The sequence below is a fragment of the Cryptobacterium curtum DSM 15641 genome (assembly GCF_000023845.1).
GTDB lineage: Bacteria > Actinomycetota > Coriobacteriia > Coriobacteriales > Eggerthellaceae > Cryptobacterium > Cryptobacterium curtum.
In genome coordinates this window covers 115,343-346,028 of sequence record NC_013170.1, presented here as the reverse complement: position 1 = coordinate 346,028, position 230,686 = coordinate 115,343, and the positions used below count along the sequence as shown (strand labels likewise).

202 protein-coding genes, 3 tRNA genes, 3 rRNA genes, 1 other RNA gene and 2 pseudogenes (2 of these 211 cut by a window edge) are annotated in these 230,686 nt (G+C 51.8%); 70 read left to right on the top strand and 141 right to left on the bottom strand.

The genetic code is table 11. From position 1 onward, the window contains the following. The 5 genes from CCUR_RS01515 to CCUR_RS01495 all read right to left on the bottom strand — a co-directional run. A protein-coding gene (locus CCUR_RS01515) for an STAS-like domain-containing protein (RefSeq protein WP_012802722.1) crosses the window boundary here: on the bottom strand, positions 1-47 show its beginning. The gene continues 262 nt to the left of window position 1, outside the view; the window shows 47 of its 309 coding nt (coding positions 1-47); it begins with the start codon at positions 45-47; the stop codon falls past the left edge of the window. A gap of 92 nt (positions 48-139) precedes the next feature. Further along, positions 140-1,132 (bottom strand): ATP-binding protein, encoded by a 993-nt coding sequence (locus CCUR_RS01510; RefSeq protein ID WP_012802721.1) that lies wholly within the window; start codon positions 1,130-1,132, stop codon positions 140-142. 120 nt (positions 1,133-1,252) lie between these two features. Next, the gene (locus CCUR_RS01505; protein ID WP_012802720.1) at positions 1,253-1,816 is read right to left on the bottom strand and encodes a hypothetical protein; all 564 of its coding nucleotides are present in this window, start codon (positions 1,814-1,816) and stop codon (positions 1,253-1,255) included. Positions 1,817-1,903: 87 nt separating this feature from the next. Then, the gene (locus CCUR_RS01500; RefSeq protein WP_012802719.1) at positions 1,904-2,443 is read right to left on the bottom strand and encodes a hypothetical protein; all 540 of its coding nucleotides are present in this window, start codon (positions 2,441-2,443) and stop codon (positions 1,904-1,906) included. 17 nt (positions 2,444-2,460) lie between these two features. After that, positions 2,461-3,147: a LexA family protein gene (locus CCUR_RS01495; protein WP_012802718.1), complete on the bottom strand. Its 687-nt coding sequence runs from the start codon at positions 3,145-3,147 to the stop codon at positions 2,461-2,463. Positions 3,148-3,359: 212 nt separating this feature from the next. Between CCUR_RS01495 and CCUR_RS01490 the strand changes: the two genes are divergently transcribed. From CCUR_RS01490 to CCUR_RS01270, 41 genes and pseudogenes are all read left to right on the top strand, one after another. After that, positions 3,360-3,581, top strand: coding sequence for a hypothetical protein (locus CCUR_RS01490; protein WP_012802717.1), 222 nt, complete (start codon positions 3,360-3,362; stop codon positions 3,579-3,581). An 11-nt stretch (positions 3,582-3,592) separates the two neighbouring features. Continuing rightward, positions 3,593-3,961 (top strand): hypothetical protein, encoded by a 369-nt coding sequence (locus CCUR_RS01485; protein ID WP_012802716.1) that lies wholly within the window; start codon positions 3,593-3,595, stop codon positions 3,959-3,961. Positions 3,962-3,969: 8 nt separating this feature from the next. After that, entirely contained in the window at positions 3,970-4,176 is a 207-nt protein-coding gene (locus tag CCUR_RS01480; protein ID WP_012802715.1) for a hypothetical protein, read from the top strand. A gap of 575 nt (positions 4,177-4,751) precedes the next feature. Then, complete coding sequence (locus tag CCUR_RS01470; protein WP_012802713.1) at positions 4,752-5,705, top strand: DUF1351 domain-containing protein; 954 nt, start codon at positions 4,752-4,754, stop codon at positions 5,703-5,705. Next, the gene (locus CCUR_RS01465; RefSeq protein ID WP_012802712.1) at positions 5,706-5,975 is read left to right on the top strand and encodes a hypothetical protein; all 270 of its coding nucleotides are present in this window, start codon (positions 5,706-5,708) and stop codon (positions 5,973-5,975) included. Next, positions 5,960-6,634 carry a phage recombination protein Bet gene (gene bet / locus CCUR_RS07165; RefSeq protein ID WP_012802711.1) on the top strand — a complete coding sequence of 225 codons (675 nt, stop codon included), beginning with the start codon at positions 5,960-5,962 and terminating at the stop codon, positions 6,632-6,634. Before CCUR_RS01465 ends, bet begins: the two co-directional genes overlap by 16 nt. A 2-nt stretch (positions 6,635-6,636) precedes the next feature. Beyond that, positions 6,637-7,134: a single-stranded DNA-binding protein gene (locus tag CCUR_RS01455; RefSeq protein WP_012802710.1), complete on the top strand. Its 498-nt coding sequence runs from the start codon at positions 6,637-6,639 to the stop codon at positions 7,132-7,134. 9 nt (positions 7,135-7,143) lie between these two features. Then, the gene (locus CCUR_RS01450) at positions 7,144-7,371 is read left to right on the top strand and encodes a helix-turn-helix domain-containing protein (protein WP_012802709.1); all 228 of its coding nucleotides are present in this window, start codon (positions 7,144-7,146) and stop codon (positions 7,369-7,371) included. Next, positions 7,364-8,044, top strand: coding sequence for a DUF6291 domain-containing protein (locus CCUR_RS01445; protein ID WP_012802708.1), 681 nt, complete (start codon positions 7,364-7,366; stop codon positions 8,042-8,044). The genes CCUR_RS01450 and CCUR_RS01445 overlap by 8 nt, the downstream gene beginning before the upstream one ends. Next, positions 8,019-8,585, top strand: a complete 567-nt coding sequence (locus tag CCUR_RS07160; RefSeq protein ID WP_012802707.1) for an ATP-binding protein — start codon at positions 8,019-8,021, stop codon at positions 8,583-8,585. The genes CCUR_RS01445 and CCUR_RS07160 overlap by 26 nt, the downstream gene beginning before the upstream one ends. After that, a complete protein-coding gene (locus CCUR_RS01435; RefSeq protein WP_012802706.1) occupies positions 8,582-8,938 on the top strand; it encodes a hypothetical protein in 357 nt (118 codons plus the stop codon). Before CCUR_RS07160 ends, CCUR_RS01435 begins: the two co-directional genes overlap by 4 nt. Before the next feature lie 367 nt (positions 8,939-9,305). Then, positions 9,306-9,476 carry a hypothetical protein gene (locus CCUR_RS07520; protein ID WP_169302060.1) on the top strand — a complete coding sequence of 57 codons (171 nt, stop codon included), beginning with the start codon at positions 9,306-9,308 and terminating at the stop codon, positions 9,474-9,476. Beyond that, a complete protein-coding gene (locus CCUR_RS01420; RefSeq protein ID WP_012802703.1) occupies positions 9,460-9,825 on the top strand; it encodes a DUF6378 domain-containing protein in 366 nt (121 codons plus the stop codon). The genes CCUR_RS07520 and CCUR_RS01420 overlap by 17 nt, the downstream gene beginning before the upstream one ends. 752 nt (positions 9,826-10,577) lie before the next feature. Further along, positions 10,578-11,081 (top strand): hypothetical protein, encoded by a 504-nt coding sequence (locus CCUR_RS01405; protein ID WP_143711794.1) that lies wholly within the window; start codon positions 10,578-10,580, stop codon positions 11,079-11,081. A gap of 148 nt (positions 11,082-11,229) precedes the next feature. Continuing rightward, complete coding sequence (locus tag CCUR_RS01400; RefSeq protein WP_012802699.1) at positions 11,230-11,613, top strand: hypothetical protein; 384 nt, start codon at positions 11,230-11,232, stop codon at positions 11,611-11,613. Between the two features lie 125 nt (positions 11,614-11,738). Continuing rightward, positions 11,739-12,011: pseudogene (locus tag CCUR_RS07700) on the top strand (ParB/Srx family N-terminal domain-containing protein); the annotation flags it as partial. A 51-nt stretch (positions 12,012-12,062) separates the two neighbouring features. Then, positions 12,063-12,971, top strand: coding sequence for a hypothetical protein (locus CCUR_RS07155; protein WP_245526102.1), 909 nt, complete (start codon positions 12,063-12,065; stop codon positions 12,969-12,971). Then, positions 12,958-13,407: a hypothetical protein gene (locus tag CCUR_RS01385; RefSeq protein ID WP_012802697.1), complete on the top strand. Its 450-nt coding sequence runs from the start codon at positions 12,958-12,960 to the stop codon at positions 13,405-13,407. The genes CCUR_RS07155 and CCUR_RS01385 overlap by 14 nt, the downstream gene beginning before the upstream one ends. Next, the gene (locus CCUR_RS01380; protein WP_012802696.1) at positions 13,400-14,680 is read left to right on the top strand and encodes a PBSX family phage terminase large subunit; all 1,281 of its coding nucleotides are present in this window, start codon (positions 13,400-13,402) and stop codon (positions 14,678-14,680) included. Before CCUR_RS01385 ends, CCUR_RS01380 begins: the two co-directional genes overlap by 8 nt. Positions 14,681-14,682: 2 nt before the next feature. After that, complete coding sequence (locus tag CCUR_RS01375) at positions 14,683-16,077, top strand: phage portal protein (RefSeq protein WP_012802695.1); 1,395 nt, start codon at positions 14,683-14,685, stop codon at positions 16,075-16,077. Between the two features lie 3 nt (positions 16,078-16,080). After that, on the top strand, positions 16,081-17,898 hold the full coding sequence (locus tag CCUR_RS01370; RefSeq protein ID WP_012802694.1) for a phage minor capsid protein: 1,818 nt from the start codon (positions 16,081-16,083) through the stop codon (positions 17,896-17,898). After that, positions 17,889-18,089, top strand: coding sequence for a hypothetical protein (locus tag CCUR_RS01365; protein ID WP_012802693.1), 201 nt, complete (start codon positions 17,889-17,891; stop codon positions 18,087-18,089). Before CCUR_RS01370 ends, CCUR_RS01365 begins: the two co-directional genes overlap by 10 nt. 7 nt (positions 18,090-18,096) lie before the next feature. Further along, a complete protein-coding gene (locus CCUR_RS01360) occupies positions 18,097-18,456 on the top strand; it encodes a YjcQ family protein (protein WP_012802692.1) in 360 nt (119 codons plus the stop codon). A gap of 160 nt (positions 18,457-18,616) precedes the next feature. After that, positions 18,617-18,955 (top strand): VRR-NUC domain-containing protein, encoded by a 339-nt coding sequence (locus CCUR_RS01355; RefSeq protein ID WP_012802691.1) that lies wholly within the window; start codon positions 18,617-18,619, stop codon positions 18,953-18,955. A 180-nt stretch (positions 18,956-19,135) separates the two neighbouring features. After that, the gene (locus CCUR_RS01350) at positions 19,136-19,645 is read left to right on the top strand and encodes a phage scaffolding protein (RefSeq protein ID WP_012802690.1); all 510 of its coding nucleotides are present in this window, start codon (positions 19,136-19,138) and stop codon (positions 19,643-19,645) included. Positions 19,646-19,654: 9 nt separating this feature from the next. After that, positions 19,655-20,464, top strand: a complete 810-nt coding sequence (locus CCUR_RS01345; protein WP_012802689.1) for a hypothetical protein — start codon at positions 19,655-19,657, stop codon at positions 20,462-20,464. After that, positions 20,464-20,775: a hypothetical protein gene (locus CCUR_RS01340; protein ID WP_012802688.1), complete on the top strand. Its 312-nt coding sequence runs from the start codon at positions 20,464-20,466 to the stop codon at positions 20,773-20,775. Before CCUR_RS01345 ends, CCUR_RS01340 begins: the two co-directional genes overlap by 1 nt. Further along, entirely contained in the window at positions 20,772-21,095 is a 324-nt protein-coding gene (locus CCUR_RS01335) for a hypothetical protein (protein WP_012802687.1), read from the top strand. Before CCUR_RS01340 ends, CCUR_RS01335 begins: the two co-directional genes overlap by 4 nt. Then, complete coding sequence (locus tag CCUR_RS01330; RefSeq protein WP_012802686.1) at positions 21,092-21,427, top strand: minor capsid protein; 336 nt, start codon at positions 21,092-21,094, stop codon at positions 21,425-21,427. Before CCUR_RS01335 ends, CCUR_RS01330 begins: the two co-directional genes overlap by 4 nt. Beyond that, a complete protein-coding gene (locus CCUR_RS01325; RefSeq protein WP_012802685.1) occupies positions 21,424-21,813 on the top strand; it encodes a minor capsid protein in 390 nt (129 codons plus the stop codon). Before CCUR_RS01330 ends, CCUR_RS01325 begins: the two co-directional genes overlap by 4 nt. Before the next feature lie 2 nt (positions 21,814-21,815). Beyond that, positions 21,816-22,511 (top strand): phage tail tube protein, encoded by a 696-nt coding sequence (locus CCUR_RS07150; protein ID WP_012802684.1) that lies wholly within the window; start codon positions 21,816-21,818, stop codon positions 22,509-22,511. A 48-nt stretch (positions 22,512-22,559) separates the two neighbouring features. Further along, complete coding sequence (locus tag CCUR_RS01315) at positions 22,560-22,985, top strand: hypothetical protein (protein ID WP_012802683.1); 426 nt, start codon at positions 22,560-22,562, stop codon at positions 22,983-22,985. Next, positions 22,966-23,571 carry a Gp15 family bacteriophage protein gene (locus CCUR_RS01310; RefSeq protein ID WP_012802682.1) on the top strand — a complete coding sequence of 202 codons (606 nt, stop codon included), beginning with the start codon at positions 22,966-22,968 and terminating at the stop codon, positions 23,569-23,571. The genes CCUR_RS01315 and CCUR_RS01310 overlap by 20 nt, the downstream gene beginning before the upstream one ends. Before the next feature lie 2 nt (positions 23,572-23,573). Then, positions 23,574-26,861, top strand: a complete 3,288-nt coding sequence (locus CCUR_RS07145; RefSeq protein WP_012802681.1) for a phage tail tape measure protein — start codon at positions 23,574-23,576, stop codon at positions 26,859-26,861. Then, positions 26,854-27,681, top strand: a complete 828-nt coding sequence (locus CCUR_RS01300; protein ID WP_012802680.1) for a hypothetical protein — start codon at positions 26,854-26,856, stop codon at positions 27,679-27,681. Before CCUR_RS07145 ends, CCUR_RS01300 begins: the two co-directional genes overlap by 8 nt. Then, positions 27,672-28,652 (top strand): hypothetical protein, encoded by a 981-nt coding sequence (locus tag CCUR_RS01295; RefSeq protein ID WP_012802679.1) that lies wholly within the window; start codon positions 27,672-27,674, stop codon positions 28,650-28,652. Before CCUR_RS01300 ends, CCUR_RS01295 begins: the two co-directional genes overlap by 10 nt. An 18-nt stretch (positions 28,653-28,670) precedes the next feature. Continuing rightward, positions 28,671-28,901 (top strand): hypothetical protein, encoded by a 231-nt coding sequence (locus CCUR_RS01290; protein ID WP_012802678.1) that lies wholly within the window; start codon positions 28,671-28,673, stop codon positions 28,899-28,901. Beyond that, entirely contained in the window at positions 28,898-29,716 is an 819-nt protein-coding gene (locus CCUR_RS01285; protein WP_012802677.1) for a hypothetical protein, read from the top strand. The genes CCUR_RS01290 and CCUR_RS01285 overlap by 4 nt, the downstream gene beginning before the upstream one ends. A gap of 9 nt (positions 29,717-29,725) precedes the next feature. Then, positions 29,726-30,127 (top strand): hypothetical protein, encoded by a 402-nt coding sequence (locus CCUR_RS01280; RefSeq protein WP_012802676.1) that lies wholly within the window; start codon positions 29,726-29,728, stop codon positions 30,125-30,127. Further along, positions 30,124-30,375, top strand: coding sequence for a phage holin (locus tag CCUR_RS01275; RefSeq protein WP_012802675.1), 252 nt, complete (start codon positions 30,124-30,126; stop codon positions 30,373-30,375). Before CCUR_RS01280 ends, CCUR_RS01275 begins: the two co-directional genes overlap by 4 nt. A 73-nt stretch (positions 30,376-30,448) precedes the next feature. Then, positions 30,449-31,468 carry a peptidoglycan recognition protein family protein gene (locus CCUR_RS01270; protein WP_012802674.1) on the top strand — a complete coding sequence of 340 codons (1,020 nt, stop codon included), beginning with the start codon at positions 30,449-30,451 and terminating at the stop codon, positions 31,466-31,468. Between the two features lie 137 nt (positions 31,469-31,605). Here the strand turns inward: CCUR_RS01270 and CCUR_RS07455 are convergent, their stop codons facing one another. The 13 genes from CCUR_RS07455 to CCUR_RS01205 form a co-directional block, all read right to left on the bottom strand. Continuing rightward, entirely contained in the window at positions 31,606-31,794 is a 189-nt protein-coding gene (locus CCUR_RS07455; protein ID WP_012802673.1) for a hypothetical protein, read from the bottom strand. A 519-nt stretch (positions 31,795-32,313) separates the two neighbouring features. After that, positions 32,314-32,514: a hypothetical protein gene (locus CCUR_RS01260; protein ID WP_012802672.1), complete on the bottom strand. Its 201-nt coding sequence runs from the start codon at positions 32,512-32,514 to the stop codon at positions 32,314-32,316. Positions 32,515-32,759: 245 nt separating this feature from the next. Next, positions 32,760-32,835: transfer RNA gene (locus CCUR_RS01255), tRNA-Arg, on the bottom strand. A gap of 281 nt (positions 32,836-33,116) precedes the next feature. Continuing rightward, positions 33,117-34,355: a phenylacetate--CoA ligase family protein gene (locus CCUR_RS01250; protein WP_012802671.1), complete on the bottom strand. Its 1,239-nt coding sequence runs from the start codon at positions 34,353-34,355 to the stop codon at positions 33,117-33,119. Positions 34,356-34,357: 2 nt separating this feature from the next. Beyond that, positions 34,358-34,984 carry a 2-oxoacid:acceptor oxidoreductase family protein gene (locus CCUR_RS01245; protein ID WP_012802670.1) on the bottom strand — a complete coding sequence of 209 codons (627 nt, stop codon included), beginning with the start codon at positions 34,982-34,984 and terminating at the stop codon, positions 34,358-34,360. After that, positions 34,977-37,244 (bottom strand): thiamine pyrophosphate-dependent enzyme, encoded by a 2,268-nt coding sequence (locus tag CCUR_RS01240; RefSeq protein ID WP_012802669.1) that lies wholly within the window; start codon positions 37,242-37,244, stop codon positions 34,977-34,979. The genes CCUR_RS01245 and CCUR_RS01240 overlap by 8 nt, the downstream gene beginning before the upstream one ends. Beyond that, entirely contained in the window at positions 37,237-37,704 is a 468-nt protein-coding gene (gene purE, locus CCUR_RS01235) for a 5-(carboxyamino)imidazole ribonucleotide mutase (protein WP_012802668.1), read from the bottom strand. The genes CCUR_RS01240 and purE overlap by 8 nt, the downstream gene beginning before the upstream one ends. Positions 37,705-37,920: 216 nt before the next feature. Next, on the bottom strand, positions 37,921-39,093 hold the full coding sequence (locus CCUR_RS01230) for a DUF4013 domain-containing protein (RefSeq protein ID WP_012802667.1): 1,173 nt from the start codon (positions 39,091-39,093) through the stop codon (positions 37,921-37,923). 486 nt (positions 39,094-39,579) lie between these two features. Then, positions 39,580-39,655, bottom strand: a tRNA-Phe gene (locus CCUR_RS01225). 65 nt (positions 39,656-39,720) lie between these two features. After that, a complete protein-coding gene (locus CCUR_RS01220) occupies positions 39,721-40,395 on the bottom strand; it encodes an HAD family hydrolase (protein WP_012802666.1) in 675 nt (224 codons plus the stop codon). A 19-nt stretch (positions 40,396-40,414) separates the two neighbouring features. Then, positions 40,415-41,374, bottom strand: coding sequence for a TatD family hydrolase (locus CCUR_RS07135; RefSeq protein ID WP_012802665.1), 960 nt, complete (start codon positions 41,372-41,374; stop codon positions 40,415-40,417). Between the two features lie 142 nt (positions 41,375-41,516). Further along, positions 41,517-43,292: a lipopolysaccharide biosynthesis protein gene (locus CCUR_RS01210; RefSeq protein WP_012802664.1), complete on the bottom strand. Its 1,776-nt coding sequence runs from the start codon at positions 43,290-43,292 to the stop codon at positions 41,517-41,519. A 304-nt stretch (positions 43,293-43,596) separates the two neighbouring features. Continuing rightward, a complete protein-coding gene (locus CCUR_RS01205; protein ID WP_012802663.1) occupies positions 43,597-44,163 on the bottom strand; it encodes a phosphatase PAP2 family protein in 567 nt (188 codons plus the stop codon). Positions 44,164-44,535: 372 nt separating this feature from the next. Between CCUR_RS01205 and nrdD the strand changes: the two genes are divergently transcribed. Both nrdD and nrdG read left to right on the top strand, forming a co-directional pair. Next, positions 44,536-46,758 carry an anaerobic ribonucleoside-triphosphate reductase gene (nrdD, locus tag CCUR_RS01200; protein ID WP_012802661.1) on the top strand — a complete coding sequence of 741 codons (2,223 nt, stop codon included), beginning with the start codon at positions 44,536-44,538 and terminating at the stop codon, positions 46,756-46,758. 148 nt (positions 46,759-46,906) lie between these two features. After that, the gene (gene nrdG / locus CCUR_RS01195) at positions 46,907-47,455 is read left to right on the top strand and encodes an anaerobic ribonucleoside-triphosphate reductase activating protein (protein WP_012802660.1); all 549 of its coding nucleotides are present in this window, start codon (positions 46,907-46,909) and stop codon (positions 47,453-47,455) included. Between the two features lie 140 nt (positions 47,456-47,595). Here the strand turns inward: nrdG and rplL are convergent, their stop codons facing one another. The 15 genes from rplL to CCUR_RS01115 form a co-directional block, all read right to left on the bottom strand. After that, on the bottom strand, positions 47,596-47,976 hold the full coding sequence (rplL, locus tag CCUR_RS01190) for a 50S ribosomal protein L7/L12 (protein WP_012802659.1): 381 nt from the start codon (positions 47,974-47,976) through the stop codon (positions 47,596-47,598). A gap of 78 nt (positions 47,977-48,054) precedes the next feature. Continuing rightward, positions 48,055-48,576: a 50S ribosomal protein L10 gene (gene rplJ, locus CCUR_RS01185; RefSeq protein WP_012802658.1), complete on the bottom strand. Its 522-nt coding sequence runs from the start codon at positions 48,574-48,576 to the stop codon at positions 48,055-48,057. A gap of 364 nt (positions 48,577-48,940) precedes the next feature. Further along, positions 48,941-51,034 (bottom strand): hypothetical protein, encoded by a 2,094-nt coding sequence (locus CCUR_RS01180; protein ID WP_012802657.1) that lies wholly within the window; start codon positions 51,032-51,034, stop codon positions 48,941-48,943. Between the two features lie 131 nt (positions 51,035-51,165). Next, positions 51,166-53,952 carry an aconitate hydratase gene (gene acnA / locus CCUR_RS01175; RefSeq protein WP_049754313.1) on the bottom strand — a complete coding sequence of 929 codons (2,787 nt, stop codon included), beginning with the start codon at positions 53,950-53,952 and terminating at the stop codon, positions 51,166-51,168. 61 nt (positions 53,953-54,013) lie between these two features. Then, entirely contained in the window at positions 54,014-55,108 is a 1,095-nt protein-coding gene (locus tag CCUR_RS01170) for an isocitrate/isopropylmalate dehydrogenase family protein (protein WP_012802655.1), read from the bottom strand. Between the two features lie 263 nt (positions 55,109-55,371). Next, positions 55,372-55,971: a hypothetical protein gene (locus CCUR_RS01165; RefSeq protein WP_012802654.1), complete on the bottom strand. Its 600-nt coding sequence runs from the start codon at positions 55,969-55,971 to the stop codon at positions 55,372-55,374. Positions 55,972-56,058: 87 nt separating this feature from the next. Next, a 5S ribosomal RNA gene (gene rrf / locus CCUR_RS01160) occupies positions 56,059-56,174 on the bottom strand. A 143-nt stretch (positions 56,175-56,317) separates the two neighbouring features. After that, positions 56,318-59,325: ribosomal RNA gene (locus tag CCUR_RS01155) — 23S ribosomal RNA — on the bottom strand. Positions 59,326-59,792: 467 nt separating this feature from the next. After that, a 16S ribosomal RNA gene (locus CCUR_RS01150) occupies positions 59,793-61,304 on the bottom strand. Together the 16S, 23S and 5S rRNA genes form the textbook arrangement of a ribosomal RNA operon. A gap of 635 nt (positions 61,305-61,939) precedes the next feature. Beyond that, positions 61,940-63,151 carry a tyrosine--tRNA ligase gene (gene tyrS, locus CCUR_RS01145; RefSeq protein ID WP_012802653.1) on the bottom strand — a complete coding sequence of 404 codons (1,212 nt, stop codon included), beginning with the start codon at positions 63,149-63,151 and terminating at the stop codon, positions 61,940-61,942. A 104-nt stretch (positions 63,152-63,255) separates the two neighbouring features. Then, the gene (locus tag CCUR_RS01140; protein WP_012802652.1) at positions 63,256-65,742 is read right to left on the bottom strand and encodes a U32 family peptidase; all 2,487 of its coding nucleotides are present in this window, start codon (positions 65,740-65,742) and stop codon (positions 63,256-63,258) included. A gap of 24 nt (positions 65,743-65,766) precedes the next feature. Then, positions 65,767-66,282 (bottom strand): hypothetical protein, encoded by a 516-nt coding sequence (locus CCUR_RS01135; protein ID WP_012802651.1) that lies wholly within the window; start codon positions 66,280-66,282, stop codon positions 65,767-65,769. Between the two features lie 293 nt (positions 66,283-66,575). Next, positions 66,576-68,708 (bottom strand): transglycosylase domain-containing protein, encoded by a 2,133-nt coding sequence (locus CCUR_RS01125; protein ID WP_012802649.1) that lies wholly within the window; start codon positions 68,706-68,708, stop codon positions 66,576-66,578. A 150-nt stretch (positions 68,709-68,858) separates the two neighbouring features. Then, entirely contained in the window at positions 68,859-69,293 is a 435-nt protein-coding gene (locus CCUR_RS01120; protein WP_012802648.1) for an arginine repressor, read from the bottom strand. Positions 69,294-69,601: 308 nt separating this feature from the next. After that, a complete protein-coding gene (locus CCUR_RS01115; RefSeq protein WP_012802647.1) occupies positions 69,602-69,994 on the bottom strand; it encodes a nitrous oxide-stimulated promoter family protein in 393 nt (130 codons plus the stop codon). A 357-nt stretch (positions 69,995-70,351) separates the two neighbouring features. Between CCUR_RS01115 and CCUR_RS01110 the strand changes: the two genes are divergently transcribed. Further along, entirely contained in the window at positions 70,352-70,780 is a 429-nt protein-coding gene (locus tag CCUR_RS01110) for an FKBP-type peptidyl-prolyl cis-trans isomerase (protein ID WP_012802646.1), read from the top strand. A gap of 162 nt (positions 70,781-70,942) precedes the next feature. On the opposite strand, the gene CCUR_RS01105 is transcribed toward CCUR_RS01110, so the two are convergent. Both CCUR_RS01105 and CCUR_RS01100 read right to left on the bottom strand, forming a co-directional pair. Then, entirely contained in the window at positions 70,943-72,610 is a 1,668-nt protein-coding gene (locus CCUR_RS01105) for a formate--tetrahydrofolate ligase (RefSeq protein WP_012802645.1), read from the bottom strand. A gap of 89 nt (positions 72,611-72,699) precedes the next feature. Beyond that, on the bottom strand, positions 72,700-73,473 hold the full coding sequence (locus tag CCUR_RS01100) for a type III pantothenate kinase (RefSeq protein WP_012802644.1): 774 nt from the start codon (positions 73,471-73,473) through the stop codon (positions 72,700-72,702). 129 nt (positions 73,474-73,602) lie between these two features. Here CCUR_RS01100 and CCUR_RS01095 point away from each other — a divergent pair, with 129 nt between their 5' ends. Continuing rightward, positions 73,603-74,292: a response regulator transcription factor gene (locus tag CCUR_RS01095; RefSeq protein ID WP_012802643.1), complete on the top strand. Its 690-nt coding sequence runs from the start codon at positions 73,603-73,605 to the stop codon at positions 74,290-74,292. Positions 74,293-74,391: 99 nt separating this feature from the next. After that, positions 74,392-75,351: a sensor histidine kinase gene (locus CCUR_RS01090; RefSeq protein ID WP_012802642.1), complete on the top strand. Its 960-nt coding sequence runs from the start codon at positions 74,392-74,394 to the stop codon at positions 75,349-75,351. Here the strand turns inward: CCUR_RS01090 and CCUR_RS01085 are convergent. The 8 genes from CCUR_RS01085 to cysK form a co-directional block, all read right to left on the bottom strand. Continuing rightward, the gene (locus CCUR_RS01085; protein WP_012802641.1) at positions 75,329-75,913 is read right to left on the bottom strand and encodes a biotin transporter BioY; all 585 of its coding nucleotides are present in this window, start codon (positions 75,911-75,913) and stop codon (positions 75,329-75,331) included. The two genes, CCUR_RS01090 and CCUR_RS01085, sit on opposite strands and share 23 nt — an antisense overlap. A gap of 124 nt (positions 75,914-76,037) precedes the next feature. Beyond that, positions 76,038-77,438, bottom strand: a complete 1,401-nt coding sequence (locus CCUR_RS01080; protein WP_012802640.1) for an MATE family efflux transporter — start codon at positions 77,436-77,438, stop codon at positions 76,038-76,040. 188 nt (positions 77,439-77,626) lie between these two features. After that, a complete protein-coding gene (folP, locus tag CCUR_RS01075) occupies positions 77,627-78,937 on the bottom strand; it encodes a dihydropteroate synthase (protein WP_012802639.1) in 1,311 nt (436 codons plus the stop codon). After that, positions 78,934-81,279, bottom strand: coding sequence for an ATP-dependent zinc metalloprotease FtsH (gene ftsH / locus CCUR_RS01070; protein WP_083771557.1), 2,346 nt, complete (start codon positions 81,277-81,279; stop codon positions 78,934-78,936). The genes folP and ftsH overlap by 4 nt, the downstream gene beginning before the upstream one ends. A 79-nt stretch (positions 81,280-81,358) precedes the next feature. Beyond that, on the bottom strand, positions 81,359-81,895 hold the full coding sequence (gene hpt / locus CCUR_RS01065; protein WP_041225174.1) for a hypoxanthine phosphoribosyltransferase: 537 nt from the start codon (positions 81,893-81,895) through the stop codon (positions 81,359-81,361). 238 nt (positions 81,896-82,133) lie between these two features. Continuing rightward, positions 82,134-82,760 carry a Maf family protein gene (locus CCUR_RS01060; RefSeq protein WP_012802636.1) on the bottom strand — a complete coding sequence of 209 codons (627 nt, stop codon included), beginning with the start codon at positions 82,758-82,760 and terminating at the stop codon, positions 82,134-82,136. A 3-nt stretch (positions 82,761-82,763) separates the two neighbouring features. Further along, positions 82,764-83,900 (bottom strand): tRNA lysidine(34) synthetase TilS, encoded by a 1,137-nt coding sequence (tilS, locus tag CCUR_RS01055; protein ID WP_012802635.1) that lies wholly within the window; start codon positions 83,898-83,900, stop codon positions 82,764-82,766. Positions 83,901-83,909: 9 nt separating this feature from the next. Continuing rightward, the gene (gene cysK, locus CCUR_RS01050; RefSeq protein WP_012802634.1) at positions 83,910-84,863 is read right to left on the bottom strand and encodes a cysteine synthase A; all 954 of its coding nucleotides are present in this window, start codon (positions 84,861-84,863) and stop codon (positions 83,910-83,912) included. Positions 84,864-85,143: 280 nt separating this feature from the next. Between cysK and CCUR_RS01045 the strand changes: the two genes are divergently transcribed. Then, positions 85,144-85,914 (top strand): tyrosine-protein phosphatase, encoded by a 771-nt coding sequence (locus CCUR_RS01045; protein WP_012802633.1) that lies wholly within the window; start codon positions 85,144-85,146, stop codon positions 85,912-85,914. A gap of 25 nt (positions 85,915-85,939) precedes the next feature. Here the strand turns inward: CCUR_RS01045 and rlmD are convergent, their stop codons facing one another. The 6 genes from rlmD to CCUR_RS01015 form a co-directional block, all read right to left on the bottom strand. Then, positions 85,940-87,526 (bottom strand): 23S rRNA (uracil(1939)-C(5))-methyltransferase RlmD, encoded by a 1,587-nt coding sequence (rlmD, locus tag CCUR_RS01040; RefSeq protein WP_245526101.1) that lies wholly within the window; start codon positions 87,524-87,526, stop codon positions 85,940-85,942. Positions 87,527-87,701: 175 nt separating this feature from the next. Continuing rightward, entirely contained in the window at positions 87,702-88,595 is an 894-nt protein-coding gene (nrfD, locus tag CCUR_RS01035) for an NrfD/PsrC family molybdoenzyme membrane anchor subunit (RefSeq protein ID WP_012802631.1), read from the bottom strand. A 6-nt stretch (positions 88,596-88,601) separates the two neighbouring features. After that, positions 88,602-89,141, bottom strand: coding sequence for a 4Fe-4S dicluster domain-containing protein (locus tag CCUR_RS01030; RefSeq protein ID WP_012802630.1), 540 nt, complete (start codon positions 89,139-89,141; stop codon positions 88,602-88,604). Then, positions 89,141-91,345: a molybdopterin-containing oxidoreductase family protein gene (locus CCUR_RS01025; protein ID WP_012802629.1), complete on the bottom strand. Its 2,205-nt coding sequence runs from the start codon at positions 91,343-91,345 to the stop codon at positions 89,141-89,143. Before CCUR_RS01025 ends, CCUR_RS01030 begins: the two co-directional genes overlap by 1 nt. Before the next feature lie 18 nt (positions 91,346-91,363). Continuing rightward, positions 91,364-92,002: a molecular chaperone TorD family protein gene (locus CCUR_RS01020; protein ID WP_012802628.1), complete on the bottom strand. Its 639-nt coding sequence runs from the start codon at positions 92,000-92,002 to the stop codon at positions 91,364-91,366. Positions 92,003-92,096: 94 nt separating this feature from the next. Beyond that, positions 92,097-92,855 (bottom strand): 4Fe-4S binding protein, encoded by a 759-nt coding sequence (locus CCUR_RS01015; RefSeq protein WP_012802627.1) that lies wholly within the window; start codon positions 92,853-92,855, stop codon positions 92,097-92,099. 344 nt (positions 92,856-93,199) lie between these two features. On the opposite strand from CCUR_RS01015, the gene CCUR_RS01010 reads away from it, so the two are divergent. Further along, complete coding sequence (locus CCUR_RS01010; protein WP_012802626.1) at positions 93,200-95,317, top strand: aldehyde ferredoxin oxidoreductase; 2,118 nt, start codon at positions 93,200-93,202, stop codon at positions 95,315-95,317. 84 nt (positions 95,318-95,401) lie between these two features. On the opposite strand, the gene CCUR_RS01005 is transcribed toward CCUR_RS01010, so the two are convergent. Continuing rightward, positions 95,402-97,027 (bottom strand): helix-turn-helix transcriptional regulator, encoded by a 1,626-nt coding sequence (locus CCUR_RS01005; protein WP_012802625.1) that lies wholly within the window; start codon positions 97,025-97,027, stop codon positions 95,402-95,404. 320 nt (positions 97,028-97,347) lie between these two features. On the opposite strand from CCUR_RS01005, the gene CCUR_RS01000 reads away from it, so the two are divergent. From CCUR_RS01000 to CCUR_RS00990, 4 genes and pseudogenes are all read left to right on the top strand, one after another. Beyond that, a complete protein-coding gene (locus tag CCUR_RS01000; RefSeq protein WP_012802624.1) occupies positions 97,348-98,424 on the top strand; it encodes a hypothetical protein in 1,077 nt (358 codons plus the stop codon). A gap of 129 nt (positions 98,425-98,553) precedes the next feature. Continuing rightward, positions 98,554-99,150 (top strand): iron-sulfur cluster assembly scaffold protein, encoded by a 597-nt coding sequence (locus CCUR_RS00995; protein ID WP_041225171.1) that lies wholly within the window; start codon positions 98,554-98,556, stop codon positions 99,148-99,150. Positions 99,151-99,395: 245 nt separating this feature from the next. Continuing rightward, positions 99,396-99,479, top strand: a pseudogene (locus tag CCUR_RS07695) (zinc-ribbon domain-containing protein); the annotation flags it as partial. An 87-nt stretch (positions 99,480-99,566) separates the two neighbouring features. Then, positions 99,567-100,091 carry a hypothetical protein gene (locus CCUR_RS00990; protein ID WP_245526100.1) on the top strand — a complete coding sequence of 175 codons (525 nt, stop codon included), beginning with the start codon at positions 99,567-99,569 and terminating at the stop codon, positions 100,089-100,091. 200 nt (positions 100,092-100,291) lie between these two features. Here the strand turns inward: CCUR_RS00990 and CCUR_RS00985 are convergent, their stop codons facing one another. Further along, on the bottom strand, positions 100,292-101,473 hold the full coding sequence (locus CCUR_RS00985) for a pyridoxal phosphate-dependent aminotransferase (RefSeq protein ID WP_012802621.1): 1,182 nt from the start codon (positions 101,471-101,473) through the stop codon (positions 100,292-100,294). Positions 101,474-101,707: 234 nt separating this feature from the next. On the opposite strand from CCUR_RS00985, the gene pxpB reads away from it, so the two are divergent. From pxpB to CCUR_RS00950, 7 genes are all read left to right on the top strand, one after another. Beyond that, entirely contained in the window at positions 101,708-102,436 is a 729-nt protein-coding gene (pxpB, locus tag CCUR_RS00980) for a 5-oxoprolinase subunit PxpB (RefSeq protein WP_012802620.1), read from the top strand. A 10-nt stretch (positions 102,437-102,446) separates the two neighbouring features. Further along, positions 102,447-103,535 (top strand): 5-oxoprolinase subunit C family protein, encoded by a 1,089-nt coding sequence (locus CCUR_RS00975; RefSeq protein WP_245526109.1) that lies wholly within the window; start codon positions 102,447-102,449, stop codon positions 103,533-103,535. After that, positions 103,535-104,020, top strand: coding sequence for an acetyl-CoA carboxylase biotin carboxyl carrier protein (accB, locus tag CCUR_RS00970; RefSeq protein ID WP_012802618.1), 486 nt, complete (start codon positions 103,535-103,537; stop codon positions 104,018-104,020). The genes CCUR_RS00975 and accB overlap by 1 nt, the downstream gene beginning before the upstream one ends. A gap of 15 nt (positions 104,021-104,035) precedes the next feature. Beyond that, positions 104,036-105,385, top strand: coding sequence for an acetyl-CoA carboxylase biotin carboxylase subunit (gene accC, locus CCUR_RS00965; protein ID WP_012802617.1), 1,350 nt, complete (start codon positions 104,036-104,038; stop codon positions 105,383-105,385). A 1-nt stretch (position 105,386) separates the two neighbouring features. After that, positions 105,387-106,157 carry a putative hydro-lyase gene (locus CCUR_RS00960; RefSeq protein ID WP_012802616.1) on the top strand — a complete coding sequence of 257 codons (771 nt, stop codon included), beginning with the start codon at positions 105,387-105,389 and terminating at the stop codon, positions 106,155-106,157. Between the two features lie 41 nt (positions 106,158-106,198). Then, the gene (locus tag CCUR_RS00955) at positions 106,199-106,966 is read left to right on the top strand and encodes a LamB/YcsF family protein (protein WP_012802615.1); all 768 of its coding nucleotides are present in this window, start codon (positions 106,199-106,201) and stop codon (positions 106,964-106,966) included. A gap of 102 nt (positions 106,967-107,068) precedes the next feature. Continuing rightward, positions 107,069-108,316: an Nramp family divalent metal transporter gene (locus CCUR_RS00950; RefSeq protein ID WP_012802614.1), complete on the top strand. Its 1,248-nt coding sequence runs from the start codon at positions 107,069-107,071 to the stop codon at positions 108,314-108,316. Between the two features lie 201 nt (positions 108,317-108,517). Here CCUR_RS00950 and CCUR_RS00945 read toward each other — a convergent pair whose 3' ends face one another. From CCUR_RS00945 to CCUR_RS00930, 4 genes are all read right to left on the bottom strand, one after another. Further along, positions 108,518-109,666, bottom strand: coding sequence for a serine/threonine protein kinase (locus CCUR_RS00945; RefSeq protein ID WP_012802613.1), 1,149 nt, complete (start codon positions 109,664-109,666; stop codon positions 108,518-108,520). A 29-nt stretch (positions 109,667-109,695) separates the two neighbouring features. Next, positions 109,696-111,045, bottom strand: a complete 1,350-nt coding sequence (locus CCUR_RS00940; RefSeq protein WP_012802612.1) for an MFS transporter — start codon at positions 111,043-111,045, stop codon at positions 109,696-109,698. Positions 111,046-111,412: 367 nt separating this feature from the next. Then, entirely contained in the window at positions 111,413-112,102 is a 690-nt protein-coding gene (locus tag CCUR_RS00935; RefSeq protein WP_012802611.1) for a SanA/YdcF family protein, read from the bottom strand. Between the two features lie 220 nt (positions 112,103-112,322). Continuing rightward, the gene (locus CCUR_RS00930) at positions 112,323-112,748 is read right to left on the bottom strand and encodes a TOBE domain-containing protein (protein ID WP_012802610.1); all 426 of its coding nucleotides are present in this window, start codon (positions 112,746-112,748) and stop codon (positions 112,323-112,325) included. A gap of 244 nt (positions 112,749-112,992) precedes the next feature. On the opposite strand from CCUR_RS00930, the gene CCUR_RS00925 reads away from it, so the two are divergent. After that, the gene (locus CCUR_RS00925; RefSeq protein ID WP_012802609.1) at positions 112,993-113,958 is read left to right on the top strand and encodes a helix-turn-helix transcriptional regulator; all 966 of its coding nucleotides are present in this window, start codon (positions 112,993-112,995) and stop codon (positions 113,956-113,958) included. A 251-nt stretch (positions 113,959-114,209) separates the two neighbouring features. Here the strand turns inward: CCUR_RS00925 and CCUR_RS00920 are convergent, their stop codons facing one another. The 6 genes from CCUR_RS00920 to CCUR_RS00895 all read right to left on the bottom strand — a co-directional run bounded on the left by CCUR_RS00920 (position 114,210) and on the right by CCUR_RS00895 (position 123,046). Further along, positions 114,210-115,328 (bottom strand): ABC transporter substrate-binding protein, encoded by a 1,119-nt coding sequence (locus tag CCUR_RS00920; RefSeq protein WP_012802608.1) that lies wholly within the window; start codon positions 115,326-115,328, stop codon positions 114,210-114,212. Positions 115,329-115,380: 52 nt separating this feature from the next. Next, positions 115,381-116,349, bottom strand: a complete 969-nt coding sequence (locus CCUR_RS00915; protein WP_012802607.1) for an ABC transporter ATP-binding protein — start codon at positions 116,347-116,349, stop codon at positions 115,381-115,383. Continuing rightward, positions 116,346-117,422 (bottom strand): FecCD family ABC transporter permease, encoded by a 1,077-nt coding sequence (locus CCUR_RS00910; protein WP_012802606.1) that lies wholly within the window; start codon positions 117,420-117,422, stop codon positions 116,346-116,348. Before CCUR_RS00910 ends, CCUR_RS00915 begins: the two co-directional genes overlap by 4 nt. A gap of 268 nt (positions 117,423-117,690) precedes the next feature. After that, on the bottom strand, positions 117,691-120,276 hold the full coding sequence (gene leuS / locus CCUR_RS00905) for a leucine--tRNA ligase (RefSeq protein ID WP_012802605.1): 2,586 nt from the start codon (positions 120,274-120,276) through the stop codon (positions 117,691-117,693). Between the two features lie 317 nt (positions 120,277-120,593). After that, positions 120,594-121,883, bottom strand: a complete 1,290-nt coding sequence (mnmA, locus tag CCUR_RS00900; RefSeq protein WP_217189878.1) for a tRNA 2-thiouridine(34) synthase MnmA — start codon at positions 121,881-121,883, stop codon at positions 120,594-120,596. Further along, on the bottom strand, positions 121,883-123,046 hold the full coding sequence (locus CCUR_RS00895) for a cysteine desulfurase family protein (protein ID WP_012802603.1): 1,164 nt from the start codon (positions 123,044-123,046) through the stop codon (positions 121,883-121,885). Before CCUR_RS00895 ends, mnmA begins: the two co-directional genes overlap by 1 nt. 138 nt (positions 123,047-123,184) lie before the next feature. Here CCUR_RS00895 and CCUR_RS00890 point away from each other — a divergent pair, with 138 nt between their 5' ends. Then, positions 123,185-123,637, top strand: a complete 453-nt coding sequence (locus tag CCUR_RS00890) for an RrF2 family transcriptional regulator (RefSeq protein ID WP_012802602.1) — start codon at positions 123,185-123,187, stop codon at positions 123,635-123,637. A gap of 18 nt (positions 123,638-123,655) precedes the next feature. Here CCUR_RS00890 and CCUR_RS00885 read toward each other — a convergent pair whose 3' ends face one another. The 8 genes from CCUR_RS00885 to CCUR_RS00845 form a co-directional block, all read right to left on the bottom strand. After that, entirely contained in the window at positions 123,656-125,173 is a 1,518-nt protein-coding gene (locus CCUR_RS00885; protein WP_012802601.1) for an IMP dehydrogenase, read from the bottom strand. Between the two features lie 119 nt (positions 125,174-125,292). After that, the gene (locus CCUR_RS00880; protein WP_012802600.1) at positions 125,293-126,720 is read right to left on the bottom strand and encodes an aminopeptidase; all 1,428 of its coding nucleotides are present in this window, start codon (positions 126,718-126,720) and stop codon (positions 125,293-125,295) included. Between the two features lie 291 nt (positions 126,721-127,011). Then, positions 127,012-127,836 carry an NUDIX hydrolase gene (locus CCUR_RS00875; RefSeq protein ID WP_012802599.1) on the bottom strand — a complete coding sequence of 275 codons (825 nt, stop codon included), beginning with the start codon at positions 127,834-127,836 and terminating at the stop codon, positions 127,012-127,014. Between the two features lie 2 nt (positions 127,837-127,838). Then, positions 127,839-128,138 (bottom strand): YerC/YecD family TrpR-related protein, encoded by a 300-nt coding sequence (locus CCUR_RS00870; protein WP_012802598.1) that lies wholly within the window; start codon positions 128,136-128,138, stop codon positions 127,839-127,841. A gap of 100 nt (positions 128,139-128,238) precedes the next feature. Beyond that, entirely contained in the window at positions 128,239-129,408 is a 1,170-nt protein-coding gene (locus CCUR_RS07130; RefSeq protein WP_012802597.1) for an aminotransferase class IV, read from the bottom strand. Between the two features lie 131 nt (positions 129,409-129,539). Then, complete coding sequence (locus CCUR_RS07125) at positions 129,540-131,180, bottom strand: helix-turn-helix transcriptional regulator (RefSeq protein WP_012802596.1); 1,641 nt, start codon at positions 131,178-131,180, stop codon at positions 129,540-129,542. 169 nt (positions 131,181-131,349) lie between these two features. Next, positions 131,350-133,143 carry an FAD-binding protein gene (locus CCUR_RS00850; RefSeq protein WP_012802595.1) on the bottom strand — a complete coding sequence of 598 codons (1,794 nt, stop codon included), beginning with the start codon at positions 133,141-133,143 and terminating at the stop codon, positions 131,350-131,352. Between the two features lie 282 nt (positions 133,144-133,425). After that, positions 133,426-135,516, bottom strand: a complete 2,091-nt coding sequence (locus CCUR_RS00845) for a glutamine synthetase III family protein (RefSeq protein ID WP_041225389.1) — start codon at positions 135,514-135,516, stop codon at positions 133,426-133,428. A 294-nt stretch (positions 135,517-135,810) separates the two neighbouring features. Here CCUR_RS00845 and CCUR_RS00840 point away from each other — a divergent pair, with 294 nt between their 5' ends. Beyond that, a complete protein-coding gene (locus tag CCUR_RS00840) occupies positions 135,811-136,386 on the top strand; it encodes a B3/B4 domain-containing protein (RefSeq protein WP_245526099.1) in 576 nt (191 codons plus the stop codon). A 642-nt stretch (positions 136,387-137,028) separates the two neighbouring features. On the opposite strand, the gene rpsI is transcribed toward CCUR_RS00840, so the two are convergent. The 6 genes from rpsI to lysA all read right to left on the bottom strand — a co-directional run bounded on the left by rpsI (position 137,029) and on the right by lysA (position 144,790). Beyond that, positions 137,029-137,421 (bottom strand): 30S ribosomal protein S9, encoded by a 393-nt coding sequence (gene rpsI, locus CCUR_RS00835; RefSeq protein ID WP_012802592.1) that lies wholly within the window; start codon positions 137,419-137,421, stop codon positions 137,029-137,031. 3 nt (positions 137,422-137,424) lie between these two features. After that, the gene (rplM, locus tag CCUR_RS00830; protein WP_012802591.1) at positions 137,425-137,871 is read right to left on the bottom strand and encodes a 50S ribosomal protein L13; all 447 of its coding nucleotides are present in this window, start codon (positions 137,869-137,871) and stop codon (positions 137,425-137,427) included. Positions 137,872-138,336: 465 nt separating this feature from the next. Then, complete coding sequence (locus tag CCUR_RS00825) at positions 138,337-140,298, bottom strand: GbpC/Spa domain-containing protein (RefSeq protein WP_012802590.1); 1,962 nt, start codon at positions 140,296-140,298, stop codon at positions 138,337-138,339. A 545-nt stretch (positions 140,299-140,843) separates the two neighbouring features. Then, a complete protein-coding gene (locus CCUR_RS00820) occupies positions 140,844-141,815 on the bottom strand; it encodes a DUF4190 domain-containing protein (protein WP_012802589.1) in 972 nt (323 codons plus the stop codon). 192 nt (positions 141,816-142,007) lie between these two features. Beyond that, entirely contained in the window at positions 142,008-143,297 is a 1,290-nt protein-coding gene (locus CCUR_RS00815; RefSeq protein WP_012802588.1) for a homoserine dehydrogenase, read from the bottom strand. 134 nt (positions 143,298-143,431) lie between these two features. Beyond that, positions 143,432-144,790 (bottom strand): diaminopimelate decarboxylase, encoded by a 1,359-nt coding sequence (lysA, locus tag CCUR_RS00810; protein WP_012802587.1) that lies wholly within the window; start codon positions 144,788-144,790, stop codon positions 143,432-143,434. A 360-nt stretch (positions 144,791-145,150) separates the two neighbouring features. On the opposite strand from lysA, the gene CCUR_RS00805 reads away from it, so the two are divergent. Then, positions 145,151-145,603: a 23S rRNA (pseudouridine(1915)-N(3))-methyltransferase RlmH gene (locus CCUR_RS00805; protein ID WP_012802586.1), complete on the top strand. Its 453-nt coding sequence runs from the start codon at positions 145,151-145,153 to the stop codon at positions 145,601-145,603. Positions 145,604-145,833: 230 nt separating this feature from the next. Here CCUR_RS00805 and CCUR_RS00800 read toward each other — a convergent pair whose 3' ends face one another. From CCUR_RS00800 to ffs, 10 genes are all read right to left on the bottom strand, one after another. Continuing rightward, entirely contained in the window at positions 145,834-147,372 is a 1,539-nt protein-coding gene (locus CCUR_RS00800; RefSeq protein ID WP_012802585.1) for an LCP family protein, read from the bottom strand. Between the two features lie 72 nt (positions 147,373-147,444). Continuing rightward, positions 147,445-148,563 (bottom strand): aminotransferase, encoded by a 1,119-nt coding sequence (locus CCUR_RS00795; RefSeq protein ID WP_012802584.1) that lies wholly within the window; start codon positions 148,561-148,563, stop codon positions 147,445-147,447. A gap of 126 nt (positions 148,564-148,689) precedes the next feature. Then, positions 148,690-150,141, bottom strand: a complete 1,452-nt coding sequence (locus CCUR_RS00790) for a basic amino acid/polyamine antiporter (protein WP_012802583.1) — start codon at positions 150,139-150,141, stop codon at positions 148,690-148,692. Between the two features lie 223 nt (positions 150,142-150,364). Beyond that, the gene (locus CCUR_RS00785; protein WP_012802582.1) at positions 150,365-151,588 is read right to left on the bottom strand and encodes an arginine deiminase; all 1,224 of its coding nucleotides are present in this window, start codon (positions 151,586-151,588) and stop codon (positions 150,365-150,367) included. Between the two features lie 609 nt (positions 151,589-152,197). Further along, positions 152,198-153,424 (bottom strand): deoxyguanosinetriphosphate triphosphohydrolase family protein, encoded by a 1,227-nt coding sequence (locus tag CCUR_RS00780; RefSeq protein ID WP_012802581.1) that lies wholly within the window; start codon positions 153,422-153,424, stop codon positions 152,198-152,200. A 53-nt stretch (positions 153,425-153,477) separates the two neighbouring features. Then, entirely contained in the window at positions 153,478-154,074 is a 597-nt protein-coding gene (gene recR, locus CCUR_RS00775) for a recombination mediator RecR (RefSeq protein WP_012802580.1), read from the bottom strand. Between the two features lie 33 nt (positions 154,075-154,107). Beyond that, positions 154,108-154,413 carry a YbaB/EbfC family nucleoid-associated protein gene (locus CCUR_RS00770; protein ID WP_012802579.1) on the bottom strand — a complete coding sequence of 102 codons (306 nt, stop codon included), beginning with the start codon at positions 154,411-154,413 and terminating at the stop codon, positions 154,108-154,110. Between the two features lie 48 nt (positions 154,414-154,461). Next, a complete protein-coding gene (gene dnaX, locus CCUR_RS07120) occupies positions 154,462-157,164 on the bottom strand; it encodes a DNA polymerase III subunit gamma/tau (RefSeq protein WP_012802578.1) in 2,703 nt (900 codons plus the stop codon). A gap of 4 nt (positions 157,165-157,168) precedes the next feature. Then, positions 157,169-157,876: a VTT domain-containing protein gene (locus CCUR_RS00760; protein ID WP_012802577.1), complete on the bottom strand. Its 708-nt coding sequence runs from the start codon at positions 157,874-157,876 to the stop codon at positions 157,169-157,171. A gap of 122 nt (positions 157,877-157,998) precedes the next feature. After that, an RNA gene (gene ffs, locus CCUR_RS07385) (signal recognition particle sRNA small type) lies at positions 157,999-158,092 on the bottom strand. Positions 158,093-158,234: 142 nt separating this feature from the next. Here ffs and CCUR_RS00755 point away from each other — a divergent pair. Beyond that, a complete protein-coding gene (locus CCUR_RS00755; protein WP_041225386.1) occupies positions 158,235-158,732 on the top strand; it encodes a phosphatase PAP2 family protein in 498 nt (165 codons plus the stop codon). A gap of 75 nt (positions 158,733-158,807) precedes the next feature. Then, entirely contained in the window at positions 158,808-160,313 is a 1,506-nt protein-coding gene (locus CCUR_RS00750; RefSeq protein WP_012802575.1) for an FAD-dependent oxidoreductase, read from the top strand. Between the two features lie 131 nt (positions 160,314-160,444). Here the strand turns inward: CCUR_RS00750 and CCUR_RS00745 are convergent, their stop codons facing one another. From CCUR_RS00745 to CCUR_RS00545, 41 genes are all read right to left on the bottom strand, one after another. After that, a complete protein-coding gene (locus CCUR_RS00745) occupies positions 160,445-161,845 on the bottom strand; it encodes a bifunctional folylpolyglutamate synthase/dihydrofolate synthase (protein WP_012802574.1) in 1,401 nt (466 codons plus the stop codon). Between the two features lie 140 nt (positions 161,846-161,985). Further along, entirely contained in the window at positions 161,986-162,573 is a 588-nt protein-coding gene (locus CCUR_RS00740; protein ID WP_012802573.1) for a uracil-DNA glycosylase, read from the bottom strand. A 36-nt stretch (positions 162,574-162,609) separates the two neighbouring features. Continuing rightward, the gene (gene alr, locus CCUR_RS00735) at positions 162,610-163,875 is read right to left on the bottom strand and encodes an alanine racemase (RefSeq protein WP_012802572.1); all 1,266 of its coding nucleotides are present in this window, start codon (positions 163,873-163,875) and stop codon (positions 162,610-162,612) included. 16 nt (positions 163,876-163,891) lie between these two features. After that, entirely contained in the window at positions 163,892-164,413 is a 522-nt protein-coding gene (locus CCUR_RS00730) for a MogA/MoaB family molybdenum cofactor biosynthesis protein (RefSeq protein WP_012802571.1), read from the bottom strand. Then, positions 164,413-165,666: a molybdopterin molybdotransferase MoeA gene (locus tag CCUR_RS00725; RefSeq protein ID WP_012802570.1), complete on the bottom strand. Its 1,254-nt coding sequence runs from the start codon at positions 165,664-165,666 to the stop codon at positions 164,413-164,415. The genes CCUR_RS00730 and CCUR_RS00725 overlap by 1 nt, the downstream gene beginning before the upstream one ends. A 331-nt stretch (positions 165,667-165,997) precedes the next feature. After that, on the bottom strand, positions 165,998-167,008 hold the full coding sequence (locus CCUR_RS07115; protein WP_169302059.1) for an energy-coupling factor transporter transmembrane component T family protein: 1,011 nt from the start codon (positions 167,006-167,008) through the stop codon (positions 165,998-166,000). 136 nt (positions 167,009-167,144) lie between these two features. Next, a complete protein-coding gene (gene rplQ, locus CCUR_RS07680; protein WP_012802567.1) occupies positions 167,145-167,888 on the bottom strand; it encodes a 50S ribosomal protein L17 in 744 nt (247 codons plus the stop codon). A 12-nt stretch (positions 167,889-167,900) separates the two neighbouring features. Next, on the bottom strand, positions 167,901-168,851 hold the full coding sequence (locus CCUR_RS00710; protein WP_012802566.1) for a DNA-directed RNA polymerase subunit alpha: 951 nt from the start codon (positions 168,849-168,851) through the stop codon (positions 167,901-167,903). A 32-nt stretch (positions 168,852-168,883) separates the two neighbouring features. Beyond that, a complete protein-coding gene (gene rpsD, locus CCUR_RS00705; RefSeq protein WP_012802565.1) occupies positions 168,884-169,477 on the bottom strand; it encodes a 30S ribosomal protein S4 in 594 nt (197 codons plus the stop codon). A gap of 18 nt (positions 169,478-169,495) precedes the next feature. Further along, on the bottom strand, positions 169,496-169,894 hold the full coding sequence (rpsK, locus tag CCUR_RS00700; RefSeq protein WP_012802564.1) for a 30S ribosomal protein S11: 399 nt from the start codon (positions 169,892-169,894) through the stop codon (positions 169,496-169,498). Positions 169,895-169,906: 12 nt separating this feature from the next. Continuing rightward, positions 169,907-170,275: a 30S ribosomal protein S13 gene (rpsM, locus tag CCUR_RS00695; RefSeq protein ID WP_012802563.1), complete on the bottom strand. Its 369-nt coding sequence runs from the start codon at positions 170,273-170,275 to the stop codon at positions 169,907-169,909. Between the two features lie 18 nt (positions 170,276-170,293). Beyond that, positions 170,294-170,407, bottom strand: a complete 114-nt coding sequence (rpmJ, locus tag CCUR_RS00690) for a 50S ribosomal protein L36 (RefSeq protein ID WP_012802562.1) — start codon at positions 170,405-170,407, stop codon at positions 170,294-170,296. Between the two features lie 152 nt (positions 170,408-170,559). Continuing rightward, entirely contained in the window at positions 170,560-170,778 is a 219-nt protein-coding gene (gene infA, locus CCUR_RS00685) for a translation initiation factor IF-1 (protein ID WP_012802561.1), read from the bottom strand. Between the two features lie 255 nt (positions 170,779-171,033). Then, positions 171,034-171,591, bottom strand: a complete 558-nt coding sequence (locus CCUR_RS00680; RefSeq protein WP_012802560.1) for a shikimate kinase — start codon at positions 171,589-171,591, stop codon at positions 171,034-171,036. Between the two features lie 45 nt (positions 171,592-171,636). Beyond that, positions 171,637-171,712 (bottom strand) — tRNA-Lys (locus tag CCUR_RS00675). Positions 171,713-171,767: 55 nt separating this feature from the next. Continuing rightward, a complete protein-coding gene (locus tag CCUR_RS00670; protein WP_012802559.1) occupies positions 171,768-175,391 on the bottom strand; it encodes a SpaA isopeptide-forming pilin-related protein in 3,624 nt (1,207 codons plus the stop codon). A 351-nt stretch (positions 175,392-175,742) separates the two neighbouring features. After that, positions 175,743-176,597 carry a TrmH family RNA methyltransferase gene (locus CCUR_RS00665; RefSeq protein ID WP_012802558.1) on the bottom strand — a complete coding sequence of 285 codons (855 nt, stop codon included), beginning with the start codon at positions 176,595-176,597 and terminating at the stop codon, positions 175,743-175,745. A gap of 137 nt (positions 176,598-176,734) precedes the next feature. After that, positions 176,735-177,706: a diacylglycerol/lipid kinase family protein gene (locus CCUR_RS00660; RefSeq protein WP_012802557.1), complete on the bottom strand. Its 972-nt coding sequence runs from the start codon at positions 177,704-177,706 to the stop codon at positions 176,735-176,737. A gap of 170 nt (positions 177,707-177,876) precedes the next feature. Beyond that, a complete protein-coding gene (gene groL / locus CCUR_RS00655; protein WP_012802556.1) occupies positions 177,877-179,517 on the bottom strand; it encodes a chaperonin GroEL in 1,641 nt (546 codons plus the stop codon). Positions 179,518-179,678: 161 nt separating this feature from the next. Then, positions 179,679-179,966 carry a co-chaperone GroES gene (locus CCUR_RS00650; protein WP_012802555.1) on the bottom strand — a complete coding sequence of 96 codons (288 nt, stop codon included), beginning with the start codon at positions 179,964-179,966 and terminating at the stop codon, positions 179,679-179,681. 196 nt (positions 179,967-180,162) lie between these two features. After that, positions 180,163-180,948: a response regulator gene (locus tag CCUR_RS00645; RefSeq protein ID WP_012802554.1), complete on the bottom strand. Its 786-nt coding sequence runs from the start codon at positions 180,946-180,948 to the stop codon at positions 180,163-180,165. Between the two features lie 2 nt (positions 180,949-180,950). Then, entirely contained in the window at positions 180,951-182,216 is a 1,266-nt protein-coding gene (locus CCUR_RS00640; protein WP_012802553.1) for a sensor histidine kinase, read from the bottom strand. Positions 182,217-182,412: 196 nt separating this feature from the next. Then, positions 182,413-183,402, bottom strand: coding sequence for an MBL fold metallo-hydrolase (locus CCUR_RS00635; protein ID WP_012802552.1), 990 nt, complete (start codon positions 183,400-183,402; stop codon positions 182,413-182,415). 89 nt (positions 183,403-183,491) lie between these two features. Further along, positions 183,492-184,835 carry an adenylosuccinate lyase gene (purB, locus tag CCUR_RS00630; protein ID WP_012802551.1) on the bottom strand — a complete coding sequence of 448 codons (1,344 nt, stop codon included), beginning with the start codon at positions 184,833-184,835 and terminating at the stop codon, positions 183,492-183,494. A 217-nt stretch (positions 184,836-185,052) separates the two neighbouring features. Beyond that, positions 185,053-185,730 (bottom strand): potassium channel family protein, encoded by a 678-nt coding sequence (locus CCUR_RS00625; protein ID WP_012802550.1) that lies wholly within the window; start codon positions 185,728-185,730, stop codon positions 185,053-185,055. Positions 185,731-185,739: 9 nt separating this feature from the next. After that, a complete protein-coding gene (locus CCUR_RS00620) occupies positions 185,740-186,399 on the bottom strand; it encodes a potassium channel family protein (RefSeq protein ID WP_012802549.1) in 660 nt (219 codons plus the stop codon). 444 nt (positions 186,400-186,843) lie between these two features. Beyond that, the gene (locus tag CCUR_RS00615) at positions 186,844-187,266 is read right to left on the bottom strand and encodes a PspC domain-containing protein (RefSeq protein WP_012802548.1); all 423 of its coding nucleotides are present in this window, start codon (positions 187,264-187,266) and stop codon (positions 186,844-186,846) included. Next, positions 187,263-188,033 carry a PspC domain-containing protein gene (locus CCUR_RS07110; protein WP_012802547.1) on the bottom strand — a complete coding sequence of 257 codons (771 nt, stop codon included), beginning with the start codon at positions 188,031-188,033 and terminating at the stop codon, positions 187,263-187,265. Before CCUR_RS07110 ends, CCUR_RS00615 begins: the two co-directional genes overlap by 4 nt. 131 nt (positions 188,034-188,164) lie before the next feature. After that, positions 188,165-189,496, bottom strand: a complete 1,332-nt coding sequence (locus CCUR_RS00605; protein ID WP_012802546.1) for a hemolysin family protein — start codon at positions 189,494-189,496, stop codon at positions 188,165-188,167. Positions 189,497-189,583: 87 nt separating this feature from the next. Next, positions 189,584-190,357, bottom strand: a complete 774-nt coding sequence (gene trhA, locus CCUR_RS00600; RefSeq protein ID WP_012802545.1) for a PAQR family membrane homeostasis protein TrhA — start codon at positions 190,355-190,357, stop codon at positions 189,584-189,586. Between the two features lie 298 nt (positions 190,358-190,655). Then, positions 190,656-192,758, bottom strand: coding sequence for a PH domain-containing protein (locus CCUR_RS00595; RefSeq protein WP_012802544.1), 2,103 nt, complete (start codon positions 192,756-192,758; stop codon positions 190,656-190,658). A gap of 10 nt (positions 192,759-192,768) precedes the next feature. Further along, positions 192,769-193,260, bottom strand: coding sequence for a PH domain-containing protein (locus tag CCUR_RS00590; protein ID WP_012802543.1), 492 nt, complete (start codon positions 193,258-193,260; stop codon positions 192,769-192,771). Positions 193,261-193,431: 171 nt separating this feature from the next. After that, the gene (hypD, locus tag CCUR_RS00585) at positions 193,432-194,544 is read right to left on the bottom strand and encodes a hydrogenase formation protein HypD (RefSeq protein ID WP_012802542.1); all 1,113 of its coding nucleotides are present in this window, start codon (positions 194,542-194,544) and stop codon (positions 193,432-193,434) included. Positions 194,545-194,547: 3 nt separating this feature from the next. Further along, the gene (locus tag CCUR_RS00580; protein WP_012802541.1) at positions 194,548-194,799 is read right to left on the bottom strand and encodes a HypC/HybG/HupF family hydrogenase formation chaperone; all 252 of its coding nucleotides are present in this window, start codon (positions 194,797-194,799) and stop codon (positions 194,548-194,550) included. A gap of 51 nt (positions 194,800-194,850) precedes the next feature. Then, entirely contained in the window at positions 194,851-197,397 is a 2,547-nt protein-coding gene (hypF, locus tag CCUR_RS00575) for a carbamoyltransferase HypF (RefSeq protein ID WP_012802540.1), read from the bottom strand. Positions 197,398-197,531: 134 nt separating this feature from the next. Next, complete coding sequence (locus tag CCUR_RS00570) at positions 197,532-199,238, bottom strand: glucose-6-phosphate isomerase (protein ID WP_012802539.1); 1,707 nt, start codon at positions 199,236-199,238, stop codon at positions 197,532-197,534. Between the two features lie 412 nt (positions 199,239-199,650). Then, positions 199,651-200,367 carry a LytR/AlgR family response regulator transcription factor gene (locus tag CCUR_RS00565; protein ID WP_012802538.1) on the bottom strand — a complete coding sequence of 239 codons (717 nt, stop codon included), beginning with the start codon at positions 200,365-200,367 and terminating at the stop codon, positions 199,651-199,653. Positions 200,368-200,487: 120 nt separating this feature from the next. Further along, positions 200,488-201,810 (bottom strand): histidine kinase, encoded by a 1,323-nt coding sequence (locus CCUR_RS00560; protein WP_012802537.1) that lies wholly within the window; start codon positions 201,808-201,810, stop codon positions 200,488-200,490. Positions 201,811-202,004: 194 nt separating this feature from the next. Beyond that, complete coding sequence (locus tag CCUR_RS00555; RefSeq protein WP_012802536.1) at positions 202,005-202,913, bottom strand: sulfite exporter TauE/SafE family protein; 909 nt, start codon at positions 202,911-202,913, stop codon at positions 202,005-202,007. Positions 202,914-202,928: 15 nt separating this feature from the next. Next, the gene (locus CCUR_RS00550) at positions 202,929-204,215 is read right to left on the bottom strand and encodes a glycosyltransferase family 2 protein (protein WP_012802535.1); all 1,287 of its coding nucleotides are present in this window, start codon (positions 204,213-204,215) and stop codon (positions 202,929-202,931) included. A gap of 142 nt (positions 204,216-204,357) precedes the next feature. Further along, entirely contained in the window at positions 204,358-204,771 is a 414-nt protein-coding gene (locus CCUR_RS00545; protein WP_012802534.1) for a Fur family transcriptional regulator, read from the bottom strand. A 148-nt stretch (positions 204,772-204,919) separates the two neighbouring features. Between CCUR_RS00545 and ahpC the strand changes: the two genes are divergently transcribed. Together ahpC and CCUR_RS00535 are read left to right on the top strand one after the other, a co-directional pair. Next, entirely contained in the window at positions 204,920-205,483 is a 564-nt protein-coding gene (gene ahpC / locus CCUR_RS00540; protein WP_012802533.1) for an alkyl hydroperoxide reductase subunit C, read from the top strand. 176 nt (positions 205,484-205,659) lie between these two features. Beyond that, entirely contained in the window at positions 205,660-206,547 is an 888-nt protein-coding gene (locus CCUR_RS00535; RefSeq protein WP_049754270.1) for a deoxyribonuclease IV, read from the top strand. Positions 206,548-206,608: 61 nt separating this feature from the next. Here the strand turns inward: CCUR_RS00535 and CCUR_RS00530 are convergent, their stop codons facing one another. Continuing rightward, positions 206,609-207,283 (bottom strand): Crp/Fnr family transcriptional regulator, encoded by a 675-nt coding sequence (locus CCUR_RS00530; protein ID WP_012802531.1) that lies wholly within the window; start codon positions 207,281-207,283, stop codon positions 206,609-206,611. A 166-nt stretch (positions 207,284-207,449) separates the two neighbouring features. Between CCUR_RS00530 and hcp the strand changes: the two genes are divergently transcribed. Then, positions 207,450-209,012 carry a hydroxylamine reductase gene (gene hcp, locus CCUR_RS00525; RefSeq protein WP_012802530.1) on the top strand — a complete coding sequence of 521 codons (1,563 nt, stop codon included), beginning with the start codon at positions 207,450-207,452 and terminating at the stop codon, positions 209,010-209,012. 293 nt (positions 209,013-209,305) lie between these two features. Here the strand turns inward: hcp and CCUR_RS00520 are convergent, their stop codons facing one another. Then, positions 209,306-212,929 (bottom strand): ABC transporter ATP-binding protein/permease, encoded by a 3,624-nt coding sequence (locus tag CCUR_RS00520; RefSeq protein WP_012802529.1) that lies wholly within the window; start codon positions 212,927-212,929, stop codon positions 209,306-209,308. Positions 212,930-213,259: 330 nt separating this feature from the next. On the opposite strand from CCUR_RS00520, the gene CCUR_RS00515 reads away from it, so the two are divergent. Together CCUR_RS00515 and CCUR_RS00510 are read left to right on the top strand one after the other, a co-directional pair. Further along, the gene (locus tag CCUR_RS00515; RefSeq protein ID WP_012802528.1) at positions 213,260-214,489 is read left to right on the top strand and encodes an exonuclease SbcCD subunit D; all 1,230 of its coding nucleotides are present in this window, start codon (positions 213,260-213,262) and stop codon (positions 214,487-214,489) included. After that, on the top strand, positions 214,486-217,347 hold the full coding sequence (locus CCUR_RS00510; RefSeq protein ID WP_012802527.1) for an AAA family ATPase: 2,862 nt from the start codon (positions 214,486-214,488) through the stop codon (positions 217,345-217,347). The genes CCUR_RS00515 and CCUR_RS00510 overlap by 4 nt, the downstream gene beginning before the upstream one ends. Before the next feature lie 31 nt (positions 217,348-217,378). Here the strand turns inward: CCUR_RS00510 and CCUR_RS00505 are convergent, their stop codons facing one another. The 13 genes from CCUR_RS00505 to CCUR_RS00445 all read right to left on the bottom strand — a co-directional run. Continuing rightward, a complete protein-coding gene (locus CCUR_RS00505) occupies positions 217,379-218,218 on the bottom strand; it encodes a formate/nitrite transporter family protein (protein WP_012802526.1) in 840 nt (279 codons plus the stop codon). A 47-nt stretch (positions 218,219-218,265) separates the two neighbouring features. Continuing rightward, positions 218,266-218,784, bottom strand: a complete 519-nt coding sequence (locus tag CCUR_RS00500; RefSeq protein WP_012802525.1) for a hydrogenase 3 maturation endopeptidase HyCI — start codon at positions 218,782-218,784, stop codon at positions 218,266-218,268. Next, a complete protein-coding gene (gene hycH, locus CCUR_RS00495) occupies positions 218,781-219,278 on the bottom strand; it encodes a formate hydrogenlyase maturation protein HycH (RefSeq protein WP_012802524.1) in 498 nt (165 codons plus the stop codon). The genes CCUR_RS00500 and hycH overlap by 4 nt, the downstream gene beginning before the upstream one ends. A 3-nt stretch (positions 219,279-219,281) precedes the next feature. Next, positions 219,282-220,133, bottom strand: coding sequence for an NADH-quinone oxidoreductase subunit B family protein (locus CCUR_RS00490; RefSeq protein WP_012802523.1), 852 nt, complete (start codon positions 220,131-220,133; stop codon positions 219,282-219,284). Next, a complete protein-coding gene (locus CCUR_RS00485) occupies positions 220,133-220,669 on the bottom strand; it encodes a formate hydrogenlyase complex iron-sulfur subunit (protein ID WP_041225354.1) in 537 nt (178 codons plus the stop codon). Before CCUR_RS00485 ends, CCUR_RS00490 begins: the two co-directional genes overlap by 1 nt. Before the next feature lie 9 nt (positions 220,670-220,678). Next, positions 220,679-222,409, bottom strand: coding sequence for a hydrogenase large subunit (locus tag CCUR_RS00480; RefSeq protein ID WP_012802521.1), 1,731 nt, complete (start codon positions 222,407-222,409; stop codon positions 220,679-220,681). Between the two features lie 8 nt (positions 222,410-222,417). Continuing rightward, on the bottom strand, positions 222,418-224,019 hold the full coding sequence (locus CCUR_RS00475; protein WP_012802520.1) for a hydrogenase 4 subunit F: 1,602 nt from the start codon (positions 224,017-224,019) through the stop codon (positions 222,418-222,420). A 10-nt stretch (positions 224,020-224,029) separates the two neighbouring features. Then, complete coding sequence (gene hyfE / locus CCUR_RS00470; RefSeq protein WP_012802519.1) at positions 224,030-224,683, bottom strand: hydrogenase 4 membrane subunit; 654 nt, start codon at positions 224,681-224,683, stop codon at positions 224,030-224,032. Between the two features lie 9 nt (positions 224,684-224,692). Next, the gene (locus CCUR_RS00465) at positions 224,693-226,147 is read right to left on the bottom strand and encodes a hydrogenase 4 subunit D (protein WP_012802518.1); all 1,455 of its coding nucleotides are present in this window, start codon (positions 226,145-226,147) and stop codon (positions 224,693-224,695) included. 15 nt (positions 226,148-226,162) lie between these two features. Next, positions 226,163-227,092, bottom strand: a complete 930-nt coding sequence (locus CCUR_RS00460; protein ID WP_012802517.1) for a respiratory chain complex I subunit 1 family protein — start codon at positions 227,090-227,092, stop codon at positions 226,163-226,165. A 10-nt stretch (positions 227,093-227,102) separates the two neighbouring features. After that, the gene (gene hyfB, locus CCUR_RS00455; protein ID WP_012802516.1) at positions 227,103-229,121 is read right to left on the bottom strand and encodes a hydrogenase 4 subunit B; all 2,019 of its coding nucleotides are present in this window, start codon (positions 229,119-229,121) and stop codon (positions 227,103-227,105) included. Next, on the bottom strand, positions 229,118-229,717 hold the full coding sequence (locus CCUR_RS00450; RefSeq protein WP_012802515.1) for a 4Fe-4S dicluster domain-containing protein: 600 nt from the start codon (positions 229,715-229,717) through the stop codon (positions 229,118-229,120). Before CCUR_RS00450 ends, hyfB begins: the two co-directional genes overlap by 4 nt. A gap of 64 nt (positions 229,718-229,781) precedes the next feature. Then, positions 229,782-230,686, bottom strand: partial view of a formate dehydrogenase H subunit alpha, selenocysteine-containing gene (locus tag CCUR_RS00445; protein ID WP_012802514.1) — the 3' portion only. Its footprint extends 1,309 nt past the window's final position; 905 of the gene's 2,214 nt are visible here — the last part of the coding sequence; its start codon lies beyond the right edge, outside the window; its stop codon occupies positions 229,782-229,784.

The following is a 230,686-nucleotide window of genomic DNA, read 5'->3' as shown; positions in this document are numbered from 1 at the left end:
GCTCTGCTCACTAGGGAATGCCCGAATCCGTTCATCTTGACAATCATAGCCGCCTCCTTTCATTGCACCGTCGTGCGGGGTGCTTGACAATGCGAATAATCCCATTGTATGCACATCAAGTCGTCCAACACACAAACAATTACCAAAGAACATGATCGTCTCCTATAATATCCGACTTACAGTGAAATCCACCTTCCTCGATAGACCAGAGAAGTGGCTCATTACGGCCACCCTCGAATATCTCAGATTCGAGGATCTTCGCACTAGACTGCAGCGGAAGCTTCATACACACGACCGTTCCCGGATAGAAGAGGCCTGGAATCTTTTTGAATCCGCAGCTCGATATAACTGCAGCACTGTCTCGTGAAACTACCCAAAGATATCCTTTTAACGCTCTCGTAAACTTAGAGGCTATATTGAGTCCCATGCCCATTGATGCTTTGCCGTCAGAAAAGTTAGTCTTACCGATATATTGACCGGCTTCTGCCTCGAATGCTTTCTCTATGAGCTCGTCTGATGACATACCGGAATAGGAAATGTTATCGGCCATGCTCGCAACGATTCCCTGCCCCGCATCAGCTACGACGAGCTCTACATACCCTAGCTTTGGATAATACTGTGCAGCCGCTAATCCACTCACAGCCGTTTCAGAATGCTGGAGCACGTTGTCCATTATTTCGCCGAAAGCGTAGTTCGCAAGGTTAGTCACCGATCCATCAACGTCCGCAATATTCTTCTTCAGCATAGACTCCATCAGATCTGCTGTCTTTCCAGGATCGTTTGAATACGAGAGCTCGCATAGTGGTATGAACCTGTCGTGTGGTTCATGCCTAGAAAAGCACTCATTGTGCTCGATTCTCGCAAGTGAATAGAAATTCATCCGAGAAAGATAATCTGCTACAGACCCCGGTGGTTCGCTGACTGATACCTGCTGACGACCTTGATACGCCATAATCGCTTCGGCAAGCGCGGCCGTGCAGGATATCGAGAAAAAGTCTGTCCCAGACAGATCAAAAAGTACTTCTTTGACAGAGCTTTCAATTGCGAGATTCCTGCCTTTACATAGCGATTTGACTGGACAGTCCGAGATAGACTTCTCGTATGTTCCTACTTTCACAGTTTTGAAGGTCATCTCTTTTTACCTGCGCTATCTGCCGACGCTTACCGGTGATCGGGTCGCGCGGCATTTCGACCATTACGCGACGGCGACCGCCGCTAAGCTCCCGGATACACCCCTGGGCTGAACGCACGGCTATTTCCCTTTTCTACGGTAGATATTCACGGCGACGGTTACGCCTGGCACCGCGAGAAAACTTAGCGATGCAGCATTACCAGTGATGACAAACGCAAAGAACGCCGCCGAGATAAAAAGGGCATTAAGGATAAACGAGAGCCACTGCTCCCGTGCGCCCTGTTTTATCTCTGCGTTAGCTAGCTTGTCGTTCCTCTTTGCCCCGTCTACAATTTGCGCGTCATTCCACGCGAGCATACGTCTCTTAGCGTCTTCGGGGTATTTATTGTAGTCATCGGGAGGTGGTAAAAGCCCATGCCACTCACTCGATTGAGCCGCGAGCATAAGCCCAATAAAATCATTGGGAGGCAGCTGCTCTATTTTTGAGAGGATCGTTTCTGCGAGTTCTCCAGATTGAGAACCATCGCTGCTAAGCGTCTGCGCGCCAGCATCGTCTCCGTGCTGCGCTCGTTCTCCTCGCGCATCTTCCGGATCTTCTTCGACCCGTCTAGACCGGGCATCGTCAATAGCGCCAAAGTCGTCATTTCCGCCCCCGTTTCTTTTGCTTACTTTTCTCGCTGCCATTGTATACCGCTCTCTACACCATTCATCTATCTGTTACCTGATACACGATCGGCAACACAAGTTTTACAGCGTTGTTCTATCTGGCGTTTATATCAGCTTTATACTGTCGAGCATCTTGTCAAAGTCGGCTTTATGTTTTGGCTGATCGTAATAAACATAGTCAATCACGAGATATTTTGACGACGATACTGAGCCGATGGCTATTTGTCCTTTTTTGTCATTTCTCTTCTCGATAGCTTTCACCCAGTCATAGCCACCGACGCTAAACTCTTCTATCCCCTTATAGGTTTTTTCACTATCATCCGCTAGCCATGTATCGTAAATCTCATCTAGGCTAATAGCTCCGCTGGGGTCACCATATTTAGCGGTAACTTCTTGTATAAAGATAAACCCGCTTTTTTCTTCATCGGTAAAGCGGCAGACAAACGAATCGTCTGTATACTTCTCCCACTCCCAGTCTGACGGGCACTTAAAAGAATACCCGTCATGTTCTACTGTGGTCATACCGTCGTCCACATCCGCAGGCTTGGACTGCGAAGACAGCGCAGATAGAGCACAGCCAGAGAATGACGCAATAGCGAGTACGGATAAAGCCGCCGCAACGGCTAATAGAACTACCTTTTTCAACTTGAGACCCCTATCCCCTAGTTCATTTCTTCCTGTGGCTGATACCAGACAACAACCCCCTGGAATGATACCGTCTTGCCACTATCACGCGTAATAATCAAGTCTTCCCACTGCTCGTCGAATGATTCAGGCGAGAGGATCATCGTCGTAGCGCCCATGTGCAGCCGCCGCATAATATAATCCGTCTCGTCGATACTCGATACCGCGATAGATCCGTCCTGCGGGGTCATATCGGGGTCGATAAATACATAGCACCCCTCTGGGTATACCCTATTCATGCAGCTCCCCTCGACCTGGAGGAAATAGCCGCTCTGGTGGTGCTCCCACACCTCATACGGGATCGGTATCTCGCTATCGAGGATGTCAGGCTCTACCGCCTCCCCCGCATGTACACGCCCCAGGAGTGGCGCGTATGCCCGTCGTGGCTTCTTGGCCGCTATAGCCCCCGCGGGCGCGGAGGTGAGGCCGTGTATCTGGGCGTAAAGACCGCTGACATCTGAAAGAAGGTCGTCTTCGTCTAGCGAGTAATATGCTAGTAGATCGTCAACTATCTTCCTGCGTGGTTGTACTCCTCTGTTTTCCCATTTGTTAACCGTGACGTTTGTTGTGTCTGTCACATCAGCTATTTGTTGCTGTGTGATGCCCCGACTTTCGCGGAAAGCTCTTAAATTTTTACCGAAAACCGATCGGCTGACTTGAGCCATGAATACCACCCCCAGACGAAATAATTAAATCACAGATTAAAAAAATTCTAAATTATTGTTTACATTTAACTTTTAATGATATATATTAAGTTCAACATTAAATATGAGGTGAAAAAACGAAGCGCAATAAGGAGTGAACCCGCATTACTAGATTTCACCTCAAAAATTTTTACCAAATGGCTTAAACTTAAACATTAAGAAAAGGAGACACTATGAACCGCGAACTAACCGAAAACAAGACCAAAGCAGCGCAAGGAATGTCTTTCGACGAACTGAAAGACCGTATCCGTGATCGATGCGGCTTCGACTCCGACACGAATACAGGTAGCACCTGCGCATTTATCTGCATGTCTCTCACCGTTGACGGCATTGGCTGGTACTGGGATCTCGAAAGCGACAGCTTCTGCCGCGCTCCAGCCTTCGACACGAAATAGAGGAGGAAATCATGCGTCTAGCAGAGAAGAAACAGCCAATTAAAGCCGGTCTCGTACGTGGTCGTCACGAGCTACCAGTCGATACGTACATATTCGACGAGATCGTCGATGTATTCAACTTCGACGGCATGTACGACAAGGCAGCTGCGTTCATCTCGGATGAAGTCGGCGTGAGCCGTGTAGCTGGGCGAGCAATTAACGCCGCCTCATACACGGACGACGAAATCTATCGGGGCGACAGCGTACTCGTCGTATACGTGACGGGTCTCACCGCTGCCCTGGCTGCCGTCATCGCTGCATGTGCCGCCTACGGCGTGCCCCTGGTGCTCATGCACTACGACCGTGAGCGCGGGGACTACCGCCCGCAAACGATCTTTTAGGGGTAGCGATGGAATTCGAGGAGCCGCAAACAATACGCGTGATAGCTGCCATGACAAACGGCAGCGTGTCGCAGGAGTACATCCGTGCCGCGTGTCACCGTGCGGAGGGATACCACCCCCTACCCCATATCGAGAGCGGTGAGAAGCGCCCCGTCATAAAAATTCGCTGGTCCGTCTTCTGCCGCTGGTTCGAGGAAGAACAGGAACAAGTGTGAGATGGAGCGCGGAGCAGGACGAGGCGCTGCGAGAGTGCGCGAATCAGGGCGTAGAGGCATGTACCCGCCTCCTCGCCCGCCGCTTCGGCGTACGACGCACACCGGAGGCGGTACAGCGCCACGGGCAGCGTATCGGCGTGACCTTCCGACGCTATGAGATATGTCCCCGCTGCGGGGGGAAGACAACGCAGATCAAGCGGAGCGGACTATGCCCCGCGTGCCACATGAGAGAGCTAGCGGCGCAAGCCAGGGAGAAGCGAAAGGAGATCGAGAGGGATGCAAAGGACAACGAAAGCGGCGAGACATACGCAGCGGCGCGCCGTGAGTGGAGGCGGGCGCGGCAGGCAGAATTACGTGATCGAAAGCGAGATTGTGGAGATTACGTCGATTTGTCTGCGCAAATGTCTACTACCTGGTCAGAGTACCCGACTTCACAGAATCCTCACGAAAAACTCGGCGCAAATGGCGACTAACACGCTCAAAGAGGACTTACTTATCGCCCTTTGGTTTGGCGTGCCAACGGGGCTACTAGTCGCCTGGATGATTTTAGACACGCTCGCATAAAGGAGAGAGAAATGACAGAGAAATTGAAAGCGGAAGTCGTAGAGACGACCGCAATTGAAAAATTCGAGGTTGCGCACGGTGCGCCAGCTATCGAGTTCTCCCCGGCAGTAATCACTGCCGACTTCGACGCGATGGCCACCGCCCTCGATAAGCTCATGGAGCCATATGAGGGCATGACACTCGAGGCGCTGGTAGAGATGCCAGAGAAGGAACTCAAGGCTGTACGCGCAAATGTGAATAGCATCATCAAGAACGTAGACGGCGCACGTAAGGCCGTAAAGAAAGCCTACTCAGAGCCGCTCAAGGCTTTTGAGGAGCGCGTCAACACCCTTCTTGCGCCGGCACACGAGAAAGCCGACATGCTGGCTAGTGCCGTCAATGAGAAGGAACGGCTGCGTAAGGCTGCTAAGTATGAGCAGATTGAGGACGCGTATCTCGAGTACGCCCCTGCCCTCGCCCCCGTGGTGACCTTCGAGCAGCTGCTCGACCCCAAATGGCTGAATAAAACGCCATCGCTGCCAAAGGCTATCGAGGAGTTATACGCAAAGGTAGACGAGATCGCTGCTAATTGGGAGGCGCTTAAGAAACAGCTTCCCTCAATGAAATTTGCCCAGGAGGCAGAGGCGGAGTTCTTCCGCACCTTAGATCTCGGTGCAGCTATCTCACTTAATAGCGCGCGAGAGGCGGAGCAGGAGCGTATCGAGGCTATGCGCGCCGAGGTAGAGGCTAACCGACAGGCACAGATACCCGAACCCATGCCAGAGCCAGAACCTACCACAGAGGCGGACTACAGCGCCGTATCAAAGGCGGTGCAGCACGCCGAGGAGGTAGAGCCTGACCCCGCTATCAAGTATCGGCTCACGATCTGGCTCACACCGACTGAGCGTGAGGCGCTCAAGGGATGGCTCACTGATACCGGTATCGGTACGACAGACGGCCACAAGCGCATTTTGGAGGCGGTGTAGATGCTTAGGGAGGTTGACAAGATACCACGACGGAAAGCCCCTAACTCACTGCGTCAGTGGGCGCGTGAGCAGGTAGAGAAATTCGCCGAGAGCGATATGGAGATCGCCCGCGTCGAGGGAGACAAGAGCCACCGCCCCGAGAAGATGAAGCAGCGGTCTGTATATCAGACGTTTTACCAGGTCGCAAAGAGATACGAGAACATCGGGGTACACACGATCCACGGCGATATTTATCTCAGAAAGGAGACTAAGAAATGCCGCAAGAAATAGCGAAAGTCGAGTACACGGCAGCAGACGGCCAGGAGGTACGCCTCACTCCGGGAGTAATTGCTAAGTACATCGTATCCGGTAACGGCTTGGCATCAGAGAAGGACATCTACTCCTTCATGGCACGCTGTCAGGCGCGCGGTTTGAACCCCCTGGCCGGGGATGCGTACATGACAGTATACCAGGGCAAGGACGGGAACACATCCAGCAGCGTGATCGTGAGTAAGGACTACTTCGTCCGTACAGCCACAGCCCAGGACAGCTTCGATGGCATGGAGGCGGGCGTGACCGTCCTCAATGGCCAGGGGCAAATCCAGAAGCGCGAGGGATGCGAGTTCTTCCCCTCCCTCGGCGAGAAGCTCCTGGGAGGCTGGGCAAAGGTACACGTCAAAGACCGCGAGCACCCGAGCAAGGCAGCCGTGACGATGGACGAGTACGACCAACACCGGAGCCTCTGGAAGAGCAAGCCCGCGACGATGATCCGCAAGGTAGCCATTGTCCAGGCGCTGCGAGAGGCATACCCCGGGCAGTTTGGCGGCGTGTACGACCGCGACGAGATGCCACCGAGCCAAGAGCCGCAGCAGGTGCCTGTAGAGGTATATGAGGCACCAGAGGCATACGAGACACCCGACAACCAAAACCGTGCGACAGAGGAGTTTTAATCATGAGCAGCATTAACCGCGTATTTATCACGGGAAACCTGAGCCGCGACCCTGAGCTTCGGACAACCGCGAGCGGCTCGGCAGTATTGAGCTTCGGCGTAGCCGTTGTTGATAGCGTCAAGAACCAGCAGACCGGAGAGTGGGAAGACCGCCCGAATTGGGTCGAGTGCACGCTATTTGGCAGCCGTGCGCAGGCTATCAGCGGGTATCTGCACAAGGGTAGCAAGGTAGCCATTGACGGCCGCCTCCACTGGAGCCAGTGGGAACGTAACGGAGAGAAGCGCAGCAAGTTGGAAGTAATCATCAACGACATACAGTTCCTCTCACCCCGTGAGGGCGCACAGGGTGCCCCACAGCAGCCGCAATACCAGCAGCCCGCACCCACATACCAGCAGCCCGCACCCACATACCAACAGACAGCACAACAGCCCCCACAGCAGCCTCAGACGGCGCCACAGTACGCCAGCGCGTCCGTGTACGACGAAGACATTCCATTCTAGGGGGCAGCTATGCAGATACAGAAGTTACGCATAGAGGCATACATGAAAGCCCACGGCTCTATCACGAGCCGTGAGGCCATGGAGGAGCTGGGAGTGATGCGCCTAGCCAGCAGGATCAGCGACATGAAGAGGGACGGCATGCGCATCAACAAGGAGACCGTCCAGGTATTCAACCGCTATGGCGAGAAGTGCAATGTCACGCGCTACAGCCTGGCAGAGGAGGTGTGTGATGCCTGAAAAATTGACGATGTTCTCAAGCTATTACGAAGCCGCGAAATTGCTTCCAGAAGAGCGCCAGGGCGGCTTTGTAATGGCAATCATGGCGTACGCCTTTGAGGGAGCTGAACCTCTTTTTGACGACCCTATGGAGCAGATGGCATGGGTACTCATTTCGCCCAATATCGATAAGTCAATCGGGCTTGAGCAAGCAGGGCGCAAAGGCGGCAGATCAAAGGTTAAAAGCACCTCGGAAAGCACCCTTGCAAGCACGCAAGAAAGCCACCCAGAAAGCACCCTTAAAAGCCACCTTTTAAGCCACCCAGAAAGCCATAAAGAAAGCACCTCGGAAAGCACCCTAGATAAGCCAGACGCGAAGCTTAAGGAGAAGGATAAGGAGAAGGATAAGGATAGGAATAGGAGTAGGAGTGGGAGTGTTAGCGCGTGCAAAGCAACGCGCTTCCACCCACCCACCACGGACGAAGTTGATCACTTCGCACGGGGCAATGACCTGTCGATCGATTCCCAGCGGTTCTGCGACTACTACACCGCCCAGGGGTGGCGGCTATCGAATGGCAACGCGATGAAAGACTGGAAAGCCGCTGCCCGCAATTGGGCGCGACGAGACACGCCAAGCAAGACCAATCACGGCAAGGAGGTGATGGCAGATGCAACGAGCGCATACGGTTGGTAGCGTGCCACAGCGCTATCGGGATGCAAAACTCTCGGACGCAAGGCAAGAGGTGCAAGACTTCGCTGCGGCTTTCCTTCGCGGTGAGAATCCGAGCGGGCTACTGCTAACAGGCTCGTACGGCACGGGGAAGACCCACGATGCATGCTCTGTGCTCAATCGCTGTCAGCCCGAGACGTACAGGCTTCTGGTCTTCGTCAACGTCCCCGACCTGCTCGACGAGATACGGGACGGATACCGACATTACAGCCATAGCGGCGAGAAGCTCTTCGATGTCATCACGGGCAAGTGCAGGCTTGCCGTCCTCGATGATCTCGGCAGCGAGAGCGCGACAGATTGGGCGGTTGAACGGGTGCAATCGATCATCAATGCCCGTTACTCGAAGTGCCTCCCAACGATCGTCACGACGAACTACGGGGCAGCTGGGTTGATTGAGCACTATGGGAAAGCCATGGAGGGGACAAGTGCCCGCCGTATGGTTTCCAGGCTATCCGAGATGTGCCAGACGGTGGTCTACAGCGGTCAAGATCGGAGGCTCGCATGAGCGACGTAGACGGCTTCGAGCTATCGGCTGCCCTTAATGACACGATGAACCAGGCGTATGGGGCTAACCGTAGGGCGCGAGTAGAGGGACGACGGGCAGCAGAGGCACGGGCGGACTACAAGGCAGCGCTAGCGAGCGAGATGGCACGCCTGAGAGCCGACGGGACGCCCGCATCGATGGCAGAGAAGCTAGCGCAGGGGGCTAAGCGGGTACGTGACCTCGCTGTTGCGGCTGAGATGGCGGACGTTGACTACCAGGCAGACCGCGAGGAGGTCAATCTGCGGAAGCGCGAGGCGGATATCCTCCGCGAGCAGATCCAGCGGGACTATGCAGAGGCGAGGTTTAGGGCATGATCAGGGATGACTACAGCGACGGACTACTCGATAAGCCAGACGCGGACGACGGTATCCACTGCGCGATATGCGGGCGACCGGCGACTAATCGCCACCACATCGTCCAGAAGGGCGCGGGAGGGGTATCCGACGAGATGGAGCGGCGTATCCCGAAGGCTCGTCTATGCGGGAGCGGGACTACTGGCTGCCACGGGCTAGTCCATGCGGGCAAGCTGCATATCGCATGGGATGAGACACGCGGCTGGGTATGGCTCTACACGATGACACCCGCCAAGGATCGGGAGTGCTGGCGAGACTACCGAGACGACTATAGACCGATGGCCTGGGCAGAGACTCCCAGGGTGATAGGGGGCAGAAAGTGAGCGAGATGGACGACTTTATCTACGACGCTATCGATGCGGCTCAGGAGCTTGCCGAGACGCTACAAAACCCGGCGACGACGCTCGATGACGCGCTGGTATGGATTGACGATACGGCGGTCGAGCTGAAGAAGATCGTAGTTGGGATGAAGGGACTGGAATATGAGCGAGGACGATAAGACAGAGCAGACGCCGTTTGTTGAAGAGCTGCTTAAGGCTCTCCCGAAGAAGGCTAGTTATGCGATGACAGAGGAGACAGAGCGCAGCCGTCTCCTCGATGATGCGAGGAAGGTTGTCTGCTGCGATCGCGAGATTAAATACGGCTTCGTTGAGGACAATTTCTGGGACATTGCTCGCATGTGGGGCGTGTACCTGGGCGTTGACCTAGAGCGCCGCGACGTGGCAAATATGATGATCCTGCTCAAGGTCGCGCGGAATAACCACGCTCACCCCGATGACCCAGGTCACCGTGACAACTGGGTAGATATAGCGGGCTATGCCGCCTGTGGCGCGGAGGTGGACGTATGATTCCGACATTAAAACTACGAGAGCGTATTCTCGCGTGGCTTCTGTGGCACCTGGAAGCACGCCACGGATTCGGTGGAGGTTTTGACGTACCGATAGACGGTGCACGATGGCAATTTAGCAAACCCGAGAGAGCGTCATTGTTATACACATACGCCCTGCTAAATGACTACTACATGATCAAGGCATCGCGCCTTTTCCGCGAAAAGTAAAGCCTGATGAAAAAGGATAAAAAAGTAATCAGATGCGCGGAATGCTCAAATGCTGCATGGCGACAACACGTCGGATTCCACGGCACGAATGAGCTTTACTGCATGGAGCGAAGCGGCACGGTTGAACCAGATGACGGCTGCACTTTTGGGTGTGAGGGTAAGCCGAGATGGGCAGCAATAGAGTACGAAATCTCGCTCGGAGACGATGCGGCAAAGCACGGAAACTGGTGAAAGGAAAGAGACAAATGGAAACGCGAGAAATAATAGCCAAAAAATTGAAATACATATCCAGGGACTGTCTAGGATCGGACGGATTATTGCCGACACTCAAGCGTGCTCTATCAGTCGAAGACGGATCATGGCGCACCGTGCTTAGTACGCTCTCCGACCTGATAGACCCGACGTGTGCGGACGTAAGCAAACCACCGAAAGAAGGTTTTTGGCCAGCGCCGCACTTTGAATGCAGTGAATGCGGATGCAAGCATGTAAGCCCCGACTATGTGCGGTATTGCCCCCACTGCGGTGCGCGGGTGGTGAGTAGCGATGGCGTATAGCGATTATGGCGCATTCGTCCATCTCAACGCCAAACGCCGCCGTGACAAGGAGGACGTCGGCGTGTACGACACCGACGAGGCGGTTTTTCCGAGTGGCGTGAGGGTCTACGCGAACATCATCAAGAATGGAGGCGGCAAAGTTCCTTGGTACCGTCATTCGCAGCACGGCGTGATGGGTGACGGCGATACACGAGTCGCTTGCTACAAGCAAGGATGGCCAACAATCTATCACTGGGAAAAGGGAGCTGACAAACCAGAGGAGTTTGACTTCGACAAACTATCGCGCATGCTCGGATTGGATGATTTTGAGGAGTACGACGGTACGCGCTATGCGCCAGACGAGTACGACCACGAGTTCATTCTGTACGGTTGGAGGTTTAGGTTCTGGGGCGACCTCAACGGCGGTACCCCGAAATATGGGGCTGTAATGCAGCGCGACGAAGAATATTGGGAATGCACATACGACTATTGTTATGGAGCTGGATTTGAATGACAAAGAGCGATTTGCTGATAAGTCTTATACATCTTCCGTATAAACGTAATTTTGAGGTGTTTAAGTGCGCCTCTTGCGGGGCGATCGTACCAAAGGGAATGGATTGGCTTCCACGCTACTGTTCGAACTGCGGAAAAGAGGTTAAACAATGGGTGAGATAAAGACGTACAACTACAACTTCCCGCCTTACGACAACGGCGATATCGATATCACAAGCCAAATAGGGAAAATCATTAAGGAAGTAGGCGAAGTCAATAAAGCCTGTGACAACACTGAACAGGTAGCTATTGAGTGCATGGACGTAATCGTCACATGCGAGACTCTTTTGCGCATGCTGCCAGAGGGTTATACAGATGCTGCAAAGCAAATGGTGTACGCAAAAATCGCGCGTCGTGGCAAGTGGGAAGAAGACACGACAGAGCAGACAGCAGAGCAGGCGACGGATACAGATAGGCCGCATCCATCTGCGTTTGTCTTATCAATGAAACTTACACCCTCAATGGTAAATATTCGACGGATAGACGACGAGTAGCCTACCTGTAGGCGATGCGTAGTCTACAGATAGGCTATCCGTAGGCGACACGCGAGAGCCAGGCACGAGGTCGAATTATGTGCGACACGGGGCGGATAATTGTATAGACAGGCGAAGGGAGGACTATGAGGCCACAGCCTGATCTAGAGATACATACCGCCGCCGTGTCCGACCTCGTACCGTATGCGCATAATGCAAAGCTGCACTCGCAGCTACAGGTCGGGCAGATAGCCGACTCTATGCGTGAGTTCGGTAACTGCGACCCTATAGCGGTATGGCATAACCCCCAGGGGGATATGGAGATCGTAGAGGGACACGGACGCGTCCTCGCCCTCCAGCGGCTAGGGATAGACACCTGCCCCGTGATATACCTCGACCACCTATCAGACGAGCAGAGGCGGGCATATACACACGTACACAATCAGCTCACCCTCAATAGCAGCTTCGATATGAGCGTCCTCGAGAGCGATCTAGATAGCCTCGACTTCGACTGGGGCAGCTTCGGGTTTGATGATGGCGAAAGCTGGTTTGAAAACCGTAAGAAGTGGGATGATCAAAAAGGCGACAGTGCCGAGCATGATGCATTCGTAGAGAAATTCGAGAACAAGAAGACTACAGATGACTGCTACACCCCTGACAACGTTTACGAGGCTGTAGCGAAATGGGTGACAAGCGAATATAACATTGACCGCGCCTCCATGGTGCGCCCTTTCTACCCTGGCGGCGATTATGAGAGCTACAGCTACCCAGAAGGCTGTTGCGTGGTAGATAATCCACCGTTCAGCATTCTGGCGGAGATTCTTAAGTTCTATTGCAAAAACGGGATGCGGTTCTTTTTGTTTGCTCCAACGTTGACGCTATTTAGCCCAACCCAACCAGAGCTGTGTTATTTACCGTGCGGGGCGCAAGTCGTCTACGAGAACAAGGCTAATGTTAACACCTCATTCATTACCAACTTAGACGAAGCACGAATAAGAACCGTACCAACCCTCTATGAGGCGATAGAGACAGCCAACAAGGCGAATATCAAAGAAGAAAGCAAAGAGCTAGCCAGCTACGAATACCCTAACGAGGTTGTAGCTGCCGCACAAGCAGCCCGCTTGAGTAAGTACGGCATAGAGTTATCTATCGCAAAAGACGAGTGCGTAAAGGTCACTGCGCTAGATGCACAAAAGGAAGAGGGCAAGGCTATTTTCGGAGGCGGGTTTCTTGTGTCCAAGCAAGCAGCCGCCAAACAAGCAATAGCCAGCGAAGCAGCCGCCAAACGAGCAGCTGTCAAGGAAGTCACTTACTGGGAGCTATCAGAAAGAGAGCGCGCCATCATTGAGAAGTTAGGGGGCGCTCATGCCGAAGACTAAGACGGGAAAGTACCACCGCTGGATTACCCCCGAGGGGCTAGCACAGATAGAGAACTGGTCCGCTAAGGGATGCCTTGATAAGGAGATCGCTCACAACCTGGGGATCGCCCTCGGAACACTATACGAGTGGAAGATTAAGCACGCTGAAATAGCTGAGGCTATTAAAACCGGACGCGCCGAGAGCATCGTGGCGATCGAGAATACTGCCTTTAAGCTCGCTACAGGGACAGTCGAGGAGCAAACTATCGTCAAGGTACGCGATGCGGAGGGTAGTGAGCGGGTGGAGATGCGTAAGCGGAGGCTTAAGCCTGATACCGCTATGCTGATCTTCATGCTCAAGAATCGTGCGGGGTATAGCGATAATCCCAACGCGAAGCCGACGGAGAGCGCCCCGACTATCATCCTGGGGGTCAAGCCTAAGGCGATCGATGATTAACGCTGCGCGCCTCATCATCTCCCACTTTCACAGCATCCTCGCCGACGTCTTCGCCGAGTGCGGTCATCACGAGTACTGGCTCGAGGGAGGGCGCGGCTCTACCAAGTCGAGCTTTATCAGCCTTGTAATCGTCCTTCTAGTAGCTACCTTCCCCTGGGTTAATGCCGTTGTCTTCCGCCGCCAGGCTAATACGCTACGGGATACAGTCTACGGGCAGTTCCTCTGGGCGATAGGCGCCCTCGGGCTTGATGGCTGCTTCTACACATCCAAGTCCCCGCTGGAGATCGTCTACCTGCGGACAGGGCAGAAGATCATATTCCGCGGGCTAGACGACCCGAAGAAGCGGAAGGGCGCGGTGTTCCCTGTCGGCTACTGTGCCGTCCAGTGGTTTGAGGAGCTCGACGAGTTCAACGGCTGGGATGACATCTCATCGACGCTCCGCACGTATCGCCGTGGCGGGTCGAGGTTTTGGACGTTCTACAGCTATAACCCTCCGCGGTCTCTGTGGTCGTGGGTAAACAAGAAGGCTCTGGAGATGCAGCGCAAGCGGGGGTGTGTGGTAGACCACAGCACCTATCTCGACGTGATCGACGGCGGTCATAGTGACTGGCTCGGCGAGAAATTTATAGAGGATGCCGACTACGAGAAAGAGGAGCACCCGACGGGCTACCGCTGGGAGTTCCTCGGCGAGATCACGGGGACGGGCGGCAGCGTCTTTGAGAATGTCGTACAGGTGAGCCTAAGCGACAAGGAGGTAGAGAGCTTCGATAACCTCCGCTGCGGCGTGGACTGGGGCTGGTTCCCCGATCCCTGGCGCTTCGTCATGTGCGAGTGGCAGCCCGCACGGCGTCGCCTGGTGCTCTTCCGCGAGCTATCGGCTAACCGTACCACGCCGCAGGATACGGGGGCGATGGTACGCGAGGCGCTGACGTATCGGGATGCGCGGCACAAGGAGCCGACGTACCACCGCGACGCGGTCTGGTGCGATAGTGCCGAGCCGTCGAGTATCGATATATACCGCCGGCAGTGCGGACTGAATGCCCGGGCGGCAGACAAGGGCGGGATGAGACGCGTGAGCTACCAGTGGCTTGAGGGACTACGGGAGATCGCTATCGACCCCGAGCGATGCCCGAGAGCCTGGGAGGAGTTCACCCTGTGTGAGTACGCCAAGGATCGCGCGGGGAGATGGCTCGATGACTACAACGACGGTAATGACCACAGTATCGACGCAGTGCGCTACGCGATGATGCGCGAGTGCGTGAGAGGAGCATAGATATGGAGCGATACACGGTACCTGCACACGTGCAGGACTTTATCAAGGCGCAGGGGTACCCCTTCCCCGCCTCCGATATGGATACGTATATCCAGGCGTGGTGGGAGCTACTCCACGCCCAGGGGGATTTCTGGGACTATAACGACCGCTCGGGCGGGGTATACCGACGAGTCCACCGACGGAGTATCAGACCCGCTAAGCGCGTGGCTAAGGAGTGGGCTACGCTCATGCTGGACGAGAAGACAACAGTAGACTGCGGCGAGCAGACATGCACCGACTGGCTCGCGGCGTACTACGGTCGCATAGGCTTCTTCGCCCGCGCCCAGCGCCTCGTACAGCAGGCATTCGCCCTCGGTACTGGTGCCTGGGCTCTCTGGCTCGATACCGAGCGGGGTGCGATGCAGGTACGCCGCTATAGCGGTAGCGCGGTGCTCCCGCTCTCATGGGATGACGACGGAGTGAGCGAGTGCGCCTTCGCCTCCCAGGCGAGTGTCGGCGGGAAGATGGTCGATCAGGTACAGATGCACCTGCGGCGTGATGACGGATACCACATCGTCTCACACCTCTGGGACGCACGGACAGGTCATGAGATCGAGATCGAGGGAGTCGCCGAGGATCTCCCGACGGGCTGCCCTACCCCGACCTTTGCCATCGTCACGCCAGGGACGGACAACACGTGCGTCGAGCTATCGCCCTACGGCGAGAGCGTGTACGCGGATGCGATCGACACGCTGCAATCGGTAGACCTGTGCTATGACGCGGTAATGAATGAGGTTGACCTATCTAAGATGCGCGTATTTATCAGTGATCTCCTCATCGACTACCAGCGTGACGGTGAGCAGGTCGTCGCCATCCCCTTCGGGCGTGACAATGTGGTCTTTCGTAATGTCGCTACGGGGGCGAATTCGAGCGTCAAGGACTCTATTGAGGTGAGCGCGCCGTCTATGCGTACCGCCGAGCAGCTACAGGCGTACCGCGCGGCCTTGCAGTCGATGGGCGATGCCTGCGGCTTCGGCTTGCACTATTTCGACATTGACCAGACGGGCGGCATCCGTACCGCTACGGAGGTATCGAGCGACAATAGCCAGCTCATGCGGAGTATCGCGACACATGAGAATGCACTCGGGGCATCCCTCGCACAGATCAGCCGTGCCGTGCTCCACTGCGCTCGCAGTGTGCTCAACATCTCTCTGCCCGCTGAGGGCGACCTCCGCGTCATCTTTGATGACTCTATCATTCAGGATACGCAAGCACTAAAGCAGCAGGACATGGCGGAGGTCACCGCGGGTGTCATGTCCCCCTGGGAGTACCGCGTCAAGTGGTACGGGGAGGATGAGACGACCGCACGGGAGCGCGTACCAGAGCAGGGCATCGAGCCATCTATGTCGCTGGGGTAGTCTATGCTAGAGCCGGAGGAGATAGAGACCGCCGCGGGCGGCATGGATAGCGAGTTAGAGGACTACCAGCGCGAGCTTCTCACGATCGAGGCGGCGGGACTACTCGCTGCCTCGACCCTCGCGGGGTATCATGCGGCGCGCGATCGTATCACGCGGCAGATGATGACGGCAGCGGCTAAGCATGCCCCGAGGCTCCGGAAGGCGGCGGCGCGTACCTACTCGCAGGCTCTGCGGTACTCAGCGGTAGAGGACGCGGAGGCGGCTCGTATGAGCGAGAGCGTCCGTCAGTATCACGTCGCCGAGGCGCGTATGAGGGCGGAGCAGGCCGCAGAGGCATTCCGCGCCGAGCCTCTCGCGCGTGAGATGGCACGGAGTGCATCTAATGACATGATGCGCCGCGCTACTGGTCTCGCCGTCGCCCGTGCCTCCTCGGGGGCGGCGGGCTATGAGCGGGCGGTAGCATCAGCCGTCGCCGACCTCTCCGCGCGTGGTGTTACTGCCTTTACCTACACCCGAGTCGTCGATGGCATCCCGCGGACAGTCCGCATGAGCGCGGACGCGTACGTACGGCAGCGACTGCTGACCGACATAAAGCGTGAGACATACGAGTCGACCCTATCCGCTGCGGGTATCTCGGGGGCTAATCTCGTAGCGGTATCGTGTACGATCACGTGCCGCGACACTCACGCACCCTGGGAGGGGCGGATCTACCAGCTGAACGGCTCAGGTAAGTATCCCAACTTCTACGAGCGGACTATGTACGTGTACGGGACAAACCCTAACTGGACGGAGGGTCTCGGCGGGTACAACTGTAACCACAGCTTCCGTATCTGGCACCCTGGCATCAAGCGCGATGATCCGCTAAAGGACACGGGGTACACGCGGCATGAGGCGGCGGAGATCGTCGGGCGGCAGCGCACCCTAGAGCGCGGTATCAGAGCATCCAAGCGGCAGCGTGAGGTAATGCGTGCTAACGGTCTTGATACGAGCATCGTCGGCGCACGCCTGAGGAGACAGACGGCGGCGCTCAATCAGCTCATAGCGGATCACCCGCAGATACTACGGCGCGAGATATGGCGCGAGCGTACCGGTGAGGCTATACGACGGGCGCAGGGTACCGAGGGGGTCGTACATCTCAACGCCACGGCGGCAGCGGAGGTACGCAGGCAGGCAGCTATCACGCAGGCAGCACGGGCGGCGAAGCGCAAGCCGTATGAGTGGACTAATCCGGCAGTATCGGCGCTCTCTAAGCCCGAGGATGTGGCGCGGTATCTCTCTAGTAACTTCGGTATCGAGGCACGCGAGAGTTTCCAGGCGCTCCCCCTCGATACGCAGCGAGCGTCTACAGCGGGCATAGCGAGAGCCGCGGAGCTGTACGGGGAGATAGACGTAACATATATCAAGGCTATGGCGAAGAACCACGAGAAGATTGGCGCGTATACAACTACACCTGGTACGATCCATATAGCGGAAAACGCGGACGACGCATACGCAGTCAGCCTGCATGAGGCTATTCATGCGGCAGATGCATACAAAAGCTCTAAGATGCGCGAATTCGCTTCAACATCAGGTATAAGGGCGTATAATATCCATAGCAAGAAGGTACTTGCGGCGGCACTGAAAGACATGGGTTGGCGATCTAACTCGCGGGGATACATTAACGAGTTGACTCGTATTTTTGGCAATAATCCAATGCTTGCAAATGAATACAAAAATAAGCACTGGGAGGTCATAGCTCACGCAATAGAGCGGAACGAGACAGGCAGGTCTTCCGAATTTACCAAGGCAGTTGCAAGGAGGTTCGCGGAACAATGGCACTAGATCTCTATAGCGAACGACCGTTCTACGATGAAGAGGTCAAACTATGCAAGGAATGGGCTGAAGATGGGCTCACTGTAGACCTTGACGAATATATACATAGTCATGGCACGCCGGAATATATAGAGTACTACGATCAGGGGTTGAAGGAATTAGAAGAACTTCACCGCCAGTCTCCCGACGAAATGTGGTAGTTAAGCCATGTCCTCCGACGACTTCGACGTGATTGTCTACAAGGTGCTCGCCTATATCATGGCGTGCGCTAAGGCTGATGTAGTCCCGAGTATCGCCAAAGCCCGCGAGATTTCAAAGGCTGGCAGTGTGTACTGGGCGATGGTAGCTCGCTCGATGGTTGCCGATGGACTGATAGTCGGCGTTAGCGTCGAGACGTACTACGACGGCACTAGTGAGGTTACTGCCGGTACAGACTTCGGCATCACGCAGAGAGGCGCGCAGTATCTCCGCGACAGCTCAAAGATGCGAGAGGCTGCTCATCTTCTCGGCTCAGCCTTTACGGAGAGCCTCCCCATACTGATAGAGGCCACAAAGGCGCTTCTGTAGAGCCCCGCACTCACTATCGGGGCTTTTTCATGCCCTCGTTTTGTGCGACACGTGCGCGATGATATAGCCACACGGGGTTTTCTCTCTTTTACCCGTGAGGCGGGGCGCTTCTTTCTGCGCTTCTTTGCGCCCCGCCGCTCTCTCTTTAGAGGCGGTGTATATGAGCGAGGCAGATGAACAAAAGGCTGTTGTGGCCTATCTCAAGATGAGGGACATACCTTTCTATCACATCCCCAATGAGGCAAAGCGTAACCCTAAGACGGCATCGCACCTCAAGGCGCTAGGGATGGTCGCGGGTGTCCCCGATCTCTGTATCCCTGTAGCGCGTGGCGTATACCACGGGCTATATATCGAGATGAAGGCGGGACGTAATAAGCCTACGGAATCACAGATGCGCTGGCTATCGCTACTCCAGGAGCAGGGATACGCTGCGACGGTCTGCTGGGGAGCCGATGAGGCTATCGCGACTATAGGCGAGTACATGCACGCGAGAGCGTAGAGAGACGACATACAGACACCGGGGGGATGCTCAGACGGGCATCCCCCTTTTTTGTGCGACACGGGGCGCAGAATATAGGGCGGCAGGCGGGAGCCTATACCCGCGATAGAGGCAGCTGCGCCGAGACAGCACCATGACGGGCGGAGAGAACCGCCGACCAAACACCAAGGAGGAACAGGTATGGACGACGAGAACAAGACCGAACCGCAGGAGAACACCGAACCCGAGACCGAACCCAAGACGGAGCCACAGACGGAACCGACGGGCGACGAGGGCGGGAAGCCTGATGCAGCGAAGGCCGCAGAGAAGTACAAGGCACAGCGCGACGAGGCACGGCAGCAGATTGCCGACCTTGAGAAGCAGATGGCCGAGTACAAGGGCAATGACGAGATCATCACCAAGCTACAAGCCGACCTCAAAAAGACACGTGAGGAAGCGGAAGCTCAAGCGAAGAAGGCGGAGGCTGATCGCGTCAACTCTAACCGATTGACAAAGGCGGGCTGTGTGGATGTAGACGTTGCTCTCGGTCTACTCGACGAGAACGGCGACGTAGACAAGCTCATGGAGCAAAAGCCATATCTGTTCACCAAGAAAGGCTCGACGGGACTACCCCCGAGCGGGCAGGGCGGCGATGCCGCGAGCATCGCTAGGGCGCGTGAGGCCGCAGGTCTCCCGCCTATCAAAGATTAGGAGGAACAAATGCCTACTACATTTACAAGTTTTCCGGTTGCGTACTCTAACGCACTCGATGAGGTGCTTGTCGCCTCGACCTATGCGAGCAAGTACTCCGTACCTGGCGCGGAATTTCTGACGGCTAAGCAGGTGTCCGTACCTGATCTCAGCTTCGGGGCATCCCCCGCACCGGTCGCCTATAACCGCTTCAAGAGCGCCGAGGGCGATATCAAGGTAGATCGTAAGGTCTATACACTCGCCCACGATGACGAGAAGGTCTTCTACATCGACGCTGTTGACGCCATCAACGAGGCTGCTGTGCCGATCACGAAGGCTATCTCGGAGTATCAGCGCACCATTCTCGCGCCAGAGATCGACAAGGACTTCTTCGCGGTCGCCAAGGCTAAGGCGGCTACTAAGGGCACCACTGCCCTGACAGCAGCCAACATCAAGGCGGAAATCCGTAAGGCACGTACGCAGTTCACGCAGGCTGGTCTGCACGGTGGAGACCTCTATATGACCTCTGCCGCCCTCGGGCTGCTCGAGGATGCGACAAACCGCCAGTGGTCGAACGAGACGAGCATCACGGATACCGTGGGAAGCTACAACGGCTTTAACGTATACGAGGTTGCCGACAGCATCCTCGGTGCCGACTTTACCGCGATCAGCGGCGGCAACCGCACGATGCAGTACATCACCAAGCGCGCGGCTCTCTACCTCTTCGCCCCCGGTAGCCATACCAATGGCGACGGCTGGCTCGCGCAGAACCGCTGGGTATACGGCTCTATCGTCCCGGCTAACAAGGCTGCGGGCGTGTACACAAGCAAGAAGGCATAGTGAAGGCGCCTAGCTACAGCCGCTATCAGTCTCTCGGCGGGCAGCTCCCCGAGGCGTCATACGATGCTCTCAAGCTGTCCGCTGCCGACCTCGTCCGCTATGTCGTAGGGATCAATCCGACGACCGACGAGGAGGCTCTAGAGCATGCCTTCATGGCGGCGCTCGGTGAGCTATCACACGGCGAGGGTGGCTTTACTCTCGGGTCTTTCCGGATGAATGAGCGGACAGGGCAGGAGATGAATAACCGCGCTATCGATGCGGTTATGCGCGCCCTCGCCGGTACGGGAATGTCGTACGGGGGTATCGCATGATTGCCCCCATTCCCGCAGAGCTACTGAGCGAGACCGCAGAGGTACGAGTGATGACCGAGGGCGGCGGATACGAGACAGAGCCGCGCCGCATCGAGGGCGTGCGCTTTCAGGGCGCCCTCTCACTCGGTCACGGTGTCTCGGTAGCTGATGGAGCCGAGGGAATCCTCTTTATCGATGCGGCTAATAGCCTCGGGGCTTTCGCTATCCCCGAGGGGAGCCTCGTGAGGCTCGACGGCGGGCGCTGGCGCGCTGCTATCAAGGTGGAGGAGCTGCACGGGCTATACGGGCAACTACACCACTGGGAGGTGCATATCGGATGAGCCTTGACATTACGCACAATCTCGCAGGCTTCGACAAGCTACTCGATGCGTGCAAGGACGGCATCCAGGAGGAACTTGCCGAGCGGGTAGCTAAGGACATGGAGCCGTACGTCCCCAAGGACACGGGGGCGCTCCGTGGGACGGTCAAGGTATCTAAGGACGAGATCGTCTATCCGATGAACTACGCCGCACCGGTGTACGACATGCCCGACGGGACGCACTGGACGACTGCGGGTACCGGTGGGAAGTGGTTCGAGGAGGCCAAGTCCCACCACATGAACGATTGGAACGGGACGGTAGCAGAGAGCATAGCGAGGCAGATCAGACGATGAGGCTTATAGATGCAGATGAGGCCGTCCTAGCGGCTATCAAGGCGGCGGGTATCGAGGCGCATATAACGGCGCTCGATGCCTTTACCGGCAATGAGGGGGTCGTTGTCCAGGCACTCCCCGCGACGGTCACCAGCACCGACTTCGACGGCACGCAGCACCTCGGGGCGAAGGTACAGATCATCGCCCGCTACTTCGGGCGCAATAAAGCCCGCGAGGCTGTAGAGCGTATCGTCTCGCTGCTCGATGGTATCCCCCTCCCCTCTCCCTCCGGGCGCTACACCTGGGAGGAGACCGAGATATACACCTGGCCGCAGAGGATGGATGACAGCAAATACGACACATGGGAAGTCAAGATTAACGTGCAGATCGCACGGGAAAGGCGCTAGAGATGGATATTGCATTCGCGCTCAACTACACAAACCTATACATGATCGACACCACGCCGGAGGAGAAGACACCTACCTGGGCGCGCGTCGGCGCAGGTATCAACTCCGTCAAATGGGACGGCAACGAGAAGTCGAGTGATGACGACTACTACGACGGCGAGGGTCAAGCCTCTACGGAGGTCACCGGCGGTCAGATCGTCGGTAGCTTCTCCGGTCACCGCAAATTCGGCGACCCCGCCCAGGACTATATCGCTAGCCTGGCGGTTAAGTACGGCGCTAAGCGTCACACCAACTTCAAACGCATTGCGCCTGATGGCACGGTGACCACGGGTGACGTGACCCTCGCTAATATCTCCGAGGGCGGCGGCGATCCGAACTCTAAGGGCGATTTCTCCTTCGAGGCTCGCTTTAATGGTCTGCCGGTCATCGAGCCCGGCAATAAGCACTCCTTCCCCGAGAGCATCACCGCATCTGTCGTGACGGTCAAGATCGGGCAGAAGGTCAAGGCTACGGCGACAGTCACACCAGCGACAGCCTCTGACGCACTGCTTTACGCGGTAGAGGACGACACCGTCGCAAAAGTCGCCATCGACGGCACCGTAACGGGTGTCAAGGCTGGCAAGACCAATCTCACGGTCAAGTCGGCAGTGCTGCCGAGCGTAGGCAAGACCGTCGAAATCACCGTAACAGCAGCGTAAGCAACAAGGGGGCGGGCGACCGCCCCCGACCAGTAGAAGGAGAAGCGTATGGAGACGCTGAGCATACATCGAGCCGTCGAGGAGATCAGACTATCGGACGCACCGGACGCACCGGTAGCGCGCATGTCTATGGATGCCGCGAGCATCAATGAGGCAGCGCAGAAGATCGCAGCGATGCAGAAGCAGTTTGCCGAGCTTAAGGCCAAAATCGCTAAGGGCGAGGTGTCGGACAAGGACGCTAAACGAATCGCGAAGGTATATCGTGACGTGCTCGACGCGTGTCTCGGACAGACGCAGCGCCTAGCGATCTACAAGTGGCTCAAGGGCGGGGCACATATCCCCGACGCAGAGGTAAATCACCTCATCTCGCCGCTCGTCGTCTGGTGCCAGCAGAATGTACTCGATGCAGTGATGCCGCACGTACAAGCCGAGGCATTCGCGGAGCTGACCGACAATGCAGCTCAACAGGCGTGAGACGGTCGTAGACGGGCGCCACTGTGCGCTCGTCACTGTCGGCGGCCATGAGATCGCCGTACGGGATGACCTCACGACTTCCCTCGATGTGATGAGCGCCCTCGAGGACGATAGCACCCCCGCGGAGCGCATCGAGCGGGTACTCAGCCTGATGCTCCCCGACCTCGCGAGCCTCGAGTATCTAGCCGACGGCGACATACTGCGGCTTGTCTGGGAGCTATACGGGATCGATCTCGCCGGTGAGCATACGGCAGAGTGCGCCGGAGCACGGGTTTTCGACTGGAATGAGGACGCGAGCCTCGTCCGTGCTGCGCTGCTCAGCGAGTACGGCATGACGGTCGCAGAGGCATCACAGCGCGCCTCGTACATGGATATATGCGCGCTCGTCGGTCTCGTCTCTCGTGATACGCCCCTCGGACAGGCGCTGTACTACCGGAGCGCACCGGAGCCGGAGGGCGAGCGAGAGCGCCGTGAGTTTAGGCGTATGCGTGCGCACTGGGCACTTAAAGAAAGGGAGAACGCAGATGATTACGCGCGAATGAGCGCCGAGGCTGATAGAGCCTTCTCGGCGCTGGCTAGGAGCTAGATATGGCCGATGTGGGCGAGGTACGAGTACGGGTACTCTATGATGCGAATCAGGTAACCAGCGGCGTAGCGAGGACAAAAAGCGAGCTGAAAGGTCTCTCATGGAAGGGCATCCTTGAGGGCGATAAGGCGGCACAGGCGCTCTCCTCGTCCCTCCGTGGTGTCGGTACCGCCCTCACCGTCGGCGTGACCGCTCCCCTCGCCGCTGTCGGCGGTCTCTCAACGAGTGCCGCAGTCAAATTCGAGTCGTCCTTCGCAGGTGTACGCAAGACGGTAGACGCGACAGAGGAGCAGTTCCAGGCGCTCTCCCAGGCCGCGCGGGATATGGCCAAGTCTAAGCCGGTCAACGTTAATGACGTTAACCTGATTATGGAGCTTGGCGGGCAGCTCGGGGTCGCGCAGGAGAACCTCGTCAAGTTTGCCGACGTAGTAAGCGATCTCGACGTTAGTACCGACCTCGGCGTTGAGCAGGCATCTACGCAGCTCGCGCAGTTTATGAATATCACCGGGCAGAGCTACGACAATGTAGACAGGCTCGGCGCTACGCTCGTCGCCCTGGGCAATAACTCGGCTACCACAGAATCCGCAATCATGAATATGGGCATGCGGATCGCCGGTGCAGGCCATCAGATCGGCCTCACCGATGACCAGATTCTCGCCGTCGCCGCGTCCCTCTCCTCGGTCGGCATCGAGGCGGAGGCAGGCGGTACCGCTATATCGACGATCATGTCGAATATCGACAAGGAGGTCGCGACTAACGGCAAGCACCTAGAGGATTGGGCGCGGGTCGCGGGCATGTCCTCCGAGGAATTCAAGGCGGCGTGGAGCAGCGACGCACTCGGCACGCTAACGACCGTATTCAGGCAAATGGGCGACTCGGGCGACAACCTCAACGTCGTACTCGATGACCTCGGCATCACGAGCCTGCGGCAGAGCGATACGATGAAGCGTATGAGCGGCGCGGCTGACCTCATGGCTGCGAGCGTACAGACCGCGAGCCAGGCGTGGGAGGAGAATACCGCGCTGACCAATGAGGCATCGCGGCGCTATGAGACGACAGAATCAAAGATCGAAGTATTTAAGAATAAGCTCAACGACGTAGGTATCTCCCTCGGTGGCTCCTTCGCCGATGCCCTCACGGGTGTACTCGATGCCGCCGAGCCGCTTATAGATATGCTCTCGCGCGGTGCTGAGGCATTCGCTGGCATGTCCAAGGAGCAGCAGCAGGCTGTCATCCAGATGGCACTCGTCGCCGCGGCGATAGGACCTATCACTAATGGCGCGGGGCGGCTCGTCGGGAGCATCGGCAATATTACGAGTGCATTTAAGACGATGACGGAGGGCGTGAAGATCGCCAATGTTGCCATGGGTGCGCTTGAGGGTGTTCTTGGTGTCGCGATCGTCGTTGCGCTCGGTACGCTCTACGACAAATTCAAAGAGTGGAAGACCCACTGCGACAATATGACCGCCTCGACGAGCGGCGCGCGTGAGGCGCTATCCCTCTTCGGTAAGTCGATCCAGGATCAGGGCGACAGCGCAAGCGGCGCCTCCACGTCCCTCGACGGGATGCGCGGGAAGATTGACGAGGTCGTCAACTCGGCGCGTAGTGCTGCCGAGGATGGCGCGAAGTTTACCCAGTCCATGAAGGATAGCTTTACCGAGGTTGGACAGAATGCGGGCGTAGTACAGCAGTACGCCGATAAGATCTCCGAGCTGGCAGGGAACTGCGGTGGGAGCGCCGAGAAGGTCGCTGAGCTGAAGGGTGCTGTTGAGCAGTACAACAAGCTGACGGGCGATAATATCAAGGTCATAGACGAGCAGTCTGGCAAGATCAGCGAGTCAACGGGGAAGGTCAAGGAGAATACTGACGCATGGGTCGCTAATGCCTGGGCGCAGGCAGGCCAGGAAAAACTAACTGAAGCAATGAAGCTGCGGATGGATCTTGCCGAAAAGCTCAATAAGGAGAAAGAAGCATATGCCAAGTGGCAAAAATCACAGCGCCCAGGCGTAGGACGTGAGCAGAAGCAAAATGCACAACATGACTCGCAAGATCAAGCTTTCAAAGATTCAATTGCCGGACTTGAAAAGCAGTTAGATAGCGCCGACGAGTCAATCGCCACTCTTACCGAACACACCACCGAATACATGCAGAAGGCGGACGAGGCAGCCAAGAGGTCAAAGAGCTTCGCCGAGGCACTAAACAAAGCCGAGGACAGCGGCGAGGCTTTCTCCTCTCTCGCTGAGCGTCTCGGCGTATCTGCCGACGATCTGTCCTCTGCCCTCGATGCCTCGGGCATCTCTGCGGAGGAGTTCGCCTCGCTCGGCTCTGAGAATTTCGCACGGCTGTACCAAGAGGCTCAGGGGGATATGTCGAAGATCAGGGACGCGGTAGACCTGACGAATGAGCTACATATCAACCCTAAGCACCTGCATGTCACGGATGACGGCACAATAGCCGATGAGGCGGGGCGCGTCTGGGACTTGGACGCGCAGACAATCGACGGCAAGCACTTTACCGTCAATGACGACGGGACTATCTCGATCGAGAATACTAACGTTGACCACCTCGACGCTAATACGATCGCCGATAAAGACTTCGTCATCACCGATAACGGCACGGCGGCGACGGCGGAGGGTAATGCGGACTCGGTAAATAGTGCTGTGCGGAGTATCCCGTACGACAAGACAGTTACAATCAGCGTCGCAACCGAGGCGGCTATGAGCGCCCTATCTGGGCTATCAAGCCGTATTGCAAGTATTGCTTCTCAGGCAATACACCTGAATACGACGGGCTACGCCTCAGGCGGGATGTTCGGCTATCCATTAAAAGTATACAAGCACGCTGACGGCGGGCTAAACGGTATCGCTGTGCGCCCCGTCATGACTAATGCGGGGCTCGTCGGCGAGGACGGTGCGGAGGCGGTACTCGGTAATAAGGTCGTGCCGCTCACAAACCGCCGCTACACGCGCCCCTTCGCGCAGACACTAGCCCAGGAGATGACGGGGACGCTCTCGACGGACATAGCGCAGAAGGTCGCTAAGCGGCTCGTGGACTCCCCCGCCCTCCGTACGGTTGACTGGTCAGCCCCTCCCGCTATGGCCACCTCCTCGGTGCTCTGGCCTAACGGCCAGCAGGAGAAGACCGAGCCGGTGGAGGTCAATGTCGATGCACGCGACCCCGAGGCTACGGCACTACTCCGCGCGATCCTCGAGGCCATCCCCGATGAGTACGTGATGAAGGTTGATCGGACGGAGTTCGCCCGACTGTGCAGAAAGGCCGTCAATGATTAAGTACACAAACCACTACGGCGAGAGCGTAGAGTTCGGTCACTGGCCACTCCGTCACTCCGAGACCGACGTCAACGACGTTGAGTGGACGTGCGACGATCTCAATGGGCGGACGGTATCCTCACGCCGTGAGGCACGGGACTATACGATAAGCGCGAAGCTACGAGGGGGAACGGCTGAGGATCGGCAGCGCCTCGACGATATCTTCGAGGCCGACACAGCCGAGAATGTAGACGGGACGCTCACCGTCCGCGGCTGGTCGCTTCGGTGCCGTAGGACGAAGTCATCGAAGGGGCTATGGTGGATCGATGACGGGATACTCAATGACGAGATCACGCTGCACGCCGCCCGCCCCGTCTGGGAGCGCAGTACCGAGTACTCATTTTTGATTCGTGACGAGCACACGGCATCGAGCCTCAAGTGCAAATATCCGCACGGCTGGCCGTATGCCTACCCCCTGGATCGGCGGATACAGCAGCTCGACAACCCCTCTATATCAAGCTGCGGACTCACCTTGCGTATCTTCGGCGCGTGTGCCGATCCCTACGTGATCATCGGGGGCAATCGCTACGGGGCGCGTGTGACACTCGCCGAGGGCGAGCGACTAGAGATCGATACACGGCACGGGCACAAGACGGCCGTGAAGATCAGCCATGACGGCACGCAGGCGAATGTCTTTGACGCGCTTGTAAATGGCGCTAAGGGGTCGGGATCGTATGCCTTTGAGCCTATAGCACGGGGAAAGTCCGACGTGACATGGCCTGGGACATTCGCCTTTGACGTCGTCGTGCACGAGGAGAGGAGTATGCCCGCATGGAGCTAGATCTAGTCTATACCGACACGCGGCACGTCCCTCGCGGCATCCTCTCCGGCTACGCCCTCGATCTATCCTTTGGGGGCGACGAGAACCGCTTTGAGCTGGTATGCCCCGCCGATACACGACTCGATCCTGGGGCGCTGGTCGGCGCATACGGCACCGAGTACGGCGGGATAGTGGATGAGACGGAGCCGGCGGATGACGGCTACACGATTACCTATATGGGGCGCACCTGGCACGGGCTACTCGTCGAGAGGATCATCGAGCCTGACGCGGGCGCGGGTCATCTCCACTGGCAGGGTGAGGCTCACGCGATGATACGCATGCTCGTATCTCGCTGCGGTCTCTCTAGTCTCTTTGAGGTACCAGGGTCGAGCGGAATAGCTATCCCCAGTCTTGACTTTGACCGCTACACGACCGTATGGGATGGGATGACTAAGGCACTCAGCAAGGCAGGGGCGCGCCCGTACATCTCATGGGATGGCGGACGGGTAGTCATAAAGGCTGTAAAGGCTAAGACCGTTGAGATCGATAGCGATACCCACCCCGTGCATATCGTGAGCGTGCATCGGAGCGTTAATCACCTCATATGCCTTGGCAAGGGCGAGCTGGCAGACCGTACCGTCATACACCTCTACACAGATGCCTCGGGGAGTATATCGACCTCCCCCACCTTTACCGGGGTCGATGAGATTGCGGAGGTATACGACTACAGCAGTGCCGAGGCGGAGGAGCTGGAGAAGAAGGGGCGAGAGGAGCTCGCGAAGCGCCATAAGGCATCGAGCGCGGAGCTATCGAGCCTCGATGACCTCGGAGATATAGCCGCCGTCGGCGATACCTTCCACGCTATCGAGCGGACGACCGGCATCGAGGCACACGCGACGATCACGAAGAAGATCGTGAAGGTGCGCTATGACGGCACGGTAGAGGTGCGATACGAGACCGGCGAAAAACGTGCGACAGGCGATGCAGAATAGAGGTAAGGAGGTAAATATATGGCAAAGACCGAGGGCGTGACCCTGTATGAGTGCGATAGATGTGGGGCTAAGGAGTACATAAAGCCGGGAAGCTCCGGCGGGCACTTCTGGCACACGATCACCCGCATAGACGCGGAGGGTGTGCAGACGAGCCGCCTACTCTGTGAGGCGTGTTATCAGGACTATACAGGGCTTATCAAACAGCAGGACGAGGAGTTTCAATCCTTTATGAAGGGAGGTAAGAAATGAAAATTGTAAATGGCTACAGCGGGAGTGAGCACGTAACGGCGGCGATGGACGGTGCGCTCTATGCCGGGGTATTTGGATCGGGCAACTACGTCATGGATGTAGGCAAGAGGCTCGAGGCGGTCATGTCGGACGCTAATCACGTACAGGTCTCCGACGGCGATCTGATCATGGGCGGCCGTCACGGGATCATCGCGCAGGGTAAGACCGATACGCTCACCGTCGATAGCGGTCAAACAGGGTGGAAGCGTAATGACCTGGTGACTGCACGCTATACGCTTAATACCCAAACGAGCATCGAGACGATCAACCTCATGGTGCTCAAGGGTGCTAAGACGCAGGGGACGCCGGCAGACCCAACGTACAACAAGCGGTCGATACTCGAGGGTGCCACCACCGCAGACTTCCCCCTCTATCGCATCGCGCTTGATGGGATCAACCCGAAGCTCGAGAAGCTCTTTACTGTGGCGAAGCCGCTTGAGGCGCTTGCCACCGCTACCGAGCAGACAAAGTGGAGTGAGGTCTGGGTCACGAGTGACGGAGCGATCGACGCGCGAGTATGTCGTATCGGTGACACCGTGTATTTCCGCGCATCTTGCTTCGACGGGTTTACGCCTTCGACTGACTTAGACAACCCTTCAAGCTTTACTACGTTGCCAGCTTGGGCACGACCGAAATTAGAGTGGCGGGCACCGATTATGTACATATCTGATAACCAGACAGGTTACGCCAGATTCAAAACTGATGGCGTTGTCACTCTTTCGGGCTTTTCTAACAGTCGCTACTGGTATGTCTGCACGAGTTACCCGGCAATATAGGTGGTCGTGATGGAGCAGAGCATTATCGAGATTGCCATCGCCGTGGCACGTGACTCCCCGGCGCTCGCTACTGCCGGGCTAATCGTCGTTGCGGCACTCGCTATCTGGATACGTATCTCACCTGCGGTGGTGGACTACTACACACGCCGCACAGAGCGCGAGGAGGCGCGAGAGGTACGCAAGCGTGAGGAGAGCGAGGATCGCGCGAAGCTCGAGGGTCAGTGGCTCGAGAGCCAAAAGCGCGCCACGGCGGCGATCGAGACGAGTAACCAGCTTGTCAAGCGCATGGTTGACAAGATTGACGATGACAAAAGCCGATCTGAGCGCATCGAGGGTCGCCTTGCAAAGATCGACGGCGAGATGGGACAGATGGCGACAGAAATTCATCTTATTAAGGAGATTGTGAAATGATTAATTGGGAAATTCGCATGAAGAGCAAGACGTTCTGGCTGGGGCTTATTCCCGCCGTGTTGCTACTGGTGCAGGCGATAGCCGTACCCTTTGGCTATACGTGGGACTTCGCCGAGTTGGGTAGCCAGCTCACGGGCATTGTCAACGCCGCCTTTGCCTTGCTGGCAATCTTAGGTGTTGTGGTTGACCCCACGACCCCAGGTGCGGGCGACTCTGAGCGGGCGCTTAGCTATGGGCACGAGGAATAGCGCAGAGCTTGCGCTGATGGGTGCCGTCCTGATGCTGTTAGCCGGGGCGGCACTCGGACGATTAGGGGGCTAGATGGACATTAACCACGATTACACAGCGCATAGCGGCAATTACACGCCAGGGGGAAACCGCTGCGAATACATAGCCGTGCACTACACATCAAATAGCGCGCCCGCACGATCAGAAGCATCCTATGCACAGAATAGCCAGCATTCGAGCAGCTATCACTATGTGCTTGACGGCTATGAGTGCTATCAGCTGCTCAATGACACCGATACCGCCTGGGCTGTGGGCACTTGGCCTGGATATACGCAACTGATTAGCAACCGTCAGGCTATTAGCATTGAGGTATGTAACGCTGGCGGGTCATTTAGCGATGCCGAGCGCGATCAACTACGCGAGCTCGTGGCTCTACTCATGGAGCGCCATAGTATCGACGCTGATCATGTGGTGAGACACTGGGATTGTCACACAGGCCGCAAAGAATGCCCAGAGTACTATGCAGGTGCAAAAAGCAATGAATGGTCAGAATTACACGATTACATTACCGGAGGTGGCACCGTGAGCGAATACGGGTGGCAGCATGACGATGGCGGCTGGTGGTACAAGTGGTACCAAGACAATGGCGGCTATAGCTACCAAAAAGACGAGTGGCAGATCATTGATGACAAATGGTATTACTTTGACAGTGACGGGTACGCGCTTTGTAACGCTTGGCATGTTGAGGACGGCACCTGGTATCGCTTCGGTGATGATTGCGCCCTGCTTTCTGGGTGGCAGTTTATCGATGGGTATTGGTATCACTTACATACCGAGCACGACGGTACTTTTGGTGCCATGGACACAGGTTGGTACACAGAGGGCGGCGAAGCCTTCTGGCTCACACCTGACGATGAAGGAAATCACGTTTTAGGCGCTATGGTTATCGGGTGGCACAAGCCCGAAGGCTCTTGGGCGTATTTTGACGAATCAGGAGCAATGGCACGCGATACTATCAAGCGTATTGATGGCAAGTGGTACATCTTCGAGCCAGGTGGCAGCTTGGTTGAGGGGACATTCTCAACCGACGAGAACGGCGCTTTGCAGCTGTAAACAACACACAAAAGGGGGCGGGCGTTATGCCCGCCCCCTTATTTTTGTGCCCTGGGCTATTTTTAGGGGCTTGTCTGGGGTAGTAAGTACCCATTCATACCCAAAACATGCCCTTAGATCGCGTTAGGGCGAGCCGTCTACCTGGGGTTTTGTGAGTGTGCCATATCGGCACGGATGAGCTCTTTTAGCCGCCCCTGGCGGTTATCGAGCCCGTCAAGATAGGCGATCATATCAGCGTCTGAGATGGTCGAGAGCCTAATTTTGTACTGCTTTGTTTTTTCGCGCTCGTATTTTGCCCGGGCGCGCTTTTGTGCTGGTGTCTGCATTGTCCTTTTCCTTCTCGAGCGCCCTGGCGAGTATTTTCTGCCATTCTTCTTCGCTCGTTGGCGGTAAGCCGTTTGCGATTAGATACGGGTCGAATATCTCTATCTCTGCCTCACGGCGCGCGTTTGCAGCCTCCTCGAGGGAATCATACGTCCCGAGGCATGTCGTCTTCCCCTTAAAGGTAATCCGAGCTGCATACCTACCAGACGGCCGCCTTAAAATGCCGCGAATACCTAATGTGGTATCAGCTCTAGGCTTCGGCGAGAGAAAACTATCAGCTCGCGAGTGCTCTTTAACGACTGCCTTATTTCTATTATTGCCTGATTCGCGACGATTCTCCTCCTCGCCGCATCCGCATGACCTTGTGTTTCCCCTAGTCAGCGAGTGACCGGGTACCTCTGTCACATTCCCACAATCGCACTGACAGCGCCATATCACATTTCCGTCACTAGTCCGGCGGCTTGTCGCCTCCTTGACAACAAGCCGCCCGAATCTCATCCCTGTGAGGTCTTTGATTGGCATTACCAAGCCTCGCCGTAGTATGGAGCGAATTCCTCACCGTCGAATTTCTCTGCGTGAGCCTTAGCATACGCCTCGAGAAATTCCTGGTTGCTGCATGGTGCCATCTTCTCGTGCAGCTCCTCGCGGATCTCGTCGTCCATCAGATTTACAGCAGCCTCAAAGTCGATTTCGTTGCCGTTGATGTCGAGTGCCTTTTCCATTGTCTTTCCCTTTCTCTCTGCAAGTTCCCTATGCCCTTGCTGTGATTACAGCATAGCAGGGTACCCATATAAAGTCTATATTATAGGGGTACCATCACATAACATACACAATTGCTAACCCTGGTCTAGACACCGTCCACTGTGGATAACTATGTGGAAAATTATGAATTGTTGCATTTTGTTACACGCCCACCCCAAGCAACAAAAACAGGCCAGACAGAATAACCGTCTGACCTGCTATTTCATGGTGCCCCCGGCGCGATTCGAACGCGCGACACCCGCTTTAGGAGAGCAGTGCTCTATCCCCTGAGCTACGGAGGCGCACGGGTATTCTATCATCAAAGCCCCTGCTCCTTGAATAAGAACACCGCCTCAACGATCTACTAATAGTTCCTAAAGTTTCAACCTCAGCCCCCAATCACACATTCATGCGAACACTTGGAGACACGGACGTTTTCTTGAAAAGCTGAAACAATTATTCCTAGCTTCTCCAATATCCAGTGGAGCTTATCTAATCGATCCAACGTCACGTTAGTTGAAAGCACCAGCCTCATAAAGCAAGGAAAGGCGCCCTCAGCGGTGTCAAAAGCACAGTAAAGAACCTAGTAGCGACTATCAAAAATGCGACGAGTCTTCTTTTCCGATCGCGGCAACTCGCCTAGCGGCACACCCTTCGCATCAGGCGTACAGCCAATCTTCGCCTTAAATACCATTGCAAGCTCCTGTTCACAATGTTCGCGATCGGCGCCTGAAAGACCTGTCTCAAACAGCAGCGTCAGCACATCATGACCAGAAATGCTTTCGATCATGACCTGGTATTCGCTTGAAGCACCTTCGACAAATTGCAAGCATTCCTCGATCTGAGCTGGGAACATGTTGCAGCCCTTTACTTTGATCATATCGTCGGTCCGCCCCACGAGCGTGTCGATACGCGGATGCTCGCCGCGACCACATGGGCACACACCGGGAATAATGCGTGTTAGGTCGTGCGTACGATAGCGAATCAGCGGCGCCCCTTGTTTGCGCAACGTCGTTAGTACCAATTCACCCACTTCACCATCGGGCAATACCCGACCGGTTTTTGGGTCAATTACTTCCATGTAGATGTAATCGCTAAACACATGCATACCCGCATGCGCTTCGCATGAAATACCGATACCAGGACCATAGATTTCGGTCAGGCCATAAATGTCGAATATCTCGATGCCGAGTTCGTTTTCGATACGACGCCGCATCTTTTCGCCCCAGCGCTCCGACCCAATCACGCCACGACGCAGGCTAATCTTATCGCGCAAGCCTCGCTTATTTACCTCTTCGGCCAACAGCAACGCATACGAACTCGTTGCGGTAATAACGGTCGACTTCAAATCCTGCATCATCTGCAATTGCTTATCAGTATTGCCCGGCCCCATGGGAATAGCCATGGCCCCCAAGCGCTCGCACCCCAGTTGAAAACCAATGCCCGCTGTCCAGAGGCCGTAGCCAGGTGTAATCTGTACGCGATCGGTGGGTGTTACGCCCGCAACTTGATAGCACCGCGCAAACATCTGTGCCCAATCCTGCACATCTTGCGCGGTATAGGGAATGATAACCGGCGTGCCAGTAGTGCCCGACGAGCTATGGATACGCACCACTTCTTCGTCGGGAACGGCCTGAATGCCAAGCGGATATGCTTCACGCAGATCGGCCTTTTCAGAAAAGGGCAATTTTTCGAAATCAGCCTGCGTACGTACATCAGACAAATCGATATCGGCAAACTTACGGGCGTAGAATGCCGAGCGGTCTTTGAGATTGGTGAGCTGATGCGTCAGCAGGTCAAATTGTTCATCGGTAATTTGCATAGTTATTCCTTTTCTTTCAAGACCTGAAAGCGCTGCGTTGTTCTAATAGCGTTTTGATTCAGCTCAACAAAGCGCGGCTTAACACACTGCTCCATCGCGCGCTCCATTTCGTCGAGACTAATTGCCGTGCCAAGCCCACCTTCAAGAGACTGCAAAGCAATCAAAGCAGCAGTTAACATGGCTACATTAGCGACTTTACGGCTGCCAACAGCGCGACAAATTGCATCGTCATCAACCATAACCACCCGAGGGACACGCGCCTGCACGGCTTCCTGTAACACCTGCGCATCATAAGGATTACTCGCAAGGCTTTCTGCCACCGAAGGAATAGCTGCCGTTGAACACACCATCAATCCTTGAGGGCTTAGAAACGGAAGTGCCCGCAGGCCTTCACCAACCTCAAGTGCAATCACGCAATTGGCACTACCCTGCGAGATAAGCGGAGCAAGCACTTCTTCGCCGTCGTTGCCCATGCGCACGTGGCTCATCACGTTGCCACCGCGCTGAGCCATACCGATAGTCTCGGCAGTGCGTACCTGCCAGCCTCGATGGGCGGCAGCCTGTGCAAGAATTTTTGCCGCCAACACCGATCCTTGTCCGCCGATGCCCGTAATTAATACGTTAAGCATGACGGCCTTCTTTCTGCTGCGCACCGCGTGAAAGACCAGCCGAATCAGCTAAACGAAGCCGTCCTTTTTCGCACGCTTGTGCAAAAGGCAAACGACCTTCATTGCGCACTGCGGCAGAAATGGCGTGATACGGACATACATCCACGCAGAGTCCGCATCCATAACAGAGCGTCGGATCGATGTTCATGATGCTGGTGTATGCCTGAGCGGCTTTGCCGTTATGCGACGAGGCAGCCGGGGCACTGGATTGTCCGGGATCTTTATCTGTAGTTGGCAGGCTGCCCACAGCGGACGTGCCGTCGGCGGCAGATGCGTCACTGGCAGCAGGCACATCCCCGGAGGCAGGAGCGTCCTCGGTAGCAAGCACATCAGCACGGGGAATCATACTCATGGCTGGACAGCCAATTGATTCGATGCATACGCGACAGGCTGTACAGCGTGCAGGATCAACAAGAGCAGCTGGTTCAGGCGGCACAATCTGCGTACACGGAGATTCAAACAAAACAGCCGATGGGCCTTTGAAATCGAGTGCTTCCTTGGCAGCTTTAACGCTCTCACGCACGTATAGCGGGTTCGCACGCGTTACGCACTTCATGCCAAGTGCGCGCAACACCCCTTCGATGTCGATAGCCTCGCCAACCTGACCCATAAGCGTCGTGCCCGTACCTGGATGGGGCTGACCACCAGTCATAGCCGTCGTCGAATTGTCGAGTACGCATACCGTGATGTCATGCTGGTTGTAAACAGCATTGGCAATGCCCGTAAGCCCGCTCGCAAAAAATGTTGAATCGCCGATAAAGGCCACGCACGCGCGATCAGGTTCGACAGTAGCCATACCCTGAGCCATCGTGATGCCAGCACCCATGCATAAGCAGGTATCAACCGCTTCAAGTGGTTTGGCATTGCCAAGTGTATAGCAGCCAATGTCGCCGCAGAATACGTGCTTGCGCCCCCGTAAGGCGCGCTTAAGCGCAAAAAAGGCTCCGCGATGCGGGCAGCCTGCACAAAGAACTGGCGGGCGCAAAGGTGGATGTACCTCTTCAGCCAATGAAGAGGCTGATGATGAATGCGCGGACGATGCAGATGACTCGGTAGACGATGAACGAGAAGTAGCAGACGGCGAAGAAGCCGACAATGAACTGGCAGATGATGAACTGGAAAAAGAAGCGGCACCCTTTTCCTCAATCAAATCCGTCAGACCAAGAAATACTCCTAAGCGTGTCTCAGCATCCTCAACGGTATTTTCGCCGCGATCAAGCGTATCGCCGGTGCGCCTGCCCTTGATATCGACTGACAAATGATGAGCGCCCACCAGGGCAAGCAGACCATCTTCTATGACCGAGTCAAGCTCCTCGAAAACCAAAAGTTCCGAAAGACCATCGATAAAGCGCAGTGCTGCTTCTTCAGGAAATGGAAACGGCGTTCCCACCTGCATGAACTTATATGCTGGCATTACCTTCCCTACAGCAGCTAAACGTTGCTCCCAGCGGGAAAGTGCTTCTTTCACATATTGAACGCTGACTCCACCAGCGACAATACCGCGCTGCGAATTCGTCCCACACTCGGTACTAGGATTGAACACCCCCCGTGATTCCTGTGCGGCAATATCTGGCAGTCGACGATTGATTTCGCCATGGGCTTGATATGAACGACGAGGAAAAATAACCCATTTGCTATCGCGCTCGAACCCTCCTTCAGGAATTGGTCGCGCGGTCGTAGAGGAGGGCATTTCAAAGAACGTCGAAGCATGACAGATACGCGTTGTGGGGCGTACGATAACGGGAGTCGCGTATTTTTCCGATAGATCGAAGGCATGATGCATCATTTCATAGCCTTGATCAGGCGTAGCGGGGTCAAGCACTGGCACTTTCGCAAAGTCCGCAAAGCGACGCGTATCCTGTTCAGTTTGGCTCGAAATAGGCCCCGGGTCGTCGGCAACATACAGTACAAGGCCGCCGCGCACGCCCACATAATTCAAGCTCATCAACGCATCACTGGCAACGTTAAGACCCACCTGTTTACAGGTAAATAACGCACGAGCACCCGAGGCTGACGCACCAGCAAGCACTTCAAGGGCAGCCTTTTCGTTGGTAGACCATTCCACATGCACGCCACGAGCAATGCCTTGAGCATGCAGGCGTGCCACAGTTTCAATAAGCTCACTTGAAGGGGTTCCCGGATAACCGGCAACGACACGTACCCCCGCTTCAAGGGCAGCCCAGGCAAAAGCCTCGTTGCCCATAAGCAGCTTACTAGGCATCTGCCATTTCCTTTTTGTAAGCAGCCATCTGGTCGCGATACGTCTTATCGCCGATGCCTAACATTTGAAGTGCCAGAATAGCGGCATTTTTCGCGCCGTTGATAGCCACGCAAGCTACCGGCACGCCACTGGGCATCTGCACCATCGAAAGTAGGCTGTCGAGTCCACCTAAATCGCTCGTCTTCATCGGCACACAGATAACGGGACAGGGCGTATAAGCAGCCACAACACCACCCAAATGAGCAGCCTTACCTGCTGCGGCAATAATCACGCGAATGCCGCGCTCAGATGCGCTCGCAGCCCATTCGTGAACCTCAAGCGGCTTACGATGAGCGCTTGCCACTTTTACCTCAAAGGGAATGCCAAACTCATCGAGTTGAGCGAAGCACTTCTCCATCACGGGCATATCGCTTTGGGAGCCCATAATTACACCAACCAATGGCTGATTGCTTGTCGCCATATCATTCTCCTTCACTGAACAGGGCGTCTCGTTTTGCTATTCTAACACCGCCCCACAAATAAGCGCTTTGGCTGTTATGTAGCTTGACCTCCTCTGTTTTGCTTAATATAAGGATAAGGACTGCCTCCGACGATATATCGGTGGCAGTCCTTTGCTGAGCTCAGTCCTCTATAGTCTTTTGTTTCTATTCGCTATAGAGCCTGTTCGCTACCGTGTTTACGCATTGGGCTTTTCAGCGGGGTCTCCATCGTCGTTCCCAGAAGCACCACTTGCAGAGGAGTCGCTCGTTGCCGTATCAGCACTCTGCGTAGCAGCATCCCCACCAGCAACGTCGGCTACAGGCGTATCAGCAGCGGCTGGTTGGGCTTGCACCGGCTGAACAGATGCAGCAGGATTTTGTGCTGGCGGTTGCTGTGTAACAACAGGCGCAGCATACTGCTGAGACTGCTGTGTGTACTGTTGAGGCTGTTGCTGATACATAGCCTGATAAGCAGCAGATTGCTGAGCCTGTTCCATTTCAAATGGCATAGGAGCTTCCTGTGGCCCCCACTGAGCCACATTAAATTGGCGAGTCCAATAGCCTAATGCTCGCGTTACAACCGTATTAATAAATACAGAAGCCACAAGCGTGATATAACAAAAAACTAATACAAACACGCCAAATGCAGCTATGGCAGAAAAGAAAGCTGAGATAACAGCCCCATTGTCTGCCATAGTCATAGTATGGCTAGTAAATCCAAGATCCGAAGATAAAAGGTCAATGAAAGGCATGAAGACACCTATGCCAATAAAGAGAAAGAAGATCATGAAAACGATCGAAAATACGACACCTACGATTAAACTGGCTACGATGTCAATCAAGAATATTCGTGCAATACCACCGATATCATGACGAATCATCTTCCAAATCTTGCCGAACTGAAAGCCCGAAGAAATATTGCCATAGATGCTAATGCGCATTGAACCAACCCAGCTGAAAATCTCTACTAGGATAGCCGCCACAATCATCACTGCCAGAATGATCAGGCCAATTAAACTAGCGAGAATCAACGCACTAGGATTTCTATTCGCAGTAATTAACGCACCAGTCGTCAAACCATCACAAAGCAGATAAACAGCCGCCGTAACGAAACTCAGCACAAAACCAAGTACTAAAATAAAGAAGCCGCGACTATAAAGTCTGCCGTCAGCATTATTGAAAAGCGACTTTGGCATAGGGCTTTTTACATCCCAAGCGATGTCACGCGCCCATCCATAGAGGTAACCATTGACAACGATAGGCCCGAAAATTGGGATAAACAAAAGTAACGCCATCAGGCACATCTTACCGAACCAACCGGGTGAATTCTTGATGTCAGACCAGGCGCTTGAATAATAGCCTGCTTGCATGGGCTATCCTTTCTTCCAAATCGGTCGAAACGCAAAGTTTTGCACCTCTCAGTATACGTGAGCATTCCAATTTGACGGGGTGATATCGGGTTTTCTCCTTATCCGTCATGAAGATGTAATGCTCACCCACGCGGCATAAAGCCTCGCGACAGATTCGCTACAAGCGGATCTGTCCTTCAGAATTCAAACATTAAAAGAGCTTAAAGCACGAAGGCAGATTAAAGAACAACTCTGTTCTTTATCTCTCAATTGCCTAGACTTACTCCTGGAATAAAATGCTCGGTTGAACAGATGAGGAAATTCGGCTGAATGTACACCCACACTAAAATGCATCTCTGACCTGCAAAAGAAACTAGAAGTAGCACACTAAAAGAGAAAGAAAGCGTCTAAGAGAAGTATTGGTTGATCAGGTCCTTCTCAGGGTTCAAGTCCAGCACGAACCGTGGACATGAAAAAGACCCCCGTTGCCGGAGGTCTCAACAAACCTGGTGGTCGGAGGGGGACTTGAACCCTCGGCACGGGGATTTTCAGTCCCCTGCTCTACCAACTGAGCTATCCGACCAGTTTATGCCGCTTATATAAAGCGCGAGTTAGCAGTATACCGATAGCCATTTACCCGGTCAAGCGTTATGAAGTATGCACTTGTAGGAGCTCATCAAGAGAGCGAATGCAAATATCAGATGCTGCAGCTAGCGCATCAAAAGATTCGGCCGTTTCATCACACGAATAAATACCGACCGTATGCAAACCAGCATCCCTCATCGCGCGAATTGCATACAGCGCATCATCGACACCCCAGGTGGTTTCAAGGTCAGAGGACATTACGTCGGCTGCCAGATGATAAATGCGACTCTCTTGCTTCGAAATACCCACCTCGTCGGTCGATATCACCTTAACGAAAGTATCGAACAAGTCGTTACGAGAAAGCCCTGCGTGTAAATATCGCATGGGACTCGACGATACCACTACACATGGCACGCCAGCTGTAGTAAGTGTGCCAACCAATTCCCGCGCACCAGGCAACAAACATGCCTCATTGCGATAGAAACCGAGTAGTGCCTCATCGAGAAGCGTCAGTACATCATCAGGGTCTTTACCAATACCATAGCGATGAAATATTTGAGCGGCCTGGAGGATAGGAAGCGCGCGCACTGCTTCCATGTCTTCGGGTGAAAGTGGTCCTTGTCCGTGGGAAATAAGATACGCTTCGGCTCGATTCCAGGCATCCATGGAATCAATCAACGTGCCATCACAATCGAAAATAACACCGCTTATCCGATCGATATCGAACGATGCTGTCATCGTTTACGCTCCTCTTCCACTATTCCGCACCAAGCACGCGCGCATTCGTTGCTACTATTTGATTAAGAATGTCCTCGCCCCGCAGATCCGCCAGTGTCTGTGCCGCCCGCACAAGCCGCGCCCGATAGTCAACATACTCAAACGGGTCCTCCGGCTTGGAAGGCCAATCGGTTTCCAATAGTAAGCGGTCGGCAGGGATAGCCTGCGCATAGGCGCGCCCACGACGCGTTGCCAACATACGCTCTCCCACCGAAAAGTAATATCCCGAACGAATTGCGCGCGTCAATTCAGATGATGTCCCTGAAAACCAGTGCAAAATACAACAGCACCCCTCTTGCGCACACACCACATCAGCCGCATCCATTACCGCACCAGCCGCAGCAACAGCATGAATCGATACAACGTGCCCGACCCCTCTGCGTGCCTGAACAGCCACCTCGCGCATAGCGCGCGAAAAGAAAGCCACCTGTTCGTCGCGTGTAGCCGCGTGCGCACGTCCAAAATCAAGGCCAACTTCACCAATGAAATACGCTGAGGGGAAAAGCTCAAGAAACTCATCTTGTTCGGCTGGTTGATACAGAGGCTGCCCCAATTGACTGGCTGACTGTGCTTCCCCAACAGATCGATTCAGCCGATTGGTAGGCTGGTCCAATTGATTAGATGGTTGCATCTGCTGAACAGACTGACCCTGATGGCCAGACGGCTGCGTTAGCTGAATATCCGAAAAGCGCCATGGATGCAAGCCCAAGCCCACTCTTACCTGAGGAAATGAATCCATCTGTTGTGTATGTTGTTGATATTCCATCGGTGAAACGGTGCAGGAAAGCACATGCAGTCCATCGTTTTCGGCTTGTTGTGCAACAGCTTGTACGTTGCTCGTAAACGCCCAGTGGCAATGTGCATCAAAGCGTGCTGCACGTTCAATCGCAGATGGACTTACCTCGTGCATGGCAGCACCCTGATAGTCCCGACTATCCATAACAGCACCAGCTAAACCCTGAAAGTCCTGGCTTGCCCATGGCAAGCATCCCGATAATCCAAGCCACCCATAGTAGCGCTCCGAGAATCCCAGCTACCCATAAACAGCACCCTGCCGGTCTCGACGATCTCCACCACGCATGCTAACCCCGTGATGAGGTACGCCGACGGGCCTCAACGGCTGCTTGCAATTCCGCATAGGCCGGGTCGTCTTCAGGATGGCGACGATACAACAGCCGCACCGAAACGTAGTCCATAAGCAACATAACGAATAGCATCGCCATCACGATAAGGTACCCAATAACCGCACCCGATAGCCCACTTACATGAATAAGCATCCACGGTATGAATAGCGAGAACACAAAGGTGACCAGGTAAATTTGAGTTACTGACTTCTGATGCCGCATCACCGTAACTACCTGGTAGAGAAAATCGATGCCCGCCGTAATACCACCTGCAGCAATCATCAGAGTAGCCAAATTGCGAAACCCTTCGAAATCCACCCCGTACAGCACACTCATGATCGGAATACCGATCCACGACATCATGAATTCCATAAACAGCGTGATCCCCACAATAATGCCGATAAAAGCAATGATAAACAAATCGAACCGACTGCGACGATCAGGGTCTACCCACGCTTCGGCCATACGCACCAGAAGCGGCTTGTAAATAAAACCGACCGACAGCAAAATGGCCTGCGCCGGAAAGTACAACGCACTGAAGTACAGCTGGTTATCGTAGGTAAGTGTACCTTCCATAACGAACTTCGGCATGTTATCGACAAGAGCATACAGGAACAGCGCGATAAACATCGGAAAGCATTGCTTGAAAAGATCCGCCACGCCAGACAGTGACAACTTCCCCGACCGGGGCGTTTCAAAGAGTGTGAGCGGAAGGGTTACAAGCAAAAACGAAAGGACTGCCACAACAGCCATAACCATTGCAGCAACACCGATACTGCGCGTAATCAGTAGCGCCAACGTAAAGAGAATAAATACCGCGACCGAACGCACGGCTTGCGATACGCCCGCCAAATAGAGCTTGTCCTTCTGTTGCAGGCGCCCTTCATACACATCAGCCAGACCATCAATCATCTTATAGATAAACACGCACGTAGTCATCAGCAGCATTTCGCCATCGTAACCACGTACCGTACAGAATGCCCAGCCAACCAGCAGCATGAGCAGGCAGGTGATCCAGCGGTTTATTTGATAATCACGAAATGAATGCGCTTCCTTTAAGTCGGAAACTTGGAACGTCCGCGCGCCATAGTTCGCCAAAATCATCAGAAGCGTACCGGCCACAAAAGCAAACGAGAACATACCCGCAGCTTCGACGCCCGAAAGCTGCGTTACCACAATAGTTAATAGAGGAAATACCATTCCCCAGGTGGTGAGACCCGCTGTATTCCACACGTAGTCGAGTTTCGTGCGTCCACCATCGTATAGTTCTTCCTGCCCACTGAATGTCTTGTCGGACACAGCGCCGAGCAGGCGGTCACCCCAATCAGATATCAGTTTACGGAGTCGCCCCGGCTGACGGCGCGCGCGATGCCCCTGTTCATCTTCGATCTCGCGCGAACTTTTAAAGTATCCATATGAAGCCTGATTTGCAAGCCGCTCTTCATTGAGGTAACGCGCCGCAGACCCAATGAAACGGTCGGATGCGTACTTGCCGTTTTGTTCATCGTCTGAACGGCTAGTTTTTGACTGGATAGTTTTACTTCGCCGCACCTTGCCCGAACGGATCATTCTCTGTTTCCGTGAGCTTTCACGTGTCGTCTTGCCCCTTGAAGCATCGCGTGTGGTCTTGTCTATCTGCACGTCGTCTGAGCGTGTCGTCTCACGTTTCTGCGCAGCCTTGCGGATAGCACGCACGCTACGACGAGATCGGGATGTGTCAGACGTATTGGGCATGCTTCCTCTCTGTTTTCTTTCGATTGATCAAACGATTATAGGGGGCGCGTACCACAAGACACGGACCTTCGACACAACCTCCAAGCACCGTGCATGTTTAACTGCTCTCGGATTATGCGCTCGGCCCTGTTTAACACTCTCAAGATCGATCTTAGATTGCACATAAACCTGTTAACCACTCTTAGATGCAGGCCGAATCGGAAATGTCCAACCAATCTTAGTCGCATGCTCAGCCAAATGTCTAAGGTGTAGATGCGTTGAATCGAACGTACTAAACCAAACACGTTACATGCAACACGTTGACTCAAACTTGCTCATCAAAAAAGCTAGGTATCCGCCAACCGCGACTTTCAGCCATGCTATTCAGGCGCCGATACGCCACTACCACCACGCACGCACAAACAATGCCCAAGAGGGCACCCGCAAGCACATCGGTCGGATTGTGGACAAATAAATACAGGCGCGAAAAAGCAATAATTATCGCGAGGATAGCAACCGCTACCTTCGCCAACCGACGTGCCGGCGAAAGGAAGAAAATCGTCGCTGCTGCAAAACTTGCACCACTATGGCCAGACGGAAACGAAAATCCTGATGGCGGAGTAATAATAAGCGCAATACTTGAATCAACCATAAAAGGGCGCGGACGAGCCACCAGTGGTTTTAATACCACATCACCCAGTACCCAGGTGAGTCCAACAGCAGCAACAAGACATATCCCCCAAGCACGGTATTTCTTCGTGAGTGTCAGCATAACGGCAAGCGCCAACCACACCGCCCCGTACTCGCCTAGTGACGTAAACCCCACCATCACACTATTAAGCAGTGGTACCACTGATAAGGTATGAATCATATGGAGAATAGCAAGATCCATGCGTCTAAAACTCTTTCTTGTAATCCGCCGCGAAGCGGATAAACATTTCATCACAAATCATAACAGCACCTACCACAGCATATGGTTCTACGGCGCTCACATTTCGAATCCCTCCACCTAGAATTTAGCTATAAACCACTATATATTGTGTTTGTGTATTTTATGAACCTCTAAATATTCCATTTGTCTGTGACAGGGGGAAACGAATTGTTGGGCAATGTCAAGGCTTGTACACGAAATTTTTTAGAGGCAAAACAGTATCAAGCAATAGGCATGTAGCACCGTGTCTGACATGCAATTCTCATCCATACTATCCACGCTCGGTTTCCCGGCTTCGGAGCAACCGCGCACTTTCTTCGAGAAAGGACAACCATGAAGGTTATTAAACGTAACGGCTCCGAAGTCATCTTTGACGTCACAAAAATCGTGAACGCTATCGCGAAGGCCAACGAAGAAGTCGTTCCTGAAAACCGCCTCTCGCAGGCTCAGATTCTCACCGCAGCCAACAACGTCACCACTGAGTGCGAAGCATGCGGTCATGCCCCAGCTGTCGAGGAAATCCAAGACATGGTCGAGGATCAAATTATGGCTCTCGGCTGCTTCGAGGTAGCGCGTAAGTACATTATCTATCGCTACCTGCAAAATCAAAAGCGCGCTAGCAACACCACTGACGATAAGATTCTTTCGCTTATCGAATGCAATAACGAAGAAGTCAAGCAGGAAAATTCAAACAAGAACCCTGCTGTCGTATCAGTTCAGCGTGACTACATGGCTGGCGAGGTGTCGAAAGACCTCGCAAGTCGCATGTTACTTCCCCAGGACGTGGTGTGGGCTCACGAGAATGGCCTTATTCACTTCCACGATTCCGACTACTATGCGCAGCGTATGCACAATTGCGACTTGGTCAATCTTGAAGACATGCTGCAAAACGGCACGGTTATTTCGGGTACGCTTATCGAAAAGCCCCACAGCTTTTCAACGGCATGCAATATTGCTACGCAAATTATTGCACAGGTCGCCAGCTGTCAGTACGGTGGTCAAAGCATTTCTCTGGCGCACCTAGCTCCATTTGTTGACATCAGCCGCCAAAAAATTCGTCGCGCTGTCATCGCTGAGCTTAACGACCTTGGACTCGAAGCTACTGGCGACCGACTCGATACAGTCGTGGAAGCTCGTGTGCGCGACGAAATCCGGCGCGGCGTGCAGACAATCCAGTACCAGGTGGTAACCCTCATGACCACCAATGGTCAAGCTCCATTCATCACGGTATTCATGTACCTCAATGAAGCACGTAACGAACAAGAAAAGCATGACTTGGCTATGTGCATTGAAGAAATGCTGCGTCAGCGCCACCAGGGTGTAAAAAATGAAGCGGGCGTGTGGATTACTCCGGCATTTCCGAAGCTTATCTATGTCCTGGAAGATGACAATATCGAAGCTGATTCGCCATACTACTACCTTACGCAGATGGCAGCTAAATGCACTGCACGGCGCCTCGTGCCCGACTATATCTCTGAAAAAAAGATGAAAGAATATAAGCTTTCCGCTGGTGAAGAAGCAGGAAATGGTGACTGCTACACCTGCATGGGATGTCGTTCGTTTTTGACTCCCGACCGCAGCGGCAACGGGTACAACAATGTAGCCAATGTAGCCAACTGGGATCCCACCAAGCCAAAGTATTATGGACGCTTCAATCAGGGTGTTGTTACTATCAACCTGGTCGATGTAGCTCTATCGAGCGAAGGCGATATCAATAAGTTCTGGGAAGTCTTTGACGAACGGCTTGAGCTTTGCCATAAGGCTCTGTTGTGCCGTCACAATCGCTTGAAGGGCACGCTTTCCGATGCGGCTCCTATTCTGTGGCAATATGGCGCACTGGCACGTCTTGAAAAGGGCGAAACTATCGACAAGCTGCTCTATGGTGGCTATTCAACTATCAGCCTAGGCTATGCCGGTCTATATGAATGTACTAAATACATGACGGGCAAGTCGCATACAAACCCCGAGGCTACTCCCTTTGCCTTAGAGGTTATGCAACATATGAACGACAAGTGCAACACCTGGAAGGAAGAGCACGATATCGACTTCAGCCTGTATGGAACACCCCTTGAGTCGACAACGTACAAGTTTAGTAAATGTCTCCAGCGTCGTTTTGGCATCATCGAAGGCATCACGGATAAGGGCTATATCACCAATAGCTACCATGTGCATGTTGCTGAAGAAATCGATGCATTTAACAAGTTGAAGTTTGAAAGTCAGTTCCAGCCATTGTCGCCAGGTGGCGCCATCAGCTATGTCGAAGTTCCCGATATGCAGGACAACCTCGAAGCGGTTATGAAGGTGCTGCATTACATCTACGACAACATCATGTATGCAGAACTCAACACAAAGAGCGACTACTGCCAAGTCTGCGGCTTCGACGGCGAGATCACCATCATCGAAGACGATGGCAAGTTGGTTTGGGAATGCCCGCATTGCGGTAATCGTGATCAAACGAAACTTAACGTTGCCCGTCGTACCTGTGGTTATATTGGCACTCAGTTCTGGAACCAAGGTCGCACGCAAGAAATAAAGGACCGCGTCCTGCATCTGTAGAATAGACTGCTGGAAAACAGTCAAATAGACACCCGTTGAGTATCCAATAACGGCACCATAATGCATCCGCTTTAAAAGCGGATGCATTATGCTCAATATAAACTTCTCCTCAAGCAGACAAAAGTATAAAGCCGACGGAACGGCAACTATGTATTACGGAAATATCAAATATAACGATATCGCTAATGGGACTGGTGTGCGCACTACCCTATTTGTTTCAGGCTGCACCCACCATTGCAAAGGTTGCTTCCAAACACAAACCTGGTGCTTTTCTTTTGGCGAGCCATTTACTGACGAGATAGCTCGTCAGATTATCGATAGCTTGCACGACCCTTGGATTGATGGACTTACCCTGCTTGGCGGCGAGCCGATGGAGCCTTCCAATCAAGAAGCATTATTACCGTTTGTGAAACAAGTACGTGATGCTGTGCCAGAAAAGACTATCTGGATGTACACCGGCGATATCTACGAGGACCTTACTGATCCGGCAAGCCCCCGTCATACCCAGTACACCGATGAACTGTTGTCGCTGATTAACGTGCTTGTTGATGGACCCTTTATGCAAGAGCGTAAAGACATTACCTTACGGTTTCGCGGATCGTCAAACCAGCGCATTATCGACCTTGCCGCTACACGAGCGACGGGTAAAGTCGTACTTTGGCATGACGATCCGCAATACGAAACTCACACGATGTAGTAAGCCCTTGCCTCTCTGTTTCAGCAACGCACTAAGGCCAAAATAAAAGCGAGGTTGGGGTGCATCCCAACCTCGCTTTAGAGCTATAGCTAACATGCTTCTGCGTACCGTCAAGTACACAGAAAACTTGCCTGCTTTAGTTACTTCAAAGTAACGGCAGCGCCAGCTTCTTCCAGCTTGCCCTTCATCTCGTCAGCCTGCTCCTTGGCAACGCCTTCCTTGATGGCCTTCGGGGCACCCTCAACCAGTTCCTTGGCTTCCTTCAGGCCTAGGCCGGTCAGCTCGCGAACAACCTTGATAACAGCAATCTTGTTGTCGCCAAAGCCCTCGAGCACTACATCAAACTCAGACTTTTCTTCAGCAGCAGCGCCAGCATCAGCACCACCAGCAACAGCAGCTACAGCTACCGGAGCAGCAGCAGACACGCCAAAGGTTTCCTCGATATCCTTAACGAGTTCAGAAGCCTCAAGCAGGGACATCTCTTTCAAAGCCTCAATAATCTCTTCCTTGGTCACAGCCATGGTAGATTCCTTTCAAAATGGGTTGTGGCTTTTCCACAACCAGTTTTACACTACGCGGCATTCAAGCCGCATGCTGCACTAAGCAGCGGGTTTTTGCTCGGCCACTTGACGTGTAGCCTGAGCCAGGCCTTGCGGCACACCATTGATCGTAACGGCCAGACCGCGAGCGATGCTCGAAAGAGCAGCAGCCATAGAAGCGTACAGTTCTTCGCGAGAAGGCAAAGACGCGATAGAGACAACCTGTGCCGCGTCGTATTCAGCACCATCCATGATGCCGCCTTTGATTACCAGGTTCTCGTTCTTTTCAGAGAATTCCTTGATCGCCTTAGCAGCAGCGGCTGGATCGGCCTCAGTAAACACGAAAGCGTTAGGACCCTCTAAGATATCCTCCATGGTCGGTAGACCAGATTCCTCAAGCGCGATATGCATGAGCGTGTTCTTATAGACCACTAGATGCGCACCAGCTTCGCGAATTTCACGACGGAGCTGCTGAGCATCCTTTACAGTAAGACCACGATAATCGACAACCCATACTGCAGAAACCCCATCAAGCTCTTCCTTGATCTTAGCAAGCGCTTCTTTATTCTGTGCATTTGGCATACTATTACACCTCCTTCTTTTGCGACGAGTTCCGCCCCGAGGGAGGATCGCGCCGAAAAAAAAGAGCGACCCCCTGCCGTGACAACAGGGAGTCGCATGCGGTTCAACGCTGTGCAACCACCTCGGCGGGCCGTTCAAGCAATTGACTTAAACGATTAAACCGGATATCCGGTACCTGCTGTCTCTGGCAGCGGAACATTTCGTTCTTGGGCGCTGCATGTAAGCAGCTTGTACAGTATGACAGAGCCCCCGAAACCCTGCAAGATACATAACGTGCTTTCATAGCGCCTGCATAGATAGCTGAGGGCGACTTGGTAGATCAGCCGCTGACTGTTTATCAATTATGTTCTCCCAAATTTATCGCCTAGCTAACAGCCTCACTTGAAGTGCCTTGATCTGTTGTTTTCTGATCCGACACAGCGCGATCCGTTGATGTCGGCGCACCGGTTATTTCAATGCTCTGAACCGTACAGGTGGGGTCCCCTTCCGTAAAATGCAGCGTTACGGTATCCCCCGGTGCCACACGGAGCACTTCGGTAACGGCAGGTAGAGGAGCATCAAAAATACGACTATCCCCTTGCAATGTTAAATAGAAATGCGAATTGCCTTCGATAACCGCTTGCGCTGTCGTGTGTACAACACCCTGCGCGCTTTGAGTCGTTGCTGTTTCAGCATCGTCAGAACCCACACCATTTGAAGCAAGCAACGCTTTGTAAGATTTTTGCGCCTGAGACACCGTGTCACCAATAGCAACATTCTGATAGCGCTGAATATCGATCATGGCGAATTTCTTTACCAAACCAGCACCATCTTTGAGGGCCATAAAGTAGGTTGGTTGCCCATTGATATTCAACAGCAGAGGGAACGTTGCATTGTAGTGCAAGTTCTGAACCTGGCCTTCAGCACTTGCCATAGCCGAATCTTCGGTTGCACCAGCGACACTATAAAAATGTGTTTCGGCAGTTCGTTGATTGATGAGCACAAATCCAACAATCGCATTGTCGGATGTAGCACTCGTTACTCCCGAATACAGCCAAACATCGTCGTCTTTCACAATATAGTTGTAACCGGCCTGTCCATTGGTGCCCGGTGTTGTCTGCACCACGCCCGATTGTCCCAGCCACGAATTGAGCCAGCCACTTTTGAGACTGCCATACCAGTTGTACTGCTGCACCACAAGATCGGACGGATACGCACGGTCAACCCATTCGGGACATTCATCGATACGATAATCGTACGTTTCTCCCGTACTAGCATTCACCAGCACAACACGCGAAATGGTCTCGCCGCCAAACAAACCGATGGTACGTGTCTGTACGGGGCATACCCACCACGGCGTACCGTCTTCGTCAATCTCGAAGGATTTTTCCTCGAACATATAGAAGGGATACTTCAACTGCACATAGCGGTCGATGTTGCGCTCAAGCGGTTCGCTTTCTGAATAATACATAGGCTTATCAAGACGAACGACTTGCGTATCCTGGCTTGCCATATCAACAATCACATATGCCGGAATACCTGAATCCTTGTTGTAGAACCACTTAAACAAATCGGCATAGTTGAGCGGACTCGTGCGTACCGGCCTCCCCTGATAGTTGATCTGAGAATAGGTATTGGCAATCTCAAACTGGCTCACATAATCAGGAATTTCACCAAGGGTACGATTACCCAAAAGCACAGCTGAATCGCGATCGATTACGGGGATTGAATCATAGTCGACTTCTTTAATATCCTGTGCAAAGTTACTGTCTTGAATCTCGAGTAAATGAGAATACTTTTCAGCATTACCTGGCCAGATAGAATATGAAGCCGCTGCGCCAATAAGTCCCAAAATAGCTACGGCAGCGGGAATGAATGACGCAACCCGATACCGACGTGCCCGTTTTGGATCGCGCTCGCGCTTGCCTTCACCCTTTGTATACGAGCGCGAAAGAACACGAAATGTAATAAACGATGGCGCAATTACAAATACGACAAGAAAAGTCCAGCAGTCCGCCGAATGAATGTTGATAGGTGGATGAAACCACCAATAAGCAGCTGCCACTACGACAAGCAGAATAATCGATAGCATCACAATAGAGCGCCGGCTAAATAACGGCAAAGATAAATCGGGGTTCACGGTACCAGAAGACGACCCGCCAGTGCCTCTATTGCCCCCATTACCGCCGCCAAATATGCTGGAAAAATCAATGGGAATGCCGCCGAACGACGGGGCATCACCGCGCGATGCAGCTTTTTTCGCTTCGTCCCACCTTATCCGACGGCCTCTCTTCGCCGAACGCCCTCTTGCAGACGAGGTGCGAGACGTTTTCGCTTGAGCATCTTGAGCACTCTGCTGGGAAGTATTCTGTCGCGACTGGGCAGATCCACCCGATTCTGCCGCAGTGCCAGCTGAATCACCTGAGGGCGGCTCAAAGCCAACCATGCGGAAATATTCTTCCATATCCTTTTTATCCATGATGCTCCCTGTAGAGTTAGCTGCTGTTTGTAGTACCGCGCCATTATGCGGTACGTATAGCCGTATACCAATCGACCGCTCTACCGCCAGTCATGCGACCAGGCGCTATCTTCCATTTGCGGCAGTATAACCTACTGATCCATAAGATTGCGCAGTACATACGCAAGAATGCCACCCGAACGGAAATAAGCCCCTTCTGTCGGCGTATCGATGCGCACCAGAGCATTAAAACGCACTACTTCACCATTCGTCCGCTGTGCCGTCACAGCAACCTCAGCGGGGTTCGGCATACCCGCAGAAAAGTCGATCGGTGCAATATCAAAGACTTCTGTACCCGTCAGTCCAAGTGACGAAGCGCTTTGTCCTTCTTCAAACTGCAGGGGAAGAATACCCATGCCCACCAGGTTGCTGCGATGTATGCGTTCAAAACTCTGCGCAATCACAGCGCGCACGCCCAGTAGCGCTGGCCCTTTTGCCGCCCAATCACGCGACGATCCGCTGCCGTACATCTTGCCAGCAATAACCACCGTTGGAATGCCCTCAGTACGATAATGTTGCGCCGCATCGAAGATAAGTTTGACCTGACCATCAATATGATCACGCGTCCAGCCACCCAAACGACCCTCTGCAAGGCTATTTTTTAGTTTCACATTCGCAAAAGTGCCGCGCATCATAACTTCATGATTACCACGACGCGCTCCATACGTATTGAAATCCTGCGAAGCTACTCCAGCTTCACGCAGCAAGCGTGCAGCAGCCGAATCCGCGGCAATAGAACCAGCAGGAGAAATATGGTCGGTCGTAATGAAATCACCAAGCAACGCAAGAACACGCGCACCGCGGATAGGCACAGGTGCTTCGAGTGTGCGCTGCATGCCATCAAAATACGGAGCACGTCGTACGTATGTCGATGTACTATCCCACGAAAACAGGTCGCTCTCTGCTGCTTCAAGTTGCCGCCAAGAGGTATCCCCTTCGTACAATCCCTGTGCGCCATCGTTGAATAATGCCTGGTTGACAATGTGTTTCTGCAACATAGCTACTTCATCGTCGCTTGGCCAGATATCACACAAGAACACATCATGTCCTGCACTGTCTTGCCCGAGCGGTTCATGTTCGAAATCGAAATCAATTCGACCAGCAAGCGCATAGGCGACAACACCCGCCGGTGCACTGAGATAGTTCTGCGAAACATCTGGGGAAATGCGTCCCTCAAAATTCCTATTTCCCGACAGGACACTTGCGAGCTCCACCTGAGAAGCTATTGCATGCAGCGGCTCCAAAATAGGACCCGAATTACCAATGCAGCTCATACAGCCAAAGCCGCACGTATAAAACCCGAGTTCACGCAGTGAATCAACAAGCCCCGCCCGCTCCAGAAGCAGTTCGGTGGCCTTACTGCCTGGAGCTAAAATTGTCTTCACCCAAGGCTTCGGATGCAGCTGCTTGTGAACTGCATTGCGCGCAAGAAGCCCACAGGCAAGCATCATCGCAGGGTCAGTGGCCGTTGTGCAACTCGTAATAGCCGCAATGGCAAGAGCGCCCTGTCCTATCTGATGCGCCTTCCCATCTAGTTCAACCGTGACGCACTGCTTGTCAAGACCGCGTTGTTCATTAATGCGGGCTATGGTTTGGGGGACTTCAGACCACGCGATATGCTCGTGAGGACGCGACGGGCCAGCAATGCCGCGCTCTACCTGCGACAAATCAACTTCCAGTACTTTCGCGTAGTCGCGTACGGCATCGCTATTCCAGAGCCCCTGCGCCTTTGCGTACGCTTCAACAAGCTCAACCTGATCGCTGCTGCGTCCCGTTACCCGCAGATAATCCAACGTACGATCGTCAACGGGAAACAGAGTGCACGTGCAACCATATTCGGGCGTCATGTTAGAAATGCAGGTACGCTGCGTAGCCGAGAGATGTGCAACACCAGGGCCAAAACATTCGACGAAACAACCAACAACCCCTTCAGCACGCAGAAGTGCTGCCATATGCAATGACAAATCCATTGCAGAAACACCCTCAGACAGGGACCCTGTAAAACGTACCCCCACAACCTGCGGAACAAGGATGGTAATAGGCTGACCAAGCGCTGCCGCTTCAGCTTCGATACCACCCACGCCCCAGCCGAGCACTCCAATACCATTAGCGGTTGGCGTGTGGCTATCGGTACCAACAAGGGTATCGAAAAAGACACCTGGATCTAAACTGCTGTCGCTCGGCAATAGAGCATCTTTGCTCTTGGTGGACTGTGTTGCTGCTACCGGCGCAAGATTGCTTTCGGTGGCACGTGCTGTTGCAGGGTTGCTTTCAGGAACTTGCGTTGTTGTTGCCGGCACAGGATTATCATCGGCAGATCGGACTGTTGCTACCGTTGCAAACCGCTCGATATTTAACTGATGGCAAATACCCTGTCCAGGCGGCACAATACGAACATTCTGAAACGAGCGCTGAGCCCACTTAAGAAACGCATAACGCTCTCGATTGCGTGTAAACTCAAGAGCCGTATTCTGATTAAGTGCACCAGCGCAACCAAATTCATCAGCAATAACCGAATGATCAATTACTAAATCGCACGGAACATGTGGATTGATCTGCGCGGGGTCACCTCCCAACTGTTTACATGCTTCGCGCATTACAGCAAAGTCAACGAAAACCGGCACCCCGGTAAAGTCTTGGAAGAGCACACGTGCCGGCGAAAACTCAACTTCTTCCCCCACTGAATGCGCTGCTGCAGCTTCGATAATCCGCTGCGCACTCTGCTTGCGCGCTTCGTTGGTGGGCGCACAGCGCAGGATATTTTCCATCAAAATACGCAACGAATACGGCAGTCGGTTTGCATGTGAAACTGAAGAGACTGGCCAGTAGGTGTAGTGCTTATCGGCGACGGTAAGCGTTGCTGGTATACCTTCTGACATCCAGGTATCCGCATCTGCTGCCAACCTAGTTTCATCTGTTGCTCGCCTGCTCATGAACACCCTATCTCCTTGTTTGCAGCTTCTCCACTACTGCGGCGGTGAATTCCTTGGTTGAAGCAACAGCACCACCCTGTGACATCGCGCGAATATCCGCTGTTAACGTACGTCCTTCAGAAAAGACCGCCTCTATCGCCTCACGAATCGCTGCAGCAGCGTCCATTTCACCAAGATAATCAAGCATCATAGCTGCTGAAAGAATCAGAGCCGTTGGGTTGGCTTTACCTTGACCAGCAATATCTGGAGCGCTTCCATGTACTGCTTCAAACACCGCTTCTTCGCGACCAATATTTGCACCGGGAGCAATACCTAACCCCCCGACTAAACCGGCGGCAAGATCGCTCACGATGTCCCCGTATAAATTCGGTAAAACGACAATGTCGAATTGACTTGGATTGGTAACCATATTCATGCAGAACGCGTCAACAATTCGATCTTCAAATGCCACACGCCCCTCGTATTCACGAGCAACTTCGCGCGCAACCCGAAGGAACAGACCATCTGAATGCTTCATAATGTTGGCCTTATGAACAGCCGTTACCTTAGATCGTCCCTGACTAACTGCATAGTCAAAAGCATAGCGAACGATATCGCGCGATGCAGAAACACTAATCGGCTTTACTGAAATACCGGCATCTGAGGCAATGGTGCCAAGCCCTTCTTGCTCAATTACGCGCGCAAGATGGGCGGCAGCTGGACTGCCCTGTTCACATTCGATACCGACATAAAGGTCTTCGGTATTCTCACGTACGATTACCATATCAACGTCGGTAAAACGATTTGGCAATCCCGGAAGGGTGCGCGCCGGACGTACATTGGCATAGAGCTTCAGCTCTTTGCGCAGCGCCACATTCACGCTGCGAAAACCGGTTCCCACAGGCGTTGTCACCGGCCCCTTAATAGCCACTTTGTTCTTACGCACCGCTTCGATGGTTGATGCCGGTAGTGGCGTGCCGTATTGTTCAATAGCGGGAAGACCTGCTTCTGCTTGTTCCCAAGCTATATCAGCACCTGATGCTGCCACGACTGCGCGCATTGCTTCTGAAATTTCAGGCCCAATGCCATCACCGGGAATAAGCGTTACTGTGTGCTGAGCCATTATGCCTCCCTGTAGCTATACGTGGTTTTGCTCTGAGTTGTCATGCTTGTAATAGGAAACATGATACCGAACAGAGCTCCACACAAGAAAGCAATTCAATCGACGATACAAAAGCAGGAAAATCTACGGCGTGTTATCGCGACAATTTATCGGCTTGCTCGTTCAGTTATTCTCTCTGCAGCGCGGGTAGTCTCATTAACTAGCTCACGTTGTCGATAAGGCCTTAGGGAATGGCAGATCTTCAGCAGCTTCGCGCCTAACAACTAGCTCACGTTGTCGATAATCTGCTGAGCACGACTCTTGAGGGCACCCTTAGAATTAGCCGCATCAAATTCCATACGCTCAGCGAGGCTCTTCTTTACCGCGGCAGAAAGTTTCCCTTCTGAAAACCCAATAACCGCAACAAGCATATCCTGAAATTCCAAATCGCCGTGGTAACACTGAATGCCTTCGTTGATCAGAGGCCAAATCTTTTCGGACCGCGATTCTGTTGTGGCACCCAACTTGCACAGGAAGCGCATAGCCGCCAAGCGAACAGGACCATTATCTTCATCGAACAGTGACGCTTCAGCCCCTGCAAGAGCCTTGTCACACGAACGAGACCCAATATCAACCAGGCAGGTAAGCGCATCAAGACATTCCCACCGCGTCTGTGCTTCAGGGCGGTTAAGAGCATCAATTAAATCATCCGCAAACGGAAGAACAAGCTGAGCATCGCGTTTTGCAACAGCCGCGATAATCTGTGCAGCGTTCTGACGAGAACGACGCGATGGACCTGATAGTTCTTCGATAGTTGATTGCAACACGGAGGCATCAGTCAGTGCTCCCTCGACCAGTTCGTCGGCTTCTTGCCGTTCTGACATGGCCGCGCCTCCTCGCATAAACACAAAAGACCCGCTAAGCGAGTCTCGTAGACATCCTATAAGCACCCACCTCTTCAGTGCACGACACGAGCGCGGCGCCCTATCCTCCCACGGACTTACCTCCGTAGTACTTTCGGCGAGGGCGGGCTTAACTGCCGGGTTCGGGATGGGACCGGGTGATCCCCGCCTCCATGGCCGCGCTCGTGCCGGGCGCTCAAGAGTAAGGTCTCTTTAAGGCGCGCCGGCGCCTTAATCCGAGTGTTCTTCTATGGGACTTGTCATGCACCCTGAGGGCCGCATAGCGTCTCGATTCTTGATGTATACAAGCGCAATTGTCATATGGAATATGATGAAGAGCTCGGGCTATTAGTACCGCTTGCCTAAAAACACATTGCTGTGCGTACAGCTGCGGCCTATCAAACTGGTAGTCTACCAGTGCCCTTACCAAAAAGAGGACTCATCTTGGAGACGGCTTCCCGCTTAGATGCTTTCAGCGGTTATCCGTTCCGGACGCGGCTACGCGGCAGTGCCGTTGGTCGACAACCGCTGCACCGGAGGTCCGTCCACCCCGGTCCTCTCGTACTAGGGGCAGATCTCCTCAATCCTCTTGCGCCCGCGGAGGATAGGGACCGAACTGTCTCACGACGTTCTGAACCCAGCTCGCGTACCGCTTTAAATGGCGAACAGCCATACCCTTGGGACCGACTCCAGCCCCAGGATGCGATGAGCCGACATCGAGGTGCCAAACCTTGCCGTCGATGTGGACTCTTGGGCAAGATCAGCCTGTTATCCCCGGAGTACCTTTTATCCGTTGAGCGACGGCCATTCCACGCTGTGCCGCCGGATCACTAGAACCTGGTTTCCCACCTGCTCGGCTTGTAGGCCTCGCAGTCAAGCCCGCTTATGCTCTTGCACTCAAAAGGATGATTGCCAACCATCCTGAGCGGACCTTACGCGCACCTCCGTTACTCTTTAGGAGGTGACCGCCCCAGTCAAACTGCCTACCTGACACGGTCCGCACGACCCGTTAAAGGGGCCTGCGTTAGGACGCCGGCGCGATGAGGGCAGTATTCCAAGGTCGGCTCCACCCAGGCTTGCGCCTAGGTTTCATAGCCTCCTGCCTATCCTCTACGCACCGCGCCTGCGCCCAATGCCAAGCTGCAGTAAAGGTTCACGGGGTCTTTCCGTCCTTCCGCGGGTAATTCGCATCTTCACGAATAATGCAATTTCACCGGGTCCATGGTTGAGACAGCGCCCAAGTCGTTACGCCATTCGTGCAGGTCGGAACTTACCCGACAAGGAATTTCGCTACCTTAGGACCGTTATAGTTACGGCCGCCGTTTACCGGGGCTTAGCTTCAGCGCTTCGGGTATACACCCTAACGCATCCGCGTGACCTTCCGGCACCGGGCAGGCGTCAGACCCTATACTTCGCCTTGCGGCTTGGCAGAGTCCTGTGTTTTTGGTAAACAGTCGCTTGGGCCTCTTCACTGCGGCCTCCCCTCGCTTTGGCTTGTGAAAAGCTTCACGAGGAAAGGCGCCCCTTCTCCCGAAGTTACGGGGCTAGTATGCCGAGTTCCTTAACCATGGTTCTCCCGATCGCCTCGGTATGCTCTACCCGCCTACCTGTGTCGGTTTTGGTACGGGCACCTCGTGTCTCCCTAGGGGTTTTTCTTGGGAGCATGGACTTGGCGGCTTTGCCAAAATGGCTTCGTCTCGCGTCTCAGGCATATGTTCTCGCGGATTTGCCTGCCAGAACACCCTACACGCTTTCACGGGGACGTCCAGAACCCCGCCCGCCTATCCTCCTCCGTCGCCTCATTGGATAAAACGACACGAGATGGTACAGGAATATCGACCTGTCGTGCATCGGTTGCGCATGTCTGCCTCACCTTAGCTCCCGACTGACCCTGGGGGGATTAGCCTTCCCCAGGAAACCTTAGGCTTACGGCGGCGGCGTTTCTCACGCCGCTTGTCGCTACTCATGCCAGCATTCTCACTTGCCTAACACTCCACGCAAGATCGCCCTTGCGCTTCATCGCTGTTGGCAACGCTCCCCTACCGCTTAAAGAAAACCTCTTTAAGCCCGCCGCTTCGGCGCCATGCTTGAGCCCCGTGAATTGTCGGCGCATGTCCACTTGACCAGTGAGCTGTTACGCACTCTTTAAATGCATGGCTGCTTCTAAGCCAACATCCTGGTTGTCTAGGCAGGCGCACATCCTTTGCCACTGAGCATGGACTTGGGGGCCTTAGCGGGCGGTCTGGGCTGTTTCCCTTTTGAGCGTGCGGCTTAGCCCACACGCTCTGACTCCCGGGCTTTTTATCCCGACACCATTCGGAGTTCGGCTCCCATCGGCAGGCGGTGAAGCCCCCTTTGGGATCCGGTGCTCTACCTGCGCCGGGGAAATGCCCGAGGCTAGCCCTAAAGCTATTTCGGGGAGAACGAGATATCTCCGGGTTTGATTGGCCTTTCACCCCTATCCACAGGTCATCCCCTCCGTTTTCAACCGAAGTGGGTTCGGCCCTCCACGGGGTCTTACCCCCGCTTCAGCCTGCCCATGGATAGCTCACCCGGCTTCGCGTCTGCCATATACGACTAAAAGCGCCCGTTTAAAGACTCGCTTTCGCTGCGGCTCGCTTATAAAGCTTAACCTCGCCGCATTACGGCAACTCGCTGGCTCATTCTACAAAAGGCACGCCGTCACAGAGCAAAATGCTCTGCTCCGACTGCTTGTGGGCACACGGTTTCAGGTACTATTTCACTCCCCTCTCGGGGTGCTTTTCACCTTTCCCTCACGGTACTAATTCGCTATCGGTCATGGGAGAGTATTGAGCCTTGGAGGGTGGTCCCCCCTGCTTCTCGCCGGGTTTCACGTGCCCGGCGATACTCTGGGTCATATGACTCGGCGTGCATCGCTATTTCGCATACGGGGCTTTCACCCTCTTTGGCCGGCCTTCCCATGCCGTTTTGCTATAACGATGACACATACTCCGCTTAAAGACTCGGGCTTTAAGACTCATATGCCCAACAACCCCGCTGTGGCATCCCCCCGAGGGTATAACGCTCACATGCGGTTTGGGCTTTTGTGCGCTTTCGCTCGCCACTACTCGCGCAATCTCGGTTGATTTCTCTTCCTCCGGGTACTGAGATGTTTCAGTTCCCCGGGTTACCTGCATCCATCCCTATTTGATTCAGGATGGGCCGACCTGGCATAACCCAGGTCAGGTTTCCCCGTATCGGACATCTGCGGGTCAAAGGCTGTTTGCGCCTCTCCGCAGCTTTTCGCAGCTTGCCACGTCCTTCGTCGGCTTCCCATGCCAAGGCATCCACCGTGTGCCCCTAAATATCTTCATCTAAAGTAGGTATTAATTACCTACTGTGTTTACCTCGATATTCGGGTATCCATATCGTGCGGAGGCAACAAGAATAGTGTTTTGCCTCCGCTTGTGTAATTGCGATCGTTTCAAGATGCGAACCACCTATCGCGTATCAGAGGGACCCTTAATATCTTCTCGCGTTTTGCAAGACGAGGGAATCTCTATTACTTGATTGATGATTCTTCTCGAGAACGCTATGCGGCTTTCAAGGTGCAGACACAAGATACGAAAAGGTATAGATACCTATTTTTGTATCCTTGCCCCGGGAGAACCCCGGAAACCGAATACTGCAATGAGTATGAGAAGTGACTATCAAGCAGGTTGTGTCTTTCTCTTGGTAGAAAGACATGCCTTGATGTAAGGCACCTTTTGTCGGGCTCGAAGGACAAAATGCCTCGACAAAAGGGGTGGTGCACATTTGGCACCTCTAGGTTTACTCCCTAGAAAGGAGGTGATCCAGCCGCACCTTCCGGTACGGCTACCTTGTTACGACTTCACCCCCCTTATCCCCCGCGCCTTCGGCGCCTCCGTCCCAAAAGGGTTCGGCCGGCGACTTCGGGTGCAGACGACTCGGGTGGTGTGACGGGCGGTGTGTACAAGGCCCGGGAACGTATTCACCGCGGCATGCTGATCCGCGATTACTAGCAACTCCGGCTTCACGGAGGCGGGTTGCAGCCTCCGATCCGAACTGGGACCGGCTTTGGGGGATCCGCTTGGGCTCGCGCCTTTGCATCCCGTTGTGCCGGCCATTGTAGCACGTGTGCAGCCCAGGGCATAAGGGGCATGATGACTTGACGTCGTCCCCGCCTTCCTCCGGCTTGCCGCCGGCGGTCCCGCATGAGTCCCCAACTAAATGCTGGCAACATGCGGCAGGGGTTGCGCTCGTTGCGGGACTTAACCCAACATCTCACGACACGAGCTGACGACAGCCATGCACCACCTGTGTAGGCTCCTTTCGGCTGCGACATCTCTGTCACTTCACCTACATGTCAAGCCCTGGTAAGGTTCTTCGCGTTGCTTCGAATTAAGCCACATGCTCCGCTGCTTGTGCGGGCCCCCGTCAATTCCTTTGAGTTTTAGCCTTGCGGCCGTACTCCCCAGGCGGGGCACTTAATGCGTTAGCTGCGGCACGGAAGGCAAATGCCCCCCACACCTAGTGCCCATCGTTTACGGCTGGGACTACCAGGGTATCTAATCCTGTTCGCTCCCCCAGCTTTCGCGCCTGAGCGTCAGTGTCGGCCCAGAAGTCTGCCTTCGCCATCGGTGTTCTTCCCGATATCTGCGCATTTCACCGCTACACCGGGAATTCCGACTTCCTCTACCGCACTCGAGCACACCGGTTCGGGATCCGCCCGGAGGTTGAGCCCCCGGTTTCGAGATCCCGCCTGGTGCGCCGCCTGCGCGCGCTTTACGCCCAATGAATCCGGATAACGCTCGCCCCCTACGTATTACCGCGGCTGCTGGCACGTAGTTAGCCGGGGCTTCTTCTGCAGGTACCGTCCTTAATGTCTTCCCTGCTGAAAGCGGTTCACGGCCCGAAGGCCTCCATCCCGCACGCGGCGTCGCTGCGTCAGGGTTTCCCCCATTGCGCAAGATTCCCCACTGCTGCCTCCCGTAGGAGTCTGGGCCGTATCTCAGTCCCAATGTGGCCGGTCGGTCTCTCAACCCGGCTACCCGTCGTTGGCACGGTGGGCTACTACCCCGCCGTCTACCTGATGGGACGCGACCCCATCCCCCGCCGCAAAAGCTTTCCTGGGTATGACATGCGCCATACCCGGCATATCCGGTATTAGCCCGGGTTTCCCCGGGTTGTCCCGATGCGGGGGGAAGGTTGGTCACGCGTTACTCACCCGTTCGCCACTGTATATCCGCCCAAGGGCGGTTTAATCGTTCGACTTGCATGTGTTAGGCGCGCCGCCAGCGTTCATCCTGAGCCAGGATCAAACTCTCCATTCAAAAAGACGCTTGCATACGAGCAATTGCTTACTTTTATGCTCAAGCGTCATCTGTTTGAAGATCATGATGATCTTGGTGTTCATCTATCGTACAGTTATAAGCTTATTTCTCCTATGAGTGATAAGCCCATACCTGCGTGACAGGGTTGTCCGTCTAGCTTGAATTCTTCTCTTCATCACAGTATCCGGTTTTCAAGGTTCTCCACCACCAAAAAGGTGGGATGCCGCTTGAAACGGCAAGGATTCATACTACGCAGCAAGACACTGATAGTCAAGCATAGATTTCAACTTTTTCAAACCGAATATGAACTTTCATATTTCACAATACAGGTCATTGAACAGGCATTATGAAAACGGCACTTTTAAGCGACACAACACCTTGTGGCTATAGGACGCCAGGATTCCGTATGCAGTAGCAAAAATTTTATCTCAAGTCCCAGAAGAAATTCTATCGCGCATCCCATTGAAGGATTTTGCCTCTATGAAGTCTGAAAGCAAGCAGAAATTAACACCTGCTTTCGCCTCTACACTGACGGAGATGAAAGCGTTTATGTAGTACGCACGGACCTCTGTATGATATGCGATATGCGCGCGTTTATTCGTGTTCTGCATACATAATTGCACACCTCTGCGCGCCTACGCTAACTTAACGAATCGACGCTTCCCCACCTGGATGACCGCGCCTTCAAGATCGCCCGCTGCAATCTGATAGGACTTGGCCGCCAGCGGCGTACCATTTACTTTTACCCCACCACCATCGATAAGGCGACGACCTTCACCGGCACTTTTTGCCAAAGAAGCTTCATGTAGAACCTTGGGCAGATAGACCATGCCCTGTTCATCAGGCTGCAGACTGCCGGTAAACATCGGGATGTCTTCAGGCATATCATGATTTTTAAACAGGCGATCGAAACTGACTTCTGCTTCAATAGCAGCCAAATCGCCGTGATACGCAGCCACAATATTGCGGGCCAATGCACGTTTAACCTGGTTGGGGTGCAAACTTCCCGCTGCAAGGCCCTCTTCTAAACGGTCGATTTCGTCAACTGATTCTGTCGAAGCCAGACGGTAGTATTTCACCATCAGTTCGTCGGGGATACTCATGACCTTGCCAAACATATCGTCTGCTGCATCGGTCAAGCCAATATAGTTGCCATAACTCTTCGACATCTTGCGCACACCATCGGTACCCTCAAGCAATGGCAGCGTTAAACACACCTGAGGTTCCTTGCCCATCTTTTCCATGAGCTCGCGCCCCGCCAGCAGATTAAAGAGCTGATCGGTGCCACCCAATTCGACATCGGCATCTATAACAACCGAATCATATGCCTGCATAATCGGATAGAGGAATTCATGCACACTGATGGGTAAATTCTGCGTATAGCGGTTATGAAAATCGTCACGCTCGAGAATGCGAGCAACCGTAAAATTACTAGCGATCTTCAACAAACCCTCAAGGTTCAGGTCGAGCAGCCATTCAGCGTTATGACGCAGCGTCGTCTTCTGCGGATCGAGAATTTTAAATGCCTGGTCAATATAGGTCTGGGCGTTTGCTGCAACCTCGTCGGAAGTCAGCTGAGGCCGCGTGCTATTGCGCCCAGAAGGGTCGCCAATAAGCGCCGTACCATCACCGATAATAAGCGTAACCTGGTGGCCTAAATCCTGAAACGTGCGTAGCTTACGCAAGGGAACGGCATGACCGATATGAATATCAGGAGCCGTTGGATCGACACCAAGCTTGATATTAAGCGGACGGTCACGCTTCAGTTTTTCAAGCAGTGCCTCCTCTGGAACAATCTGAGCGGTACCCGATTTAATGATGCGTAATTGCTCTTCAGCAGGAAGCATAGAAACCCTTTCGCCGACATATGGATGATGATTCTAGCACAGGGAGATGGTATCGCTCGGCGCGTACGGTAGATATCGGCTGTCTTTAATAACGCTACCTATCTTTAAGAAACACCACGGAATAGATGTCCCGTTGTCGCGCCGGGCACCTTGGCAACCGTATCTGCCCCACGCAGAGCGATATCACGCGCGCGAACAGCACGAGAAACTGCCTTGGTTGTTTCATCAACAGTCAGCAGGGTGGCATCAACCATTATGGCCGTTACACCAGCGGCAATAAGGTCGGGTAAGGTATGCACAATGTCAAGCGGCACGGCATTATAAATATGACTGCGTCCACAGCAATCGGTAATCACGGGCATTTCATAACCCTTGCGGTCCTTTAAATAATGCGGACTCTTACGCCGCACGCAGGTGGTGCAATTGCGGTTGCACGGCCCCTGGCTCATCAGCAAACAATGCTCGGTAACCATCAATTCCGTCGCACCAGAAACCACCAAACCTAACGGTGCCTGCGTTTCTTCGCCGATCTGCTGAATCTGACCTAAGGTAAGCTCGGGTGATAACCAGACACGTTGTGCGCCAGCAGCCACAAGGCCATCAGCTGTCCAAGCGTTCAACACGGGAATATGGGGACCTGTTTCGACGTTGGCACCGCAGGCAAGAGCGCGATCCAGCTGCCCCATGTTATCAACGAGCACAGTTCTTCCCCGCTTAACGTAGCGCCACGGATCGAATGCGAAACGGTTTTCCCGCGTCCCCTCAAGCGGATCGTGGTCGATAGCAGGCAACGCAATACCTACCTGCTTGGGATAGCCTGCCTGCGCCACAGTTTCTGATAGCTGCCCAGCAATAAGCGATTCCCCGCGCTGATAATTAAGTGCTGGCACAAAAATCGCATCGGCATGCGCTTTGTGCGCCGCACGGGCACACGACGCATTCGTGACCCATACAACAACCTCGCAGGTATTTCCACTGACCAGCGATTTTGAGGACTGTGATCGATCGGTAATGCGTGTCAGTTTTCGTGCGTGATACGGAGCAAGCAGCGCTTCTTGCATCATTTCGCACGCTGTAGCGCGCACCTTGTGAATCTGCGAGAAGCCCACACCCACATTTTCACCGAGATCAACTTCGATACTTTGCAGAACAAATGGCTCGTTGCCCATGCGATCAACATGCTCGATAACTTCGTCTGCGACGAGTGCTTTCGTACGTGCCTGTTCTACTACGGCACCTTGTGCTTGTACGCGCACCCCTGAAGCGGACTGTAACGACACAGAAAGCGGCTGGCCTTCGTGTACTGTTACCTGAATATCAAGTGGAACTTTTGGCAACAGTGCGTCATCAGCAAAGGCAGCTTGCGCGCTGCGCACACGAAACACGCGGTCACCTTTTCCCACCTTACGGGACACTTCAAGGCGCACGCCTTGTTTGCCAACAGGTTCAAGCCTATTGATTGGTTGAGCGAAATGGCCGCGATTTGTCCAGAATTCAACAACGTCTCCAACGAACAGCTTTCGCTCAGCTTCCACAACCACGGCACCATCGTGTGCGCTGCTTACTCGACCGATAAATATTCCCCGGTTATTTGGCCGGCCGAAGCTCATCATGTCGTTGCCGTCGTCATGCGTTAAATAGGCTGTGGTAAATCCTCGGCTGAATGCTTCCGAAAGAATACGCTGCTCATTCGCTGTGGCGCGTACTTCTTGCGGAATGGACGCACTGAAAAGCTCCGTGGTGGAACTTGATGCAGCCCGTTGGGCGCACCAGGCAAGCGTACGATCGAGTACAGCACGATAAACACCCACCACAGCAGACACATATTCGGGCGACTTCATGCGTCCCTCGATCTTCAAGGAAGTAACGCCGCAGGTTACCAGTTCAGGTAAAAGATCGATCGTGCAAAGATCCTTAGGGGAAAGAAGATGTTCGCCCGGCGACGAAAGCGGCTTGCGCTGAGCGCGATTATGCAGTTCGTATGGCAAGCGACAGGCCTGCGCACACATACCGCGATTTGCCGAACGCCCTCCAACAAGCGACGACATAAGGCATTGTCCCGAATAGCAGATACACAGTGCACCGTGGGCAAATACTTCTACTTCCATGCCAAACGAATGCGCAACCTGAGAAAGATGATCAATCTCAGCAAGCTCTAATTCACGCGCAAGCGTCACACGAGCAGCACCAAGCTTGTGCACCGCTTCAATGCCCGCTGCATTATGGATGTTCATCTGCGTTGAAATATGCAGTTCGGCCTGCGGAAGTGTTCGATGTATTTCTAAAGCGAGTCCAATATCCTGCACGATAAAGGCATCAACCCCACGGCGGTACGCCTGCCGCACCATTTCTAAAGCTGCTGATGCTTCCGACGGAAGAATGACAGTATTGGCTGTCAGATACACGCGTACGCCACGTAAATGAGCATAGTCACATGCTTCGGCAAGTGTGTCCATGGTGAAATTATCAGCACCACGCCGTGCATTAAACCGATCGATACCCAAATAGACAGCATCTGCCCCGCTGCGCACGGCCGCGTGCAGACACGTCATGTTGCCTGCTGGAGCAAGCAACTCGACAGCATTGTTCATAAATGTTCTCTCCGATAGCGAATGTTATTCGCTTGCGATTTCGCTTACCGCTGCATCAGCGGCCTTCACCTTCTCGATGCCGCTATTATACGCATCTTGCACCGCAGAGAGACGTTGATCGTATCCGTCGGAAGAAACGGCACCCCGCTGCACGTCGGAATACAGCGAAACATAACCGTCTAGCGCGCCATCAAGCGTATCGAGTGCATCAACGTAGTTGTCTTTAACCGATTGCAAACGCTCCGGTGCATCGGCAGCCTTTACTGCTGTAATTGTTCCATCAACCGCTTGCTGTTGGGCACGCATGCTGACAACGTCGCCCGCAGCCACTGCCTTTTGGAATGCGTCCATTTCAGTCTGCAAATCGGACATCTGCTGGTTGAGAGAAGCCATGTACTGACGATTATCAGATGCCTGGTCGCCATCACTTGCTGCAGTACGGTTAAGTGAGCATCCAGCAAGTGCGAATGCGAGTGCTGCCACAACAACAAGAGTCATACCCCAAGTAAAGGCGGAGGAACTAGTCGATGAGCGTTTCATACTTCCCTTTCATAGTGGGTGCGCCACTGGCGCTGAAGATCGATCAATTATGCAATCGAGCTCTGTTTCAACGTATGCGTTTTTGCAGCATACTCGGCTTTGATCTTTTGAGCAAAGCTCATCATGAACTTGTCATCATGCCGTCATTGCACAAGTTGTCCATGGTGCTACTCGTAAAGCTTTCAAATACCGCTCTTTTTAAGCTGTCAAAACAGCACCAGATCACATAAACGTTGTCTAGCAAACCACCAAAATTGCCGAAACCCTCTGGTTAAATAAACCACCTATCAACCTCAACCAGCTGTTGGAGTTGTTGTTGTCGCTGTACTTTCTGACCCGCCGGAAAGCGTCGGCGTAACCGTAGTAGTAGCCTCAGTTTCAGACGTGGTGCTCTGTGTATCTGTCGACGAATTCGTATCAGAAGTGGATTCACCCGACTCATGATCGTTGCGCAAGGTTTCAGACTTCTTGCGTTCACTATCTGAAATACCGTTGGGATTATAACTACCTGTACCAAGCTTTGCTTTCTCTTCCGCGGTCAGCACTCGATACGCTGGCATCGAAGCGTTATCCATAACGAACGTCTCGATATCATTTCGAGTGATCAGTTCGTTCAGGAACAGTGAAAACATATCGGTTACGCTGCCATAAGAACTCATCTGACGCTCTTCAGGAACACCTTCCCAACAGGCAACAGCATATTGCGGCGTAATCCCGCAAAACCATTTGTCGCGCCAATTCTGACTTGTACCAGTTTTACCCGCAGCAATCTGGCCAGAAGAAAGTCGTGCTTGGCGACCAGTACCGCTTGTAATAACGCTTTCCATGACCTTTTCACTCGCATGAGCGACTTCCCCGCTCATCACGCGTTTTCCGGTCGTGTCGGCCTGGAATACCACGTTGCCATTTGCGTCAGTAATACGCTCAATTGCAACTGCATCATGCTGGATACCACCCGATGCAATAGTTGCATACGCAGCGGCCATTTCGCGCACGGTAACCCCTTCGGATCCAAGCGTAATCGAAGGAACCGCTTCCAATTCGGACTCGATACCCATACGTTTTGCCATGTCAACAACCTTTTCAGGAGTAATCATGTCGCACAGCCGCGCAAACCCCGTGTTGGAAGAAACCGCAAAGGCACTGGCAATAGAACGAGTTCCATAATCAGCTTTACCGTAGTTTTCTACATTCCACGTACCAATCTTGGCGGTAGATGAGCAGTTCACATACGTTGAGTTAGGGTCAACGCCCTCTTCAATAGCTGCCGCAAGCGTGAATGTCTTAAACGACGATCCCGGCTGTCGCTGGGCTTGCGTAGCCAGATTATATTGGCTTTCGTCATAATCGCGCCCGCCAACCAACGCGCGAATAAAGCCAGTTTCAGGGTCAACCGCTACCATAGCAACTTCGACATCACTTTCCACCTGGGAAAGCTTCTTTTTTGCCGCCGCTTCAGCAGCATCCTGTGCCTTGACATCAAGCGTAGTTGTTACCGTCAGGCCGCCCTTAAAAACTTCGGCTTCGGAATATTTGTCCAGCAGAACCTGTCGCACGTAGCTGGTGAAATACGGATATGCAGCAATACCATTTTCGGTTGGCTCAGACGGGTTAAGATTCAACGGCTCGTTGATAGCTTCTTGATACTGTTCTTGCGTGATACGCCCGCGCGTGAGCATGCGATTGAGTACAGTATTACGGCGCTGCAAAGCGTTATCGGGATACGTAATGGGATTGTTGTATGTGGGCGACTGAGGAATACCTACCAGCAAAGCAGCTTGAGCGAGCGTAAGATCTTTCGCATTGACTGAATAATAGCGCTGAGCTGCTGCTTCGATACCATAGGCACCCGAACCATAGTTGATGGTATTCAGGTACATCAGCAGGATCTCATCTTTGGAATATGCTTCCTCCAATTTAAGCGAAATATATGCTTCGCGCACCTTGCGCTTTAAGGTCTGTTCAGAAGCTTCTTTGGAAAGCACCGTGTTACGCACAAACTGCTGAGTGAGAGTGGAGGCCCCTTCATGTGACGACCCCGTAAGATTCATAACGGTCGCACGAGCAATGCCCCATAAATCAACGCCACTATGCTCGTAAAAACGCGCGTCTTCGGTAGCGATTGTCCCGTCTTTTACAAACGCACTGACGTCATCCAGACTGGTAAGCGGTTCACGGTTTTCAAGATAAAATTCGGCAAGCAATGTGGTGCCATCGGACGCATAGACACGCGTTTTTTGTGCCAAATTGTATGCCGAAGCGTCCTGGTATTCAGGAAGATCCTGCAGCCACGACTGACAGAGAGCATATCCCGAAACGCAACCCGCAATAATCAGACCGAAGAGGACAGCCAAGATGTACAAAAGGGGAATCGAACGCCTTTTGTTACGAGTACCATGGCGCTTTTTCATAGCACGTGAAGCCAACGGGACCTCCTAGTTAAAGATGGGGGTATTTTAGCATCCACGCTTTACTGGGTTCGAAAGTACACAAGTACGCACAGGAAACGCCATATACATTCGATGATGCCAGAGGCAATTTTTGCTACAAAAGGCAGGTAACCCTACCTTTTATTGCTATGAACGATGACGTCGCAATCCGTCGAGAATTTCTCGAATAGATTCGGCATCCTCAGGTGTGCGAGCAGCAATCATGATGGTGTTATCACCGGCAACTGTACCGAGAGAACCAACAAGCCCCGCATTATCAATGGAACCTGCAACGCCAGCAGCCCCACCAGGAAAGGTACGTACAACAACCAAGTAACCTGCGGTGTAGACTTCTTCAACCAGTTCAGCAACCATATGATGCAAGCGCATATCCTCGGGAAGAACGTAGATACCTTCGCTCGACTTGAGCAATCCCATGTCGGTAATATCACGAGAAATAGTTGCTTGGGTGCACTCGTGACCTTTTGCCTGCAACTTCGATGCAAGTTCCCGCTGAGTACGAATTTCATTATCACGAACAATCTCGCGAATGATATCGTGCCTCTGCATGCGCTTTTTCATAGGGCAACCACCTTCCAATATATTCGATAAAAGCATATTTAATACCATTTAATATGCACTATTATTGAGTAAAATATTATAAAAATGCGAGAAATATAATAGACAGAAAGTAAGCTTCTTACAAGAAGCTAAAGGCGTCCATGCTCCACGGGCACTTTGATCTCCCTTCTGTCGAAGTAGAGCCAAACGACTGAGATCTCAACTAACCAGGCGGCATAATAACATAGACGAGAATGCTTATCAGCAAATATTCACTTTGTCGCATTAAATTGCCGAAAAGTAGGAAAAGAACGGCAATCGAGCGCCTATTATCGCTCAAAGCGTGAAAGCAGGTGTCGAATAGCCCCTTTTGGGTCCACGAAAAGCATGCGCGGACCAGCATATGCCATTGCTTGTCGAATGCGTTCACGCATCTGGGGTTGATAGCAATGTGTCTTACACGCACTGCAGAAGGTTTTTGTTTCCATATGCGGGCAGCGATCGATGCGGTCAAATGCGTACTCGACCAGTTCACGGCAGGAAGGACAAAGACGTGCTTCGTATCCATTAATTACTACAGGGGCTACCTCGTTGTGATGCTGACCAGCGCAGTAGATACCCACCATCTGTATAAGGGTTGCTTTTTCTCCGCTGCGGCGTTCGGTGAGAGAATCAGATGAAATGGCGCTGTCTGGAGCGATATTTTTTACTTCTGCTTTCATGGGCGCATCGTAGCACACGACTTCGACCGATTTTCGAAGTCGTCCGTTTTCCCCGATAGGTCCCAATCAATTTATTTCTAGAAAGCGTTGCATCGACTGGTCTGATCCTATCTGCCTGCCCCCTCTTTCCTGACCCTGTCTGCCTGTTCTTTCTCCCCTAACACTATCTGCCTAGCCCCTCTTCTTTATAAAGCAGCCGATAGTTATCTGGCTCTTATGCTGTTCTATTAGCACTACCGTACCTTCGCACTTTCAGGCAAGATGATGGAAGACGTAAGCAACGCGCAATCAATGCGCTAGACTGCTTTACCATGCTCGTAGGTAAGAAAGCGAGCCCGACAAAGAACGGATTTCTCTATGGACAACAAAGGCAAAAAAGTTAAGGTCCACTATATCGGCACACTCGATGACGGCAGAGAATTTGATTCGTCCGTTAAGCGCGGTGAGCCGATTGAATTCACTTGCATGGCCGGTCAAATGATTAAGGGCTTCGATGAGGCCGTAAAGAATATGGCACAGGGTGAAACTAAGAAAGTTCGTATTCCTGCAGCTGAAGCTTACGGAGAACGCGACGAAAGCCTTATTCAGAAGGTACCTACCGAACAGATCCCTAATGCCGAAAAACTACCAGTTGGTGAAACGATATTCATGCGTGGTCCCGGCGGGCAATCGTTCCCTGTCAAGGTATTAAGCGTCGAAGATGGTGTGGCGACTTTCGACCTAAATCACGAAATGGCCGGCAAAGATCTCAACTTTGAAATAACCCTTGTTGAAGTCGAAGATTAGCAGCAGCTTGGCAGAATAAGACACTAGAAAACTAGTGTCGGCTCAGCATAAAAAATGAGCTTGGAATCGATGTAGAAGTGCGCTGAAGAAGCTTAGTAGACGAGAGCAAATAGGTTTTGCTCTCGTCTACTTTTATTAATACCTATTGTTCACGCGACACGATTAGAACAAGCCCGTAATTCTGCCTGTTTCATCGACATCAATCTTAAAAGCAGCAGGACTCTTCCCTAGTCCCGGCATAGTCATAATGCTACCGGTAAGCGCCACAATAAATCCGGCGCCCGCTGATACCCGCACTTCACGGATAGTAATGCGGAAGCCGCGCGGCGCGCCCTTTAATGAAGCGTTATCGCTGAAGCTATACTGAGTTTTTGCCATGCAAACTGGCATTGAAGAAAACCCGAGCGATTCCAACCGAGCAATTTCTTTCTGCGCTTTGGGAGCAATATCCACGCCATCCGCATGGTAAACACGTCGCGCAATCGCTTCGATCTTATCGGCAATTCCCCCTTCAAGCTCGTAGGCAAACGTGAAGTCATTTGGCTGCTCGCATAAGCGCACTACTTCACAGGCCAATTCTTCGCCACCTGCACCTCCGCGTGCCCATACCTCTGACAGCGCAACGTTAACGCCCAACTCGCGACACTTATTTTCAATCAGCGCGAGTTCTGCTGGCGTGTCAGTAGGAAATGCATTGATGGCAACCACGCAGGGAAGTCCGTACACCTGGGTGATGTTTTCGACATGCTGAAGCAAATTGGGAAGACCCGCTTCGAGGGCGACCAAATCTTCCGTGTTTAAGGCATCCGGCGCGGTACCACCGTGACTCTTTAGCGCACGCACCGTAGCCACAACAACCACGGCATCAGGCCTAATACCGGTCAGGCGACATTTGATGTCTAAGAATTTTTCAGCCCCTAAGTCGGCCCCGAATCCAGCTTCAGTGATAGCATAATCACCCAACGCAAGCGCCATACGCGTGGCCATAATAGAATTACAGCCATGAGCGATATTGGCGAACGGGCCACCGTGAATAAACGCTGGTGTCCCTTCGAGTGTCTGCACAAGGTTGGGCTTCAGAGCATCTTTCAGCAACGCAGCAAGAGCCCCTTCAGCATGGAGGTCATGTGCGGTAACCGGCGCATCGTCGAAGGTGTACCCCACCACAATACGGCCCAAACGTTCTTTTAAGTCGGTAATAGAAGAAGCCAAGCAAAATACCGCCATAATTTCGCTAGCAACCGTGATGTCGAACCCGTCTTCGCGCGGAACACCGTCGGCTTTTCCGCCAAGACCGCACACAATATGACGCAACTGGCGATCGTTCATGTCAACCGCCCGCTTCCACGTTATCTTGCGTACATCGATACCTAATTCGTTACCATTGTGGATATGCGCATCGAGCAGCGCCGCCAATAGATTATTCGCGGCACCAATAGCATGAAAATCACCGGTGAAGTGCAGGTTGATGTCTTCCATGGGCACCACCTGGGCATATCCACCACCAGCTGCACCGCCTTTGATGCCAAACACCGGGCCAAGGCTCGGTTCGCGCAAGGCGACAACCGTCTTTTTGCCAATACGATTCATCGCGTCAGCCAAGCCCACCGTTGTTGTGGTTTTGCCTTCGCCCGCAGGCGTCGGATTAATAGCAGTAACGAGCACCAGCTTCCCCGGAGTTGTGTCAACTTCACGTAGAAGGTTGTAGTCAATCTTCGCTTTGTTTTTGCCGTACTGCTCTTGATACTTTTCAGGCACACCAATGACTGCAGCCACTTCGGAAATGGGGCGGATAGATGCCTGCTGAGCGATCTCGATATCGGTGAGCATACAGCCTCGCTTTCGGGTTCGTTTGTGTAAAAGCGGCAAAGTGTCGCTTGTGTCTACCACTGGCGTTGTTAATTAAGCCAGCACATTTTTTATTCTAAAGGGGAAACTGCCTTGTAGATGGCGTGCAATCCCCGCAAGGTTAAATCTGGGTCGACAGCGGTTACCGTCTGTGAAAGAGTTGCGATCGCACGACCAAATCCGCCAGTAGCCACTACAGCTGTCTGATACCCGAGTTGTTTCCAAATACGTCGGATAAGACCATCGATACGATCAACCTCGCCATACATCATGCCAACCTGGATAGCTTGCACCGTGCTTGATCCAATCGCCGTGCCCGGATCGGTCATTTCAATAGCTGGCAGTAAAGCGGTATGAGAAATCAGTGCGTTTAAGGATGTCTCAACACCCGGGGCGATAACACCACCGCAAAAGCGCCCCTGTGTATCGATTACTTCAATGTTGGTAGCGGTACCAAGGTCGACCACAATAACCGGATCGCCATAATGTGCCCGAGCGGCGACGGCATCAGCGATACGGTCTGCGCCGATGCGCCCCTCATAAGTCGATACGTTAAGCAGGCTACCCACCATTTCAGAATCGATAGAAAGTGCCTTGCGACCGCACAGGTCAAGTGCCACCTTGCTCCACAGGCGATTAAGTGCAGGAACAACCGTTGCAAGTATGACCCCTTCAACATCACGTGGGACAATACCGTCAAGCGCGAATAGGCTATTGAGCATAATGCGTGCCTGATCAGCCGTCTGAGAAGCGTCGGTGCGCACCCGCCACCGATAGGTAAGTTCGTCGTCATGCCAGGTACCCAGTACGGTATGTGTATTGCCGACGTCAATGGTGAGTAACATATGTTTGACAACCTCTCCCACGGAAAGCTCCCCCGTATAGGATGCTATGATAATGCTTCAAACAGCAGTAAAGCCCGTGCAGTAATAAAACCTGCCAAGTGGACTTTCGGGCAGCCGGGAAGGAACACCATGAACGAAAAGCCCTCACGCATTCTTGTGGTTGACGACGAACAGACCATCACCGATTTTGTCAGCTATGCTCTTCAGAAGGAAAATTTCGAGTCCGACGTCGTACATAACGGCGAAGACGCCCTTGAAGCTGCCAAGAAAACGGACTATGACCTGTTCATTCTTGATATTATGCTCCCTGGCATGGACGGCTATGAGCTCTGTCGTCGCCTGCGGAGTTTTACCAGTGCGCCTGTCCTGTTTCTTTCGGCGCGCGATACCGAACTCGATAAGGTAGTTGGCCTTGAAATTGGTGGCGACGACTATCTGTCGAAGCCCTTTGGCCTGCGTGAGCTGATCGCTCGCGTGCGTGCGCTGTTGAGGCGCGGCAGCGGCCAGATGGAAACCGGGCATGCGATCACCGCCAGTGGTATCACACTTGATGAAGACGCACACACGGCAACCGGCGATTCAGGCCCGATTGATCTTACCCCGCGCGAATTCGAACTCATGGCAGCACTGATGAAACACGCCGGCAATGTTGTTTCCCGCGAAGATCTTCTGCGCGATGCATGGGGCTGGGAATATCTCACCGAAACAAAGACGGTTGACACCCACATCAAGCGTCTGCGTGACAAGATTGCTGCAGCCGGGTACGATCCAAGTGTTGTCGAAACCGTACGCGGTTACGGTTATCGCTTCCGCCAGTAAGCGACAAAGCAGGCGCAGCGGGACGGGCTTGCTATTAAAAAAATAGCCACATATTTCGCATTCCTTACCACCATTCTTTCCATTGGTGCTGGCGTGGTCATGTTTATCTTTGCTCGTGTAAGCAATTGGACAGACTGGCGTATTATCGTCCCCCTTGCGATGCTTGCAAGCTTGATATTCTTGCTGTCACTGCTTATCGGACATTTTATTGCCCAGCCACTCGCCGACTTGCGCGAGAAAATTCGGCTCTACCGCACAGGTGATACAACGATTGATTTTTCCCCTCAGGGGTCGCTCCAGGAAGCTGATGATCTCGCGGGTGATTTCAAAGATCTGCTCGATTCGTCCTATGCACAAGCCGCTGATCTGGCTCGCCAGGAAAAGCAACAGCTCCAGTTTGTTGGTGACGTTGCCCACGAACTGCGCACTCCCCTTACGGCTATTCATGGCAATGCTGAATTACTGGCGGACCCCGATTTACCACCGGAGATGCGAGAGAAATTTGGCCACACGGTCGTTACTGAAAGCGAGCGACTCACGCGCCTTGTTAATGACTTACTTTCGCTGCAGCATATCGAAGGCGACAGCTACGTGCTGAACTTTACCCGTGTTGATTTGCGACCCGTTGCTCAAGAAGCAGTTGATGCACTTGCGCCTGTTTTGCAGGAACGCGGTGCTCATTGTGTCGTTATTGGTGAAGCGCCCGACGTGCTCGGCAATCGCGATCGTCTTAAGCAGGTAGTTTCCAATCTCGTTGATAACGCGAGCCGGTTTATTGAGCCTGGTGGACATATTCGTGTTGAGCTCTATGGCGTGGGAGGAAATTCCATTATTGCCGTTAAAGATGACGGAACGGGCTTTGGCGACGTTGATCCGAAGATGCTCTTCGAGCGGTTCTTTCGTACCGATTTTTCCCGTGCCCGCAACACGGGCGGCAGCGGCCTTGGCCTTTCGATCGTAAAATCGGTCGTTGAAGCACACGATGGCACCGTAGAGGCCTACAACCTACCTGAAGGCGGTGCGTGCTTTATCGTTGCTATCCCTTCGATGGGAGCGTAACAGCTCTATCGTGCCCCACAGCCTTGCGCACTGCGCGAGCAACAGGCACTGCCAAGGCAACTTTTACCAGATCGATGATAATAAAAGGCGCAATGCCTGCCACAAAAGCAGCGGCAGGACCCATACCCGTTACAAAGGAAAGCTGCAGCCAGCCGCAGGTATAACAAACAATAAGCAAGATGACAGCTGCGGCGTATTCAACAACAATCGAGCGGCGATTCCCCAAGAGTTTAAGGAACAGAACCGCTGCTAAGGTACCTATTACAAACCCGATAAGAAAGCCACCTGTCGGTCCTGCTACCACACCAATGCCCCCGCGCATGGAACTGAATAGCGGTAATCCCAAACTGCCAAGAACCAAGTATGCCACCGCAGTTGCAATCGATTCGCGCGAACGTAAGGCAAGAAGCACGAACACTTCAACAAACGTTTGCATCGTAAAGGGAACCGGACCAAGCGGAATAGTAATCCAAGCTGAAACAGCCAACAGGGCAACCGATAGGCCGATAAAGGTAATTGAACGAGTGCGCTGTAATGACTGGTTATTCTGTCTTGCCTGCATGGACTATCCCTTCATTGTTATGCAATAAGCGCAGCAAATAAAAGCATGTGTCACTATAGGTAAGTAATCTATTAATGTAAACCTTTTTATAAATTTAGGTTTACATTAATAAAAGATGAACGCATTAAAAGCGCGCGACCGCCTTGCCTGCTTCAAGCCGCTTGATTCGCTTTGATTCCACAAAAAAGAACAGCGCCGTGGTAAAAATAGACAGAAAATCAGCAACGGGAACTGCACAGTAAAGGGCATCGAGACTCGTTAACTGCGGTGCTATCTGTGGCAGCACTTCTGGAAACACCAGATATAACGGAATCAAAAAGAGAACCTGGCGCGACAAGGAAAGGAATGATGATTTAAACGGCTGTCCTGTCGCTTGGAAATAATTGGATCCAATAATTTGAAATCCAATAAAAGGTAGCATGAGCAGCTGTATCTTCAGCGCGAACACCGTAAATGAAACCAGGTCTGCGTCGACAATACCAAATGCCCCCACAATCTGATTGGGGAACACATGCACAATCACCCACATGAAAACCGAAATGGCGGTAGCGGTTAGAATGCCATCTTTTGCCGTTGTACGCACACGCGCAAACAGATGCGCGCCGTAATTGAAGCCAAGCAGCGGCTGTATAGCGATTGCGACACCAATCAAAGGGAACACCGTAAACAGGGCAACCCGCTGCACCACGCCAATAGAGGCAAGTGCTCCATCGGAACCGATAGCACTCTGCACTCCGTATTTAACGAGCATGTTGTTTAGTACAAAGCTCACAATTGCCGCAGCCGCTTGCAGCGCAAAACTTGCAAATCCCAACGCCAGAATAGTTCCCACGGTGCGTGCTTGAAATACGAGCTCACGCACGTGCAACCTCATCGGCACGTTTTTTGTAATGGTAAAGAACCACAGCACACAGACACACGAAGCCGCCTGACCAACCAGCGTGGCGCACGCACTACCCACAACGCCTAAATTGCACACGATAACAAACAGGTAATTGAAAACAATGCAAACCACTGCCCCAATAACCATCGTGCCAAGCGCGCGGTTTGGCGCACCAGCAGTACGGATGAAGTTATTCACCCCCATGCCGATACACTGCAAAATAAAGCCTGCCGAAAGTATCTGAATAAAGATACGCGCCGCATCCCATGTTTCTACCGTTGCCCCCGACAACGTTAACAGTGTTTCGATTGACGGTGGCATAAAAGCTATCAAAGCAACCGCGAGAGAAAAGACCACTGAAAGTGACACCGTATTGCCAAGAGCCCGTTCGGCTCCCAATCGATCGCCTTGCCCCAAACGCAGAGCAGCGAGTGCATTACCACCGTTGCCCACTAATAAAGCGATAGCAAGAAAAATAATCATGACCGGCGTCGCCGCTGTCACGGCCGACAGACCGATCTCACCCATCGCTTGGCCCAAGAACACCGAATCGATAACGTTATAGGCACCATTCGCAAGCATGCCAATAATCGAAGGAATGGAAAACTCTGCAATCAAACGGGGAATCGACTCAGTACCCATACGATTGACTTTTACGTCGCGCCCCGGGTTGATGGGATCCTCGCCAATCGGTGCACCGGTCGACACAGGACGACCCCCCGTAGTTTCTTCCGCCATAGAATTACTGCGACTCGATTGCAAAGACGCCATTTTCCTCCTTAGATGCAAAATCGCGCATCATGAATAAGCAAATTTTTCAGATACCCATCCTAGCGAATGCGTACGGCGTGACCAACCTTCACCGCATCGGCCGTAAGGCGCTTTCCATTAGCAAGAATATGAAACGGTGCAAGCTCAAGAAGAGGTTTTACCACGAAATCACGCTCGGCAAGCAGCGGATGTGGCACGGTCAATTCTTCATCGGAAGAAAGGTAGAGCTGATAGTCAAGAATATCAAGATCGCAGGTGCGTGGCCCGTTTTTGACCGTGCGCACACGACCGAGACTATCTTCGATCGCCTGTAAATAATGCAGCAGATCACGCGGTGTAATGCCCGTGCGAATAAGCGCTACCGCATTTACGAAGGTATCCTGATCTTCCAGGTAGGCTGGCTCACTTTCGTAGAAACCTGACACATCGATAAGCTGTGTGTCGGGAATAAGGCATATCTCAGCAATAGCGTGCTCAAGTTGAGCGATTTTGCTCTGTTGGCTTTCTTCAGCACTGCCAACTAATGCTACGTTGCATCCCAGTCCGATGAAAGCATAGGGACGCACATCAGCTAATCGCGCCACCGTTGCAGCCACATTATGAGTACGCACTACGCAAGCACCAAGTTCGCACGCCATAAGTGCTTCTTCAGCGCTCGCTTTGTCGCGATCCTGCGGTACTTCGATGCTGTATAGAGCGCCGATATAACTCTTGCGAGATACGGCGATCATCACCGGATAGCCAGTTCGAACGAACTCTTGAATATTGCGCACGAGTTCAACCGTTTGCTGTGCCGTTTTGCCAAAGCCCGGACCAGGATCGATGCAAATACGCGCACGATCAACACCTGCCGATTCAAGCATATGAGCTTGTGCCAGCAAGTAATCGCGCACTTCAACAACTACGTCATCGTACTGAGGCTCTTGCTGCATGGTGCGCGGCTCGCCACGCATATGCATAACAACCAACCCAGCATCACAGGAAGCTGCCACGCGTACCATTTCTGGGTCGCGGAAGCCCGACACATCATTGATAATGCTTGCTCCCGCATCGACGCACGCAGCAGCCACCGAAGCATGCCGTGTATCGATACTCACGCAGATATCATTGGCTGCCAACGCGCGCACCACGTCAAGCACACGGTGAAGTTCTTCATCTTCCGATACTTCAGCGGCTCCGGGACGTGTCGACTCACCCCCGACATCGATAATGAGTGCTCCTTCATCGCGCATACGGCAAGCAGCAGCAATTGCGTCGTCGAAGCTCGCGTATGATCCCCCATCAGAGAACGAATCGGGTGTCACATTCAAGATACCCATGACAACTGGTACCTGGGTATCGAATGAATAGTTCCCACACTTCCAAATCATCGAGAATCCTCGGCGTCCTCCCCCGACGAATTCGTATTATGCGACGGATTAGCTTCATCAGTACTGTGTATTGATGAAGAATCTACAACCGCTGCAGCGTTTGTATCTAGTGCTGTTGATGGGTTTACTGCACCCGAACCGTTTGCAGACGTCGTTGCAGCCGCTGCACCGTTTTCGTTCGCTGCATTGCCAGTAGCAGGAGCTGACATGGATACAGTCGATGCAGTTGGAGCCGCCGGTGCTGTAGAGACAGGCACTGCCACAGTGGTCGATGCCTCTGCCGAAATGTCGTGCGCTACTGTGGTTGCTGCTGCTTCGCGCTGGGCGCGACCCTCTTCACTCTGCTCGTGAGCAAGGTATTCGGCCCACGTATTATCAAGCAGTGCTTGGCAGGCATCGCCATCAACGGTTTCCCGTTCCAGCAGAACACTTGCCATAAGATCCATCTGGTCTTTATGGACTGAAAGAATCTCGTAAGCAGTATCATGCGCCTGCTTCATAATACGCGCGACCTCGTCGTCAATACGACGCGCCGTTTCTTCGGAATAATCCTGGGTATTGCCATAGTCGCGACCAAGAAATACCTCGTGATTGGGCTGACCGAAAATCTGAGTACCCAATTCCGAACTCATACCGTACTGCGTAACCATTTGACGCGCGATCTTTGTCGCTCGTTCGAGGTCGTTGCTTGCTCCGGTAGTAATGTCTTCGCAGAAAATTTCTTCTGCCACGCGCCCACCAAGGAGCACGGCCAATTCTTGCAGCATTTCACTACGGCTGTTGAGTACCTTATCTTCTTTGGGAATGGACAAGGTATAACCCAAAGCACGTCCACGGCTGACAATTGAAATCTTATGCACAGGGTCAGCCTTCGGCAGCGTGTGACCCACCAGAGCATGACCGCTCTCGTGATAGGCAATTGTGCGCTTCGTATCGTCGTCCATAACGCGACCTTTGCGCTCAGGACCAGCTATAACGCGCTCCATGCTCTCGGTGACTTCCTGCATTGAAATTACCTGCTTGTTGCGACGGGCGGTCAGCAACGCACTTTCATTGAGCAAGTTAGCCAAGTCGGCACCGGTAAATCCAGGCGTGAGCTTAGCGATTTTATCGAGCTCGACATCCTGTGCGATAGGCTTGCCCTTTGCGTGCACCGCCAAAATCTTTTCACGGCCCCGCACATCGGGCACGTCAACGACAATCTGGCGATCAAAACGACCGGGACGCAGCAGGGCTGGGTCAAGCACATCTGAACGATTGGTTGCAGCAATCAGTACAACCGAGCTGTTTGCTTCGAAGCCGTCCATTTCTACTAGCAGCTGATTGAGTGTCTGCTCGCGTTCATCATGACCGCCACCCAAACCAGTACCACGCTGACGACCGACGGCATCAATTTCGTCAATAAAGATAATGGCTGGTGCAGCCTCTTTCGCTTGTTTGAACAAGTCGCGTACACGGCTTGCACCAACACCCACGAACATTTCAACAAAATCGGAACCCGAAATGCTGAAAAAAGGCACGCCCGCTTCGCCAGCCACAGCCCGTGCCAGCAGCGTCTTACCAGTACCCGGAGGTCCCACGAGCAAACAACCGCGCGGAATCTTGGCGCCAATGTCTTGATACTTCTTGGGATTAGCTAAGAAGTCGCGAACCTCTTGCATTTCCTCAACCGCTTCGTCAACACCAGCCACGTCGGAAAAATGCACGTCAGGTCGTTCTTCAGAAGCCATCTTTGCCTTGGTCTTACCAAACGACATCTGAGAATTGTTCGCCTTGCTCATCTGGTAGAACATCCACACAAAGAAGACGGCAAGCAGAATCATCGGCAAATAGGAAAGAACTGCCGACAAAATACCTGACGGAAGCTTTACCTCGTACTGAATACTGGGATGATCGGCCATGAGTTCGCCAAGACTATCCTGACCAACCCAGGTAGCGGTATATTTGCGCGCCTCGCCCAGCGTGGACGATGCAATGTCTTCCGTGCTTACGCCCGCACTAGCAGTATCCGATACCATCTGCTGCGTGCTCAACGCCGCATTCAGCGCTCGAAACGCGGTGTTAAACGCCGAAGCAGCGCCATTACCTGCTGTCGCTGCCGGATAATACGAACCCGAAACAGAATTACTGCCCGCATCAAACGTAACATTGATAACCCGTTCTTCTTTAACGGCCGTCACAAAATCGGACGTAATCAGCGTATCGGTCTTTTGACTCTGACCTGCCTGACCAAGTCCGATGAACTGCGATGCCAAGAACATGAAGATGAGCGCCATCAAGATAGTCCATACGATGGCAGTACGGGGATTGGGTTGTAGGGGTGGTTTTTGCTGTTGTGGCATGAATATGTGTCCTTTTATCGCCAGTCATATCGACAGGCATCGGGGCGCGGAAACGAAAGCGATACGGCAAACAAATGCATTAGCAGTAGACGCTCTTCTTCAGCACGCCAATATACGGCAGATTACGATAACGCTCGGCATAGTCGAGACCATACCCAACAATGAATTCATCGGGGCATTCGAAGCCAACATAGCGGCAATCGATGTCGGCCTGCGCGCGAGTTTTCTTACGCAGCAACGTGGCCACCTCAATGGAGGCCGGGTTGCGCGATTCTAAATTGCGCATGAGATAGCTCAGCGTAAGGCCTGAGTCGAGAATATCTTCAGCAATAAGAACATGCCGTCCTTCCACCGAAGATGAAAGGTCCTTCAAAATACGCACGATACCCGAACTTTTTACTCCATTGCCATACGACGAAATAGCCATGTAATCCATTTCGAGTGGTAACGTAATGTTGCGCACAAGATCGGCCATAAAAATAGCCGCCCCGCGCAAAACCGAAACAACTAGCAAGCTTTCACCCTGATGGTCAGCAGTGATCTGATGTCCCATTTCGCTTACGCGAGCGCGCAAATCATCTTCGGTGAATAATATTTTGTCAATGTCTTCGTGCATTACTTGCACTGCTACCTCTTTCCAGCATAAAAAGCACCGACATGGTGCGTCGACGCGTGAGTCCGAGTGTAGCAAACCGTACCTGCCCAAAAAATACGATACGGTAACGGGTTGCTGTTTCGCACGGTAATTACACGTACGAGCAGGTGGAAAACAGGGAAAGAGATGCCAATCAACTATCAACCAACTATAAAAGCTGCACACGCGAATAGAGCAAACTTCTCTCAGATATTTTCACTTAGGTATCGCTCTCACATAACGCTGGCACAAGATAGAGCAGTGTTTCTACTGGCAAGCCAACAATGTTGCGCCAATCACCTTCCCAGTGCGCCACCAGGCGGGCTCCCTCGCCTTGAATGGCGTAAGATCCGGCCTTGTCATACGCTTCACCGGTGTGTACATAGGTCTTGATATCGTCGTCGGAGAGATCTTTAAACGTCACTTCGCTCACTTCGGAAAACGTTCGACGACCGATCGAAACCTCTCCGTCTGCTGTCGGTTCAAGCATCCACACCGACACGCCAGTAATCACTTGATGAGTGCGTCCCGATAATTTACGCAGCATGCCACACGCTGCCGAAAAGTTTTGTGGCTTGCCGAATATCTGTCCATCAAGAACAACCATAGTATCAGCCCCGATGACAGCTGTTGTATGCGTCAAAGAATCGGCTATGACCTGTTGCACTACCATGGCGGCTTTCCGCTCGGCTACGGTACGTGCTGCGCGAGCTGGATCAGCGCGCAAATCGTCGTCGAGCGATTCGTCAGCGTCGGCTGCCTGCACGCGAAATCGTATCCCGGCTTCACCAAGTAACTGACGGCGCCGGGGCGACGAAGAAGCGAGTACCACCTCTATCTTGCTCATGCTTTATTCCTTTGGTTGTTTGCAAAATTTCGTCGTATCTTTTCGCCTACGTACGCGAAAAGAATTCATTGGCTCGATAAGCAATCCACGCTTATTGGCAGATAACGCAAGATTACCCTGAATGTTGGCAACATATCCACTGCGCGGTCCATCGGGTGAAAAGGCATTGAGCACCGCTTCGACTGCCGCAGATTCCACGCGCGCCTCGGCAGTCAACAGTCGCTGTAATATCTGAAAAGCAACTCGGCGCTGAATTGGTTGCTGATGTTGCGCAAATGAGGGTTTTATCAGGCATGTTTCATCATCACGCCACTGAACATCACTCGTCATAATGTGCTCAGCCATCTCGGCAAGCATGTCGTCTTCATCAGCAATCAAGTTCATGGTGCGACACAACACTTCAAGTACCCGCGGGTTACGTTCAAGCGCTGCAGGCACCATAGTTGTGCGCACATATGCCCGAAACCGATCGGTATGAGCGTTCGTAGCATCCTCACGCCAGAGTGAACCGTCTTTGTCGCGCACGAGAACAACCGACGCATCGTTTTGGGCATCAAGCGCGCGGCGACGCAGATAATCACGCAGATCGTCGCGACTCACGTCTAACAGAGGGCGGACAATGCACCCATTTATATAGCGCATCGACCGAAAGCCTCCTGGCCCACACCCGACAATCGAGCGCATGTAGAAATTCTCCACTCGGTCGTTGCGCGTATGAGCAACAAAGATACGCCCCGATGAAGTTGGAAAATTCAATTGAGCACAAAAGTTTGAAAGTGCTTCTTGAGCTGCAGCGTAGCGTTCACTCCGCGCAACTGCCTCGAGATTTTCCCCCGTCTGTTCAACAAGGGCTGCGATATCAATATCATATTGAAAATAAGGCAACTCCAACGCTTCGGCCAGGTGGCGCACGAACGCTGCATCGCCATCGGAAGCGTCACCACGCAAACAATGATTAACATGCACGAGTGCAAGTGGCCCAACACGGCCTGCCGCCGATAAATCACTTGTCAGATAGGCAAGCGCGGTTGAATCGGAGCCGCCCGACACCATCAACAGCACCGGCTGATCAGGCAGCACCAGCGCACGATCGTCGATCGTTTGCAGAACGCGATCGAGGATAGGAAGAGATTCTACCATAAGCGGATCTTATGCCACCCCGTCGAACAGCGGAGTCGAAAGATAGCGTTCTCCACTGTCAACTGCAAAAGTAACAATTGTCTTGCCACGCGCCGATTCATCATGTTGCACAAGACGCTCGACAGCCGCCAAATTGGCCCCTGATGAAATGCCCACGAGCAGGCCTTCTTCACGCGCAATGCGCCGGGCATAGTCGAGTGCTACCGCCGTGGGCACCGCAATAGCACCAGCAAGAACGGCAAGATCAAGTGTTTCTGGAATAAAATTAGCTCCAATACCCTGAATACCATGCGGACCTGGCGTAATATCTTCGCCCGCAAGTGCTTGAGCAATAATGGCGCTTTCAGCGGGCTCCACCCCAAAGAAACGGGTAGGAGCTTTATGCTGTTGGAAATAATGTGCACAACCCGATATCGTACCACCCGTTCCTACTCCGGCAATAAGAACATCGGGTGCACTCCCCAGTTGCTGTTCTATTTCGGGCGCTGTTGTTACTTCATGTGCCAATGGATTGTCTGGATTGGTGAATTGTCCTACAACCCAGCCACCCTCAATCTGGCTTGCCAACTCGGCTGCTCGGTCGACCGCACCGCGCATCCCTAATGCAGCCGGCGTTAATTCCAATTGAGCACCATACGCAGCAGCCAAAGCTCGACGTTCACGGCTCATCGATTCGGGCATGGTCAACACCACACGATACCCGCGCGCAGCTCCTATCATCGCTATACCGATACCGGTATTTCCGCTTGTCGGCTCAATAAGAACGCTCTTTCCTGGCTCTATTTCGCCGCGTTGCTCGGCACGCTCAATCATACTGCGTGCAGCTCGGTCTTTAATGGAAGCACCAGGGTTGGCCGCTTCATATTTCACCAAAACACGTGCCTGTACCTGCTGTGAAAACCGTTTTAATTCAATAAGCGGGGTCTGTCCCACGGCGCTGATGATTTCGTCCGAGTCAGCCATACTTTTCCCTTCTGTATTATATGTTGCATAGATCGAATTTTTGTCTATTGCCAACTTATATATTTACCAATTCCAATACCTCAGAGGGTACAAACACCTGAATGGCATTCACGCGATATGCCATTTCCTTCTACGCAATATAGCGTCAACTATATTGTGCTGACTCTTGATAATACTGATAATACTCTCACAACATCTAATAGCCTAGATAACTCTGCATTGTCTGTTTCAATCTTTCCACCCCTTGAAAGCGATACAGCAAAGAAACATACTGAATTCCATGATTCAATTTAGCCATATACGTAACCTGCGCGACGTGGGCGGTATGCCTGCCGAGGGTGGAGCGCTCTTGCGCAAACGCAGAATTTACCGCAGCGCTGAGCTATTCGATGCTACCGCCTCCGAATGCATCCGCTTAACTGATCGATTTAACCTCGGTACCGTTATCGACCTGCGTACATCACTCGAGTGCAACCGTCGACCTGACCCCATAATGCCTGGTGTTGAAAGTGTCCATATACCTTTGATGCCAGCAAGTGCACTGGGCATCAGCTTTCAAGACGGCAACCTACGCGAACTGCTTACTGGTACTTGGAACCCTGATACATACGACGTATGTACTATCTATCGATCGATGGTTGATAAGCGCCTTGCCGATAAATGGCAACAACTATTTCGGACGCTTCTTGCCAGTAATGGCAAAGCGGTGCTATTCCACTGCACAAATGGAAAGGACCGCACCGGCGTTGCGGTGTCTATCGTGCTGTTAGCGCTTGGTGTTTCCTACAGTGATGTTATGCACGACTATCTACGCACAAACCGTAGTCTACCGGCACTACAAGCGCGCATACAGGCAAAAATGGCACGGGGCATTAAGCCGGGACTCTCCGACAAAATCGGACCACTTTTAGAAGCACGCCCTGAATATCTCAATGCAGCTCTTGATGCTATCGATGACAACTATGGCGGTATGGCTGGCTTTCTCGAAGATGCGTGCGGTCTTTCCATTGCTGAAGACGATCAACTAAGAGAGCTTTTTATTAGCGCGTAGTGTATTCATTCACAAAGAAATACACCTAAGATTGCGCGAAGAATTCGGCATTCCGCATTAAAAGAGCAACGGTTTCAATGTGGTCGGTGTGCGGGAACATATCGACGGCACGCAGGCGCACAAGATGATAACCCCCGCGTGCAAACAACCGCACATCGCGCTTCTGAGTAGCAGGATTGCACGAAATGTAGACCACGCGTTCGGGCGCAAGCGCACATGCTGCTTCAATAAATTCCGATGTTGATCCAGCACGGGGCGGATCCATCATGAGCACGTCAATGGAGTCGCTTGCTGCAGCACGGTGAAGCAAAAAGTCGGTTGCGTCTTCGCAGAGGAACGTTGCATTAGCAATACCGTTATGCACGGCATTTTGCCGGGCATCCCGGATGGAAGATGAAGCGTTGTCGATACCTATTACCTGGGAGTTTGGCACCTGTGAAGCTGCCACCAAACCAATGGTGCCGGTGCCGCAGTATGCATCCAAAATCGTCAGTGCCTGATGACTACTGGTGCAAGCTGCCATTTCAAGAGCAGTGCGATAGAGTACTTCGGTCTGCACAGCATTGACCTGATAAAACGAATGGGACGATATGCGAAATGAAAGGCCACACAATGTGTCGAGGATAAAGCCTGGGCCATAGAGCACCTGCTCTTCGCCACCGAAAATAGCATTGGTGCTGCGCATATTGACGTTTTGAACCACCGTGGTTATTTCGGGGCAGTGTTTCTTAAGATGCCGCGCAAAGTTTTTACCTGAGGGGAAGACCTTGCCATTCGTAACAAGCGTCACGAGGACTTCGTCACTCTCATGCCCGACGCGTACAATAACATGACGCATGAAGCCAGTACCGGCATCTTCATCGTAAGGGGCAATATCCCATTTACGCATAAGCTGCGCAGTAGCCGCCACAACACGTCGCCCTATAGGGTGCTCGACCGGGCACTTATCCGCCCTGATGAGACGATGAGTGCCCGCCGCATATAAACCATAGCGCATTGAAGACACCGCAGATGAAGTAGACCGCGAACGCGAAAGTGAGTTCACGCTTGTCTTTCGCTGTCGGGCAGCAGTGTCCTGCTGTAAAGTGGCGTCTCCAGATTTGGTATGCCGCACCCTCTTGCCTGTGCGGCTTGATCGCACCGGCGCAAAGGGTGACGCAATTTTATTGCGAAAGCCAAACGGATCTTCCATACCAATAATGGGCTCAAGGGTGCAGCCCGCTTTGATCTCGTCTGCAAACAGCTCGGCAATGAAATACTGCTTTCGCTTTAGCTGATGCGCATAAGGTTCTTCGATATGCGAGCATCCGCCACACTCAGCCGATAACGGACAAACACGCGGATGGGACACGTAATTGTCCGCACGATTCTGTTCGTCAGCTCGAACATGTCCGCTCGACTGCTTTCGATTTCTTGTTTTGATCTGGTCATCTGTTTGAATCTGAGCACTTGCGCGATTCCGATTGCTCGCTTGATTATGTCCGCCCGAGCGCGTCGCGTTACCTGCCCGTTTCTGGCTGCCCGCTCGATTTCGGTCACGAGAACGCATTTTTGTTGTGCGCTTCGCACGCTGCGTATCCTTGGTTGATCGCTTTTTCTTTTGTCTGCTCATATCCCTATTGTGACAGAGCGCAATGGGATGAACACTACCTTTCATCCCATTGCTTGAAAATGCAGATACTATCCGTAGGAGCGTCTTAAATATCTAGGCGACGAGCTGCTAACCACTACAGCAAAGCACGAGGTCACGAACAGCCGCTACAAGCTACCTCATTACTGCAAAGTACTTACATCACTGCGGGAACCACTAACGTGACGGGCAAGGCCGCTACCACAATCATCCAACGCAAAAGGAAGCCCCCAACAAGGACACCGCCTTCACTAACAATACCAAGCGCACGTGAGCCTTGAGCAGACCCCTTCTCCTTAGCGCAGAAGCGCTCATACGTTTCAATGCACGCTGGCCCCACAAGACCAATTGCTATAAAGCCAAGCCAGAATGGCAGCGCAAATTTGCCCGCCAGCAATCCCATAACCGTTGTATGCGCCGTTGCTCCTGCTGTATTAACAATAAACAACATCGCAGCAACCAGTACGAGCTCAACGAGTGGCAACCAATAATGAGCGCCTTTAACCACTGTAAGCCTTTCGGCTTCTTTGGGAGCAGCAATCAGTGTGCCAAACACAACCGAAGCTGCTCCGGTAGAGAGGGCCGACACTAAAAACAGCACGGGTAGAATAGAGTTGTTCCACAGCGGGAAGGTATGCACTACGCCCAATAAACAGCCAGTATAGGCGCCTACAGCAACGCCTGAAACAACACCCACAATATCAAGCCAGCGCGGCACCGCACGTTTTGTTAACTCAAGAATAGCCACCACAAGCGCTACCACTTCAAATACTGCAAGAAAGATAACACCCCAGGTCATAACCGATCCAAGATTATGGAGCAGCAGAGCAAAACGCAAGGGGTTGAACAAGCCTGCTTTGGCATCAGTCATCAGCAGCAGTAAGCCAACGGCAACAACAACCGGGGCAATAAAGCGACCAATCTTGCGCGCAGTATGCGCATCAGGATGCTTCCAGGCCACCAAGGCCGAGGTGATAAATGCACCGCCGCCCAGACCTGCTAAAAACAGGTAGAGCGCAATAGGTACATCCCAAATGGGTTCAAACTGCATTTCTCATCACCTCACGTAATAGACCTTGGACTTCGTCAGGTCACCTGCAATAGGCTGGGCATTAGTCCTGGCGATTTCCTTTGAGATCTCACTTTCAGGATCGTCTAAATCGCCGAATATGCGCGCGCCAGTCAGACATGCTTCAACGCACGAGCACATAGCGGTGCCATCCTTGGCACTGACTGTGCAAAAACGACACTTATCAACCGTCCCTGTTTCTTCGTCACATACACGCACCTGATACGGGCAGGCAGCCATGCAATACTTGCAGCCGATGCAGCGCCCTTCATCCACCGCCACAATGCCATCAGCGCCGATATGAGCTGCGCCGGTTGGACAAACAGCTGCACACGGAGCATCTTCGCAATGCATACATTGCAGTGGTACCGTTTCAAATGAAACCTGAGGAAATACGCCTGATTCTTTTTCTTCAAAGCGAATAAACTGCTGTGCCGGCTTCAAGTCGTTCTGACGCTGGCAAGCACTCACACAGGTATAGCAACCAATACACTTTTTGGTGTTGATGAGCATTCCATACCGAGCCATCACGCACCCACCTTCTTTACTGTGACACATGCCTCATGCGACATAGCCGACCCGTAAGCGGGTTCAATCTGGAATTTGACAAAATCAGCGGGACAGAGGCCTACCCCATCGGCTGTGTGCTGATCTTTGACATTGCGACCATACGCCGATGGCAAGTAGATCGCACTATCAACAATGCGGTTCGTTACATGTGCGCGAATTCGACCCGTGTGCTGGGTGTTAGAAATTTCTATTTCGTCTCCCTCTGACACGCCAAGCGATTCGGCCGTCTTCACACTGATCCACGCGCGCGTGAGATCGTACCGGTGCGTCAAACTCATAAGAAACTCGTTATTTGCTGTCATGGTATGGCTGTGAATGGGCTGCTTGGCCTCGATAAGGCGCAGTTCATTGCCATATGGCATAACCTCTGGTTCGATCCAAGATGGTGCAGCGGTTAAGCCAGCATCGACGCACTTTTGATTAGCAAACATCACCTTGCCCGACGGGGTTCCCCAGGTAAGAACAGCACTTGCCTTAGGAGCAGCCTGCGGCACACCAACGGTACCAATGCGCTTGGCTGCTTCATAGTCCACACCCACCGATGCAAGCTGAGCCTGCGCGAGCTCTTGCACGGTGAATTCAAAGTACTGACCAACACCACACGCCTTGGCTAAGCCGGTGAAAATTTCATCACATGGTTTTGTATTGGGATGCACCACCTCAATGACCTTGCTGCGCAAAGAAACCGAAGGGGTCGATCCACCGTTAAAAGCAGGAACTTCATCGCGTTCCAGATACGACGTGTCAGGTAGCACGTACTGACAGGCCATGGCTGTTTCGCTCATCTGTACATCGATGCATACGGAAAGCGGCAGCGATTCAACCGCTTCGGACAGATACGCCGGATTCGCGTAGCCACCCACCATGTTGCAGTTATAAAAGAACATGCCGGACAATTTACCCTCATGAGCAGCCTTCGCTGCCGCAAGAGCTGATCCCATGTTGGTTCGCGCGAGGGGGTATTCGTCGGCACCGACTTGTTTAACTTCAGGCTTAGGTACGGAAGGAAACTTACCCGCATCAAGTTTGCCAGCAGCAAATTTTGCCGATATCTTCGATCCACCCTTTGCACCATACGTACCCAACAGGGCGTTAAACAACGCAACAGCACGTCCCAATTCACCGGAATTTTTATACTGACAGCCTGATGGCCCCCGCCAGCCGGCCACAATAGAGCAAGCAGGTGCAGCATCAGCCATTTCAAGGGCGAGACGACGGATAGTAACCGCATCAATACCCGTCTTAGAAGCAGCCCATTCGGGGGTGTATTCGCGTACGGTAGCTGCGTACTCTTCAAAGCCTTCGCCGTAAGCTTCAATAAATGCCGTATCGTAGCGCTCTTCAGAAACAATCACGTTACTCATGGCGAGTACCAGCGCTAAATCAGTACCGGGCTTGATGGGCACCCATTCATCAGCAAATCGCTGAGAATTTGAGTAGCGCGGATCGACAATAACGATATGCGCACCAGCATCAAAACCATTTTGCATGGCAGTAATTTGAGCAGGTCGAATGCCATCAGCATAACTGCGCCCAATGAACATCGTCATTTTGGAGTGCGCAATATCGCTCGACCATTCATTTGCGCCAATAGCTAAAAATGCACCGGAGCGGCAAGACAGATTACAGGCAGCCGCATGGGTATAGATATTGGCGGATCCAAGCGCATTCATGAAGCGGCGAGAATAATAGTCGCCCGACGGGCGCGGGTCTTCCACAATAGCAAGAGCAGATGGACCTTTATCGGCAAGAATATCCTTTACTTGCGCGCCAATCTCCTCGAATGCTTCCTCCCAGGTAATCGCCTCGAATTCACCACGCTCATTCTTCTTGAGCGGGTCGGTAAGGCGATCTTTGTCGTAAGCGATGTTGGCATAGGCATAGCCGCGCGCGCAAAGTTTCCCTTTGCCCGTTGGATGCGCTTCATCGCCGATCATTTTATGCAGGCGGCCATCGACAACATAGCCGGCAAACCCACATTTATTCGAGCAGCCGTTACACAATGAGTGCACGACGCTGACCGTGCCATTCTTTTCATCAGCATCATCAGCGTACGCCCGCTCCCAAGCTTCAAAGCCCACATAGCCACTAAGCGCCGCGGCTGAAAGAACCCCCGCGCTTGTGGCCAGAAAGCCACGCCTGGTTAAAGCGTTTTCTGACATGTCATTTCCTCTCGAGTATTACTCGGATATTTCATTATCTTTAACGGCTTGCGCTTCCGCTTCGACGATGGCAAGCACCACGTCAATAAGCGCGCAGTAGAAGCATTTACGCTGGTCACCCATAAGCACAAGCTTCATGCGATAAGTAGCAAGCCAATCGAATCGCTCAGAGACAAAGCGGGCAGCAAGATGCGGGTCGCTGCGGTACAGAAGTGCCGCGAGACCGCATTCCATCGACAGATGATCGGGGTACGACGAAAACTCGTTCGGTACCGTTATACCCAACACATCAATAAGATGAGCCATGTAGGCTGCGGACGGGCCACCATAAGCAACCTCACCCGTACGGGGATCGGGCTTACCATTCAGCGATTCAATCGGCAGCGCACTCGTTGGCAATCCACCAGTAAAGTGCCTTGCCGCAAAATCTGCCTTCTCTGCGAATGAGGGTGGGTTTTTCATGGCATCAATCTCGTGATTGGCAAGGATCTCGTTGAGATCTGCCTCGATGCTTCCACGACCACGTAATTGCTGTTCACACATGGCTAAAAAGCGCGCCCACGATGCATAGCTCGTAAGCTCATCCCAATCCTTTTCTGGATAGGGCGCAAAGCATGCGGCTACCGTTTCAAAGACATCTGCTTTCCGTTCGTTCACTTGGTACCTCCCCTCATCTGCACGTTGGTTGTTGTGTTTTCTTGCTGATAACTGTTGTCTGTTAAACGATTCGAACCATTCGACTGATTAACAACTATGGACGCACAAAATTGCCAGTGAGCTCCACGGTGGATACAACACCCTGCGCAATTGCTTCGTCGGCGATGTCCTGCCAGTCGATAAAGAGAATGGCTCCATTGGGGCATTGCTCAGCACAGCGACCGCACGATATGCATTTGGTTGAGGCGCCCGTCAGTGAACTAACCTGCGGCATATTCCAGGGGCAGGCTTCATGACACATGCCACAGCCGATACATTTTTTTTCGTCAACTACACGAGCACCGGTTTTCGGATCGGCGCCAATTGCATGTACAGGGCAGTTTTTTACGCATTGTGCTTCAGCACACTGCTTGCAGCTGCGGATAGTAAATTCGCAGCTCTTATAAATGCCGTCGGTGGTATCAACACCGCGACCAAACTGGTAACTTTCCCATACCCGCACGCGTGAAGTCTGTTGAGATGCCCAGCCATCGTTGCGCAAGCTACACATAAGCTCGCACCGCTGACAGCCGCTGCATCGACCGCGATCAGTTACGATCATCTTCTGGGGAGTGGTTGAAAGATCGATGCGTCCCGAAGCAATCATTTCCTCGGTCACGCCCCATTTGGCTAACACACCACCGGCCACAAGACCGACAACGCCACACCCACAAAGAGCAAGTACATCGCGACGCGTAATAGGTCGCTTTCCAGCATGTGCGGTTGTTTCTTTATTTCCCGTCGATTCTTTATTCTCCACTGGCAACTCAACGGTCGCCTGGGGAGCATCGCCGCTCAGATGTCCATCTGACATACGCTCCTCCTCCTTTGCTTCCTGCTTTTTGGAAGCTTGAGTCTCGTCTGCAAGACGCCCTCAAACGGGTGTCCCTACTCTCTTGGAGCCCTTCAAACGTATTTCACACGACAAGTAAAGTATGCCGCTTACTAAGCGATGCACATATCCCCAAGAAGGGTAAAAGCACTTACAACCTGCGATTTTTTACGATTACCCTCAAACAGGGGGTGGGCTGTCGCCGACCTCATGCATACTGATACCAATCTCTTCGCATGAACAAGCAGAAAGTATGCGAAGCGGTCTCTCTTGGTCCTGAGGTTTCACACGACCTTTTGCAGACGAGAGATTTGGAGAGATCGAATATGGCCGATCAGAAGTCATTTGGCTGGACCGGTAAGATGCTGCGTGTCAATTTGACCACGCATGCCACCACCACCGAATCCACCGAACCCTACAAGGACTATATCGGCGGTATGGGCCTGGCCAATAAAATTATGTACGATGAAGTGCCCGCCGGCACCGACCCCCTATCGCCGGAGAACAAGATTATCTTTGCCGTGGGGCCTTTTACCGCATCGGGCGTGCCTTTAGCGGGTCGTACCACTATTGCTAGCCTTTCCACCTACACAACAGATCATCTAGTGGTTGATGCCCACTGTGGCGGCATGATTGGTGCACGCATTAAACAAGCTGGTTGGGATGCCATCATCATCGAGGGTGCAAGTGACAAGCCAGTGTATTTAAGCGTGGTCAACGACAAAGTGCAGATCAAAGATGCATCGTTTGTCTGGGGTATGGGCACACGTGATGCCACGAGCGCGCTCGCTCGTGTCGAAGGAACGCGCGCCTGTGTTGCAACCATTGGTCAAGCCGGCGAGAACTTACTGCCCTATTCATGCATTATTAATTCGCGTAACCATAGTGCTGGCGCTGGTGCTGGTGCCGTTATGGGCTCCAAAAAGCTCAAGGCTCTCGTGGTTGAAGGCGATATGCCAGTATACGTAAAAGACCCGAAAGCGGTCGCTGAGCTATCCGATTACATGCTGCGCGAAATTATCGGCTCAAACAATAACCATGTTGTACCTTCGACTCAGCAGGAATGGGCCGAATACTACGACGAAGGATCACGATGGACTGCTGCTAAGGGTTTGAATTGGGAACTCGCCGAAGGTGGTCCCATTGAAACGGGAGAGCCAAAGCCTGGTGAAATTAACACAGTAGGTTACCGCTGCATGAAATCAACCAAAGACCTTGGTCCTGCTGCTGCCAAGTACACCATCAAGATGAATGGCTGCCACAGTTGTCCAATCCACTGCTACAGCGACCTGCGTAATCAGGCTTCCGAAGACGCAGAAGGATTCGAGATTGCCGGCAACACCTGTGTGCCGAACTTTCCTTGGCTGTATATGGAAGGCATCTTGAAAACAGGCATCAGCCAAAAAGAAGATCCTGACAACTATATTACCTGGAATAACGTCATTGGCACGGTGGTAGACGACTTGGGTCTATGGTGCAACTATGCCCAGCTGTACCGCGATATTGCACACTGCATTAAAGATGGAGTCTTCCAGCGCGTATTACCTGCTGAAGAGTATGCACTCTTTGACTGGAGCAAGTTCAACAAAGAAACCCAGGATGCTTCAGTGATGGCGCAAATCCTGCGCCACATCGCCAAAAACGACAACGAGATGTCATATGTTGCCCATGGACCGATCGTATGGACTAAACGCTGGAACGACGAAAGCTGGTTCGACACCAAAGCAAGCCAGCTTATCAACTACCGCGGTTGGCCAGTACATCATGCCAACGAGTGCTTCGCTCAGGTTGGTCTACTGTACAACATGATCTTCAATCGCGACGACATGATTCATTCGGCCGTGAACTTCCAAGGATGTGGACTGCCGATGGACATCAAGCGACAGATCGCAGCCGAAGTATGGGGCGGCGAAGATGCTATCGATGCGAATAAGAATTACACCCCTATGAACGAGCACAAGGCCAAGTTTGCCTGGTGGAGTATTGTGACCGACGTTTTACATGATTCACTGACACTATGCAACTGGGTATGGCCTATGACGATGAGCCCCACGAAATCACGCGACTACCGCGGCGATTTGGATCTCGAAGCTAAGTTCTATAAGGCTGTCACCGGTATTGAAGTGACTACCGACGACCTGTATAAAGCCGGCGAAAAGATCACGACGCTGCAGCGCTGCAATACCATGCGCGGCATGGGCACTGATGACTTCCGTGGCGTGCATGACACGGTAACCGAATGGCCCTTTACTATGGATCCCGACAAGCAACCATTCACTGAAGGTACCATCAAGATGGAAAAGAGCGACTGGCAAACCGCTTTAACCATGATGTACGAATGCTTTGGTTGGGATACTCAAAAGGGCTGCCCAACAGCAGAATATCTTGAAGAAAACGGTATGACTGATATTGAAGATGACCTCAAAGCACACGGATTGCTCTAGGGTTGTTTACCTTACGCAGGCACATCGTTAGACAGGTGGGCTGGTTTGCAGAGATGCAGGCCAGCTCATTTGTTTATACACCCGTTACATGCCATCGTTAGCATATCGTTGAAGGTAATCGAGAACCTCTTGGCGCGAATGGAGCCCTGTCTTGGAATAAATACGCTTGATGTGAGCATGCACAGTGCCTGGAGAAATAAACAACTCTTCAGCAACACGCTGCTGAGTATGACCCATCGCATAGAACGCCAGCACTTCCACTTCTCTTTCGGAAAGTAAGAACTGCTCGCCGACTTTTTGAGCATTGCTCTTCATGGCAGCAAACCGCAGATCCTCGAGAGATTCAGGAACTTGATCGTTATCGATGCCCATAAATCGGTTAATAAATGACCGCTCGCTGCGTTCCTTGCGTAAATGAGATTGACGATACAAGTCGATGTATTGAACAAATGAAACCTCAGCTGAAATCACCAATCCCAATGCCATAATCCCCAGCATAAGCGTTTCACTTACGCCCGCCTGAGCGATAAATCCTTCAGCTGTTCGTGCGATAGCACGCGGCAGTAAAAATGCAGTAAATCCGCCGATCGCGTAATAGTATGCGTCGCGCCAACCGTAGCTCATAAACGATACGATCGCATACCACATGAAAGCTACCATCAGCGCATTGAGTGCGGTGGTCACAACCGCACCAAGCTGCAAGTCGGACGGCGCGGCTGCATAGGCAACAATAGCCACTACCGCCATCATACGCAAGACCACCCAAATATCAACGGCCATCAGGCGTTCCCAACCCACTAGGCCGCCGACAATAAACCCTATACAGATTAACTCGATAACCACGAGTACACCCACCCGTGATGCCAGTGAAAAGGGAATCGGCATGCCATCGGGATATCCACGCAACAGACCGATAACCAGCGCCATAAAGGCGATACCCACACCCATGATGACTAAAAATCTGCTGTTTGAAACATTCTGCTGCACAAACATCTGGAATACCCCGCGTCGACCGGATGGCTCGATGTCGTACGCACGCTCATGTCGCCGCATGACAGCCGTTAAGGGGAAACACGCAGCAGTTGCAAGCAGCGCCACAGCAAAATCGACCTGATACGGAAGGAGCGCACAGGGAAAGATAATAAGCTCACTGACGGCAAGAGCAGAAAACACGAGTACTACAATCGTCTTCATCGATGAGCCTCGAATAAAACGCAGCCAGAATGACATGAGCGCAATACCACAGATGGTGTTTACGGCATGCAATGCAAGGCCCATTGCTAACGCTGCATTACCCACCAGATAGGCACCGACCATAGCCGTTAAGACCACCAGCTGCACAATAACCATAGCGAAGAACAGACGCAGCACCTGGCGTTTTTCTATCCGTTTGTTGCGTGCAACCATCATGACAAGCGCTATCAGCAACACAAATAGAGCAACGATCGTTGCTCCATCAGTGTAGAGCCCTTCGTCCGTTGCAGCATAGCTGCCATAGCTGCCGATGATGATACTGCAGCGTGCACAGGCTAAACCAAGAACAGTCGCCCAAAACCCTCGATACGTTTGTAATCCTTGAGCAACAGCATCGCGCAAAGCAGGATGCTGGGGCGCGCTCGCTGCCTCGGCGGCTTCGTTCTGCCTGATCGTTTTACTGTTTTGTGTATAAAGTTTCTCGTCCTGGCTCATCGCTGTTCGGTTTTCCCGCATGCACCTCTCCTCGTCACGCATAGTGGAACCGACTAACTAATATAAAGCGATCTCATAACTGATATGTTACAAGACCGCATCCATAAACGACACTTCTTCCAAAAAGAGCCACGGATATCTTTGCTACAGCCGTATAAGCCCAGCCAGGTAGTACCGCTGAGATCACTGTGCCCATAACCCTGCTATTACTGTAACCACATAAACCCAGCCAGATATCGCTCCTACAGTCGGGTAAAATCCAGTTGACTGTCTTTTACCCCTAAATAGGAGTGGTCAAAGTGGCCTATTCGCGCACAATATCAGCTAACGAGGAGAAGCATATGAATCAGAACAGTAGAATAAGTAGCGCCCCACGTGATGTGCTCGATGGGCCTTCAGAAGCGCTTTCGGGTGCAAATAGCGAAGAGTTTTCAGAAGTAAACGGTGCGGAACCTTTGAGAGCAACGGAAACCTCTGAAGCATCCCATCAGGTAGAGCAAACTCGCCAAATGGGAGTAGATTGTCAGATGGAAGTATCCCAGCAGGCAGAAATAGACCATCTGGCAGAAGAAGGGACTCAACAGCGGGAAGCAGATCGCCAGGGGGACGTCGATCACCAGATGGCGACAGCTTATCAAACAGAAGAAAACCACCTAGACATCGAAGCTGAAGCACTCCAACGAGTATTCGACGATATTCGAGCGGAATCAGCCAATAGCCAACTGGTGCTTCCTCAGAGATGGTCTGATCAGGACTTTATTCCCGATCACTTAACCAGCCAGGAGTTTATCGACCTCGTATACAGCGTGCTTGAGGGCAACCACAGGCAGCAGATGCCTGATGCCGATAACGACACCAACACAGTTGAAATATCTGAAGCAGATGGCGCCACCCCGGCAACTGAAACACAAACAGCAGATGAAACCGTACATATAGCTGAAACACAAAGCCCCTTCAGCGAAGAGGGTACAGCAGAGGTAGCATCACCTCGTACGGTTCTTGATGCAATTGCTGCAGGAACTATCACGATTCCCACCGATGATATTACCTCGCTTGAGGGCCGAGATACCATGTATCTCTATTCGACCGACCACATGACCGATACCTATGCTCACTGGGCCTTTCTTGCCGCCGAAGATGATCGTGTTGCCACCTTTGTTGATATCGTTCGCGAAGAATCGCGCATCTATCCCCGGCCAATGGTGTATCGCGCACTCGCAAACCCGCCCTTCAACCTCAGCGAAGACGACGTGCTTGATGTGTGGAAGACCATTCAGGAAACCGATTCATACCCTGATATCGAATCATGCGAAGCAAGCAACGGTGACGTGTACTTTTTCTCGACCACCTATCTCAGCCGTGCTTATGCCGAATCTCTCGCTGAATACAACTCGGTTGAACGGTTCCTATGCCCTTAAGCATGTTTCTTAAGCTCTCAGCCGCAGGAGGCACCTTTTCGATGCCGTCACTTCTGGCAAACCCCAGATACCACTGAAAGCGCCGAGCGCCTCAATCACCTGACAGCCAATCCATCTGAAAGGAAAACGATGGCAAAAAGCGAAGTACGAAATGTATATATGACCGTGCCCGACCGCCGCGTCATCCGCACTGAAGATGTGTACCAGACCCAAGCTGAAGAAGGGGTACGCGGATACTCGGACCGCCTGCTTACCGTCGTGGCAAATTTTAGAAACAGCGGCATTCCTGAAGGTTGCAATGCGCGCGGTATGGCAGGAAAATCAAAACATGGCGAGGTTGCCTGCCAGATATTCGCCGTCATAGATCCTGCTACCTACACTATTGATCGCATTGGGTTTCGCTCACGCGGGTGCCTTGCTATGACAGCCTGTGCTAGCCAGCTATGTGTCATGGCGCATGGTCTACCTATAGAGCGAGCACTTACCATTACTGTCGCTGACTTAAAACGCACGTTGGATGGTGTCCCCACCGAAAAGCAAGATACCCCTGCTTTTGCTATTGAAGCGCTGCACAGCGCTATCGGGGACTTTCTGCTTGAGCAAGGTGGATTGGATTTACTCGACACAATAGCGCCCTGCGACCGCGACGGCATTAACTGTTTGCTGTGCGAGCACTGCAGTCTGCGCGACCAACGCGTCGATTGGATGATCGACCACCGCGATTAGTTCCGTGCTCAAATTTTCAAATTTTTCAAATAGCAGAACCACTCTTCGTTTCATTTTGGATACGTTAGCGTAAAGCACAATACCGCTCCCCAATAAGCGCGTAAGATAGCGCCAACAAGTACACGGGGCGAATGTGGCACGTGCGCTTGTTCGACACTGCATCGAGCGTACAAAACTTGTGATTTCCTTACCGAGGCCTGCGCATCGAGCGGCCTCGGTACTAGGGGTTTGAACGAATAGGCAGATTGGCGACTATCTTGGCGACGCATTACTGCATCAACTGTGGAGCACAGCTTCACCCAAATGCGCGGTTTTGCATGAATTGCGGCGCGGCAGTACCTCATATGCCTATACCACCTGTCCAACTGGGGGCAACTGCGCAAGCCTTTTCACGTCCTGATCTGCGATCACCCAGCATGTCTGCGCCGCTCACACAACCTATTCCGCCTACTTCATCAACATCGCCTGCCACCAGTACTTCTTCTGAAGCAGACTTAAGCGGCTTTGATGTACCGGTACGCGACCCCTTTGAATGGGAGGACTCTTCAGAGGAGTTCGACCCAAGTCTGGGGTATACCGCCACTCCCTCTGTCTGGCCACCAACCGATAGCGTAAAGCAAACAGGGCGTGGAGGAACTGAAGTTATGAACCCGCTTGAGGTCCCTAACGCATCGGATTACACACAGGCATCAGGTGCTGCTATTTTCTCATCCGATCATGTGGCAGCACCTTCGGGCACCGGAGCAAAGATAGCCCTTGGCGTTGGAATCTTTCTTGTACTGTGCTCAATTATCTATTTTGTGCAGTTCAACCCGTATTTTTTCGAAAACATTGTCTTCAGAATGACCACCTGGATGCAAACGCAAGGCATGGCGCTCCTGACAAATGTCGTGACATTCTTCCACGACGTGATCTTACAAATCGCCAATACCATCCGTTAACAGCGTCCATTAATAGACATAAGAGAATATTGAACTAGTAGAGCTATCAGCTGCTATCTGTTGATAGCTCTACTTATCGGTAGATAACCAATGACTCTTTCTACTGATATAGACCAGCACTCTCCTGCCACTAAACCTAATCAGTACCGCTCCTGCCTCTAAGGATAGGCTTGGCAATAGGTCGAGCAGCAGCTGGCTGACTATCGATAGTCAGCCATAAGTGCAGCAAACGCGTCTTTGCTGTTCTTGATCACCTGCGCATCAATGCAATAACTCAAGCGGACCCAGCCATGCGCACCAAAACTGTCGCTGGGGACAAGAAGCAGTTCATGCGTACGAGCGCGATCAGAAAAAGCCTGTGCATCTGCTTCTAAGGCGCGTACCCACAGATAGAAGGCTCCGTCGGGGTTAACATATTCGAACCCTAATTCATCAAGCATACCGGTTAGTAACCGTCGGTTTTCTTCATATATAGCCATCTGTGCTGGCTCATCAACACAAGCAGCAATCACGCGCTGGAACAAAGCGGGAGCACAAATGAAGCCCAGCGCACGACCCGCCCCTGAAACAGCAGCCATAATCTGACGTGATTCATGCGCTGCGGGCGGCACCAGCACAAATCCAATGCGCTCCCCTGGCAGCGATAAGCATTTTGACCAGGAATAACACACGATGGTGTCGTCATAGAGCGATGGCACCCACGCCACTTCAAGCCCACCATATACCAGTTCGCGATACGGTTCGTCCGAAATAAGGAAAATCGGATGGCCCGCCTCAAGTGACTTCTGCCGCAACAGATCGGCAAGGCGTTCAAGGCTTGCGCGCGGATAGACAACACCAACAGGGTTATTCGGTGTATTGATGATAAGCGCTTTTGTGCGAGAAGTAATCGCCTGTTCAAGCGCTTTGAAATCAAGCTGAAAATCACTACTGCAAGCAGGAATAACAGTTAACGTAGCACCGTGTGTTTCCACCCAAACACGATATTCCGGGAAAAACGGAGCAATTACTGCAATTTCATCGCCTGGTTCGATAAGCGCTTTCAGTGTCATGCTGATAGAAGCCGCTGCCCCGCAGCTGAGATACAAATTTTGCGCAGTATATGACGTTCCAAAACGCCGATTGAGCGAATCGGCCACAGCTTGCCGAGCCACAGGATCACCTGGTGACTGAGTATATGCATGAACCTTTACCGGATCGTCTTGAGTTGCTTCGACAATAGCGCGTGTGACTGCCTGAGGTGTTGGTACTGAAGGATTTCCGATACTAAAATCGAATACCGCATCGGTGCCAATTTCTGCCTTGCGACGTGCCCCATAAGCGAATAACTCGCGAATAGCCGATGGAGCTTGACCTAAAGCCAGCATGGTTTCGTTGTACATATACATTACCTTCTCTGATGGGCTTATCGGCTTGATTGTAGCTCAATCATAGGCCTTCTCCCAGGCAGACACACAGTGTTTCAGTTTGGTAAGGAAGTGCGAGAGAAAACCTTATACGGGACCGACTCTGGTAAACTTTCCCGAAAACCATTCCCTGTATGACGACACGACGCTTGCACGGTTGTTTCTTGTTCGAGCGTCTCTCCCCGCAGGCAAGCGCTTAAAGGCATCTCTATGGCAGCATTCAACATTACTATCGCTGGCGACTCAGCCTTGAACCTCGTGTTTTCCGATACGATCTCGGAAGAAACATCCACGCTTATCCGCCTGGCATCCGAAAGCCTTTCAAGCGATCCAATTCCCGGTGTTATTGAAGTTGTGCCCACGTTTTGTAGCATGATGATCTGCTATGACCCGCTGATACTAACTGCTGATGAGCTAACTGAAAAACTACGGAATGGACTGCGCGGCGTCGGTGAAGTTGATCTTTCGGTTCGACGGATCGTGCATATTCCCGTCTGCTACGGCGGCGAATATGGTCCCGACATCAACACCGTTGCCGAGCACGCACATCTCTCTGCCGATGAAGTAATCGCCATCCATTCAGGTCGAGATTACCTTATTGACATGCTGGGATTCCTGCCGGGATTCGCCTATTTGGGTGGACTCGACCCTCGACTGCACACCCCGCGCCTTGCCGTACCACGAACCAGCATTGATGCAGGTAGCGTGGGAATTGGCGGTGCTCAAACCGGCATCTATCCCCTTCCAAGCCCTGGCGGTTGGCAGATTATTGGTCGCACACCACTTGCACCCTACGACCCCAACCGGGCAGAACCCATTCTGTACAAGGCTGGCGACTACTTACGCTTCGAGCCTATATCGGCTCAGGAATATGCTGCCCTGCAAACACAATTGGCGGCTGGCACCTATTCCTGCCAGATCACCATAGAGGAGCGCTAACGTGGGTATTATGATTCGCAAGCCCGGCGTAGCAACCACCGTGCAAGATACGGGACGCTTCGGGTATATGGGCAGTGGGTTTTCACCGAGTGGGGTAATGGATCGACGTGCTCTGCGTTTAGCTAACCTACTGGTCGACAACGATCCTGACGACTGTGTGCTTGAATTCGCCCTTGCTGGTCCCACCTTGCGCTTTACAACCGATACGTTTATCGCTCTGACGGGTGCCGATTTTAGTGCGCGACTCGACGGTGCAGAAGCACCACTCTATCGTGCGCTACCCGTACATCGCGGTTCGAAGCTTTCTTTCGGTGCACCCCGCCGTGGTGTATATGGCTATATCGCCTTTGCCGGAGGGAGTCTGAGCGTAGCAAAGGTCATGGGAAGCCGTTCGACAAACCTCAAGTGCTCGCTTGGTGGATGGCACGGACGGACTCTGGCGCCAAACGACTACATTCCGTTCGCTCAAAAGGAAACGGACTATCTGCCGATGCAAGCATCGCACGAATTACCCTATGACGACATCTATCCCAAACCTGGTGAAATCGTTGAACTGCGTGTTATCCCCGGCCCACAGGAAGAATTGTTTACCGACGCAGGAATTAAAACCTTCTACGAACAGACCTTTGAAACAACGGTAAAAAGCGACCGCATGGGTTATCGTCTCGATGGCCCAGCTATAGAAACCATCGCTGGCAGCGACATCATTTCAGATGGCATCGCCTTCGGTGCTGTACAGGTGCCCTCGCATGGGCGGCCCATTATTATGCTGGCCGACCGTCAAACAACAGGTGGATACGCAAAAATTGCAACGGTCGCTTCGGTGGATATTCCCAAACTGGTGCAAAGTACCCCCGGAACAGCAATATCGTTCAAGCTTATATCGGTTGGAGAAGCTCAGTGCCTCTATCGCGAACAGGAGAAATACTACGCTCATCTGGAAAAAGTGGTAACACGCCCCACTGCGGGTGGCACAAGCCCCCGCCGCACGGCACGTCGCTTAACACCTATTCTCGAACGGCAAGCGCTTGCTTCACGCGGCAAATCACTTTGGATTGATACCCCCTCTGCACATTCGGCAACGAAGGAGAATGGCTAATGGATAAAAAGGCGATCGAAGAACTGATTGAGATTATGGATAAAGCTGATCTAACAGCTTTGCGCCTTGATGAGGGCGGCACGAAAATCGAACTGGAGCGTACCCACACCACGGTTGGATTAGGGTCTCCTTCACTTCTGGGTGTGGCGGAGCGCGTCGGCGCTTTGCTCGACGGTAAAAACCGCAGCCACGAAGATGCCGCTGCACCTGAAGCTGATGACGACTCTGATGGCACCACAATTGTACGCAGTCCCATGGTTGGCATGTTCTACGTATCGCCAAGCCCCGATGAGGAGCCGTTCGTCAAGCCGGGTCAAGAAGTGCTCTCTGGACAGACGCTTGCTATCGTCGAAGCTATGAAGATGATGAATGAAATCACTGCTCCGACAGCAGGTGTGATCACTGCCGTACTTGCAGCCAACGGCGATCAGGTGGAATACGACCAACCCCTATTCCGCATTACCCCTTCTCAAGATGTACGCTAGACGAAGGGCTGCTGTATGTTCGACAAGATCCTCATTGCTAACCGAGGCGAAATAGCGGTACGTATTATTCGTGCCTGTCGTTCAATGGGCATTAAAACGATTGCTGTGTACTCAACCGCCGACCGCCATGCCCTACACGTATACCTCGCCGACGAAGCGGTCTGCATTGGCCCACCTGCACCGCGTGATAGCTACCTGAACATTGCTGCCATTATCAGCGCGGCGAAGGGCTGTGGCGCGCAGGCTATTCACCCGGGCTACGGTTTTCTTTCAGAAAACAGTACCTTTGCTAAGCTCTGCCGTGAAAACGGGCTCGTTTTTATCGGGCCGTCGCCCGAAGTTATCGATCGCATGGGCAACAAAAGTGCCGCTCGACGCACCATGATGAAAGCGGGTGTGCCAGTTGTACCTGGTACGAAACGAGCACTGCACGAAGCTGACGAAGCGCTTGCCGCCGCGCGGGATATCGGCTGGCCCATTATGATCAAAGCCTCAAGCGGAGGTGGCGGCAAAGGTATGCGCGTTTCTGAAAGCGAAGACGACTTTGCTGAAATGTTTGCTATCGCTCAGCGTGAAAGCGTCAATGCCTTTGGCGACAATTCCATGTACCTCGAGCGCGCCATCGTAAACCCCCGCCATATCGAGGTCCAGATTATCGCTGATAGTCATGGCAATGTGATCAGCCTAGGTGACCGCGATTGTTCGGTACAGCGCAGCCACCAAAAGATGATCGAGGAAAGTCCAAGTCCGTTTATTGATAACGACGTGCGTCAGCACCTTTTTGATGACGCAGTACGTGCTGCGCAGGCGGTTGGGTATGTTAATGCGGGTACGATCGAGTTTCTCGTTGACGAGGACCGCAATTACTATTTTATGGAAATGAACACCCGCGTACAGGTCGAACACCCTGTAACAGAAATGATTACTCAGGTTGACCTGGTGCGTGAAATGATTCGTGTTGCTGCTGGTGAAGAGCTTTCACTTTCGCAGGATCGCGTATACATGCACGGACATGCTATCGAATGTCGTATTAATGCCGAAGAGCCCGAAAAAGGATTCTTGCCAAGCCCGGGCAAAATTGAACAGATGCACTTACCAGGTGGCAATGGTGTGCGGGTGGATTCAGCCACCTACGACGGATTTGAAGTAACACCCTATTACGATTCAATGATCGCAAAAATTATCGTCCAGGCACAGGATCGCACTGAAGCGATTGAAAAAATGAGTACTGCCCTCGATGAAATGGTTATTATCGGCGTCAAAACTAACTTGGATTTCCAATACGCCATTCTGCAGAACGAAACGTTTCGGGCAGGTGGCGCCGACACGGGATTTATCGAACGTTTCATGAAAGGCGAGGCCTAATATGACCCCTCGTGAAATGCGCTACCGTATCCGCACCGGTGAATTCGACCAGCCCACCAGTGGACTCTGTCCCGATTACGCGCAGGCAAACCTTATTGTCTTGCCGCGTGAAGAGGCGTTCGATTTCCTGCTGTTTGCCCAGCGTAACCCCAAGCCCTGTCCACTTCTTGAAGTGTTAGATCCTGGTGTGCGCCAAACAAACATCTGCGCTCAGGATTGCGATATTGCCACCGACTTCCCCCGCTACCGCATCTACCGCGATGGTGAACTAACTGACGAAGTAACCGATATCGCGCATCTGTGGCGCGATGACCTTGTAAGCTTCGTTATTGGCTGTTCGTTTTCATTTGAAAGTGAATTGATAGAAGCCGGCATCGAGATGCGCCACAACACACAGGGGCGCAACGTGTCTATGTATAAGACCAATATTGCCTGCCGCCCCGCCGGTATGATGAGCGGCAACATGGTCGTATCAATGCGACCCATACCCGCCGAACAAGTAGTGCTTGCCTGCCAAATATCGGGCGCCCTCCCCGCTGTGCACGGGGCACCGGTGCATATTGGCGACCCAACAGTTATCGGCATCAAAGATCTCTCTCAGCCCGACTTTGGCGACGCGGTAGATATTAACCCCGGAGAAGTACCCGTATTTTGGGCGTGTGGTGTTACGCCACAGTCCGTTGTCATGAACGTAAAACCACACTTTGCCATTACCCACGCACCTGGCTGTATGCTGATCACCGATACAAAGAACATCGACCTTAAGTTTTAGATACGTGAAACCATCACGTCAACCGGATGAAACGAGATACCATGAGTGAAAACTTACACATAGATCTCAACAGTGACCTGGGTGAATCGTTTGGTCGCTATAACCTTGGTATGGATAGCGAAATTATTCCCTTGGTATCAAGCGTCAATATTGCCTGCGGATCGCATGCGGGCGATCCGGTAGTCATGCGCGATACGGTACAGCTTGCCGCACAGGCAGGTGTTGCTATTGGCGCACATCCAGGCTATCCCGACTTGCAAGGGTTTGGGCGACGTGATATGCACCTTTCGCCCGATGAAGCCTACTGTTTTGTTTTGTTCCAGTTAGGAGCTCTCGCAGGATTTTGCCAGGCGCAAGGGGTGCGGCTTGTTCACGTTAAGCCGCATGGACAGCTCTATAACACGGCCGCGAAAGATGCTGAACTCGCGCGTGCCATTGCTTCTGCGGTCTATGATTTCGACCCAACCTTAACACTGGTTGGACTGGCGGGAAGCTATCTCGTGCAAGCCGGCCGCGATGCAGGTTTGCCGTGTGTTGGAGAGTTTTTTGTCGATCGCAACTATACCGACGAAGGCGCCCTTGTCCCTCGCAACCAGCCAAATGCACTTATCGAAGATGCTGACTTTGCCGTAAAGCGTCTCTGTACATTTGTGCAAACGGGGACCGTTGAAAGTGTATCAGGCAACATTATTTCCATTGACGCCCAGACGGCCTGCGTCCATGGTGACAGTCCACAAGCACTTGATTTTGTGCGCACTTGTCGCCACGCTTTGGCACAAGCGGAAATTTCTGTTTGTGCTAACCGATAAAATGCGATTCTCTCGTATACATAGTGATTTAGTCTGCTAAAGTAGCGGAATAATTTTACCGTATGCCCCGCATGCATGCATATATCAATTGGAAGGAAGACCATGAGCGCTCTTGCTGACCGCCTGAAAAATATTGGTCCCGGCGCATTGGTTGCCGCCGGATTTGTTGGTCCAGGCACTGTTACCACCTGTACTGTTTCTGGCGCCAGCTATGGAACAACCATGCTATGGGCCCTGCTGTTCGCAACCGTTTCCACCATTATCTTCCAAGAAATGGCTGCTCGCATTGGTATCGCCACCCAAGAAGGCTTGGGTGAAAATATTCGCGACAACATTAAAAACCCTGCCTTGAAGTGGATTGCGATTATTATCGTGATCGTCGCCATATTCATCGGTAATATCGCCTATGAAACCGGCAACATCACCGGCGGTATCCTGGGTATTCAATCTATTTATCCTGATGCGTCAATGATCGCAATCGCAATCGTTGTGGGTGCGGTGGCGTTTGGCCTTATGTGGGCTGGAAGCTACGACCTAGTTGAAAAAGTACTAACTGCCATCGTGGTGTTTATGGGTGTTGTATTCCTTGTAACAGCACTGGCTTCTCCGGTCGATTGGGGTGCGGTGCTTGCTGGCTTGTTCAGCCCACAGCTTCCAACAAATGATAATAAAGGCCTGCTTACTGCTATCGGCCTTATCGGTACGACCATTGTGCCGTACAACTTGTTCTTGCATGCAAGTGGTGCGGCTGAGCGCTGGAGTGACCCTAAACAAATCGCTGATGCCCGCTTCGATTCCATCCTTTCCATCGGCTTGGGTGGTGTCATTTCGATGGCAATTCTCATTTGTGCTGCGGCTAATCTCCAGCCGCTGGGTATTCAAGTGAAAAATGGTGCCGATATGGCCTTAGCGCTCCAGCCACTACTTGGTAACTGGGCCACTTGGATGATTGCTTTAGGCCTGCTGGCAGCTGGTGTAAGCTCCGCAATCACCGCACCGCTCTCAGCTGCTTACGCCGTCAATGGGGTACTTGGCTGGAAGAAGGGCCTCAAAGACATTCGTTTTAAAACCATCTGGGGCATCGTGCTTGTCGCTGGTGTCGTGATGGCTGTTGCTCTGGGTAAAAGCCCCACCCAACTTATTCTGGTAGCACAGGCCGCTAACGCCATTCTTTTACCTATCATGGCATTCTTTGTTATGTACTGCGCAAACTCGAAGAAGCTCGGTCCAGTACGCAACCACCTGTTTGCCAATGTGGCTGGTGTAGTGATTATTCTGATTACTCTGTTTATCTGCTATCGCAACTTCTCGAGCTTCGTGACAAGCCTACAGAGTTTGCTCGGCGCCTAAAGTCCGACAAAGCCAAGTCAAAAAAAACCGAGGTTGGCTTGACTCTTTTGCGAGTAGGTGTGACGCTTTCCAGTCTCACCTCCGAACGGCTTTTAGGTAAGGATAACGAGCGGTTTCTTGGGCATGCGACAGCATGAAAAAGGGCTGCGAGCTTAAAGCTCGCAGCCCTTTCTTATCGCCCTTTTACCTTTACCTAGTCACCTAGTCATTCCACAACTCGGGACGTACAAGCGTGGGGTCCTTCACCCGATTGGGGAAGTAATCCAAGCAGTCGCCTTCACGATAAACGTCAGCAGTCGAGCAGTGTAGGCCACCACCGAATGGATACGCGTCGCGCAGATCACACGGAATAACGTTCATGCCAAGCTTATCCATCTGTTCAAGCTGATGAACCTCAGATGCCTCAACAATAACGGTCTTCGGATCGAGCACGAGGCAATTCATAGACAGCCACACCGAGCTGTAGCAAAGTGCCGGCGGCTCTGTGTGCGCCGGTTGCGCCGCATCAACAATTTGCCAATCGTTTGCATCGAAGATCGCACGCTGTTCTTCAGGTAGCGGACGAACCGGATTGTTGATAATAAGACCTGGACGCAGCGGTACGAACGTCGCATCGATATGAATAGGATACGGGTCGCCTGGGAAGTTCACCGCATGCACGCGAAAGTCGCGATAATAGCGCTGGAACCATTCCATAGCCGCACGATTCGTGGTAAGACCATGCTGAATAAACAGGTCCTTGCCCATGCGCATAACATCAGCAGCATCCCACATCGGCTCAACTTCAGTGGTTACGAAATCCTTTGCGGCGGTGCGCTTAAGACGCTCTTCCAGGCTGATGGACTCATCGTAATAGTTGTGCTTGTACGACTTATCGGTCAAGCGTGGACGTGGCGCTTGAGTCCACAGAAACTCAGGATCCTCTTCGAAATACTGTTCCATAAGTGGCCAGTAGGCCAAATACTCGAAGTAACGGCACCGAAAACTATTGGCAGCCGCCATAATTTCAGGCCCCACAGTCAACAATATGTCGCGTGGCGGCATGCATGTCATCATTGAATCGTTACGGAAGTCAGGAGTGCCGATGGCCTGGTTCCACTGCAACGGCGTAGGACGATCAACAATAACGCCATGATCCTCAAGAACCTTCACCAAGTTCTCGAGACACTCATTGCCACGTTCCACCGTTTCAAGCGGACGAGGTCCCCACATGCCACGCATGGCAGAATCTACCGGCACCTTTTCAGATGTCGCGGGTTCTTCGGGTGGAATCATTGAGTTGTCACAACGCCCCACGATAACGCGCTTAAGCGGATCCCAATCATTCCATGAACTTACGATTTTTGCCATTTGTAATCTCCTTTCAGTAGACCTGTACGTTATTTCACATGCGATAAATCTTTACCAGCGTGCTCGTGGGACAACAACATTGCCACCAGCGCTATTGCAGCAATCGCAACCAAATAGTATGCCGGCGCAACCGGATCGCCTGTTGCGTTGATAAGCGCAAAGCCGATGTAGGAAGCTGACCCGCCAAAAATAGCATTTGCCAAATTGAAGCTAAACGCAAATCCCGAATAACGCACTTCAGTTGGAAATGTCTCGGTTAGATAACTCGCAAGCGATCCATCGTTAATGGTAAGCAACATGCACATGGACAGCTCGACCAACAAAATAACAATGAAGTCCTGGCTCGCAAGCAAATGGAACGCAGGAATGGTAAAGATGATAAAGCCAACGCAGGCAGTTATAAGCATCCGCTTGCGTCCTACCTTGTCGGATATACGCCCAGCCGTGAAAATAAAGGCAATGTAGAGCACCAGCACGATGGTGGTAATAGTAGAGGCTGCCGCAGAATCGTAGTTGAGTGTTACTTCAAGGTAGTTCGGCAGATAGGTCAACACGGCATAGAACCCCACCGCATTAAGCACGCAAGCGCCAAACGAAATAATGGTTTTCCGCCCATGCTTCGTGAACAGTGCGCGAATAGGATGATCTTCTGCTTCGGCACTCTTTTGATCAATTGCGTCCTGCATCTGGGCATAGATAGGTGAATCCTCCAGATGAACGCGGATGTAATGGGTGATGTAGCCAAGTGGTAGCGCAACTAGGAAGGGAATGCGCCAACCCCAATTCACGACAAAGTCGGAACTTGCTCCCCATACGCTAAACATGAGCGTTGCAGCAAGGGAGCCGATCAGCAGACCGGTTGCTGTTGAAGCAGGTACGAATGAGCAGAAAAAACCGCGCCGCTGTTTGGGAGCATATTCCGCAATAAAGGTTGAAGCGCCTGCATATTCCCCCGATGCAGAAAAGCTCTGCACCATGCGCAAAAGCAGCAGCAAAATGGGAGCACCTACCCCCAGCACCGCATAACCCGGCAAACAACCAATAAGAAAGGTCGCACCACTCATCAACAAGATAGAAATAGACAGTGCCCATTTACGCCCTTTTTTATCTCCCATATTGCCCCAAAATATGGCGCCAACAGGACGAACAAGAAATGCAAGCGCAAATACGGCGAATGTGCTCATCGTGGCAACTACCTTGTCTTCCCCAGGAAAGAACACAACGGCAAGAACCGTTGCAAGATAGGAATAACTTGCATAATCAAACCACTCGATAAAATTTCCGAGAAAGGAAGAAAACGCTACGCGGTTCAGCGTGCGGCGCTTTTCTTCTTCAGAAATCGCATCGATGCTGCCGGCAGAAACGGTTGAGCCGTCCATAGCGCCTCCTTACGGTATATGGGATTACCCCTCGTACAGATCTCACGACTAAAAGCACGTAACAGAATGCTCGACACTTCCAAAAAGCGTCTTTTTCTCTGCTGCAATAGCTTTTATATCGTAGCTTATCTGATGCAGTATATTGCATAGTATAGTGGTTTGTTACAAATTTGAAGAACTTTATACAATAAATTGTATGTCGCTACTTGAACTGACACGCTTGAGTCGTGCTTCTACGAAGACCCAAGCTTTCTCTGTTGGGCGTATAAAAACACCTGAACACCTGAACACCTGGCTATCATACCTGTCTTACTTTTCATAGCGGATTATTTTTCATCCACCAGATACCCTTTTATCAGGCATCTTCCTACCAGGTGGTGACATCACCACTTTGCTGAAGGGAAACCGGCTCGCTTAAGTGCGTTGCATTTTCGCGCATAATAACCTTGCGCATATCAGACACACGTGCACCCATTTCGCGTATCTCAAAAATAAGCTTCTTTTCATAAGAATTCAGATCGCTCGGCGCGCCGACACAATCGATACCGAATGACGAAGCATCGAACAAAGCACGATATTGGTGATAGGTCTGCGTGACAACCACCATTGATTCGACGTTAAATACATATCGTGCGCGATACATGCTGTCGTAAGTATTAATGCCGGCATGATCACAGAAGATATCTTCGCTCGGAATACCCTGTTCAACAGCGTATTTTTTCATATTGGTAACTTCGTCATATGACAGTGCGCGAGAATCGTCACCGCTCATTACGATTTTGGGAGCGACCCCTTTGCGGTACAGATTAACTGCTACATCGAGACGATCCTTAAGCACCGTTGATGGTTGACCATTGGGCAGCATCGAAGCGCCCAGCACAAGAATGCAGTCATACGTTTTTCTTGATGAGGCAATCTCATCGGATGGCTTTACGTTGCTCTGCTGTGTTGCAAACTCAACAACGTTAGGAATAACAACCACTGCAACAGCCACAATAAAAACAGCCACGATAATCTTCGCAAGGCGCCGGCCAGTATTTTTTAAGAAACGTACCATACTTCCATGGTAGCGCAACTACTACACGCTCCCACATCCCCCGCGCGAAGAGCAAAAGAAAGGCGCACCCGCATAATGCGGATACGCCATTTCTTTATATGGAAGTACGGGTGATTTCCTCGCCACTTGGAGAAGGCAATCTTCAAACCACGCGAAAAATTACCGGGTACCTGCCACTATTTCTTCGCTATTTCGTCGTTTGTTTAAAACGCTGTGTCGGTTACTCGACGCCCACAATAACGTCAGTTGCCTTGATGATAGCCAGAGCAGCAGCGCCCTCTTCAAGACCCAGGTCTTCAATAGCAGCGTTCGTGATAGAGCCAGACACCACATTGCCATCAGCCATCTTCAGAGAAACATGACCATTCACAGCGCCCTTCTTGACTGAAACAATTGTGCCAGGCAATTGATTGCGTGCCGAAATGTTCGTAATGCGTTCGCTGCCGGTAGCAAACATAACGTTCGCCGCTTTAATAATAGCGCAGGCTGGCTTGCCTTCGGTCAGGCCGAGTTTCTCGATGGACTCCATCGTGATATCAGCTTTCACCCGCTCGTCACCCAGCGAGATAGTCACAACGCCGTTGACAGCGCCTTCAGCAACATTAGTAATGGTGCCCTTGAGTTGATTGCGTGCGGAGATCTTCATGATGTACCTTTCTCGTGCGCGATGATGCTCTTTCTTGTTTTGCGTTCTTTGCATCCTCGCATGTACTTCTTTCCTCGTTTCACTATTTATTATGGAAAGGCTTCCTGACATTGCAATCGCAAATATTACTATCGTGCTATTGGGTTTATATCGTTACGTTTCGTATCATTTCGCACAATCTAGTACCCTTCAGTGTATTGTTAACAGTGCTTAAAAACAGCTCTTACCAAGGAGAGACGAAAGTATGGCACTTGAAAGCGATGCACTAACCGCCCAGGAAGTTGCCGAATTATTGCAGGTTAGCCGCAATACCGTCTATAACTTGGTGAAAAAAGGAGTTTTGACCTCATACAGCGTCGGGCGCAAGATGCGATTTTCCATGAGTGATGTCGACCATTACATCGAAGCAGCGCGCAATTGTTCGGCATCTAGTGCGCCTGCTGAGGTGTTGAGTTCAACGGCACCAGCCGTATCACATACCGCAACCATGCCAACGCAACAAATGGGCACCCCCGTACTCCGTATTGGCGGCACCGACATGACAGCCGATATTGTGGCAAATTACCTTGGCACCTCAGGCATAGCGGTGCAGCGCTCATACGAAGGTGGCTATCAGGCGCTCTGCGCAATGTATCTACAGGGGGCCGAAGCGGCGGTTATTCATCTCTATGACCGCAAGACAAACCGCTACAACATTCCCTCTATACAGCGTATCGTACCCGGCACTCCCCTGGTGGCCATTCATCTTGCTAAACGACGTGTGGGATTCTTGGTGCAAAACGGTAATCCCCACCATATTCGCAGTTGGCGTAATCTGTTGAACCCCGCTATTACTATCGCAAACCGCCCAGTTGGCACCGAAGAACGTGTGCTGCTTGATGAAATGCTTGTTAATCTTGAAGCAGGCGAAAACCGACCGCGCGGATACCAACATGAATTTACCTCTGTCCTTGCGGCAGCAGGCTTCGTTAAAGCGGGGGCTGCTGATGTATGCATCGGTGATGAGCGCACCTTCCATCAGGTGGAAGGTATTGATTTCTTGCCGTTAGCGGAAGAATCGATCGACTTGGCCATCCGTAAAACGGATACGACACGCGAGGTGATTCGCTTCCTGCGTGGTATGGTAAAGAGCCGCCTGTTTAAGGAAGAGCTCGCCCGAAACATCGGGTATGACACCTTCCGCACCGGCGAGATAATCTACGAAGTGTAGATCGCTGAGCTTCTTCATACGGGCAAATACTAGCGCATCCTACAAGCAAGCAAATAATCTACAAGGCCTCGGCTAGCTTACGGAAACTTACAGAGGTTCGCATAATGCTATTGTGAGCGAGTAGTCCCATAAGGCTTCGATTCGTGCGCACATAACTGGACGATCTACGCAAAATACCCAGGCCGCAGAAGCAACCTGGGTATTTTAAAACTCTCGACCACCCGAGCGGATTCTTTTCTTATGCGAATTCCTTATGCTGGATTCTGGGCGCCCATAATGCGATCGATATCATCCTCAGTTGTCTGATAGTTCAGATAGGTGGCGTAGAAGTCCTTTACCTTCGTACGAATGTCAAGATCGGGGAACAAATCAGGATGTAGCAGCGCAGATACCCACTGAATCTGCAGCAATTCCTCAACGCCGTAGCGATCCCAGCCAAACACACCCTTGGGGTTCACATACACCTTATTGTTTTTTACTGCCGAAATGGAAGACCAGTTGGGGTCAGAAAGAATTTGATCAACTTCAGCGGCCTTGCCCGTAATGATAACTTCGGGATCCCATGCAATAATCTGCTCGAGTGAGAACTGGGCCTGCGCGTTGCCCTTTGTGCTTTCAGCGACAGCATTCACGCCACCAGCTGCCTGAATCCAGGTATCAATGATTGTTTCAGTGCCATCTAATATGAATGTGTATACCGAATTACCATGCATAACACGTGGGCGATCAGAATCAGAAAGTTTATCGGTTTTCGCTTTCACGGCAGACACCGTTGAAGACAATTCATCATTGTACTTCTTCGCAATTTCAGGCGCTTTGCCGCCAAAGACTTGCGCAGTCAGTTCAATGGACTGCTGCATGGTTTCATATGTCTGGAAATTGCAGTTAACCAGTGGAATGCCGACCTCTTCGCACTTATCGCGCAGCGATTCCTTAGAGTCGAAGATAACCTGTGGCTCAAGAGCAACCAAGTCTTCAAAATTGAAGTCGTTACCAAAGGTAGCCGTCGCTTTGGACATATTCGAGCACACCTTATACATCCAGGGGAAGCTCTTCTCATCGCAATGGGTAGCAACTAAGCCCTCAGCCCCCGTCAGCATAATGGTGATTTCGTTATGGGCGTACCAGCCATCAGCATATTTTGTTGGGTTAAGAGGTACTTCTACCTGATTACCGTTCATGTCTGTTACCATCTGAGTGGTTGCTTGGTTAGACGAATCAGATGAGTTAGAACCACCGTTGCCGTTACCGCAACCAGCCAACATACCGCCAGTAGCTGCAGTAAGGCCAGCAATACCAGCAAGTTTCAGGAAGTCACGCCTGCTTAAACGCGATACTTCATCTAGGATAAGTTCGTTCTTTGATTTCATGTCATTCTCCTTCATCGGATTTCCTACCCCTCTCTTTATTGATAGTGTCGGCCTATCCACTGCCGAGCGAAGGGATACATGTTTTTACGGGCGACCCATCTTCTGCACGCGATTCAACAACACGCACATCAATGCCATAAGCCGCCGCCAAGTTTTCTTCAGTAACCACATCATCCACGGTACCAGAGCGTACCTTTCCACTGCGCGAAAGCAACACTGCCTTTGTACCGCACAAAAATGCATGGTCAGGATTATGGGTAGTCATTACAATACCGCGACCATCTCGCGCTAAATCTTTAATACGACGCAACACATGCACTTGATTGCCAAAGTCGAGCGCAGCAGTTGGTTCGTCCAAAATAAGCAGCGACGTGTCCTGCATGAGTGCACGCGCAATTAGTACCATCTGGGCTTCGCCACCAGAGAGCTCGGTATATACTCGATCGCGAAGATGAAATATCTCCAGTTCTTCAAGCACGTGGTCGGCCAGAGCGTAATCGCTTTTTGTTGGTGAAGAAAACACGCCAAGATGCGGAGAGCGCCCTGTAAGTACGACGTCAAGAACGGAAAATGAAAAAGGTGGAACATGTATCTGCGGAACATACGCCAAAAGACGCGCAAGTTCGCGCCGTGAAAGCGAGGCACGATCGTGTCCACATACCTGGACGGTACCTTCCATCAAAGGAAGAAAACCGAGCAGCGCTTTGAATAACGTGGTTTTACCCACACCATTTGGGCCGAGGAGGCAGGTAATGTCACCTGCACTGACATCAAGCGATACGCCTGATAACACCGCTTTACCAGCATAACCACAGCTCACATCGCTCGCGCGTAAATAGATCTCAGATGATGGCAGTTCTGTTTGCGATACCGTCGGTTGCATTGGCGTACCTTGCCCCGCCGCAGACCGCATTGGCTCGACTTGTATTGGTTCATTATGCCGCACTGCACCGTGCGTTGTTTCTATTTGCGTCGTCTTTTGTTCTAATGTTTCAGATTGCACTGCTTTATTTTCACTCATCGCTGCCCCCTTTGTGTCTGCAAAAGGATGGCAAAGAAGAATGGAGCGCCAATAACCGAGGTTAAGATACCTAAGGGAATTTCAGAAGCCATCAGTGTGCGACATACCATATCAACAAGCACCATAAACGCAGCACCAACCACTAACGAAAGTGGCAACACGATACGGTTATCTGGTCCAAAGATAAATCGCACCAGATGAGGAATGATAAGACCAACCCAGCCAACAACACCGGCAATAGACACAGCCGCTGACGTTAAAAGCGTTGCACAGAAGATATAGATGGCACGCATGAGACTTACGTTAACGCCGAGCGATTCCGCTTCGGCATCACCAAACGAAAGCATATTCAACCGCCAGCGCAAAAGCAGCAGCGGAGCGCAGCCAACCACAAAGGGAACGGCAAATATTTTAAGATCGTCCCAGGTAACTTTCGCAATGCTGCCCATCAGCCAGTAGGTGATCTCAGGCAGTTTAGAGGTCGGATCAGCAGTGTATTTGATAATGGAAACAAACGCCTGGAATAGCGTTCCAACGATAAGGCCGCACAATACCAGCAGCAAAATCTGATTTGAGCCACGACCAATCCGTCGCGCGCTAAAGTAAGTCAGCATAACCGCGATGAAACCCATGGCAAATGCCATAATCTGCACAACGCGATTACTCCCATCCATCAAAAGGGCGAGCGCCGCCCCAAACGATGCGCCTGCACTGGCACCTAAAATATCAGGACTTACCATAGGGTTCTTGAAAAGTCCCTGATAGGAAGCACCAGATATAGCAAGAGCAGCGCCAACAAGCAGTGCAGCAATCACGCGCGGTAATCGGATGTCACACACTACGTTAATAGCGGCCTGCGACCAAGAACCATCAGTGCCAAAAAAGCGCTGGGAGAGAATACCCACTACATCAGCAGGCGGTACTTGCAGGCGTCCGACAGCCAAACCCAAAACAAACAGAACAACTAACAAAGCAACGCAGAAAGCAATAAGTACTATTTTTCGCGCGCGATGCGCTTCGTAGCGCTGCGTGTGCCCCGTTTCTTTGATAGCCGGAGTATCTTGACTCGCCACTATTACCTTCTCTTTGTTGCAGAATATACTAGATAAAGGATATATTAACAGGGACAATTAGAGACTGTGAACAATAATTATTCTCAGATATACATATAGGCTTCAAATTGCACTTAACGGCAAAGGCAGCAGCACCGCAGAACGCGCTTGCGTCACTATGCGGCCACTTCTTTCACAGAACAAGCGAATTGAACCCCGTATAGCAGTACCAGGGCATACGAGCATCCGTCATCTGATCAGACAGAAACTGTACTCGCAGAACCTTCAGCTATCTCACCACAATATTTACCAAACGGCCGGGAATAACAATAGCTTTAGCCACCGTCTGCCCCTCTGTCTGATCTTTGATAGCGGCAAGCGCTTGCTCCCGTACTTCGTCTTCAGCTGCATCGGCACCAACCGTGATATGTGCACGCACTTTGCCATTGATCTGAATAGCCAGCTCAACCTCATCGGCCTGTGCTGCCTGGGCATCAAACGTCGGCCAGACACATCCATAGAGATAGCCCTGGTTATCAAGCACTGTTTCCCATAATTCATCTGCCCAATGGGGAGCCATCGGAGACAGCAGTTTCACGAGCACCTCAGCTACTTCGCGATCAAGCGCCGCCAGCTCAGGATCAGCTGCGCGCATCTCGGCAGATGCAACCCGTACATACGACCCCACCGCATTTGAAAGTTCCATAATGGCAGCAATAGCGGTATTGAAACTATTGCGCTCCATATCGTTGGTGACCTTACCCACCACGCGATGACGCTCGCGACGCAGCACCTTGGCAGCCTGTTCCACCGAAGAAGCCTTCCCTGCGTTTTGGGCAGTGGGGTCAAACAAAGTCGATTCCCCTGCTTTACCCATCAGGTCGTTGACCTGGCGCCATACACGCGTCAGGAAGCGATAGATACCCGCAAGACCCTCTTCGTCCCATTGCAAATCTTTATCAGGTGGCGCCATAAACAAGATGTAGGTACGCACCGCATCGGCACCATAGTGCGCAATCATGTCTTCCGGAGCAATAACATTGCCCTTCGATTTGCTCATGGTTTCGCCGTGCGCATCTTTGACCATGCCCTGGGTAAGCAGGTTAGTAAACGGCTCGTTAAAATCAAGCATACCCATATCGCGCAGCATTTTGGTAAAGAAGCGGCTATACAGCAGATGCAAAATTGCATGTTCGATGCCACCTACATACTGATCAACTGGCATCCAGCGATTGGCGTTGTCTCGCGCGAAGGGAACGGTATCGTTGTGCGGATCGGTATAGCGCAGATAGTACCAGCTTGAGCAGGTAAACGTATCCATCGTGTCAGTTTCGCGACGTGCCTCGCCACCGCAGCGCGGACAGGTGCACTTTACAAAGCCTTCGTGCGTTGCAAGTGTTTCCCCTGCCGCCAGATCAATATCTTCAGGCAGGCGCACCGGTAAGTCTTCTTCAGGCACCGGTACCACTCCGCACGTTGGGCAATGAATAGCGGGAATAGGATTACCCCAATAGCGCTGACGACTAATCAACCAGTCACGCAGGCGGAATTCCACCTTGCGTCGACCACATCCACGCGCTTCTAAATCGGCCACAATAGCCGATTCGCCTTCGGAATGCTTACCGCCCTTTAGACCAGTGTACTTACCCGACTGCACCAACCAACCTTCTGCCGCGAAAGCTGCATCCCAGTCGACTGTCGTGACAACGCGCCCGTGTTCGTCTTTGAGCTGATTATACAATTCATCGTCTTTATCAAGAATAATAGGCACAATGGGAAGATCGTATTTGCGCGCAAACTCAAAGTCGCGTTGATCGCCACACGGTACCGCCATGACCGCACCAGTGCCGTAATCGGCCACCACGTAATCGGCCACCCAAACTGGCACCTTTTCACCATTGATGGGATTTATGACATAGCGCCCGGTAAACACGCCATGCTTCTCGCGGTCGCCCTGCGCACGCTCGACAGCGCTTACCTGAGCAGTTGCATCGATAAGATCGCGCACCGGCTGTTCGTACTCAGTGCCAACCACTAAATCGATAAGCCCTTTATATTCAGGTGCCAACACGAAGAAACTACAGCCAAACAAGGTGTCTGCCCGCGTAGTGAATACCGTAATACGATCGTGATCGCTGGGGTTTTCTGGAACGGCACCGCCTTTATCACACAGGATAAAATCAACTTCAGCGCCCTCGGAACGACCAATCCAGTTGGCCTGCATCTGCCGAACACGATCTGGCCAGCCAGTGAGCTGATCAAGATCGTCTAAAAGTTCTTGCGCATAGTCAGTTATTTTGAGGTACCACTGCGTGAGGTCGCGCTTTTCGACAACACTGCCACAACGCCAGCAACGACCGTCGACAACCTGTTCGTTTGCAAGAACTGTCTTGCACGACGGACACCAATTGACCGGAGAATTGCGGCGCTCCACCAAACCGCGCTTCCAGAATTGCAAAAACATCCACTGACCCCACCGATAATATTCGGGGTCACAGGCCACGACGGTACGATCCCAATCGTAGGAAAAACCCATGCGCTTGAAACTGGCCTTTTGGGTTTCGATATTCGCATATGTCCAGGTAGCAGGATGACTATGATGCTTAATCGCAGCATTTTCCGCGGGAAGACCAAAGGCATCCCATCCCATAGGATGAAGGACGTTGAACCCGCGCATGCCGTTATAGCGAGCTACCACATCACCAATGCTGTAATTACGCACATGACCCATGTGAATGTCACCTGAAGGATACGGGAACATCTCAAGCACGTATTTCTTTGGTTTATCAGCGTCTTCCGTAACGTGAAAGAGGTCAGCAGCAGCCCACGCCTGTTGCATACGTGGTTCTATCTCATGCGGGTTATATTCCTTCATGGTGTCCCTTCACATCCGGCATTGCCAACCAACACAAATAAGTTTTGAATCGCCTGTTCCCGTACGTGCAAAAAATGCGAATCAGACGCATCATCGCAGTTGGAATAGGTTCGAGAAATCAGAATATACCATCTTGCTACAGGATGTCACCATGCCACTATCAATGTGATGTGGTTGTGTGAACACGAATGCGCATCCTGCTTTCGGATGCGTATGCTGCGCCGTTGCGCAAAGCGTGCGCGGCAGTTCCATCTGTGCCGTGCTTTCTGCAGATAGATGCACAGTTATGAGGAACAATCGGCGCACTGGGTTTAACGTTAGCGTACGATCCCGCCGCCAAGGCATTCCTGGCCACGATAGATAACAACCGACTGACCAGAAGCCACCGCATCGTGATCTGCTTCAAGCTGCACTGTGGCCGTTGTAGCAGTTGCCAAAAGCGTGGCAGCAAGAAGCTTTTCTCCATGATGGGTGCGCACTTCGCAGGCCCCCTCCTGCGGTGGCACATCCGCTATCCATCGCACACGATCGAGCTCAAGCAGGCTGTCTTGAACAGGTGCAAGCGGCCCATCATGCACATAGAGAATGTTGTGATCCATGTCTTTACGTACAACACGATAGCGCCTGCCGCCACCGATGCCCAACCCATGACGCTGGCCAATGGTGAAAAAGATAGCCCCGTCGTGATAACCGACTGTTTCACCAGTATCATCATCGATAATAGGCCCCGGCTGCGGGTGTACATACAAGCTCAAAAAATCGCAAATACCTGCTTCACCCACAAAGCAAATGCCTTGTGAATCGGCCTTATGTGCTGTTGAGAGATTTCGTTGTTCTGCGGCAGCGCGTACCTGCGTCTTCAGCAATCCTCCCAGTGGAAAAATAGTATGCGCCACGGCATCGGATGACATCCGATACAGGAAATACGTCTGGTCTTTGTGCGTGTCAGCAGCACGCAACAAACGGACAGGATCATGTGATGCGCGGGCATAATGCCCTGTTGCTATGTAATCAAACCCGTCATCTTGCGCCGCGTCAAAAAACAGTCCAAACTTCACCTGCTGATTGCACATAACATCAGGGTTCGGCGTACGCCCAGCTCGGTATTCGTCCACCAGATAATCGACGACCTCCCGCTTATACGCTTCTTGAAAGTCGTACACCCGAAAGTCAATACCAAGCCGCACTGCCACACGTTTTGCATCAGCCAGATCGTCGGCCCAGGGGCAGCGCATGCCCGGAACATCCATGGTCCAGTTCTTCATGTAGGCGCCACAGACATCCCAGCCTGTTTCTACCAACAGAGCAGCACACACCGATGAATCGACACCGCCCGAAAGCCCCACGAGTACACGCGGGATACGTTGGTGGTCGCGCTGGAACATGTGTGCAAATTGATACAGATCGTCCTTCGTTGCAGCGAGTGCGTCTGCTTCAGCTGCATCAACCGTTGGATCCAGTGCTTCAGCTACCTGAGCGTGCTTCGGCGCTGATTTTGACACTAACTGTGACGCCAACTCCTGCGCTGAATCGGGCACGAGCTTCAACGTCTCGCCTGCTCCCAGGGGGTACTCACTCTGTTCCCCGTTTGTTTCAGGCGATGCCATCAGCGCGCCATCCTTTCGTATTCGCTGCGCACCGCTTCGATAATCAATTGCGCAGCACGCGCAGTATTATCCGCCGTCGATAGGCGACCTAACGTCAACCGCAGACTGCCATTTGCCAGGTCGGGCGGCAGTCCAATAGCAGCCAGTACATGACTGCCGGTTTCCTTGTTGGCGGCACAGGCAGCACCCGTGCCCACCAAGACACCAACGTCTTCCAGTAAAAACACGACCCGTTCGGCATCAAGCCCTGGAAACGAAATGTGCAAGAAGCCCGGAAGCCGATGCTTCCGATGACCCGAAACCACTGCCTGGGGAAACGCTTCAGTTAGCGCACTTTGCAGCGTATCGCGCAGCGCTGACAGACGCACTGCTTCTGCCTTGCGATGTGTCACCGCCATCGAAAGGGCACAGGCAAATCCAACAGCACCCGATACATTTTCCGTACCGCTACGCAGCCCCCGTTCCTGTCCACCGCCAACCACCTGCGGCCGCAGACGTACCGTACGTGCTGCCCACAACAGGCCAACCTGTTTTGGGCCATACACCTTTGCAGAATTGAGCGTCATCAGATCGACACCCAATGTGGCAACATCGGTATTCACTTGGCCGGCACCCTGACTAGCATCGGTATGCAGCCAGATGGGAGTTGTCTCACCTGCCTGCAACCTCCGCTGCCGCTCTTCTGATACCACCTGCGCTATAGCGCGCAAGGGTTGTACGGTACCAATTTCGTTGTTCGCAAGACCCACACTAACCAGTTCAGTATCCGGCCTGATCGCACGTGCTATATCAGCTGGATCGACACGCCCATGATGCCCTACTGCCACCTGTGTGCAGTCGTGGCGTGTGGCCGAAGCTAGCACTGAAGCATGCTCCACTTCGGGTATCACAACATGACCCTCGAACGAATCAAATGCAAGGTTGATCGATTCAGTAGCACCGGCAGTTATTACCACTTCGTCGGGCTTAGCGCCAATGGCATGGGCCAGATCGGCACGCGCTGCTTCAAAGCTGCGCCGCACCTGAACGCCTGGCATATACGGACTCGACGGATTAAAGAACAACCTGCTCTCATACGGCTCCATAGCAGCACGTACCTGTTTATCAAGCGGCGTTGCTGCCGCATGATCCAAGTAAATGAACTCAGATGCTCCCGCTCCCATGCTGCTTCCTTGCTCCTCTTTCCCGTTATATGGCTTCAGTAAGAGCCATCATCGCTGCTCTTATGCTCGTATCCTATACTATTTAGCATCACTTATTGCTTTTGACGAGCGCCGGCTCGTCCATAGAACGGATAGACCATGCAGATTTCAACAAAAGGTCGCTACGCACTGCGTTTTCTTCTTGACCTCTGCCAGCACCAAGGCACCGGCCCCGTGCCCCTTAAAGATATTGCACAGCGGCAAGGGATATCAAAGAAATACCTCGAGCAAGTGATTGCCTTGCTCAATCCCACTGGCATACTGCAGGTCACCCGCGGTTACCAAGGGGGCTATCGTCTTGCAAAAGCGCCGCGCGATATTACCGTAGCTGATGTGCTTGCCGTAACTGAAAGCGGGTTTACTGCAGGCGCCGCCTCAACCGGCACGAACGTCGATACTACCGAACGGTCTGCATCCTTACTCTCTTCAAATGAAACGATGCTTGAACCCATCTGGGAAGGGCTTGAACAAACCGTCAATGATTATCTTGCAGAAATATCCCTGCAAGACATCATCGATCGCTATACCCCCACCATCGAATACTTTATCTAGCAGGTGCAACACACACTCTTAGTTGGCATTACTTACGTACGGAGTCTTATCCTTCTGGAGCACATCGTGCGCGCCGCCCTCAACAATGCTGGTGGACGACACCACCGTCAGCTTGGCTTTATCTTGCAACTCGGCAATAGTCAGTGCACCGCAGTTACACATGGTCGACTTCACCTTGGAAAGCGTAAGTCCCACATTGTCTTTCAGGCTACCAGCGTAGGGTACGTAGCTATCGACGCCCTCTTCAAAGGACATTTTCTGCTTGTCGCCACCCAAATCGTAACGCTGCCAATTACGAGCGCGCGCTGAGCCTTCGCCCCAGTACTCTTTCATATAGCTGCCGTTAACCATCACTTTGTTGGAAGGCGATTCATCGAAGCGAGCAAAATACCGGCCCAACATAACGAAATCGGAACCCATGGCCAAAGCAAGCGTAATGTGGTGGTCATATACAATGCCACCATCGGAGCACAGCGGGATGTAAACCCCGGTCTCTTTAAAATACTCGTCGCGTGCACGCGCCACTTCAATGGTTGCAGTGGCTTGACCGCGACCGATACCCTTTTGTTCGCGCGTGATGCAGATAGAACCACCGCCGATACCAATCTTGATAAAATCGGCACCTGCGTCAGCTAAAAAGCGGAACCCTTCAGCATCAACCACGTTACCAGCGCCAACCTTGACGCTGTCGCCGTAATGATCGCGAATCCACTTGAGAGTCAGCGCCTGCCATTCGCTATACCCCTCAGAACTATCAATGCACAGGCAATCGACCCCGGCATCAACCAAAGCTGGTACGCGCTCGGCAAAGTCGCGCGTATTGATGCCCGCGCCCACCATGTAACGCTTATGCTCGTCGAGCATTTCGTTGGGATTGGATTTATGCGAATCGTAATCCTTGCGGAATACCATGTAAGCAAGCTTGTCGTCAGTATCAATTAAAGGCAGCGAGTTGAGCTTGTTGTCCCAGATGATGTCGTTAGCTTGCTTTAAGGTGGTATCAGCCGGTGCCGTAATCAATTCGGCACGTGGCGTCATAAAGTCAGCCACCTTTTCGTCCAAAGACATGCGAGACAAACGATAATCACGCTCGGTAACAATGCCAACCAGCTTGCCATGGGCGGTGCCATCGTCAGTGACCGGCATGGTTGAATGACCAGTCTTTTCTGCCAGTGCCACCACTTCACCAAGGGTCATCTGCGGTGTGAGATTAGAATCGCTCACCACAAAGCCGGCCTTGTAGGCTTTTACGCGCGCAACCATGGCTGCTTCATCGGCAATCGTCTGACTGCCGTATATAAAGCTCATACCGCCTTCGGTTGCTAACGCCACCGCCATGCCATCGTCGGAAACAGCCTGCATAATGGCTGAAATCATGGGAATATTCAGGCTGATCGCTGGCTCTTCGCCCTTTTTAAACTTTGTTAGCGGGGTTTTAAGACTCACATTTTCAGGACGATTTTCAGACGATGAATAACCGGGTACCAGCAAGTATTCGTTGAAGGTGCGAGACGGTTCTTCAAAGATGTAAGCCATGGATATCCCTTTCGCAAATAAATTGATGATGGGGCGATTTCGAATATTATAAACATTCGGAGACCGCTTTGATAAGGACATGACCTCCCTATTTCATTTCTGACAAATTTTTATGCTCATTAGGCTTGTTGCAAAAATGCTATATAGCCTTTCTTTGCTTCGTAAATATCGGCCTTACTCGCCACTTCCCACGGAGCATGCATTGAAAGAACCGCCACGCCACAGTCAATAACGTTCATGCCATATTTTGCCAGGATATAGGCGATTGTCCCGCCGCCGCCTTGATCAACTTTTCCCAGCTCAGCTGTTTGGAAGCGCACAGCACCACCATCCATAATGGCACGAATTTTTGCCATGTATTCGGCATTTGCATCGTTGCTGCCGCTTTTCCCGCGGGCACCGGTGAACTTGTTGAATACGAGGCCACAACCCAAATGAGCGGCATTCTTTTCTTCAAAGGCACTGGCGTATAACGGGTCGAGCCCTGCACTCACGTCGCTGGAGAGCATATCGGAAGCAGCCAGCGCACGGCGACGCGCCAAGTCGCCGCCCTGCCCAGCCAACTCCATGATTTCGGCAACAGTGTTTTCGAAGAACAGACTGGTCATACCCGTTGCACCCACACTGCCAATCTCTTCTTTATCCACGAGCAAACAGATAGCGGTGCGCTGTATATCTTCGGCTTCAAGCTGAGCAATCAGACTCGTGTAGGCACATACGCGATCGTCCTGCCCGTAGCCCAGTACCATACTTGCATCAAAGCCACAGCTGCGTGCACGCCCTGCTGGCACCACTTCCAATTCAGCCGACAGAAAATCTTCTTCGGTAAAGCCGTACTTATCCTGAAAGAGAGAAAGCAGAGCCGCTTTCACCGGGCTGGTCGCTGCCATTTCTTCGAGCGACCCTTCAGCAGCATCTTTGATGTCTTGTTTATCAAGCACAAACGGACGACTGCCTACCAATAAATCGAGGTCTTCTCCCTCGACCACTTTGCCGCCCTTCTTCTCTAACTGATCGGCGCCAAGATGAATGAGAAGATCGGTAACGCAAAAGACCGGGTCGGTCGCATCTTCACCTACATTTACCGTGATAGATTCACCGTTCGGCTTAACGACTACCCCATGGATAGCTAAAGGCAGCGTAACCCACTGGTACTTCTTGATGCCACCGTAATAATGGGTATCAAGCAGGGCAAATCCCTGAGCCTCATACAGGGGATTCTGCTTGATATCAAGGCGGGGCGAATCGATATGCGCACCAAGGATATTGAACCCTTCTTCCAGCGGGCGCTTACCTAAATGCACAAGCATCACTGTTTTGCCGTATACGCTTGCGTACACCTTGGCGCCCGGTGCAAGCGGACGCTTCTGTATACGTGCTTCTTCAAGACTGATATAGCCGGCTTCACGTGCCATCTCAATGGCACGGTTGGCGCATTCGCGTTCGGTCTTACACGTACTGATAAAGTCGATGTAATCGTTATTAAGCTGGTTGAGCTGCGCTTCATCGGCTGCATCGTACGATTTCCAAGCGTTTTTCTTGCCCATCAGAATTCCCTTCTGCCTAATTGTACTGGCGCAGGCACATACGTACGCAAAGCGTGCACAAAGACCTACCCGAGTATCTATTCGGCTGCATTGTGTCTTGTCTGCATTATCGCGCAGCTCGTACGAACGAGGCACTATCGATAGGGAATCTCTACCGGCCTGTTTACAAACTGAGCTGACCTATCTGAAAACAGAGCGTCCTATTGAGTGCACCGTGCAATTTAATGCGCAGCGCACGAGCATTTTACGTTGCTGGTTCTTGAGAGTTCGAGAGAGAAGCGCTCATAGCGATTAGTGCGCCACACCATAGCGCTTTACGTTGTTAGAAAAAGCTTCAAGAATCAGCTGCGCACGCGTCCCAATAGGTAAGGCATTTTCATTAAGGAAGCGCGGCACATCACGCACGGGCACAGTAAATACCTGAATATATTCCACGCTTTCCGTCATCTGACCTAATGTCGGTTCGTTTTCGACGTGCACATACACCACTTGCACGCTTTCCTCGCTCATCCCAACCGACGAAAACCCTGGCTGAGACAAGGTGCGCACATGCGCCTGCCCGTGCACATCGCGACGCAGGGCATAGCCTGTTTCTTCACGGAGTTCGCGCTCAACGGCTTGCTCGACCGTTTCACCAGGATCAATAAGGCCAGCTGGAAACGCAATACACCAGCTATTTACCGGGTAGCGAAATTCGCGAATCAGCACGAGCCGATCATCTGCAGTGCGCGGCACAATACACACAGCATCGGCAACCAGTCGGCGTGATGGATGAAGGGCGTTATGAGCGAACGATTCTAATTCGGCTCGATAGGCTTCGAGACCCTTGCGCGAAATCGATTCATACGTGAATTCTTTGCCGTCAGGAAGACGATAGGTCAGCAAATACTTTTTAATCCATCCATCGGATACTTGGTCAACTCGCAACAACTGCGGTGTTGGCAGAGAAGCTATCCGGTTTGCTGAAGCTGACCAGCTAGTTGGAGTTTCCTGAGCAGCCGAAGCTTCCTGATTTACCAAATCCATCTGTCCCGCCGAAAGCCCAGCAGAAGAGGGCGCATTCACTGATACAGTAGACTGATCAGACGATTGCTTATCTGAAGTACCCCTATTCACTATTACTGCCCTCCAGACTGTGCCTGAAGAATATCAAGGGCATGACGATACCCCCCTGACCCATAGTTAAGCGCCTTAGACACGCGCGCGATTGTCGTGGCAGAAGCGCCCGTTGCTTCCTCGATGGCGACATATGGTTTTCCTTCGTCAAGCATACGCGCCACAGCAAGGCGTTGAGAGGTTTCTCGAATCTCGCGAATGGTAAAAAGGTCCTCGATCAAAGCAAAAGCGGTATCTTTATCCGCCACCCCGACCAGTACATCAAGGAGTACTTCAACACTGGGCGTTCTCAAATCGCTCATACGTCTTCTCCATTCATACAGCATCATCAACTCGTCAGACAGCAGATGGATGCATTATTTCACCAATTAACTTAGTCGCACGGAACTTAATCCGCACTATCTAAACCTCGTACAGCCAATCGCGATATTCTTCTATTTCCCCAGCCAAGCAGGCACGATAGCGCTCTTGCAAGGCTTCGACGATACCTCTCGTAGACGGCCCACCACGAAGTGAACGATGGTCGATAGACACAATTGGGCGAATGCCTCTTGTGGTACTACAAGCAAACGCCTGATCAGCCGCATAGAGGTCGGCCCGTGTCATGCTTTCTTCAAGAATATGTAGATCAAATTCATGGTGAAGGTCTTCCGCAAGACAGAGTACAGTATCACGCGTAATACCTTCGGGTGCTCCATCTGATGCAGGTGGCGTTGAAAGATAATGATCGCGCACAATAAATAGGTTTCCCCGCGCTACCGAACTCACGCGTCCTGCTTCGTCAAGAAGAATTGCTTCGTTGAATCCACTCCGGCGTACCTGGTCGAGAACAAGTTCTGCATGAAAACGTGCAGCGATCGATTGTAGAGCAACCGGTAGAGCGTTGGGTGAAAGCTGGCGCCATGACGATATTTCGGCATGAACCCCACTTGACTCAGGCACATTCAAAACGAAAGTATCATCTGAACTGCTTGTTTTGTTACCACCTGAATGAGTTTGTCCGGCAATTGCTGTGTTGTCTACCACACCATCGCTGGCGCTATAACGTACAGACTGCTTCATGGGCAAAAGAGCCACGTGAACAGTACTGTTCGGTACGCCGAGCGATTCTTTGGTCGCGTGTGTTTCGGGTATTCCGCAATAAGCAACTGCTTGCACGCAGGCTGGCATATCGCTGCACATCCGTACCACCTCAGCGGCAGCGACACACAATCTATCGATGTCAAATGGCAAGGCGATCCCCGCGATGCGGCAGCTGCGTTCAAATCGTTCGAAATGATCGCGTACGCGGAAGAGAAATCGTCGTTCACCGGGTTGTTGCGTAGCAGATTCTCGTGCACCAGATTGCTGCGTAACAGAATTTCCCCTCGCAGGTTGCTCGACAGTAGATGATGTATCCACGCCTACCACGGTAGACAACGCGGTTTCATGCGGTATATTCGTTGAACATGCAATACTCTCAACAATAACTGCCCCGCTCAATACCGCCGGTGAATCAAGCGGGATAAGAGCCTGGACATGTGGCACAATCTGGCCATCGAGCCAAATATAGCCCGAAGAATCAATCCCCATGATGAAGAGGCCTTTCCGATACGTAAAAGAACAACCTATGCCCCGTGGAGCATGTATTTTGCCTGTCTATTGTACTCTAACATGGTAAAGCGGTTCGCACATCACATGCTGCTTTAATGAAACCAAACTAGCTATGCGTTTCCGTTTTCCAACAGGTCAATAATCTCGGCGCGATTGTGCACACCACACTTGTCATAAATATGTCGCACGTGGGTTTTCACGGTACTCGCACTAATAACAAGCGAGTCCTGAATGTACTTTGATCCATGCCCTGTGGCCCACAGCATAAAAATCTCGGTCTCACGCGCCGTAAGACCACACGTCTGTGCAACTTTCTGCAAGCGTGAATCAAGCGGTTGACCGGTGCGCTGCTCCACTTCATCACGCTCGGCAGCTGTTGGCGCCTCAAACACCAGCAGCGTATCCTGAGCATCAAACATGAATCCCATAACCAGCATAAGAGCAAACACGCTTACGATAGCAAATGGAATGATGCTATCTATCATGAACCAGCCGATGATCTGCCCAATCATCATACCAGCTTGTACCGCTCCACGACCCACCGCAAATACAACGATAGCTGGCATACGTGTGGTGCGCGCCATGTCGGCCAGCAGAATCCATGATAGAAGTTCAATAACGATATTGCACGTAGTCACGAGTGCCGCTGTCAGCGTCGCATATTCCTGCCCAAATAACGCCAACATCAAAAGAGCGCAGGTAAGCAAAGGTAGCATGATTTTGTAAATCGTACCTAAGCTGGCATTTTCCCCTTGAAAGAAGGCGCCCCAAATGCAAAAGCAAACAATGGAGACACCGGTCAACAGAGCCGTTAAGAAGAGCCCCTCACCCGGCTGCGCATCAGCCACACCTACATATACCCGCACGCCGCCATATACCAGCATGATGACGAACAACCCCAGCGCCACCCGCCAGGGAAGTGCCCGAGGCAAAACAAGCATGCGCTTTGTGCCTGACCAATTAGCACGGCCACCCATACCAGTCGCATGGCCTGCATCAGCCGCACCACCATTCGCACTGTCTACACCAGCGCCATCTACACCACTTATACCAACAACACCATCTGCACGAGCCCCGCCATTTGCACCATGCATAGATGTAGACGAAGGTGCAGGAAAAGCTTGTCCACCCCTCTGTTCGATGGAGTGGGAACGATCACCCAGATAGCGATCCATTAATTCACGATCGGGAATAAGTAAGGTGGCACAGAGCGGGAGTACAATTTCAAGCAGACAGATACCCCACGGCGACAAGAACAGCGATGCAAAGTACACCCCATTCGCCACAAAGAAGGCACCTGCAGTGGAAAGCACAATGGCACGCGCCGAAAATCCACTGAAGAGTGCTCCCCAATTCACCAGCACAACAGGAGACGATATCCCCGTCAGCAGCGCACCGAGTATCACTAGAGGAAACGGCAGTGATAGCGGCAGAGCATAGCAGGCGGTACCCACCGCCATGACAATACCCGCTACCAAAAGTATTCGGCGATCGAAAAACAGTCGTAATGCCGCCCGAGAAAAAACAGTTGCTAGTAGGTATATCAGTACACCAACAGAACTTGAGGCTACATGCACCCACAAAAGTTTTGTATCGATAGCTAGGTTGAGGTTAATCGACGAAGTCGAGTTAAATGAAAGGTATACCCACGCCCAGTAGAAACAAAGCCCCAGTACCTGTGTTGCTCGGAGTGGAATTGGCGTCAGTCGTCGACGACTACTAGAAGCACCGTTTTGCTGTGTTTCATCCATAGCGCCTCTCCCCTCCAGCTTACCAGCGCGAAGACATTATAACGATGCAAAAGCGCGCCCGCCTCCCCTTTCGGGAAACGGACGCGCTTCTTGACGCTTATTGATGTTTGTTCTCTACTCGAGCTGCTCGCGATTCAAATGAAACGCCAAGCTAGAGCCAGTTCGTTAACTACTTGCCAGCTGCCGCGTTTTCACCAGCGATCTTGCCGTATACCATACACATACCACAGGAAAGACCCTTCAGGCTAATTGGGTACTGGACGTTGAAACGACCGCCCTGCGTAGCGCCACAGGTGTAGAGGCCTTTGATCTGCTCGCGATTGGTGTTGTACACGTGGCAATCTTCATCGGAATCAAAACCGCCCAGGTTACCCAGCGTTAAGGCCGTTCCACACTCAGCCGCATAAAATGGTCCGTTTTCCAGAGCAAACAAGCGCTGGCTGCTCTTACCGAAGTCTTCGTCACTGCCAGCCTTTGCCAGCTCGTTGTACCGTTCAATCGACTTCTTTGCAGTGTCGACATCCATGCCATCAATTTTGCTGAGAAGCTCGTCAATAGTGTCAGCCTTCAGGCAGCGGTTTTCAGCAACAGCCTGATCAATATCAGCAGCGGTGCGGCAATTGATCTTCAAGCCAGACGCCGTGTAATCGGGGAGCTCAGATTCCAGATAGTAGCAAGCAACACCATGAGCTGCGGGGAAATACTGCAGCTGCTCGGGCCATGATGCGTCAAAGAACTGATATGCCTTGCGCTGAGGTTGCAGTTCAACCTGATTTTCCAGCTGCTGACCGGCCACATCTTCGTTCATAAAGCGCTCACCACGAAGGTTGAGCCACAGATAGCCATTGTTGCCAATAACACCACGGCCATCGGCGCCAGCGCCGCCGCCCATGTGATGGATCATCGGCGCATGCCACTGCTCGATAGCAGCACCGGCCCAAACGCCCATCTTATGACCATCACCAACATTGGTGTAACCACCCGTTGAATCCATGTCGAGCGACAGAGTCTTGATGCCATTTTCAATGCATTGCGGCGCATAGAACTTCATCATGTCTTCGTTCATCAGGTAGTCGCCTGTAGCAATGATGACGCTCTTTGCGTTGATTTTAATGTACTTGCTCGATTTCGATTCCTGAGCATACACGCCCGTAACCGCACCAGAATCATCCGTGATGAGCTCAACACCCTTGGTGTTGTAGCGTACATCGGCCCCTTTATCGACCGCTACCTGCAGGTTATCCTGCATAACAGTTTTCAAGCTGCTGAAGCCAACTGACGTCGGATAGCACGGCATGTCTTCCTTAGTGTAGTCGTATGACGGAAGCATCGGCACAAAATAGGGATACATGTAATTCGACTGGCTTTCAGCCGGAATCTCAGAATAGGTTTCGGGCGAGAAGTACAGATCCTTGCTCGCCTCGACAAACCAATCGAGTGCCTTGCCCGACTCGGTGTAGTACTTTTCGATAATCCGCTGATTGCAATGATGGCTGCATTCGCTCATGTGCATGTTAACGATGGTCTTCTTATCAAGGAATCCGTCGCCACGACCCCATTTTGCCTGCGTCTGGCCACCAAAAATAGCCATGTCAGAAGCAACGCTATTTAAGCTTGCCGAAGCTTCGAGTGCCACAACATGTGCGCCAGCTTCTGCTGCAGCGCGAGCAGCAGGAACACCAGCAGCACCAAGGCCTACAACAACCACGTCGGCATTGAGCGTTTCTTCTACATCGGAATCACTGATAGATGGCTTTTCGCCAAGCCACGGCATAGTGCCCGTGCCATCGTAGCCGACGGTTGATCCACTGGCAGTACTTGAACCCTTGGCGCTATCCTGTGCCTTACTGCTAGCGCTTTTTGGCTGTGCACAGCCCGAAAGCCCCAATGCAGCAGCACTTGCGGCAGCAATGCCTGCACCTGCAAGGAAATTACGACGGCTCAAACTGAAACTGGTTGGCATGTCCTTACCTTCTTTCGAAGAAGCGGCGCCAGCCCCTCCTGGCAGCGCCCTGATTGGCCGAAGTATGCTGTAAGTGGGCAGCGGATACACCGACCCCTATGGTCGATTTTTATCTCATATGCAGCACAAACATGCGATAACCCCTATCGACTGCAATGGACGATAGGGGTTATCATGCCTGGTCAGATTTACATTAACCGATAGGAGCTCTGAACAAAACTCTCTCACCTCGTGAAGTCAAAACTCCAATGCAAGTCAACAGCCTATTTACACCAACAGACGTTATGCGTAGAACAAGATGTCATTATAGGTAGGCACAGGCCAGTACCCATGATCGGTAATGCCCTCCATAGCATCAACGCCCACACGCAATGCTTCCATAGCAGGAACAACTTCTTCGGCATAGCAATTTGCCTGTTCTTGCTTATCAACTATTGCTTCAGCTTTTTGATGGGCTTGAAGCAGATTGCGGTGCGCCACATTAATCGTGCGCAAACCATCAAGCAACCGCTCAAGTAATTCTTCCTGATCGCTCAGGTCAGCGCCAGCAAGTGCATCTTTAACCGTCGTAATGCCTTTAGCGATCTTTGTTGCATACGCATTAATAGCCGGAATATAGTTACGGCGTGTCATGCGCTGCATCACGTTGCATTCAATATTGAGTGTTTTAACGTATTTCTCGAGCTTGACCTCATAGCGGCTGCGTACCTCAGCTTCATTGAGAACGCCCATTTCAGAAAAAAGATCCAAGGACTTTTGACTGACAAAGCACGGCAGTGCTTCGGCGGTATTGCGATTGTTAGCCAAACCGCGGCGGGCAGCTTCAATCGGCCAGTCGTCGCCATAGCCATTGCCGTTAAAGATAATGCGTTGATGTTCGGTTAGCGAGTGCTTAATGTACTCAAGCGCTGCCGCTTCGAACGCAGCTCCAGAAAGCCCCTCTACCGCATCGGCAAACTGCTTTAAAGCATAAGCCATCGCCGTGTTTAAAATCATATTACAGTCGGAAAGGTTTACCTGTGCACCAGGCATGCGGAATTCAAACTTATTTCCGGTAAACGCAAAAGCACTCGTACGATTGCGATCAGTATTGTCCTTCAGGAAGTTAGGCAGTACATCGACACCTAAATCCATCGACACACATGCGGCACTTTGATATGGATGATCGTTAATAAGTGCATCCACAATACCAGTGAGTTCGTCACCCAAGAAAATACTCACAATAGCGGGTGGCGCCTCGTGCGCGCCAAGACGATGGTCGTTACCAGCACTCGCTACCGACATGCGCAGCAATTCTTGATAATCATCGACACAAGCAATCACGCAGGTCATAAAGATAAGGAAGCGCAGGTTATCCATAGGGGTATCACCCGGCTCGAGCAGATTGGTACTGCCGTAGCTCATTGACCAGTTGTTGTGCTTGCCGCTGCCGTTAATACCCTCAAACGGTTTTTCATGCTGTAAACAAGCCAGACCATGATGAGAAGCAAGAAGCTTCATCTTTTCCATGGTAAGCAGGTTTTCATCAATAGCACGGTTTGAATTAGTGAATACCGGCGCTAACTCATGCTGACAGGGAGCAACCTCGTTATGCTTCGTTCGCGCAGCAATGCCAAGCCGCCACAGTTCGTCGTCGAGTTCTTTCATAAATTCGTTCACGGTAGGACGAATAGCACCGAAGTAATGTTCTTCCAGTTCTTGCCCTTTTACCGGAGGCGCACCAAACAAGGTACGACCAGTAAACATAAGGTCTTGCCGCTTTTCATAATCTGCTTCAGAAATAAGGAAGTATTCCTGTTCGCCTCCAACCGTAGTAATCACCCGATGGCCATCTTCTCCAAAGTGCGAAAGCACCCGATTTGCCTGTTGGGAAAGCACGCTCATAGAGCGCAGCAAGGGGGTTTTCTTATCAAGTGCTTCACCCGTATAGCTACAAAATGCTGTTGGAATGCAGAGCACTTCATCTTTAATAAAGGCATAGCTTGTGGGATCCCACGCTGTGTATCCGCGCGCCTCAAACGTAGCACGCAGGCCCCCATTTGGGAAACTCGATGCGTCGGGTTCGCCTTGAATAAGCTCTTTACCAGAAAACTTGGTAATTGCGCTACCATCACCCACTGGATCGAGAAAACTGTCGTGCTTTTCGCTTGTGATACCCGTCAGAGGCTGAAACCAATGCGTATAGTGCGTTGCACCATGTGAAATAGCCCAATCCTTCATGGCGTGAGCAACAACATTTGCTACCTCGAGATCAAGCGGCTCACCTTCTTTGATGGTGCGAAATAAAACTTCATAAATGGAAGAAGGAAGCTTATCGCGCATCACGCCGTCGTTAAAGACTTCGCTTCCATAGAGCTGCTCGATTTCAGACATCTTGATTCGGTCTTCACCAATTTCAGCCAAGGTAATCTCCTATCCCCCGAAGCCGCTGGAGAGACAATACCATGCCTTTGTGACTATGACTGGTGCAGATAGATCTCTCACCATATCAATGCATAGTTTGATATGGTGTATCTATTAGAAATATTGATAAGGCAGGCTGTCATGAAGCTACTAGTCGACGAAAGCATTACACAACTCGGAGTCGAAAACGTCGTAATCGGGATTGCGAAAAACGTAGACCCAAGCGCGTCCCTACCCGACTCTTTCCTAAAGAAGCAGAAGGACATGGAGGATTGGGCGTTGAGCTGCACCATGGACGACGTGCTCGATTTCCCAGTCGTTCGAGGTTATACGGACCTGCTGCAACGCGCAAAGCGAAGCATCAAGAAGAACCCACCCACCGTTCCCGCGCTCATCCGCAATATCCAACACCGCGGCTCCATTCCACATATCAACAGCGTCATCGACATCTACAATGTCGAATCGCTGCATTCGCTTCTGGCCATAGGCGGACATGACCTCGACAAGGTCGACGATTATATCGAATTCACCATCAACAAGAAGGAAGGCGTCTTCCTTCCGATCCTTTCCACGGAGAAACACGTGGCCGAGACGGACTACGTCTATCGGGACGCGAAGGGAATCATGGCGTGGCTGGATGTTCGCGACGGCGAGAACTACAAGTTCGACGATAAAACGAAGAATGCTATCTTCATCATCCAGGGCAATGCCAAAACATCCGTTGAATATCGTCTAGAAGCGCTTGAACGAATTCAGAACGACCTGACAGCGTGCATGCCAAATGTACGATTCAAAACATACGTCGTGCACGCTGGTATGGAACTAGACGTAGAGAATTGACATACTATTATGCATAAATCCCCTTCGTCCTAGACTTTATGAACATCGGACGTAATATCTCCGCCACGCCGCTTTATGCCTGCTCCTTGCATGTCATTTGTCTATACGCAAGAACAACGAAGTTTAATAGTGCAGCAATGAGCACTCCGAATGCGAGCAACGCTCTTCCGTGCCTTCTCCTTCTCTGCCATGAAACCGATCTTCCAATTAGTTTATTATTAAACTAATACTGGTATAGGAAAAAAGGATGCAAAAAGCATCCTGCCTTTCCCAGCACCCCTGCTTGAACCAGCGATAAAACCACTCTATCCACCTATATCATAGTATTACTTCTGATCTCCTTGTTTTTAAGCACGCTTCTTGTCCTTTACCTCGACTATGACAATGGAACGGTATGTCTTATTCATTGGTGAACTTTAGAGTCTCTCTGCGACTTCATACGATATCAGACAGGAATAATAACTTCGAAGAGACCGTAAATAGTTGCAAAGGACAATGCGGCATCAAAGCAGCAAAAGCAGAGAGTAGAGAAAATAATTGCGGATAGGTTAACAAAAGCAGATTAAGAACCCCAAGCAAGTAAAGTCCCTGCCGATTGATGTAACCAGCAGGGACTTTTACTTGCTTAAAAAGAATGTATGCTTAGCGCTTGCTAAACTGCGGACGCTTGCGAGCCTTCTTCAGGCCGTACTTCTTACGCTCAACCATACGGCTATCACGTGTAAGGTAGCCAGCCTTCTTTAATTCAGGGCGATACTCGCCGGCTGAAAGCAGCGCACGAGCAATGCCGTGGCGCAGAGCGCCAGCCTGACCTGAAATACCACCGCCATTGCAGCGAGCAATAACGTCAAAATGATCTTCCGTATCAGTTACCTTAAAGGGAGCCGTCGCATAATCGATCAGCTGATGACGACCGAAATACTCAGCAGCATCCCTTCCATTAACGGTTACTTTGCCGGTGCCAGGCACCAAGCGTACGCGAGCAATAGCGTTCTTCCTACGGCCGGTGCCGTAATACATTGCTTCACCTGCCATCGGTTATTCTCCCATCTTGATTTCTCGGGGCTGCTGAGCAGCATGCGGATGATCGGGACCTGCATAGACCTTGAGCTTCTTGCCCATAGCACGACCAAGGGTATTTTTTGGCAACATGCCCTTAACAGCATGCTCAATCACGCGCTCGGGGTGCTTTTGCATGGCCTCAGCGAATGTTTCGCTTTTCAGACCACCCGGATAACCCGAATGACGGAAGTATTCCTTCTTGGCAGCTTTTGTGCCAGACAGCTGAACCTTGTCAGCGTTCACGATAACGACAAAGTCGCCCGTGTCCACATGAGGGGTGTACTGTGGCTTGTGCTTACCCTTGAGAATCGTGGCAGCCTTGACGGCGACATGACCCAAGATTTGGTCTTTCGCATCAATCAAGACCCATTCACGCTCAACTTCGTTGGGCTTGGCGTAATACGTCTTCAATGTTTCCTCCATTGACGGTTTCCCGTTTTGCTCTGCTTTGGCACCTGCAACTGCAAGCCCGCTGCCAAGCAAAAGTTGGGATGTCGTTTTTCAAAAGTGCAGGGTCATTACAGAGTCGGTTTCCTACGCCGAACACGGGCTTTCGGTCCTGGACGACCTTCCGCCTGTCCGAATCACACACTGCGGCACGGGGCTTTTGAAAGCGAACTTGTGTAGTGTATCGCTCCTTTGCAGCACGCGTCAACGCACGGAGATGTGCATTATCGATTTTTCCTCCACCCGCACACGAGCCCTCCAAAAGAAGCCCACCTCCTGAAAACCCCTGCGTTAAGGAAACAAATAGTCATTCTGGGCGGCCGCATTTCACCCGCATACAAGCACCTCAAAAGAAACCCCCACATCCTGCCAAAGCAAGAAGTGGGGGTTTAGCGTGCTCTACGAAAAGCTTAATTCAAGCACAAGTAGTCGGAATAAACCTTAGAAGCTCTGGTTCTTCCGTGTGATAACACGTCGTGCTCCAAGAGCAGCTGCTGACAGCACCATCAAGGTAATCGGTATCAGCACCGTATCGTCACCGGTCTTCGGGCTAACCGACGGCTTTTCAGGCGTGCTCACCTTTACCGTATTGGACTTCACCGAATAGGTGTGGTTGATATCAAGATCAAACTGATTTTCGTAAGTAGTACCTTCTTTGGTTACCTTACCCACAACCATAGGAGCAGGAACCGCTGCTTCCTTTGTCCTATCAGCATTGATTTGGGTGATCAGTGCATCTTTACCAGTGAAGACAAGGTTGCGAGAAGTTTCGTCGTATTCCACATCGTAATCAGGGCTTGCGCTCTTTGTTGCTTCAAGGTCAAGCTCATAGCCTTCAGGAAGCGTATCGCGGAAGATGACTGAATCAATTGTCTCGTGACCTGCTGGGAAGGGCGTTGTCGTAAGCTCAAACTTTACGATAGAGCCCGTCTTAACCGTGTTGGTATCGATATCCTTGTTGTCTTGGTCAAGTACCTTCTTTTCCACCTGAGGCTTCACATAGAGCACGTCATAGTGATAGCTTGCCGTAATCACAGGCTTAACAGGCTCTGTTGGGGGAGTAGGCGGTGTCGGCTCAACTGGTTTAGGAGGTGCTGCTATCGCCTTAATTTTCGAGTTGAGTGCAAACCACACAACACCACGCTTTGACGCACCTATATTAATATTGATCTCCGGATTAGTTACCTTCCCAACAATGGCACCATACCATGCATTTGAATTCGTATCAGAATCCCATTCGCTCGTGTTAAACCTTGAGCCCGCCGATTTTTGTTCATTATTGTTACTTGCATATGCCCCACCGTCAGGCTGCTTTGTTATTGATGAGCCAGAAATCTCAATGAACTCACCATTAAAGGACCGAACCTTCTCGACAGTGTCTTGGCCATCGACCTTGGGAGTTGAACTCGTACCAATGCCATGATTTAACGAAGAAAAGTTGAGTAATGCTCCCGTTGGATCGATCACATTACCGTCTTCATCGTAGAATTTAACCTTCATATTGATATCAGCTTCGCCATAAAAATTGAGATACCACAACGTAACAGTTGGGTCCTTTTCTATCAGCGCAGGCATTGAATTCACGCCTGGAAGCCCAGTATTCTTAAGTGTGTACGTATATTCAACCTTAGAAATCTTCTTACCGTTGAAATACGAGTTCTGTAGATTTGTATACTGTACTTTAAGTGGTTGATCCTTATGAAGGATAACTCGTGTCTCATCAGCATTTGCAACACTGTTTATATAGTTGAAGTCATTGGCACCATAAGCTGGATTGCTGCCGAGCTGACTGCTGATATTGTTGTCGAAATACGTTTTCCATTCACTCTGCGTGTACGTCTGATCACCGTTAGGAAAACTCATCGTGGCATTTGGTTCTGACTGGAAAGTCAGTGATTGGGAGGCAGGCTCTTTCATATACCCGTCTTCGTTCTTCTTGCGCTCAAGCTCTTCCATAGCCGCATTGTAAGCAGCAAGATCGGTGTTGTACTGAGCAAGGTCAGAGTCATACTGTGCCTTGTCGGTGTTGTACTGAGCTAAGGCAGTATCATAGGCAGCTTTCTTGGTTGCATACTCAGCAAGCTTTTGACGGGCTTCTTGAGCAGCTGCCTTGAGAGCTTCAATCTGACTGTTGTAGTCTTCGGTGATCTCAGCCTTCTTGGCATCGAGTTCTGCCTGTGAGGTAGCAGAGCCCTTATCGACATCAGCGTCTTGCGTGACCGTGACACCATCTGCCTTTGCCGCTGTAACCGCAGCATCAAGGCTTGAGGAGTCCACTGCAACCTCTATACCCTTTTCAGGATCTACCGCAGCAGCCTGCTGGGGGCTTATAGGAAGCAGCGCCACTGCTATCAGCAGTGAGAGCGCTATTGCTCCTGTCCTCTGGAATAAACTTCTCTGCATTTCCCTAACCTTTCTTGCCACCTGCTTCTTGAAGCACGTCATATCACTTGGTATCTATCCTTGCCCCCTTATTCCCGTTATGGAAACAAGTCTGAAGCATAAAAAGGCAGCACGTATCGAACAATCGATACGAACTGCCTTTACGAATATACTATTCGATTCTGACTAGATAGCTGTAGCTGCCTGCCTGCCTGCCTGCCTGCCTGCCTGCCTGCGAAATTATGTCGCTTTGCTCAAGAATCATCAAACCACTTACAACGTTATTACTACATTAGGCAGAATCTATCTTGCCAAAAGAGCAGGCAAATTGCAATCGCGACCAACATACTCTCCGAGTGGGGCCGAACATTCTCCATCGAATTACTACCTGATACAAGTAAAAGATTTGTAGTAGTAAAGCGTATATAAAAGAACGTGTAACTGTGAACAAATATATAAAGTCGCTCGCCTACAAACTAATCCGTGCACATAATCAATAAACAAAAGCCCCCACCGTTCATATGACTGGCAGGGGCTTTATTGCTTGGAAAGATTCAGAGCAACAACTAGTTCAGTGTGCTTAAAATGCTTGTACTCAACGACGAGACAGATGAATAATCAACAGTCCATGTACCATTAGTGCGTGTAAGTGTCAGTGTCGCAGCTGTAGGAACAGTACCGGTTTCATCCATGGCTTCCTTCATGGCAGAACCCATTTGCGCATACATCAGATCTTGGGAAGTGATTTCTGAACCAGTAAGTGCTTCGGTTAACTTATCGCTAAATAGGTCGCTAAACTGTCCAAAATCACGAACATTCAACGTAAGATTAGCCTTGGCAGTATCGCCATCTATCGAAACACTATCGATGCTATAGGTAATGCCACCCAAAGCCCAATTAGCATATTCCTGCTTGTCGATACCAATCTGATCAAGCGAAAAGCCTGTTACTGAAGAAAAGCCTGCATCTGCTTGGTCAGCAGCTGCCGAAACTGCTTCCTTACCAACAAGTGTGTTCATAATATCATCGACAGCAGAACGAACAGCCGCTTCATCGTTGCCAGTAGCACTTCCGATAGCGTTTACAACATTATTACTGCTGGGATTATCAAATGCGGAAGGATTAATACTGCCATTTTGGATAGCATTAAAAATGCTTACGCCCAAAACGAAAGCAAAGATTGCATACAGAATGCTGAATACGATACCAATGATACCGCAGACCTTGCCAGCAGTTACCTTGCCATCGCGAGTACCATCTTTGGCTACTTGTGCGGCAAGTATAATAGCAACAATGCCGAGAATAACGCCAAAGATAATCGTACCTGAAGCAAGAATGGCTAAAATACCACAGACCAGCGCACCGATAGCTTTACCATTCGATGAATTTGACTGCTGCGGAGCACCTGGAGCAGGTGGAGTTGCTGGTGCGGCGACTGTCTGATCGGGAGTCAGCGGCGTAGCAGGCGCCGTGCTTGGCTGCTGCGGATTACTCGCAGGAGTCGCGGACTCAGGCGTGCTGTTAATTTCGTCACTCATACAGAACTTCCTTACTAGTGATGACAATTACGAGCATCAGTATAAATGAGATATTTCGAAGTTCCAAGTAATTGGAAACCGGGATGCAGAATAAGTCTAGCGCGCACGTATTCGTACTGTGCGTGCATGCATCCCTACTAAGCACGCAATTAGTCAATACTTTCAACGTTTATGTCAGCACACATGCCCTCGTTACTTCTGCACGCGGATGACCGTCGGTTCAGAATCGTCGACAAGTACCCCTTCGAGGCAACGAATGTCGGAGAGCACCTTACGAATGTCTCTTTCGCGTGCCGTATGCGTGATATACACCAAATCGACCGTACCACCTTCGTTTTTTCCGCGCTGAATAACGGAATATACGCTGACGTCATGATTGGAAAACACGTTTGCCGTGGCAGCTAACACGCCGCTCCGGTCTTCCACTTCAAAACGAATATAGTAACGTGTTGTCAAGTTTTCCATTGGAACAAGCGGAAGTGTATCAGTGCAAGTACAACCAACAAATGGTTGACAGCCAGCCTGTAGACGACGCGCGGTTTCGAGCACATCGCCCATAACAGCGCTTGCCGCTGGACCAGCGCCAGCACCCTCGCCATAAAACATGGTTTCACCCACCGCATCGCCCTTCACGTAAATGGCGTTATCAACACCATTTACCGCTGCAAGCGGATGATCAAGCGGTACCATAGTTGGATGTACACGTACATCGATGCCTTCATCAGTGCGATTAGCCAAAGCCAGCAGCTTTACGCAATACCCCATGTCCTGAGCGGCAGTTAAATCTGTTGGAAGAATCAGACGAATACCTTCGTGATAGACCTGATCCATGGTAATGCGAGTATTAAACGCAATAGAGGCAAGAATGGCAATCTTTGCAGCAGCATCAAGGCCATCAACATCCGCTGTCGGATCGGCTTCGGCAAAACCCTTTTCCTGTGCCAAAGCGAGGGCATCGCTGTAATTTATCCCCGATTCTGCCATTAGCGTAAGAATATAATTTGTTGTCCCATTGACGATACCAAGAATAGACGACACTTCGTTGGAAATCAGAGAATGCTTCAGCGGAACAATAATGGGAATACCACCGCCAACACTGGCTTCGAATGCGACTTCACAGTGCATCTTATCTGCCAGATCTAAAATTTCTTCACCTGACGTTGCCATCAGTGCTTTGTTGGCAGTAACTACCTGCTTGCCAGCAGCAAGGGCACCCATCACGATATCTTTTGCAGTGGTTGTGCCACCGATGAGTTCAATAACAATATCGATGTCAGGATCGTTAATGATGTCGTGAAAATCAGACGTAAAACAGTCTCCGTAACCGTGAGAAATCGCCTGTTCGGGATTGCGTGAGCACACACGGGCTACTTCTAGGTCGATGCCGTAATGGTGCAAGAAGTCCTGCTTGTGCGTATTAATAATGTCGAGACAGCCGCCGCCGACAGTTCCTGTTCCGATTAAACCGAGTTTTACGCCCATGGCGCTCCCCTTTCCTCCAAGGCGCCAATAGCCTCACCTGTAGTCGGCACGCCTGTTCCTGCTTGTTCCGCGTTCTCGTTTGTTCTAAAACGCGAAATGGTGCGCACTATAAGCTTCCATACGGTAAGCCTATCTTAGTCGATATCGCATGCTACCAGGTCGGCATAGGTTTGCCGACGGGTAACCACACGAGCAACACCATCACGCACGAATACCACTGCTGGGCGCACTTGCCCGTTATAGTTGCTCGACATGCTTTGACAATAGGCACCCGTACCAAAGACACAGACAATATCACCCAGTTCGGGATGCTGCAGCGAGCCATCCAACACCACAGCATCGCCACTTTCACAGTGTTTGCCGCAAAGGGTAACCACTTCAGTGCGTGGCTGGTCAGCTTTATTGGCCAGTACCGCTTCAAAATCGGCATGATAGAGCGCCGTGCGAATGTTGTCGGACATGCCCCCATCAACAGCAACATACTTACGAATGCCTGGCAGCGTCTTCAAAATGCCAACGGTATATAAAGTCACACCTGGAATGGCAGCGATGCTGCGACCTGGTTCGCAGAGAATGCGGAGGTTTTCAATACCCGCTTTTGCACATTCTTCGTCGACTGATTCGCATACTAACGTGGCAAATTCTTCAATGGATGCTGGCTGATCACTTGCCTGATAGGCAATACCAACCCCGCCGCCCACATCGAGCACGTCAATGGTATAGTCATACGTTTTCTTAATGCGCGCAATAAAATCGACCGCAACAGCTACTGCTTCGCGATAAGAATGCAGGGCAAATATCTGTGATCCAATGTGCATATGAATGCCTGCCAAGCGAACATGAGATGCAGCGAGCACATCATCTATACATTTGAAGGCGAAGTCATCGCGCATCGTAAAGCCAAACTTGGAATCCTCCATACCGGTGCGAATGTACTCATGCGTATCTGCTTCGACCCCAGGAGTAATGCGCATAAACACATCTTGGGTGATGCCGTGGCGCTCGGCGATCTGCGATACGCGCGCCAGCTCGATACGACTATCGATAACAATGCACTTCACACCAGCTGTAATAGCTTCTTCAAGCTCTTCGGGGGTTTTGTTATTGCCATGCACATATACACGATCGGCCGGAAACCCCGCCGCCCGTGCAATGGCAAGTTCGCCACCGCCCGATACATCAAGGCTCATACCCTCTTCGGCTGCTATGCGCGCCATCGCCTTATTTAAGAACGCTTTGCTTGCATAGATAACCTCTGAATTGGGGTGAAGACGATTGAAGGAAGACCGATAGGCACGCATACGTTCCCGCAGGTCTTCTTCGTCATAGACATACAGAGCCGTACCCTGCTGATGGGCAAGCTCGACCATATCAACGCCCCCAATAAAGAGGTGGGTATCCTGCACGGTAGCAGTCGCTGGAAGCACGGCACCGAGTTCCATCGTTGTGCGATTATCGGCCATGGCATTTGCTTTGGGTGTTGGGAGGGACATGCTGTTCCCTTTCTGGTTATTTCTGAGCCTTTGCATATCCTATGCGATTCAAGGGCACTTGACAGCGAACATTGCAAGGTATCTCAACCGAAACACAAGCATCTCATGCCCTCTGCCTGTGTTAACCGCCCACTTGACCGCGCAATCTTATGCATTCGCTGCAACCTACTCAGTTTCACATTCATTACCTATGTCTGCCCTTCGTCTGGTCTCTCATCCACTGGCTGGTTTCTTGCCCGCCGCCAATACCCGCTCCCTGCTTGACCGCATGTTCACATCTACCTGGTCTCATGCGTGCGATCTTTAGTATTTGCCGTGCTATGATGCCCTCATATCGCCCACGAAGAAAAGCTAGAAACTATGCTCAAAATTACTGTTATTGCACCTGGTAAGCTTAAAGAACAATTTTGGCGCAATGCTTGCGCTGAATATCAGAAGCGCCTTGGGAGTTACGTGAATCTCTGCGTACGGGAATTACCTGATAGCACTCCCGAAAAAGAGGGTAATGCAATCCTCGCAGTGATTGAATCGCTATCAGGCGAAGTGTATACAATCCTGCTCGACATCAAGGGAGTACCTCGCTCAAGTGAAGATATTGCCGCTCAGCTCGATAAGCTGGCAGTACACGGGATTTCGCATGTCGCCTTTATTATTGGCGGAAGCGAAGGAGTATCCAACTGCGTACGCACCGCAGCAAATGAGCGAATAAGCTTTGGTCCTATTACCCTGCCACATAATCTCGCGCGGGTGGTCTTATTTGAACAGCTCTATCGCGCTTGCAAAATCTTGCGACACGAGCCGTATCATAAGTAGGATTTCCACTAATGTGCGATGCCATTTCTACATGTAGATAGCTCAACTTACTTTGAAACATCCAAAACATAGTGCGTGTACAATCGGTTAGCAATTAAGCTACCCCTTGATATATACGCTAACCGTGTCATGCAACTCAACTATTGCGGCGAACTGGTTCAATAGAGTGCCTCCCATACGATGGCCTCATCATGACATATCTATCTATTCTGAGAGACAGATAAGGGACCCTAGCCTGAATACGACGACCCAATCACAACGAGGAAGTCGCCCTTCATCGAGTAGGATCCGTTGTTCATCTTCGCAATTGCTCCGCCACCCACAACCTGCGCTATATCTTCTGCTTCCTGTGCATTGGCAGAGTCCGAATACACCACCATGGTGCTCTTGTAATTAAACGTATCGGCATTACCAGTATCGGATACTGAATACCCAGCAGCTTTAATCTTGTCGGCGACCTTTGATGCAACGCCAGCCTTACCCGACCCATTACGCACCACGACCGTACCGCCCTTATTGTCTGCCGAAGCCACCGAAGAGGTGCCCCCTGACGAAGACGATGAGCCTTCCGATGAACCCGCATTGGAAAGCACCACTCCCGTATTTTTATCAATCTCAGTTGAATCGGTAGGAGATAGCCCTTCATCAACGCGAGCCATCATGGCCTTCCAGGCGTCAGTAACAATTTCTTCGTACCACGTCTTATTCTCGTATACCGATTCGGTTGGCATCGAAGCGGTATACAGGTTATTTTCAGTGTCGAGTCCCTGCATAGATTGCGCAAGGCCTGCAATGTCAGTAACGGACATATCGGTCTGGACGTAGTCGGAAAGCTTCGTAACCGTATTGGCGATAGTTACCGGATCGCTTGAAAGCAGCTTTTTGGCAATCGCTTGCAGCACCAGGCGCTGGTCAGCCGCACGATAGGCATCGCCATCACCATAGGAATCATACGCATGACGACTGCGACACAAGATGAGCGCTTGTTCACCGGTCAATGTCTGCGACCCCGCACTTAAATGACCACCCGCATCGGGATCGTTAATGTCGATAGGCACGTCAACCTCGATGCCACCGAGTGCATCGATAACTTCTTTGAGACCATCCATATCAACCAGCGCAAAATGTGAGATATCGACACCCGATATCTTAGCTACTGTGGAAACTGCTAGCTCAGACCCACCAAATGCATAGGCAGCATTGAGTTTCTGTATCCCATGACCCGCAAGCTCAACCTTCGTATCGCGTGGAAGCGATATGAGCGTTACCGTTTTTGATGACGGGTCAATACGTGCCAAAATCATCGAATCGGTACGGTAGGTACCACCAGTACTCTGGTCCTTGTCGCGTTGAATGGACTGATCGGTTCCACACAGAAGCATGTAGAAGGGCTGACTGTTTGATGAAGGCTTAACGAGCACATTCGATAGCCCGCCCAAACCACGCGCAAGATTGCCATTTAAGTAGTTCATGTAAGCGAACGCTCCAATAGCACCAACGACTAGCAAAGACACCAGTGTAATGAGCGTTCGCTTAATAATGCGACTAAACCGACGCTTTCGATGCATCTGCTGCGAATAGCGCGCAGAGCCATCGCGACGCGAATAAGTACTCTTTTCACCACGCCGAGATAGCGATGCCGCAGCATCGCTGGTATGTCGTCCCCGCGACCGAGAAGCTCCTTGCGTGCGTTCGCGCGAGGAGCGGCTATACCGATCGTATTCACCCCGAGCTGTGCGAGATGATTCCTTTGAACCTCGTTGTACCATGCTCATATTCTGTCGAACGGTATCATGCTTTACAAGTAAATAAGGTACTTCTGGGTGAAATCACCATGACGCCTAATCGTACTTTTTAAGATACTTCGACAGGCGATCAAGACCGCCATGCAGTATATCTTCGTTCGCACAATAGCCAAGGCGCGCGCCGCGCGGCAATTCAAAACGGCTTCCCGGAACAAGTAGAACTCCCTCGTCATGCAATAAATCGAGGCAGAATTTTTCATCATCTTCAGGAATATCAAGGCGAATATAGCTGACCGAAACACCTTTAGGAGGAATCCATGAAACACGCGGTTCATCCGCTATCCATTCGTTAACAATGGCACGATTCTTCTGAATGATAGACACATTGCGCTCAATAATCTTGTCGCGATGACGCAAAACATAGGTGGCAAGCGCATCGTTAAATACACCACTGCAGATCATCGTGTAATCACGCAGAACACGCAGCTTATCGGCAAGCTCCTTGTTGCAAACCGTCCAGCCAACACGTGCCGCCGGCACGCTGTAGTCTTTACTGACCGTATTTGTAGCAACTCCTTTTTCGTACATGTCAACAATGCTTGTACACACTTCAGGGTTCTCAAGTGGATAAAACGCCTCGTCACAGAGGATCCAAGCACCAACTGACCGCGCAATTTCGACAATCTCACCAAGCAGATCAGTAGGAATAACCGTGCCTAACGGATTGCTGGCATTGTTAATACAGATAAGCTTAGTATCGGGGCGAACAAGTTGCTTCAAATCATCAATGCGCGGCTGCCAGCCATCTTCCTCGTGAATAACCCAATGCTCCACTTCGGCTCCCAAGGCGGCCGGCAAGTCGTAGAGCGGTTGATACGTAGGGTATTCGGCAATTACATGGTCACCAGGACTCACGAGCGCCATAATGACGTTAAGGTTTGCGCCAGTAGCTCCATTCATCTGCAACACATTAGCTGGATCAACATTCTTATAGAGCTTTGAAACCTCATTTTTGAAATCTGCCGAACCCTCAATCCAGCCGTAATTCATTTCTTGCTTATTCAATTGCTCGTAAAATGTTTCTCCATCTTTACCATCAAGCTTAAGTATTTCACTCATCTCGAGACTCGCAATGGTACTTTGTGCGATATCCCATACGGCATCATGTTCGTAATCGTTTAAAAAGGCCTCAACGCCGATAGTCTTGATCTCCATTGCGATCCTCTTTTCTCTCTGTATAGGAAAAGGGACGGCTCGCGCAAGCCGTCCCTTTTCCTTAAACGATCCTGCTTCCTTCAAGTAAAGCAGGATTTTGTTCGAGCTTCAATGCACTCTGTGCAACTAGAACACCGGAATAATACCTACTGCAGTCAATGGGATAGAAATCACACCCAGCAGAGAGATGATCACCATGGCAATCTTCTCGCTGCCAGAAATAGCGGTGATTCCACCTTCCTTGCGGCCTTGGCTGTAGAAGAAGAAGCCCGGAATGTAGCCCAAGCAAGCCAAGAGCAGGAAGCCCCAACCGGTAAACAGCACACCTACAACCTGGAACAATAGAGCAATGATACCGAAGATCAGCTGACTCGTCTCGTGGTTCTGCAATGCATACTTAACTTGGTATGCAGCAGCAAATGCCCAGGTAATAGCAATGGTAACAGTACACATGCTAATAGCAAAAGTGTATGCATCCTCCGCAGTAAACGCAATAATCAAAAAGACCTGCGTGCAAGCAGCAACGATGATCAGAGCCATGCGCGGTGCATTCTTAGAGTTCATCTTGTTCCAAGAAGCGGGCAGTAGGTGATCCTCAGACATGCCCGAGGACGTTTCGGCCGGCAGCATGGTGAAGGACAGCCATGAACCGAGCACTGAAATAATGATGGCGACGGAAATAAACGTACCACCCCAACCGGGAGCCATAGCTTCGAAAACCGTAATAGTTGCAGGCTTAGGAGCTGCAACGAGCTCTTCGTAAGGCATAACGCCATACGGAAGTACTGAAGCGCCAATGTAGAGCACCAACAGAACGATAAGACCAATAATTGTGGCTTTACCAACATCGGATTTCTTTTCGGCGCGCTTCGACATAACTGTCGCGCCCTCAATACCGATGAATACCCACATCATGATCAAGATGCAGTTGGTTACCTGAGTGCTTACATCTCCCAGTTCAACTTCACCGTCTGAAACCATCATGACAGTCGCATTGCGACCCATGGTGCCCCAGAAGTCTTCAGTGAAGATACCAGCTTTGAATGTAAAGATGGCGAACAAGATAAACAGCAAAATAGAAGCGATCTTTACTACCATGACGATAGCGTTCAAGAACGCTGCACTTTCCACACCGTTAATAACCAAGAACGTGAGCAGCCACAGGAACACAGACACGCATACGATTGCGGCGATGTTAGGATCACCAGTCTCGGTAGCGAATACGCCCGGCATCAAGCTGCCGAATACCTGTGCCACCATGGTGGCAAAACCAACGTTACCCAACCATGCAGACAGCCAGTAGCCCCAGCCAGACAAAAAGCCCGAGAAGGGACCAAAACCAGCGGTTGCATACTGGTAGATGCCGTCAATGTCAGGACGTTTTGCGCCCAGATTGGCTAAAGACAGCGCCAAGAACAGGAAGCCAGCGCCGCAAATAAGCCATGCGACGAGCGCTGAACCAGGAGCTGCCACATTAGCCAGCTGACCGGTTAAGGCAAATACACCAGAACCGATACAGGAGCTCACGACCAGGCCGATGAGACCGAACAGGCCTACGCCTTTGACCTTTTCTGCCATGAAATTTCCTCCTTGCTATAAGGTTTATAAACCACTCGGGCTTTCCCTTTACCTGCCTGTGTCACGCGGCTCATCCGAAGCACATCCGAAACAACGTCACGCAGGCAGCCCGGGTGGCGACGAGCCTTCCCCTCTTGCGCGAGAGAAAGAAGACATCGTGTCAAAGAAAATACCCCAAGTGAGCACGTCTTTCAAGAGAAGTGCCCACTTGAGGAGGTGCATCTTAGATATCCTCGCGCCAAGCGGGCATGCTCATGCAGCGTGGGCCACCACGACCGCGGGAGAGCTCAGCTGAGGGCACGACCTTCAGCTCAAGGCCCTGCTTGTAGAGAAAATCGTTGGTTACCTCGTTGCGCTCATAGACCGCAATAGTACCCGGACGGATGCACAGGGTATTTGAGCCGTCGTTCCACTGCTCACGCTCTGCAGCAATACGATCGCCCGCACCGCACTGCAAAAGCTTAACCGGGCAGCCAACATACTTAGCCAAGATGCTCTCAAGGTCACTATCGAGACGCTTAACGGATACTTCTCCGCCTGCGGCAGGAGTAAGTTCAAAGACGGTCAAGGGCCCTAAGATACCCGGATGGATCGTGAACTTGTCACGGTCGATCTGTGTGAACACCGTATCGAGATGCATAAACGCACGAGAGTTGGGAATATCAAAGGCAAGGATCGTGTCAATGGAGCTCGTCTCATCGGCAAAGATGCCACGAGCGAGCGTGTCAATAGCATCAGGTTCGGTACGCTGAGAGATGCCAACAGCCAATACATGAGAGTTCAAGTTCAAAACGTCTCCGCCTTCAATGTGGAAGGCCCAATCACGACGATAGTAAAGCGGTGTGCCCTTGAAATCAGGATGATTGTCAAAGATGTACTGACCATAGAGGGTCTCACGATTGCGGGTAACCGAATACATACGATGTACAGTTACCCCCGTGCCCACCATAGCAAAGGGATCACGGGTGAAGTACAGGTTTGGCATAGGGTCGACCACCATCTTGGTGGGGCTTGATACCAAGTCAATAAGGCTGCCGGAGCGATCGACATCAAGTTCGGCTAAATTGATGCCTTCCATGGTCTTTTCAACCAATGCCTTAGGATCGGCATATTCGCTATTGAGGTAATCACGAATAATACCTTGCCACTTTTCGGTATGAATACCAGCCTCTTGGGTCCACTGAGCAATAAACTCATCGCGCAGAGCAGGATTGTCACGAATGACATCTGCCATGAGGTCCTCAAGGTAGACAACCTCAACGCCCTCATCGCGCAAAACCTGTGCGAATGCGTCATGTTCGTCTTGGGCTACCCGCAGAAACGGGATGTCGTCAAATAACAGACGCTCAAGTGTGTCAGGGGTGAGGTTTAATAGCTCCTTGCCGGGCCGGTGAAGGATGACCTTCTTGAGCGGGCCGATCTCGCTCTTAACGTTGACTCCGGTCATGATCAGATCCTCGCTTTCTCGCATGAAACTCATGCAAATTAGGGGGGCAAACTACACCGGCGAGAGCCGATGCAGCACTCACTGTTCCCTACTCTACGCAGCAAACGAGAAAAGGCAATTATGAAAATTTTATTGAGGATACTTTTCGGTAAACGGTAGTAAAATTCGTATGAACGGAACGGTAAATATGATGGAATAATGAAATATACAGATATATTGTAGTAAATTTGTATAAAAGCATCTTATTTACCTGGTATTATTCTACAAATCAGATTATTTTAACTTGTCAATAGTCATTATTTTATGCGAAACGTTCTTTATTATTCACTTTTTTATCATAATCGATCAATCAGATATAAACAGACGCAATTGGCTACTAGGATAGTAGCATTATCGGAATAGTTCGTCTGCTCCATTCATCTTTTTTGGATAAGAGAAACAGCTATAATAGCAGTGCTTTCAAGGCAAGGGGTTTGCCTTACTGAGAGGGGCTTTAAGGCATCATTGCTGAGGAGGGAAGCTGCGTATCTGCAGCAGAAATCCCCCGGATGAATCAACGTATCCTCCGGGGGATTTCATCTCAACTCGTTTCTTAATGAAACTCGTTTCCTAATGCGAGAAGTACGGAATGTACAGATCCTCTTCCGAAACTGCTTCGCGCGGATAGAGATAGTTATAAAGCGCGATAAAGTACTCATCGGTCATGCTTGCAAGATAATCAACAACCTTATCGTCATCAGTTTCTTCATTGCGATAATCATCGCGATTGCGCATCATCCACGCATTGAGATGATGCCGGAAAATGGGCGACTCTTCACGGCCAGCCTTCAAATCGTCGATACATTGCTCATACAATCGCTTCATCATAGGAGCGATCAACTGATCGAGACGCTCGTGAGCGGCAGGAGAGGCATAGATCTCGCGCGCGTTACGTTCTTTGGCTTCCACTAGCGACGAGAACACTTCGTCGTCGAGAGAAAGATAGTTGTGCCCCATACTATTTTTTATGAGGTTAACGCTCACGTTATGAATAATTTCTCGATTGGTTGTCCCAATAACACTATTGAAAAGCGGATAGTCGTCGTCGGAAAACACCTTAACCGTCAGGGCATCCTGCCGATCTTTTCCCAGATAAGCAAGCATATCGCAGATGCGCACAACACACCCTTCTAACGTCGAAGGACGCAGCGTCTGACTGGCGCCAGCTTCAGTCGAGCATTTTTCCATTAACGTATCAAGTTCAGCAAACGTATCGCAAGCAGCTGGTTCGTAGCGCGCAAACGCCTTTTCACCGCAATGACACAGAATGCCGTTAAGTGTCTGCAACGAAAGATTACGCCCCGCGATAGTGCGCAGCAGACGCACACTGTGAACATTGTGATTGAAGTAACGACCAGTTCGTGCGTGATAGAGGTCGGAAAGCACCCGTTCGCCCCCATGTCCAAACGGGGTATGCCCCATATCATGCCCAAGTGCAATAGCTTCTGTGAGTGCGCCATTAAGCCGCAGCGCAGATGAAATCTTGCGAGAAATATGTGCCACCAACTGGAGATGAAATGATCGACGTGTCAGATCATCGTTGCGATAAAACGGAAATACCTGCGTTTTATCCATACAGCGATTATAGAACGCGTTATTTAAGATACGATCAACATCACGTGTGAACGCCGGGCGTAATAGTGCGTCATCGTCGTCAACCGTATCGGGACGCTCGTAAATAGCTTCGCTATCGCGTGTTGCTACCGGACTGAGTGCCTTTTGAGCTTCAGCTTGCCCTTCGCGTAAAAATGCAGCTTCCTCTTTGGTAAATGAGAAAAGCGGATTCTCTGCAACCATATGTGAACCTTTCCCTTATGGAGCTGCCCCGCTGATCCCACCGCTGAGCGCGTCTATATGACCCGACGGCTTTCTATTGCACGCGAAAGGGTTACCTCATCAGCGAATTCGAGATCGCCACCCACGGGCAAACCACTTGCAAGACGCGTTACCTTAATATTCAACGGGCGAATAAGACGAGCCAGATAGCTGGCGGTTGTCTCCCCTTCGACGTTGGGATTAGTGGCAAGGATAACCTCGGTTACCTGGGGGTCGGACAGGCGACGCATAAGTTCGTTAATATGTAGTTGATCGGGGCCTATACCCTCTAGGGGAGATAGGGCTCCTCCTAAAACATGGTACACCCCCATAAACGCAGCAGTACGTTCGATAGGCGGAATGTCCCGCGGCTCTGAAACCACGCAGATAATTCCCTGGTCACGCTTAGGCGATGCGCAGATCTCGCACAAATCACCTTCAGCGTAATTGAAGCACCGTGAACAAAAATGCACGGTGTCCTTTACTTCCATGATCGCGCGAGACAACCGCTCGGCAGAGGCGCGATCGGAATTGAGGATCCAGTACACCATGCGCTGTGCTGATTTGGGACCAATACCCGGCAAACGCGCGAATTCGTCGAGTAACGTCTGAATAGAGGGGGCTGAATACATAAGTACGTTACCTCTACACTGTACGTGCTGTGATTAAAAACCCGGAAGGTTCATGCCGCCAGTCACAGCATTCAAACGGGTGTTGCTGAGGTCGGCCATGCCGCGAAGCGCTTCGTTTACCGCAGCTAAAACCATATCTTGCAGCATTTCAGTGTCATCAGGATCCACGGCAACCGGATCAATTGAAATGGACTGAAGCGTCATTTCGCCCGTGACAGTTGCCTTAACCATACCGCCGCCAGCAGACGCTTCGTAGGTCATGTCTTTGATTTCATCCTGAGCAGCTGCAAGTTGCGCCTGCATCTTCTGAGCCTGGCGCATCATCTTCTTCATATCCATGGGAAAGCTCCTTTAGTTTCTTACTTGCTGCATTTTGCCTGCTGCAATCTATTCATCTACTTCTTCAAACGCAATAGAAAGACCCATTGTGTCGGATAGCATTTTACTCAATTTATCCGCCTGGTCTGCTGAAGATTGTTGGCTGGATTCATCTTCTGAAGGCTGCTGGGGCATCCCGTTTTGTAAAGACTGCGGGGCTGCTACATCTGAGTGGGATTGTTGTTGGTTACCGCTGCGGCCTTGATCGGGGCCACTGCTCTCCTGCTGGTGCGCCCCGCTATTCGCTGTTGATTGTTGAGATGTAGCACGAGCGGTCTTGCTGGAAGCCGTATTAGACGCGGTATTGGAGACAGCATTAGAAGCCGTGCGCGGCATATCGGCTGCCGCAACTGACTCGCGGGTGAATGCAGCGCTCGGTGGCAGGCCTTGCGCGCGGCGCTGTGCCTCGGCAAGAGCGCGTTGTGCATGTTCAATAAATGTTGTTGGCGCTGGTGGTACCGTTGACGCATCGGCTTCTTGGTCTGCAGCATTCGACACCGAAGAAATTTGTGCAGTTGCTGATGCGGTTGATTCAGTTGATTGGGAAAGAACCGTTGCAGATTCAGCAGGTTGCGCAGCTGTTGGTACAGGAGCAGTGCGCTCTGTAGGCTGAACAACCATTGATGCAGAAGTAATTAATTCAGCGGATTTGGCAGGTTGTACGGTCGATAGAGAAGCAGCAGCTTCTCCTGCCGTTCCCTTCGCAGCTGCCGCAGCCGCCTCACGAGCACGAGCGCGCGCAGCAGCGGCTGCCGCCTGTATTGGTGAGAGTGGAGGCGTTGTTGACTTCTGTTGCATCGAGAGCGATCCAACTGATGCGGATGCTGATGGCGGCGCAGAAGGAGCCGACTCGACAGAAGAAGTGACATTCGCAGAGGAATCCAATGGGGAACGTTCCAACGGTTCCCCTGAAGCTGCTCCTTGGGTGGTCGACGAGGGTTTCTGTTTCAGCGCAAGCGGAATGTCTTTCCCGATTGCCTGGCGAAATGCCCCTTCAAGTACCTCTTTTACTTCAGGTTTTTGCGCCATACTGAAGGCAAGAGGATTATCCGCTGGGAACAAGATGGCGACTCCTTGACCTCCTGCTTGCACCTGTACACTGGCATTAACAAGAAGCACTCCGTAAGAAACCTTTTCGCGCTTCACTATTGAAACAACCTGGCGCCATACACGTTGTAGGGCGGCTGGATTGCTGATGATTTCAGCGGTTTCGCCAGCAGCAGTTTCAACCGAAGCGGTCGGCTGGACTACCGGTGAGTTTGACTGAGTTGCTGGCGTAGGAGATTGCGTTGCTGTTGTTGCACTCGACTGGCTTGCGGGCATAGAAGCTTGAACAGCTCCTTGCACTGGAACTGACGTCTGCGACACCGCAGGTGTAGACGGATTGGCTGCGGCCACTGAAGTAGCTGCAGGCGATTGCGGTACCACTACAGGAACAGGCTGAGCTGGCTGAGACGCCCCCACTGGGGGGACATGAGCAGAAGCCTGAACAGGAATGCCAGCTGCACTCTCCGACTGCGCTACAGCCTCCCTTTGCGAAGGTGTGCTCTGTGCTGGTTGTTTACTCTGTGCCAGTTGCTCCTCGAGTGTTTCAATTCGCGCAGCAAGCGCTTCAAGCGTCAAATCAGATTCTGGACGAATCATACGCGTAAGCGCAATCTCAAACGCCAATCGCTGATTCGATGCCGTACGCAATTCGGACGAAAGCTCACCAAGAATACTGAGTAAGTGAGTCAATCGATTGGGTCCAAACAGCTTCAGCTCTGAAGCGAGCTCGCGTCTTTCAGCATCGGTGACATCGAGTGCAGCATCGGTACCTGCCAAAGACATTACATACAAGTTGCGCACCTGCTGAGCCATATCACGTGTAAATTGAGCAAGGTCAGCCCCGGTTTCAACATAGGAAGCAACCCAGCTAAAGCACGCCGCGGCATCCCGTACGCCGACAGCAGCCATAATTTCGGCAAGGTCAGATGAATCAAGTGACCCAAGTAAATCTTCAGCTCCCGCAACGGTCACCTTACCTTCGCCGAATGCAATAAGCTGTTCAAGAGCAGTAAGGGCATTACGCATACCCCCATCAGCACGATGTGCAATCAGATCAAGGGCTTCTCCTTCAAACTCGACATTTTCGGCTACGCACACAGCACCCAGGCGCGAGACAATTTCTTCGTTAGAAAGACGATGGAAGTCGAAGCGCTGACAACGTGAATGGATCGTCTCTGGCACTTTCTGAGGATCGGTGGTACAGAGGATAAATACCACATGAGCAGGCGGCTCTTCGAGCGTTTTCAACAGCGCGTTGAAGGCAGCGATCGAGAGCATATGCACTTCGTCGATAATGTAAATCTTTGCCTTGCCGCGCGTAGGAGCAAAGTTCACCCGGCCGATAATTTCCTCACGAACGTTTTCTACCCCCGTACGGCTTGCCGCATCGAGCTCGTACACATCGGGGTGAACACCCTCGGCAATCTCTTGGCACTCGCGACAGCTGCCGTCTGGTTCGGATGTTGGTCCCTTTTCGCACAAAAGGGCCTTGGCCAAAAGGCGTGCCATCGTGGTTTTACCGGTACCGCGCGGCCCACAGAAAAGGTATGCATGACTGACTTTATCCTGCTCAATGGCATTTTTTAGTGTCCGTTCAATATGCTCTTGGCCTACCACGTCACCGAAGACCTGTGGGCGGTACTTGCGATACAGCGCCTCTGCCATAACGTCACTTTCCTTCCGAATTCTGCGATGGGTGAATAGGGTGCTCAGCCGAAGACTTTTTGCTTGCGCGCGACGAAAGCGCTGTCTTTACTGCACTAATAAAAGCGGGAAGCACCGAAATGCCGACGATGCCCAATACGATAACTTCGAAATGATCCTGCACAAGAGAAATGCCCCCAAAGAAGTACCCCGTCAGCACAAACAGACTGACCCAAGCAGTACCCCCAATAACATTGAAGAGCGTAAAGCGACCAAAATTCATGTGGCCAGTACCAGCCACGAACGGAGCAAACGTGCGGAAAAAGGGCATGAAACGCGTAATGACAATGGTTAGCCCCCCATAGCGCGCGAAGAAATGATCAAGCTTTGCCATGCGCTCGGGAGTAAGTGCGCGCACCTTGCCCGAATCGATAATACGACTTCCAAAAAAGCGCGCTATCCAGTAGTTGCTCGTATTGCCCAAAATGGCTGCCGCATAGAACACGATAAGCGTCGCTGCAATGTTGAGCCCGCCCCCATCGGCGGAAAATACCCCTGCAGCGAACAAAAGACTGTCTCCCGGAAGAAACGGGAACACTACAACGCCCGTTTCGATAAAGACAATCAAGAACAAAGGCGAGTACACGAGTACTGGCCCCAATGCCACAATCCATCCTGCTATAGCAGCGCGCGGATCATGCAATAAACCAATAATGATATTGACGAGATCCATGGATGCCTTTCGCCCACATCAGCACAGGAATAGCTTGCCATACGTTGCAAGATCGGGTTGCCATGAAACATCACAGCGAAATTGCACAGACGGATACATACCCGTCTTATGACGCAAAGAACCCCGAATAGGCACGGGCGCTCGTCAGCGGTCCCTTATGGCTGCTTCCTCCCGGACCTGACCAGGTTCGGAACTTGGCGCCGCCCGAGCCCATTCGAGGTGCTCTCTCGACGCAGTCTAGTATACCGTCATCATTCGAGATGAATGAAGGATCAGCCGTCTGGTAACGAAACGAACATAGAGACGCAATCTCGCGACACCGCGATACAAGCATGCGATGTGCGCGTACAATGCACCTATGTATACTCGCACGTACGCCCGCATATCTGCCCCATTTCGCCGCCTCAAGCACGGCCGCCTTGTTGTTGTCACATTTGACCGAATGCTTGTTGGCCTTATCGCCGCTACCTACCTTGCATCGATAGTATGGATGGTCGCAACCGGAGATGATCGCGCGCTACGGCTTATTATGGTGCCCGCTTCTTCGTTTATTTTCGTAACAGTTTTGCGCGCTGCGCTCAACGCCAAGCGACCGTATGAATTGTTCGCCATTGATCCGCTGATACCACGCAATAGAGCCGGTAAGTCGTTTCCAAGCCGCCATGTATTTAGTGCCGCTATTATCGCTTGCACTTTAGGGTACGTATATCTTCCCTGGGGCATCGCTGCGTTCATTGCCGCTAGTATTGTTGCCTGCCTGCGCGTAATTGGCGGCGTCCATTTCCCCCGCGATGTGCTTGCCGCGCTGATACTTGCCCTTGCTTGCGGGGCTATTGGTTTTGTTTTGATCCCCTAGCTGCAAACATATAAGCTGTCAGGCAGACGGATGTGAACAGAGGAGAATCTCGCGTCCGTAGAGAAGGGGGCTTTTATGGGTACATCCATCACAACAAGGTGTCATCTGACCCGTCGCCAATTTGCACGGATAGTCATTGGAGGCGCAGCCGCAACTTCACTGGGGACACTTGTGGGTTGCGCACCTCAACCTGCAGCAAACCGTAAGAACAACGAGCATATCAGTCGTACGGTGTCTTGTGATGTGTTAGTGGTCGGCGGTGGCGGAGCAGGTGTTTCTGCTGCTGCAGCGGCAGCAGGTGCGCAAGCCGACACCATCTTAATCGAAAAACTTCCATGGCTTGCAGGGTCAAGTTCACTCGCAATTGGCACTTTCTACGGCGCTGATACTAACCTGCAAAAAGCACAGGGAATAGATGATAATGCGGACGATCTACTTGCTTATTTCCTGCGCCGCGGCGGAGATAAACTTGATTACGATATTCAGAAGTTTTGCGCCGACCACTTCGGTGAAACCATAAACTGGCTCGCCGACGATCTACAGGTGCCGTTTAAGGATACCGTGTCGCTAAAGGGCACCGACACCGTGCCGCGCGGACACAACTGCAAAACAAGCGCCCTTGATGCCTTGGATGCCGTCACACAACTTGCGCGCGAAAACGGCGTGAAATTCCACTTCAGTACTGCTGCGCGAGAACTGGTTATCGAAAACGGAACGGTCACTGGCGTGATTGCATCTGATGCCACGGGTAAACTGGTGCGCTATCAGGCGAAGAAGACCATTATGGCTTCAGGCGGGTTCTGTCGCAACGACGAAATGATAGCCGAATACATGCCCGATTATGCTGGTGTTTATACCGAAGTTGGCGTCGGTCTTACTGGTGAAGGTCTTCGTATGGGGCTTGATGCAGGTGCTGATTACATTGGTCACGGCGGAACCAACGGCATTTTGTCCTGCCCCATCGAACCAGGTCAATCAAAACTTATTAGTAAAACGGTTATGTGGGTCGATAGCGACGGCAACCGCTTTGTGAATGAAGGCGGACAAACTCATGATATTTACTATACTGTCGCGCGTTTTCCCGATAAGAAATTCTTCGCCATCTATGACCAGGCGGCCTACGAAGCACTCGGCGACAAGCAGAAAAATAATCTCGATCGCGGCGTTACTGATGGTCTCGCTGCCAAGGCTGATACCCTTGAAGCTGTCTGCAACGCCATGGGTGTCAATGCACAAACAGCTGCGATAACACTGGCTTCCTACAATGAAATGGCTGAAGCAGGAGTAGACACGCAATTTAACAAGAAGGCCGATAACCTCAAAGCGTTAACGCAGGCTCCGTATTACGTCATACAGATGGGCGTCTGCACCCATGGCAGTTTTGGTGGCTATCGCGTAAACACCGATTTCCAGGTGCTTGATACAACTGGTGCGCCGATCGAGAACTATTACGCTGCCGGCGAGGTTTGCTGCGGTACGTTTATTTACGACGATTACCCTTCTGGTGGGTGTGGGCTCAACTGGTCGTACACGTCGGGTCGCTTTGCAGGCGCGAATGCCGCACAAGCTGCTTTAGCATAAAGGAAAAGAGTTTATTTGACTTTTCCACGTGGGCAAAAGTGTATCTGTCTCTCGTGATACTCCCAGGCGATACCTGGTGTAATAGGCAGAAAGCTTCTATTACACTGGAGATGCCAAAAGATACAAATAACTTAGTCGGCTGAGTGCTTATCAAGCGCTGCCATAATGTCGGCAATAGAATACAGGCTGCCGAAGGCGCACACGAGCCCTTCGGCGCCTGCCATCTGCTGTGCACAAGTGACTCCCTGACCAATGGATGGCGCACAGACCGGATTCAGAAGCCTCTCATCAATTGCGATACTTTCGTTTTGAAGCTGTTTAGCAAGAGAAACCACTTGACTGGCCAGCTCTTGCGCGCCTAAAGCACGCGGATTCGGTGGGGTTATACAAACGACACCACAGCCAGAAGGCAACACGCGACGCAGCATGCTCGTAACATCTTTATCAGCCAGAACCCCGATAAGCAGAACTGTCCGCCGTGCGGGATAATTCGCCTCAAGCGAATCGACCAGTGCCTGTGCCCCCTGCGGATTATGTCCCCCATCAACAATAAATTCAGGGCTATGCGACACCACTTGGAAGCGACCCGGCCAGGAAACCTGGGCAAGTCCCTCACGTAAGTCCTGTTCGGTAATGGTTATACCCTTCTGTATCAGCGCGTCAATCGCCTCAATAGCAAGTGCCGCATTATGCGTCTGGTAACTTCCTTTCAGCGGGATCGAAAGGTCGGTATAACTGCGATAGGAAAAATGCGCCGGCGTTCCTGACAGTCGCTGCTCGTCGACTACGGTAACAGGTGAACCCACTTGTAACGCCGCGTTTTCAATGACGCGCATCGCTTCAGGCCGCTGTAGTGCACTGACAATCGCTGCGCCAGGCTTTATGATGCCTGCCTTTTCATGGGCTATCTGCGCTAAGGTGCTGCCGAGAATATCGGTATGGTCGAAAGAAATAGGAGCCAGCGCGCAAACAGCCGGCGCCGCTATAACATTGGTGGAATCAAGCCGTCCGCCTAAACCCACTTCAACTACCGCCATTGTGCAGCCAGCAGCTACAAAACACACAAAAGCAACGGCTGTCATGAGTTCAAATTCGGTTGGATGATCGTCCATCTGCTCTGCAACGCGACGAACCGTCTGTGTTGCTGCGCACAGAGCGGCAAGTGAAACATTTTGTCCATCAATGCGAATACGATCGGTGAATTCAATAATATACGGACTGGTAAAGAGCCCTGTTCGATACCCGGCATGCTGCAATACCGACGCAACCATTGCACATGTTGACCCTTTGCCGTTAGTGCCCGCCACGTGCACGACAGTCAACTTATCTTGCGGGTTGCCGAGTGCCGCCATAAGGGATTCGATACGCTCAAGCCCCAGCCGACTTGAGCGCCAGCGTGGTTCGTTGAGATAGGCAATCGGATCAAAGGTATCGACAGCGTCAGCGGTATCAATGGTATCGGAGATTCCAAGCACGTTAGGGACACCACGAGTGTTAAAGGTGCTCCTTGAAGTAGTTTCATCACTGCTCATATTCATGTACTCCATGTAAACAACTATCGCTTGATTACTTGTTACAGGCCTCATCACGCAATTGCACGCTATCTCGTTTCGTGCCCATTGATTTGATTTATCGCCTTCTTCTCGGGTTGCCCTTCGTTCTTCGTTGCCCTTTAATTTGCGGCTACCTCGTTTTGATTTGATTCCTTAACCAAGCGACCAAGCGTGCGAAAATCATCTTCGAGCGCCTGCTGTTTCGTGCGGTCGTAGATTGCTGCAGCAGGATGGTAGATAGGAAACACCTTAAACCGGCCCGCGTGTTGCAGCTGCCCATGCAGCCGCGTAATACCCAGCTGCGTCTTGAGCACGAACTTCGTGGAAAAGTTCCCGAGCGTAACAATGAACTCAGGATTGATTGTTCGCGTCTGTTCGCGCAGAAACGGCGCACAGGCAGTGATTTCTTCAGGAAGCGGATTGCGATTTGAGGGCGGACGACATTTGAGCACGTTGGCAATAAACACATCGTCACGTGCGAGATCAGCAATCTCAAGCAACGCATCAAGCTTCTTACCTGCCGCGCCGACAAACGGCTCGCCCTGCAGGTCTTCATTCTTGCCCGGGGCTTCCCCAATAATCAGGATGCGCGCCTGCGGATTGCCCGCACCAAACACCACATTAGTACGGCCCTGCCATAATGGACAAGCATGGCAAGCCTCTACTTGACGGCGAAGAGATTCCAGCGATTGAGGAGTTATTAACATACGTGCGTTCTCGATCTGTTGTGTGTGAAGAGCGGTCTACCGATACAGGCGCGGAAGACGCCAGGCAAAACCAATGGCTACTTCATGTTCAATGGTGTTGGCAAGATACGCCATCTCGGTGATGGTTGTTATCGCATCGCCCTGATTGCCTACCACCGTCACGATATCACCTAGCTGAGGGTTAAGCCGCGGATGAGTGCCATAGGTGCGCATGTCCACTTCAAACATGCACTGATCCATGCAGATATTGCCAACTTGCCGGCAGTACTGGCCGTCCAAGATAACGTTAACCTTGCCCGAAAGCAGTCGGTTAAATCCGTCCGCATAGCCTAAGGGAATCGTACATATCCGCACACTGCCGGGACTACGATAGTTCAACCCGTAGCTGACCCCCTCGCCCACCGACACATTACGAATGTCAGTAATGCGCGCATAGACACTCATGGCCGGCTTCAGGTCAACCACATCGCGCGTTTCTTCACACGGATGGAAGCCATACATCGCAATGCCAATACGCGCCATATCAAAATGCGATTCAGGATAACGCAGCAGTGCTGCCGAATTAGCCGCATGCACGATACCAGGATCGATACCTGCCAAGCGAAGTGCTTCGATCGCTTCGGTAAAGCGCTTCATCTGTATCCGAAAATCGAGATTCTCCGGGCAGTCGGCTGTCGCAAAATGGGTGAACGTACCCTCCTGCTCAAGCGCCCGATGAAACGATATCTGCCGTTCAAATTCAAGAATATCTTCGGCGTGTACACCAATACGATTCATACCGGTGTTAACTGCCAAGTGAAACGGTGCCTTCAGGTGATGCGCATCGGCAATCTCACCGTACGCAAGCGCAAACTCTGCCCGATACACCGAGGGCATAATCTTGTACTCCAGCAACAACGGAATAGCTGCCTGCGGCGGTTCAGAAAGCAACAGAATAGGAGCACGCAAGCCCGCTTCGCGCAAGGCAATGCCCTCGTCAACGGTAGCGACAGCCAGAGCATCAGCGCCTGAGTTCAGCGCAGTACGCGAAACCTCAACAGCCCCATGCCCATACGCATCAGCCTTTACCACGGCCATCAATCGGCAATTCGGCTGCAAACGACGTTTCGCCTCATGTAAATTGTGGCGAATGGCTGATCGATCGATTTCAACCCAGGCCCACCGACGGTCTTCGCCCGCTATACTGGCAAGCGCTTCTTTACTAAAAGACACAGGAGAAGCCGCTTGCGTATCTGCATCGGCATAGCGCAGCGGATCGTCTTTGCGGCTAAATCCGGTAAATCCATTCAATGTATCATCCATCACTGCGAAGCCTTCCCTACTTGCCGTGGCCTTCGCCTGCCATCATCGATACTGCGTGGGGTAAAACTGCCTTGACGCCTTCCCAATTTTCGCGTGCAGCTTTTTCGCTGCCAGGAAAGTTAATAACCAGATGACGACCCCGCTGCATGCAGAGAGCGCGAGATAACATCGCGTATGGAGTAATAGTTAGACTGTACGCACGCATCGCTTCAGCGATACCGGGCACTTCGCGCTCGCAAACATCACGTGTGGCCTCAGGCGTTACATCCCGTAGCGAAAGACCACTGCCACCACACGTAATAATGATATCGGCATCTAAATCGTCAGCCGCCCGAATGATGGCTGACGAAATAAGCGTACGTTCGTCACGCACGACCAAACGATCGATAACCTCCCAGCCTTCAGCGCGAATAAGGTCCTCCAGGGCAGCACCAGCAGTGTCTTCTCGTATGCCGCGCGTATCTGAACAGGTAATAACGGCAATACGAAGCGCTGGCCGCTGATGAGAAGCAGATGTATCAGGTGTGGCTGTGCTCATTAGAGAACCAACTCCTCCGGGATATCCAAAAGCAGGCATTCAACCATATCGCCCGCTTTTTTACTTTCTAAGCCTTCCGGCATAATAGCCAAGCAATTACTGCGTTGAATAACGCCGAAAAGCCCACTGCTCTGATTGCCTGCCGGCGTAACACTATAGCCATTCTCGTCCTTTTCAATGGTAGAACGCAGATAGATGCGGCGAGGATCTTTCTTTTTTACATCCTTCGAGAGGCGCGCGCGTACACACGTATGTTCAAAACGACTGAACCCTTGCATCTTGCGCAATACCGGACGCACCAGCATTTGAAAACCCACATAGGCGGCAGCCGGATTTCCCGACAGACCAAATACTGGGACACCATCAATAAGGCCAAACGTCTGTGCCTTGCCCGGACGCATGTTGACCGTCGTCATAAACAGATCGCCCTGGTCAGCTACTACCTGCTTGATGAAATCATAATCACCATTAGCCGCACCACCCGTTGTTAACACGAGATCGTAGTTTTTGCAGGCGGACGCCACCGCAGCACTCAATGCTTCAAAGGAATCCGGCACAATGGGAAGAACATTGGGTATGCCACCTGCCTGTTGTACACAGGCAGCCATCGCGTAACTATTGGAATTGCGAATCTTTCCTGGTCCGGGAACCTCGGTCGGTTCGACAAGCTCTGTACCTGTTGCAATAACAGCAACACGAGGGCGCCGATAGGTACGAACCGATACGGCCCCACAACTCGCAAGAAAGCCCACACCGGCACTGCTTATGACATCGCCTACTGCAACAACTCTTTGGCCAGCTCGGGCATCTTCGCCCGCTTCGCGCACATTTTTACGATAGGCAATCGGCGCATCAAAAGACACCATGCTGCCAGTTTTGCCGTCACCATCGACAACAGTTACAACTTCATATTTGACAACTGAATCGGCATCGGAAGGCAATGGGGCACCTGTCATAATGCGTACGCATTCGTTTGGACCAATCGTGCCAGTAAACACCTCACCAGCGCCTTCTTCTGCTATTACATTAAGCGTCACCGGAGAAGCGACACTTGCACCTGCCAGTTGGTTGGCACGCAGTGCAAATCCATCCATAGCCGAATGAGCAAAGGGTGAAACATCGATATCACTTGCAATATCCGTGGCAGCAACGCGGCCAACCGCTTCAAGAAGGGAAACCTCTTCGCTGTCGAGGGGGGAAACATGATCAAGAACAAGCTGCCGTGCCTCTTCAGGAGAGATCATCTCACGCATTTCTCATTCACCTTTCATCTTCGCTGTTCATCTGGCAGGTTCTACCCTGCTCGCTTCTACGATTTCATTATAGTATGCCCACCGGCAATGAACTGAAAGCTCCTTAACGGAAAGTGCTCAACGAAATTCTTTGAACGGGTGACTAACGGGAAGCACTCAATGGAACAAGTTTATGGATGTGCTCAGGTCACGCAAGCTTTATACAGCGGTTGCTGCTGTCGCAATAGAAAAGAAGCCTGAAAAAGGTGAGCTTGTTCTAAAGAGTTTCATATAACAGCTGCTGCAGTGATACAGAAATGGCAGCAAGGTAGCACATACCTGATCAACGACTTTATGCAACAACTGCTACACCAATACAAAAAAGGGATACCACGATAACAAGTGCATAATCGGAAAAGGTAAGCGCTGTATCAGAAAGCCGTGTTGAAGGACCTGCCCCATACGCACGTGCATCCATAGCTACCGCTACGGTATCAGCATGACGATACAAACCAACAAAAAGTGGAATCAGTAGTGTCGTCCATGCCAAAAAGCGCGTTTGTATGCCCCCATGATTAAGGTGAGCGCCACGCGCTCGCTGAGCCTGGACAATACTTCGAGATTCTTCCATGAAAACAGGGATAAATCGAAGTGCTAACGACGCCACGGTAGCCGCATCGCGACTAAACGCCTGCCACCTATTTGAGCGCACATCATAATTGCGCACCAGACATCGATTCGAGCCCGCGTCGCAACTAGTCGGCTGCTTCCCCTTTGAGTGCCCCTGATAACCAAACTCATTTCCTCGCTTTGGGTGCTCGCGGCGATTATCCCTTGCCTGCGCATGACCACGGCCGCCTCTAAACGGATGAAGCATGTCCTCTAATGCGCGAGCAATAGAAAAATCGGCTGTCGTATAGGTAAACACAAGCGACGACATCACTAGCAGCACGATGCGCAAAGCCAAAAAGACCCCCCGTTCGCATCCAGCCGGTGAAAACGATAGGCCTCCAAAGGAAACTGGTAAGGGTACCAGGGGATATCCCGGAAAAATCAACGACTTATCAGGCGGAAAAAATGACGTATTCGTATTAAACGACACACTCGCGCCCATTGATGGGCTGGCGCTAACTGAAGCGCTTGTTTCAATCGCAAACGACTGCATCAGAATGGCAAAAGCAAGCAATATACCAAGCGGCACAAGCTGGCGCAGTGCCAAACGCCACGGAAAACGTGCCGTAGCAATGGCATTAATAAGAAGCACCCCGAAGAAAAGCAGCCCTCCCCATGTGCCCACAACAAGCAACGAAAACGAATACACCAGCAGGAGTACGAGCTTAACTCGCGCGTCGAGTACGTGCATTGGCGTTGTATCACCGTGATATGTCGCAGCATTTTTTACCATGTCATATAAAAACGGAGGCCGCTTGTGCGAACCTCCGTTTCATCATACCCGAACAACACTACCTACTGCGTTACGAGCACTGCCGTAATATGAGCTATTCGCCCGCATCTTCCTTAGCAGCTTTATCGGCGTCAACCTTTTCTTCCTTGGCAGCCTTTTCCACCTTTGCATCGTCGGCGTCGAGAGCAGCTTGTTCGGCTGCACCTTCAGCGGCTCCGTCGACAGCTTTTTCAGCTGCAGATTCTTTTGCATCGGTCTTCTTGGTTGCCTTGGCCTTGCTTGATGCGCCCTTAGTAGTGGCCTTTTCGGAAACAGCTTTGTCCTCTTCGACGGCGGACTGCTCTTCTTTGGCCTCGTCAGTTGCTGCAGCAGCCTTGGATTCTTTTGCGTCCTCGGTCTTCTGAGCAGCCTTCTTCGGGGCGGTCTTCTTGGCACCCGAAGCAGCCTTGCTCGACTTTTCAGCCTTCTTCTTGGCAACTGGTTCGGTTACCAGTTCCATGATGACCATCGGAGCGTTGTCACCCTTGCGATAGCCCAGCTTCATGATGCGTGTGTAGCCACCGTTACGATCGGCAAACTGACCCTGCGCAACCTTTTCGAACACCTCGCGCACGAGTTCTTTATCACCAAGAGCACGAATAGCAAGACGGCGAGAATGCAAGTCACCACGCTTCGCCCACGTGATAATACGATCAACGTCAGGGCGAATTTCTTTCGCGCGCATTTCAATCGTCTTAATGCGATCGTTCGTAAACAGGGCTGCAACCAGGCTCTTCTTCATGGCCTTGGTGTGGCTGGCGTCGGTGCCGAGCTTGCGACCCTTCTTGTAATGTCTCATCGCTTAAATCTCCTATTGCTTCAGGTTGAGGCCCATAGAAATGAGCTTGTCCTTCACTTCTTCAATGGACTTCGCACCGAAGTTCCTGATGTTGAGAAGGTCGTTTTCTGAGTATTCCACCAGCTGGCGAACGGAATGAATGCCGGCACGCTTCAAGCAGTTGTAGGAACGAACGGAAAGGTCCAAATCCTCGATCTGCTTATCCAGCTCGGCGTTCGTTTCTTCACCTTCAGGTGCAAAGATCGAAGGAACTTCGCCTTCTTCTTCCTCTTCACTTTCGTTGAGAGAAAGGAAGGCACCCATGTACTGTGTGACGATGTTTGCCGCTTGGCACACCGCATCAGTCGGGGTTAAGGAACCGTCCGTTTCGACTTCCAGAATAAGCTTGTCGTAATCGGTGCTCTGGCCAACACGTGTGTCGGTAACGCTCAGTGCGCAGCGACGCACTGGCGAGAAGAGTGAATCCACGTGAATAATGCCGATAGGGTCTTCGTTGCGCTTGTTGCGTTCAGCAACTACATACCCACGCCCAACGCCAATGCGGATGGTCATATCAAGCTGTCCACCATCGGCAACCGTTGCAATCACATGATCGGGGTTGACGAGGGTAAATTCGGTGGGAACCTGCAGGTCGGCACCGGTAACCGTGCAAGGGCCTTCTGCCGACACATGGGCAGTTGCCTCAATAGCGTCTTCAGCAAATACGCTAAAGACCAGACCCTTTACGTTCAAAACAATATCGGTAATGTCTTCAATGACACCTTCGGCTGTCGCGAACTCATGCTGCACACCGTCGATTTGAATGGCGGTAGCGGCAGCGCCGTCAAGGGAGTTCAGCAGCACGCGGCGCATAGTATTGCCGAGCGTATACCCATAGCCACGCTCGAGCGGATCCACAACGAAACGAGCAACGGTATCGCTGACTTCTTCCGTAGTGATCGTAGGCCTCATGAACTCTGTCATATGTAATAAGCCTCCTTAAAAGCCGCGTGTTACTACTTGGAGTACAGCTCGACGATGAGCTGCTCGTTGATGTCCAAATCAATCTGCTCACGGGTGGGAAGAGAAAGCACGCTACCCTGCAGCTTCTCAATGTCGACTTCAAGCCAAGCGGGAACCTGCACGCGTTCATTGCTTACCAGCGCACTCTTGATAACAAGGAGTTCCTTAGCCTTCGGTGCCACAGCAATCAGATCGCCGGGACGTACACGGTATGACGGAATGTCAACGCGGTTCCCATTGACCGTAATATGGCCATGCGTAACTGTCTGACGAGCCTCGCGACGCGTGCGGGCAAAACCCAAACGGAACACGATGTTGTCGAGACGCGACTCAAGAATAGCCATCAAGTTTTCGCCGGTGATGCCAGACTGACTCTTCGCGCGGCGGAAATAGCCACGGAACTGCTTTTCCTGTACACCATAAATGAACTTGGCCTTCTGCTTCTCACGAAGCTGCATGCCATATTCGCTTTCCTTGCGGCGGCGCTTGGGTTGACGCTTGGATTCCTTGCCGGTGTAACCAAGGACAATCGGGTCAATGCCGAGCTGCCTGCAACGCTTCAGAACCGGAGTCCTGTTCACTGCCATAATTCAAAATCCTTTCAGTTAAACGCGACGACGCTTGGCCGGACGGCAACCGTTGTGCGGGATAGGGGTGCAATCCTGGATGGAAGCAACTTCCAAACCTGCTGCCTGCAGGGAACGGATAGCGGTCTCACGACCGGAACCAGGCCCCTTGACGAACACGGAAATCTTTTTAACGCCGTGCTCCATAGCAGTCTTAGCAGCAGCCTCTGCAGCCATCTGTGCAGCAAAGGGGGTGGACTTACGAGAGCCCTTGAACCCAACGGTGCCGGCAGATTGCCAGGAAATCACGTTGCCCTGAGGATCGGTGATGCTGACGATCGTATTGTTGAACGTAGACTTGATATGCGCAGCGCCAACGGTAATGTTCTTGCGCTCGGAACGCTTAATACGCGTGCGCACGTTTTTCTTCTGTGCCACTGGTTACTACCTCTACTTCTTCTTGCCGCCGATTTGCTTGCGCGGACCCTTGCGGGTACGAGCATTCGTATGCGTACGCTGGCCATGAACGGGCAGACCCTTGCGATGACGCAGGCCGCGATAGCAGCCAATTTCCATGAGGCGCTTTACGTTCTGGCTGACTTCACGGTGAAGGTCGCCTTCTACCGAGAGGTTTTCATTAACATAATCGCGGATCTTTGTGAGATCTTCTTCGGTGATATCCCTGACGCGGGTATCGGGATCAACGCCGGTTTCGGCGAGGATCTTCTGCGAAGTGGTCAGGCCGATGCCGTAGATGTAGGTCAAGCCGACTTCAATACGCTTATCGCGCGGAAGGTCGACGCCAACAAGACGTGCCATATTCTTCTTCCTCTTTCTCTAGCCCTGACGTTGCTTATGGCGTGGGTTTTCGCAGATAACAAAAACCTTGCCGTGGCGTCTGATGATCTTGCACTTGTCGCACATTTTCTTGACCGAAGGACGTACCTTCATATCAATCTTCCTTTCGGTATGTGTTTCCTCTATCGCTACACCTGGCCGCAGGTGACCGATTTTGACGGAAGCGCAGCGGCCTTGCGCTTGGCGGCTCTCAGACAACAGCGCACTCGATTATCGAGATGAGAGCCATCGCCTGATGCATGAGGTTACTTGAAACGGTAGGTAATACGACCACGATCGAGGTCGTATACCGAAAGCTCAACCGTCACCTTATCGCCCGGCAGAATCTTGATGTAGTGCATCCGCATCTTGCCGGAAATGTGAGCGAGGATCTGATGTCCGTTTTCAAGTTCCACCTTAAACATGGCGTTTGGCAGAGCCTCAAGTACGGTACCACCTAGCTCAATGACGTCTTCTTTACCCAAAAGTAATCCTTCCTGCAACAGCAGCCCTTTCGGAGGCGAAGCTCTTACTGCAAAGCAAGAAGGGAGCCCAAAACTCCCTCAAACCCACCGCACTCTTTTGGCTGGTGGAAGGGCGGTCGAACGGCGCCCGGCACTCTGCAGCAAATACTCGGGGGAGAAGCGCTTGCCCGTTGAAGTATTCGCCTTCCGTAAAACGAGTGAGAGGCACCAAAGCACCTCATCGCTCGAATCGCTCCATTGGCTATTGTAGTCGTTTTAGTCTTCCTTGACTAAAATTCCATTTTCGAGAAGGATTGCCTCAACCTGATCGGCAATCTCAGGAACTGAATAGCCCGTGGTCTCCACATACGCATCAGCCGCTGCTTCATAGAGAGGAATGCGCTCAGCAACTGTACGCCGGGCCGTTTCGATATCTTTGAAGAGCGGTCGGGAATCAGTATTGGGAATACGATGGGATGCTTCTTCGGCGGTGACGCCAAGATATACCGCATACCCATGAGTTTTCATAATGGTGATGTTTTTGGGGCGTTTTACCACACCGCCGCCGCAGCCGATAAAACGTGGTGACCGACGAGAGAGTTCTTCAAGATACTGCGTTTCAAGATCGCGAAAGCTTTCTTCGCCCTCTTCGGCAAAAATGTCCGCAATAATACGATCTTCAAGCAACTCAAGGTATTCATCAGCATCAATAGAAGCGAGACCAAGCGTCTTAGCAAGATACTGGGACACACTTGTCTTGCCAGCTCCCATGAATCCGATAAAGTACACTGGCTTTGTCAGCTCGTATCCTCCAGCATGGTGCCTGCGTGCCATGCAGCCCCCTCGTCTTCGCGGATTATGCATAAGGATGCCAAAAGGTGGTGGGTCGTGGGGGGCTCGAACCCCCGACCTTAGGATTAAAAGTCCTCTGCTCTACCAACTGAGCTAACGACCCACCTTATACAGCGCTTACGCGCGGCCTGTTATTGTACTGATGACAGCGAGTTCGGTCAATGAATACCCCGCCGACGCACAACAAAAAGAACGAGACTTGCACCAATCGCTAGAGAAAGGACACAGAGAATACCTATTAGATAGTCACCTGTTTTCGGCAGAGAAAAGCCTGGCTTATCGACAAACGAAACGGTCTGCTCAGCGCTCTGTATATCTTCATGTGTGGCAATGACATGCCCTTTTTCGTCAACTAGACGCTCGAATACCACCGCACGCTTGCCTGATACCTCTTGTTCGCGTATTGATAGCGTCACATCAACCGATCCGTCTGGTGCATCAGGAGTAAAACTGGCCTCCCCTGTTGCGGGCAATCCATCACGGGCTGTAAGGGGTGCTGCACTATCAGCATCAACCAGCGAGGCGATCATGCGATACGTTTTCCCGGGCTCAAGACCTCGATAGCTCACCGCATCAATAACAGATCGCGTACCGCTGCCATCTGAGCCTCCATCACGTGCTGCAGTAGAGATATCAATAAAGTGCACCATCTGTCGCGTGTCGGCTATATCTTCATGCATAGCAACAACACTATCGCCTAAAAAGCATGTTTCATAGGCAACAACACTCTTACCGGCAAGTCCACTTGCATCGAACGAGAAAACTGTCTCGACACTGCCCGATGAATGTTGCGCGCTAAAGGTTGTCTCAGCCGTAATGGGCATTCCATTAATCGAGAGAACTTCGCCCGTCTCGCAATCCATTAAGGTTCCGACCAGGCGATAATTCTTGCCTGCTTCAAGACCGCTATACGATACCGCATCAATAATGCTGGCTTCCGCGCGCGCCTGCCCTTCGTGCGAACCACTTTCTTGATCAGATGCGTCGCTTGCAAGCTCAATGGGTTCATTCGAGAACGTCAAGGTCAGTTGCGCTACTGGAGCATGTTCTACCGAAGTCGTCTCAGAACTATGTGCCGCAGCTTCATCAAGGTGTACGAAGCCCTGATTGTCTACGGTAAACGTGCGCTCTTGCTCGGTATCAAGCGCATATCCGTGCGGTGCAGCCTCTTCCTTTACGCGATAAACCCCTGGGGAGAGACCATCTAAGGATGCATTACCACTTTCGTCTGTCTCTATCTCTGTCACAGTACCAGAATCGAGTTTCGTTACACTAAATCGAGCCTGCGGCAACCCTTTATCGGTATCTTTAGCCGACACCTTGCGCACGATTACCCGAGTACGACTGTCTGTTACCGGACAATCCGTCTCTACCAACGCTGTCTCTTGCCCCGCATATGCAAGTTCAACCGTCTTTATGGCTGTATCCCGTGCATAACCCGCAGCGGGAGCTACCTCTTCAACTGCATAAGAGCCTAGGCGTAAACCATCGAATATGGCGACACCCTGACTGTCTGTTGCCATCTGACCTATTTCGTCACCAGCATTAGCGTGTATGGTTCCATCAGCTGAAACAATATCTTTTTGTGCCTTTAGTCGATAGGTTGCCCCGGCAACCACCTGTCCAGTATCAGAATCGGTTTTGACAACACGCAAGCGAGCGCGCGGTTGGTTGTCAACGCAGGTTACCGTCAGTGGATTATCCCAATCGCGAAATCCCTGTACATCAAAACGGATTGGTTCTTTATTAATCAAGTATCCCTCAGGAGCCTGTATCTCATGAAGTTCGTATATTCCCTCTTCAAGCAGCATGGGCAACTGGATCTCGCCCGCGTCGTTTGTTGTCCACTCGGATTTACTCTGTCCCGTCGTGCGATCGATATACTCAACAACGCGCCCATCTTCCTTGTACAGCGAGAACGTACACGGCAGTGGAATACGCTTACCCGATTCCGCATCGACCTTTTCAATACGCAACGGTGTCTGCGGAATGCGGTCAAGCACTAACGTGGGTGGATCCCATGCACCGTCCGATTGGATTGATACCTTCCAGTCAGGTACGGTAAGCAGCGTTTTCCCATACTTAGCTTTAAAACGATCGGCCGTTTGATTGGGTATTACCTCATGAATTCGATAGGTGCCAAACGGTAGAGCACCCGTCCACCCCGCTGGTGTTGCCCAACCGTTTGTTTCAGATGCCCTGGTCGAAGCCTGACCGGATTCATCAGTTTTGATGGTGCACACCACTTCGCCAGTCTGACAGAGAGCTCCTGTTTCTGGGGAGATGACGGGCTGTTCGTTGTCGTTGATGACCTGAAAGAGCACCCCTTCCACCAGCACGCGCTGCTGTTCTTGCGGGTTGTCAGAAAGCGCAGTTGGGGCTTCTTTAATCAGACGGAAATCGCCACGGATCGGTTGTTCAGGACAGGCAGGCGCCGCAAATGAAGACACATGCGAATCGACCCCATCAGACGTAATCTGCACGCAGAAGGTACGCTGTGCTTCGCTCGGTAATACATAACCCAACGGCGCCTTCACTTCTTCGATAACAACGGTACCAAGCGGCAGTGCTTCGGTGCCGTTTTCGTCGGTATAGAGCGCATCCCCCTCTACCTGGTCATCCGTGCGGTAGCGGCACACTCCCTCGCTGTCGGTTTCAAACACCCATGAACGTAATGGGACACCCGAAGCACGGGCGGCATCGGCGGTATCAAAGAAGCCTGCATAATATTGGAAAGAAAACCGCGCATGCGCAAGCGTAGCTGCCCCTTGCGATAGACCCGCCCCCATTGATGAGTCAACCTTGCGAAGCGCGATCTCAATCGGGTTCATTTGAGGGGTGTCCGATACCGTTGATCCGTTAACCAAAGTGGTTGACCCTGAAACTACTTCAACGGAATATTCGCTTCTATCGAGCGCCATGCCTTTTGATGGAGTTGTTTCTTTGACAGTATACGATCCTGCCAAAAGACCCTCGAGGTGCGCATATCCGTCTGCATCGGTCGTGAGCGTTCCCACTACTTCACCCGATGCCGCACGTACTTCATAGGTGGCACCCTCTAAGCTGTAGCAAGGATTGCCAGCGCTCACTGACTCATGCGATGAAATCTTATGCAGCTCGAGAGAACCAACCGGCGCAAATGAAACGATATCCTGTGTCGAAGAGCCCGTATGAAGGGCAAAGGTAGTAAACGCCGACGGCACATCGTGCAGATGAGCAGCTATAATGCGTGCAGTCGCTTGCTCGTTGGAGACAAGACCTTCTTCGTCGTATCCGAGCACCTCAGCGCGGGCCCATGTGCGAAATTGCTGCGAGGTGCCCTTAAGTGCCGCAATAGCGCTGTCGTTATACGCCTCTGCCACAATAATATGTGTTAAAGCAGCATAGCGCTCGTCGGTCATCGCGCTTCCGTCGTACCAGGTAGTAGGCCACCAGGAAGCGTCAAAACCAGGACCACCAAACCCAAACCATAGATCGGCACGTACTTCATCGGTGCGCCCATTTGTGGCGACTATCTCCTGTTTTTCATACGAACCGGCAGGCGGCGTCTGCTTTTCTGGATGAGCGCAATACGCCATGCTGCCCTCGACGGAAAGCCAATTCGTGCTATAGCCACCATAGAAGATATCGGCCCCTACCTCAAGCGAAGCACTCTCTGAAGCAAACGCTTGCTCTAACGTCGTGTGAAAGACGAAAAAGCAACCGCAACATGCAAGCGCACAGATAAGTGCCCCCGCTAACGCAATTCGCCACCTGCATCGTATTACCCACCCAAAACGCATCGCCGCCTCCTATCACGCAGCTGAAAGCACGGCCATTGGAAGCCGCATTTCATGACAGCATGCGCGATAGATCTTGCCGCGTATCAGTGAAAATCCTGCCCAGATCAGGCAAAGCACTACCTGGTAGGTGGGCAAAAACCTTTCCGTTTTCTAGCAGCTGGCGAGCAGCCGTTCAGCATCTGAAAACTCTGCTTTTGTTCTAGCTGCTCGGCGTTATATATCGGTCTGAGAATCGATTGGCTCAACTATTTGTCTGGAAATGAGAGGTAGGGCTCCGGAAATTGCTCAAACTATTAATTACTACTTGAAAATCACTCGACGCCAACTACTCCTTAAGAAGTGCGCTGCTTGCTATTTCCCTGAGGAATTGCTTGAAGAACAAAGTTGATAAAACGCCACAGCACTTGCAGCAGCTACGTTGAGGGAATCAACCCCATGACGCATGGGGATACGTACGGTGAAATCGCACTGAGCAATGGTGCGTTTTGCTAGGCCGTCACCTTCTGTCCCCATAATAATAGCTAAGCGCTCGCACGCATTAAGCGCTGCGTCAGATAGTGAAACAGAGTTATCAGAAAGTGCCATAGCTGCGGTAGAAAAGCCACACGCATGAAGACGCTCAAGACCGCGATCAGGCCAATCGTCGGGCGTCTGGCCGATACGAGTCCAAGGTACCTGAAACACTGTGCCCATAGAAACGCGCACTGATCGGCGATAAAGCGGATCGCAACAGGTAGGAGTTACCAAAACCGCATCGATACCAAGTGCCGCTGCCGATCGAAAAGCAGCCCCCACATTTGTGTGATCCACGATGCCTTCAAGTACTGCCACCCGCCGCGCATTCGCAAGCAGGTCTTCCACTGAAGGAAGAGCAGGTCGACGCATTGCGCAGAGGACCCCACGCGTCAGTTCAAAACCAGTGAGACGACTAAGAATTTCAGTCGAACCAGTAAACACGGGAATGTCCGATCCATCTTCGGCGGTACAACCTTCAATAAGCGTACGCGCCGCTGCAAGATGTTGCCGTTCCATGAGAAACGAAAGAGGCTGCATGCCTGCCGCAAGCGCACGAGCAATCACCTTCGGCGACTCAGCAATAAACAGCCCCCTTTCAGGCTCAAGTCGATTACGCAGCTGTGCTTCAGTCAAGCGTGCATAAGCATCGAGTCGTGGATCATCCCAGCTGTTTATCTCAATAATGTTCACCGTTTTATCCTTTTACGGCATTGCCTTATGACGTCAACACACTCTTTTTCTTCATACCGCTGTGCATTGCATTGCCCCGACATACTGTCTTTTATCAGGAGAGGTAATACTGATTCATCATTCATCATGCACATACATTAGCGCGACGTACTACCACGCATAGGGGGTGCTAAAACCTGCAGTTCATGTGGATGTATACGCACTTCGTATGAATCGGCTACCAGCGGTTCACCATCGATTTGCACGCAGGGCTGCTCGTCGAAGTGCAGCGATAAACTTTTTGCTCTCCGCAATTCAATCTGGCGAAACTTTGTATGATGGGCGTTTTTGGCGCGCAGAAAAATATAAAGAGCGCGCGTCGGACCAACTGGTGGATGGGCTATGCAGATATCAAAGTATCCGTCATCAATCTGCGCATCAGGGCAAATACGGAACCCACCGCCGTAATAAGGACCCACCTGCACCGCAAAGGTAATCGATTGTCCCTGCACAGATTGGTCGTCAAACGTACCGGTGTATTTATAGGCACGCAGATGATTCAGCACCTGATCGATACCACTTGCAACGAATACTTTCGCACCTGTCTGCCCGGTGCGTGCACGCCGCTCCATCGTATCGAGTGCAATGGCCGCATCCAACCCAAACGAAAGTGTTTCAGCAAAGTAGACACCATTACAACTGCCCACGTCAACCGCACGGGGCGCACGCGCCTGCAAGAGCACCTGCACCGCTTCAGCTGTACCCAGCGGCACCCCAAGTGCGCGAGCATAATCATTACCCGTGCCAGAAGGAATCACCCCAAATGCAGGACGGTCGAACGCCTCTAGATGCATCAGTCCATTGACCGCATCATGGATAACTCCATCACCGCCAAGCGCTACTACCGCACGATAACCACCAGCAGCAAAGGCGAAATGGTAAGCGTCCCCCGCTGATTTAGTAAACTGAACCTCGAGCTGCGCCCCAGCGAGGTAACTGCCCACAGCAGACTCAGCTAAACTCCGCTCAAGCACATCGGCAGCGAAGTTTGCGGCAATAGCGCCCTTCCCGCTCTGTGCAGAAGGGTTAGCTATAAGCAAAACTTTCTCGCCTGTAACTGACGCAGACATATACCTCCCCAAAGCGCCCAATTAATACGATCTTACCCAACCGATATGGAACATATCTTTGCTGATAGAAAGTCTATTTCTTTACGCACAAAAATGCTCCGACATTTTTGCAAATGCCGGAGCATCATACTAATCCGATAAGCGGGAATGCAACCTTACGGAAGTAAGATTTACATCATACCGCCCATGCCGCCGCCCATCTGGGCTGCAGCCGCAGCTGCTGCGGCTGGATCGGGATCTTTCGGGATCTCATTGACGGTGCAATCGGTAATCAGAATGAGGGTAGCCACGGAAGCAGCAGACTGCAGAGCCGTACGCGTCACTTTAACAGGGTCGTTAACACCCATTTCAATCATGTCACCGTACTCGCCAGTTGCAGAATTGAGGCCCTGGCCCTTCTTCATGCCCTTGACCTTCTCAACCACCACGGAGCCTTCGTACCCAGCATTCTTGGCAATCTCACGCATGGGAGCCTCAAGAGCCTTGCGCACGATCTCAACGCCAATCTCTTCATCTTTGCTTGCAGCCTTAACACCCTCAAGTGCAGGAAGTGCGTCAACAAGTGCAACACCGCCGCCAGCTACGATGCCTTCTTCGACAGCTGCACGAGTAGCCTGCAGCGCGTCTTCGATGCGGCTCTTCTTTTCCTTGAGCTCTGACTCGGTTGCAGCACCTACCTTGAGCACCGCTACACCGCCGGTAAGCTTCGAGAGACGTTCCTGCAGTTTTTCGCGATCGAAATCGGATTCAACACGCTCAAGTTCGGCCTTGATCTGCTCTTTGCGCTCTTCAATGGCCTTCTTGTCACCAGCGCCATCAACAATCAGCGTGTTATCCTTGTCGACCTTAACGCTCTTCGCATGGCCAAGCATGTCGATCGTTGCGTCAGCAATGGTCATACCAAAGTCTTTGTCGATGACCTGCGCACCGGTCACGATAGCAATGTCCTCGAGAATGCGCTTACGGCGATCGCCAAAGCCCGGAGCCTTAATGGCGACAACGTTGAGCGTGCCACGCAGCTTATTCAGAAGCAGGGTAGCCAATGCTTCGCCTTCGACATCTTCTGCCACAATAAGCAGCGAACGACCCGACTTCATAATCTGCTCGAGCAGACCAACCATATCCTGGATGTTGGAAACTTTCTGGTCGGTCAACAGGATGTATGGATCCTGCAGGTTAGCTTCCATCTTTTCCATGTCAGTAGCCATGTAGGGGCTGATGTAGCCGCGAGACCACTGCATGCCTTCGACGTGCTCGAGGTCGATGCCAAATGTCTGGCTTTCTTCAACGGAAATAGCGCCGTCTTTACCCACGAGTTCCATAGCCTCGGCGATCTTTTCGCCGATAACCGGATCGCCTGCAGAAATAGTACCGACCGTAGCGATCTGATCTTTGCCAGATACCGCAATGGCATCAGCCTTAATGGCCTCGACTACTGCATTAACGCCCTTTTCAACACCACGACGAATGCCCAGAGCATCGGAGCCAGCAATTACGTTGCGCAGACCTTCGGTGACGATAGCGTCAGCCAGAAGTGTAGCGGTAGTCGTACCGTCGCCTGCTGCATCGTTCGTCTTGACCGCAGCTTCACGGATAAGCTGAGCGCCCATATTCTCAACAGGGTTTTCAAGCTCAATTTCCTTTGCAACAGTTACACCGTCGTTAGTAACAAGTGGAGCGCCATACGACTTCTCCAGCGCAACGTAGCGACCCTTGGGACCAAGCGTCACCTTAACCGCGTTGGACAGCTTCCTTACGCCATCGGCAAGACCGCCGCGTGCGTCCGCATCGAACAAAACTTCTTTCGCCATAACATGAATCCTTTCAAGATTGCTTCTGTTTGGTCTGTCTGACTTATTTGACTCGTCTGAATTTACCTAATACAGATCGATATCTCAGGCTTTTCTGGAACCGACTGCTATCATAAAATCACCTGCATGCAGGAGAAACACCGACACGTTGGCGGATTGTGCTACTCTTGAACCGCGTAGATATCGTCGGCACGCAGGATGATGACCTTTTCGCCTTCGACTTCGATTTCGGTGCCACCAAACTTAGCGTACACCACATGGTCGCCTGTCTTTACTGGCATAGGCAGAACCTTACCGTCTTCAGCCACCTTGCCCGCGCCGGTCGCCAAAACGATACCGGTGGTCGGCTTTTCTTTAGCACTACTTGCAATAAACAGGCCTGAAGCAGTGGTTTCCTCAACTTCGTCCTGCTTAACGATGACACGATCTCCCAACGGTTTCAGATTCATATCTTGCCTTCCTTTCGCTGGTCCGTCATAAACGGCTTTACCTCACACATCGCCTCACGGGCTCCGAGTGCTGGCACTCATCACAGCAGAGTGCCAATCAACGATGGCTATCTTATCATCCAGCGGGGGGATAACAAGCGTTTTCAAGAAATCTGAAGGTTAGGGGCTAAGATTTCACCGCGCCGTTACGCGCACGTTACTTTCCAGGCTGAACGAGACCGCTCTCATAGGCAGCCACTACGAGCTGAGCACGATCGTGAGCGTCGAGTTTACCCATAATACGCGCTAAGTGTGTTTTGACAGTTGCGGGAGAAATAACAAGATCATCGGCAATTTCTTCGTTGCTCATACCCCGAGCAACGAACCTTAAGATTTCGCGTTCACGATCGGTAAGGTCAACAAGTCCACCTGCTGCTGCAGAAGTGCGAGGGCGCGATGAAACAAAGGTCTCAATTAAACGACGGGTAATCGAAGGCTGAATAAGGGCATCCCCTGCCGCCACAGTCCGTACGGCCCGCACGATATCATCGGGCTCGGCGTCTTTCAACATAAAGCCACTGGCCCCTGCTTGAAGAGCATCGTAAACATATTCGTCAATATCAAACGTTGTCAGAACGAGGACGCGCGTTTGCGCCAAGGCGGTATCACCAACAATTTTGCGCGTAGCCGCAATACCATCTTCAACCGGCATACGAATATCCATCAGAACGACCTGTGGGCGAAGAGCAAGTGACTGCTCGTATGCCTCGATACCATTGCTTGCCTCGCCCACTACACGCACATGGTCGTATGACGACAAAATAAGCTTAAAGCCATTACGCACCAGGTCTTGGTCGTCGACAATAAGCACGTCGACGGTCTCAGACGTATTTACTCCTAAATCAGCTTCAGCTACAGCCTGTTCGCTGCGCCGACGAAGGCGCTCTTGCGCACGCCGATAATCATCGTCGTAGAGCTGCGAGCCACCCAGCAGATCATCCATGGCTATTCACCTTCCTGAAGCGGTATACGCACGTCAACCGCAAAACCACCTTGTGGCCGATTGGCTGCCGAAAACGAACCGTGCAACACATATACCCGCTCTTCCATGCCCTGCAGCCCATGACCACCAGCAGAGATATCGTCAAGCTGCGAGTGCGCAGAGCGCTTACGACCCGACGCCGATCCCGGCGCAGATGCCTTCATAGAGGCAGAAGGTCCTTCGGGAATGCCACATCCATCATCTTCAATGCGCAAATGTACCTGATCGGCTTCTTGAGACAATGTAATACGCACCTTCTTTGCCTGAGCATGGCGCACCACATTCGTCAACGCCTCGCGGGCAATGCCGAATACCGTCACATCAACGTAAGCAGGTACTTTATGAGCATCGTAGCCATCTGTTTCTAGTGTTGCTTCAAGACCAGCATTGCATGCGTAAGCGCACAGATCAGGCAGGCGATCGGTGCCATTCGTCGGATTGGTTTCGACTTCCTGACTTTCGTTGCGCAGCACACCAATCATAGAGCGAATTTCTTCGAGAGCACTCTTAGCCGTCTTACGAACCTCCGCAATAGCACCTCGCGCCGCAGCAGGATCACGATCAATAAGCCGCTCGGCCGCCGCCGCCTGAATACTTACAGCCGACAGCGAGTGAGCCGTAATGTCGTGAATCTCGCGAGCAATACGCACGCGTTCTTCTTCCACTCGGCGGGCCGCTTCCTTTTCGCGCGTACGTTCAACTTCCGCAACACGTTGCTCGACCTCGCGCAGAAAGCTTCTGTGCATGTGGTATGCCACTCCGATACCAGCCGACAAAGCTAGATACGTGGCATTTTGAATGACTACCACCAAACGGATACTGTCATTTTCACCCGGCGGCGGCATCCAAAATAACACGACAATCGAAATAGCAAGCGCGATAATAATTTCGGTACGGGGACGTTCAACCGCGATGGTAAACAGCGCAATAGCAGGTCCGATAATCGAAAAAGAATAACTAGGTGCCAACCCTTGAGACATCACAAACAACGTAAATGTGAAAACAAGAACTGGCCAAGGAAAGCGACGGCGAAGCACTAATGGGAGTACTGTTGCAATCAGCAGCACATACGCTGCGATGCCGGGATCGCGCGTAACAACGCCGGCCATATTGCGGAACGATTCATCGCGAAACATCACCGGCGAGGATGCCACGTACATCTGCACGATGGCGAAGAAGAGCGCCACGAGCATGACCGCCCCGTCAATCATCCAATCGCGTGTTTTCATCGTCCGCTTATTGATAAGCAAATTCTCCATGCACACAGTCTAGGTGAGTGCAACCGTTCGCGCCATACGCCAAGAGGGGTATTCTTCGCTTTGCCAAAACATCAACGAGCCCTAATACAACACAGTACTACTGACGCAACACAGCAATGACACTTTTCAGCGGGGCGCTACTAGCTGCGCTAACCAGATTAAGGCTCTACTGCGCGTCAGAAAGTTCGCGGATCACGAGCGGCACCAGATAACTTGCGTTGAGATCAAAGGCTGCTTCCGGCTGGATAGCCTGTACATAATCGTTGTAAAACACCGCTTTAAACTGTGCAATTACTTCGTCGTTCGAGGCACCCGCAGTATGCGCCTGCATAATAAGATCGGCAGCATACCGGCTGAAATAATCTGCCGCATGAAGAAAGCTTGTTGCTGCAGCCCCGGTCATAATGCCGAAGTGCGGCACTAGGAGCACGTCGGGATGAAGATCAATCTCGCGCGCAATAAAATCAAGCGACGAAGCGTATCCGACAAGATAAGCAGGATCAGCCATAACCTCTAGACCCTGCGGAGCCGGGTTGCCCAACACGTCACGAAACGCTGCATCGAGCGGACCAGCATATACGCACCCTGTCTCGCACGATACGAGGAATCTTCTATCGGCACACCAGAATGCAATGGAGCATTTTGTATGCCCCGGTGCAGCAATCACCGTGAAATCCATATCGGCTGCTCGCACGGTGTCACCTGGTTCAAGCACCCGATCAATTGTTAGCGATGCCGGTACTTCTTCAAAATCGGTTAACCCATGCAGATATGCTTCACTGGCGTTGAGTGTGCGCATCGTAGCAAGGGCACCAGGTCGACTAAACACACGCGCAGCATATGCACTACAGGCAACCTTTAATCCCGGCATATGGCCGGCAAGATAACCAGCACCCGCCGCATGATCGTAATGGGAATGGGTGAGCAGGAGCCATTCAAGATGACTGGCGCCCACATCGGTAAGCACCCGTCGTATGTTGGCAAGGGTAGCGGGTGCATCCCACGCATACCCCGCATCGATAAGTGCTGCAGATCCACTATTAGAAACAATGAGGTAACATTCGCCCCCAGCTGCTCCCCCCACCTGATAAATGGCATAGTTGGGGAAGCACCATGCGCCATTTAGAATTTGCTGTTCAATTGCCTGTATATCCATAAGCCATTCACCATGGCCTTTCTTGTATGCAACCAACCGTCCTTATACGAAACGAGACAGAACAAGCAGGCATCGAAGCAAAACGTCTGTTAGAACGACAACTGCTCCAAACGGTTGAATACCACGTTTTTGCGAGTAAGGAACTGCCACGGATCAAATATTTTATCGAGCTCACGAGCGTCAAGTGTACATTCTGGATCGGCCTCAAGGCGATCACGATACGTCGGACCTACCTTCGCCTGTTGCACATCATGCCACGTTGCCATTGCGTTGCGCTGCACAATAGCATACGCCTCTTCGCGCGTAATGCCCGTTTGAACCAATGCAAGCAATACCTTGCTTGAATAAACAAGACCGCGCGTTTTGTTGAGATTTGCCTTCATGGCCTCGGGATATACCTGTAAGCCATCAAGAATCCACCGCAGTTTTTCAGCAATGTAATCAAGAGCAATAAAGCTATCTGCCAACGACGTGCGCTCAGCACCCGAATGGCTAATATCGCGCTCGTACCACAGGGCAACATCATCGTATCCAACCTGAGCATTAGCCTTGATGGTACGCGCGAGACCGCAAACACGCTCAGCTGTGATGGGGTTACGTTTATGCGGCATAGCCGAAGAGCCCTTTTGCCCCTTTTTGAATGGTTCTTCCGCCTCAATAACATCGGACTGCTGAAGCAGACGTACCTGCATAGCAATACTTTCAAAACTTGCTGCCGTAACAGCAAGCGTACTCATAACCTGCGCATGGCGGTCGCGCGCAAGCACTTGGGTTGAAAGAGGATCAGGCGAAAGCCCCAGATGTTCGCACACATACTGCTCGACAAAAGGGTCGATGCTTGAATAGGTGCCGACTGCGCCGGATATAGCCCCACATGCTGCCACTTTACGGGCTTCTTCAAGCCGGACGAGTGCACGCTTCATAGCCCAGGCCCAACTGCCAAACTTCATACCAAATGTCATAGGCTCGGCATGAATACCATGCGTGCGTCCCACGCACAGTGTCTCCTGAAACTCAAAGGCACGCCGACGACATACCTCACCTATAGCGCGCACATCTTCAATAATGATACCGAGTGCCTGTGTAATCTGATATGAAAGCGCGGTGTCCCCCAAATCGGAAGATGTCATGCCATAGTGAACCCAGCGTGAAGGCTTTTCTTGCCCTTCGGGAATATCGGCATCGATATGTTCGGCAAGGCAGGTGAGAAAAGCGATAACGTCATGATTGGTTACTGCTTCAATTTCGTCGATACGTTCAACGGTAAAGTCAGCATGGGCGCGAATCCATGCGGCTTCTTCCTTTGTGATGCCTGATGCACCGAGCTCCGCCTGTGCTTCGCATGCCAAGAGTTCGATTTCTTTCCAGATAGAGAACTTGTTTTCGTTCTGCCAAATACCACCCATCTGCGGGCGCGTATACCGAGGGATCATTGAGCTCTCTTCCTTCCTGCGCTCACCAGGCGCACCACGTTTTATAAAATTGTACCGCGATAGCAATAACAACTGCCTTCATACCACCAGCTTCAGCTGTAAGCGCACGAATTCCGTATGTGAAATGAACGCAGCTAATTTATATACAACTCACGTATGTAAAACAGCTACAGCCAGTTTATACACGGCTTACGTATACGAAATGGCTACGGCCACTTTATAGCTGACGAAATGTCTGCAAGGCAGCCGCTTTCATTTCGGCATCGGTTGCTAAAACTACCATATCGCCTGGATGCAATCGTGTTGTTGTACCAATAACTTCCATGTCGCCTTCATCGCCACGCGAGACTGCCACCAATACACAGCCATCGGGAACAGGCACATCGTGAGCAAGCACCCCTTCAACCGGATCGTGATGGCGCATACGTGGAACAGTTACTTCGGCCAATGCCACATTGCCGTGCGAAAGACTCGACAGCACGCTAATGCCACCAAGCATCGCGTCCTCTTCAATAATGGTGGCAATAAGTGTTGTCGATGAAACGCATTCAATACCCACTTCGCGGAAGATGCGCAGGTTCTTTGGGCTGTTCACGCGGGCAATACAGCGCGGTACGTTAAACACGCGCATAGCTATCTCGCATGACACAAGGTTAGCATCGTCCTTGCCCGTGGTCGACACGAACAGATCTGCTTGGCGAATGCCTGCGTCTTCCTGATAGCGGGACACACAGCCATCACCCCAAATAACCATATAGCGGCCGGTTAACGTGCTCGCGAGGCGATCGGCAGTAGCTCGGTCTTCTTCAATAACGACAACATCGTTGCCATCGGCCAGTAAAACACTTGCAAGGTACTCCCCTACCTTGCCACCGCCATTAATAACGATGCGCATGAGAGCCCCCTATTCCTGTATCCAGCGCGAGAAATCCTGCAGCGCCGAGTGCTTAACGCACGCAAGCACTGCATCACCATGACCTAAAACCGAATCACCCGTCGGAAGCGAACACGAGCGCCCATCAGCACGCTCAAATGCGATGATCCGCACTTCATAAGGGCGTTCAAGCTGAGATACCCGAATGCTTTTCATGTTGTTGCCTTCCAGATCGAGCGAGAAGCGTAATACTTCGAACTCGCCAAAGGTATCGATGTGAAATCCATGACCCGATGATATCTTCGCGTAAATATCTTCGGTTACCAGCGACGTACCACACACGTAGTCAAAACCCAACTGTTCGTAGGCATGCTCATGACCAGGATTGTAAAGTCGGGTAATAACATGCGGGACATGGAACAAACGACTCGCTACCTCGGCCGTCATGAGATTCGCGTTGTCCGATTGGGTAACAGCCGCTACGCAATCAGCTTCATTGGCACCCGCTCGGGAGAGCGTCTCTTCGTCGAAACCAACCCCTTGGATGACCGATCCGTTAAAGGCACGGCCAAGTCCTGTAAAGGCATCAGGATTCTTGTCGATAACACATACATTGTCATCGTTTTCGGAAAGCATGTTTGCGAGCTGTGAACCAACACGCCCACAACCAACCACAATAATATTGCTCAAGTCGTACCCTTTCCTCACATCACCCGCATTGTGCAGCGGAATGCTCAGACAACCGCAGGTAAAATGCCGTGGCGGCACTTACTGCCAACACGCGAAATTTAAACTTCACGCGCACGCCTGCCTGCAGACGCATTATGCGAAGTATAGCCCAGCAAGCGAGTAAACACTGCGTGCTTAACTCTTGCCGCAGTATACCAACCAAACTGGTGAAGAAACGTAATGGAAGGCTTTTGACACGTTTGCAAAACACCTATTCATTCCCCGAATAGTTCCCGAAAACGACCCGCTCGGTTACGCTTGCGTACATTCGCGCGTAAAGGACACGGGGCAGCTGCTAATTTGATCCTGTTTATGTACGCAGAAAGGCCTTATGCAAAGGACGGCGGGGCTGCTGACCTGTGTCTGTTTGCGTACGCGAATAGGCAGTTGCCGACTTATTTCTGTTTATGCGCGCGGAAGAATCAGCGTCAGTATGAGGTAAATAAAGACGGTGAGTGCCGGACTGGCCACAAATAACAGCAGCACGATAATGCGCACCGTCAAGCTATCGATCGCCCACCAGCGAGCAAGGCCACCGCATACTCCCGCTATGCGCCAATCAACGCTACTGCGTACCAGATTTGTCGGGCGTGGCCCCTGCGCTACCAATGCTTCTTTGCGATAAGCCCATATGAGATACACAATCAGAGCAACCAGTGAAACCGGAAAGAGTGCATCGAATACGATGCACACTGCATCGATAGCTGTCCACCACAGCACCACACTTGCACGGTCAACAACAAGGCCAATGACGCCAATCGCTACCAAAGCAACACCCACCACAATGCCAACCCGGGCAGCTGGCGTATACCGAGAAAACTTCTTCATTGCGGCAGATCTCCCTGCCACGAGTTCACGCTTTCAAGCATGGGAAAAACCCTTGCCGCATCATCAAGCGACGGCCCCCGATCGGCATACCCGCCCAATCCGATGAAGCAAAAAAGCAAAAAGAGCACTGCCGCCGCAACAATGAATCCATTTGAACGCGTAGCACGCGCTAACACTAAAAGGCCGGCAACCACACATAAAAACGCCCAGTTTTCGGAAAGCCAACCATCAAAACGCAACGACACCGCCCCCAGCGAAGCCATAAGCGCCATTGCGCCAACAACCAGCAGAATTACCCCTTCTACGATGCTGTTTAAGGTATAGCCGTCACGCCCTGGCACTGCCAAGCGCAACACACCGAACGCCATAACAGCAAGCGGCCAAAACTGTAAAGGGGAAAATACCGGCAAAACAAAGGGCATCGCGAGTGACAGAGCCACCACCAGCAGCAACACACCCCCCACCAGGGCGCAAGCCACCGCCACGCCACGCAACGCTGCTGCTTTAGCATGTGACGTGTTGCAACAAGACGAAAGCGAAGGATCAACTGTCACATCAAGGGGACGAATGGGCTTACCCTCGCAGGGAATCAAAAGCCATATGACAATATACGCTACAACAAATAAACCACAGGTGAGTATCGTAAGCGCAATAAATATCAGCCGCATGACCGTTAGATCGATGCCAAAATAGCGTGCAAAGCCACCCGCGACACCGGCAAAGCGGCCGTCCTCGGTGCGATAGAGCCTTTTCGATGCCTCATGCACGATGGGCTTCCCCTTCTGCGCTTTTCGCGCGCGCGGTTATGCGTTCATCTGCTTACCTGCGCGCTCTCTGCACTCTTCCTGCGCACGAACATGCACTCATGCGCTTACCTTGCACACTTGTCGTCGCGCTTTTACTTTTCTTCGTTGGGAGAATCGCTTGATTGGTCGGTATCATCCGTCGATTCAACAAGTTTCTGCACGCGAATAACCGATATACGACGACGACGCATCGACTGCACCGTAAAACGATAGCCACCAAAATCGTACGAATCGCCAATTTGGGGAATCGTATCAACCATATCGATAAGCCATCCTGCAATGGTTTCGTAATCGTCCGATTCTTCAAGCGGCCACGATAACTCAATCGCATCATCGACCGGTAAGCTGCCGTCAACAAGCCATTCACCATCGGTCAGCTGTGTGACATAGCGGCTTTCGAGATCGGTTTCGTCAATAATCTCGCCCACGATTTCCTCAACGATATCTTCGATGGTAATTAAACCATCGGTTCCGCCATACTCGTCGACAACGATAGCTATCTGTTGCCTATTCGTTTGCATCTCGGACAACAGCGGGAAAATGTCTTTTGTTTCAGGGACAAAATAAACTTCATCGGTGAATTCATCGACCGTCGCGTCTTCACGATCATCCATGATTGCAGGGATAAGATCTTTGTATTTTACGACGCCCACAATGCGGTCATAGTCTTCGTGATACACCGGCAAGCGCGAATATCCCGTACCACGCATGCGGTTCAGCGTTTCTTTAACCGTTTCGGTGTCTTCCACAAAGATGATATCGGCACGCGGCGTCATGATGTCACGCGCAGTGGCATCGGCCAAGTCAAGGATTTCATGGATCATACGCTTTTCGTCGGGCAACAATTCCTCGTTGTCTTTAACAATGTACTTGATCTCGTCTTCGGAAACCGCCTGCCGCTCGTCAACGGACTTCACATGAAACAAACGAGCAAGCGCATTCGATGAAGCAGCGGTCATAGCCACCAACGGACGGGCTAGGTGCTGGAAGAATGCAAAGCTGCTAGCCATGGCCATGCTGACACCCTCGGGATTCGCAAGGCCCAGCCGCTTGGGGAACAGCTCGCCCACCACAATAGTGATGTACGACACAATAAGCGTGATGATAACGGTTGCCAACGGCAGCGCGACACCGGCATGAACACCCAGTTCCTGCATCCACGAGGCAAACGGGTCAGACAGCGTCGTCGCAGCAGCAGCAGAAGCGAAGAAGCCAAGTAACGTGATGTACACTTGAATGGTTGCAAGCAGATTATCAGCATCGGCGGCCACATCAAGCGCCTTACGTGCTCGCTTGTCACCGTCGTCAAGCGCAGCTTCAAGCTTCGTCTTCCGAACACTCACCATCGCGAGCTCGGCCGCCGAAAAATAGCCGTTTGCCAAAATGAGCGCTAACGTTATAGCAATACTTATCCAAATGGCCACTAGTAAAACTCCTTAGCGTGTCGAACGTAGTGGGAAAACGTCGGCATCGGCAATACAACAAATATCAAAAAGAACGTGCATCTAACCTCACACCACATACAGCAAGATAACAAAGAACTGGAAAATACTGCCCGCAAGCACGAACAGGTGAAACACAAAATGGAGGTAAGGAACCTTCTTGAACACGTAAAAAACGGCACCGACCGTATAGCACAGGCCACCCACTACAAGAAGCACGAAACCAACTGTTGGCAATACCTGTGCTAACGTGGGCAAAAATGCCACAATACTCCAGCCGAGCAGCACGTATATAACAGCCGATATCCAACGAGGACGAAATGTCCAAAATGCTTCGAGCGCAATACCAGTAATTGCAACAGCCCAAACAAATACTGCCAGCGAAATGCCGCCGGCATCTGCGAGCGATATCAAACAAAACGGCGTATAGGATCCCGCAATAAAAAGATAAATGAATGAATGGTCGAGTACCTTGAAAACGCGCTTTGCTCCCTCATGTGTCAGTGCGTGATACAGCGTTGAGGCCAGGTATTCGAACAACATGGAGATACCATAGATCAGAGCAGCGGCCAAATGAATACCCACACCATGAGATACTGCCGTCACAATAAGAAGCACTACAGCAGCAATAGAAAGCAGCGCTCCAACGCCATGCGAAACAGAGTTAGCAATCTCTTCGCCTAAACGATATTCGCGCACGCAAGGACGCGAGACGGCTTTGTGCTTATTGGTGGGATTATCGTTGTACCCCTCAGGCGCACCAGGACGGGTAGGCCTGCTTGCAGATATGCCAGCAGGCCCAGGGTCTTCAGATGATGAGGATGTGCGTCTTCGCGGTTTCATTCTGGCGTTTACTCTACCATATTGCTGCAATGTCACGTCTATCGCCACGGCAAGGGGCCATGCTCTCCACAAATGTCCATAGACTAACTTGTAATCTCAATCATGTCTCAGTTATATCGCAATCATGTCGCCTGAAGACCTACGTTGCCTTTCAATAGCGCACCAAGCCTTCACCTGGGCGAGACAGCACGACTGCATGTCTTGCCAAACTAAGTTTACCCAAGCCAAGCTATCCAAGCGAAGTAGAGTAATTGAACTTCCTTCCCAAGCTAGGTTTTACCCAGCTAAACCATCCAAACTAGGCAGAACGATTGATACCATCCTGCGCGGTAATCTGTTCAATGGAAAAAGCTGTCCCGGTGCGAGGGTGCATCCATTCAAGCCACCGCTGCGCATCGTCTGCACGTACATCCCAAAGACGCACCACGGTTTTCGTAACACCCGCAGCAGTCGTCGCTTCGATGCTTGCCACCTGAGAAAACCGTTGAAACGGATTCGAACACGTTCCCGCATACTGGAGTTTTTCACGCGGAATCATCGTAAATTCACTCGAAAGACCATCGTTGCGAATGGCTGCAACGTGTTTGGTACATGCAAACCCTGAATGTCGATACCAAAGGAATGCTCCAACTGCCTGCAATGCAGTAAGAATAAGACAGAGCCCCAGGAAGGCCCCAATAATCTTGGTAAGAAGATCCAGTATCAGCATGGTGACAGAGGTTGAGGCACCTGCTTCTAACAACATGTCAGTCATCGTGTAATCAATAGTATACGCAATGTTCATACCAATCGAATTGCGCAGAACTGAAAGACAAGCTAGTGCCACGATAAGGGCAATCGCAGCCGGCACCCATCCATTACGCCAGATACAGCGCCGAATAAGTGCGCGGCGCAGGGCACGCCGAGGAGGCTTGACGAGCTGATCAATGCGTGGAATGTCGATTAATTCAGGAGTAAGCCCTGCAAGAATATTCTCTACCTGACTAAGCTTGACGAATGGATGCACTACCAAGCCTCGTGAAAGATTGGCCGAAGACCCTTTCTTCTGCTGATTACTTTCCAGTGCATCGATACGACCAAGTGATACTTCGCAGTAGCCAATCAAACGGCGGAAGAAGGTCTGACGGACCGATATCGACTGTACGCGGGCAATATCAATACCTGAAAACTGCCGCTGAAGCAGCCCTTGTTCAACCTCGATGCGGCTGCCCCGACGACGTACCTTGAATCCGCCATACGAAAAAATGACCTGCAACATGCCGCCTAAGCCACCAATAAGCACTACAAGAGCAAACAGACCAAGCGGCAGAGCACTCGCTCCCGTGAAGGCAGTGACAAAACCAATGACAGACATAATCGCGATGACCATCGGCATCCCACTGCTCGACAGGCTTGCCATAAGCAGCTGGCCATTGCTGAGCCCATGCTCGTAGGAGACCGTTTCCAAGCCGCCGATTGCACCGCCAAACATACCGCGAAAAGTGGCAATGTCGCCCACGGTATCGTCGAGCACATTGCTTGCTTGAGCACCATTGCCCACTTGAACGCTTTCAGTATGCTGTCGGATTTGTTCGGTTGGAGGAACGGGACGACCACTTGCATCAATGGCAGCACTTCCATACGTTGGGATGGCCACCTGAGCAGATGAAGTATCCGCAGCTAAAGTTGCCACTGCTCCCGCAGAAGAAGCGCCAGAGGATACCCCCGGCGTAGAAATTGCAGCAGATACAGCAGATGCCGCCGAAGTATCAGATGCTGCCGAGGGAACGGGTACCTGTTGAACAGCTGGCGCCTGCTGAGAAGCCGCAGACCCCCCTGCCATCTGTTCAAGTGCTACAGCCTTGCGCAGAAACAGTTCAGACCGCAAACGTTCCGCTACGCTCAACGACACATAGGGAATACGAACTGCCTTATTGGCCGCTCCACCTGCCGTGTCGATAGCAACCGTACAAATACCAAAAATGCGTTGGATGACAGTAGCATGATGGTTAACTGATTGCACGCGCGCATACGGTACATGCACGCGTTTCTTTACGATGATGCCTGAATACAGGCTGAATTCTCCTTCGTCAAACACGAATGACAGATTCCGATACGCCCAGTAGGCAAGAGCTACGAGCAGCCCATATATCAGAAGTGGAATGATAATAATTCCACCAATAAACAGAAAACTCAGTGCAGATGTCGCCACAAGGGAATTTCGGCCAAAACTATTAAACAACGCCGAAACGCTTGCTAAGTTAGCCATAAGGGCAACAAAGATAATGGCGAATAGTTGCGTCAGAGGCATTAACCAGATGTAGCTGCCATGCACATGCTGGCGCTGCCCGGTCGTGAACGTGCTTGTCAAAGTGGATTGCGGCATTCCGTTAGGCTGAACACCTGGGCTATTCTGCGCCATACCCAGCCCCCTACACGTCTTCGCGTGCTAAGCGAGCCAGCTCGGCCGCGCGATTGCGCAGTTCCTCGGCTGCCGTAAAGCTGAGCCCGGGAATCTCGTGTTCACCGGCCGCTGTCGACACCGTCACACTCGCCAAGCCAAACAAACGCAACAGCGGACCTTGACGGGTATCGGTATTCTGCACGCGAATAAAGGGGATGACAACACGTTTGCGCCAGATAATACCGCGCGCAATGTCCAAGTACTCCGGCGTAATTTCATAACGCCAGCGTATAAAGCGAATAGGTGGCAATACAAAAAGCCATATCACCAGAGCAATGACCCCCAGCACAAGCACCAGGGTAAAGCCGGCTTCGCCGATTGCACGCGCCTGTGGCTCAAGAGTGACCATTTTGCAAACTGCAGCACAAATCGCCGTAAGAATTATGATCCAGAAAGCATCATTGCAGCGCCATACATTCTTAATGCGTGGATCGAGCTTGTTTTGAGGTAGCGAACTCATGGCAGTTTCCTTTCGCAGAATGCAACCAGCCAATGTATTCAATCGACCGAAAACACCCCAGTCTCCGAATAATTGGGATATATCTTACCATGAGCAATACCTCTCGATCCGATAGCGTCAGTAGAAGAGAAGATGGCAGCCTAGTACGATAGTATCGAGACACGACGTCTATTACCGATAGTATCGATAATAGGCAGCGCAACTACCCTCGCTCGATACCATGCAGGGACCGATAGGATTTTCCGGCGTGCATACTTTTCCAAACAGTGGGCATTCATCAGGTGACTGTGCTCCACGCAGAATGTCTCCGCAGCGACACCCCGCATGTTCAACTGTTTTTTCTACAACAGGCTGAAACCGCGCAACTGCATCAAAGGCTCGGTACTTTTCGCGAATCGCATATCCACTGTCTGGAATAGGACCTAATCCACGCCAGGTAGCCGTACATGTTTCGAACACTTCGTCGATAGCGGCAAGCGCAACTTGGTTTCCTTCAGGACGCACACCGCGTGTATAGGCGATCTCAATTTCAGCGCGCCCTTCGCGCAACTGCCGCATAAGCATGGCAATACCTTGCAGTACGTCAACTGGTTCAAACCCCGTGACCACACCCGGCACACCATAATCATGAGCAAGGAATTCGTAACACCTAATACCTGTCACCGTGCTTACATGGCCAGGCAAAATAAGCGCATCAACCTTCAGTGACGGGTCAGCCACAATTGTCTCAAGCGCTCCCGGCATATTTTTATGTGCCACAAACACGGTGAAATTGGATAGATTCAGCACATGTGCTCGTTTAATGGCCATAGATACGAGTGGTGTTGTTGTTTCAAACCCAACCCCAACGAACACCACTTGCCGCTCTGGATGCTCCTGAGCAAAGGTAAGAGCATCAAGCGGCGAATAGACGATCTCAACCGATCGTCCCGCCGCTTTTTCAGCAAGCAGGCTTGAAGTAGATCCTGGCACGCGCGTCATATCGCCAAACGTAGCCACGGTAACTTCGGGAATACGTGTAAGTGCAATAACAGTGTCGATATCTTTGTTGGCGGTTACGCACACGGGGCAGCCCGGTCCAGAAAGCAATCGGGTACCTTCAGGCATAATCGCACGAATACCGTTTCGTGCAATCGCAACGGTATGGGTTCCACAGACCTCCATTAAATTGCAGGACACAGGCGCCAATTCTTCTATCGACGCAATCAAACCCCGTGCAAGATCGGGATCTTTAAAGCGGGATAGATCGCGGGCAAGAATGTTGTCAGGCAAATTACGTGCCATCGCCTAACCCAGCACCGCTTCGGGTACTTCTTCGGCAACCATGTCGGGGAATTGTTTTACCAAATCGAGGGTTTCCTCGGCAAACTGAGGATCAACCACTTCAATAGCGAAACCCGCATGAACAAGAACATAATCGCCTTCGGCTGCATCAGGAGTCAGATCGATGGAAATGTCTCGGGTGACACCCATAATGTTGACTTCAGCCATGTTGTCTTCTTTGCGCTGCGTAATCTGCGCTGGAATAGCCAAGCACATAGCCTTCTCCTTATTGATAGCGCTGCACATCTGCCCGCAGCGCTTTGCTGTCTACTTTGTATGTAATCCTACCACTGCTTGTCCATAGGAGATGCAGCCATCGTTGGGCGGTAAATCGCGGTTAAGTGCCACCGCATAACCGGCAGCCGACAGCGCAGAAACCGTCTGCTCCAAGAGGTATCGATTCATGAAAACACCGCCAGACAGTGCCGTTTGACGCACGCCATAAAGAGCTTCGCCAAGCTGCGCCATCTGCACGATTGCCCGTACGATTGCATCGTGGAATCGCCGAGCAATCACACCTGTTGCCACCTGTGCCTGCTTGTCATCAAGTAAAGCACGGAAGAGTGGTGCGGCATCAAGCAGAAGCACCGCCGTGTCCTGTGCGGTGCTTTGTTCTGTCGCCGCGTTCTTCACGATATCAACGCGATACCGATGTGTTATAGCAGATTTATCTGCCTCTGCTGTCGAATCGACTGCCGAATTAACCACCGCATTGGCGTGCGCAGAATCTAAGTCGGGCGTATCGCAATTGCTTGCTGCCCTCCTTACTACTGAATCAACCACCGCATCATCTGCCGAGTAGTCAATAGCTGCCTCCAACAGACAAGCCCCTTCCCCTTCGTAACGGGCTTCTGTGCAAAGACCCAGCAGTGCACTTGCTGCATCGAACAGGCGTCCCACCGACGAAGTCTGCGGGCAATTAACCCCGCGATCGATCATCTGCGCACACAGATCGGCTGTCTCCCCCAAGGCAGACAGAGCTGAAGCAGCGCCCGGATGATCAAGCAAATCAAATGCCCACAGGACACCATATGCGCAACGCGGTGGATGGGTAATAGCCCCTGCTCCTGAGGGGAGGGGGAAATAGGAAAAGTTTGCAAAACGTTCAAACGACGACAGATCGGCAAGCAGCACTTCCCCACCCCAGATAGCACCATCAACGCCATAACCGGTGCCATCGAAAGCAAACCCGAGCGCGGGGCCTTCGAGGGCATTTTCTGCCAGTACCGAAGCAATATGGGCATGATGATGCTGCACCCGCACCACCGGAAGATCCTGCGCCAGCGCCCACTTGCTCGTAAGGTATTCGGGATGCATATCGCATATCACACGGCTTGGTGTTAAATGGAACAGCCGCTTGAATGCCGCAGCGGCTTCAAGCCATGCATCGTTGGTCTGTGCATTTTCCATATCACCAATATGCTGAGAAACAAATGCCTCGCCGGGGCGCGTGAGAGCAAGCGTGTTCTTCTGTTCGGGGCCAGTTGCAAACACACATTCATCAGGCGTGTCTTTGGGCAGGGGAACCGGTTGCGGAGCAAAGCCACGCGCACGGCGAATCATCTGGACTATCGAATCATCAGCGTCAATGAACGCAACCCGCACCACTGAATCGTCGTACCGTTCCAAGATAGGGCGATCGTTACCGACAAATGCATCAGCAACGTCGGCAAGAACATGAGCGGCACGCGCATCGTCAGTTTGGATGGGCTCGTCATGCACATTGCCCGATGTCATCACAAGCATGCCGCCGAATGCGCGCAGAATCAGATGCTGCAGCGGTGTGGCGGGAAGCATCAGACCCATTTCGGATAGCCCATCGGAAAGACCTGTGGCGAAGGAGACATCTGAACGCTTACGCAACAATACAATAGGCCGTGCAGGCGATGAGAGCAGCGCTTCTTCCTCTTGGGTTGTCTGACAAAGCGCCCGCGCTTTGTCGAGCGTCGCAACCATACAAGCAAGCGGCTTTCCCGGACGACGCTTACGACGGCGTAATTCAGCAATAGCTTGTTCGTTTGTGGCATCACAGGCCAGGTGAAACCCGCCGAGCCCTTTAATGGCAACAATGCCGCCAGCGGTGAGTACTGCAATACAGGCTGCAATAATGGCGTCGCTTTGTACCTGATTGCGGCCGATCTTTCGCTGGTCATACGTAGGTGCCCAGTCGCTTGCGTCTGACGCCCAGCTTTCTTGGTTTGCAAGCATGCCCGCCACTCTATCGGTTGCTGAAGGAGAAACCCACCAGCTGATATGCGGGCCGCACTCAAAGCAAGCATCGGGTTGCGCATGAAAGCGACGATCAGCGGGGTCAGCATACTCAGCCGCACAGTCTGGGCACATCTTGAACGGTCCCATACTGGTATTTGCCCGATCGTAGGGCAACTCACGCGTAATCGTAAAACGTGGACCGCAGTTCGTACAATTAATAAAAGGATAATGGAAACGACGGTCAGCGGGGTCAAACAGCTCGTATAGACAGTCATCGCATGTCGCTAAATCGGGCGAGACCAGCGTTGTACTCGTTGTGTCGGTATCGTCTGAAAAGCGAATTTCGAACGTTTCAAAACTCTCAACGGAAGCCGGGTCTAAAAGTACCCGTTCAACCTTCGCTGCTGCCGGTGCTTCATCGGCAATAGCGAGGGCAAAATGGTCAAGGTCAGATTGACTTCCTTCCGCATGAATACGTACTCCATCAACACCGTTGAGCACCCAGCCGCACAGATGATGCTTGCGAGCCAGTCGGTACACAAACGGACGGAAACCTACCCCTTGTACAATACCGGTCACATGAATGTTGAGCGCTTCGGTCATGCTTACCCTTAATCGACGTTCCCCTACAGATATTTCACAAGCTCTGAAAATTCCATACTGTTTCGGGCGGTACTGCCCTTCCTCCTTTTTGCGTATTTTGATGTATGCGAGATAACCCGTATCTCCAGCTGAGCTTATAGAGACCGAGCAACTTTTTGCACGACTTCACCCACCTGGCGCAGTGTTGCACCAGAATTGTCGGGCAAATGCAGATGAACGACGCGGCGTCCTCGTTCTGAAAGAACCTTTAAATCGCCTTCTGCCTGCGCCTTTGCTAACGCTCCTAACGAAGGGGCATGCCAATCAGAAAGCGGGATATCTTTGAGCTCATCGGCTGAAAGAATCAGAAATACGCCATTATTGGCGCCGCCTTTTTGCAGCTGCCCCGTTGAGTGAAGGTAGCGGGGGCCAATTTCCAAGCAGGACACCACGCCAAATTCGCGCGCGAACGTATGACGTATCAGCTCAAGCGCTTCACGACGGCCTTCACCCGCAAAAGGCAAAAATGCATTCAGCGAAAAATAGTCACCCGGAACGATGGATGCCATCAAGCTCCTGAGTGCCTCTTCCAAGTTGGTCGCATCGACAAACGTATCGGATAGACGCACTTCGATCTCGCCCATATTCATGTCCCCAATATTTTCTTGGATGAAATTGGGCGGTATCTCGCCTTCGGTAAGAACCGAAATCGTCGCCGCTTTCGACGAGGCGACATCAGGCTGATCAAAGGGACAAACTTTCATAAGATAGCCGCACATAGCGGTTGCGTATTCCCAGATGACAAAATCAGCTGCGAGCTCGCAAACCGTATCCACCTTAAAGCTTAAAAGCGGAATCGATTGGTCAATGTACGCAAGACTCATCTCAAAGTTCTTTTGTTCGTCCCACAAGCTATTCTGCGTCTGGTACACAATAGCCGTACGATCAGGCGACGGGCGCGAAAGCAGTAATGCATCGGATTCAATGTTGGGCAAAATTCCTTTGCCGCCTTTGCCCAGGCTTTCAGCAATAAGTTGTTCAATCCATAAACCTAATACGCGACCGCGCTTCTGGGTAAGAAAACTGAACTTGTCGCGACCAGCCATATAGTTGTCGTATAAAAAGGCAGCCAAAATAATGGCAGGATTGTCGACTGAATCTTCTGAGCACGCTTGCTCGGCCGTGCGTGCACGATCGATGAAATTGTCGAGGTCGATGCCGACGAGTGCAGCTGGTACCAGCCCAAACACCGACAGCGCACTATACCGACCACCGACAGAAGGCTCGCCGGAAAATACCTTGCGCCATCCTTCTGTGCGGGCTAAGCAATCGAGCTCGCTGCCCGGATCGGTAATCGCAACTAACTGATGCACTAATTCTTCAGCGGGAATAGCCTTTTTCAATTCGGCACGCACTGCCCGCAGGTAACTGATTGGTTCGATAGTGCCGCCACTTTTCGAAGAGGTCACTATCAGTAAGCGGTGCGGGTTGCAGTTGGCGAGTGCCGAGCGTACACGAACCGGCGAATCGGAATCAAGCGTGCGAAACTTCACATTCGAGCAATCGACGCTGTTGTACTTCGTAATAGTCATCGGCGCCTGAGTTGATCCGCCTTCTCCCAAAAGAAGGACGGTATCAAACCCATCGTCAAGCACCTGACGAGCAAATTTCTTGATATCGTCGAGGGGATACGGCGGATTACTTGCCAGATCAACCCAACCCATGTACTCACGTGCGGTAGCTTCGGCCTCTTCCGAAAAGCTGAAAAGCGTCGCGTCTTTCGCATGCAAGCGGCTTGCTACGGTGTCCTTTACCAGCGTTTTCGCTGACGGATACACCTTTTCCATCTCAACGCTAAGCATGTACCTTCTTCCAGTAATACGAAAGGGAACACGGCTACAGGAAAATCCATGCACCGTGTTCGACCGATTTATTGTATCAAAGCACGCGCCTTTTAACCCGCCCTAATGCCAGCACACATACCTAAGTGTTACGAAGTAGAAGGAAACGAGACACTCATTGAACTGGTTGGCCAGTACATGCCATGCCGTTGCCCTGTCTTGTCGATACGTTATAGATTAAGCAAGTCGCAGCTTAGTAACGAACAACATCTTGCTGGCGAACCACACAATGCTGGACCGCTTGAGCTATAAATAAAGCTGAATGTACGTGCAACTAGGTAAGAGCCGCGTTCAACATCGAGCCCCCTTAGCCGTAAGCAGCGCAAACGACCCCGCGAGCCCCCTTAAACATAAGCCGCGCCTAAGAGAAAGACTAGATACCCAGTGCCTTCTTGAGAGATGAAACGCGGCGACGCGATACGGGCACTTTATCCTCACAGGAATCAAGCGTTAAAAGCAGGGTGCCACCCGACACCGGTTCCACTTCACAAACGAGCGAAAGATTGACCAAGTAGCCACGATGCACGCGGAAGAACCCATGCCCATCGAGACGTTTTTCCAACTGAGCCAAGCTGACCGTACTGAAATAGCGATCGTTATCCGTCTGCAAATAGGTGTAATCGTCGCGCGCCATTACATAACGGATGGTGTCGATCCCAATGAGAATCTTCTTACCGCCCTTTTCCACTGGAATGCGCTCGAGTTTTTGCACTTTAGCATGTAGCGAAACATGTTCACGCACACGAGCCAGCGCCTGAGAAAGGCGCTCAGATTCCACCGGTTTAACCAGGTAATCGATAGCATTCACCTTAAACGCTTCGATAGCAAATTCACTATAAGCCGTCACAAATACCACCGCGGGCGGATATTTTAAATGCTGCAACGCTTCGGCCAGCTGCAGACCAGAGGCTTCCGGCATGTTGATATCGAGAAACATAACATCACACGGATATTCCTTGAGCTTTTCAATAGCCTCACGCACACTGGCGGCCTCAGCCACCACTTCGGTTTGTCCTAATTCGTCAAGCAGAAACTTCAGTTCAGAGCGCGCAGGCGCTTCATCATCGACGATTATCGCTTTCAGCACCACAGCTGTTCCTTCCGGGTGTTATTGGATGATTAAAGAAATACTTTACCGCAAGGCTTCCCCAAGCTCAGCATAAAACATGCATTTTCCCTAGAGGACGCCGCAAAAGAGAATGCAAAAGCCCTATTTTTCCTCAAGATCAAGCGGGTTCTTGAAGCAACCACCTTTCAGAAATAGTGTGATGGTTGTGCCCGATCCTTCTTCACTTTCCACCCGCATGAAGGACTCCGCTCCAAAATAACCTTGAATGCGGTCGCGAATATTGCGCACAGCAATGCCTAAGCCTGTCTGGGACGAGGTCTCCATAATGTTGGCGCGGCGCTCTTCGCTCATACCCACCCCGTCATCAATGATGCGTATGACTAAATCGTCTGCTTGGGGTTCAGCACAGATAGAAATATGTAAGCACCCTGTTGCAGGCATCGCATGTTTGACGGCGTTTTCAACAAGCGGCTGAACCATAAAAGCCGGTACCAGCATTTCGCTTACTTGAGAAGGAATAGAGCAGGTCAGTTGTAGGCGATCTTCACCAAAGCGCGCCATCTCAAAACGCAGGTACCGTTCGGTCTGGTCAACTTCACGTGCAAGCGGTATAAGATCGGATGCATCCTCTAACGTGCGTCGATAAAAAACAGCAAACTCACGCAACAAAACACGCGCTTTCGCCGGATCGGTGCGAATAAACGACGCAATCGTGTTGATTGTATTAAAAAGGAAATGGGGATTGATCTGGCTTTGGAGGGCCTTCAATTCCATGCTGGTTACCATGCGCTTTTGTTCTTCTAGTGCCGTAGCCGCCAGCTGAGTAGACAGCAACTCGCCGAAACCGGCAGCAATCGATCGCTGTGTTTCGTTGATCTTACGCGCACTAGGATAGTAAAACTTAAGTGTTCCCACGGTTTCTGCGCCCATTGTAAGGGGGACCACGATGGCTCCATTGATGGCGCGGCGTTCATCAGGAAAACCAATAGCATCGGACGAAAACAGCACTTGCATTTCGCCACTATCGAGCACCGCATGAGTAGCCGCCGTACGAATAGGAGCGTCCTGCGGATTGGTTTCTTGTCCTCGACCAGAGTACCCCAAAATGACCTGCTTATCGGTAATAGCAACCGCAATAGCACTTGTTTCTGGTAGAAGCATATCGCAGATACGCTGGGCGCTTTCTTCTTTGAGACCGCCATCCATACAAGCCAACATACGACTTGCTAAATTAAGTACCGCATCAGTTTGGCCTGCCCGAACTCGATCGGGATTCATCCATAGTCGTATCAATACGATAAGACATGCCGTCAGAACAAGACCCGAAATGGTCATGAAACGTACATCACGCGCAGAATCAGTCAGAAAAAAGACGGTCGCAGCTCCTGCCAACAATGCGACAACGAGAAGCATTACTTCCACAGAACGGTACAGAGCCTGCCGTGATGATACTTGGTTAGACATATCGAGTTCCTTGTCGCTTAAACCATGCGAATTGAAGAATCAATCTGATGATTTTCCCTTTTGGCTGCCTAGTTTATCAGCTTGAATATCTTCCGCTTTCAATTAAATAGATACTGCCAAGTCAGAAACGGCAGGACCACTGGTTATAGTGGATGCTGGTGAGTAGACAAATATCGAATGAGCGCAGGCACTGGCTACCCAACTATCAGTGAAAACACTTCATTGAAGACAAGTGCGCACGCCATCAGCACGAGCACCATGCCAAACAGTAAGCGCAAACTACGTTCGGGAATCACCTGCACTAATCGTGCCCCCCACAAGGCACCGGGCACCGAACCTAAAGCCAGCGCTAAACCAGGCAGCACCTGTACATTGCCCAGCGTCATCTGACTGATTACCCCGGGAATAGCCAAAATCGCCACACCAATCAATGATGTACCAGAAGACTGTTTCATCGAAATACCAGCAAACGAAACAAAAAGCGGCACCATAATAAAGCCGCCGCCAACACCAACATATCCCGATGCAAGGCCAGCTATCAATCCTGACAGCGCACCTACAAGTATCTGGTGGCAGGTCGCGTGTACCCGATGCGCATTGATGGACTTCTTGATAGACTCTTGCGCGACATATGGGGATATAGCATGTGAGGATGCGACATGCGGAGATGCATCCTGTGAAGGCATAGCGTGCGGGACATGCGGGGACGCGGCATGTGAAGACGTAACGTGCGAGGACACAAGCGCTTTTTTGAGCATCGTTACTGCAGAGTAGCCAATAACTAAGGCAGCAGCCAGCATAATAGCCCATGAAGGCGATCTATCGGCAAGCTGCACACCTATCGGCGAAGTAAGCGCCCCTGCTAAGCCAGCAGCCACACCCACCCCTACTACACAGGTGCGATGACGAAGGTGTCCCACAACTCCTGCGACCGAGGTGGGAATAATGGCAAATAGTGATGTTGCTGTCGCTTCAATGGCGGCAAAACCAAAGCCCAAACGCAGCAGGGGCACAATCACCGTACCGCCCCCAATGCCAAGCAGACCCGAAAGAAGGCCGATACCAACACCAGCAAGAGAGGCAATAACAAGCCCCAGTACCATCACGCACCCGTCGCTTTAATCTGCCATATTCAGGCGAATCTCACTTGTTGCACCAGGATCGATACGCCCCACCTGATCATCAGTAACCGGACGAGTAGACGTATCCGATCCCACCGTGGCATGCTGGAGCAAGGCATCCCGCAGCGCACCATCATCTTCAATACGGTGCATGGCCTCAGGCCAGATGAACTGAAATTCGAAATACTTCGAACAGCACCGTTCGGCATATACGGTGGCTTCGCTGGTAGCCACCCGCGCAGCACGCCGATAAGCAGCCTTATCAGGCCGAGCAAGACTCCGTAACAGTGCGGTTCGCTTAATACGCTTTGTGATACCCGGTTCAAGCAGTGGCCCGGGATACGGCTCAAGCGACGATGGCTTTATCTGCTGCAGATCGATCTGCGTGCGGCTATATTCCATCTTGCGAAATTCGTAAATCCAGCGGTAAATGTCCTGACGGAAACGCAAGCCTTCACTTGGTGTTTTAGGTGGTAGATGACGCAGGTGCCACTGATTATCAAACCAAATATCAGAGCCATACATACGCAAATTGAGTAGATAATCAAGGTCTTCGCCCCGTACAATCCACGGGTCGAAGCACACACGCCGATACGCTTCACGATGAAGCGCTAGACAACCACCACACACATGGTTGCTGCGCGAAAGACGTGGACCGCGCAGAGCAGAATCAATCCAGCGATTAAACGCCGACCCCTGCATCCAAAAACGGTCGTACCATCTATCTTGACGCTTGGAGTGAACGGAGCCTTCCTTATCAAGGAAGTAGCCGCTCTTTGCCAAAATGGGAATACCCCGTCGCGTAAGTTTCCCCAGACCATACATGCCTTTAACCAGAAACTCGGAGTCGTCAACCACTTCGTCGTCATCGATAAAAACAACGGAGTCGAATCCAAACACACCGGCAACAATCAGCCCAAGATTACGCATGGCACTGTATCCATGCAGACTGATAGCCTCGTCGAGACCGGTAAGGTTAAGTTGCTTGAACCGCTGTTTGATAAGCGATTCTTCTACCTGCCCAATCACAATGGTGTTTAACAGGGGGAACTGTTCGCAGATAGCGCGTACCTTGCGAGCAGCCTGTGCGGCAACTTGTGTTTCGGAAACCACTAATACAGCAATTTGACCAACACCTTGCACGTGCATAAGCGATTTAAGGCAGCGTGCAAGTTCGCCCGGCGATTGCAGTGGAGTCATATGATCGTATGTTTCTGCCACCGGAGCGATCTTCGCCTGCGAGCGCGCCGATACATATGTAGGAATAATAAGAAGCGGATTCATGTTCGTCCTTCTATTGCGGCATACCCACCTGTCGTATTGTTGACGTTATGCTACCAGCCCTTAAGCCAGCACAACCAAGGGGTGCCTGTTCGCAATGTCCTATTGTAGCGAAGAGGGATGAATCATGCAGAATGGGACAAAATTAGCTTGCTGCGCGCTGAGAATGTTCACGAGCACGACACGAGTCGCACAAACCAGAAAATACTACACTATGCTCAACCTTAGAAAACCCAGTTACAGCTTCCACCTGGGCATCAAGTTCTTGTAGACGGTCGACATCAATAGGAAAGTCATACACAGTGCCGCAACTTGTGCAGATAACATGAGCATGATCATCAGTGCGAAAGTCATAGCGAAAACCACCAGGAGTCTTTACCATGAAAATCTGACCTTCTTCAGCCAATAACGCTAAGTTGCGATAAACCGTCCCACGACTAATATGCCCATCAAACTGCTGCGCCTGTACATATACTTCATCGGCCGTTGGATGATTATGTAAACTGCGCACCGAGTCGAGCACAAGTTTTCGCTGCTTTGTATTCCTGCGTTGCACCATATCTTCTCCATTCGTGCCTAACTATATGCATTTGCCAGCCAATGCCGAAACGTTCAGGAAAATATTTATTTTCTTCCCTTGACTTAAAGATTTGCGTACTAATAATAGGACTTGTTCTTAATAAATCAAGAAGTTGAAAGGACAGATTATGTCTCTTATCGGCAAAGAAATCAGTGATTTCTCCGTTCAGTCCTATCAGAATGGGGAATTCAAAACTGTGACCAAGCAGGACGTCCTCGGTAAATGGGGACTGTTCTTCTTCTATCCCGCTGACTTCACCTTTGTCTGCCCCACCGAATTAGAAGATCTCGCCGACCTGTATGGTAAATTCCAGGAAGCGGGCTGCGAGGTCTATTCGGTTTCATGCGACACGCACTTTGTGCACAAAGCATGGCATGATGAATCAGAGCGTATCCAAAAGGTGACCTATCCTATGCTCGCCGATCCCACCCATGCTCTGGCGCGCGACTTTAAGGTCTACATTAAGGAAGATGGCCTTGCAGAGCGTGGTGCATTCATCGTCGATCCTGAAGGTCGCATCCAGGTATATCAGGTAAACGCTGGCGGTATAGGACGCAATGCCGCAGAACTGCTCCGTCTGCTTTTAGCTGCGCAGTTTGTGGCTAAGTACGGCGACCAAGTATGCCCTGCTAAATGGCAGCCAGGTGCTGATGCGCTGAAACCTTCCATTGATCTCGTTGGCCAGCTGTAAGATTTCGGGCAACTATTCGAGTAGATAGAAAAACTCATTCGACCAAGCCGATCCGTACCACTTTTCCGTGTGCGGATCGGTTTTAACGTAGCTAGAGACCGCATAAGAAATGTTTCGGCCCTTCTGGCAACGCTCCATCCCCTCAACTTCCCACCCTCTACAACGACAGAAGTGTAATGAACGCTACCGCACAAAACCCCGCAAAGCATAATCAAACAGAACACACCCCCGCAAAACTCACCATTGGGTGTCACCTTTCATCCTCGAAGGGGTTTGCTGCAATGGCCCGCACAGCAAGCAATATCGGCGCCAATACATTTCAATTTTTCACCCGCAACCCACGCGGTGGAGCAGCACGGGCGATCGACCCGAACGACATCAAAGCCTTCCGTACCGCTGCTGAGCAGGCTGGCATCACGCGTATTCTCGCCCATGCCCCCTATACCCTGAATGCCGCTGCAAAAGAGCAACGCATTCAAGATTTCGCCCGCCAAACCTTCGCAGATGATTTGGCACGCATGGAAAATACACCTCATCAGCTTTACAACTTCCACCCCGGCAGTCATGTTGGACAAGGCTCTGAAGTGGGCATCGACAAGATCGCTTCGGTACTCAACGACGTTCTGCGCCCTGACCAAACCACCACCGTGCTGCTCGAAACCATGTCGGGCAAAGGCACGGAAATTGGCCGTACTTTTGAAGAGATCCGAGAAATTATTGATCGCATTGACCTCACTGATCAAATGGGAGTGTGCTTGGATACCTGCCATATTTGGGATGCGGGCTATGACATCGCAAACAATCTTGACGGCGTGCTCGAAGAATTCGACCGCGTAATCGGACTTGAACGTCTGCATGCTATCCATCTCAACGACAGCAAGAACCCATGTGGTGCCCATAAAGACCGTCACGAGAAAATTGGCGATGGCTGCATTGGATTCGAAGCGCTCTCGCGCATCACGCGCCACCCATCCCTTCGCCACCTGCCTTTCTTTTTGGAAACCCCCAACGACCTTGATGGGTATGCTGACGAGATTGCTCGTCTACGTGCCGCGTGGGACTAGCACGCAATACAACAATAGGGGCACCACAGCACATCTATATGCTGGTGCCGCTGACATGCTTTTATTTCAACTCAAAGCGGTTCTTTTTAAAGGAAATCAGCCCTTCACGTTGCATCTTTCCCAGACAACTCGAAAGAGCACTTCGCTCAACAGCCAAATAGTCGGCCAACTGCTGGCGGTTAAAGGGAATATCGAAGCGGGATGAACCAGCCTGTTGCGAACAGGACGACAAATACGCTAATACTTTTTCTCGTGTCGTACGCTTTGTAACATGTTCCACCTTGCGCGTTAGCGTGAGATTCTTGCGCGCCAACACCATCAACAGGTTGCGAATAATGCGCTGATGATACGCACATGATGAAACGCAGGTATCCGTAATACGCCGCACATCCAAAAACGCAATGCGGCATGCTGAAGCTGCCACCACATTGACCGTACTCGCTTCGTCAGGTAAACAAGCGAATGCTTCAGCGAACAGCCCGCCTGGCCCAATGCGGGCAATAATATTGCCATTCCCCCAGTAGTCTTCCGATCCAACAAGCACCGACCCTGATAGAACTACGCCGAGCGTATCGACCCCATCACCCACGCGAAAGATACGTTCGTCCTTTTCAAACGCAACACAGCGCGCACCAAGGCAACTGAGCACCTCATGCATTTCGTGAGGGCTTACCCCCTGAAAAAGAACACTGCGCTGTAGGATTCCTATCGTTTCATCATTAAATGCTTCGGTCATTTTCTCTATTTCTTTCTTTACGTTGTTGATGCAACGGAAACGTTCTACTTGCAACACTAGGATAGCGCTGTTTCCATGTAACGGGAACCTCGTGAGCAGACGAGTTATACGGGAGCCGCCTTTGAAGCAGACAGGCGGTATCACCGGACAGAAGAAGGAGAATGCTATGAGCGAAATGTTTTGTTTCCAGTGTGAACAAACTGCCGGATGCAGTGCTTGCACGGGCGCAGCGGGCGTCTGCGGCAAGACGGCCCTAGTCGCTAACGATCAGGATGAATTGACGGGTGCCCTTGTCGCGCTGGGACAGGCCGTACAGCAGGGCCATGCCACTGAAGAAGCACGCGAAGTTGTCGTGACGGGCCTGTTCGCGACCGTTACCAACGTTGACTTTTCAGATGCAGCCGTGCGCACACTCATCGACCGAGCACATGCAGCCACCCGCGCAATCTCTCCAGCTGGCATCGCTGACTACGATATGAATCGCATGTGGACAGCTAACGAAGATATTCGCTCGTTGAAGTCCCTTGTCCTGTTTGGCATCCGCGGTATGGCCGCTTATGCTTATCACGCACGCCAATTGGGTTACGTTGATGAAACAGTTGACGCATTTTTCTTTGAAGCTTTGGCCGCCCTTGCTGAAGAAGGTAGCCTTGACACACTGCTTCCTCTGGTGCTGAAGGTTGGTGAAATTAACCTGTCCTGCATGGCACTGCTTGATCGGGCGAATACCGAAACCTATGGCGACCCGGTTCCTACCGAGGTTCCTTTTGAAGTAGAGGCGGGTCCTTTTATTATTGTTACCGGCCACGACCTGCACGACTTACAACTGCTGCTTGAACAAACCGACGGCACCGGAGTCAACGTGTACACACATGGTGAAATGTTGCCTGCTCACGCCTATCCCGAGCTCAAGAAGCACCCGCAACTCAAGGGTAACTTCGGTACTGCATGGCAGAACCAGCGCAAGGAATTTGACGGCGTCCCGGCCCCTATCCTGTTTACAACAAATTGCCTTATGCCCCCTAAGGAAAGCTACGCAGACAATGTGTTCACCTGTGATTGCGTCGAGTTTGACGGAACACATCATGTTGGCGCTGAAAAGGATTTCAGCGAGCTTATTGCCAAAGCGAAAGAGCTGGGTGGCTATGCCGAAAACCATCCTATGACCGGCATCAATGGCGGTACCCATGCAACTACTGGCTTTGGACGCGCTACGGTGCTCTCTGTTGCAGGCGACGTAGTAAACGCAGTTAAAGCCGGTGACATCAAGCACTTCTTCCTTGTTGGTGGCTGCGACGGTGCCCGCCCTGGCCGTAACTACTACACCGAGTTTGTTCAGAAAACACCAGCAGACAGCGTGGTTCTTACTCTGGCGTGCGGTAAATTCCGCTTTAACGATCTCGACTTGGGTACGGTTGCTGGTCTGCCGCGCATTCTCGATATGGGCCAGTGCAACGACGCCTACGGCGCTATCCAGGTGGCTGTCGCCCTTGCCCAGGCATTCGATTGTGGCGTAAACGATCTGCCGCTATCTATGGTGCTTTCTTGGTACGAACAGAAGGCTGTCTGCATTCTGCTGACGCTGCTGCATCTTGGCATCAAGAACATCTATCTTGGGCCAACACTGCCGGCATTTATTTCGCCTAACGTACTCAATGTGCTCGTAGAAAACTATCAGATCAGCCCCACCAGCACTCCTGAAGAGGACCTCAAGAAGATTCTCGGCTAGATATCTCGAACAGCTGGCTTAAGTATCTCGATTAGTTTCTGCCTGCTGTTAGCAGCAAAGCATATCGATACCCTTAACTGCAGCTGTATCGCTTGCTCTGGCATAGTCCAGCAACGCGGTGCAGCTGCAGTTTTCGTAAGGACTTATTGATGCTCAGTCACAACAAGCCAACTGACTCGAAGACCAGAAGGCTTGTTATACCGAGCCAAACGACGCAATCTTGACGCAACAAAACTGGGGAGACCAGAGCACGGTTCCCCCTCCCTATGCGAAGCTAACTTGTCCTGTAAAACTTATTCGCTGCGCAGCACTTCAACCGGATCGCGGCGTGAAGCCATCGACGAGGGAATAAGGCCCGCAACAAACGTCAACGCCACACTCACCCCGATAAGAATGAGCGCCGATTCCCACGGAAGACTCATGATGTTCGGCACATTCCAGCCCGCTTCAACAAAAGCATTCACGGGGAACGAAGCCAGCCATACTGCCGCAATAGCAAATATACCAGCTATAAGACCCTCGATAATTGTTTCAGCATTAAAGACACTACCCACGTTGCGCTTTGAAGCTCCCATAGCACGCAGAATGCCAATTTCCTTCCGCCGCTCAAGCACCGAAATATACGTAATAATAGCGATCATGATTGATGAAACGACCAGCGAGATGGACACAAAGGCAATCAGCACGAGGCTGATGGTATTGACGATATCGGTAACTGACTTCATAAGCACGCCAGCCAAGTCGCTATACTGAATGACCTTATCGTCCTCGCCGGCATTCGTCATATCGGTGTTGTAATCGCCAATGATTCCAATCACTTTTTCCTTCGCGGGGAAGTCGACAGGATACAGATCGATCGATGAAGGACTTGCCTCTTCAGCATAGCCGAGTTTCTTCATATTGCCGTCGTAGGTCAGATCACCGGTGTTCATGTAGTTCGTCAGCAAACTGGTAAGGTCGTCCTGCGTCATATTGAAGTGAATTGCATCGGCGAATGCTTCAGGGTCAAACGAGAACCCGTTCTGCATGGCTTCGGAAAGCTGATTGATCTGACCGGAAAGCTGACCAGAAATCGCCTGTGAAAGCTGAGAACCCAGCGTGCCGGTAAGCGCGGCCATTTGAGTCTGAAGCGCCTGTGCCATTTGCAGCCCCATCACCTGAGCAGCCTGTTGCATCAAGGCTGACAGTGATTCCGATAGATACGGGGCAAACTGGTTTGTCATGTAATTCTGCATGGCGGCATTGATCTGCTGCTGAATATCGCCACCCAGATCCTGCATGAGCGGATCGGTAATCGCACGCGCACCATCGGTGGCAAGATATTGCTGGAAAGCAGCCGCGAAATTCGACGATGACCCCGTGAGATCGGACAGCGACCCGCCGTAGCCGCCATTAGCCTGCGGTGTGACATACCAAGCAAGAAATCCTGCCGCTAGGCTGTTGGATGCCTGAGCAATTTGCTGGCGCTGTTCGGCAGAAAGACCATCCGTTATCGACCCGGCACTTGATGAATCAAGATTGAAACGAGGGGCATTCGCCATAATTTCACGCATAGAATCTTCGTTGAAGATCTCTGAAATGGCGCTAGAGTCGAGTTGAAGCGAAGACGGATCAAAAGCAAGACTGCTTCCATCAAACGACAGCGCACTCGGGTCAAACCCAGAACCCATCTGCGATAAGGCGCTCGAATCGAAGGAGAACGCCTTTTGAAGAGCTTCTTCATCAACCGAGAATACCGAACTTAAGTCGAACTCTTCTTTTTGACTATCTTTTAATTCGTCAAACGTCTTACCGGTAAACACATCAGTATCGGGGTTATCGATCTGCTGTTTGACGATGTCGGATTCAGCCGCTTTATTCATCAGTTCACGCGTGAGGGCCGAGGTATACGCCACGCCTTCGGTTGCTGATGAACCGCTTGCGCCTTCTGCCTTCTTTACGACACCAACGATGCGCAAATCAATTCCCTCGTCGATGCGCTGCTTCATGTAATCGTCGTCCTTCGACATATCGGTCCACGTACCCGATTCATCGTTGTACTGATACATGCTGCTTAAAGGCACAATTTTGAATGACAGATTGAGTGCATCTTCATACGTAAAGTCGCCAGATGTTTCGGGAACCGTCACTTCGTTACCAGCAAGCGCATCCTTGGCCATCTTGGTCATTTCTTCGGGATCGTACACACCAAGGCTATAGAGTGTGTAATCGCTAATCTGCCCTGCCCCACTGAGTACAAGCACCGCTTCATTCGCACTCTCCGGCCAGTGACCTTCAAGCAATTCCATTTGGGTATCACGCACCGCTGAAGAATCTGACAATTCATAAAACGAGTTCATGCCCGATGATGAAACTGAAAGGGCTGATCCGGTTAGTCCATTAGAGAACATACCGCCCATTTCAGAGGGATTGATCCGTTTGATTTCGTCATTTTCGGTGTTAGGAAGATACACCTGCGGCGTAATGCTGTAGTTGTACTGAATCGCGTTGAGATACTGATCAATGCCAGAATCACCGTTATCGAGAAAGTTCTTAAACGCGCGCAGGTTGTTTGTTTTCACCTTGGCGAACATATCGGACATGATTTTTTCTTCAGGGATCTTGGTGGATGTTGATACAGCTGTTGCATCCCCATTGGTCTGCTCCGATGCAACATCGTCGCTACTTGACGTGGAATAGCCCATCGTGACTGTCATGAGTCCTGCTATGTCAAAACTCGACTTCGTAATAGAAAGCGGATAGCTCATCAGCGCTTTTTCTTCGGTATCCGCTATGTAGTTGTTCACGCCATTGGAAAGCGAAAGAATTGAGGCAATACCAATAATGCCGATCGACCCGGCAAAGGCCGTTAAGAACGTACGGCCCTTTTTGGTCATAAGGTTGTTGAAGGAAAGGGCCAACGCCGTCAAAAACGACATCGAGGCCTTACCCGCGTTACGTTTGCGGTCTGATCCAATGCCCGACCCGGCACCCGCACCAGCCGATGTCGCAGCACTCGACCCAGCCGCGGAAACACCAGTTGACCAGGCCGTACCTGCTACTGGCACGAATGCAGACATTTTATCTTTAGGAGCACCTGCTTGATCGGAAGTCGCACTGGTTACTTCACCTGCATTATCTTCGACGGATTCAGCGGACATGGTTTCAGCAGCCTCGGCAGCGTCCACAGCGGCAGCACGTACGGCTGCTGCGCCGGTGGCTGCCTGTGCAGCGCGGGGCAGCGCAGAAGCAACTGGTGGAACAAAGGGATTGCTGTCTCCCGCAATGCGGCCATCGGTTAGTCGCACGATGCGTGTGGCATATTCTTCTGCCAATTCGGGGTTGTGCGTAACCATGATAACAAGCCGGTCAGATGCCACATCCTTCAGGATATTCATAACCTGAATGCCTGTTTCGGTATCAAGCGCGCCCGTTGGCTCGTCAGCAAGAACGATATTAGGATCGTTTACAAGAGCACGCGCAATGGCAACGCGCTGCATCTGGCCACCAGATAGCTGATTAGGACGTTTGTGCAGATGATCGCCAAGACCAACCTGCTTTAGCGCTTCAGTTGCACGACGACGGCGCTCGGCGCGCGACACACCGGCCAGCGTCAGAGCAAGTTCCACGTTCGACAGAATGCTTTGATGCGGAATAAGGTTGTAACTCTGAAAGATAAAACCGATACGGTGATTGCGATAGGCATCCCAGTCTTTCGCTCGGTAGTTTTTTGTTGAGGTTCCATTAATAACAATATCGCCCGAATCGGCATGATCAAGCCCACCCAAAATATTGAGCAGTGTCGTTTTACCCGATCCACTAGCACCCAACACGGCAACAAATTCATTGTTGCGAAGATTGAGCGATACACCGTCGAGAGCCTTCTGCACGAAGTCGCCCGTTTTATACGATTTACGCAGTTCTCTAAGCTCTATCATGGGTTAGATCCTGTTTGATCGGGCAAGGTTCGCACAAGCGCTTGGCACTTTTGAACCTGCAAGTATCTGGTTTTCTGATTATACGAAAAGGGTATTATCCGCTTTTCAATTCTTGCCATGTTGAAACAGTATTGTCATATACTCGATTCCTACACCTAAACGGATAGGTCAATGGATAGTTCCTGACACGCAGTCCCAACCACAAGCAGACTCAATAGCAGCTAGTATTTGCTGATATTTACAACACATGTAGTATCGAATGCAATAAAGTACAACCAGATAGAAACTTATCTATCGCTAGAAACTATCTACCACCAAAGAGAGACCGCAATGAAGTTTATCCATATCGCCGACCTGCACATTGGTAAGCGTGTCCGCGGTTTTTCACTGATAGATGAACAGAAATATACCCTTGAACAGGTGGCCTCTTATGCCGTTCAAGAAAAAGTTCATGCGGTTATCATTGCGGGAGATGTCTTCGACAAGCCCGTAGCGCCCCTTGAAGCGCTCGATGTTCTGGAAGAATTCTTTGCCACCTTGGCAACGGCTCATATTCCGGTAGTTGCTATTGCTGGCAACCACGATAGCGCCGAGCGCCTATCTTTTGGTGCGCGCTTTCGAGAAGAACAATTCGTGCATATCGCACGCGCATTTTCCGCTACACCCCAATTCCTCGATTTCACCGAAGCAAACAACGACAGTAAAGAAGAGAATAAAGAAAAGGTGGCACCCTTACGCGTCCGCGTGCATCTCATACCCTTCGTGCGGCCCGTCCATGTGCGCGCTGCCTTTCCCCACCAGGCTGAAGCAATTGCCAACTACACCGATGCACTCCGTGTCGCCTGCGCTAATCAGCCCCTTATTGAAAAGGACGCCAATCTGTTGGTAGCCCACCAATTTGTAGTACACGGCGAAAGCGAACCCGAAACGTGTGAGTCTGAAACGGTTTCTGTTGGCGGACTCGACAGTGTTCAAGCAAGCGTGTTCGACGCTTTTGATTACGTGGCACTGGGACATATTCACACTGCGCAGTCAGTTGGGCGCGACACGATTCGTTACAGCGGCAGCATTTTCCCGTATTCTTTCAGCGAAGCAGGCCGAGAAAAAAGCGTAACACTCATCGATATTTCACCGAGTATTACAGGTGCCAATACTTCACCTGGTGCCACAAATAAGCGGCTGTCAGTAACTACGCGAAGCCTGCCGCTTCACGAAAATCGAACCTTGCGCGAAATCACGGGATCGTTCGAAGAACTTGCCCGCACAGCGCCATCCGACCCACATGCGGATGATTACCTGCATGTGACCTTAACTGACGATGCCCTTATGAACGCCATGGAAAAGATACGGGCGCTCTATCCACATGTTATGCAACTCGACTTTGCGCATACGCGGCGCATTCAAACTGCACGTCAACAGGCCATAAAAGAGGCTCATTTATCAAATGATCCAATCGGTCTGCTGACAGATTTTTATCGAAGCCAAACAGAAAACGAACTGTCTGAAAGTCAAATAGCTGCCATTCGCACGATTATCGACGAGGAGGTGGCTGCTCGATGAGGCCTCTTTCTCTTGAGTTATGCGCCTTTGGTCCCTATGCAGACCGTGTCTTCATCGACTTTTCGCTCTTCGGTGAAAGCGGCGTCTTTCTTATCTGTGGCCCAACCGGCAGCGGCAAGACAACCTTATTTGATGCCATGAAATTCGCGCTCTTTGGCGAGGCAAGCGGTACGAGACGGCCAACCTCTTCCTTTGCGAGCGGATTTGCCAACGCCACGACAGAACCGTTTGTCGAATTTATTTTCGAGCAGGCCGGAAAGACCTATCGCGCACGACGGGTACCTCACTATTCGCGCTCCAAAAAACGGGGAGTCGGCACAACAGCTGCAGGTGGTGCAGCTGAACTCGTCTGCGAGACAACCGGCAGTGTTATCGCAAGCAAAGCAAACGCAATGGACGAAGCAGTTGTTGACTTGTTAGGTATCACTACTGAACAGTTCTCGCAGATCGTTATGATCGCGCAGGGTGATTTCAGTCAACTTTTAACCGCTAATACCAAGCAACGTGCCGAAATATTCCGCCGCATTTTTCACACCGAGCCATACCAACATATTCAAGAGAGGCTCGTTGAACGCAAACGCACACTTGAACAGCATGTAGAAGCAAGTGAAGAGCAAGCGCGTATTCATCTTGCGCTGCTGGCGTCTGAAAATGCTCCTGAAACCACCATGCCAAACGACGAAGTGGCAGGTCAACAAGAAGTTTTCCTTACCCTAAAGGGACCAATACCATCAGCAGATAAACAAGGTGATCCGTTTGCCTTCGAAAGGTCAGTACCATCAGCAGGCGAACAAGACAACCCCTTTACCTTCGAAGGATCCGTGCTGTCACGTCTTGATGACATCGAAAAAGAACTTGCCAACATTGCAGCACACGACGATATGCGCAAGCATTCCCTTACCAAACAGCAAGCTGAAGCTGAAACGCGCCTCCAAGAAATTGATCGCAACCTCGGCAGCGCACGACAGACTACCCAATTGGAAAAGCGTCTTGCAGAAACCACATCGTACCTAGTTGAGCACGAGAATGCCTATCAAACGGCACAGGCCAACTGGCAGACTGCCCAAGCAGAAGAAGGCCTCAGGCACCGCCTTTCTGAAGACATTGCCACTGCAACAGAAAAGGCACGAACCCTTAGCGAGGTAAGCCGCCTCGAAGGGCAACACACCACCGCCCAGTCAAAGGTAGCAGCTAGTCAGAAGGCGGCCACCGAAACCGAAACGGCACTTCATCAAGCACGCCAGCAGTTAGAGGAAATTGCAGAAGCCGCCAAACGTGTACACGATGCTCCGGCTCAGCTTGAACGCGCTCGCAATGACGAACGTTTGATTGCCGATGCGCTTGAACAAACTGCCCTCGTTGATCGAATGAAGCAGCAAACACAAACAACAACCGCGGCTTTTGCTGATGCACAAGAGCGCTATGCGCAAGCTCGCGCAGACACCACTCAGGCAACAAATGCGTTCTTCGCTGCTCAGGCGGGTATCCTTGCACGCAGTCTTTCTACGGGGACACCCTGCCCGGTCTGCGGATCGAAAGAGCACCCCCACCCAGCACACCTTGCAGCTGATGCCCCCACTCAAGCGTATATCGACACTTTACAAGCGACCGAGCAGACAGCTCGCACCCATTTAGAGGAAGCAGGAAACAAGCTCGCTGCCGATAAAGCCGCTGAAGATGCCCAGCTAAAACGCGCTACGCAAGCTCTGGCAGCACTGCCCCCGACGTATCAATCCGAACGTATTGATACAGGCAAACTTGCGACAGCACGCACCGCAATAGCAACCCGCATATCTGAACTAAACGCTGCTACTGACCAGCAGAAACAACTCACCAATGAGGCAAATCGGCTTTCATGTATGGTGCCTGATCTTGAAGAAAAGGCCCGTGCGGCATCGGATACTCTTATCCAAGCACAGCGGAACGAAGCAGAAATAGCTGCCTCAATTAATGCTCTACGAGCAACGGCCGATTACGCCAATGCGCTCCAAGCCCAAAAGACTATCGACGATCTCCGCAGTCGCCTTGAAGCGGCACAAAAGCGTTTTACCGTTGCTCAGGCAACTTGGGAAGAACAGCGACGCGCGCATGATGAACACGTCGCACGCAAAAAAGAGCTTGAAGAACAGCTTGCTGTAGCTCCCCACTTTAACGTGGCAACTCTTGAAGAACAACGCATACTTGTTGTGCAAACACGCAAGAACACTGTTGCAGAAATCACCACGATTGAAAGTCGCCAAGCCACTAATGAAAAAGCACTTGTCGCGCTGAAGAAAATTGCTCAGTCGTCCCAACGCATTGAAGAAGAATTCTCGCAAATCTCATATCTTGCCGACCTTGCCAGTGGAAATGCAGTCGGCACACAGGGCAAGATATCCTTTGAGACCTACGTACAGTCAGTGTACTTCGATAGCGTGCTCGATGCCGCCAACGAACGGCTTTCACTTATGTCAGAAGGCCGCTATACCTTGCTGCGCCGCCAACAAGCACGTGATAATCGCACGCAAAGCGGCCTTGATATGGATGTATTTGACGCCTATACCGGCAAGCAGCGCGATGTAAAAACCCTGTCGGGTGGCGAAAGCTTTCTTGCGTCTCTTTCGCTTGCCCTTGGTTTTTCAGATGTCATACAACGTCAAGCCGGTGGCATTCAATTAGATACTATGTTCATCGACGAGGGCTTCGGTTCTCTCGATACCGAAGCCCTCGAACTAGCTTTGCGTGTATTTGATCAACTCGGAAGAGATAAGCGCCTTGTTGGGATTATTTCCCACGTAGAAGAGCTTAAAGACCGTATTGATCACCGTATCGTTGTACAAAAAGATCAAACAGGCAGCACGCTAACGGTCAAAAGATAAAGTTTTTAGCTCTTTATCTTTTCAGTGCTCTTTAGCCCTGCTTTTTCTTTCCCTGTGCATACACAAACCAGTATGCCAAACCGACGATTGCGCCGCCGACAATGTTACCGAGTGTCGCTGCAGAAAGGTTATAGAACACGCTTGCAATGGTAATGGTACCCGGATCGCCGATACCAGCAAAAGCATTGAGAGCAAAACCCATCGGCAAAAAGGACATGTTGGCAACACAGTGCTCGAAGCCGGCAGCAACAAAAGCAGAAATCGGAAGCAGAATACCGATAACCTTATCAACCACGGTACGAGCAGAAAAACCGATCCACACAGCCAAGCAAACAAAAATATTGCACATAATTCCCTTGAAGAACAGGGTCATCCAATCAGGAGTTACCTTGCCCAGTGCCACGTTGTACATAGCGTTCGCCACGTTACCGCCATTGAGTGCACCAACATGAGCCATCCAGATGAAGAACACCGCCACAATGGCACCAGCCAAGTTGCCGATCCAGACAATAACCCAGTTCTTCAGCAGACCACCTATGCCAATTTTTTTAGAAGCCAGCGCTGTCACCATCAACGAGTTACCCGTAAATAGCTCGCATCCGCAGCATAAAACCAACACCAGACCTAAGCAAAAGCAAATGCCCCCCACCATACGCTGCGCAGCAAATGGCATAGTTGCATCGCCTAAGAAGATGCAAAAGTACATGCCACCAAATGCAATGAACGCACCAGCTAGCATCGCCGAGACAAACATCTTCACCGGAGCCATATTTGCTTTGCCCACGCCAATAGTTTCAGACTTCATCTCAACTTCAGCGGGCGCAAGTGCATCAGGCTTCAGGCCTTTCAAATCCTCCGCAGTTGCACTCATAGATATCTCCCCTCATTGTCGGCGTCCTCCTTTGGACGCTATACCCCTTATTGAATATGCTCGTAGTCCGAAAAGTCAGCTCCTTGTCGAACCCGTCGCGCTATATCTTCTACCGCATGGCGCACCTCAGGCGTCACGGGATCAAAGAATTCGGTCGAAGCAACTTGAATGCCAAGGAATGTCACGTCATTGCACACCTCGTACAACCGCTTGAGCAGAAATGAAATAGGCAGAGAATGCGTAGTAATCAGGAATGATTCGGCTACATCTTCAGCAGAGAGCTGCCGAACCATACCTGGTAGCAAGCCCATTTTTGATGCATCAACAAACAGAATCCGCTCCGGCGCTCGATCGCGAATATAGCCCAAGTCATCCTCAGGCGTCTGTCCGCCATCAATAACCTCCCACCCGTCAGCGGGGTCTTCATCAAGTATTTTCGCTAGTAATGGGCCAGCAGCATCATCGCCTCGTAGTACACTGCCAGCCGTAAATACAATATTGCGCGGCTTTTCGTCCGCTGCTTTCTCTGTAGTTGAACTATTCACGTGCTGCTCGTCGACGCTCATTGTGTCCTCCTTACCATGAGGTACACATTAGTTTCGCTGCGTACACGCAAAAGCAGCTCCACAAGACGGGACAGCTCATCGATTTCATCGGCAGTAAGCGAGATACTTTTCTTGCCTACTTCATTGAATACGTCGATATGAGAAAGTGCTGATCGAGCTGCAGGTAACACCTGAGAAAGATGTTCTTTACCAACTTCAATCTCACCGAACTTAAATACCCCAAGCCACTTACGACGAGCCTGATCGTCTTCCATCAAGTCAACTATCTTGCGATAGCTTTCAACAGGAATAGAAAGGCGTTCCTCGAAGAAATCCATGACACCGGTATGGTGTCCGATAGCAAGCGTGTAATACAACACGTCCTGCACATCTTCGGGAATGGATTTCGCGTTGTCCACCATTTTACGCGTCAGCAAGTAAAAGGAAATGTGATCCCCCGTACTGCCAATGGCTTCCATGCGATTCTCGCCCGGTACGTATTCCTTATCTGCCATGCCTTATGCCTTCTTGCCAACGATCTTTGACGTTAAAATCTGCTTCAAGTCAGCGTAAATTTCAACCTTGCGCGGATCAGATTCTGCCTCAATAAGCGCATCAACCGAAGTAAGAACCTTGCCGTCTTCTGGCTCAAGCGCCTGCATAAAGGTATCGACCAGATCGCGACCGTAAACATACCCTGCCATGCGACGAGCCTCGCGCTCTAATTCGCACCGTAGCTTATACGGTATGTCAGCAAACATAATCGGTGCCTGCTCGCCTTCACCTTCTACCAGGTGCTTTTCGTGAAGCTTCTGGCCCAACAGGCCAAGTGCCATAGCAAAGCCATAAATGGTCTGTGCCGGCGACGGCGGGCAACCAGGAATATAGACATCAACCGGAAATAGCTTGTCGGTACCGCCCCAAACACAGTAATTATCGTGAAAGATACCACCTGTGCAGCCACATGCTCCATATGAAACGATGAGTTTCGGATCGGGAGCCGCTTCGTAAGCACGTAGAGCTGGCAAGCGCATGGCACGCGTAACTGCACCGGTATACACGAGAATATCAGCATGGCGCGGACTTGCCATATTTTTGATACCAAAACGTTCGGCATCAAACACTGGTGTCAAGGTGCCAAAAATTTCAATTTCGCAGCCATTGCAGCCACCACAGTCGACGCGGTAGATATACACAGAACGTTTAATATCGTTAAGCAGGGCTGCCTTCGCTTCAGCAATCTTCTGGTCAAGCACCTTCGGCTCCAACTGATACTGAAGCTTCTGAGCTGTTGCTGTTGAGCGGGTCTCGTACCCTTGCATAATGGAGCTTTGGGTTGACCTCGTCTCGGTAATAGTATTTGAAGTCATTAGTTACCTCCTTGCGCGCGCACAGCCGCTTGAGCTGCTGTCGCATCAGCAATGCGCTTACAGGTAGGACAGATGCCTGCCAAGCGCGCAGCTTCTTGCGCTTCAGGATTGTCTTTGTCCGCCTGCATGATGCGCACTGCATAATCGACTTCTTTGCGCGGCGCGAAATACTGCCCACACTTCGAGCACTTCTGCAATGTATATGTGCAATCTTCAATCAGGTCGGATTTGCTCGCCACAGCAAGTTCAAATTCGTTAGTCAGCTTAATTGCCACTACCGGACATACTTCTTCGCAGCGACCACAAAAGATGCAGCGACCGTAATCAATTGACCACGTAATCGTGCCTGCCGACAAGTCGGTTGGCATCTGAATAGCATTCGGCGGACAGGCAACCGCACAGGCTGCACAGGCAATGCACTTTTCAAGGTCGTGCTCGGGCTTGCCGCGCATATAAGGCACGGTGTCATAGGGCGCGAACGGATACTTAATCGTTGCGTCGCCCGTTTTCAGGATGTTGCGTAAAGTCTTCAGCATAGCCTTCACCTAATCCTTCAGCGGAGAATGCGTACGGCGGACGCAGTATGATTCCAGCTGATCTTTTGTGAGTGTCTTACTGGTGTTCTTCTCAACGTCTACCACCGTTACCCGGTCAGTACAAGAGTAGCACGGGTCCATACTGCCGACGATAAGCGCTGCATCAGAAATGGTATTGCCACGGAACATATAGCGCAGAATAGGCCAGTTACTATACGTAGCTGCCTTGGCACGCCAGCGATAGCACTTTTGGTTATCGCCAACCATAGCCCAGTGTGTATCCTCGCCGCGCGGCGCCTCAGTATAACCCAACGCATATTTATGCGGCGTGTACGTCCAATCCTGCGTCAGAATTGGACCTTCTGGTGCATTATCGAGCAGATATTCAACCATATCGCAGCTATCAAGGAACTCTTCGATACGAACCATAGAGCGGCTCATAACATCGCAACCATCATGTGAACGTGCTTTGAAGGTGTCCGGCAGGAACTTATAGCCATCGAATGGATGATCAAACCGCACGTCGCGTGTAAAGCCTGAACCACGCATGCAGGGACCAACTGGGCTAAATGCACGAGCGATCTGCGGGTCAAGTCGCCCAACACCTTTTGTACGATCAATAAAGTTTGGCGTGCTCATTAGCTCGTCAACCAAGCCTTTAACGTCTTTACGCAGTTTATCAACCGCTTTGAATGTCGCCAGCTTCTGCTCGGAAAGGATATCGCGGCGCACACCGCCGATAAGATTGATGCCATAGGTCTTGCGATGACCGGTCAGCAATTCAGCAAGACGCATCGAATCTTCGCGTACGCGGAAGAAATGCTGGAAACCCGTATCAAAACCGCAGTAGTGACATACCAAGCCTAAGTTGAGCAGATGAGAGTGCATGCGCTCAACTTCCAACGAGATAGCACGAATATACTGGGCACGCTCGGGTACTTCAATACCTTGAGCATGCTCGACTGCCTCGGCGTACGCAACCGAATGAGCGTTACCGCAAATGCCACAAACACGGTCGGCCAGGAAGGTAACCGCATCATAATTCATACGCGATTCAGCAACTTTTTCCATGCCGCGATGAACATAGAACAAGCGATAATCTGCATCAATAATGTTTTCACCTTCGACGAACAGGCGAAAATGTCCGGGTTCGTCAGAGGTAATATGCAACGGACCCATAGGCATGATTGTCGTTTCATGCTCGCCCGTATCAGCCAGGAATTCATAATTTTCTACATCGCTTGCTGGCATAGGACGATGACGGTAATCCATCGAGTCCTTACGCAGCGGATAAAGGTCGTCTGGCCAGTCATCAGGAAGAACCAGGCGACGTTCATCAGGTAAACCAACAGGAGTGAGGCCGTACATATCGCGTACTTCGCGTTCGCTCCATACGCAAGCAGGAACACGCGGTGTTACTGAAGGGAACTCGCATGTATCGGCTGGCACCTCAACACGCACCGTGCACCAGCATGGATCTTCTTCTTCCATAGATAAAATATAGTACAGCGCGTAATTGCCCGTCAGTGGACGTTCGTCGTTACCTACCATCATCGGCAGAAATCCACCACGACCAAAGTAAAGGTATTCGACAACGTCAGGCAGCGAATCAATGGCGACAGTGATCGTCATTTGATCTTCATCCTGCCAGCTCACGTCTCGCACCACGCCAGGGAAGCGATTGCGCACCGCTTCAGCGTGCGTCGCACCCGGCCGTTTCTCTAAAGGTCTTGTATCCATATCTTCTCCTATTTAGACGAGCTCGCAGGCGGCATCGCCTGATCGTGCGTGTGAGCACCATCGGTAGTGGCAAACAAATCGCGGAACAGCGGAGCTTCGTGCAGCGCCGCAGTATCATCCTGCTGTAGCACGATAGCTGTCGCCTGTTCGATGCCATTAAGCACCGGCTGAGGCATCGCAACGCCAAACCACAGGATAAGCGCCACTAACACTACTTCGGGAATAAGTGCCACGGGACTTACATCGCCCTTTTTCATACCTTCGGGCACCTTACCCATAACTGCCTGGGTAACCACATGAGCACAAGCTGCAACCACAATAGTAAGCGCGATCACAAACACAACGATCACGAACCACTGTCCCTCGATAACACCCGCAGTAATACCTGTTATTTCTGAAACAAACATAGCGAACGGCGGAAAACCAGCCAGAGCAAAGAAACCAATGGACATGAGCACGCCAGTCGCTGGCATGGTTTTCAAGATACCGCTGATCTTGTTCAAATCACGTGTGCCGTACTTCATTAATACGTTGCCCGAAATGCAGAACAACAGTGCTTTGGTAAAGCCGTGAGTAATGCAGTGCAACAGTGCTGCCGCAATGCCCAGCGGGCCGCCAAACCCTAAGAACAGGGCTACAATACCGACGTTTTCACACGAGTGATACGCAAGCTTACGTTTGAGGTCGTCCTGCGAGAACACCGCAAGAGCCGCCATAAACACCGATAAAATACCAATGATAAGCATTACAAGGCGCGGGAACTGTGACCCGATCGACTGGCATGCCAAGATATAGAAGCGCATGATAATCAACATGGCACATTTCAAAAGTACACCAGACAGTAGACCCGACACAGGGCTCGGTGCTTCAGAGTGAGCATCGGGCAGCCAGGTGTGCATAGGGAATAAGCCCGCTTTTGTGCCAAAGCCAATAGCCGCAAACACGAATGCGACCTGCACGAGCATACCGTCAAGTTGAGTCGCATACGGCATGATTGATGTCATAAAAATGGCCTCGTGTGGATTAGCCATCACATCGGCAGCATTAGCATAAATAAGCACCGTGCTATACAGACCAAACGCTACGCCAGCAGTACATACAATGACGTACTTCCAAGCAGCCTCGAGCGACAATTTCGCATCGTAAGCGCCAACCAAAAACACGGTAGAGAGCGTCGTTGCTTCAATACCAACCCACATCAAAATGATGTTGTTCGACGTAGCAACAACAAGCATCGTAAAAATAAACAGACTAAAGAACAGGTAAAACTGTTTGACACGCGCGTTATTCATGTGCCCTATAGCCACATCGTTGCGAACATAAGGCACTGAATATAAGCCGGTCAAAAATCCAATAACACCAATAAGAGCAACAAACACACTGCCGAGCGCATCGAGATGTAACCACATCCCCAATGCATCCACTGGTTTGCCACCTGCCATAACATGCACCACTACCGCAAGTGAAAGCACACAAGCCGCCGTCACCGACAGCAGGTGAATTGCTTCATATGCCACACGGGGTACTGCCTTGGAAGGCAAAACAGCCATGAACAGGCCAGCAACAAGTGGTACGGCTATGAGCGTCAGTAAGAGCGCAGAAAAATCCATAGCAATCCACCTAACCGTTCAGTTCCATAAGTTCTTCGGCATCAAGCGAATGCGTGGCGTGATAAATGCGCCATGCCACCACAGCCATGATGATGACCGCGAGAAATGCATCCGTTGCGACACCAACTTCCACCAGCTCCGGAGCTTGAGGGGCCAAAAGAGCTAGTGTCAGATGCGAACCGTTCTCCATCAGGCAGTATCCGAAGATCTGCTTGACGATATTGCGCTGCGTGACAATACACGTCAGTCCAATAAAGAAGTGGGCAAGAGAAATTGCCAATGCAGGTTTTACCTCGAAGGCTGTTGGCAGCGTGAAACCCTGCACCACAACGAAGCAAATAAATACTTCGATGGCCACCAAAACAATGGCACGCGGTGGGGTAATACGTGGCTCTAAACTAGCACCAGCATCGCCCACCTTGCTCGCAAGATACCAGATAATGGCGGGTACGATAACAACCTTTGTAATAAATGCGGTACCAGCCCAGGTAAAGAGCTCGTGCGAATTTGTTGTTGCACCAAGGACAATAAAGATACTTACCAATACCAGTGATTGCACAGCGTATACAAACGCTGTCGGTTTGGCCTTCTTTGTGAGCACGACCATTGTTGATGTCACAATCAACAGCGCACCCAGAAAATTAACTAACGAAAATCCAGTCATAGCTCACTCCTAGCCCAACCAGCCGGCTGCAACAAAGCTGGAGCACATTACCAAAATAATCAGCACAATGAACACGCCGACCATCGGTTTAGGCACCGGCTGTGAGGCTTCAACTACCTCGGATGGCTCACCCGGTAACACGGCACCGGTCCACTTGAGAAACCAAGCAAAGCAACCAACTGTCTCAATAAGAGCAATAATGACAATCGCCATAAGAATGGGATTATGCTCAGCTGCCTCAATACCGCCGCAGAAAATGACGTACTTACTGAAGAACAGGTTCATTGGCGGCGCGCCGGCGATCGATAAGGCTGCGACACCAAACCCAACACCTAAAATAGGGCGCTTCTTTAGTACACCTTTTAACTTGGGCAGCATGCGTGTGCCCATTGTGTAACTGAAGGCACCAGCAATTAAGAAGAATAGGGTCTTCGTAAATGCATGATTGAAGATATGCGTGATGCTGCCTGACAGAGCAAGATTGCTGCCAAAGATGTAAAAACCAAAACCTAAGAAAATATAGGCCAACTGCGAGATAGTTGAAAAAGCCAGCAGACGTTTCATATCCTTCTGTGGCAAATACATCAGGAAAGCAAACAGGCAGGTTAAGATGCCACCAATAACAACAACCCAACCGACAACTTCGGGGATTTGGCCTGCACCGATTAGCGCACGCGCAAATACTGCCACGCCCACCTTAACCATGGAGGCACCATGCAGATAGGCAGAGACTGGCGTGGGCGCTTCCATAGCAGAAGGCAACCACATGTAAAACGGTAGCTGGGCAGATTTACCCCAAGCGGCAATCAGAATAAGAATCAGGCAAGCTATCTTTACATTCGGGGCCAACTGCGCAATGGCTGTTGTCTCGAATGTGCCCGTATTCATGTACAGAATGGCAGCAGCGGCATACAAACCCAATGATGCAATGTGCGTCAAAATAAGTGCCTTCATAGCTGCTTTGCGAGCCGTTGGCGTGTCATAATAGCCGATCAATGCCCATGAGCAGGCACCGGTAATCTCAAAGAACATCAGCTGACCGATAACCGTCGAGGAATACACCAAACCGGCCATCGCACCAATAAACACTGTGAAGAACGCATAGAAACGACGACGCGGCGCATCGGGATGCTCGCGGTTGCCAGCATTCATGTAGCCCACCGAGTAAATGGAAATCAGAAGACCAATTCCCACAAAACACGGTGCCAACATAACGCTTACTTTGTCAAAAATAAGCCCGATAACCTGCGTAGATCCAAATTGTGCTAACGGCACTGTAATGGAATCAAGGCCACTAGCAGCCAAGTTCCCCCAGATAAGCAACGTAAACAGCGTGGATATCGCGGCTGCCGTAATACACAGCCATTTGGCTGCACGCTGTGGAGTCATCACGATAATCAGCGCCGTGACAAACGGCACCGCTACCGCGCCGAGGGAGAGGAGGGGAAGCGTAGTACTCAACATCAGATCTCCTTTCCCTTAAATTCCCAGCACGACGAAAACGAGAGCCATCACGGCAACGCCCACAACCGTCCAGGTTTGGCGCCCCGTAAGCTTCCAGCGCACGCGTGCAACTACGTTTTCAAAGATGGAGCAAATAAGCCCGATAACCGTTATTTTTACCAAGAAGAGCACTGCACCTACCAGAAGGTCCATCGGCGCAAGAGTAGCTGCTGAACCAAATGGCAAGAAGATGGCCACAAACCAACTAATAACAAGAATTTGCTTCATTGACATAGACAGTTTGACCATGGAAAGAGAAGTACCAGAGTATTCTTGCAGTGGGCCCTCTTGAATTTCTTGTTCGGCCTCAGCAGCATCGAAAGGCAACTTGCCCAGTTCGATATAGCAGGCCATCGCAAAGGCAACCCCCGCGATCACAACGGCAATCGGCGAAGTCACGTTGCCTTCAGCAATCTGAGCGCCCATCAGCCCGACATTAGTAGTGCCGCAGGCTAAAGCGGCGACAAAAAGCGCCAGCATCATAGACGGCTCAACAAGCACGCCTACGAGAAGTTCGCGGATACCACCCACGCCCGCATAAGCATCGGATGAATCCACACCTGCCAGCGCAAAGAAGAAGCGCGGCAAAGCTAGTAAATAGATGATCGTAATAATGTCAGCGAGTACAGGAACTGGACTTAACCGTGTGATCATAGGCATGCCACATGCCAAGATAAGCATGCTTCCTAAAAACAGCGGTGGCATAAGGCGTGATACGAAGCTTGAATCCTTCGTATGCAGGTCTTGACGCTTGATAAGTTTGATTAAGTCGTAGTAGTCCTGCAAAGGCGATGGGCCGCGACGCGTATGCATCTTCGCACGCATCCACCGTGCTGTTCCAGAAAACAGTGGGGCCAAGAGCGTAAGCAGGACAGCCTGAACGATTGCGATAATGATCTCAGTCATTGCACACCTCCTACTTAACCGCGACCGCAAGGGCCAGAAGGACAACAAGAGCAACCACGATGTAGAGAATGTACAGACGGAAGTCGCCGCCTTCGATCTTCTGCACCTTGGCGCTGATCCAGTTTACGAAGCGCGCAGGCGCATCGACCAAATATTTATCAGGTATTCCCTCGATTCGCTTGGCGCCTTCAACTGTGCCATTAAAAAGAGCGGTTGCTCGATCACTTTGACGAGAGAAAACGTCACGTGCCGTGTATAGAGGCCCTAAGAACATGTTGACCTGCGACGCAAAACTCGTAGCAATAACTGGCATGTGAGCATTGGGGTGGTAACCGCATGCCCAAGGATCTTCGCGCTCGTCCACGCCACCCTTATCAAACAGTGCACGCAAGCCGATAGCCAAGCCAACCAATCCGATAAGTAATACAGCAATCAGCGGAGTGGATACCACACCAGCAGTCGAAACATTCACATTGGCAAGACCAGCAGTTACCCCAAGCGACGGAGCTTGTACTGTCGCCTCAGCAATATGTTGCATGATAGGTGCAACCCATGGAGCACCCAAACCCATGCATACGCAGATGAACGCGATAAGTCCCATGGCGAACTTCATTGGCCCTGGCACTTCCTGAGCATTACGCGCTACATCGCTGCGCGGTGCAGAAAGGAACGTGACGCCGTACGCTTTCACAAAACAGGTAACCGCAAGAGCACCGGTAATAGCCAGCGACACAGCCGCAAACGCTGCAAACAAGCGAATAACAGCATCACCCGCAAAAGCGGCGGTGAACATCGATTGATAGGTAAACCATTCAGACACAAAGCCATTGAGCGGTGGGATAGCCGAAATGGCGAGTGATCCTATCAGGAAGCACATAGCCGTCACAGGCATAACCCGTGCCAAGCCGCCCATCTTTTCCATGTTGCGCGTACCCGTGCTATAGAGCACCGAACCAGCACCCAAGAACAACAGACCCTTAAACATAGCGTGGTTGAACAGATGGTAGAACCCAGCAAGAAAACCAAGCACTGCCACGATGGGATTTCCTACAGCAACACCAATGAAGCCTATACCCACACCTAACAGGATGATGCCGATGTTTTCAACCGAGTGATAGGCCAAAAGACGTTTGATGTCATGCTCTGCCAGAGCGTAGACCACACCAAGCACCGACGAAACTGCACCAAACAGAAGCACCAAAATGCCCCACCACAGTTCAACCGGCGAGCTCTGCAGCAAATCGAGACCAACTTTAACCATGCCGAACACGCCGATCTTGATCATGCCACCCGACATGAGGGCCGACACATTAGACGGTGCCGCCGGATGGGCCTGAGGCAGCCATGAATGAAACGGAATCATGCCCGCTTTGCACCCAAAACCAATAAAGCACAGCACGAACACGAGCGATGAAATAACCGGCGAGAATGCTGAAGTGCGGAACGCCTGGAATTCAAACGATCCGGTAAGACCAGCCATAACAAAGAAGGCAATCATGATCAGAAAGAACCCGATATGAGCCATAATTAAGTATAGAAAACCGCCTTTAATGGACGTTTCATTCTGTTCGACAATAACCAAAAAGTATGAGGTCAGCGACATCAGTTCAAAGAACACTAAGAACCAGAGTGCATTATCAACGCAAATCACAAACCCCATGGACGCGATAAATAGGTTCATAAAGAAACCCATTGTACCGAGGCCCTGACCCTTGTATTCATCGAAATAATTAAGGCCGTATATCCATGCCGCAAACGCAAGCACCGATATAACTAACATAAGCAACCCCGATAGTGGGTTCAGCAGCAAGCTGAAGTTCGCAAACGAAAAGGGAGTAACAACGCTCGACCATTCAGCTGTCCCAACAATAGCCTGACAACCAGCAGCAATACCGAACAAAGCAGAAACCATGCCGAACACACAGCCAATTACCTTTGATGCTTGTTGGTTGCGCATAGCAAGAATGGAAGCTAAGGCACCTACGCAGGAAAACACTACTGAGGTAAGAAACAAGGTAGTTGCACTCATCGTTGAACCTCCTTCCGCGCTGCTTTGATCTCAGCGTTTATAACTTCTTGATCGGTAGCTGTCTGAATGCGCTTGGTACGCACTGATTCATCAGCAGTACCTTCTGTAACGTATTCCAGAGCGTTTGTTGGACAAGCAGGCACACAATGCGGACCATGCTCTGGATCGTATGAGCACAGATCACATTTGACCGCACAGGTGTACACACCGATTTCCCACCGCAATAGTGGATCAAGTGTTCTCGAATACGTCGGCGTTCCCATTGCCATGCCCGCAACACCCTGGATGCCTGTTCCTGAAGGATGAATCGCACCAAAGGGGCATACGATGCCGCACAGCTTGCAGCCAATGCAAGTTTGCTCGTTTACTTGGATAGATCCATTCTCACGCGTGATTGCATTCACTGGACATACAGCCAAGCAAGGTGCGCCAGCACAATGATGACAGGTTATAGCTGCTGAAATATCCCTGGTCATCACCACGGATAAGCGCGGTTCCTCCTGCAGCCCCACCTCTCGATGGCCGTCACTGCACGCCGCGCGACAAGTGCCACAGCCAATGCACTTATCAGGGTTTATTGCAATAAAACGATTCACTTCCGCTCCTCACGAAGTGCATCCACACCCGAAGCTATTGCCCCGGGTGTGGATGAAATTTCCCCTAGACTATGGCGTTAGCCGTCTGACGAGAAAGTTTCGCCTCTTGGCCAGGTTCCATATCCTGCGCAGAGGCCGTCTCTACAAGGTCTTCCTTCAGCTGGTCATACATTTCCTGTAAGCGCTGTTCTGCCCAAACCTGGTCTTCTATCGCATCGACCTGGCACGCACTAAATTTATCTTCAGGTGTATGAGAACGAGGGTCGACTGCATGTAACGTTAAGTTGTTGCACTTGCCAATCCACCACTGGTAGGTCATGTAAACGGTACCTTTGTTGATACGAGGATCAACCACGGCGCGAGTCATTGCTTCGCCACGGCGCGAATGCGCACGAACGAGTTCACCATCATTGATACCGCGGGCTGCCGCATCATCAGGATGAATGTGAATCTCACCAGGCTCGTCAGCAAGCACTGCAAGCGTGCGGCAGTTGCCAGTCATAGAACGACAAGAATAGTGACCCACTTCGCGAACGGTGCACAGAATGAGTGGATACTCATCGTCAGGCAGCTCGGTTGGTGGCTCCCAATCGTGAGCCATTAAGACAGCCTTGTGATCAGGCGTTGTGAACTGACCACCAAGGAACATATCGCGCGTGCCTTCGTCTTCGATGTTGCGAATAGGCCACTGAGCATGACCCACACCCGCCATCTTTTCATATGTTGCCCCGTAGAAGGTCGGACAGAGCTCGCGGACTTCGTCCCAGATTTCCTTCGTGTCGTTGTAGTGCATGGGATAGCCCATACGCGTGGAAAGATCCTGGAAGATTTGCCAGTCGTGACGACATTCTCCCTTTGGAGGTACCGCCGCAGTAAAGCGCTGGAAGGTACGGTCAGAAGCAGTAAAGACGCCATCATGTTCGCCCCAGCTAGTACCCGGGAAGATAACGTCAGCCAGCATGGTGGTCT

Coding starts and splice junctions, on each gene's coding strand:
- CCUR_RS01510 (WP_012802721.1), bottom strand. CDS start 1,132: ATGACCTTCAAAACTGTGAAAGTAGGAACATACGAGAAGTCTATCTCG.
- CCUR_RS01505 (WP_012802720.1), bottom strand. CDS start 1,816: ATGGCAGCGAGAAAAGTAAGCAAAAGAAACGGGGGCGGAAATGACGAC.
- CCUR_RS01495 (WP_012802718.1), bottom strand. CDS start 3,147: ATGGCTCAAGTCAGCCGATCGGTTTTCGGTAAAAATTTAAGAGCTTTC.
- CCUR_RS01490 (WP_012802717.1), top strand. CDS start 3,360: ATGAACCGCGAACTAACCGAAAACAAGACCAAAGCAGCGCAAGGAATG.
- CCUR_RS01485 (WP_012802716.1), top strand. CDS start 3,593: ATGCGTCTAGCAGAGAAGAAACAGCCAATTAAAGCCGGTCTCGTACGT.
- CCUR_RS01480 (WP_012802715.1), top strand. CDS start 3,970: ATGGAATTCGAGGAGCCGCAAACAATACGCGTGATAGCTGCCATGACA.
- CCUR_RS01470 (WP_012802713.1), top strand. CDS start 4,752: ATGACAGAGAAATTGAAAGCGGAAGTCGTAGAGACGACCGCAATTGAA.
- CCUR_RS01465 (WP_012802712.1), top strand. CDS start 5,706: ATGCTTAGGGAGGTTGACAAGATACCACGACGGAAAGCCCCTAACTCA.
- bet (WP_012802711.1), top strand. CDS start 5,960: ATGCCGCAAGAAATAGCGAAAGTCGAGTACACGGCAGCAGACGGCCAG.
- CCUR_RS01455 (WP_012802710.1), top strand. CDS start 6,637: ATGAGCAGCATTAACCGCGTATTTATCACGGGAAACCTGAGCCGCGAC.
- CCUR_RS01450 (WP_012802709.1), top strand. CDS start 7,144: ATGCAGATACAGAAGTTACGCATAGAGGCATACATGAAAGCCCACGGC.
- CCUR_RS01445 (WP_012802708.1), top strand. CDS start 7,364: ATGCCTGAAAAATTGACGATGTTCTCAAGCTATTACGAAGCCGCGAAA.
- CCUR_RS07160 (WP_012802707.1), top strand. CDS start 8,019: ATGCAACGAGCGCATACGGTTGGTAGCGTGCCACAGCGCTATCGGGAT.
- CCUR_RS01435 (WP_012802706.1), top strand. CDS start 8,582: ATGAGCGACGTAGACGGCTTCGAGCTATCGGCTGCCCTTAATGACACG.
- CCUR_RS07520 (WP_169302060.1), top strand. CDS start 9,306: ATGGACGACTTTATCTACGACGCTATCGATGCGGCTCAGGAGCTTGCC.
- CCUR_RS01420 (WP_012802703.1), top strand. CDS start 9,460: ATGAGCGAGGACGATAAGACAGAGCAGACGCCGTTTGTTGAAGAGCTG.
- CCUR_RS01405 (WP_143711794.1), top strand. CDS start 10,578: ATGGCGTATAGCGATTATGGCGCATTCGTCCATCTCAACGCCAAACGC.
- CCUR_RS01400 (WP_012802699.1), top strand. CDS start 11,230: ATGGGTGAGATAAAGACGTACAACTACAACTTCCCGCCTTACGACAAC.
- CCUR_RS07155 (WP_245526102.1), top strand. CDS start 12,063: ATGAGCGTCCTCGAGAGCGATCTAGATAGCCTCGACTTCGACTGGGGC.
- CCUR_RS01385 (WP_012802697.1), top strand. CDS start 12,958: ATGCCGAAGACTAAGACGGGAAAGTACCACCGCTGGATTACCCCCGAG.
- CCUR_RS01380 (WP_012802696.1), top strand. CDS start 13,400: ATGATTAACGCTGCGCGCCTCATCATCTCCCACTTTCACAGCATCCTC.
- CCUR_RS01375 (WP_012802695.1), top strand. CDS start 14,683: ATGGAGCGATACACGGTACCTGCACACGTGCAGGACTTTATCAAGGCG.
- CCUR_RS01370 (WP_012802694.1), top strand. CDS start 16,081: ATGCTAGAGCCGGAGGAGATAGAGACCGCCGCGGGCGGCATGGATAGC.
- CCUR_RS01365 (WP_012802693.1), top strand. CDS start 17,889: ATGGCACTAGATCTCTATAGCGAACGACCGTTCTACGATGAAGAGGTC.
- CCUR_RS01360 (WP_012802692.1), top strand. CDS start 18,097: ATGTCCTCCGACGACTTCGACGTGATTGTCTACAAGGTGCTCGCCTAT.
- CCUR_RS01355 (WP_012802691.1), top strand. CDS start 18,617: ATGAGCGAGGCAGATGAACAAAAGGCTGTTGTGGCCTATCTCAAGATG.
- CCUR_RS01350 (WP_012802690.1), top strand. CDS start 19,136: ATGGACGACGAGAACAAGACCGAACCGCAGGAGAACACCGAACCCGAG.
- CCUR_RS01345 (WP_012802689.1), top strand. CDS start 19,655: ATGCCTACTACATTTACAAGTTTTCCGGTTGCGTACTCTAACGCACTC.
- CCUR_RS01335 (WP_012802687.1), top strand. CDS start 20,772: ATGATTGCCCCCATTCCCGCAGAGCTACTGAGCGAGACCGCAGAGGTA.
- CCUR_RS01330 (WP_012802686.1), top strand. CDS start 21,092: ATGAGCCTTGACATTACGCACAATCTCGCAGGCTTCGACAAGCTACTC.
- CCUR_RS01325 (WP_012802685.1), top strand. CDS start 21,424: ATGAGGCTTATAGATGCAGATGAGGCCGTCCTAGCGGCTATCAAGGCG.
- CCUR_RS07150 (WP_012802684.1), top strand. CDS start 21,816: ATGGATATTGCATTCGCGCTCAACTACACAAACCTATACATGATCGAC.
- CCUR_RS01315 (WP_012802683.1), top strand. CDS start 22,560: ATGGAGACGCTGAGCATACATCGAGCCGTCGAGGAGATCAGACTATCG.
- CCUR_RS01310 (WP_012802682.1), top strand. CDS start 22,966: ATGCAGCTCAACAGGCGTGAGACGGTCGTAGACGGGCGCCACTGTGCG.
- CCUR_RS07145 (WP_012802681.1), top strand. CDS start 23,574: ATGGCCGATGTGGGCGAGGTACGAGTACGGGTACTCTATGATGCGAAT.
- CCUR_RS01300 (WP_012802680.1), top strand. CDS start 26,854: ATGATTAAGTACACAAACCACTACGGCGAGAGCGTAGAGTTCGGTCAC.
- CCUR_RS01295 (WP_012802679.1), top strand. CDS start 27,672: ATGGAGCTAGATCTAGTCTATACCGACACGCGGCACGTCCCTCGCGGC.
- CCUR_RS01290 (WP_012802678.1), top strand. CDS start 28,671: ATGGCAAAGACCGAGGGCGTGACCCTGTATGAGTGCGATAGATGTGGG.
- CCUR_RS01285 (WP_012802677.1), top strand. CDS start 28,898: ATGAAAATTGTAAATGGCTACAGCGGGAGTGAGCACGTAACGGCGGCG.
- CCUR_RS01280 (WP_012802676.1), top strand. CDS start 29,726: ATGGAGCAGAGCATTATCGAGATTGCCATCGCCGTGGCACGTGACTCC.
- CCUR_RS01275 (WP_012802675.1), top strand. CDS start 30,124: ATGATTAATTGGGAAATTCGCATGAAGAGCAAGACGTTCTGGCTGGGG.
- CCUR_RS01270 (WP_012802674.1), top strand. CDS start 30,449: ATGGACATTAACCACGATTACACAGCGCATAGCGGCAATTACACGCCA.
- CCUR_RS07455 (WP_012802673.1), bottom strand. CDS start 31,794: ATGCAGACACCAGCACAAAAGCGCGCCCGGGCAAAATACGAGCGCGAA.
- CCUR_RS01260 (WP_012802672.1), bottom strand. CDS start 32,514: ATGGAAAAGGCACTCGACATCAACGGCAACGAAATCGACTTTGAGGCT.
- CCUR_RS01250 (WP_012802671.1), bottom strand. CDS start 34,355: ATGCAAATTACCGATGAACAATTTGACCTGCTGACGCATCAGCTCACC.
- CCUR_RS01245 (WP_012802670.1), bottom strand. CDS start 34,984: ATGCTTAACGTATTAATTACGGGCATCGGCGGACAAGGATCGGTGTTG.
- CCUR_RS01240 (WP_012802669.1), bottom strand. CDS start 37,244: ATGCCTAGTAAGCTGCTTATGGGCAACGAGGCTTTTGCCTGGGCTGCC.
- purE (WP_012802668.1), bottom strand. CDS start 37,704: ATGGCGACAAGCAATCAGCCATTGGTTGGTGTAATTATGGGCTCCCAA.
- CCUR_RS01230 (WP_012802667.1), bottom strand. CDS start 39,093: ATGCAAGCAGGCTATTATTCAAGCGCCTGGTCTGACATCAAGAATTCA.
- CCUR_RS01220 (WP_012802666.1), bottom strand. CDS start 40,395: ATGACAGCATCGTTCGATATCGATCGGATAAGCGGTGTTATTTTCGAT.
- CCUR_RS07135 (WP_012802665.1), bottom strand. CDS start 41,374: ATGGATAGTCGGGACTATCAGGGTGCTGCCATGCACGAGGTAAGTCCA.
- CCUR_RS01210 (WP_012802664.1), bottom strand. CDS start 43,292: ATGCCCAATACGTCTGACACATCCCGATCTCGTCGTAGCGTGCGTGCT.
- CCUR_RS01205 (WP_012802663.1), bottom strand. CDS start 44,163: ATGGATCTTGCTATTCTCCATATGATTCATACCTTATCAGTGGTACCA.
- nrdD (WP_012802661.1), top strand. CDS start 44,536: ATGAAGGTTATTAAACGTAACGGCTCCGAAGTCATCTTTGACGTCACA.
- nrdG (WP_012802660.1), top strand. CDS start 46,907: ATGTATTACGGAAATATCAAATATAACGATATCGCTAATGGGACTGGT.
- rplL (WP_012802659.1), bottom strand. CDS start 47,976: ATGGCTGTGACCAAGGAAGAGATTATTGAGGCTTTGAAAGAGATGTCC.
- rplJ (WP_012802658.1), bottom strand. CDS start 48,576: ATGCCAAATGCACAGAATAAAGAAGCGCTTGCTAAGATCAAGGAAGAG.
- CCUR_RS01180 (WP_012802657.1), bottom strand. CDS start 51,034: ATGGATAAAAAGGATATGGAAGAATATTTCCGCATGGTTGGCTTTGAG.
- acnA (WP_049754313.1), bottom strand. CDS start 53,952: ATGTCAGAAGGTATACCAGCAACGCTTACCGTCGCCGATAAGCACTAC.
- CCUR_RS01170 (WP_012802655.1), bottom strand. CDS start 55,108: ATGGCTCAGCACACAGTAACGCTTATTCCCGGTGATGGCATTGGGCCT.
- CCUR_RS01165 (WP_012802654.1), bottom strand. CDS start 55,971: ATGTCAGAACGGCAAGAAGCCGACGAACTGGTCGAGGGAGCACTGACT.
- tyrS (WP_012802653.1), bottom strand. CDS start 63,151: ATGCTTCCTGCTGAAGAGCAATTACGCATCATTAAATCGGGTACCGCT.
- CCUR_RS01140 (WP_012802652.1), bottom strand. CDS start 65,742: ATGAACAATGCTGTCGAGTTGCTTGCTCCAGCAGGCAACATGACGTGT.
- CCUR_RS01135 (WP_012802651.1), bottom strand. CDS start 66,282: ATGAAACGCTCATCGACTAGTTCCTCCGCCTTTACTTGGGGTATGACT.
- CCUR_RS01120 (WP_012802648.1), bottom strand. CDS start 69,293: ATGAAAAAGCGCATGCAGAGGCACGATATCATTCGCGAGATTGTTCGT.
- CCUR_RS01115 (WP_012802647.1), bottom strand. CDS start 69,994: ATGAAAGCAGAAGTAAAAAATATCGCTCCAGACAGCGCCATTTCATCT.
- CCUR_RS01110 (WP_012802646.1), top strand. CDS start 70,352: ATGGACAACAAAGGCAAAAAAGTTAAGGTCCACTATATCGGCACACTC.
- CCUR_RS01105 (WP_012802645.1), bottom strand. CDS start 72,610: ATGCTCACCGATATCGAGATCGCTCAGCAGGCATCTATCCGCCCCATT.
- CCUR_RS01100 (WP_012802644.1), bottom strand. CDS start 73,473: ATGTTACTCACCATTGACGTCGGCAATACACATACCGTACTGGGTACC.
- CCUR_RS01095 (WP_012802643.1), top strand. CDS start 73,603: ATGAACGAAAAGCCCTCACGCATTCTTGTGGTTGACGACGAACAGACC.
- CCUR_RS01090 (WP_012802642.1), top strand. CDS start 74,392: ATGTTTATCTTTGCTCGTGTAAGCAATTGGACAGACTGGCGTATTATC.
- CCUR_RS01085 (WP_012802641.1), bottom strand. CDS start 75,913: ATGCAGGCAAGACAGAATAACCAGTCATTACAGCGCACTCGTTCAATT.
- CCUR_RS01080 (WP_012802640.1), bottom strand. CDS start 77,438: ATGGGTACTGAGTCGATTCCCCGTTTGATTGCAGAGTTTTCCATTCCT.
- folP (WP_012802639.1), bottom strand. CDS start 78,937: ATGATTTGGAAGTGTGGGAACTATTCATTCGATACCCAGGTACCAGTT.
- ftsH (WP_083771557.1), bottom strand. CDS start 81,279: ATGCCACAACAGCAAAAACCACCCCTACAACCCAATCCCCGTACTGCC.
- hpt (WP_041225174.1), bottom strand. CDS start 81,895: ATGCACGAAGACATTGACAAAATATTATTCACCGAAGATGATTTGCGC.
- CCUR_RS01060 (WP_012802636.1), bottom strand. CDS start 82,760: ATGAGCAAGATAGAGGTGGTACTCGCTTCTTCGTCGCCCCGGCGCCGT.
- tilS (WP_012802635.1), bottom strand. CDS start 83,900: ATGGTAGAATCTCTTCCTATCCTCGATCGCGTTCTGCAAACGATCGAC.
- cysK (WP_012802634.1), bottom strand. CDS start 84,863: ATGGCTGACTCGGACGAAATCATCAGCGCCGTGGGACAGACCCCGCTT.
- CCUR_RS01045 (WP_012802633.1), top strand. CDS start 85,144: ATGATTCAATTTAGCCATATACGTAACCTGCGCGACGTGGGCGGTATG.
- rlmD (WP_245526101.1), bottom strand. CDS start 87,526: ATGAGCAGACAAAAGAAAAAGCGATCAACCAAGGATACGCAGCGTGCG.
- nrfD (WP_012802631.1), bottom strand. CDS start 88,595: ATGCAGTTTGAACCCATTTGGGATGTACCTATTGCGCTCTACCTGTTT.
- CCUR_RS01030 (WP_012802630.1), bottom strand. CDS start 89,141: ATGGCTCGGTATGGAATGCTCATCAACACCAAAAAGTGTATTGGTTGC.
- CCUR_RS01025 (WP_012802629.1), bottom strand. CDS start 91,345: ATGTCAGAAAACGCTTTAACCAGGCGTGGCTTTCTGGCCACAAGCGCG.
- CCUR_RS01015 (WP_012802627.1), bottom strand. CDS start 92,855: ATGTCAGATGGACATCTGAGCGGCGATGCTCCCCAGGCGACCGTTGAG.
- CCUR_RS01010 (WP_012802626.1), top strand. CDS start 93,200: ATGGCCGATCAGAAGTCATTTGGCTGGACCGGTAAGATGCTGCGTGTC.
- CCUR_RS01005 (WP_012802625.1), bottom strand. CDS start 97,027: ATGCGGGAAAACCGAACAGCGATGAGCCAGGACGAGAAACTTTATACA.
- CCUR_RS01000 (WP_012802624.1), top strand. CDS start 97,348: ATGAATCAGAACAGTAGAATAAGTAGCGCCCCACGTGATGTGCTCGAT.
- CCUR_RS00995 (WP_041225171.1), top strand. CDS start 98,554: ATGGCAAAAAGCGAAGTACGAAATGTATATATGACCGTGCCCGACCGC.
- CCUR_RS00990 (WP_245526100.1), top strand. CDS start 99,567: ATGTCTGCGCCGCTCACACAACCTATTCCGCCTACTTCATCAACATCG.
- CCUR_RS00985 (WP_012802621.1), bottom strand. CDS start 101,473: ATGTACAACGAAACCATGCTGGCTTTAGGTCAAGCTCCATCGGCTATT.
- pxpB (WP_012802620.1), top strand. CDS start 101,708: ATGGCAGCATTCAACATTACTATCGCTGGCGACTCAGCCTTGAACCTC.
- CCUR_RS00975 (WP_245526109.1), top strand. CDS start 102,447: ATGATTCGCAAGCCCGGCGTAGCAACCACCGTGCAAGATACGGGACGC.
- accB (WP_012802618.1), top strand. CDS start 103,535: ATGGATAAAAAGGCGATCGAAGAACTGATTGAGATTATGGATAAAGCT.
- accC (WP_012802617.1), top strand. CDS start 104,036: ATGTTCGACAAGATCCTCATTGCTAACCGAGGCGAAATAGCGGTACGT.
- CCUR_RS00960 (WP_012802616.1), top strand. CDS start 105,387: ATGACCCCTCGTGAAATGCGCTACCGTATCCGCACCGGTGAATTCGAC.
- CCUR_RS00955 (WP_012802615.1), top strand. CDS start 106,199: ATGAGTGAAAACTTACACATAGATCTCAACAGTGACCTGGGTGAATCG.
- CCUR_RS00950 (WP_012802614.1), top strand. CDS start 107,069: ATGAGCGCTCTTGCTGACCGCCTGAAAAATATTGGTCCCGGCGCATTG.
- CCUR_RS00945 (WP_012802613.1), bottom strand. CDS start 109,666: ATGGCAAAAATCGTAAGTTCATGGAATGATTGGGATCCGCTTAAGCGC.
- CCUR_RS00940 (WP_012802612.1), bottom strand. CDS start 111,045: ATGGACGGCTCAACCGTTTCTGCCGGCAGCATCGATGCGATTTCTGAA.
- CCUR_RS00935 (WP_012802611.1), bottom strand. CDS start 112,102: ATGGTACGTTTCTTAAAAAATACTGGCCGGCGCCTTGCGAAGATTATC.
- CCUR_RS00930 (WP_012802610.1), bottom strand. CDS start 112,748: ATGAAGATCTCCGCACGCAATCAACTCAAGGGCACCATTACTAATGTT.
- CCUR_RS00925 (WP_012802609.1), top strand. CDS start 112,993: ATGGCACTTGAAAGCGATGCACTAACCGCCCAGGAAGTTGCCGAATTA.
- CCUR_RS00920 (WP_012802608.1), bottom strand. CDS start 115,328: ATGAAATCAAAGAACGAACTTATCCTAGATGAAGTATCGCGTTTAAGC.
- CCUR_RS00915 (WP_012802607.1), bottom strand. CDS start 116,349: ATGAGTGAAAATAAAGCAGTGCAATCTGAAACATTAGAACAAAAGACG.
- leuS (WP_012802605.1), bottom strand. CDS start 120,276: ATGAAGGAATATAACCCGCATGAGATAGAACCACGTATGCAACAGGCG.
- mnmA (WP_217189878.1), bottom strand. CDS start 121,883: ATGGCATCGCCTGAAACAAACGGGGAACAGAGTGAGTACCCCCTGGGA.
- CCUR_RS00895 (WP_012802603.1), bottom strand. CDS start 123,046: ATGGGAGCGGGAGCATCTGAGTTCATTTACTTGGATCATGCGGCAGCA.
- CCUR_RS00890 (WP_012802602.1), top strand. CDS start 123,185: ATGCAGATTTCAACAAAAGGTCGCTACGCACTGCGTTTTCTTCTTGAC.
- CCUR_RS00885 (WP_012802601.1), bottom strand. CDS start 125,173: ATGGCTTACATCTTTGAAGAACCGTCTCGCACCTTCAACGAATACTTG.
- CCUR_RS00880 (WP_012802600.1), bottom strand. CDS start 126,720: ATGGGCAAGAAAAACGCTTGGAAATCGTACGATGCAGCCGATGAAGCG.
- CCUR_RS00870 (WP_012802598.1), bottom strand. CDS start 128,138: ATGAGCGATTTGAGAACGCCCAGTGTTGAAGTACTCCTTGATGTACTG.
- CCUR_RS07130 (WP_012802597.1), bottom strand. CDS start 129,408: ATGGGGATTGATTCTTCGGGCTATATTTGGCTCGATGGCCAGATTGTG.
- CCUR_RS07125 (WP_012802596.1), bottom strand. CDS start 131,180: ATGGATGAAACACAGCAAAACGGTGCTTCTAGTAGTCGTCGACGACTG.
- CCUR_RS00850 (WP_012802595.1), bottom strand. CDS start 133,143: ATGCCAACCAGTTTCAGTTTGAGCCGTCGTAATTTCCTTGCAGGTGCA.
- CCUR_RS00845 (WP_041225389.1), bottom strand. CDS start 135,516: ATGTCTGAAATCGAGCAGCTCTATGGAAGCGAAGTCTTTAACGACGGC.
- CCUR_RS00840 (WP_245526099.1), top strand. CDS start 135,811: ATGGAGGATTGGGCGTTGAGCTGCACCATGGACGACGTGCTCGATTTC.
- rpsI (WP_012802592.1), bottom strand. CDS start 137,421: ATGGCAGGTGAAGCAATGTATTACGGCACCGGCCGTAGGAAGAACGCT.
- rplM (WP_012802591.1), bottom strand. CDS start 137,871: ATGGAGGAAACATTGAAGACGTATTACGCCAAGCCCAACGAAGTTGAG.
- CCUR_RS00825 (WP_012802590.1), bottom strand. CDS start 140,298: ATGCAGAGAAGTTTATTCCAGAGGACAGGAGCAATAGCGCTCTCACTG.
- CCUR_RS00820 (WP_012802589.1), bottom strand. CDS start 141,815: ATGAGTGACGAAATTAACAGCACGCCTGAGTCCGCGACTCCTGCGAGT.
- CCUR_RS00815 (WP_012802588.1), bottom strand. CDS start 143,297: ATGGGCGTAAAACTCGGTTTAATCGGAACAGGAACTGTCGGCGGCGGC.
- lysA (WP_012802587.1), bottom strand. CDS start 144,790: ATGTCCCTCCCAACACCCAAAGCAAATGCCATGGCCGATAATCGCACA.
- CCUR_RS00805 (WP_012802586.1), top strand. CDS start 145,151: ATGCTCAAAATTACTGTTATTGCACCTGGTAAGCTTAAAGAACAATTT.
- CCUR_RS00800 (WP_012802585.1), bottom strand. CDS start 147,372: ATGGTACAACGAGGTTCAAAGGAATCATCTCGCACAGCTCGGGGTGAA.
- CCUR_RS00795 (WP_012802584.1), bottom strand. CDS start 148,563: ATGGAGATCAAGACTATCGGCGTTGAGGCCTTTTTAAACGATTACGAA.
- CCUR_RS00790 (WP_012802583.1), bottom strand. CDS start 150,141: ATGGCAGAAAAGGTCAAAGGCGTAGGCCTGTTCGGTCTCATCGGCCTG.
- CCUR_RS00785 (WP_012802582.1), bottom strand. CDS start 151,588: ATGACCGGAGTCAACGTTAAGAGCGAGATCGGCCCGCTCAAGAAGGTC.
- CCUR_RS00780 (WP_012802581.1), bottom strand. CDS start 153,424: ATGGTTGCAGAGAATCCGCTTTTCTCATTTACCAAAGAGGAAGCTGCA.
- recR (WP_012802580.1), bottom strand. CDS start 154,074: ATGTATTCAGCCCCCTCTATTCAGACGTTACTCGACGAATTCGCGCGT.
- CCUR_RS00770 (WP_012802579.1), bottom strand. CDS start 154,413: ATGGATATGAAGAAGATGATGCGCCAGGCTCAGAAGATGCAGGCGCAA.
- dnaX (WP_012802578.1), bottom strand. CDS start 157,164: ATGGCAGAGGCGCTGTATCGCAAGTACCGCCCACAGGTCTTCGGTGAC.
- CCUR_RS00760 (WP_012802577.1), bottom strand. CDS start 157,876: ATGGATCTCGTCAATATCATTATTGGTTTATTGCATGATCCGCGCGCT.
- CCUR_RS00755 (WP_041225386.1), top strand. CDS start 158,235: ATGTATACTCGCACGTACGCCCGCATATCTGCCCCATTTCGCCGCCTC.
- CCUR_RS00750 (WP_012802575.1), top strand. CDS start 158,808: ATGGGTACATCCATCACAACAAGGTGTCATCTGACCCGTCGCCAATTT.
- CCUR_RS00745 (WP_012802574.1), bottom strand. CDS start 161,845: ATGAGCAGTGATGAAACTACTTCAAGGAGCACCTTTAACACTCGTGGT.
- CCUR_RS00740 (WP_012802573.1), bottom strand. CDS start 162,573: ATGTTAATAACTCCTCAATCGCTGGAATCTCTTCGCCGTCAAGTAGAG.
- alr (WP_012802572.1), bottom strand. CDS start 163,875: ATGGATGATACATTGAATGGATTTACCGGATTTAGCCGCAAAGACGAT.
- CCUR_RS00730 (WP_012802571.1), bottom strand. CDS start 164,413: ATGAGCACAGCCACACCTGATACATCTGCTTCTCATCAGCGGCCAGCG.
- CCUR_RS00725 (WP_012802570.1), bottom strand. CDS start 165,666: ATGCGTGAGATGATCTCTCCTGAAGAGGCACGGCAGCTTGTTCTTGAT.
- CCUR_RS07115 (WP_169302059.1), bottom strand. CDS start 167,008: ATGCACGTACTCGACGCGCGAGTTAAGCTCGTACTCCTGCTGGTGTAT.
- rplQ (WP_012802567.1), bottom strand. CDS start 167,888: ATGAGACATTACAAGAAGGGTCGCAAGCTCGGCACCGACGCCAGCCAC.
- CCUR_RS00710 (WP_012802566.1), bottom strand. CDS start 168,851: ATGACAGAGTTCATGAGGCCTACGATCACTACGGAAGAAGTCAGCGAT.
- rpsD (WP_012802565.1), bottom strand. CDS start 169,477: ATGGCAGTGAACAGGACTCCGGTTCTGAAGCGTTGCAGGCAGCTCGGC.
- rpsM (WP_012802563.1), bottom strand. CDS start 170,275: ATGGCACGTCTTGTTGGCGTCGACCTTCCGCGCGATAAGCGTATTGAA.
- rpmJ (WP_012802562.1), bottom strand. CDS start 170,407: ATGAAGGTACGTCCTTCGGTCAAGAAAATGTGCGACAAGTGCAAGATC.
- CCUR_RS00680 (WP_012802560.1), bottom strand. CDS start 171,591: ATGGCACGCAGGCACCATGCTGGAGGATACGAGCTGACAAAGCCAGTG.
- CCUR_RS00670 (WP_012802559.1), bottom strand. CDS start 175,391: ATGCGTTTTGGGTGGGTAATACGATGCAGGTGGCGAATTGCGTTAGCG.
- CCUR_RS00660 (WP_012802557.1), bottom strand. CDS start 177,706: ATGTCTGCGTCAGTTACAGGCGAGAAAGTTTTGCTTATAGCTAACCCT.
- groL (WP_012802556.1), bottom strand. CDS start 179,517: ATGGCGAAAGAAGTTTTGTTCGATGCGGACGCACGCGGCGGTCTTGCC.
- CCUR_RS00650 (WP_012802555.1), bottom strand. CDS start 179,966: ATGAATCTGAAACCGTTGGGAGATCGTGTCATCGTTAAGCAGGACGAA.
- CCUR_RS00645 (WP_012802554.1), bottom strand. CDS start 180,948: ATGGATGATCTGCTGGGTGGCTCGCAGCTCTACGACGATGATTATCGG.
- CCUR_RS00640 (WP_012802553.1), bottom strand. CDS start 182,216: ATGAAAACACGCGATTGGATGATTGACGGGGCGGTCATGCTCGTGGCG.
- CCUR_RS00635 (WP_012802552.1), bottom strand. CDS start 183,402: ATGGATATACAGGCAATTGAACAGCAAATTCTAAATGGCGCATGGTGC.
- purB (WP_012802551.1), bottom strand. CDS start 184,835: ATGATCCCTCGGTATACGCGCCCGCAGATGGGTGGTATTTGGCAGAAC.
- CCUR_RS00625 (WP_012802550.1), bottom strand. CDS start 185,730: ATGCGCATCGTTATTAATGGCGGTGGCAAGGTAGGGGAGTACCTTGCA.
- CCUR_RS00615 (WP_012802548.1), bottom strand. CDS start 187,266: ATGAAGAAGTTTTCTCGGTATACGCCAGCTGCCCGGGTTGGCATTGTG.
- trhA (WP_012802545.1), bottom strand. CDS start 190,357: ATGAAACCGCGAAGACGCACATCCTCATCATCTGAAGACCCTGGGCCT.
- CCUR_RS00595 (WP_012802544.1), bottom strand. CDS start 192,758: ATGGCGCAGAATAGCCCAGGTGTTCAGCCTAACGGAATGCCGCAATCC.
- CCUR_RS00590 (WP_012802543.1), bottom strand. CDS start 193,260: ATGAGTTCGCTACCTCAAAACAAGCTCGATCCACGCATTAAGAATGTA.
- hypD (WP_012802542.1), bottom strand. CDS start 194,544: ATGGCACGTAATTTGCCTGACAACATTCTTGCCCGCGATCTATCCCGC.
- CCUR_RS00580 (WP_012802541.1), bottom strand. CDS start 194,799: ATGTGCTTGGCTATTCCAGCGCAGATTACGCAGCGCAAAGAAGACAAC.
- hypF (WP_012802540.1), bottom strand. CDS start 197,397: ATGACCGAAGCGCTCAACATTCATGTGACCGGTATTGTACAAGGGGTA.
- CCUR_RS00570 (WP_012802539.1), bottom strand. CDS start 199,238: ATGCTTAGCGTTGAGATGGAAAAGGTGTATCCGTCAGCGAAAACGCTG.
- CCUR_RS00560 (WP_012802537.1), bottom strand. CDS start 201,810: ATGTCTAACCAAGTATCATCACGGCAGGCTCTGTACCGTTCTGTGGAA.
- CCUR_RS00555 (WP_012802536.1), bottom strand. CDS start 202,913: ATGGTACTGGGGCTTGTTATTGCCTCTCTTGCTGGTGTTGGTATCGGC.
- CCUR_RS00550 (WP_012802535.1), bottom strand. CDS start 204,215: ATGAATCCGCTTCTTATTATTCCTACATATGTATCGGCGCGCTCGCAG.
- CCUR_RS00545 (WP_012802534.1), bottom strand. CDS start 204,771: ATGGTGCAACGCAGGAATACAAAGCAGCGAAAACTTGTGCTCGACTCG.
- ahpC (WP_012802533.1), top strand. CDS start 204,920: ATGTCTCTTATCGGCAAAGAAATCAGTGATTTCTCCGTTCAGTCCTAT.
- CCUR_RS00535 (WP_049754270.1), top strand. CDS start 205,660: ATGAACGCTACCGCACAAAACCCCGCAAAGCATAATCAAACAGAACAC.
- CCUR_RS00530 (WP_012802531.1), bottom strand. CDS start 207,283: ATGACCGAAGCATTTAATGATGAAACGATAGGAATCCTACAGCGCAGT.
- hcp (WP_012802530.1), top strand. CDS start 207,450: ATGAGCGAAATGTTTTGTTTCCAGTGTGAACAAACTGCCGGATGCAGT.
- CCUR_RS00520 (WP_012802529.1), bottom strand. CDS start 212,929: ATGATAGAGCTTAGAGAACTGCGTAAATCGTATAAAACGGGCGACTTC.
- CCUR_RS00515 (WP_012802528.1), top strand. CDS start 213,260: ATGAAGTTTATCCATATCGCCGACCTGCACATTGGTAAGCGTGTCCGC.
- CCUR_RS00510 (WP_012802527.1), top strand. CDS start 214,486: ATGAGGCCTCTTTCTCTTGAGTTATGCGCCTTTGGTCCCTATGCAGAC.
- CCUR_RS00505 (WP_012802526.1), bottom strand. CDS start 218,218: ATGAGTGCAACTGCGGAGGATTTGAAAGGCCTGAAGCCTGATGCACTT.
- CCUR_RS00500 (WP_012802525.1), bottom strand. CDS start 218,784: ATGAGCGTCGACGAGCAGCACGTGAATAGTTCAACTACAGAGAAAGCA.
- hycH (WP_012802524.1), bottom strand. CDS start 219,278: ATGGCAGATAAGGAATACGTACCGGGCGAGAATCGCATGGAAGCCATT.
- CCUR_RS00490 (WP_012802523.1), bottom strand. CDS start 220,133: ATGACTTCAAATACTATTACCGAGACGAGGTCAACCCAAAGCTCCATT.
- CCUR_RS00485 (WP_041225354.1), bottom strand. CDS start 220,669: ATGCTGAAGACTTTACGCAACATCCTGAAAACGGGCGACGCAACGATT.
- CCUR_RS00480 (WP_012802521.1), bottom strand. CDS start 222,409: ATGGATACAAGACCTTTAGAGAAACGGCCGGGTGCGACGCACGCTGAA.
- CCUR_RS00475 (WP_012802520.1), bottom strand. CDS start 224,019: ATGGATTTTTCTGCGCTCTTACTGACGCTCATAGCCGTACCACTTGTT.
- hyfE (WP_012802519.1), bottom strand. CDS start 224,683: ATGACTGGATTTTCGTTAGTTAATTTTCTGGGTGCGCTGTTGATTGTG.
- CCUR_RS00465 (WP_012802518.1), bottom strand. CDS start 226,147: ATGTTGAGTACTACGCTTCCCCTCCTCTCCCTCGGCGCGGTAGCGGTG.
- CCUR_RS00460 (WP_012802517.1), bottom strand. CDS start 227,092: ATGACTGAGATCATTATCGCAATCGTTCAGGCTGTCCTGCTTACGCTC.
- hyfB (WP_012802516.1), bottom strand. CDS start 229,121: ATGAGTGCAACTACCTTGTTTCTTACCTCAGTAGTGTTTTCCTGCGTA.